The sequence below is a fragment of the Staphylococcus durrellii genome, from assembly GCF_015594545.1.
GTDB classification, from domain to species: domain Bacteria; phylum Bacillota; class Bacilli; order Staphylococcales; family Staphylococcaceae; genus Staphylococcus; species Staphylococcus durrellii.
In genome coordinates this window covers 1,153,430-1,384,115 of record NZ_JADIIO010000001.1, presented here as the reverse complement: position 1 = coordinate 1,384,115, position 230,686 = coordinate 1,153,430, and the positions used below count along the sequence as shown (strand labels likewise).

Sequence of the window (230,686 nt, the reverse complement as noted above, 5' to 3'; positions counted from 1 at the left end):
TATCACGTAGAGATTATCATTTCGTAAATAATCAACTGAACCATGCTCAAGATAAAATAAGACGGATTTTAAAAGTTTTTGTTAACGTAAGGTCAATTAAAGATTTTCGACAAGTCAGCGATATTTATCGAATCTCACGAGCAATTTATTTTGCAGTTAAACAACAACCTTCAAAATTTTTCTTAGTAGAGAGTTTCTTTTATTCTCATATAGATAATGCACTTAATTTAATAGAATCTTATACGAGACTTTCTAAATCTCCGAAAAAGACACAGGAAGAAAAGCAAAAACTCGAACAAACACGTATTACATTAGATGAAGTGAATCGTACGTTGATAGCAGATTTGAAAAGAATCAATGAAGATGACTATCAAAAGTTAAATATAGAGATGGAATTAAATAAAATGGAACAAAAAAGACGCAAATAATACTAAATTTTAATATTTAGAAACGGAGCGAAGTAATATGTCTAGAGAACAAGATTATTTAAATGCTCATCCGTTTGACTCATACATCGATGAGCAAAACGCTAATGAACATGAGATCCTCGATAGTAAACAACAACAATTCTCTCAAGCGGAACAGCAAAAGATTCAAAAGTTAAGTCAATCGATTACCCCCTTAGATAACGAAGCATTGTTAAATTTTGGGACAGATGCCCAATCTAATATGTCTCAATTCTCACATCGTATATTAAACGATGTGAGAACATCAGATGTCGGACCAGTTGGTGATACTTTAGATAGTTTAATGTCTAAATTAAAATCTGTTAATCCAGACGAATTAAATCCAGAAAACCAATCTAAATTAAAGCGTATTTTTAAAAGAACAAAAGCATCGATTAATGAAGTGTTTTCTAAAATGCAGTCAGTCGGTTCACAAATTGACCGCATTTCACTAGAGCTAGACAAGCACAAAGGAAATTTAAAAAAAGATATTGATCTATTAGATGAATTATATAATCAAAACAAAGACTACTTTGACGATTTAACGTTATATATTGAAGCTGCAAAGCAAAAAAAGCATGCTATTGAGCAACACGACTTACCTCAATTACAAGAACAAGCTAAACAATCATCGAACCAAATGGATGTTCAAGAAGCGTCGGATATGAGCCAATTCGTTGAGCGACTTGATAAAAGAATCTATGATTTACAATTATCTCGACAAATTGCAATCCAAACCGCCCCTCAAATTAGAATGATACAAAATGTAAATCAGGCCTTAGCAGAAAAAATACAAAGTTCAATATTGACAAGTATTCCTTTATGGAAAAACCAAATGTCTATCGCTTTAACGCTCATGCGTCAGAGAAACGCTGTATCAGCTCAAAAAGCAGTTACCGATACAACGAATGAATTATTGATTAAGAACTCATCATTGCTTAAACAGAATGCTGTGGAGACAGCCACTGAAAATGAACGCGGCGTCGTAGATATAGAAACGTTAAAAACAACGCAAAGTGACATTATTGAAACCATTGAACAAACATTACAAATACAAAAGCAAGGACGTCAAAAACGTCAACAAGCTGAAGGTGAATTATCAGAGCTTGAAGGAGAATTAAAACGACAATTATTAGATTTAAAAGATGACAAACAATAGTTAAATGTTAATTAAATATACAAAAGCCATTCGATGATTTTACATTGTATGGCTTTTGTATAGTGATACTGTGTGCTATAACTCGCTTGGCTAGAAACGGCCTTACTCTTTAGTCTTTGGTAACTACTGTTTCTTCAGTCATCTCGCCATAAATATTAGAATACTTTGATTGCTTTACCTACCACAGGTACTGCTAGAAGCCCCCCCCTACCTACCTTAAATTTATAACTCAACTTACACTTCCTTTTAAAGTGATTTTTGGTTTTATTCGAAGGTCAGCTAGAAGAATAAATAAGGACTAACTTGGAATTGTTATTCCCTTAATGATACTAACTATAAGAAAAATATTAGCTTAATGTGCAATGAAATTTTATAAAAAAGAAAACGTCAATTTCTATATTATTTTAATAGAAATTGACGTTTTACTTTAGTCAGAGTTATATATGTCTCAGGCTTTTCTTGTAGTTCTTATAGATGTTTATATCTCATTGTTGTAAATTATTATTCTTTTTCATAGACGATAGGTTTTTCATTTTTAACAAATATTGAAACAATATAACCAATGATTGTAAACACTACTGCAACTGGAAACCATTCTAATGAATATTGTTTTAAAGGTAGTGCTTGAATAAAACTCATCTTAATCCAACCTTGACTATCTATAATACTTAAAATAGCTACAATTGAAACTACTGCAACGGGAATACGTTGAGCAATGGGTTTAGTTGGGAATAATCTAGCAAGTAAGATTAATAATACAGAAGTAATTGCAATTGGGTATACTACACTCAATACAGGTACCGACATCTTAATTACTGAGTTCAATCCTTGATTTGCTAAAATAAAACTAATAATTGTAAAAATAATAACGTATACTTTGTACGGAATTTTAGGTAAAATACGATTGAAATATTCTGAAACTGAGACGATTAAACCACATGCTGTTGTTAAACATGCAAGTGCTACAATAATCCCTAATAAGTATTTACCAAATATGCCGTAACCCGTACTTGCAATTGTTGTTAATAAGTATGTACCGATGTTTTGATCTTTGGCAGCTAAACTATTTAATTTAGCTTGTGATACATCCATATGGTTACCTATAAAACCTAGTGAAATGTAAATAAATAATAATGCAACTGCAGCAATAACCCCTGCCATAATTGTTTGTTTTAAAATCTTATTAGCATGTACAACGCCGGTAGCTTTAACTGCGTTTACAACAATCATTGAAAATGCGATAGCTGCTATTGCATCCATCGTTAGATAACCGTTAGTAAAACCTTGTGAGAAACCAGCTAAGTTTGAAGTATAAGCTTCAGAAGCCTTACTTGCACTGTTACCACCAAAATCTACAAAGCCTTTAATGATCATAGCTAAAATTGTTAATAATAATAATGGTGTTAATAAAGATCCTACACGATCAACCATTTTAGATGGGTTGATACATAAATATAATACGATTAAAAAGTATATAGCAGTGAAAATAAATAATGATATATTTCCACTCGTGTGTGCAATTGGTGTTACTGTCATTTCAAAGGATGTAGATGCAGTACGAGGTATTGCAAATAAAGGCCCAATTGTTAAGTAAATGACAATTAAAAATATTATTGAAAATTTAGGCGAAATTTTATTTAAAGAACCGATATAACCTTGTTTGTCTACTGCTCCTATAATTACTCCCAATAATGGTAATCCAATACCAGTTAACGAAAATGCTAAGATTGATGGCCAAAAGAAATGGCCGCTATCCAAACCTAAGCTTGGTGGGAAAATAAGGTTACCCGCACCAAAGAACATTGCAAATAACGTGAAACCTATAATCCATGTATTTTTGTTCATAATTAATACTCCTTCAATTTATCCAAAAATATAATATTCATTATTCTATCATGGTTTGAGAGGTTTAGTCTATATAACTGTCAGAATATTTTTAATTATCACTAAAGATAATTAAAATGATTTTAATAATAGCTTTTTTAGCAATGGCGAAAGATGGCTTGGTAGATGTTCAACACCTTCTACAAAAATTGAATATTGACCATATATATTATGAATGGTTTGCTCTATATCTTCAGTTATTGGTTCTTGACTTAAAAAAACATTAAATACTTCGATACCCATTTTTCTTGCAGTCTCTACTGCTTCATAAGTATCTAAAATGCCATCTTGGCTATAATTATAAGCTGAAGGCTCACCATCAGAAAAGACAATTAAGAATTTTTGTTTGTGTGACCGCTGTAATAAACGTTCACTTCCTATTCTGATTGCTACTCCATCTCTATTGTCATCTTGAGGTTCTAAAGCCATTATTCTTGGTCCATCATTCACATAGATTGATTTATCGTAGTGAATGATTTCATCGATTATGTTTGGTTGGTTTTTATCATCAGCTTCAAATGCATCTTCGTTAAACGCTAAGATTTCGTGTTTAACATTTAATGATTTCAAAGTTTCATGGAATAGTACGACGCCCTTTTTTGTTTCTTCCATTTTGTCTTGCATACTGGCAGATGCATCAATGAGTAACGTAAAAGTAGCATCAAATGTCTGACTTAAATCTTGTTTTTTGTAAAATAATTTATATTGATCATCGATAAACCAATTTAATAAATTCTTTTGTAAGCGTCCTTTAGTTAAATTGTTACGTTCATCAATATATTCACGATCAATCGCTTTTTTAATGATTTGAATTAAATCTTTCGTTTCAACACTTACTGATTGTTCTACATCATGATAAGCCTTAATATATTCAGGTTGAATATCAGGAATACGCCAATCAATGCCTACATTCTCATTAATACCAGTTAACGTAAAGGGACTATTAGCGCCTATCGCATCACCTTCTGTATTATCTATCGTATTATTGGAACCTTTACCCTTTTTAGTTTGCATTTCTGTCATATCATCGCTGGCATCACCTTCGCGGTCAGTATCGTTGTCGCTAACTGTATCGCTATTTTCACCTTCATGCAGTTCCATTTCTAAATAAGCACCGCCTGAAGATTGGCTGTCTGCAGCTTTAGTTTCTATTTCTTCACTTTCTGGTTCTTCATCACTTTCTTTACTTTGCCCGTCTACATTGCTTGCATCAGTTCTTTTCAACTTTTCGAAGGACATTGTTTCCATCGTTGCGTATACTTGTTTAGGTAAATGATAATATTCATTAAGCATATCTTCTTTTAAAATATCATCGATTTGGAACATAATTCGTTGTGCTAAAAATTGATTGTCTTCAGAACTGGCACAGTTAAATACATTTGGCAAATATTGATACATATTCAGTAAAATATCATCAATTGATGAATGAATTTGAGGTATATCGTAAAAATTCTCTGTAAGTATAGAATAAGCAAGATGTAAAAATAATAAGTCAGTATACGTTGTTTTTGTTTTATACACGTTGATTTGGGATTTTATATAATTAGTACGAATTTCAGTTCTCAGTGACAGTGCTTTTTCAGTAGTTGGTCGTTGCTTAATTATTTCATTTAATACGCGTTTATCTTCTAACAATTTAAATAATTGTTGGTAAAATTTAGAATGCGTAAAAGTATTATCACGTATGACGTCATTGACTACACCAATATCCATAAGCTGATAACCGTATGCAGCTAAAATGACATCAGTTTTTAAACCAGTAGTTTCAATATGTTTCGGTCTATGTGACCAAAATGAACTCGTAATTAATGTGTCATTTTGTGGATCATAATAAGGGAACTTTTGTATTTTAACTTGCGTCTGTTCGCTTTTAAGTAGCAAACGTGCCAAGTCTTGAAGCATCATGACTTGTTTTGCGTCTAATTGTTCATCGTTAAATTTAATAAAACGCTCGCTCATTTTTATCCCTCACTAAAAATTTAATTCTACAGCATTGATAATAGCTTGTTGTTCTCGCTCATCTTCTAATTTATCAATTATTGTACGCTTAATTGCCCTTTTAATAGGCATAACTGTAGCTAAGTCACTTAAATCGATTAATGCTCTGATGCTGGCAGCTTCTTCTGAAATTTGACCCTGTTTTGTCATCGTACGTAAATCTTCGTTAAATTTAATTATTTGAGCAATTAATTTTTCATCTGTTAGTTGACTCTGTTGTCTAATGACGTCGCCTAAGATTTTACCATCGATATAATCAACTTGAATGACAACAAAACGGTTTTTTAATGCTTCGTTCATTGGCAATGTACCAATATACCCTTCATTGATTGCAGCTATAACATTGAATCCAGGAGCGGCATTAATTACTTCGCCAGTAAATGGGTTTGTTAATTTGCGTCTATAATCTAGTACACCATTTAACACGGGTAAGGTTTCAGGCTTGGCCATATTTATCTCATCAATATATAAGATATGACCTTCTTTCATTGCTTTGATCACTGGTCCATCAATAAAAACTATTTCTTGTTGACCACTATCATTGGTTTGTATCGTTTTGAAACCTAATAAACTTTCAGCATCTAAATCGACGGAACAATTAACTTGATACATTGGTTTTTGTAACGCATCACTCAAAGTTTCGGCTAATTTTGTTTTACCTGACCCAGTTGGTCCTTTTAATAATAAATTTTTATTTAATTTTAATAAAGATAATGCGTCATTATATACACTTTCATCAGCATTAATATATTGCATATTTGTCATGTTGTGTTCTTCCTTTCATAAATAGCTTTGTAAATTAAAAATAGACTGGGGCAAATGTTGTTAAAGTTCTGCCCTAGTCTGTATAAATTTATAAACTTCTAGTAATGAGATTATACTTCTTTAAAATATTCTTTGTAATAACCGCCGACAAGTCCTGAGTTATCGATGATTTGATAATATTCTTCAGTTTCATTAATGACATCATATTGTTTTCCAATCGTTAACATATCAGAAACTTTAAATTTTTGTGCATCTGTATGAACAACCTCAACAGTTTTTATAGGTGTATTGTCTTTCCAAGTTTCGTGTAACATAATAAAATCCTTTCGTTATTTAATATTTTCTAGCGTTAAAATAAACGTAATACCACTATTTTCAGATATCCTTAACGATTTCGATTCGCCTTGATCTAAAGTTTGATATGGGATGCCAATAATTTCTAATTGTTGTATCGCATTTTGATATATTTCTGGAGACTCGGTTGCAAACTCGACTTGTTCTACGATACCGTGTTCGGGCATTTTAACTTCATCTTCGGCAGAATACAAATGCAATTCTCCACCTAATCCACCATCACCAATTTTAAAAACTTGAATTTTTTGTGGTGCTTCATCGTATGGTAAATACTCGGCAAAATGTTCTAAATTAAAAACCTTAGTGAGAATAGATTGAGTTAAGACTAGTTCATTTACTTTTAAAATAACAGGACCCAAGCCTTGAATTTGATGTAATGGATTTACAACGCTATCAAATGTTGGCATACCTAATGGCGTGCCAGTGTTATGTTCATTTGAATAAATATCAAATGTTTGACCATTATGGTCTTTAAATTGAAAATATTGGTGTCCGTTTAAATCTGTCGTAGCACTATAATCAATGTTGGCATTTTCTAAAACTGATTGATATTCTGCAATGCCTTCATCTGTAGGTATACGTAAACCAATACTATCAATATGATTGTTTGTGCAATGATAGTTAGGAATTTCTACAAAGTGTATGCGTGTACCTGAATTTAGTTCAGCATCACCAAATCTTAATGCGCCATTTTTCTCTTCTACGCTAAGGCCAAGTATATCGCTAAATAATGTTTTGGTTTTTTGTAAATCATTTGTACCTGTAGTAACACTTCTTAGACCATTCATTAATAAGACACCTCTATACAATTGTTTTCATTTTATTATAACGCATTTTAATACTGATTTATACGGCCAAGTGTTTATTGATTGTAGTTCTTTTAAAATATAAATAAACAAATTGGCTATATAGTATAATTGTATTAAAATAAAGTTATAGATTAATTAGAAAAATCTTATAATTGTATATTTTATAAGTTTAGGGAGGTTTTAGTATGGGCTTTTGGGTTATTTTCGGTATAACGGTTTTAATTGCTGTTTACTCACTAATAACAGTATTAACGAATATCACAAGCAAGTCTCAAAAACGTACAAATAATGCTAATGAAGCTTCTAACAATAAAATTTATGGCATTGTTTTTGTCGTATTTTTAGTTATTGCGGTTATTGAAATTATTGTATATGCGAATTCATAATAAATTTTGTTATGTCGAGTGATGCTAATAAAAGGAGAACTGAATTAATTCAGTTCTCCTTTTTGTAATCACTTAACAACAATATTATCCGTTCTTTTTATAAATGATTACAATGACTAAAGTTGCTATTAAAGTATATACACAACAATATATATTCAATAATATAAAATGTGGCTCGAATAAATTTAAAGTGTCATTATTTAGTTGTTTCATAAAGCTATTGAGAGGTGGGAAAATCCATAAGACCCATTTAAGTGCTAAAATTTTTTCTGTTAAAGTAGTTTTAAGCATGGTAATTAATAATATAAAAATAGTTATGAGCCATGCATATTTTTTACCAATTAAAAACCAATTTTGTACTATCAGACCTATCAAAATACCAAAGACAGCTGCCCAAATATGTACTAAAAAACTAATTACGATTGTAGTAACAGTTATTTTATGTATAAATGAACCTAAAATAATTGGTAAAATTATAGAAATGATGACAAATATTAAACTAAATAGTAGTAAATAAACACTTTTAAACAGTATATATCTTATTTTTGAAGTTAAATGAATTTGAAATAAATAACGTTCATTTATTGAATCTTTATTAAAACAGACTATAGTAATCCAGGTCATAATTGGCATTAAGATAATCATACTAATTGCATAACTTGGTAAAATTGACAAATTGCGATACATATAATTAACCGTTAACCAAAGCACATAACAAATTGTGGGAGCTATATATTGAAAAGAACGTAAAAATTTCTTGTTTTGATATGATAAAAAAGCTTTTAACATAAGATTTCTTCCTTAACTTCTAGTATTGTGTGGTTATTTTGTATTAATAGTTGTAATAATGTATTACTATATTCACTTTTAACAGTAAGTATCGTTTTATTTTGATTTGTTTGATTAACATCAATGTATTGTAATGTTTCTTTAGGCAAATACGATGTATAGGGTATCACTATGTATTTAACTGTTAATTCCGAGAGTATGCTATTCGTTATGTATGTTGCATTATTTAAGTCTAATATATGTGTTGCTAATGCTTGTGAAATTTTATGTTCATGGGAAGTTAATATTAGAGTTTTATTTGTCTTTAATTTTTTAAGTATATGAATAAAGTTATTTAGAGTTTGCTGGTCTAATCCATTAAATGGTTCATCCAAAATATAAATATCAGCATCTTTTAATAAAGTTTGAATTATATTTACTTTTTGTAATGTCCCTTTTGATAGCTGCTTTAATTCTTTATTTTTAAATTGATTTAAGTTTAATTCATCATAATAATAATTTAATATTTTTTTTATATTTTTAACGTTTCTAGAATTTTCGATTTTGAAGACAGTAGTCAAATATTCATCAACTGTAACTTTATTATTACCAGGAAAGACATCTGGCATATAACTTACAGAACCGTTTAGTATAAGTTTTCCTTTACTGGGTTTAATTAATTGAGACATTATTTTTAATGTAATACTTTTACCAATACCATTGGTTCCTTGTATGTACGTTACTGATTTTGGTGGTATTTTCACCGAAAAATTATTAAGTATATTTTTGTGATTGAGTGTTTTACAGACGTTCTGAAGTTCAATTATATAATGAGTCATGTTAAACCTTCTCTATAATCGTTTTATCGTATTTATATATTGAGTATATCGAACAATTGATCACGTTCCAATCGTTAATCTAATAATTAGAAGTATTGATGACGATTAAGTTATAATATAGTTTATAAATAACAGTATTTATTTTTATTATTATTAAGGAGTTTTACTATGAAGTTCGCAAAGGTTTTATCAATAGTATGTACTGTATTACTAGTCGGTGTATTAGTCTACGGTGTTATTATGATGATCGGTGATTTTATGGGGGTAACAACATTTAATAATCAATTGTTAGTTGTTGGTATCGCCTTAGTATTATTAAGTGATTTAGTGCAAAGAAGTAAAAAGCTAATTTCTATTATATTGTTAATTGCAGGCATCATCTTAATTTTTATTGGATAATATAAAAAAGGCAGGTAAATCATTGAACTCGTTGCCTCAGACTGTCGACAGGGTATCTAACTTTGTGGGCAGTTTTTTATGCGCATGCTTTTCCAGGATACAGTTTCAGCCAGAAATTCTGCACAGATAAATCTGCGAGAAATTTTAAGGTCTTCAACTCGTATTGTTTCCTCGGGAATCAGCGCATTAATATTGCATAAATTAAATGCCATTAAATTTAATGGCCATGAGTTAATGTAAAATTTCTAGTATGGATAAATTCTTTGCACATTAGCTTAGATATATCATGAAGATCTTAAAAATTTGTAATTTATAAACTCGGTCATTTTAATTACAAAATTCTTGAAGACTAAGAATTATATTACGAATTCACCTTCATAAAAGTATTCAGCTTTATAATTAAATAACTCTATAATATTAGATTGATAATATTTCATCTTTTAATTTTTAACTAAGCCATAAACAACTTTTATTTCGTTCATCGTAAAATCCCTTTTTTATTAATGAAAATCCACTTCAATATTCTTATATTTTATTTATATCAATTTAAATCCTAACTACTATATTAAGATCTTTAATTAAGGTAATCATACTGTGAGTAAATATTAGAGCTATGTACCATAAAGTTATACTTAAATAAAAATACAACGACGTTAAACGTCGTTGTATTTTCGATTAATAAACTATTTTGTATTGTGGATTAAGATTCTAATAATAAATCTTCTGGATTTTCAATTAAGTCTTTAATTGTTTTTAAGAATCCTACTGCTTCTTTACCATCGATAATTCTATGGTCATAACTTAACGCGATGTACATCATAGGACGATTTTCGATTGTGTCAGCATCAATTGCAATTGGACGTGTGATGATAGAGTGCATGCCTAGGATTGCTGCTTGACTACCATTGATAATTGGTGTGGACATCATTGAACCAAAGATACCACCATTAGTAATCGTGAACGATCCGTTAACCATATCATCTAATCCTAATTTTTTGTCACGAGCTTTAACTGCTAAGTTAGCAATTTCTGCTTCGATTTCTGCAAAGTTTTTCTTATCACAATCTCTAACGAAAGGAACTAATAAACCGTCATCAGTTGAAACTGCAACACCTATATCATAGAACTCTTTCGTAATCATGTCATCGCCATCAATTTCGGCGTTAACTTCTGGATATTTTTTTAATGCTGCGACAGCTGCTTTTGTGAAGAATGACATAAAGCCAAGTTTTGTACCATCATGATCCTTAATAAATTGATCTTTTTTACGTTTACGTAAGTTCATAACGTTTGTCATGTCAATTTCATTGAATGTCGTTAACATTGCAGTGTTATTTGAAACTTCCAACAGTTTTTTAGAAGCTGTTTTTTTACGACGAGACATTTTTTCTCGTTTAACTGGTTTTGATGGATTTTGATTAGTTGGTGCTTTTGCTTCTTCTTTTTTATTAGAATCTGAAGCATTGTTTGAAGAAGGTTGCTTATTTTGACTTTGTTCGATGTGTTCTTTTCTCAAAACATCGCCTGAATTAGAAGCAACATCGTTTAAATCAATACCTTTTTCACGTGCATATTTTCTAGCAGATGGTGTCGCATTTACGCGTTGACCATTGTCACTACTACTGCTTTCTGATGCTTCAGAACTTGCAGGTTGTTGATCGTTAGAAGCTTCAGCTTTGTCATCTGAAGATGCACTTGCTTCTTTATCTGAGGAGCCTTGAGCGTCGCTACTACCACTGTTTGAAGGTTCGCCTTCTCCTACAACAGCAACTGCTTGACCTACCTCAACAGTATCACCCTCGTTAGCAAGTGTTTCTTGAAGTACGCCCGCCTCTTCTGAAACTACTTCTACGTTTACTTTATCAGTTTCTAATTCTAAGATAGCTTCACCTTTATCTACGCTATCTCCTACTTGTTTTAGCCATTCTGCAATGGTACCTTCTGTGATTGATTCTGCTAATTCTGGAACTTTTACCTCTGGCATGCCTAACTTCCCCCTAGTTATTATTTGTGCTTTGTTCTAATATCATATTTTGTACGAGTTTATGAATTTCTCCGTCACCTTCAGCTGGAGCTGAACGTTGAATTCGGCCATGATAGCTTAAATCATATTTATCGATAGTTAACTCTTTTAAGTAAGGATAAACAAATGACCATGAGCCTTGGTTTTTCGGCTCTTCTTGTACCCAAGCGACATTTTCTAAGTTTGGTAAATCGTTTAATAACGCTTCAATTTCTGAAGCAGGGAAAGGATATAGTCTTTCTACTGCAACGATTAAAATGGATTCGTTTGGATTATTAGCCAAATACTCTTTCAAATCAACAAACATTTTACCAGATGCTAAAATAACTTTTTTAACAGCTGATTTATCATGTTCTTCTGGTAAGATTGGTTCGAATTTTCCAGAAGTGAATTTTGAAATTGGGTCAGCTACAGTTTTGTTACGTAATAAACTTTTAGGTGACATAACTACAAGTGGTCTCATAGATTGTGTACCTAAATTAGCTGCTTGTAACCTTAATAAATGGAAATAGTTACTAGCACTAGATAAATTAACAACAGTCATATTGTTTTCACCAGCAAGTTGTAAAAATCTTTCTAATCTCGCTGAAGAGTGTTCAGGCCCCTGACCTTCAAAAGAATGAGGTAAGAATAGTGTTAAACCTGATCTTTCTCCCCATTTAGCTCGGGAACTAAATAAAAAGTTGTCAAAAATCATTTGTGCCATATTTGAAAAGTCACCGTATTGTGCTTCCCAAATAGTCATACAATCTTTGTTTTGTACATTGTAACCATATTCAAATCCAACGACAGCAGCTTCTGAGAGTGGTGAATTATATACTTCAAAAGTTGCTTTTTGATCTGGCACATGGTGTAAAGGTGTAAATGTTGCACCACTTTCAGGGTCATGTAATACAGCATGACGATGACTAAATGTGCCGCGTTCACTGTCTTGTCCAGTTAATCGTACCGGTTTACCATCTTGTGTAATTGTAGCAAAAGCTAATTGTTCAGCTTGTGCCCAGTCTACTAAACCTTCTTCAGATTCAAATGGCTCTCTACGTTTTTCTAGCACTTTATTTAATTTTTTCATTACATTGAAATCAGATGGATAATTTAACATTGCATCATTAATTTCTTTTAAATGATCGTAGCTGAATTCTTTGTCATCACCACGCAATGGATCCTGCAAGCTTTCAGGACGTTGCATATCAGGATTGTCCATTTTATCACTTTTATTAATTTTATCATGAGCTGAACGTAAAGTTTTTTGAACTTCATCAATTATTGAATTCATTTGTTCCTCAGATAAAATATTATCTTCAACTAATTTTTTACCATACAATAACTCTACTGAATCATGCTTGCGAATTTCTTGATATTGTATTGGATTTGTAATTGAAGGTTCATCCATTTCATTATGACCATAGCGACGGTAACCGACTAAGTCTATAACTACATCTTTATGGAACTCTTTTCTAAATGCCATGGCAATTTCAATTGCTTCAATAGTTGCTTCTACATTGTCAGCATTAACATGCATGATTGGCACATCATAACCTTTAGCAATGTCTGAAGAGTAAGTTGTTGAACGTCCATCTTCCGGTTCAGTAGTAAAACCAATGCGATTATTCGTAATAATATGCAATGTGCCGCCTGTAGAGTACCCTTCTAAACCACCAAGGTTCATTGCTTCAAAGTTAATACCTTGACCAGGGTACGCAGCATCACCATGGATAAGAATCGGCATCGCATTGTGGAAATCTGTTGTAACAGAGCCCGCATGTTCTGTGTCATCTTGACTCGCTCTTGTCTTACCTAATACAACAGGCGCAACAATCTCTAAATGACTTGGGTTATTTGCTAATGAAATACGCTGTTCTAAACCGTATGTGTCTGTAGTTTTAACACCACCTAAATGGTATTTAACATCTCCAGACCAGCCATTAGTTAGTTGCAAGCTACCATCTTCAGGTAAAAACTTCATGGGATCAGTGTGCATAAATTCGGATATCATCATTTCATATGGCTTTTCTAACACATGGGTTAGCACGTTTAATCTACCACGGTGTGCCATACCAATTTGAATATTTTGAATGCCTTCATCGCCAGCTAATCTTAAAGTTTGTTGTAACATAGGTACAAGTGTATCAACGCCCTCAATAGAAAAACGTTTAGCACCTACAAAGTTTTTGTGTAAATATTTTTCAAAACCTTCAACGTGCGCAAGATTTTTGAATAATTCAATTTTTTGATTTTCATTTAGTGTGGCTTTATAAGGTGTCTCTATACGACGCTTTAACCAAACACGTTCTTTGTTGTTATTAATATGTGTGTATTCAAAAGCTATTGGGCCTTTATAGCGTCTTTCCATACGATCAATTGCTTCGTATGCATTATCATAAATATCTTTGAAATGATCTGAAACAATACCAGCCGAGATAGATTCTAATGTCTCTTGATCTAAATTAAAATCTTCTATATTTAGCTTTGGTACATGTTTTCGTTCAGGACGATTAACGGGATAAATATCAGCCAATAAATGCCCGTATTGACGAATGTTATCAATTAATCTCATAACACGTTTTATCGTGCTATCACCTTTTGCAACGCCACTGTCGGCGCTTGCTTTCGTTACGATGTCTGCTTCACCGTTTTTAATTGTACTGAAAAGGACTTGCAAATCTTCAGGAACTGCAGATGGATCTTCTAAATAGATGTCGTACAAATCTAGGATATAACCAAGATTTGTCCCGAAATTTACAGGTGCCTCGGAAACCTGTCTTTCGTTGCTCATTTTACACCCTCCACAAAATAGTTGAAACGCTTACAAACCAATAATAGCATTAAATCTATTGAAATAAAAGCATCAAAAGCTTGTAAAATATAAAAAATAGTTTTTGATATTATTTTATAACGCCTATCAAATTATCAAAAAAAATAAACCATTACATATTAAGAAATAATGGTTTATTTAACTTGTTATGTACTATACAGTAAAAATAATGATTCGGCTCGTGTTGCTATACTTTGATTGTATTAATCAGTATTTTAACTAAAAGTGATTTTGAAAGTAGTGTATTTCCCTACTTCACTGTCTACTTGTATTGTACCGTTATAATATTCAATTATTTTTTTAGCAATTGATAAACCTAAGCCATTGCCGCCTAGATTGCGAGAGCGAGATTTATCTACTCTATAAAACCGGTCGAAAATAAATTCAATATCTTCTTTTGGTATGCCCATACCATGATCGGTAACTTCGATAGATATTTGTTTGTTTTTTAAATTAGTTTGAATTTGAATAAATTTATTTTTTTGATCATATTTAATCGCGTTATCAATAAAAATTATTAATATTTGTTCAAATTGGTAACGATTAATTTTAATATTTAATGGCTTATCATAAGGTTCAAATTTGAAAGTATAATCTGGATGTAAGTGTTCCATCGATTTTATTCTTGCACTAACTTCTTTATTGATATTTACACTTTCTATTTCTCGATCATTTATAGTATTGCCTTCTTTAGTTAATAATAATAATTCTTCTACTAATTTAGTTATTCGGGACATTTCTTCTAGTGAGATATCTAGAGACTCTTCTAATATTGCTGGATCTTTTTTACCCCATCTTTGAATCAAATTTAGATGTCCTTGAATGATTTGCAATGGTGTCCTTAATTCATGTGATGCGTCTTCTACGAATTGGCGTTGTTGATTAAATGATTCTTCTAATTGTGCCATCATTCCATTAAAAGTATCTATCAGATGATCTGTTTCTTCATAGTTAGTAGGTAATTCTAATTTTTCTTGAAATCCATCTCGACGTATTTGTCTCATTTTATTAGACATAGTAATTAATGGTTTAGTTATTTGAGAGGATACTATATAACTAATCATTGCTGTTAAAACCGTAGCGATAATTCCAAATGTTAGCGCAAAGAAATACAACGAATTTACCAAGGTATTGTAATTTTTTAATGAATGTACAATAACGCTATATCCGTTAAAACTACGCGATTCAATTTTATTAGTAACAACCAAGTAGTTGACGCCATGATCGGACTTTATTTCATTATGATGGAAGTTATGAATATCCAATTTCGGTGAAAATGTTATTGAATTATCATTAGAAGTTTCGAGTTTTAATTTTTCTTTATTATTGTATAACATAACCTTTTGATAGTTGCCTAATGAAGCATTTAAATCTAATGAAGATATATGATCTATAGGTTTAGTTTCAAACAAATTATTGATGTCATTAGAACTGCGTTCAGCTTCTGCAATTTCATTCTGTCTTAATGCATTGCTTACATAAAAAATAATAATAATGCTGAAAATTAGTATAGTAGAAAACGTTATCGTAGTCGTAATAATCATCCATTGAGTCTTAAGTCTTCTTTTTGTCATCTTCTAATCACGTAACCTACGCCCCTTACAGTTTCAATATAATTATCCATACCATACGGTTTTAGTTTATTACGAAGATAACGAATGTACACATCTACTACATTCGTTTCAACTTCACTATCATATCCCCATACATCGTCTAATATTTGTTCACGCTGCATCACATGATTAATATTATTTCCTAATAAGAGTAATAAATCATATTCAGTTTTAGTTAAACCTAAAGACTCACCATTAACTGTTACCTTAAAGGCATCTTTATTAATAACTAAACCATTAATATTAATCTCATTTTTTTTAGGCTGTCGTCTTAACATTGCACGGATGCGAGCAAGTAATTCTTCAATATCGAATGGTTTTACGATATAATCGTCAGCCCCATAATCTAACCCAGCTACTTTATCATAGGTATCGCTTTTAGCGGTAATAATAATAATTGGCGTATTTTGCTGTTGTCTTATTTGCCTACAAATTTCTAATCCATTTATACTAGGTAACATTAAATCTAATAAAATTAAATCATATGTATTACTTAAAGCTTTATCTAAACCTTGTTGGCCATCATATTCTATATCAACATCGTAGTTTTCATGTTGTAGTTCTAATTCTATGAAGCGCGCCAAATTTTGCTCATCTTCAACGATTAAAATTTTAGTCATGCTTTTAGCTCCTTATCTTTAAATATTAGGCAAAGCGTTTATTATTAATAGTTTATATCTCTCATATATTACCAATTTATGCCTCTAATTTGAAGTAACTTATTATGGTGATTTTATCTTAAGTACTAACGATTTCTAACTTAGTTAAAAAGTTTTAAAGAATTACAAAATTTAATTGACAATGATTCTCAATGTTGTATAATGTAATTGAAAATGATTATCAATTCCAAAAAGACATTCCCCCCACACATTTCGTTCTTTGAAGGAATAATCATTTTCAGAAATATCCCCTTTTATATGCCCGTAAAAGACTAACGTTGCGAGTCAACGTAACATATTAAATCGGTTTTACTTCGGTAAAACCGGTTTTTTTGTTGTCAAAAATTCACAACATCATCTGAGTACTATAAATAAAAAACGCAAACAGATTCTCAATAACCCGCTTGCGTGTTGATAGTAAAAAATAATATTAAATTTGAAGTTTATGTCTTAAAAACAAAGTGCTTAATACAATACAAAATGCGCCACCAAAAATTCCTGCAATTACGTCAGTTGGGTAATGTACACCGAGATAAACACGCGATATTGAAATCATAATAATAAACAAAGCACATATACTTATCATAGATGCTTTTGCTTTATTTTTCATAACGCGGTTAGTGATATATATAATACTACCGAAGAAAGCTGTGGACCCCATAGCATGTCCACTTGGGAAGCTGAAGCCGGAAATGTCAATTAAACGTAATAGTGTTGGTCGTTCTCTATCGAAAATATTTTTTAACAAAGGGTTTAACGTACTAGATAAACTCATTACGATAACGAAAAATAGAGCTTCAACGTTATAGCGTTTTAACATTAAATATGCTACTAATAACAATGATAAACAAGCCATTGCCCATACTTCACCTATTTTTGTAAAACCTAACAATACCGTTGTGGTAATAAAACTCTCAGAAGAGTAAATAAATTCGTATACTTCGTTATCAATCCATTTACCCAATCGTGATTCGTGGAAAAAAGCAATCACGCTAAATATTAATGTAAATATGATAAGTAATGAAATTCGTTTCCAGCGTGACATTGCTTTACACCTTCCCTCTGAGTTATTTCAATGCATCTTTGATAATTTTATCAAATAAGTTATATCTTGTGTAACTTTCTTTATATGAGTTCATTTGCTCTATAATCTTGTCCCTATTATTCTCGATGTCTATCAACTGTTTAGTCAATTTATCTTCTGTTAATTCATCTTCCAAAATGTAACTACCAAATTCTTTTTTAGCGAAGTTTTTCGCATTGTCAATTTGGTCACCGCGAGATTGATCTAAGCCAAGTGGTATTAATAACATAGGAATTTTTAAAGTTAAAAATTCATAAATAGCGTTGGCACCTGCGCGGCTAATAACTGTATCGGTAATAGCTAATAAATCAGTTAAATCATCTTTAACGAATTCAAATTGACTATAGCCTTGACGTTCTTGCAATGTATTGTCTAATAATCCTTTACCAGTTAAATGAATAATTTGATATGTTTTTAATAATCCGTCTAAATTACCTCTGACGATTTCATTTAACTTTTTACTACCTAAACTACCACCCATGACAAGTAATACCTTTTTGTCTTTTGAAAAGTTAGTTAATTGATAGCCTCTTGATTTATTGCCACTTTTTAAATCTTCTCTAACAGTAGCACCAACGAAGTCTGCTTTGTCTTGAGGTAAATATTTTACCGTATCTTCAAACGTTGTATAAATTTTCATGGCGAATTTTAAAGCAATCTTGTTCGCTAATCCTGGTGTTAAATCTGACTCGTGAATTATTGTCGGTATCTTAAGTGATTTTGCAGCGATTACAACAGGTACCGAAACAAATCCACCTTTTGAAAATAATAAATCAGGTTTTTCCTTTTTTAAAATTTTGCGAGCATCAAGTATCCCTTTGAGCACTTTGAAAATATCTTTAATATTTTCAAGTGAGATATAACGTCTTAGCTTACCGCTAGAAATACTATGATAAGTAATATTAGGTAATTGTGATGCTATCATTTCTTTTTCGATACCGTTTTTAGAACCGATATAAAAGGCTTCGTGTCCTTTTTCGATTGCAGTTGGAATTAAACTTAAATTCACTGATACGTGACCAACAGTACCGCCACCGGTAAATGCAATTTTTGACATAATACAACCTCTATTCTTCTAATTTTTTATAGTATGCATAAAATGGCTTGCCTTTATTGAAAGGATGATAATCCATTTCGGCTTCTCCCACCTTACTAAAACCAAACTTTTTAAATAAACTTTGAGCACGATAATTTAATGCGAAAGTATCGGTAATTAGTATGTGAACGCCATGGTTTTCAGCTAAATTGACTGCGAAATTAAATAATTCAGTTGCGGCGCCTTTATAATTAGGAGAGCTTGCCAATCTGTGTATAACATATGCATTTTCTCTGTCTAGTGGCCATTCAACTTTATCATACCACTCTGATTGATTTTGGTCGACTACAATAAAGCCATATATTTCATCATTTGATTCAAGGACAAATAAGGATTCATTTTGAATATCATCAACAAAATGTTCGGATAATGGATAATGCTCATCCCACTGATTATTATTGTCTTGTTGCATTACTGATTTAGCATTTTCTACTAATAACATAACATTATCTAAGTCACGTTTAGTTGCAGTTCTAATCATATTGATACACCTACCATTATATTTTAGTTAAGTTGTTTAAGCACTTTATCTAACACAGTGTCTTCTTTATTAGCTTTTTGTACTAATTGTAATGTGAATTTGTCGTTTGTTTCTTTATCAAACTTACCAGTAGTTGATAAGTTATTTTTTTGTTGGAATGATTTAATAGATTGTTGTAACTCAGAATCAAAGTTCGTTGATTTATTACTTACATTATAACCTAAAGCCTTAAGTCCAATTTTTATTGATTTTATATTTTTATTATTATCATGTAACTGGTATGCAGTTTTATCTGGAATCACGGTTAATGACTGGTACTCTGGTTCTTTAATTTCAACGTTAGGTTTTATACCTTTACCATGAATATAATGCTTATGTGGTGTTAACCATTTTAATTCAGTATATTTAAGTAAGGAACCATCTTTAAATTCTTTTGTAGTCTGTACAATACCTTTACCAAATGTTGTAGTACCATAAATTTTTGCCTTATGATAATCCTTCATTGCTCCTGTAAAGACTTCAGATGAGCTAGCTGAACCCTTATTAACTAAAATAGCGACATTCATATCTTTTGCTTCTTTAAGCGCATCATTAGGTGCTTTAATCGATTCCTTATGCTTACCTTTTTCTAAAGAAACTACGGCTTTATTTTTATCGATAAAAATATTAGCCATTTTTACAGCTTCATTTAAAAGGCCACCAGGGTTATTTCTTAAATCTAACACGATATTTTTCACACCTTGTTTATGTGCTTTGATTATTTTTGATTTCAATTCGGCAGAAGTTCCACTTTGGAATTTATTAATCGTAAATACGCCAATGTGTCCATGTTTATTATATTCAACGCTTTTAACATGAATCGTGTCACGTTTAATGCTGATATCATGATGTTGACTACTACGTTCTACAGTTAACGTTACTCTTGTTCCTTTCTTACCTCGTACTTGTTTTACCACGTCTTCTAATGGTTTACCTTCCACTGACTTACCGTTTACCTTAGTAACGATATCTTTAGGTTTAATGCCTGCTTTTTCAGCGGGTGAACCTTTCATTGGACTTGTTATTTGAATCGTATTATGTTTCTTTTGCATCTCTGCGCCGATACCGACGAAGTCACCAGAAACATCTTCATTAAAAGATTTTGTTTGTTCTTTTGTCATGTAATCAGAATATGGATCATGTAGCTTGCTCACCATGCCTTTAATAGCTGCATCTGAAAGTTTTTTTGAATCAGTAGGTTCATAGTATTCTTTATCAAGTGTTTTATAAGCTTGTTCAATTTTTTTGACTGAAGCACGTTGTTCACTATTTAGCCCACTTGCCCAATGACTTATGGCGATTGTAGCAAAGACTGTGACACCGGCTGTTATAACAATAATACCTATCAACATTACTATAAACGTTCTCAATTTAAAATGAACGTGTCGCTTTTGTTGATTTGATATTTGCTGTTCTTCATTATTTTCTGGCATTTCATCACTTCCTAATAGCTTATGTATTATACATAAATTTAGTGAAAATAAAAGCGGCTGGGATAGAACCTAAATAGATTTACCCCAGCCCCCAATTATTCTACTGTAATATAATAATATAAATATAATGTAAATCTCAAATAATATCGCTATCTAGAACTTTAACCATTCTAAATATTCATCGTATAGATCATCAAAGACAGACATGGATACAGTAAAGTCACCATGTGTTTCAATATATTCAGAAAGTAAATTGAAGTCTTTTTCGTGTTTAGGAAAGGACAAATCATCAAAAATTTCTTCTGCTAATTCGCCTTTATCATTTTTACGTCCTCTGACCGTTAAAGCAAATTGATAGAATGAATAGTTTTTCATTATTTCATAGTCACATCTACAATTTTTGTTTCGCCTTTTACAACGTCTTTAGCTTCTACAAAATTAACTGTGGCTGTTTGATCTGAATTCGTAATAATTATTGGCGATGTTGTAGATTTAGCATTGTTTTGAATAAAGTCTTTATCAAATTTTAAGATAGGGTCACCTACATTTACAGTGTCTCCACTTTCAACTAAGATTTCAAAACCTTCACCATCTAATTGTACTGTATCTAAACCGATATGAACTAACAATTCCAAACCGTTTGTGGCTTTTAAGCCAATCGCATGTTTGGTTGGGAATACATTGTCGATCTTACCTTCAATTGGAGAAACTACTTCTCCTTCATTTGGTTTAATACCGAATCCTTCGCCCATCATTTTTTGAGCAAAAACTGGGTCTGGAATATCGTCTATTTTTACATATTCACCTGTGATTGGTGCATAAATTTCTATTTCTTTATTCGCTTCTTGCCCTTTACCAAATAATTTTTTAAACATACTAAATCCGCTCCTTAATTATTGAAATGTGGTATCAAATCACCATAGCCTAGTTCTTCTAATTTATCGTAAGGGATAAATTGTACTGCCGCAGAATTAATGCAGTAACGTAAACCACCAGACTCTTTAGGTCCATCATTAAATACATGACCTAAATGACTATTTGAGTCTTCAGATCTAACTTCAGTTCTAATCATGCCCATTGATTTATCGACCAATTCGATCACTTCTTCATCATTTAAAGCTTTTGAAAAACTTGGCCAGCCACAATCTGATTCGAATTTCTCTTCAGAAGTAAATAATGGTTTGCCTGATAGCTTATCTACATATATACCTTTGTCAAAATGATTCCAATAGTCATTTTGAAATGGCGGTTCTGTACCGTCTTCTTGTGTTACTAAATATTCCATTTCGGTTAATTCATCTTTATTTTTCTTAATCATGTTGTTCCCCCCAATGCTTTTCAATAAACGCTTTTCTACCTGAACCACGTTGATATTGTTCATAGTGTAACGGGTTCTTTTTGAAGTAATCTTGATGGTATTCCTCTGCTGGATAAAAGTTTTTGTAAGGCTTTATTGGTGTGATAACAGGTTTATTAAAAATTTGTTGTTCATTTAATTGTTGAATTTTATGCTCAGCAGCTTTTTTTTGATTTTCATCATGATAAAAAATTGCCGGTTCATAATGCTCACCACGGTCAAAAAATTGACCTGAATTATCTGTAGGATCAAAAGTTTTGAAATAAATATCTAAAATATTTTCGAAGGAAGTTATTTCAGGGTCGTAAGTGACTTGAACAGCTTCCACATGTCCAGTTTGGTTGGTACTAACTTGTTCATAGGTAGGATTATCAATGTCTCCACCGCTGTAACCTGAGACTACGTCTTGTATACCTGGATAAGATGTAAATGGTTTAACTAAACACCAAAAACACCCTCCTGCTAAAGTTGCATATGCCATAATAAGCCTCCTAAAATTATATCTTGTCATAAAATTAACAATAAATTAAATGTTTTGCTATTAAACTGTTTGAAAATGTAACGATGTAATGAATTTATTTTTAAGATTTTAATACGACTAATCCTATGGCGCCTTGTCCTGTATGAGTAGAAATAATAGGCGTTGTTGTGTTTACATCAAAATCAGTGAAATCAAATTCTTCTGAAAAATGCTTTTTGATTTTATCAACAAAGCCCATAATATTAGCATGAGCAATACCTATAGCTCTAATATTATGATTTTCAATAAAAGCAGCGACCTCTTTTTTTAAGAATTGAATGCTTGAATTCTGTGTACGTGAATTGTGCACAAGTTCAATTTTGCCATCTATTAAAGTGCCAACTGGTTTGATTTTAATCATATTACCAATCAAACCTTTTGTTTTGCTGATACGACCTCCTTTAATAAGTTGGTGTAATTGACCGATTACAACGTAAAGTTGGATATTTTTTTGCAACTCAATAATTTGTTTTTCAATGTCTTCAACTGCTAAGTGTTGCTGTTTCAATTCGACTATTTGTTTGATTTGATATCCAAGACCAAAGGAAATAGATTTAGAATCTATAACAGTAACTTTACTCTCTGTCATATGACTCGCTTGGACGGCAGTTTGGTATGTACCACTCAAACCAGAAGTCATATGAATACTTATGATTTCTGAGCCATCTGCACCAAGTTTGTCATATAATTCGATAAATTTACCAATTGGAGGCTGGCTTGTTTTAACATCAGCATCAGCCTCTATTTTTTCTATAAATTGTTCAGAAGTGATATCAACTTGATCAATATAAGGTTCGCCATCTATCGTTAGATTTAGTGGTACGACATGTATATCATTGTCTTGAAGATATTGTTTTGATAAATCAGAGGTAGAATCTGTAACTATTTTTAATTCTGCCATAGGTTAACCTCCTTGTTGTGCTTTACGGACTAGATGTAAAAATGTATGTGGAAGTGTGTTTTTTTCATCTATTGTCCCTGGAACTGATGATTCAACTTCCCAATCTTCAAATGTATAAGTAGGGAAAAACGTATCCCCATTAAACTTATCTTCTATTACTGTAATATACATATCATCCACGACATCTATTAGTTCTTCAAATAATGTCTGTCCACCAAAAATAAATATATGTCCTGGTAAATTATAAATTTCATCAATTGAATGAATGACATCTACACCTTCAACAGCAAAAGATTTATTTCTTGTTAATACGACATTTTTTCTATTAGGTAAAGGTTTACCTATAGATTCGAATGTTGCTCTACCCATGACGAGTGTATGACCGGTCGACAATTGTTTAACGTGCTTTAAATCATTTGGTAGATGCCAAGGCAATTGATTGTTGATACCTATAACACGTTGCTGGTCATGAGCCACTAATATTGAAAGTGTCATAAAATTCTCCTTTTTAAGTTTGGTAAATGTTATTAAACCGCAATTGGTGCCTTAATTGCAGGGTGTGATTCATAATTTTCTAGCGTTAAATCTTCATAATTAATATCAAAGATAGATTTATTGCTATTTATTTTAATTGTGGGTGCTTCATAACTGTCACGTTCTAACTGAGTCTCAATTGCTTCCATATGATTTGAATAAATATGGGCATCTCCAAAAGTGTGAATAAATTCGCCTACTTCAAGGCCACATTCTTTTGCGATTAGGTGAGTAAGCAAACTATAACTAGCTATATTAAATGGGACGCCTAAGAAGATATCTGCACTACGTTGATATAATTGGCAACTAAGTTTGCCATCTTGTACATAAAATTGAAATATCGTATGACATGGCGGTAAAGCCATGTTATCTATTTCTGCAGGATTCCAAGCTGAAACAATGTGTCTACGAGAATTTGGATTAGTTTTTATTTGTTCAATAACGTTAGCTAATTGATCGATATGGTTTCCGTCTTTATCTTGCCAATCACGCCATTGCTTACCATAAACATTACCTAAATCTCCATATTTTTCAGCAAAATTATCATTTTCTAATATTTGTTGTTTGAATTTAGCCATTTCTTCTTTGTAAATAGCATTAAAATTTTCATCTTTTTGAGCTCTATGTCCAAAATCTGTCATATCTACTCCATGATAATCATCGGATTTAATATATTTTTCAAAGGCCCATTCATTCCAAATATTGTTCTTATATTGTAGTAAATATTTAATATTAGTATCACCTTTTATAAACCATAATAATTCGGTAGCAACTAATTTAAATGATACTTTTTTGGTTGTTAGTAATGGAAAGCCATTAGATAAGTCAAAGCGTAACTGATGTCCAAATTTTGATATGGTACCAGTGTGAGTTCTGTCATCTTTAGATTTCCCTATTTCTAATACTTCTTCACATAAATCATGATAAGATTTATCGAAAGCATTTAACATTAAAATACACGCTCCTCTCAATAATAAGCTACTTAATATTAATAATATTGCATATTGGCATTGATTTAAAGTAATTATATATAGAAAATGCGATTGACTATACTTGCCAATCGCGAAAAATTAAAAAATTTGTTAATTTTTATTGATATTACGAACAATGTTCGTCAAATGCATCTTTAATATCCATACAAATATCTTGGATGTCGCGTCCTTCGATATGTTCTCTAGGAATAAAATGCTTAAGTTCAGATCCTTTAAACAACGCGTATGATGGACTTGAAGGTACTTGTTGAATATAATCTCTCATTTCTTGTGTAGCTTCTTTATCTTGCCCGGCAAATACAGTAACTTTATGTTGTGGTTTACTGTCATTTTGTTCAGCAACTGTAACAGCAGCAGGTCGTGCTAAACCAGCAGCACAACCACATGTAGAATTTATAACTACAAAAGTCGTCTCTTCATTTGATACATTGTTCATATGTGCTTTAACTGCATCTGGTGTTTCCAAACTCACAAAGTCATGTGAAGTTAATTCTTCACGCATTTGTGTCGCTAATTCATTCATATATGCTTCATAAGCGTTCATATTAATACACTCCTAAGTTTAAATAATGATTTGTGTTATTTATTATTTCTGTTGGCAATTTGTTTCCAAACTGAGCCTAAAGCTTCGTCACCATTTTCAATACGTGAGACTGCCATTTCAATTTGTAATTTAACTTCATATGCATCGTCATCCATATGTGCTTTTAAACTATCTAATTGCTCTGGGCCACCTTCGTCAAATAAAAACATAGCCGCTCGCCATCTTACGATTTTTTGTGGATCGTCTAACGCTTTTTCCATTTCTGGTAATGCTTGTTTAAATCCTAAGTCACTCAGACAGTCTCCAGCTGTTCTTCTAACAGCAGGACTTTTGTCATTTAAACCTTTATATAGATAAGGTAACACTTGTTCGTCTTCTAGCATACCTAAAAGTACTACGGCTTCACGACGTAGTGGTGCTTTTTCCTCATCACTTAATACGCTACCAAGCAATGGTAAATCTTCTAATGTTGGTGTTGGAAATTGTTTCAACATACGTAATCTATCTTTCCACTTTTCAGCACTGTTATATTCCTCTAATGTCACGTGTATATATGTTTTTTCAGGTACAACGATATTAGTAGCTTGGGCGTCACTTACTAATTTATCTAATTGTTCTTTTGGATATAACGCTGTTATCTCGTCACTAATCTCAGCCATAATATCATCAAATTCTCCATATCTTATGCCAAAGTCTTCCCATTTTCTTAAGAATACAACGTTATCGTTTTCCTTTTGAGCTGCAAGCATGCTATCAACATATATTTCTGGTAGTTGTTTACGTTTTTCTTCATCGTTATTAGAAAGTTTAATCTGATAAGGAATTCCTTTAAACATTAATACTTCTGCTTGTATTTCACCAAAGTGTTCGTCTGGTATTGCTTCTTGGGATTCATTTAACTCATCGTTTAATGTAGTGGTGATTTGTGGTAAAATTTCTTCCCAATCTGCCCTAGGTTGTTTATCTACTGCTAGAAAGTCCATAACGTGAAAAATAGATTTAACGTCATCTAATGCTAACAAATCATTAATAAATTGAGGTTGCCCTTCTTTTACAGCTGTATAAGTATTTGATTTATTATCTTCTCTTTTTTCGCTTAACACTATTTTCATTGTATTTGGACTTGGTGTGGGTTCTACTCGTACAATTTCCATAAATGTTACCTCCTTATTGTAAATTATTCCCGATTTGTTTAATTTGTTTGCCTATAGAGCAATCATTAATACAAAAATGATGGGCATAAGTCTTTCCGTGTATTTTTCTATTATGAGTTTTGAGCATACATTGATGGCAATAAGTATTCATTAAATTATCAATTGCCACAATAGCTTCTTTTTCAGAATAAGTTAGAATTGCTATTCACACTCCTATATTTAAATAATACTTTATAGTATTTGTACATAAGTTTTATGTGTAGCTATTTATATAACTAATAATTCTTTATTAGTTCAAAACAAGCAATTAATCACATTATAGCATTTGTAAGTTAGAATGTTGAATGCAAAAGGTTGTACATTGTAAAAGGTTAATATAAGTTGTTTAAATTTTTACGATATTGCAATTTATAAGGCAATCTATTAAAATTAATGAGTTGCGTTTTGCGGTTTCTAAACACCCGCTTAATCAAAATTTAGGAGGAGTTATAATGTTTTTTAACGAGTTATTTGGTGTCTTTACCTTTTTAGTGACTTTTGTATTATTAGTTATAATGTATAGAATGTTTGGAAAGCATGGTTTAATTGCATGGGTAGCAATGGGAACCATAATAGCTAATATACAAGTAATTAAAACTATAGATTTATTTTCAATTTCTGCAACTTTAGGTAATGTGATGTTCGCGTCGATTTATTTGGCGACAGATATTCTTAATGATATTTATGGACGCAAAGTAGCAAAGAGAGCTGTATGGTTAGGTTTTAGTTCGACGTTAGTTATGATAATCGTTATGCAATTATCGCTACACTTTACCCCTTCTCCAGTAGATACATCTCAACACGCCTTGGAAACAATTTTTAATGTAGTGCCAAGAATTGCATTAGGATCTATCATTGCTTATATTATTGGTCAACATCTTGACGTTATGATATTTTCTCTGATAAAAAAAGTATTTAGTTCTGATAAAACTTTTATCATAAGAGCATACGGTAGTACATTATTTAGTAATATTATAGATACTGCGCTTTTTGTATTAATCGCCTTCGCAGGAACAATGCCAAACGCAGCGGTATTTGAAATTTTTATTACGACATATGTGTTGAAACTTTTATCTACTATATTTAACGTTCCTTTTGGTTATATTGCAAAATCAATGTACCGTAAAGGTAAAATTACAAGTAAAGATGAGGGTTATTAACTCTGAGAAGAGATTGAATTTATTCAATCTCTTTTTTATATAATAGTTTTGTGATTTGCCGTAGTAATAATTCGAATGTTGTATAACCTTCACTATCTAAAAAGTGTCCTTTATGCGGAACTAATATAGTATAGATGGCTAATGATATTGATAATCTTTGAATTGCCTTTATACTAACGATTAGATTTGCCGTTGCGCCTATTACACTAATTTTCTGTGCGAGTATATTATCTACTGCAATGTTAGTCTATGAAATCAAGTTGTCTAATTCTAGCAAATTTGATAAGTGTTCATTAAACCCGGAGATGAGAAATAACACTTTGATAGTTATGCGAGACGTTTTACGCGATAAATAGTCTAATAATGTAATGCCGCTAGACTATGAGCAACTATAACTGTTTCATTAGTTAATTTACCATCTAAATAATCATCTAGGTTTTGAGTCCATTGTTGACATTCCGGTTGATTTGAATTTGGTAGTTCTAAAATTTCCGCTGAATAATCGTATTGTAACATTGTTGATTTTAAGCATTGTAATCAATAGCTTACAGTATTGGCCTATAAGCGTGAACAATAAATAAATTTTTCATAACAATTTCCTTCTCGGTTAAATTTAGTTAATACAATTTTCACTTTACGGTATCATAATTTAACGTGAGACATAGTGAATTGTAATATACCGGATGCATAATAGTGCGAGTTAATTATTATGGTTATCAGTAATTTGCTACAATTAAGTTAATCTAAGTTAAGAGGTGTAAATAGTGGCTAAAATTTTTTTCGATGCAGCAACAAGTGGCAATCCTGGTTTAAGTAGCTGTGCGGTTGTTATCATAACAGAAGAAGAACGCTATATTTTTAAAAATGACTTAGGCGTATTAGATAATCATAGTGCCGAATGGGCTGCATTTGAATTTGCATTACAATGTGCAATTAATTTAAATGTTGCAAATGCGTTAGTGTATACAGATTCAAAGTTAATTGAAGATTGTATTAATGATGAAAAAGTAAAAAATGTTAAATTTAAGGCTTATTTAGATAACATATTAAGACTCTCTGATAATTTTGCATTAATGTTTGTTAAATGGGTACCACGTAATCAAAATAAAGAAGCAAATCATTATGCACAGCAAGCCCTATATAAATATACACAACAAAAAAAGAAGCAGTAAAGACGATATAAGTCCTTCTGCTTCTTTTTGTTTATTTGAAATGTGTTGCCAAATATTTACCTGAAACATACAATTCATGTTCTTTACACACATCTAAAGCATTTGTTAGTGAAGTACCAAATTGCATCTCTGGCAGTAATTGAGCAATGTTTAATGGAACTTCAGTATGAATTTGTGCTAATGTTTTTGATGTTTTTAAATTATCTAAATCAGCAGTTATTTTCTTTTGCTGTCCAGCTGTTAACTCGTTCGTAGCCGCAATTACATTTTCTACTGAGCCATATTGTTGAATTAACTTAATAGCTGTTTTTTCTCCGATACCTTTAACCCCGGGATAACCATCTGCACTATCTCCCATAAAGGCTTTAATGTCTATTAATTGTTTTGGTTCTACACCATACTCGTCTAAGAAGCGGTCTAAAGTATAACGGTTATATATATTAAATCCTTTTTTTGTTAGCCATATTTCAACATTTGAATTTATGCATTGTAAAATATCCCTGTCACCAGTGATTATATAAATTTTATTATCATCTGATAAGTGATGTGCTAACGTTCCTATTACGTCATCCGCTTCGTAATTTGTTACTCCGATGTTAACAAAACCAAATTGATCTGAGATTTCTTTCACAAAATCAAATTGTGGAATTAGTTCTTCTGGTGGCGCAGGTCTATTTTGTTTATAACCTTCAAACATCTCATTACGAAAAGTTTGTTGCCCCATATCCCAACAAACGGCAACGTGAGTTGGTTTAATTTCTTTTAAAGCTGTAAATACATGACGCACAAAACCTTGTACACCATTTGTAGGCATACCTTGTGAATTTTTCATAAATTGATTGTTTAAGCTTGTCGCATAAAAGTGACGAAATAGCAAAGCCATGCCATCGACGAGTAAAACTTTATTAGACATTATAATAGCCTTCTTTCCTTTTATTACAAAATTTTAGTTAAGTTCTTATTTGTTGCTTTTAAAGATTTAATTAAATCATCGTCTAGTTTAAATGAAAGTAATTCTTGAACTTGATATTGAATTTCTTGTTCTAATTGTGCGTTTATTTCATTTACTTTATCAGACATATCTATAACTACATGGTTAAGGCCTTCTCTCAAATCTGCAATTTCTGGTTGTAATTGTTTTATTGTTTCTTCAGTGATTTCTTCTTGAATTTGTTGTTGCACGTTAGGTTGTATTAATTTTTTCTTAGTTAAAGATTTAGGTAACGTGTTTAACATTTCATAATAATCAACTCTTAAATAAGGTTCATCTAAACGTAAAAATGTTGCATCAATTTCTGGTGTTATAAAGACGTGTAGGTTTTCGAGTTTTTGTTTTATTGGAGCCATTTCGTTGATATATTGCTCTTCAAAATGCTTTTTTATTCTTTCTACTAGCAATGATTGTTCTAAATATAGACGTTGATGTATCTGATCTAAATAAATTTTCGTAGCTTTTTTCTTTTCTTCGTTAAAATCACTGCTTTTAGTCATTTGACTATTGAAAACCGAACGTACTTCATCACGCAGTTGAATTTTTAACCTTTCTACCAAATGATAAAGTTGATCTTCTACTTCGTTATCTGTACTATTATTCACATTTTGCATTAATGATGAGTGAATCACATTTTTATTATCATATTTACGTAACTTAGCAGTTCTTTCTTCAATTTGTGCTTTATTAGTTTCATATTCATTAATCATTTGCTCATAAGCATTCGATATATGTTGTAATTGATTATGCATTTGATCTTGTAATATATATTTTGATTCTATAACAGTAAAATGTTCTATATCATCACGTAATGATTTCATTTCTCCGTCATTACCTTTTAATGATGCTCTACTTGAAACTGAATAAATTGCTGGATCTAAATTGACTTGTAACAAGGCGCTTCTTACATAATCATATACCGCTAACAAATCTTCTTCCGTCTCTGCTAAGTCAACAGCATTAATAACCATTTTGAAAGCTTGATTTGAATTTAATTGGTTCATATCTTTCATATGTTCAATGAACTTCTTATCATTATCAGTAAATGCATGGTTGAAGTAACTTACATAAAGTATTAAATCAGATGAAGTCAATACTTTTTCGGTTTCATTAGTATGTCGCTGGTTATTTGAATGTAAACCTAATGAATCCACGATAATTTTGTCCTCTAACCAAGGTAAAGGCAATTTTAGATGAACTGTATTAACAAATGTGGCATATTCATCTTTTGCACTCCATTTTTTTATTTCGTCTTTTGCTATTTTATGGGTTAAGCCTGATGCTATTTTATCACGATAGTCAGTATAGTGTTTTTCAATGGCATTAACAAAGGCAAGCTGATTTTTTTCTAATTGTTCCTTTAATTTGTTACTTACAGAGTCGACATAGGCTTGGATTGTATTAAAAGATTGACCTGTTACTTCATATACATTGTTTAGTTCCTCTAATAATTGAGCTTCTGATTTTAACGTAATTTCACTATTCTCACCATATGAAATTTCAGTCATCGCGGCGGTAGTAGGATTAGGTGAACTCACTAAATAATTACCACCTAATAATGCGTTTATTAAACTACTCTTTCCTGCGCTAAAAGTACCAAATACACCTATTTTTACAATTTTGTTATCCATACGTTTAATCGTATTAGATATATCTTGCTTCGTTTGTTCAAACAATGGTATTTGTTCGATAAGTGATAAACCTTGTTTAATTTTACTTGTTTGGTCTTCTTTGGCTACTGTTGGTTGATCTTGAGACTTCCTCACCTGTTTTTGTTGTTCAACTGACTGATTTAATTCGAACATGATTTCTTTACGGTCAATGAGTCTATCTAATGAATCATCAATGTGTATATAATAATGTCTATAATTACGTGTAGTTAAAGATTCTCTCAAATTACGTAGAGCAATGAAATTTTCATAATCATTAAAATCATCTTGATATTCATCATTAATATCTGCAGCATGTGACAGTTGAATAGCTTTTTTAAATAATGGATCGGAGTCTTTTTTGATAAATTGTTGTATTGCTTTTAATACTTCATCACAAAATGTTAGTACGTATTGATTACTAATACTTATTTGTTCTTTATAAAGATGTGTAATTAAACTTGGTTCTATCACATAATGTTGATTTAAAATGGCATCATTTACTTCTGAAGAGTTTATAAATCTTGTTAAGAATGACATGTCTTCTCTTAATGGCTGCCTAATTTGTTGATTAACTTTATCTTGTAAGTGTTCTATAACTAAATTTAGGCGCTCTTCTTGAATTTCTAATGCTTTTTTCTTTTTATTAAATAAACCACCAACTTTAAATTGTTTACTTAAACTTTCTAAATAATTTCTAATTAATTCACGTGTATCATGAGTCATGATATAAGCATTTTCTAAAATATCTTTTCTTTTATGGTGTAAAAAGTTATATAACTTATCTGAATCATTTAATAGCTGTGCTTCTTCACTTACTTCTTGATGTTGTTGAAAATTAATATATGCCTGATCAAAATCCTCTTCTTCAATATCTAATTTAGTTAACGTGTCTTGAATTTCATTTTGAATGTAAGACAATTGTTCCTCTGTAATAAATTTTACAATACGTTCAACATAGTCTTCGAGCGCTTCTCTATGCTTATCTTTCTCAATAAGATAAGCAGATAACGCATTAATTTCGTTATTTGGATGTTCAAATTTAGATACGTAAAATATTGCATCTAAATTAATGTCCCACTCATTTACGGATTTTTCTACACGTTGTTTGAAATCATCAAATTGTAATTCTTCGTCATTATGTTTATCGATCTGATTAATAACAAATACAATAGGTACGTTAGCTTGATTTAATTGCTTCATAAATTGGAAATTTAAAGCAGATTGTACATGGTTATAATCCACTGTATAAAAGATTACATTACTTGTGTACATAAACTGCTCAGTACTTGATTGGTGCGTAGAAACATTTGAGTCTACACCTGGAGTGTCTTGTAATGTAAACCCTTTATTGAATTTTGTCGAAGGAAATTTAATCTCAATCGATTCAACCTCAACATTTTGTCTATTCATTTGTTTGACTTCATCATAAGAATTTAACAATGTGTATTGTTTATTACTTAAATTAGCAATAAGACCTGGCTCATCATCGACTGAAACGACAGCCGTATTACTCGTTGTAGGTACTGGAGAACTTGGTAAAATATTTTGTTCCAATAACAAGTTGATTAATGTGGATTTACCTGCAGAAAAATGACCTACAAATGTAGCGGTATATTGATTTAAGTAAACCTTTTTAATAACTTGATTAATAATATGAATCAGTCTATCATTACTTGATTTCTCTACTTCTTTTTTTAGTTTGTATAAAATGTCGAGTTGCTCTGTGTTACCCATTTGCCAAAGTCTCCTTTAATGCTTACTTATAATTATTTATATTGTATAACAAATTAACTATTGTCTAAAGTGTCACTTAAGTTTAACAAAATAATATAAAATTATTAGGTCCTTATGTCTATTTAAACATAAAAATCCCGTATATATAATCAATTTTCGATGATTATATATACGGGTTAGTGTGATTATTTGATTATTTAAAGCCAAGATGGTTTATTGCCTTCACTATTAGGTTTATTAATACCTATATTTTCTTTTAAATATAATTCTGGATCTTTAGCAATATTGACGATAACAGCAGCAACACTTTTTCTTGAAACTTCTGTGCCTTTAAATGGTTCATTTTTAGCGGTAATTTCGTAATCTATTTCATTTTTATGACTTAGCCATGCTGGTCTTAAAATCGTATAATCTAAATCAGAAGACTCTATAATATCGGCAGCTGTACGATAAACTTTTAATTTATCGCTAATTTGATCATTAACCCAGTTGCCAAATTTACCGGGTACTTCGGCATATATACCTAATGCAGTAACAAATACGAGACGTTTTACGTTTTTATTTTCCATTGCTTTTGCTATTACAGTTGCTTCTTTATCTAGTTCTCCTGATAAACTTGCTACAACAAAATCTACGTCGTCCATTGCGCTTTCAACGTCATCATAATTTGTCGCATCGCCTTCACGCACTCTAATACGATCTGATGCGTAGTCTGGCAATCTATTAGCATCTCTTAAAAATAATCGTAAAGTATAGTTAGTATTTTCTAAAAATGAATTAATAGCAGCTTTAGCTACTGCCCCATTGGCCCCTAATATTAAAACTCTTCTCATTATCTCACTCCTACTTAAAAAAATTTAGTTAACTATGCTGTTTATAGATAACTAGTAAGTTTAATTTTTATTTATTATATTTTAAAATTTGTATGGTTTTAAGCACTACATTACTCATTACATTTACCATAATACAGTTAGACGTATTAATCTAGTATTAAACGCTATTTAGATATTGAAATTATGATGTTAACAATAAATCATTATTATTATATTATTGTACAATTTTTAACATTAGTAAAATAAAAGGTCAGTGTTATTGATACTTTCGCTGAATTTTTATTTTATAAATAGCACTATATGGCTCGATTCCCTAAAGCTTTTTATGCCTATAGCCTTCAACGCGTCCCGTTTTTAATAAACCTCGCCATAAAGATTATGTCAAAATATAAATGTTATTTCTGGAGAATTTTACAATTAATACAGTTGTATGATTGATTGATCTTCAACAGTAGTTAAGTTAAGGTGTTAAAAACTTATTAATTGTTAGAATCTGTTTCAATAAAATAATCAGTCAAAAGTAAAAAAACGATTGCTATTGGCATAACATAGCAATCGTTTTTAGTTCAAGTCTTATAATGTATAAATTATTACTGGATAACAGGGTTTTTACTTTTCTTGATTTTTAAATATTGTGAAATGCTATAAACGATAATACCTAACCAAATAAATATAAATGTAATAAATTGATGTATATCAAACGGCTCTTTAAAGACGAATACACCTAATACAAACATAATTGTTGGTCCAATATATTGGATGAAACCAGTTAGTGATAATGGTATTCGTTTTGCACCTGCTGAAAATAGTATAAGTGGAATTGCAGTTACAGCACCAGAAAATACAATCCACAATGATGATATGTTCATTCCAAAATTGCTGTGGCCTTGTTGTATTACATACCATAGATAAATTAAACCGGCTGGCGCAGTAACGATACATTCAATTGTAATGCTGCTTATTGCATCAATCGGTATTAATTTTTTTAGTAGACCATATATGCCAAATGAAAATGCTAATAATAATGAAACGTACGGGAACTCGCCGATTTTTATCGTCATATATAATACTCCAATCAAAGCTAACACAATGGCAGTCCATTCAAATTTATTAAAGCGCTCTTTTAGAAAGATAAAAGCTAATAATATACTTATAAGCGGATTTATATAATATCCTAAACTTGATTGTAATACATGACCATTAGTAACTGCCCAAATAAATGTCCCCCAGTTAATAGTAATTACGTAACCAGCAGCAATAATAGCAATCAGTTGCAATGGTTGCTTTATTAATTGGTTCACATTATTAATAAAAGGTTTTGTTTTATTTGAAATAATTACAATTAAAATCATAAAAATCATGGAAAATACTATTCTGTATGCCAATATTTCAAAGGCAGCGAAACCATGTATTAAGTCCCAATATATTGGTAAAACGCCCCATAAGAAGTATGCTGCGAAGGCAAATAATATACCTCTTTTAAATTCATTTTTCATATAGACACCTCCGCTAATATTTATTTAATTTTTCGGTTGTTTTGCTCCCCAATATTGGAAATACGTACATTCAATATAACCATTAAATAATTTTCTTCTTTTTGTAGCTTTTTTATTTGTTAAAAACTCAAACTCTTTATTACTTGTTAAAATGTATGATGATAAATATGGATGCTCATGCATTAATTTACCTAAATATTTATACATTTCTTCTACTTCAGCTCTATCACCGATACGTTCGCCATATGGTGGGTTACCAATTAATGCTATCGAATCTTCCGTATCAATCGTTAAAGTATTAACGTCTTTAACGCTAAATTGAATAATATCACTCAAGCCTACCTCTTCAGCATTTCTTTTAGCTATTTCAATCATTTCTGGATCAATATCAGAAGCATAAATCTCAACATGACGATCATAATCTGCAACACTTTCTGCTTCATTACGCATTTCATCATATAAATTTGAAGGTATAATATCCCATGATTCTGAGACAAAATCTCTATTAAACCCAGGTGCAATATTTTGAGCAATTAAACATGCTTCAATAGCAATAGTACCAGAACCACAGAAAGGATCGATTAAAGGTGTATCACCTTGCCAATTAGCAAGCCTAATTAAACTTGCAGCTAAAGTTTCTTTTATTGGCGCTTCACCTTGAGTAATTCTGTATCCTCTTTTATTTAATCCTGAACCTGAAGTGTCGATTGTTAATAAAGCCTTATCTTTTAAGATTGATACTTCTACAGGATATTTGGCGCCTGTTTCGTTTAACCAACCTCTTTCATTGTAAGCAACTTTTAAACGTTCAACGATGGCCTTTTTAACAATGGCTTGGCAATCTGGCACACTAAATAATGTTGATTTAACACTTTTACCTTGTACAGGAAAACTGCCATCTTGGTCTATAAAAGCTTCCCAGGGTAAGGATTTTGTTTGCTCAAATAAATGATCAAATGTAGTGGTTGTGAATTGTCCTACTACTATTTTGACTCTATCTGCAGTTCTCAACCACAAGTTACATTTTACTATTGCAGTTTCATCTCCTTCAAAAAATATTTTGCCGTTCTCTACTGTTGTTTCATAGCCTAATTCTTGTATTTCTTTAGCCACAATTGATTCAAGTCCCATTGGGCATACAGCTAATAATTTATACATATTGTTTCTCCTTAAAAAATTATATATTCTATCGTATCAAAAGTTGTTTTAAATAGATATTAGTTGAACCTTTAAAAATTTTAATTATAAGATGTCAAATTTAAAAAAGCTCTCCGAAATGGGAGAGCTTTGCAACTAGTGATGATATTTTTGTAAGCCATGTTCTGTACCATTGTACTCATAACGTGTACTAGTCACACTGGTACGCAGGTGGTAACCATCTGTCTACACTTCTTTTATATAGTAAAAGAATGTCTCGTTTATACGTTGAATTCCGCTAAACAAGTGCTCCTACCAAATTTGGATTGCTCACTCGAGGGGTTTACCGCGTTCCACCTTTTATATTTCTATAAAAGCTACGTCACTGTGGCACTTTCAAACTATTTTAACCATATTGAAACAACTTAGGTTATTTCGTTGCCGTCAACTTAATGCCTTGACTTATTGTTTCGTCAAGCACGAACACTACAATCATCTCAGACTGTGTGAGCATGGACTTTCCTCTATATCGCTATAGCGATTACCCAAAATACCATCTTTAAGATTGTATCACTTTATTTAAAGTTAAACAATCAAATTAGAGTAGGTTTTGAAAAAATCAAAACCTACTCAATTATGTACTGGCACTAATTAAATTCAGTTTAAAGTAAACCTACTTACCGAATACTGCCTTTTCTAAATTAGAAATACGTTTAAGAATATCCACGTTATTATTACTGTTGTTATTATTGTTATTACTGTTTGATGAGAAGTTTTTATTTTCTTGTGGTCTTGTTGTCGCAACGCGTAATCTTAAGTCTTCAAGTTCTTTTTTAAGTTTACTATTTTCTTCGGAAAGTTTCACAACTTCATTATTTAAGTCGGACATTTTTTGATAATCTGCTATTATGTCATCTAAAAATGCGTCAACTTCTTCCCTTCTGTAACCACGAGTCATCGTCTTTTCGAAATCTTTTTCGTAAATATCTTTTGCTGATAGTTTTAATGAAACATCTGACATTTTTCTCTCCACCTCATTCAAAACTTTGTTCTTGAGACCATTGTAAATCGTTAATGAACGCCGTTAATTCATCAAACGTCACTATGTCACAAGTATAGTTTGTTTTATTCTTAAATTCAACTAACTTTGTTTTAAAAAACTTTGGGCTTGCTTCTTGTTCTTCATCATAAATTAAAATTGTTTGATCTGTATGGTCTAACATAAATTGATCTGCTTGTTGAAATTGATGAGGTCCTTCATATGTAGTATGAAAAACGCTATCCACAAAATCGGCTTGTTGTTCCATTTGAATATATTTACTTTTGTTTACATCATTCCATCTTTCTGTATGACCATAAAAAGGCGTAATTACACCTAATTTCAAATCAGGAAAACTAGCTTTTAAGGATAATACAACTTCAGCTGCCCATAGTTCTATACCAAGCTGACCCTGTACTAATACCCATTCTAATCCTTCGTCAATCAACTGTTTTAACTTATGTTCGATAAATTGCTTTAAATAATATACTTCGGGGGCGTCATCTTTGAAAATATTTAACTCAAAAGGTTTATAACCAGTTATATAAATTGTTTTGATCATAACGTCAACTCACTTCTGTGAATATATCCTAAATCATATTGCACAGCCTTTAGTTTTTCCATGAACAACTTTCTACTAGTTCGTTTAAAATGACATTCAACTGATAAAGTTTCAATATTAGAAATTAAAATTTCAAATTTCTGTTTATTCATATAAGTTAAACTTAGTATATCAGCCTCGTGTAATTTAATTTGAGTAATTAAATTATCAATATGAGTAGTAAAAGGCTTGACTACCTCATAAAAATTATAGTCCCCTTGTTCTTTGGCAATCTCATAACGCGTTTGCATAAGTTGTACATCATCTATTAAGTCATCAATAAATTGTGACATGAGATAACCTCCTACACAATAAATTTACCATAAAAGGCATTTTGAGTCATTTATAATGTTAATTTATATTTAAATTAAATTTATGACATTACCATTAACAATGATTGTTTAATTTTAGAAAGAGCGTTAAAATATATAAGGATGTATGTAGTGTTAAATACATACATATTTATCCTTTCTCATGAGATAGTATAATCACTTAAATTCATATATAATTGAAAGAAGTAATTTGAATTTGAGACGAGTGTGGTGAAAAAGCATGAATTATCCCAATGGCAAACCATTTAATGTAAATAAGGCTCAAGTCGGACGTAATCAATCAACTGATTCTAGTAATATTGATTACGGTGGTAGAGGTATGTCACTAGAAGGTGATATTGAGAAAAGCAATACTTATTATTTACATCACGGTGTTGCTGTAATACATAAGAAGCCAACACCAGTTCAAATTGTTAACGTCGACTATCCAAGGCGTAGTAAAGCCGTGATTAATGAGGCTTATTTTAGAACACCTTCAACAACCGACTATAATGGCTTGTATGGTGGCCATTATATAGACTTTGAAGCAAAAGAAACTAAAAATAAAACTTCCTTTCCACTAAGTAACATTCATGAACATCAAGTAAAACACATGGAGGCTTGTAATAAACAAGGTGGAATCGTATTTTTATTAATACGTTTCAAATCGCTGGATAAAGTCTTTCTTTTGCCGTATTCTAAGTTTGAATTCTTTTGGAATAGATACAAAAATAACATTAAAAAGTCTATAACGGTTGAAGAATTTACAAAAAATGGTTACTATATTCCTTATCAGTATCAACCACGATTGAATTATCTCAAAGCAGTTGATAAGTTGATATTAGATGAAAGTGAGGACCGCGTATGACGGAAAATAAAAGGACTTCCGATTCAAATAATAATGGAAAGTCCGAGAACAAAAAGAATAGAAATATCAAGCGTACAGTCATTAAAATCATTGGCTTTTTGATAATTGCTTTTATTATATTAGCGCTTGTAGGTATTTTGTTATTCGCTTACTATGCATGGAAAGCACCAGCATTTACCGAGTCGAAATTACAAGACCCTATCCCAGCTAAGATATATGATAAAGATGGCGATTTGATTAAAACAGTGGATAATGGCCAACGTCGTGCTCATGTGGATCTTGATGAAGTACCAAAAAACATGAAAAGTGCAGTATTGGCAACTGAAGACAATAGATTCTATGACCATGGTGCTTTAGACTATAAACGTCTATTTGGTGCTGTTGCGAAAAACCTTACAGGTGGTTTTGGTTCACAAGGTGCATCAACGTTAACACAACAAGTTGTTAAACGTTCATTCCTTACAGATCAAAAATCTATTGCACGTAAAGCACAAGAAGCATACTTATCTTATCGTTTAGAACAAGAGTATAGTAAGGATGAAATTTTCCAAATATACTTAAATAAAATTTATTATTCTGACGGTGTTTACGGTGTCAAAGCCGCAGCTAAGTATTATTTCAACAAAGATTTAAAAGATTTAAATTTAGCTGAATCAGCATATTTGGCAGGTTTACCTCAAGTACCAAACACTTATAACGTTTATGATCATCCTAAACAGGCTGAATCAAGAAAAGACACGGTACTTTATCTAATGCAATATCACCATAGAATAACTAAGAAGCAAAAAGAAGAGGCTGAAAAAACGTCACTTCAAGATAACCTTGTTAAACGTACTGACAAGCAACGTCAAGTTTCTGACAAGAATGAGCATCCAGAATATGACGCTTATATTAACTTCGTTAAATCAGAATTAATGAATAATCCAGAATTCAAAAATAAAAACTTAGGTTCTTTATTAAACAGTGGTATTAAGATTTATACGAATATGGATAAAAATGCTCAATCTACATTGCAAGAACGTATTAACAATGGTAGCTACTACAAAAACGGTGATCAACAAGTTGGTTCATCAATTGTAGATAGTAAAACTGGCGCATTAGCAGCAATTTCTGGTGGCCGTAACTATAAAGATGTCGTAGATAGAAACCTAGCAACGGATGCACACCCTACTGGTTCTTCTTTAAAACCGTTCTTAGCTTATGGTCCTGCTATCGAAAATATGAACTGGGCAACTAATCACTCTATTAAAGACGAAAGTTCTTATCAAGTAGACGGTGTAACATTTAGAAACTATGACACTAAAGGTCATGGTACAGTTAAAATTTATGACGCATTGAGACAAAGTTTCAACATTCCTGCGTTAAAAACGTGGCAACAAACAGTACAAGATGCTGGTAAAGATGCACCGAAGAATTTTGCTAAGAAAGTTGGCTTAGATTATAGTAGTGATATAGGTCCTTCTGAAGTACTAGGTGGTTCAGCATCTGAATTCTCACCTACACAACTAGCTTCAGCATTTGCCTCAATTGCAAATGGAGGCACTTATAACAATGCGCACTCTATTAAGAAAGTTGTTAAACAAGATGGAGACACGGTTGAATATGATCATACTAGCCATCAAGCTATGAAAGATTCTACATCTTACATGCTTGCCGAAATCTTGAAAGGTACATTTGAAGCTTATGGTTCAGCATATGGTAATGGTGTCAAAGGAATTAACTTAGCTGCCAAAACTGGTACAGGTACTTATGGTCAAGAAACGTATCAACAGTACAACCTACCTGACGATGCAGCAAAAGATGTTTGGATAAATGGATTTACACCTAAATACACTATGTCAGTGTGGATGGGCTTCAATAAAGTCAAACAAGGTGGTACCAATTCATTTGTCGGTCATACTGAGCAAGAATATCCACAACATCTATTAAAAGATGTTATGTCTCAAATCAACCCTAAAGATGGTGGAGATTACAAAAAACCAGATTCAGTTGGTGGAGACGATAAAGATAGCTTGTACATTAAAGGCCATAAAGATGATAACACTACTAATAACAAACCAACTGGTCAAGGTGGAAGTAGTAGTTCAAATTCATCAAGTTCAAGCAGCAACTCAAATAATTCTAATAGTCAAAGCAGCGGCAACTCTAACAGTCAACAAGGAAACAGTAATTCTAACAGAAGTGCCAATGCATTAACTAAATTATTTACTTTTAATTAAATAATAAAAAGCTCCGGCCTCAATTATTGAGACCGGAGTTTTTTTGCCTTATTTGATAGGATGCATTCATTTTTATTAACTCAGATTTTAATGTTTTCATTTGACGATAGCCCATAAAATGATATTTTCTCTGTTGCATATATTGATATCTTTCTCGAAAATTCATAGGCACGACTGGTAATTGTTCTAGTTCATTTAAATTTATTGTTTGAATACTATTTATTTGTTTAAAATAATTTATTATCAAATCAAAATAATTATCTAAATATGTTTTAGCCGTAGCTGACTTCAGTTGTTTCTTCTGTGCATAAAAGTCTAATTTTGTTTCTAAATTATTAAAGTCATCTTTTGTTATCACATGTTTCACGCTTCTTTCAGTGTCGCTTTATAACGTTTTTGACCTTCTCTACAATCTTCAAATAGTGGACAAATATCACATTTTGGACTACGTGATAGACAATGATATCTACCGAAAAATATCAATTGGTGATGCGTTTTATTCCAACGATCTCTTGGAACTACTTTGCATAATTTATCTTCTACTTGTCTCACATTATCCTTCCAACGACAAATACCAAGACGTTTAGATACTCTTTCAACATGCGTATCAACTGCTAATGAAGGTTCGTCAAAGGCAACACTCATCACAACGTTGGCAGTTTTTCTACCAACACCAGCCAAGCTCTCTAAGTCGTCATGTGTTTGGGGTATCTGGCCGTTAAATTTATCCAATAACGATTGGCATAGTTTTTTTATATTTTTAGCTTTATTTCTATATAGTCCAATCGTTCTAATATCATTTTCTAATTCGGCAATATCTACGGCTATATAATCTTCTGGACGTTTATATTTTTCAAAAAGAGGCTTTGTAATTTTATTGACCGCATTATCAGTAGTTTGTGCAGATAGTAATACTGCGATCGTGAGTTCAAAAGGATTATCATGAACAAGTTCACATTCTGCATTCGGAAACATATTAGCTATGACGTCTATCATATTTAAAGCCTTTGTATTACTTACCATCTGGTGAACCTCCATTTAGCCAATCAACTTTAGGAATATTTTCTACAGTATGTTTCATTTTTGGTTGATTGTATTGTTGACTTATCTTTTTAGAATCTTCTATTGTCTTCACATTATTCTTCTTCCAGTTTAATAAAATGCGATCTAAATATTTAAATGATAATTTGTTTTGACTAGACGCTTCGTCTAAAGCGGCTTGAATAACATCTAAATCATGCTCATCGACATCGATCCATTGATTTAATGTTTCCATTTCAAATGGTGACAATGGTCTGCCAAAAGTTTGTTCAATATTTTGAAACAACTTATTAAAATCCATTTGATTTTGTTCGGCTTTTTGTGAGATTTCAGTTTGTTCAATAATAGTGCTTAATTTATTATAAAAAGGATCTAAATCCATATATTCAGTAAATTTACCTTCTTCATCTTTACGGACATTGAGATTTAGTAAATCACGCTGAATTAAATTTTGAATGATTGCAGTGATTTGTCTCGCTTCTAATGTCGTACCTTGTTGTAATGTTTCAATTGATGGTTGTTTGTTTGACGTTTCACCAGCGTGAAGCAGTTTAATTAAAATAACTAATTCTGTTTCATCAATATCAAGTTCATTGTAATGGTAAAGGAGTTCTTTACGAATAACGACTGGTCGTATCTTTAATTGATGTGCATTCACTCAACATCCCTCCTTTTTTAATAATTTATATATGATAAAAAAGTCCAGCCTTAATGAGATGACTGGACAATTTATGTTATATTTTATGGATATAAGCGATTTAACAGTCTTGGGAATGGTGATGTTTCTCTAACATGTTCCACTCCAGATATCCATGCAACTGCACGTTCTAGACCTAAACCAAACCCACTGTGAGGTACGCTACCATACTTACGTAAATCTAAATAATAGCTATAGCTCTCCGCGTCTAACGCATGTTCATTCATACGTTGTTCCATTAATGCTAAATCATTAATACGTTCTGAACCACCAATGATTTCACCGTAGCCTTCAGGTGCGATTAAGTCGGCGCACAAAACAGTGTCTTCATTTTCAGGGTTAGGTTGCATATAGAATGGTTTAATATTAGTTGGATAGTTTGTAATAAATACTGGTAAATCATAATGATTAGCGATTGCGGTTTCATGAGGCGCTCCAAAATCTTCGCCCCATTCAATATCATCGAAACCTTCTTCTTTTAAGAACTTAACTGCATCGTCATAAGTTATTCTTGGAAATGGTGTAACAACGTTAGCTAATTTTTCTGTGTCACGCTCTAAAGTTTTAAGTTCGATAGTACAATTTTTTAATACCGATTGAACGATGTGCGTAACATATTGTTCTTGTACTTCTAAGCTATCGTCATGGTTGTAAAATGCCATTTCTGGTTCAATCATCCAGAATTCAATTAGATGGCGACGTGTTTTAGATTTTTCAGCTCTAAAAGTTGGACCAAAAGAAAAAACTTTACCGTGTGCCATTGCTGCAGCTTCCATATATAATTGCCCACTTTGAGATAAAAAGGCATCTTCGTCAAAATATTTAGTATGGAATAACTCACTAGTGCCCTCTGGAGCGCTTGCTGTTAAAATAGGAGGATCGATTTTAGTGAATCCATTATTATTGAAAAATTCATACGTAGCGCGAATAATTTCGTTTCTAATTTTCATTACAGCATGTTGCTTTTTAGAACGTAACCACAAGTGTCTGTGATCCATTAAAAATTCAGTTCCGTGATTTTTAGGTGTAATGGGATAATCATGTGCTTCATCTATTACTTCTATTGTTTTAACTTGCATTTCGTAACCAAGGTCTGAACGTGTATCTTCAGTAATAACGCCAGTAACAAAAAGTGAAGATTCTTGCGTAATATTTTTTGCTAATTGAAAAGTATCTTCTGAAACTTCAGCTTTAACTACAACGCCTTGCATAAACCCTGTACCATCTCTAAGTTGTAAGAAAGCTATCTTACCACTCGAACGTTTGTTGTGTAGCCAACCACCAATTGTCACTTCTTGGTTAAGATATTTTTTTGCTTCTTTAATTGTTGTCTTCATAACCAGTCTCCTATAATTAATTTATCCTTATATATTTTAACAAAATCATTACATAACATCTAGTTAATTAAATTTAGAGCGACGTTAATTTTTTATTTTATTTAGTAAACGATGAAATTGTTTAATGTCACCTTTGTTTTGCCTGAAGTTTTCTAAAGATTGTTCGAAAAAGTGCTTATAATTACTATTAATTAGTCGGTCATCAAATGATACTAATATACCTTTGTCCTCTTCATTTCTTATTAAACGTCCAATACCTTGTCTAAAGCGAGTCACAGCATCTGGTAAAACATATTCTTTGAATGTTGATGTAAATTCAGATTCCATCAACCAAAATTTAGTATTATTTTGATTCATAAAAGGCAATTTTGCTATCATAACGCACTTAATACCATTAGATTGAAAGTCAAAGCCTTCAAAGAATGTTCCCGTACCTAAAAGTATGGTTTTATCGAAGCTATTAAATTGCTGTACTATTTTATAATTTTGATTAGGTTGTTGCGTCAAAATAACATAATCTTCAAATTCAGGTAGCTCATTTAATAATTCTTGTACGAGGTGCATCATTTTATAGCTTGTAAAAAGTATTAAACATTTGGACTCTATGACATTCACATATTCAGTAACATAATTAATTATTGATGATACATAATCATCAATATTTTTATAGTTATACGAAGCGACATCATTCGGTATAAATACTGTAGTTTGATTTTCATTATACACTTTATTATCGATTTCATAAGTATTAAATGATACGTCTTCGTTAAACCAATTCTTAAAATTATTAAAAGAATGATTAAAAGTTAACGTTCCCGATATAAATGTTAAAGCATTAAATTTATTTAACACTTGTGACGTTAGGACATCTTTAACATTATAGTCTTTCACGTGCAATTTAATCGTTGATTTTTGTGACATATTTTTAATTGATAAGTAACTTGTATGTTTATTTTTCAAACTATATTCAATCGCTTTAAAACGGTCGTTAATATAAAGTAATTGTTTTCTTACAGATTTAATCATTTTATGACTCATACCATTAAAAAATTCGAGCGACATATTTAGTTTATGAATAATTGTAGATAAATCTTTAATTATTGGTTCGCTATCAAAATGATATACAAAATGAAGTTTATTCATATCATCAGCGTGAACTTCTGAATTTCTTATCGTTAAGAAGATAGTATCAAACAGTTGTTCATTTAAATCATGTATCTCATTTATAGTAACTTTTAGCCCAAACACATCTATAGGTGGGATATCAAGTTTTTCTAAAATACGTTTTTGTTCTAAAGTATCTATGGATTTTAAGAGTTTTTCATTTTCAGTTTTACCAATTAAGCCGAGTTGATACTTGACATCCGCATAACTTAATTCATTAGTTACTTGATTTAAAGCATAATCTGGCAATCTATGTGCTTCGTCGATAATACAATCATCAAATAATTGGTATATTGAATCGTCTTGTGAAGAATGAATTAAATGAGCATGGTTCGTTATCCCAACTTGGATATTATGTGCGTTGCGTTTAATAAAATTATAATAATTAATGTCATTTCGTACTGGAACATAAGTTTCTAATTTTTGGTCAAAATACATTTTTTGACCGCCTTTTAAATTTAACTCTTGGATATCACCAGTATCTGTTTCAGTAATCCATATTAATAATTGCATTTTCAATATCCAAACTTCGTAATTACTAGATTCATCTTTTAAAATTTGGCTAATTAAACCTAATGAAATATACTCATTTTTACTTTTGATAAGTGTGGTATTAACGTTAAAATTTAAAGCCTGCTTAATCATAGGTATATCTTTTTCTAATAATTGATTTTGTAATAATTTAGTATTCGTTGAAATCATGACATGTTTGCCTGTTTCAATGTTATACATTAAGGCTGCCAGTAAATAAGCAAAAGATTTACCGCTACCTAGAGGTGCTTCAATCATTGCTTTACTACTATGCATAAGTTGTTCTAATATAATTTCTGATAAATAAAGTTGTTGTGGCCTATACATCATATTTAAATGTTCGATTATCTTTGTATACAATTCTTTCAATGTGCCATTGTAATCTAAATGAGGCATTTTAAAATCTTTTTGTTTTTTATAAATTAGTTGTTCAAATTTGGCGAATTGTTGTGGTGTATCCGTAATTTTATGAGCCCTCACTAATTCAAACAAAATATCATGTAAATCGTATTTAAGGTTTTTACTTAAATAATATAGTTGCTTTAGTGTATCTAGTGGTAATTTAGCAAACTTTTCAAAAGCCAAAATCATTAATTTGGCCGTAGTAGTGGCATCCTCATCCGCCCTGTGAGCATTATTCAAAGGAATGTTATGTGCTTCAGCAAGTTCACTAAGTTGGTAACTTTTGTCTGTTGGAAATGCCACCTTAAATAATTCTAAAGTATCTAATACTTTACGAGGTTTATATTTGATATCACAATTTTTAAATGATTTGCGGATAAAATTCAAATCAAAAACCACATTATGTGCTACAAAGATACAATCTTTTAATTGATTATATATATCCTCTGCTATTTCTTGAAAATATGGTGCCTGTGTTAACATATCTTCTTCAATTGAAGTCAATGCTTGAATGAATGGAGGAATTTCTAAATCTGTTTTTATCATAGAATGATAAGTACCGATAATTTTGTTTTCACGCACGAAAGTAATACCGATTTGTATTATTTCATCAAAATCCAATTGGTTTCCTGTAGTTTCTAAATCAACTACAGCGTAACACGGTTCGGCCATTATATTATCCTCCTTTTTAGTCTATAATTCTATATCAGCACTCATTAGCTTTTTTGTTTCACCTGAATTATCTTTAACAATTAAAAAGCCCTCTTTATCGATATCGATTGCTTTACCATTAAATTGTACATTGTTTTCGGTGAATTTTAATTCTTTACCCCAGATGTTTGAAGCCTTTATGTACTCGTCGCGTATTGCTTCGAAGGAGTGAGTATTAAATTGAGCATAACGGTATTCAATATTAGTGACAAGGGATTTTAAAAATTGATAACGATTCACCTTTTCTTCACTGTGTAGCGCTATACTCGTTGCTTTATCTTTTAATTCTTCGATGAAATCATTAGCATGATGATTCATATTAATACCAATACCACAAATCACTGCTTCTATACCATCACTATTAGCAACCATTTCAGTTAAAAAGCCACAGACTTTTCTGCCCTCTATATATATATCGTTTGGCCATTTAACAGTAACTGTATCATTAGAAAACTGTTGTATTGCATCTCGAATACCTAAAGCCATAAATAAGTTGAATTTAGTAATCATCGAAAATGCGACTTCGGGTCTTAAGACGATCGACATCCATAATCCTTTACTTTTGGCAGACGTCCATGGTCTGTTGAATCGTCCTTTACCTTGAGTTTGTTCATCACTTAAAATTAAAAATGATTCTTTATTACCCACTAATTGTTGTTTAGCTTGTAATTGAGTAGAGTTAATCGTTTCATAAACTTCTATATTGTCGAAAAGACGTTGCTCTTGAATCAATGGAATAACGATGCCTTTATACCATTTATCTGGTAACGTAATAAGCCTATGACCACGATGGTTTATAGATTCAATATTACAACCTTCATTTTTTAGCTGGTCAATAATTTTTTTAACTGAAGTACGTGATATATTAAGCTGCTCTGCGATATATTGTCCTGATACATATTCAAGTTGGTGTTGATATAAAATATGAATGACACTTTGACTATATTTTGACATGTTCTTTCACCCATTCTAAAATTTTAGGTTTATAATTAGTTAAATTACCATCAATAACAGCAATTTCAATGTTTCTTAGTGCATCTTTGATCCAAGGTCCACTACGTTGTTCGAGATAATCTATTAAGTCTTTTCCTGTTATATCTAGTTCTTGTCGATTTTTAATAGGCATTTCCTGTGCGATTTGTCTTAAAAGTTGCTCATTATAAATTAGTGGTGACGGTAACGCAATATCATTTTGTTTGAAAGTTTGACTATAAGACAAAATGGTTAAGTTGTGTTGTAATCCATAATCATAAATAGTTAATTTAAGTTCCTGTTTTGTATTTATAGTTTGAAGTACTGTTAATAATTGTGTAAAGGTTTGTATTTCTTTTTTGTCATTATTGCTTATTTTAAGTTGTGCTAATTGTGCGTTAACATTTGATAATTTACTTTGAATTAATGCTATAAATAAATTAAATGGTAGCGGTTCTTTTATTATAATGTGACGCATATCATAATGACTAAAGAACGGTATATAAGCAAATGCATTTAAAGTTAATAAATTCTTAAAACTTACAGCTACGTTTTTTCCCGTAATTAATTTTTTGAATTCTACAATTATGCGTTCTATAGATAAATATTCGATATTTTGAATTTGTTGTAGCATACCGTCAAAAGTTTCATTATCTAATGTAAAAGCTAATTGAGATTGAAACCTTAAACCTCTAATAATTCTAAGTGCATCTTCTTCGAAACGTTCTACGGCATTACCTACTGTCTTAATATTATGCGCATCAATGTCATCTTTACCATTAAAATAATCTATAATATTGTATGATTCATCCATTGCAATTGCATTAATTGTGAAATCACGGCGTTTAACGTCTTCATATAAATCGCGTACAAAAATTACATCATTAGGTTTACGATGATTAATATATTCGCCTTCAGTTCTAAATGTAGTTATTTCATAACTTTTATTATGAAATAATACATTAATCGTACCATGTTCTTTGCCAATCGGTATGGTTTTAGAAAACATTTCTTCTATTTCATCTGGTCTAGCACTTGTAGTTATATCTATATCATGGATGTCTTTATCCATTAAATAATCTCTTACGGAACCGCCTACAAAGTATGCTTCGAAACCTTGTTCTTTAATTTTTTTAATAACAGGTTTAGCATCTTCAAATAATATATTAGTCATGATTACCCTCTAACATTTGTCTATAATAGTATTCGTATTGGTCTGTAATTAAATCAGATGAGAAACGTTGTTCAATATCATAAAGCATAGCTTGTTGTAACTGGTTGTATAATGAGGAATCATTCAGTAATTTAAGTGCATATTGACTCGCTTGTAAGCTATCACCTACATCTACAATGTAACCAGTCTCACCGTGTTTGATTACCTCTTTGATACCTCCAGCTTTGGAACCAATTGGCACAACACCAGATTTCATTGCTTCTAAAAGCGTTAAACCGAAACTTTCTTTTTCACTTAATAATAACACTAAATCGGCTAATTGATAAAACTCACTTACCCAATCTTGTTTACCTAAAAAGATTACATGCTTTTCTACGTTTAAATCTTTTGCGAGTTGTTTCATGTCCATTAATTCGGGGCCATCTCCTATTAATAATAGTTTAGACGCCATTTCTTCATGAATCTTGGCAAACGTTTCTATAACAGTGTCTATACGCTTGACCGCTCTAAAGTTTGAAACATGGATGATGACCTTTTCATCTTCCTCGATATCATAATATTGTTTTAAATTAGTATTTCTAACTGTAGGGAATTCATTTTCTCTCACAAAATTATATATAGGAACAATGTCTTTTGTTGTTTCAATAATTTCTTGAGTTTGTTCAGCCAAAGATTTACTTACACTTGTTACAATATCACTTTGTTCAACACCAAATTTAATCGCATTTTTCAAAGAATGATCATAACCTAACACGGTAATATCCGTTCCATGTAAAGTCGTCATGATTTTAATATCTTTCCCCGACATTTGCTTAGCCAAAATGCCACATACAGCATGAGGTACAGCATAATGCATATGTAGAACATCTAAATCATACTCAGTAATTACTTCAGCTATTTTAGTACTTAAAGTTATGTCGTATGGAGGGTATTGAAATACAGCATATTGATTAACTTCTACTTGGTGGAAAGTAATGTTTGGTAGAGGTTTACGAATTCTGAATGGAATATTAGAAGTTATAAAATGTACATCGTGGCCTCTCTCGGCTAATTTAATACCCAATTCAGTAGCAATGATACCTGAGCCACCCATAGATGGATAGCAAGTTATTCCTATTTTCATAAGGATTTTACACCCTTTCTATCAGTCGTAGCGATTTTTATCGCGTTTGTTATATTTATCCATCGTTTCGTTAAAACTTTCGGTCATATCTATATCTAACGAATTTGCAATACATAGCAATACAAAGAGATTATCTCCTAATTCAGCTTTAATTGTATTAGCATCTTCAATATCTTTTTTCTTTTTTTCACCATATAGATGATTAATCTCTCTAGATAACTCTCCAACTTCTTCAGTTAAACGAGCTAAATTTGCTAAGGGAGAGAAATAGCCAGTGTTAAATTGACCAATAAACGTATCGACTTCTTTTTGCATTTCTGTCATTGATTTCAATTTAGTCGCTCCTTTTAAATTCATGTCTCATTTAGTATAGACTAAATCAAATCACTATGCATTAATGATGCAACGTCAATATTGTATTATTTTAAATCTGTTATAGACAAAAAAAACACACCTTTTCAAAAGAAAAGGTGTGTTACTATAAAAAATGATTAATCGCTAGATCTTGCAATAAGAATAAATCTAACAAGTTCTGCTAAAGCTACTGCTGTTGATGCAACATAAGTCATTGCAGCTGCAGACAATACTTTTCGAGCGTGTTTATATTCATTCTCGTTCACAATATTCAATTTAGTGATCTGTTTCATAGCTCTGCTACTCGCGTTAAACTCTACTGGCAATGTGACAATAGAGAACAGTACTGCAAATGCCATGAAGGCAATACCAATCCATAGTGCAGTAGTACCTATCGCACTTTGCATGCTAGTCAAAATAATGCCAGCAATAATTGCGATATAACCCACTGAATTCCCTATAGAGGCTAATGGCACTAAAGCCGTTCTAAATCTTAAATAGAAATAGCCTTGTGCGTGTTGAATGGCATGACCAACTTCGTGAGCAGCTATTGCTGTTCCAGCAACAGATGGACGACTGAAATTGGCTGGCGATAAAACAACGACTTTCTTACGCGGGTCGTAATGGTCAGTTAAAAAGCCCTGGCCTTCAACGACATCAACATCATAAATGCCATTTGCATGAAGAATCTCCAATGCAACTTCTTGACCTGTCTTACCACTAGTGGATCTTACTTGTGAATATTTTTCATAGTTTGATTTGACTTTGTGCTGCGCCCACAATGGTAGGAGCATTAAAATAACAATATATATAATATAAGATACTAAAGACAAAAATCCTCACTCCTTTGTACTATTATTTTACTGTCAACGTTAAAAATGGTCAAATGTTTTACTCTTAAAAGTGCGCCATAAATATAATAATATTGCTATAATACTTAACCACATTGATAAATATGCTATTGCACTAAGGTGTTGTTCAATAAATGGATAATACGGGTATTGTTTAAATATATAATCTATAACATCATTGTGGAATACCCATATCATTGCGACAACTAAACCAATAACAGTTACTTTCATTCGAGGATAGAAAATGATTGCTTCTATCGCCATAATCCCATGAGAAAAAATTAACATTAAACCATTAAGAAAAATTTGGCGCTCATCAATAAACATTATAATATTCATTAAGACTGCCCATACACCGTACTTAAACAAAGATACGAAAGCTAAGGCTTCTATAATAGCAATATTTTTATTGGCTATAAAAGCTAAAATAACTAAGCATAAAAATAATGAAGCGGTTGGACTGTCTGGTACGAACATCAAAAACTGCCAATCGGTAACACTTAATTGTGTATCATACCAAATATAACCATATATAGTCCCTGCGAGATTACAAATTAATAATATCCATAATGCTATTTTATTATAAATGAGCGCGTTAATAATTGTTTTAAGAGGCATAATACGTTCCTTTATGGATTTGAATTTCTTGATTTAAACAACTTTAAAATTTGTGATAATTGATAAAACTGTTCCGGTTGCCTAAATTGTAAACTTAGATCAATATTATCTTGCAAATGTTGTATAATTGAAGATTCGTAATGGGTAGACAATGGGATAGTATATATATCATTCATATAAATGGTATAATATGGCGATTTTAATAGTTGATATACTAATAGTTCATCAAGTCGACGTTCCCTGTCACTGTTTTGAGCAAAGTTAATTTTAATATCTAACGACAAATTAGAATTAGCAATGAAAGTAAAAATTTCATTGCTATTAATAAGTGTACTATCTGTAGTTTTTAAAGTAATTGCATCTTCTTTAGCATCAATTATTGAAAGCTCTAACGTATTGTGATTGGTTATTCTGTCATAAACAAAATGAAGATTTTCAATTTGTTGAGTTGAGCTTTTAATGTAGTTTAAAACCCAAACGCTAATCCTAGACTTAAATTCATATTGAAACAATAAATATTCTATAAAGTTAGTCTTCATTTGATTTAAACTCGTAGTCATTAACGCTCACCTCACTTTGTAATAATCTTATTGTAAACGTTGAGATTCTTCATGCCAAGTTTCATTACTCGGTTCAATTTCTAATAATTGATTTAAAATTGATTTTGCAGAGTCTATTTGACCAATCTCTACTAAATAATAATAATAGTCGCTTAGAAATTCGGCTTGTGTTTGTAAGGTTGGATAAGCAAGATTAAAGAAATGTTGTGCTTCTTTATCTCGTTCTTCTTGACCAAACGCATACGCTAAATGCCACATAAATACTGGGTCTAAGTCTTCTTCATCAACATATTGTAAAAGAGATATGAGTGATTCATAATTCTCTTCACTTCTAAATAAATCACTCAAAATGAGTAAAGGTTCTTGATATGAATTATCCACATCAAGTGCTTGTGTCAATAATGATACACCTTCATTTGCATCTCCATGATCAATTTCTAATTTACCGGTAGTTACCATTAGTTCTTTATAAAATTGACTTAAACGTAAACCTTCTTTACCAATTTCTATAGCATCTGCATAATTATGTTCTTGTTCATGCAACTGCTGTAAGAAAAAATAGCCTTGTAAAAAGTCTGGATCTTTAGATAATAACGTTTGGACGAGTTTAATCGCTTCTTGTGTCAATTCATTTTTATCGTAGGCGATCGCTTTTTTAAAGTAATCCTCTGAATTCATTTCCTCGTCACTAATTTCGTCGAACATTTTAATCGCGTCACCATAGTTACCACTTTGTAAACTACAATCTGCAATGCGTGAAAATAAATTAACGCCATTAATTTCGTATTCACCAGTTTCAAGTACTGTTTCATATTCAGATGTAGCTCTTAAATATTGGCCGTCATAATATAATATTTCTGCCAAAGCAAAGTGAATAATCGGATCATTAGGTTGTAAGTCACGTGCTTCAGTTAATTTATCGATCGCTACTTCTAGCATATTGAGTTGTTGATACAAATCAGCTTCAAGCATTAATTTTTCTGGTGAAATTTCTACTTCAGTTAAATATTCTAACGCTTCGTCTGTTTGATCTTCTGCGATAAGACCATCAATCAGATAAATTAATAGTTCACTTTCATCCGGATATTTATTATAGAGTGTTCGAAAAACTTCAATAGCTTGAGGTGTTAAACCAAAGCCGAACAAAGTCTCACCTAAAATAAATAATGCGTCATCATTGGTAGAACTTAATGCATCATTAACACGAGTTTCTAAGTTATCCAATTTTTGTACGTTGATATCGTCTATAAGTTTATAGATATCTTGCATATAGATTATCCCTCGTTTTCTAATTGTTTTAAAGTTGATAAGAATCCTGGGAATGAAACATTAACTGCATTAAATTGTTCAATAGTTAGTGGCTCAGTAGTTAATAATGAAGCAATTGCCAACATCATACCTATACGATGATCAGTAAAACTGTCTACCGTAGCAGTTTGTTCTAAATTAGAAGGATGTATAATTAATCCATCACTTGTTGTTTGTAACGTAAAGCCTAATAAATTCAACATATTTGCTGTAGTGTCGATACGGTTAGTTTCTTTGAACTTCAATTCTTCGGCATCTTTGATGACACTGCTATTTACCGCTTGAGTACATAATAACGCAATAATAGGCATTTCATCTATTGCTTTAGGAACTAAGTCTCCTTCTATATGAACTCCTTTAAGATTTGGAGTGTATTGAACACGAACTGATGCAGTAGGTTCTGGTCCTTCTATGACATTAAATAATTCAATGTTCCCTTCCATTTTTTCAACGATATCTATAATACCTGAACGTGTAGGGTTAATGCCAACATTATGAATTGTAACATCACTGCCCGGTGTGATTAAACCTGCCACAATAAAATATGACGCCGACGAAATATCACCTGGAACGGTAAAATAAGCAGGTGTAATATGTGAAATAGCATTTGGTTGAGTATGGAGTGTTTTACCGTTTACTTCTATTGGAATATTGAAATGTTTAAACATTGTTTCAGTATGATTTCGTGTAATATCGCTTTCTTCAATAGTTGTAATTTCATCTGAAAATAAACTAGCAAAAAGTATGGCGCTTTTAACTTGTGCACTTGCAACTTCCATTTGATAATTAATGCCGTATATTTTAGCTGGTTTGATAATTAATGGTGTATAGTTATCGTCAATACCAGTAATATGAGCTCCCATTGAAGTTAGAGGTTTCATAATTCTATCCATTGGTCTTTTGCCAATAGATTCATCACCAGACAAAACTGATTCGATACCTAATCCACATAGTAATCCCGCAACAAGACGCGTTGTTGTACCAGAATTACCAGTATAAAGAACTTGGTGCGGTGTTTTAAAATGCTTATACCCTGGAGAGTCGATATCAATTTTATCCTCTGAAACTGTAATTTCAACGCCTAATCGTTTGAAAATTTCTACTGTACGTATACAATCTTCGCCTAATAAAGGTTTATATATCGTGGATTTACCTTTAGCTAATGACCCCAATATAATACCTCTATGTGTCATAGATTTGTCTCCAGGTACCTCAATTTCGCCCACTAAAGGACTATTTATGTTTATCGTTTCACTATTGCCCAATATAGTCACCTACTTAAAATAAGATTGTAAAACTTCAAAAGCTTGCTCGTGTACTTTTTTGTTAACGTGTTGTACGACAGGCTTGCCAAAATCTTCTAATAATACCATTTGCACACCTTCAGAATCATTTTTTTTATCACTCAACATTAAGTTATATAAAATATTAAAATTAAAATCTTTAATAAGATTTAACGGATAATCAAGTGCATTCAGATAATTAATAAAATGTTGAATATCAAAATTATTATTTAGTTGTTTATTAGAGACGATAAATTGATAAATTAGACCTATCATAATCGCATGACCGTGAGGTATTTTGTGATAATACTCAACAGCATGACCGAAAGTATGGCCAAGGTTTAAATATTTACGGACGTTACTTTCTTTTTCATCTTGAATAATAATATTTAATTTAGTCTCGATACCTTTGTAAATATAGTATTCAATATCAGTTAATTGATATAAGCTTTCGCTGTTTTTATATTGATTTTCTAATGTAGTTACAGGAGCCTGATCATTTAATAATGCATGTTTATAAACTTCTGCATAGCCACTTATTACTTCGCTATACGGTAAACTATCTAAAAAGTTCAAATCATAAATAACTGCTTTAGGACGATAAAAAGCGCCAATTAAGTTTTTACCATATTGAGAATTAATGCCTACTTTGCCACCAACACTCGAATCATGAGCTAGGATAGTCGTTGGTACTTGAATAAAGTCAACACCACGCAATAGTGTAGCGGCTAAAAAACCAGTAAAATCACCAGTCGCCCCCCCACCAACAGCAATTAAGCACGTGTCTCTTGTTAAATGTTTGCTAAGTAATGATTCGATTGTTTCTCCATAAAACGATAGTGTTTTCGTATTTTCGCCTGATGGAACGACAATTTTATGAGCGTCATAATCAGTTGTGATGAAGCTTAAAACATTTTCCCACAATTTATTAACTTCAGCATCTACTATCAACACCACATCTTTATATGGTTCAAGATATTGATGAAGTTGTTTTAAAGCATTACGCTCTACGAAAATAGGATAATTATTTGATTGGTACGTAGTTTCTAGTTTCATATACTCACCTATTCATTTTTAAAATTAAATGATTAACATTAATATTCAATATTAAGCAAACGACGTTCTTTAATTTGCTCTTGTAGTTGATCGATATGGTTTGATTGAAACTCTTCTAATAGTGCTTTAGCAATTTCAAATGCTACAACATTTTCGACTACTACGCTTGCCGCTGGTACAGCAGAACTATCAGAACGCTCAATAGACGCTTTGAATGATTCTTTGGTATTAATATCAACAGAATTCAATGGTTTATATAGTGTCGGTATAGGTTTCATTACGCCGTTAACAATAATCGGCATACCATTAGACATTCCGCCTTCAAAGCCACCTAAGTGATTAGAGCCTCTGTAGTAACCATTTGTTTCGTCATATAAGATTTCATCTTGGATTTGGCTACCTGGTTTCTCAGCAGCGTTAAATCCTTCACCGAAACTAACGCCTTTAAACGCATTAATACTTACGACGCCTTGTGCAATTCTACCATCTAATTTGCGATCATAGTGTACGTAACTACCGATACCTACTGGTAAACCATCAACAACTACTTGTACAACGCCGCCTAAAGTGTCGCCAGCTTTTTTAGCTTCATCAATTTTATCTCGCATATCTTGAGCAATACTGTCATCAATGACACGTACATCATTTTTATCTACGCCATTTTTAATTGTTTCTAAATCATATAAACCTTGATCTTTTACGCCACCAATTTCAACAACACGGCTATAAAGGTCAATATCTAATTGCTTTAATAATAATTTAGCAACCGCACCAACTGCAACACGTGCTGCAGTTTCACGAGCAGAAGAACGTTCTAAAACGTTTCTTAAGTCGCGGTGGTTATACTTCATTCCACCGATTAAATCAGCATGACCAGGTCTTGGTTTAGTAATAACACGTTTCATATTTTCACGGTGTTCATCACTAATTGGGTCCGCTCCCATTATATTTCTCCAATGTGAAAAATCATCATTTTTAACGACTAAAGTAATTGGACTACCTAATGTATAGCCATTACGTACACCTGAAACTATTTCTACAGTATCTTTTTCAATTTGCATACGGCGACCACGTCCATAACCACCTTGACGTTTAAACATTTGTTCATTTATATCTTCTACGTTGATTTCTAAATTTGATGGAACGCCCTCAATAATGACTGTTAATTGTGGTCCATGTGACTCACCTGATGTTAAATATCTCATTAATACCCTCTCCGTTCTTTAGTGCTTTAAATTATAATATGTTCTATATCTTATCATATAAATATAGTCATATTAATAGTAATTTTTCGATTTGATAAGTTTTATTTAAATCATTGTTATGGTTGCTTCATCATTTATGTGGCTTTATGTATATTTCTAGCTTTTGCATAAGTTAGTTAATGTAAAAATATTCAAACTATTATAATTTAAGTAAAACATGATTAGAGCGTATGAGTAAAATTAAAACTATTTATTCGTAGATTTTTAAACACTACTCTTCTATTTTAATACTATATATTATAATAATTAAAAAGGATGACTTCTACTAAAATATCTTTGTGAAGTCATCCAATATATTAAACTAACATTATTAGTATAATTATTATTCTATATTATTCATATAACCAAGGATTACGTGGTTGCTCGTAATCACTTAATTCATTTAAATTAAACCATAAGTTAATTTCTTTGTTAGCAGCTTCCACAGAATCAGAACCGTGGATTATGTTTCTACCGACTGTTAAACCTAAATCACCTCTAATAGTTCCAGGTGTAGCTTCTGACGGATTTGTAGAGCCGATGATGTGTCGTGCCACATGAACAGCGTTTTCCCCTTCAACAACCATTGCGAATACTGGAGCAGAAGTTATAAATGAAACTAAGTTGTTGTAGAATGGCTTGTCTACGTGCTCAGCATAATGTGTTTCTGCTAAAGATTTGTCAACAGTCATTATTTTACCACCAACAAGTTTAAGTCCTTTACGTTCTATACGAGAAATAATTTCACCAATCAAGTTACGTTGTACTGCGTCAGGTTTAATCATTAAAAATGTTCTTTCCATTGTGAGTAAATCCCCCTGTGTTTACGTATCAAATATTGTGTTAAAAATATCCAATTAGTATGTCATATTTCACAACACAATAATATAATAACAGTATGTAAAAGCGCTTTCAATGCTTTTCACAAATGTTACACATTTCTTTTACTCATTTTTTGAATTAATTTGTTAAATAAAGTTTGAGCATCTTTATTATTTAGTGAATTAATAAGTGTTACTGCTTTATTTAGATACTTATCACTAATTGCTTGAGCTTCTTTAATACTCTCTGAATTTTTAATTACATTGATACAGTATTCAAAATCTTCTTTTGAACTATCTGGGCATAAAGCAGCAATACGTGCTTTGAATTCTGGATTTTTTCTAATCTCTAATAAAACAGGCAATGTAATGTGACCGTTCATCAAGTCACTACCGACTGGTTTGCCAAGCTTTTTCTCAGTACTAGTGAAGTCAAGTATGTCATCAACAATCTGAAAGCTCATGCCAATATAATGGCCGATAAATTTTAAACGATGTATTGTTTGTTCGTCGGCACCAGAAGCGATTGCTCCAACTTCAGTCGATAATTGTATAAGCAGTGCCGTTTTTCTATTAATACGACGCAAGTAATTTGTTATTGTTTGTTGACTATTAAATTGATCTTGGAATTGAAAAAGTTCGCCTTTGCAAACATCAATAATAGCATTTGAAATGACTGTATGAACGCGATGGTCTGGAATAAAAGAGATGTGTTCTAATGCTAAAGCAAGTAAAAAATTACCGGTTAATATTGCCGTTTGTTGATCCCACTTTTTTGATATAGTTAAGCGTCCCCTACGTGTATCACTTTTATCAATGACGTCATCATGTACAAGTGTCGCCATGTGAATGAGTTCTAAGGCTACGGCTACACGATTAGTATAATTCTCATTTCCCTTACCAAATTGGCTGCTAAGTATAACAAAAGCTGGTCTAACACGTTTGCCCCCGGATAATAATAAATGAAAAGCAGCTTCTTCCAAAACTTTATCATTACTCTTTATCACTTGTTGTAAGCACTTTTCAATTTTTTTAATTTCGTTGTTCATGTTTAACTTTGCCACGTTAATCACCTTTGGTTGTATCGATTTATTTATAGCCAAGGTGCATTGCAGCAACGCCACCTGTATAGCTACGAACTTTTAAATTACTAAAACCTGCTTGATTGAACAAGCGTCTTAATTTTTCTTTATCGGGGAAATTAAATGTTGATTGTTGTAACCATTCATATTCGTCTTTAGATTTTGCAAATATTTTACCGAAAATAGGCATCACGAATTTGAAGTACATTTTATAAAATTGCTTAAACACAGGCATTGTAGGTTGACTTGTTTCTAGACATACTACCATACCACCAGGTTTAAGTACTCTATTTAACTCTTTCAATGTAGCTAAATAATCCGGTACATTACGTAAGCCAAAACCAATCGTGACATAATCAAAAGTATTATCTTCAAAAGGAAGATTCATGGCGTCAGCATGAACTAACTTAATATTATTATACTCTTTTATTTTCTCAGCACCAACAGCTAACATATTTTCACTAAAGTCTACGCCGGTAACTTCTCCTGTATGACCTACTGCCTTACTAAGTGCGATAGTCCAATCTGCCGTTCCACAACATACATCTAATGCCTTACTACCTGGTTTAACATTCATTTCTTTCATTGTATGTTTTCTCCAAATAATATGTTGTTCGAAACTAATGATATTATTTAAACGATCATATTTATTTGAAATGTTTTGAAATACAGTGTGTACTTGTTCTTTTTTAGCTTTGTTTTCAGTCATATTTATTACCTCTTTTATATATAATGAGCATTAATTTTAGATTGTAATTCAGTTAACATATCGTGAGAAAAGTTCTGTAAATAAATTGGTGTTTTTTCTACGATAGATGGAATAAATTGCTTTATAATACCTGGGATTGATACTTCAATTGTAAAGTAGTCGACGGTAATATAAGGGAGTATTGTTTCGATTTTAACTATCGCATCTACTAATTCATCTGTAGTTAATTCTTGATGTTTAATAGATGATTTTAATTCATTGATTGATACAATCGCTTTACTTATTTTATCTTGAAATGATGGTTCGTTTAACTCGGCTAATAACGTATAAAAATGAGCACTCAATAAATCACCGATTAAAATAGAGTGTCTCGATAAATTATTTGCTGAAGTTGTGTCCAGATGACGCATAGCCGTGTCTATTGTGAGGCAAGCTAATTTAGCTTTCGTTGGCAAAGGATATGAATCTAAATACTGACTTAACACTTGGTTAATTTGTATAGGTTCATATTTATTTATGCCAATAAGCCTTTGTGTAATTTGATTTTCTAATATTCTATATGTCGTTTCCATCTTCACACCTCACGTAGTAATCAATATTCATATTAACATTATATAATAAAAATTAAAATGCAGGATGATTGAGTTAACAAGAATTATCGAAAGTTTACTGTAATATTATGCTTTACATAGATTTAAATTATAACATTAAAACGACTATTCATTATATATATATGTATTAAAGTATATGACCAATTAGTGAATGAAAGTGCTATATCATTTGTTTAGCAATACTTAGGCTTTCAATTTAAAGCATATATAAAGACAAAAAAGAAAAGCCCTTATAAAAGGGCTTTTGTTAAGTAAAGAATTATTTAACTGCATCTTTAAGTGCTTTACCAGCTTTGAATGCTGGAACTTTGCTTGCAGGGATTTCAATTTCTTTACCAGTTTGAGGGTTACGGCCTTTACGTGCAGCACGTTCACGTACCTCAAAGTTTCCGAATCCGATTAATTGAACTTTTTCACTTTTAGCAAGTGATGATTGAATAGATTCGAATACTGCGTCAACAGCTAAACCTGCTTGTTTTTTTGTTAAATCAGCTTGATCAGCAACTGAGTTGATTAAATCTGTTTTATTCATTAAAAATTCACCTCCCCTAGGGTTAATAATGATAACTTAATATCATTATGCTATGACTTTAACACAACGATTGTTGGCACTGCAATGATTTATATGCAAAAAACGTTGTAATTATAGGATTTTTATAATAATTTGAGGAAATTTGATAATATAATGTAATTTTACATCGTTATTCTGCTTTCTTTTCGCGTCCCATCAAGTATTTAACGCTGTCATCAACGGGGTTATTTTCGAATAAAACACCATATAGAGTTGATGTAATTGGCATATCAACTTGATGACTTTTAGCTAAGTGATAAACTGATTTAGTTGTATAAATACCCTCAACTACCATATTCATTTCATTTAAAGCTTGATCTACTGATTTACCTTCACCTAGTTTGTATCCTAAGGTGAAATTTCTTGAATGGGTAGAGGTACAAGTAACAATTAAATCACCGATGCCACCTAATCCTAAGAAAGTCATTGGATCTGCGCCTAATGTTTCACCTAACCTACTGATTTCGGCTAAGCCTCGAGTCATGAGTGCGGCTTTAGCATTATCACCAAAGCCCATCCCTTCGATTACGCCACTAGCAACTGCAATAATATTTTTTAAGGCGCCACCAAGTTCCACACCGATTAAGTCATCATTAGTGTATACTCGTAAGTAATCATTCATAAATAAATCTTGAATTAATTTACTTATTTCGCTGTTTTTAGAAGAAGCTGCCACCGTTGTAGGCTGTTTTATAACAACTTCCTCCGCATGGCTTGGCCCTGATAAGACACCTATACCGCCATTATGTGCTTGTGTTAACGAATCTTCAATCATTTCAGATACACGTTTAAATGTGTCATTTTCAATACCTTTTGCGACATGAATAAATACTTTAGAAGATGTTAGTAGTTGGTCGATTTGAGTTACTACTTCTCTAATTGCTTTTGTCGGTAATGCGATTAAATAATAATCTGCATGATTTACCGCTTGTTGTAAGTTGTTAGTTGCGACGATTTGAGCGCTTAATTGAGCGCTTTTTAAATATTTAGTATTACTATGATTTGTGTTAATTTCATTAATGGTAGTTTCATTTTTGCCCCACATGATTACTTCATGACCATTTTCGGCAAGTACATTCGCTAAAGCTGTACCAAAGCTTCCAGTACCAAATACAGTAATATTAGTCATCAATTTCCCCTCCGTGTTTAATTTCTCTTTCTTGGCACGATATGCACTGGTGTCCCTTCAAATCCAAATGCATCACGAATTTGATTTTCTAAATAGCGTTTATAAGAAAAATGCATCAGTTCTACGTCGTTCACAAAGACAATAAATGTAGGTGGTTCGATTGCTACTTGAGTAGCATAAAATACATTTAATCTGCGTCCTTTATCAGTTGGAGTTGGATTCATTGAAATGGCATCAGTTACAACTTCATTTAAAGTAGAACTTTGTACACGTTTTTTATGATTCTCACTAGCTCCTTTAATATATGGGAATAGCGTTTTTAAACGTTGTCGTTCAGTAGCAGACACAAACGCAATCTCAGCATAATCTAAAAATTGGAATTCACGACGCACTTTATCTTTAAATTTTTTCATTGTATTTGTTTCTTTATCGACCGTATCCCATTTGTTAACTACAATAACTATTGCTTTTCCTTCTTCGTGTGCATATCCAGCTACCCGTTTATCTTGCTCGATAATACCTTGTTCGGCATCAATTACTACTAATACAACATTTGAACGTTCTATTGCTTTAAGCGCTCTTAGGACTGAATATTTTTCCGTGGATTCATAGACCTTACCTTTTTTACGCATTCCTGCTGTATCAATCAAAACATAATCCTGATCATCATAAGTATACTGCGTATCCACTGCATCACGAGTTGTACCTGCAACGTTCGACACGATAACTCTCTCTTCGCCTAATATTGCATTAACTAAGCTTGATTTACCTACGTTAGGTCTACCAATAATTGAAAGTCTAATCGTTTCATCATCGTATGGATCTTCTTCCTCATCTTTGAAATGCTCTACTACGGCATCTAGTAAATCTCCTAGACCAAGACCATGTGAACCTGAAATTGGATAAGGCTCTCCAAAGCCTAAAGCGTAAAAATCATAAATCTCGTTACGCATCTCTGGATTGTCTACCTTATTAACAGCTAAAACGACAGGTTTTTTTGATTTATATAACAATTGAGCGACCATTTCATCACTTTGAGTTAATCCTTCTCTAATGTTTACCATAAAAACAATTACATCAGCTTCATCGATTGCAATTTCAGCTTGCGCTCTAATTTGTGTTTGGAATGGCGCGTCACTGATTTCAATACCGCCCGTATCAATAATATTAAATTCATGTGTCAACCATTCCCCGGTAGAATAAATACGGTCTCTCGTTACACCAGGAGTATCTTCTACGATGGAAACACGTTCACCTACTACTCTATTAAAAATTGTAGATTTACCGACATTTGGCCTGCCTACAATTGCAACTATAGGTTTAGTCATAAACTAACTTCCTCTCTATTTTGAATCTCTATAATTTTATCATATGGTAAACATAAAGAAAAAGATATTTTGATAGCCACTATAAATAACGTAAAAATTTTGACATAAATAAAAATCTTGTCTTAAATAATAAGACAAGATTAATTAAAGTTAATATTAAAATTTAAAATCTTTTAATTTATCTCCGAAAACATCACCTAAAGTTGGATTATCTTCTTCGTCATCATTTGAACTTAGATAAGCCTTAGTTGTAGCATCATCGCTTTCTGCTACATCTTCATTAGGCAGCGTCGCTTTAATAGAAAGAGAAATGCGCTCATTTTCTATATCAATACCTAGTATTTTTACGCTTACTACGTCACCAGCTTCTAGTACTTCGCTTGGAGTACCGATATGTTTGTGACTAATTTCAGAAATATGAACTAAACCTTGAACACCTGGCTTAATTTCAACGAAAGCACCAAAGTTTGCTAATCGAGCAACTTTACCTTCGATAACGTCACCTTCGTTAAATTGACCTTGAATTGACTCAAATGGACTAGGTAAAGTATCTTTGATTGATAATGAAATTCTTTCGCTATCTTTATCAACAGATTTTATTTTAACTTTTACGTCATCACCAATAGATACAACGTCTTCAGGTGATTTAACATGTTCGTGAGCTAACTCTGATACGTGAACAAGTCCATCTACGCCACCGATATCAATAAAAGCACCAAAATTAGTTAGACGCGCAACCTTACCATTAATAACATCGCCCTCATTTAGTGATTGCAATAACTCATCTTTTTTCTGAGCATTTGCTACTTCTTCTACAGCTTTTCGACTAAGAATGACACGATTATTTTCAGGATCAAGTTCTTCAACTTTAAGTTTCAATACTTGTCCTTCAAAATCAGAGAAATCTTCAATGAAATCAGTGGAAATTAATGAAGCTGGTACAAAGCCGCGTTGACCAACATCAACGACGAGTCCACCTTTAACTACCTCAGTTACTTTAGCCTCAATAGTTTCATTATTGTCTAACTGTTGTTGTAAAAATTCGTAAGATTTCTCTGTTTCAAGTTGGCGTTTAGATAAAATGTAAGTGCCAGTTTCGTTTTCTTCGTCAATTTCAATTTTAGTTACATAAGCACCAATTTCATCGCCTACTTTAACTGCATCATTAGGGCTATCAATATGGTGTGTTGATAATTGACTGATAGGAATAATACCACTGAACTTACCACCATTAACGTCTATAATGACTTGCTTGTCTTCAATAGAACGTACTTCTCCGGTAACTTTGTCACCTTCTTTAATGTCATTAATCATTGATTCATTGAATTCTTCCGTCATCTTGTCTGCCTCCTTATTACACTACATAATTATAACATCTTACAAAGTCACTAAATTGTCAAGAAATACCACTTTAATTAAGGTGACATTTCAAATAGTTAAAATTTTAAATAACTCAATATATATCAAGTCAAAATTTAGTTGATTATTTTAACTATTGCAATTAACTTTATTTGATAGATATTATTTAATTACCCTAATACAAATAAATAATAAACGTAGCATGCTATTTTTTAAAATAGTTATAATATTGGATTGACAATTTGTTTTATTTAATTTGCTCGACCATATTTAAAATTTCGTCAGTCACTGCTTCAATTGACTTACCTGTTGTATCTAATACAACCGCATCATCAGCTTTTTTTAAAGGGGAAATCTCACGATTCATGTCATAATTATCTCGAGTTTCAATTTCGTCTTTAAGTTGTTCTAGGTTAGACTCTATTCCTCTTAATTCATTATCTTTTTGTCTGCGTTCAGCACGTTCTTCAACTGATGCAATCATATATACTTTTAAATCTGCATTTGGTAAAACTACCGTGCCAATATCTCGTCCGTCCATTACTATACCTTTCTTGCTAGCTAATTCTTGTTGTTTTGCTACTGCAAATGCACGTACTTGTTCTTTTGATGCCACGTAAGAAACGTTATTTGTCACATCGTTTTCTCTTAAAAAGTCGGTAACGTCAGTGTCGTTTAAAATTATACGTTGACCTTTTTCCGCATCATAAGTTAAAGATAATTGAGTGCTATTAATCAAATTTGTGAAATCTTCATCTTTATTACATTGTAAATATTTGTAAGTTATAGCTCGATACATAGCGCCTGTATCGACGTATATCATTGATAATTTTGCCGCAACTAATTTTGCGATTGTGCTTTTACCTGCTGCAGCCGGACCATCTAAAGCAATATTTATTAATTTCATTGTAAGAAACCCTTCCTTGTTGTTTTATGAATAATATTTTATCATAAATATGTATTTTAAAACTAGGAGGAAACTATACATGAAAAAACTTCTTGTTATTCATACCGGTGGGACGATTAGCATGTCTCAAGATGAATCCAATAAAGTAATAACTAACGACGATAATCCAATTACTAAACATGCACAATTCATAGGTCAATATGCAGAAGTTACAGAGATTACTCCCATTAATATTCCCTCTCCTCATATGCAAATTATTGATGTGCAACAATTGAAGCATGTTATTGATCAAGCTGAAGAAGAGCAAACTTATGATGGTTATGTCATAACGCATGGTACGGATACACTTGAGGAGACAGCGTATTTACTAGATTTAACTTTAAAAGTATCTAAACCAATTGTTATTACAGGTGCGATGCGTTCTTCTAATGAAATAGGATCAGATGGTTTATATAATTTTATTGCTGCAATTAGAGTAGCAACTACAGATGAAGCTCAGAATATGGGGGTTATGGTTGTATTTAATGATGAAATACATACTGCGCGAAACGTAACAAAAACACATACCTCTAATACAAATACTTTTCAAAGCCCTAACCATGGTCCGTTAGGGGTCGTAACTAAAAATAGCGTTCAGTTTCACCATAGACCTTTTGATAAAAAAGTGTTGTCTAACATTGATCACGAGCTGAGCATTCCCCTAGTAAAAGCTTATATGGGTATGAATAATGATGTATTAAATTTTCATAGCGAAAATGAAGTGGATGGTCTTATTATAGAAGCACTTGGACAAGGGAATTTACCACCAACTTGTTTAGATGGATTGCAAGCTTGCTTAAATAAAAATATACCTATTGTTTTAGTATCTAGATCATTTAATGGCATTGTAGGTCCTATTTATGCATACGAAGGCGGAGGTGTAACATTAGCAGAAAAGGGTGTTATATTCTCAAATGGCTTGAATGGACCCAAAGCACGCTTAAAATTATTAGTAGGACTAAGTAATCAACTAACTGCGCGACAGTTAAAAACATATTTTGAGTCCCAACTATAAAAAAGATTGTGTCTATAAAAGACACAATCTTTTTTTATGTTTCGAGCGGTGTTTGCTTTTTAGATAGTATACTTTGTGTAATTATACCACCATGATACTTACCATTTTCTATAAAAATCGTATTAGCATCATTACCAGCGGCAATAACGCCAGCAATGAAACAATTTTCGATATTCGTTTCGTATGTCTCTTTATTATAAACAGGCGCAGTACCATAGTCATTCGTATTGATTTCAATGCCGATTGATTCTAAGAAATCATAATCTGGATGATAACCAATCATGGCAAATACATAATCATTCGAAATTTCATACGTTTGTCCATTTTGTTCATATACTACTGTTTCTTCTGTTACTTTTACGACATCAGTATCAAATAGCATCTCTATTTTTTCATTACGTACTAATGATTCGAAATTTGGTAATATCCATGGTTTTATTGCTTTTGGATATTCATTGCCACGATAAATAACAGTAACGTTTGCCCCCGCCTTTTCTAATTCTAACGCAGCATCAACAGCTGAGTTTTTGCCACCTATAATGACTACGTCTTGATTAAAATATGGGTGTGCTTCTTTGAAATAATGCTTGACTTTAGGCAATTCAGCACCTTCAACTTCTAATTGATTATGTTGACCGTAATAACCTGTCGCTACTGTTAAAAATCTACATTCGTAAACATCTTTGGTAGTCGTAATAGTAAAACGATTATTTATTTTCTTTACAGTTAGCACTTCTTCAAAGGCATGAATATTTAGTTGATGATGTTTTACCACTTCTCTATAGTAAACTAATGCTTGATTTCTACGTGGTTTGCTTTCTTCAACTATAAACGGAATATCTCCGATACTTAATTTATCACTTGAAGAAAAAAATGTTTGATGTGTTGGATAATTATAAATTGCTTCAACAACATTGCCTTTTTCAATTACTAAGGTTTCAATTCCTTTTTTCTTTTGTTCTATGGCAGCACTTAGACCACATGGTCCGCCACCGATGATGATACTTTCTACCGTTTGCATATGCTTATGCCTCCTTTAATCACCAGTATATTATACCAATTATGAGATGAATTCCAAACATTAGATATTGAAAATATAATAAATTATCACTAATTCGAACTGATAGTACTAATTTTTTATAAATTTTTATAAAATAATTACTTCTATAAAGCTCTTTTAAGCTCATTTAATAAAAAAAGAGGAAAATCATATGAAATGATTTTCCTCTAATGATCATATTAAATTTCTGTCTTATTGTGGAATTACAAGACGTTGGCCGTTATGAATGTCATTACCTTGAATGTTGTTAGCTTTTCTAATTTTTTCAACATTTTCTGGTGAACCTTCACCGTAATATTGAATTGCAATTCTGTATAAGTTTTGACCTTCTACCGTATGCGTACGTTGTCCTTGACTGTTATTTTGAGAATTGCTGCTGTTTGAAGCGTTTTGATTTGAGTTAGCATTTTGATCAGATTGATTGTTTTGTTGAGATTGACTATTCTGTTGGTCTTGACTATTATTATCTGATGCATTTGAATTATTGTCATCACTAGATTGATTATCAGCAGATGAATTATTGTCATTACCAGATTGATTATCAGCAGATGAATTATTGTTATCACCAGATTGATTATCAGTAGATGAATTATTGTCACTGTCTGAACCACTGTTGTTATTGCCATTATCGCTGTCTTTGTTAGCTTTGTCATCACTATCGTTTTTGTCTTTGTCGCTATCAGATTTCTTATCTTTGTTAGAGTCTTTATCTGATTTTTGTGCAGTTTTATTATCATCAGATTTATCACTACCGTTGTTACCACCTGTTAAGGCCATACCTGCAAAAATAGCGATAGCTGCTAATATTAATAAGGCTGCTAATATTGGTAATAACTTAGCTAAGAAGCTCTTCTTTTTGTTACCGTTATTATCATCATTATTATTGTCATTGTTATTGTTATTGTTATTACCATTATTACCAGAACCACCATTATTGGCACCTGAACCACTAGCTTTAGCAGCAGTTGCGCTACCTGCAGCAGCTGCTCCAGTTCCAGCAACTGCACCGCCTAAGCCAGCTTTTTTAGATTTATTTGTATTTTCTGTTTCATCTTTTGTATCTTTGTTCTCATTGGTGTCATCATCTTTTTCATTAGAATCATGTTTAACATCAGAACTTTCATTTTTGTTATCCTGATGTTTCTTAGCTGCATAAGCGCCAGCACCTGCAGCTGCAGCACCACCACCTGCGACTGCAGCACCTTTTTTGCCTTTTTTAGAATCATTATTTTTTTGTTCATCATCAAGATGATTTTTGTCGTCGAAATCTTCATTATCATCTTTAGCTGAATGTTCTTCATTTGGATTTGGCTGCTTGTTGTTGTCGTCGTGATGTAAATCCTTAGAATCTTTAGAAGATTCTACTGCAGAACCACCTACTACACCACCAGCAACCCCTTTGCCGGCACCGTTACTAGCTTCTTGGTTGTTTTCATCAGTAGTATTATTTTCATCAGTATTTTGAGCGTCTGACTCTTGTGAATCATGCTCTTCATCATGTAATGAGTCTTGTTCGTCTTCTTGTTGATTTGTAGCGGTATTTCTACTACGTTGTCTACGTTGCGCATTTCTTGGAGGGAATTGTTCATCTGCTTTTTCGCTAGCATTATCAGTATGTTGTTCTGAATCTTGTTCAATTGAGTCGTCTGATTTGTCATTATGCTCAGTTGGATCAATTGATTGACGATTTTTTTCAAAATCGTCTCTAAAATTATTATTAGACAAAATCATCATCCTTCCTTTTTAGTTTTTTATACAAAGTTATACCCTACTTAATGGTAAATATGTATGTGAAATAAATGAAAATACAATAAAACCCTTTTATAGATTGTATTATAGCTTGTTTTAAAAAGTGAAGTAAAGTAATTATATATTAATTGAATAAATTCTGTAACTTCTCATTATAATCCATTTTTCGTTTTACTTTTTTTTTATTATATATTGTTAATTTTTTCAAATGTGTATCATTATCACAACAATAAGATGGTTTCTTAATATTGTATTCACCAAAATAAGCTAGTAAAAAACTACGTCGACATGTATCTAGCATTTTATAATTAATCATTTTTTTATATGCTAATTGTTTTCTTTGCAACGATTTGTTAAATATAGTGGTCAACTCATGAATGGAATAATAACTACTTAATGTTTCTAACATTTCTAATTTAATTGGATCGATTAAATCTCCGGTCTCAAATAATGCTATATCATCTGAAGTTACACTATCTGTAAAAAGTAGAGTTTCTAATAAATAGCTGTCATCAGGTTGATACAGACTGATTGCTTGGCTTATCTCACCATCACGACCAGCCCTACCTATCTCTTGCATATAGCTGGAAGGGCTTGTAGGTATATGAAAATGTATAATCGTTCTAATATCTTTTTTATTAATACCCATTCCAAAAGCACTTGTAGCTACGATTATAGGAATTTCATTGCTTATAAACTGATGTTGTACTGTATGTCTTTCTTGATAAGATAAATCTCCATGGTATATACCTGTTAAGTAGCCTTCATCATAAATAGCTTGTGCTAAACTTAAACATATTTTCTTGGAGGAAACATAAATAATAGTTGGTCCAGAATTTTTAATAAAATCCAATAACCATGTTAACTTTGTTTCATCACTGTCAAAATTTAAATGTGACAGTGATATATTATCTCTATTCATGGTCGTTTTAATTTCTGTTAAATTAGCATTTAACATGTGATTAATGTCATTAAGTAAATAAGGTTGGGCGGTTGCTGTCAAAGCTAATATAGTTGCCTGAGGAAATTGGCGTGTGATTTTTCCTATTAGCGCATAATGTGGTCTGAAATCGTAGCCCCACTCGGATAAACAATGAGCTTCGTCTAAAACGATGAGCCCCAAGTCTAACTTAGTTAATAATTTTGCGTTGAAAGGTTGTAATAAAAATTCAGGGCTTAAAAAGATAAAACGACTGGATTTTATTTTTGCTAGATTATATTGTCTTTCTTGTTCATCCATTCCTGAGTGAACGCAGCTGACCGATGTTTCACCATTTATTTTCATTTGCATAACCTGATCGTCCATAAGGGAAATTAATGGTGAAACAACTAAAGTAGGTTTTTTATTAATATAGGTTGGTAACTGATAGCATAAACTTTTACCACTACCAGTAGGTAAAATACCTAAAGTATGTTTATGGTTTAATACATTTGAAATTATTTCTTCTTGTCCCTTTTTAAAACTTTCAAATCCAAACCATTTTTTGAGTGCTTCATGTAACATTGAAATCACCTCTCTCTATACCTATAATCATTAATTTAAGTTGAAAATAACTATATGCTGGAAAATATTCTTTAAATAAACGTAAGCGTTCGTCACGATGGGCTAAATAATATGGCCAAAACTCCGTAATAGCTTCTTCAGAAATATATATATGATAATCTTTTAAATAACCTTTTATAAATAATTCTAATAAATGATCCTCTATTGTGTTTATCTTTACGTTTTGATGCTGTTGTATTTGTGTAATGGAATAACCACGAGTCAAACAATTTAATGTTACTTCCGTTTTGTTTAGTAGTGATGGGAGTACAATTAAGTTATTTAATATCGGATAATTGTTTATATCTTCTAATTGATTTATCAATGTAATTAATTCTTTATATTCTACTTCTTTTAAATGGTGGTGAGGAATATTTTCAATTAAACTTACTTGTTGTCTTGTATACATGCTTTCTTCATAACCTTGTAGATAGTAGTGTAAGTACGTTTGTCCATTTTGTTGATAAAGTTTCGAAAATAACTGCTTTAGTTCCTCTTTATATTGGTCAAATAAATTTTGATCTTTAATATATGTATAAATATTTTTTACACGTTGCTGGATAAATTGATGTTGCGAAGTTGGTATAAAGTGATTATAATCATGCTCTATGTTCGAGACGGTTTGCGTCAATAACTGAATGGCACTAAAAGTATTGATTAAACTGTCGTATGTAAATCTAGGGTTAGTTATTAACTCAAAATTTTTATCTAATTTACTAATGTCGTTAGAAAATCGCTCAAATGACGGATATTTTAAGTTAGGTAAGCTGTGATATAATGAAAGTAGATTTTGACTTGCAGCATCAAAAAACGTTTGATGTGACTTTTTGCCTGTGATAATATTATATATGCTTTTTTGTGATTTATAGTCGTGTGCTTGTGACTGCACAAAATGAATTATATTATACATGGGATACTCCTCGTTATTTATAAACAAAAAAATTTGAAAAATCGTAACTCGATAACTACAATATTAATTGTGATATTAGTGTAGCATTTTTGTCAAAGGAGGCGAAGAAATTGGCTAAATATACAATAGTTGATATGGATACATGTATAGCATGTGGAGCTTGTGGTGCCGCTGCCCCTGATATATATGACTACGATGATGAAGGTATAGCTTACGTTATACTTGATGACAACAAAGGAACAGCTGAAGTGCCTGAAGAACTATATGAGGATATGGAAGATGCGCTTGAAGGATGTCCTACAGATTCAATTAAAATTGAAGAAGAATCATTTGATGGAGATCCATTAAAATTTGAATAAATGATACATTTAATTATTTAAGTTATATATCTTGTAATGAGAGGACGTTAATACTGACGTTCTCTCTTTTTTTACAAAAAAAGCAGTAGAATCTACTCTACCACTTAGCAATTATCCTTTATTAACTTAATACTTTTTTAAGTCTCTTATATAATAAAATAAATATTAATGAAACAACGATACCTTTAATAATATTGAATGGTATTATGCCAGATACCACTACTACTTTAACGTTGTGTACTACGTCGTTTAGGTTCATTATCATACCATATAATGGTAATAATACGAAATAGTTTAGAATACTTAAAACGATGGTCATGACAATCGTACCACTTGCCAAACCTACGATTAAAGATCGAATAGATTGTTTATCTTTAGTTACAAAATAAGCTACTAATAAAAGTGAAGCGGCAGCAAAGAAATTAGCTATTGGACCAATAGGGTCTCCAATATTAAATAAAAATGTAAGCAGGTTCTTAATAAATTCAACAATTAATCCTGCTACTGGGCCTAAAGTAAATGTAGCTAATAACCCTGGAACATCACTCACGTCTAATGTTAAATACGGGGGTAAAAATGGTATAGGAAATTTTAAAAAAGTTAAAATAAAAGCAATAGCACTTAACATGCTTATTGTAATCAATTTTTTTTGATTGTTGTGCATATTCAATTTTCTCCTTCCAATTCAATATACATAGAATAAAAGGATAAAATTATGAATATATCCTCCTCTTCTTTTCATTAGTTAAATTATTTATTGAAATTTATATTAGCATGAAACAACTATTTATGTCACTTTATTGGTTTATAATTATATTTTATAAATCACTTCAAATTATAATTATAATGGACTCTGTGTCCAGTAAGAATCAAAATTAAATACCTACTTTAAAAGTCATAATAAATCACTAATTAAAACAAGCCCATATTAACAATCAGAATCGCTAAAAAGGGCTTGTTTTAATTAACTGCATACTTCATTATTTTGGTAACTTAATAATAAAAGTTGTACCTTTACCTAAATTACTTTTAACGTCGATACTACCACCATGTCCTTCTATAATCATTTTACAAATGAATAGACCCAGTCCAGTACCTTGCTTACCTCTTTTTCTTGAGGCGTCTACTTTATAAAAGCGGTCGAATACTTGTTTTAGATGTTCTGGTGCAATACCTGTACCAGTATCTTGAATATATAGGATATCAGTATATTCGTCAGCGCCACAAGTTATAGTAATCTTATCGTCTGATTCAGTATAACGTGTAGCATTATCTATTAAGTTCGTGAGAACTTGTTCCATTCGGTCAGAATCATAATACCATTCATGTCCATCCGTTTGAGGATTCAAGTTCATATTGAGTTGTAGATCTGAAGCCAACTGTTTATATTTTTGTTGCATCTTATTAAGTAGACTATCAATAGGTTGATGTTCTTTATTAACAGTAAGCCCTTCGGCATCCATACGAGCCACGTTTAACAATTCATTGACTAATCGATTAAGTCGCTTCGTTTCATCTAGTACTATAGAAAGTGAATCTTTTATTTCTTCTGGTTCAGTTACTATGCCATCTACAATAGATTCAGTATAACCTTGAAGTAATGAAATGGGTGTACGTAATTCATGTGAAACATTAGCTATAAAATCCTTTTTCAATTGATCTAAGTTATGTTCGTTTGTCATATCCCGTATAATTGCCACTATGCCACTACGACCATCAGGTTGAATTTGTTTGATATAACTCATAATAATAACAAAATAACGAGAATTTATTTCATATTCTTCAAATTGAGTGATTTTTTTCTTAACTGTGAGTTCATTTTGAGCATCTAATTTGGTTAACGAATCTTTGTCCATAGATTGAATGATATTTTTAGCCATGTCATTCGAGAGTATCACTTCTTTTTTATCATTGAACCCAATAACACCTTCTACCATGGAATTAATTAAACTGTCTCTAATATTTTTTGAAGAAGAAAGCGCATCTACGTGACGTTGAATTTCATAACTCATCGTATTAAAAGCGCGTGATAATTCACCAATTTCATCTTTAGAAGTAATGGTAGATGTTTGTTTATATTGGCCTTTCGATACTTCAATAGCTTGAGATCTCAATTCTCTTAGTGGTTTTGTAATTCTTGATGATAAGAAGAAAGCAAATACCGTTGTAATTGCTAAGAAAATCACTGCAATAATTAATATAATAACGGTAATTACATTATTGGTTTCCTCGACACCTTTTAAATTCTGGTATATGAATACGCCACTGTATTTACTTTTAACATCATTATTTATAGGTTTAGTTGGATAACCAATTAGCACATAAGTTCGTTTTTCACCATTAACATTTATGGTCACATGTTCTGAATTTTTTTGTCCTTTATCGAAGATTTTGTTGTAATTTGAATCTGTCTTAACAGCATCAAACATTTGCCTTTTAACTTTATTATTTTTAGGTTCTGCCATATGTTTATCAGATATTATAATTAAACCAACAGGTCCTTCGATTAATTTATGACTATACTCAATAGCAGTATCTTTATTTTTTGATTCATTGACTAGTTGACTTACTTGTTTCGCATCTTGTAATAGTGATTTTTCAGTATCTTGAGTGAAATAAGATTGTATAAATGTGATAAGAGCAGCACTTAATAAAATTAAAACTGTCGTTACTATAAAAATTATAGTTAACCACAGTTTTATGACTACATTATTCAGCCGATTCATCATTTGATTTTACCTCGAATTTATAGCCAACGCCCCATACAGTTTGAATCATTTGTGCTGCATCACCAGAAACACGATTAAGTTTTTCTCTTAATCGTTTTACGTGTGTGTCCACCGTTCTTAAATCACCATAAAATTCATAATGCCAAACTTCTTTTAATAATTGTTCGCGATCAAACACTTTATTAGGTGTTTTAGCCAAGAAAATTAATAATTCATATTCTTTTGGTGTTAAATTGACTTGTTTATCGTCAGCTAATACACGATGTGCATCATTATCAATTGTTAAATGATTAAATTCAATTAAATCTTTAGCGTGCGGTTCACTTTGTTCACTTGTAGTTACTTGAGTGCGTCTTAATAAGGCTTTTAATCGCAAGACTACTTCACGAGGTGAGAAAGGTTTAACTATATAGTCGTCAGCACCTGTTTCAAAACCTTCAACTCTATTTGTTTCTTCACCTTTGGCAGTAAGCATTATAATCGGTGTTTCTTTATGTTCTCTTAAGCGTGATGCCACAGTTATACCATCCATCTCTGGCAACATTAAATCCAATAAGATACAAGCATAATCATGGTTCATCGCTTTTTCATACGCCTCTTTACCATCTTTTGCTTCATCAATCTCAAAAGATTCTCTTTCAAGATATAATTTCAGTAATCTTCTAATTCTATCTTCATCGTCTACCACAAGAATTTGATTTGGCAATATAAATACCTCCCACACATGTTTACATTTCCTATTCATATTAATTATAGCATAGCAAAATGAGTATGACTTACTCAAAAATAATCTTTGTGAAAATATTCTCAATATCTATCAAATATAAATAGTTATTTTCCGTTCTCTGCTAAGTGACGTAATGTTTTCACTTCATGTGGTGTTAAAACTCTGCCCTCACCTGCGTTTAAACCTGTTAAATTAAGTGGACCAAATTCAATTCTTTGTAACTTTGTTACTTGATGACCAAAATGTTCGAACATACGGCGTACTTGTCTATTACGCCCTTCACTTATAGTAATTTCAACAAGCGTATTGGATTTTTCTTTATCTTGATTTTTAATTTTAACTGTAGCTGGATGTGTCATGCCATCTTCTAATTTAACACCCTTTTCTAACGCTTTTACTTCTTCTCGCATTAGATAACCTTTTAATTTAACGATATATTTCTTTTTAATTTTATAACGAGGATGTGTCATTAAATTAGTAAAGTCTCCATCGTTTGTTAATAATAATAAACCTGAAGTATCATAGTCTAATCTACCCACAGGGTATATTCTTGTTTCAAGCTCGTTGAAATAATCAGTTACAACTTTACGACCTTTATCATCTGAAACGCTCGTAATAACTTGTGTGGGTTTATAAAATAGAATATAGAGCTTATCTTCTTGTTCAATTTTAATGCCTTCAACTTCTATTATATCTGAAGGTTTTACTTTCGTGCCTAATTCTGTTACTTGTTCGCCGTTTACTTTGACTTTACCTTCTTCTATAAGCACTTCCGCTTTACGTCTTGAAGTATAACCACTATTGGCGATGCGCTTTTGTAATCTTTGTGATTCGTTACTCATTATTTTCTCCTTTTTGATTGACTAAATTACTGAAAAAAGCCTCAATTTCTTCATCGTCTTCATCAGTTGTTGGTAAATCCTCTATAGTTTCTATTCCAAATACATTTAAAAATAAATTGGTTGTATAAAGTTGGTGACTACGGGAAGCATCTTCTTCTTTTGCTTCTACTAAACCTTTTGCAATTAATGTTTTGACTGCACCATCTGAATTGATACCTCTAATCATTTCAATATCACTGCGTGAGATTGGCTGGTTATAAGCAATAATAGATAAAGTTTCCATAGCTGCTTGCGATATTTTCATCTTCGACTTTTGTTCTACTAGCTTTTCAACATACTCTGATGCTTCTTTTTTTGTAGTTAATACGTAAGTAGTACCAAATTTTTGAATTACTAAACCAGGAGATTCATAGTTTGCTATGAGCTCATGGAAAGTTGACTGATCAAAATCTAATATTTCAAGTAATTGCCGTTCTTCAATGCCTTCATCACCTGCAGTGTATAGCAGTGCTTCTAAGATGCCATTATGCATTAATGCCATAATTTACTCCCCTTATTATATTAATATCATCAAAACTGTTATGTTGTTCTATATTAATTGAACCTGATTTAGACATTTCTAAAATAGCTAAAAAGTGTGTAACTACCATTTCGATAGGTTCTGAATAATTAAACAAACTAAAGAAATTAAATGAATGTTCTTTTTGTAATCGTAGTTGTACTTGAGAAGTAGCTTGTTGTATAGTAAATGTTTCTTTGTGAATATTAACTGATTTTGGTGTGTTAAGTTCCATTCTATTTTTAACTTTTTGATAAGCAATAATTAACTCGGTCAAATCAATTGTATTGTTAGGGTCCCACAATTCATTTTTTTCTAAATGGCTCAAATCAGTTGGGTATTTTGCGTAATAATGTGCACGTTCTTCTTTTTTTTCATTAAGTGTTGCTGTATATTCTTTGTAGTTTTGATATTCAATTAAACGCCCTACTAAGTCTTCACGAGGATCTTCTTCAAAATAATCATCCTCATCACTTTGAGGTAGTAACATTTTACTTTTAATCATTAATAATTCTGACGCCATAACTAAATAATCGCTCGCTAAATTGATTTCAAGCTGATTCATTGTATGTACATATTGCATATATTGTTCAGTGAGTGATTTCATTGGTATATCATAAATATCTATTTCAAATTTTTGGATAAGGTGCAACAATAAATCCAAAGGACCATTAAAAGCATCTAGTTTTACTTCATACATTTTATCTACCTCATATAAGTTGCAAGTTAAGTGCGTTATTCACTAAAATATTATACCATGTTTGTAATAAACAATAAATTTTTGGAGCGGAAGCTTATGGATAATGCACTAAAACTATTTTACTATCAATTTCATACTCAACAACATTATTTTTTATGTCATGATATACTAGAAGAAGCATGGAAACAAAATTCTTCTTTCAGTAAAAATGACCCGGTCGTAAGTTTAATACTATTCGCAACTGGATGCTACCATTATCGAAGACATAATTTCATAGGTGCTAAACGTTCATTCGAACGTGCTTACAAGATCATAGTACAAGATGAAGACTCCCAATACTTAGGTTTACACATTAGTCATTACAAAAATTTAATTACACAAATTATTTATAATATTGAGCAACGAAAAACGTTTCAACCCATTCAATTACCTATAACTGACGCTATGGAACAACAAATACTGCACGATTTTCCAAATTATATTTCAACACCTTATGTTATCGAAGATGATTATATTATTCATCACCATATTAAAAGAGATCGTAGTGAAGTGATACAAGCAAGACAAGACGCAATGAAAAATAATAATCGGTTATCTAAATAATTTAAAAACCACATGGCTTTACTAAAAGCATGTGGTTTTTATGTATATAATTCCCCTCTATGCTCTAGGATGAAAGGCATTATACATTTTTCTTATTTGTGATTTGGAAACGTGTGTATATAGTTGTGTAGTTGAAATATCAGAATGTCCTAACATTTCTTGTACAGCTCTCAAGTCGGCACCATTTTCAAGTAAATGTGTTGCAAAGGAATGTCTTAAAGTATGAGGCGTTAAAGTTTTATTAATATTGGCTTTAATACTTGCTTGCTTAATCATTTTCCAAATGCCTTGTCTAGACAAAGGCTTGCCATGTAAGTTTAAAAACAGCGCATCGGTCGTTGTTTTTTTAAGTAGTTGAGGCCGTACTGTTTCTATATATTTAGTTAAAAAATCAATTACGGTGTCTCCTAATGGAACAATGCGTTCTTTGTTGCCTTTACCAAAAACTCTTACAAAGCCCATGATTAAATTAACGTTTTCGACTTCTAATTGAATCAGTTCAGTTACACGCATCCCTGTTGCATAAAGTAATTCCAACATCGTTCTGTCGCGGTAACCGTTATTTTTATTAATATCTGGCGTTTCAAGTAAAGCTATAATTTCATCAACTTCTAAAACATCTGGCAATCTTCTTTCATATTTAGGCGTTTCAATTAATACCGTAGGATCTTTAGCTGCATACTTCTCTCTTAAGGCAAATTGATGGAAACTGCGCACTGTAGAAATGAAGCGAGCTAGAGACTTTGCAGATGCGCCTTGATCATGTAAATAACCTAGACACTGTTGAATTGTTTGTCTATCTACAAAATCAATATGTGCTATTTTGTTATCATTTAAATAAGTAACATACTTATCCAAATCTCGACGATACGCACCTATTGTATTGGAACTGAGCCCTTTTTCTAATTGAATAAATTTTAAATATTCATTTTTTATTGTTTCCATAACGCCACCTCATTAACGTCAATCTATCATTATTTACCTTTAGCTTGACAGGTAGAACAAATGCCATGGAAAGTTAAACGATGGTCTAATATTCTAAAGTTGAAATCTTGCTCAACCTTTTCTTCTACTTTTGGTAATAAGTCTTCTTCTATTTCTTCTACTTTGCCACACTCCATACAAACTAAATGATGATGGAAATGTTTAGCACCTTCTTTACGTAAATCAAACCTAGCAACACCATCACCAAAATTAATTTTATCGACGACTTTTAATTCTGCTAATAACTCTAATGTTCTATAAACAGTGGCTAATCCAATTTCAGGTGCTTTATCTTTTACTTTTAAATATACGTCTTCAGCACTTAAATGATCTTTTTCATTTTCAATTAAAACTCTTAAAGTTGCTTCTCTTTGTGGAGTTAACTTATATGATGATTGCTGTAATTGTTGCTTCACGCGATTTAATCGTTCTTCCACGGAAGCCTCACTCCCCTACTAATAATTATAATCATTTTAATTTAGTTAATGATTTATATCTAAAATACCAATAATTGAAAAAATTCGCAAGTTAATTCCATTATTTAATTAGAATGATTATAATTAAGCAATAGATATTGAAGTGCAATAATTGTTTTTGCATCATTTATTTCGTTGTTTTTAAGCTTTTCTTGAGCTTTGTTAATTGATAATTCGTGTAATTCAATAAATTCATCTTCATCTAATTGTTTTTCACCTTTCAATAATTCAGTGGCTAAATAAATAGAAATTTTCTCATTTGTGAAGCCAGGAGAACCATACATATCTGTAATAAGCGTTAATTCTTTAGCTTTATAACCCGTTTCTTCTTCTAATTCTCTTTTAGCTGCTTCTTCACGCTCTTCCCCTATTTCTAATTTTCCGGCGGGTATTTCTAGCATAGTATTATCAAGTGGTTTCCTAAATTGTTCTACTAAGACGATTTTGTTTTCTGACGTAAGTGCGCAGACCGCAACAGCCCCATTATGTAACACAATTTCACGTGTAGAAGATTCACCATTTGGTAAATCAACTTCATGTACTTCTAAATCTATAATCTTTCCTTTATAGATACTTTTTTTATTTGTAGTTTTTTCATATAAGTTCATGGTAATCACGTTCCTTTTAATATTTGATAGTAATTGTTAAGATTGTTATATCGATAATAGAGGCTTAGTGCAAAGTTTATTTAAGATATAACATTATAAGTATACTCGCTAAAAACTAGTTTTCTTTTTGCGCCTCTTTATCTTATCTCATTAGTGTATCGAAAGGAGAAACAACATGCAAAAGAACATATTAACAAGTGGCATTGAATTATCTGAAGTTGGCTTAGGTTGTATGAGTCTTGGAACAGATTATGACAAGTCAGAAACTATTATTGAAAGTGCGATTGAACAAGGTATCACTTATTTTGATACAGCTGATGTTTATGACAAAGGTGTCAATGAAAATATTGTAGGTAAAGCATTAAAAAAATATCAAAATCGAGATGATATTGTTATTGGTACAAAAGTAGGTAATCATTTGCAAGATGATGGTTCAACTTTCTGGGATCCATCTAAAAAATATATTAAATCAGCTGTGAAAGATTCGTTAAGAAATTTAGGACTAGATGAGCTTGATTTATATCAACTACATGGCGGTACGATAGATGATCCTTTAGATGAAACAATTAGCGCTTTTGATGACTTAAAACAAGAAGGTATTGTTCGAGCGTATGGCATTTCTTCTATTAGACCTAATGTTATAAGATATTATTTAGAACATAGTCAAATTGAGACATTAATGTCTCAATTCAACCTTATTGACAATAGACCAGAAGATTTAGTTGATGAAGTTAATGCTAACAACGTTAAAATTTTGGCACGTGGACCAGTATTTAAAGGACTTCTTACAGCTAATAGTAGTAAAGCATTGGATAATAAATTTAATGAAGGTATCTTTGATTATACCTACCAAGAATTAGGAGAAACAATTGCTTCAATTAAAGAAGTAGAAAATAATTTGACAGCTTTAACATTTAAATATTTAAAATCACAAGAAGCATTGGGCTCTATTATTGTAGGTGCTAGTAGCCCTGCTCAACTTGAAGAGAATATTAAAAATTATGAAGCAGCACAAGCCATTAGTGATGAACAATTAAAAGCAGCAAGAGAACGTGTGAAAAACTTACAATATACACAACATGTAAAATAAGCAATATACAGAAAATCCCAACAACTAAACATTGTTGGGATTTTTATAATTGATATTTACTTTTTATTTTTGAAAGCAAATGGAAATAATCGTTCATAAATGCGAGGTGCTAGATTATAAAATTTTAGCAATATATACATCCATCTAGGTTGGTTAATTTCGACCTTTTTCTGATTAATGCCATCAATGATATCCTGTGCTAAACGTGAAGGGTCTAACATAATACGTTGATACTTTTTAGCGTATTGTAATGTAGGATCTGCATGATTGTGAAACGGCGTATTAACAGGTCCTGTATTCACTGTCATAACGTGGAATGACGGATGTTCTAGACGCAATGCATTTAATAATTGTATAAACGCAGCTTTGCTTGCACCGTAATGTGCCGCATATGCTTGTGTTGAATAAGCAGCTTGACTACCAATACCTACTATAGAGGCGTTATGCGCAAAATACGGTAATAACGCTTTAAAGAGTACATTAAAGTTAACTAGATTCAATTGATAGGTTTCTAGTATTTCCTCAGTCGAATGAGCTTCTATAGATTTAAAATAACCAACTCCCGAACTATAAATCAATCCGTCAATTTTAGAAGCTGATAGTTGAGCCGTGATACTGTTAATATCATCAATATTAAGTAAATTACATTTTATAATAGTTAATTGATTAGAATTAATTTTATTTGTTAATTCTGCTATTTTTTGAGGAGTTCTTGCCAAAACTGTTACCCGTACCTGTTGCTTTAATAAGGTTTTTAAAAGGGCTAATCCTAGACCACTCGTTGCCCCTGTCATTATGTAATGTTGACCTTTCAAAGAACCACCTCACTCTTTATTTTTATTTTACAAAGTATAAGTTTATTTCTTGATTTTGTAAATAATTGCATATAATTATTAGGAAAATAGTGTAACTATGTTAGTATGGAAACATCACATAACAAGGAAGTGTTGATTCTACATGAAACTAGTGTTTTACGGAGCAGGCAATATGGCACATGCCATTTTTACAGGGATAGTTAATTCAAATGTGATTGACTCTAATGATATCTATTTAACTAATAGATCTAATGAGCAAGCTTTAAAGGATTATGCGCAACAATTAGGTGTTAATTATAGCTATGATGATAAAGCATTGCTTGCAAAAGCAGATTACGTATTCATAGGTACAAAACCACATGATTTTGAAGCGTTAGCAGAAAGAATTAGACCCTATATTACTGATAAAAATAAATTTATCTCAATTATGGCTGGTTTACCAATGGACTACATTAGGGAACAATTAAATACTAAAAATCCAGTTGCACGTATTATGCCTAACACAAATGCACATGTCGGTCATTCTGTGACAGGTATTAGTTTCTCGGGTAATTTCGGCGCAACTTCTAAAGATGAAGTTGATGGTTTAATTAATGCATTTGGTTCTGCCATTGAAGTGTCAGAAGATAATTTGCATCAGGTAACAGCAATAACAGGAAGCGGTCCAGCATTTTTATATCATGTTTTTGAGCAATACGTTACTGCTGGTACACGTTTAGGATTAGAAAAAGACCAAGTAGAAGAATCAATTAGAAACTTAATTATTGGTACGAGTAAAATGATTGAAAGATCAGAATTAAGCATGGGACAATTACGTAAAAATATTACTTCTAAGGGCGGAACTACACAAGCTGGATTAAATGCATTATCAGAATATGATATTAAAGGTATTTTTGAAGATTGCTTACGGTCCGCTGTGAATAGAAGCATTGAATTATCGAACCAGGATGATGATGATTAAAGTTCACTAATATTCTAAAGAATGGGATAGGCGCATATAAGAGCGTCTATCCCATTCTTTTTAATTTGTAATTTTAGTGATAAGTACTACATTTAAAATTTATATGAATCAAAATCGCTTACGAATTTGTAATTAGACTGTTGTCGCTCGTGAACTAAGTCATTATAAATTTGTTCTACCTCTTCGAATGTATATCGGTTGCTAATGTGTGTAATGAGTGTATGTTTAACGTTAGCGCGTTCCATTAATTCGAATACATCATCTATATGACTATGATTATAATTATTAGCTAATGTTTTGTCTCCCTCTAAATAAGTACCCTCATGTACCATAACATCTGCATCATTAGCAATTAAATACTCATTCATACACGGCTTAGTATCTCCAAATATTGCAATGATCGGACCACGAATTGGATCCCCTTTGAAATCATTCGAATCATAAATTAATCCTTTGTATTCAAATGTATCATTGGCTTTTATTTCTTGATATTTTGGCCCAGGTTCAAGGCCAATATTTTTTAATGCTGCTACATCTATTTTGCCGGGTGTATAAGGTGCTTCGATGCGGTATCCATATGAAGGTATACCGTGATTTAATAAATTAGCTGTTACTGTAAAACCGTTATGTTGGTAAGCAAAATGAGTGTCAATTTCGATAAACGTTAATGGATAATTTAAGCGTGATTCAGATACACGTAATGTCGTTTCAACATATTCCTTAATCCCTTTGGGTCCAATAATAGTTAAAGGCTTACCTTCCCCACCTTGAAAAGAACGTGTAGTTAATATACCAGGAAGCCCAAAAATATGATCACCATGCATATGAGTAATAAAGATGTGATTGACCTTACCTAATTTTATAGAATGGTGCAGAATCTGGTGTTGTGTTGCTTCGCCTACATCAAATAACCATATATTATTAATGTAAGGTTCTAAATTAAGTGCAATTGCTTGAGTGTTACGCTCTTTCGTAGGTAAACCTGCACTAGTACCAAAAAAAGTTATTTCCATGCATGAGCCTCCTCTTCTTGAACATATTTTAGCATATATAAAGAATAATGTTATAATAAAGAGAAAATTGTTTTCAAGCAAAATTATATGAACTATGGTAATAATTGTTCTATAATTAAAGCAGATTTTAAAAAGAATTGAGGTTTTTAACTTGAGTACTAGAAATAAGAACATTCCTTGTTTAATTACTATATTCGGAGCGACTGGTGATTTGAGCCATAGAAAATTATTTCCATCGTTATTCCATTTATATCAACAAGAAAATTTAAATGAACAAATTGCAATTATTGGAATCGGCAGAAGAGATATTTCGAACGATGATTTCCGTAGTCAAGTGAAGTCATCAATTCAAGAACATGTAAAAAACACTAAACATTTAGATAAATTTATGGAACACGTATTTTATCACAGACACGATGTTAGTGATGAAGCGAGTTACGAATCTTTATTAGAATACAGTAACAATTTAGATAAAGAATTTAAACTTGAAGGTAATAGATTATTCTATTTAGCTATGGCACCTAAATTCTTTGGTGAAATTTCTGATTACTTGAAATCATCAGGATTAACTGATACTGATGGCTTTAAACGTTTAGTTATTGAAAAACCATTCGGCTCAGACCTTAAATCAGCAGAACAATTAAACGAACAATTACGTCGTTCATTTAAAGAGGAAGAAATATATCGTATCGACCATTACTTAGGTAAAGACATGGTTCAAAACATTGAAGTGCTACGTTTTGCTAATGCGATGTTCGAACCATTATGGAATAATAAATATATTTCAAACATTCAAATTACTTCTTCTGAAATACTTGGTGTTGAAGACAGAGGTGGTTATTATGAATCAAGTGGTGCATTAAAAGATATGGTTCAAAACCATATGTTACAAATGGTAGCTTTATTAGCTATGGAAGCACCAATAAGTCTACAAAGTGAAGATATCCGAGCTGAAAAAGTTAAGGCACTAAAATCATTAAGAGAATTAGCTCCAGATGAAGTTAGCCAAAACTTTGTTAGAGGTCAGTATGACCAAGGTATTATTGGTGGACAAGAAGTAAAAAAATACCGTGATGAAGAACGTGTAGCCGGAGATTCAACAACCCCTACTTTTGTTTCAGGTAAATTAACAATTGATAATTTTAGATGGGCTGGTGTACCCTTCTACATTCGAACTGGTAAACGTATGAAGAGCAAAACGATTCAAGTCGTAGTTGAGTTTAAAGAAGTACCTATGAACTTATACTATGAAACTGATAAAAAGTTAGATTCAAACTTATTAGTGATTAATATTCAACCAAATGAAGGTGTTTCTTTACATTTAAATGCTAAAAAGAATGTTCAAGGAATTGAAACAGAGCCAGTTCAATTATCTTATGCTATGAGTGCTCAAGATAAAATGAACACTGTCGATGCGTATGAAAACTTACTATTCGATTGTTTAAATGGTGATGCTACTAACTTTACGCATTGGGAAGAATTAAAATCAACATGGAAATTTGTTGACGCTATTCAAGGATACTGGGATAAAACAGAACCAGACTTCCCTAACTATGAAGCAGGTACTAATGGCCCGCTAGAAAGTGATATGTTATTAAGTAGAGATGGCTTCCATTGGTGGGAAGATATCCATTAATAAATTATAATATGATTTTTTGCGATGGCAATAGTGTAGAAGTACACTGTTGTTGTCGCTTTTTTAATGTCTTTCACATGTGTTATTATATAATTCAAATTATAAATAAGTGTTTTTAGCTTCACAGATACTAGCACTTTAGATGTCAGATGTGAAGAAATGGTGTAAACTATTAAGGAAACATCTATAATAATATTAAATAGAGTGAAACATAAAATATACTAGAATTGATTTCTTATGTTTACATTGTTAGATTTTTAGGAGTGGAAGTTTTGGACGTTATCAAGCAAATACAACAAGCAATTGTTTATATTGAAGATCATTTGCTAGAGCAATTTAATATGCAACAACTTAGTGATTACGTTGGTCTTTCACCGTATCATTTAGATCAAAGTTTTAAAATGATTGTTGGTCAGTCGCCTTCTGAATATGCACTTGCGCGAAAGATGACAATAGCGGCACAAGAACTGATTACAAGTTCTAATAGAATGGTTGATATTGCAAAAAAATACCACTATCCAACCGTAAATGATTTTGCCAATGAATTCAGTAAGTATCATGGTATATCTCCGTTACAAGCTAATGCTAAAAAAGAACAATTAAATATAAAAAATAGACAGTACTTAAAAATTACTACAACGGAAAAACCACCTCATTCATATAGATTAGAAACGATTAACGGAATGAATTTAGTGGGGTACGCTGAATTTATTAATGCAGCACATATTGAAAATCCTTTTAAAATTCCAGATATTCTTGAAGATTTATTGGTTGAAGGCAAGATAAAAGAGTTAGAGCGCTATAATAATGTGAGTCCACATGAAATTTTCGTCATTAGTTGCCCATTAGAATATGGCGTAGAAATATTTATAGGTGTTCCAAGCGATCGTTATCCAGAACACTTAGAAAGTCGTTATTTACCAGAGCGACAATATGCTAAGTTTAATTTACAAGGTGAAATTGATTATATAACAAATGAAGCTTGGTATTACATTGAAACAAGTCTTCAAATGACATTACCTTATAAACGAGATAGTTTATACGTCGAAGTTTATCCTTTTGACATTTCATTTGATGATAGTTTTACGAAAGTGCAATTATGGTTACCTGTAAATCAAGACGATTACAATGACTAATAATAAAAATCTAGTACATTACACTTATTAATCTTTAAAAAATGTAATGTACTAGATTTTTTGTTATCAAAGTTAGTTATTAATAATATGTTTATTGAAAGTTGAGCATTTATACCTGTATTAATTTAAATTAATACAGGTACAATTTGCTAAAAAACTACTTATCTACAAACGTTGATACTATATTCAGATAAGTAGATACTAGTATGTTACCCGTTTGTCTCTAAAACTTTGCCTATAAAAGCTATGGACGAAGTTTTTGGAATAATAAGTGTTAAGTGTTTTTGATGAGCAGCTGCTTTAATATCTGATTCTACACACTAAATATCTTTTAAATTGGATGTAAAGATATTTCAGTATAATAATATCTAAAAACATTGTTATATAATTAGAGATGTTATGAGATAACGACAATTTGAAATCATATTGAACTAGTATAGTTGCAATACAAAAGCTTCATATGGTTTTAAATTATTAAGATCAACATCATTATTATAATTATGTAATTCAACAACTTTATTATCAATCATTGTTTCAAAGTTTAGTGATGCCTTATCACCTGTTAAATTAGCTACAATTAATGCACGTTTTTCATTTAAAGTTCTAGTGTAGGCAAATACTTTAGGATTTTCAGCATCAACTAATTCGAAATTTCCATAAATATATAAATCATCAGATTTTTTTAATTGAATTAACTTTTTATAAAAAGTTAATATCGAATGTTTATTGTTTTGTTGTTGTGCTACATTGATTGTTTTGTAATTAGGGTTTACTGGGAACCAAGGTTCAACGGTAGAAAATCCAGCATAATGTTTGTCATTCCATTGCATTGGTGTACGTGCATTATCCCTATTCTCCATTTTGTGTTTGTTTAGTAAGGCGTTTACATCGCCACCTTGTTCTTTTACGATATTATATTCATTTACTACAGCAACATCGTTAAAAGTCTCTATACTATCAAAAGGATAATTGGTCATGCCAATTTCTTGGCCTTGATAAATAAATGATGTACCTTGTTGTAAAAAGTAAGCAATGGCATGACTTGTGGCGGATTCATACCAATATTGTTCATCGTTACCCCATGTCGACACCCTTCTTGGTTGATCGTGATTTTCTATGAATAAAGCATTCCATCCATTATTTGCTAGCCTTTGTTGCCAACGATTTAATACCTGTTTATACGATAAAACATCGAATTTTACATCACCAGTGTTCCAAAGGCCTAAATGTTCAAATTGGAAAATCATATTAAATTTGCCATTGTGTTCCCCAACCCATAAATCTGCATCTTCAGTACTTACACCGTTTGCTTCTCCAACTGTCATAATGTCATATTTTTTTAAACTTTGCATTTTTAATTCTTGTAACCATTGATGAATGCCCGGTTGATTCATTGCGACGTCAAAAGCTGGCACATATTTTTGGTTCGGTTTTGATTCCAAATCTCCATATTCGAAAGATTTTTTAATGTGAGTAATCGCATCAACTCTAAAACCATCGATCCCTTTATCAAACCACCAATTCATCATTGAGGTAATTGCTGCTCTGACATTCGGATTCTCCCAATTTAAGTCGGGTTGTTTTTTACTAAATAAATGAAAATAATATTGACCTGTTTTACTATCATATTCCCAAGTAGAACCATTAAAGATGCTTTCCCAATTCGTGGGCTCACTACCATCTGATTGTGGATCTTTCCAAATATACCAATCTCTCTTCGCATTATCCTTACTAGAGCGTGATTCAATAAACCAAGGATGCTCGTCAGAAGTATGATTAACGACTAAATCTAAAATTAATTTCATCCCTCTGTTATGAATTGACGTTAATAGTTCATCAAAATCTTCCATAGTACCAAATTCATCCATTATATCTTGATAATCACTTATATCATATCCATTATCATCATTAGGAGATTTATACATAGGGCTTAACCAAATTACATCAATACCTAAATCTTGTAAGTAATCCAATTTTTTTATAACGCCTCGTAAGTCTCCAATACCGTCATGATTTGAATCATTAAAACTACGAGGATAAACTTGATAGGCTACAACTTCTTTCCACCATTGTTTACTTTGCATGATCATGCTCCTTTGTGCTTATAAATGTACTAATACTACTAAGTATATCCTCATTATACTATTGATTTTACTCTTATCAAAATGACTATGTAAACGTTTGCTTTTGATTTTGTAAAAAAACAAGACATCCAATTGTTGAATGTCTTGTAATTATATGATGAATTAAAATATTATTCTTCTACCCATTGTGTATGGAATACACCTTCGCGATCTTTACGTTCATAAGTATGAGCACCAAAGTAGTCGCGTTGAGCTTGAATTAAGTTTGCTGGTAGGTTTTCTGAGCGGTAGCTATCGAAATAGTTAATACTAGCAGAGAATCCAGGTGTTGGTACACCATTTTGTACGCCAGTAGCTACTACATCACGTAGTGCATCTTGATAGTTTGTAACGATATCTTTGAAGTAAGGGTCCAACAATAAGTTTTGTAAGTTAGTATCGTTATCAAAAGCGTCTTTAATCTTTTGTAAGAATTGTGCACGAATAATGCAACCTTCTCTCCAAATCATAGCTAAGTCGCCCAATTTTAAGTTCCAGTCGTTATCTTCGCTAGCTTTTTTCATTTGAGTAAATCCTTGTGCATATGAACAAATCTTACTCATGTATAAAGCTTTACGGATTTTTTCTAAGAATTCTTCTTTGTTACCTTGGAAATTAGCACTTGGACCATTTAATTGTTTAGATGCATTAACACGTTCTTCTTTAATTGAAGAAATAAATCTAGCAAATACGGATTCAGTAATAATTGTTAATGGAATACCTAATTCAAGGGCATTGATTGAAGTCCATTTACCAGTACCCTTTTGGCCAGCTGTATCTAAGATTTTTTCGACTAATGCTTCGTCGTTACCTTCATCTAATTTAGTGAAGATGTCACCTGTAATTTCAATTAAGTAACTTGAAAGTTCGCCAGCATTCCAATCTTTAAATGTTTGAGAAATTGCTTCGTGTGACATGCCAAGTAAATCTTTCATCATTGCGTAACTTTCAGCAATTAATTGCATATCAGCATATTCGATACCATTGTGTACCATTTTAACGTAATGTCCGGCACCATTTGGTCCAATATAAGCAACACATGGTGCACCATCGTCAGCTTTAGCTGAGATAGCTTCTAATATATCGCTTACTTTATCGAAAGCTTCTTTTTGTCCACCTGGCATTAATGATGGTCCTGTTAACGCACCAACTTCGCCACCTGAAACACCCATACCGATAAAGTTAACGCCACTTTCGGCAAGGGCTTTATTTCTTCTAATTGTGTTTTCGTAATTTGTATTACCACCGTCGATTAAAATATCATCATTATCCAATAATGGTAATAAGCTATCTATCGTAGCATCAGTTGCTGGACCAGCTTTAACCATTAATAAGATTTTACGGGGTTTTTCTAAAGATTTTACAAACTCTTCAATTGAGTATGTTGGGTGAATATTTTTACCCTCAGATTCATTTACCATTTCATCTGTTTTTTCAGAAGAACGGTTGAATACAGAAACACTATATCCGCGTGATTCGATATTCCAAGCAAGGTTTTTCCCCATTACTGCTAAACCTACTACACCAATTTGTTGTGTCATATTACTAACCTCTCTTAATTAAAGTTTACAGATTAATTGTATCACAAAGCACTAACTACATCACTAAAACAGCTTTACTATATTAATGCGTTATTGATGCGTTAATTCAACTATTTTTAATAATTGCTGCGCTAATAGTTGTAGAGACTTTATTTCCATTCTTTCATTTTTACCATGAATGTTTTCATAACCGACACCTAAAATAACAGAAGCAATGCCATATGAATTAATAATACTAGCGTCTGAACCGCCGCCGCCGACTTTAATTTGTGGATCTAAATTTAATTGACGTGCACTCTCGGTAGCAATTTGTGCGACTTTGGTCTCGGGTTCAACTTTAAATCCTTTGTAACTTTCTTTTATGGAAACAGAAGCTGAACAACCGTATTCTTGCGCTGTCTTTTCAAACACTTGCTTCATATGTGCAACCTGTTCTTTAATCTTGTCTTCTGAATGTGAGCGTGCCTCTGCCTGTAAAGTTACCTCATCTGCTACAACATTTGTGGCAGAACCACCTTCGAATCGACCGATATTAGCAGTTGTTTCATCATCAATACGCCCTAATGACATTTCACTTATAGCTTTAGCGGCGATATTAATTGCACTAATTCCCATATCAGGCGTACTTGCATGTGCCTTTTTACCATATATGGTAGCAGATAATTTCATTTGTGTAGGAGCGCCTATAACGGTAGTGCCTACAGGAGAACTAGCATCTACTGCATAACCATAATCAGCATCTAATAATGATGAATTTAAAACTTTAGCGCCTTCTAATCCTGATTCTTCACCTACTGTTATAACAAATTGTAGTTGTCCATGGGGTAAATGATGTTCGTTAATAACTTCAATAGTTTCTAAGATTGCCGCTAAACCCGCTTTATCATCAGCACCTAGTACTGTTGTACCGTCTGAATAAATATAACCATCTTCTGCTACAATTGGTTGTACATTGTTACCAGGCGCCACGGTATCCATATGACTTGTAAAATAAATTTTATCGCTTTTTTCATTACCTATCGTGCTATGCAACGTACATATTAAGTTGTTTGCACCTAGATATTCGTATTGCCCTGCTTCGTCTTCTTCAACTTGAACATTTAATTGTTCGAGTTTCTCTTTTAAAATTGGCTGTATTTTTTCTTCATTACCTGTTTCAGAATCAATTTTCACTAATTCTAAAAATGTTGCCAATAGTCTGTCATTATTAACCATCGTGACACTCCCATTAAAAATTTATATTGCTAAAAATAAATTAGAAAATATTATATCAATTGTTACGCCATATAAAGTGTAGCTAACTTTTTGATTAAAAACAAACTTAGTGGATTGCTTTTATTCTTGTAGGAATTATAATAAAATGTGTAATGTCAATATTTGATATTGTGTTTTGATTATTTTAAATCATATGGAGGAATAACAATTGAGTAATAAAGTGTTAAAAACAATTATAATTGTCATGTTAGTTGCAGTAGTTATTGCTTTGATTTTATCAAGTCTTGCACCAATGATGGGATAAACTATAACAAACTTTACGAATTATATTACGATTAATTATATGAATAATGTCTTAGTTAGATTTTAATTTAAATGATGTATATGATATTACAATTTCAACACTAAACTATTTTTTCGTGTTGAGTTAAACTGTCAAAAAGTTTTAATCCTTTTGGTAGCTTCTTTAATGATAAAAAGTATTGTAATTAATAAAAAAAGAACTAAACGTCTCTACCGACGTTTAGTTCTTTTTATTATGATGCTTCACTATAAGTTTTTAATGATCCGAATTCTGATTTTACAAGTAAATAATTCTCTAGCTCATTTAATAGCTGAATTAAACTTGCGCGTGTTTTTAATGAGGCGTAAGAATCTGGTAGTGCTAAATTATCTAGCTGTAACCTAATTTCGTACAATGAATGTAATCTAAGTGCAGTATAATCATTACTATTTACATTTTCTGCTACTTCTTTAAATAATTGTGATAGTTGAGACAGCAAAGTATCATTAAATTCGATATTTTCTAACATGCTTTCAATTCTTTGTATTAAATCTAATTGTTGCTCTCGCATATCGAAATAATGATAATAAGAATTTTCATTACGACCAAAGTGATTCTTAACATCTCTGAAAGCTAAAGACTTAGCTTTTTCAATGGTTAATTGAATCTCAGTAAAATGAATATCTAGTGGCTGCTCTATATTATTACATTTTTTACTAAAACAAATAAAGATTTTCGTAAAACTATCCTCTATATTTTTTTTATAAGAATTTAAGTTTTTGTCAAGGCTCGGCATAATGAGATTCATAAGGAATGCAATACCTAACCCTACGATAAGTAATTCAATTTCGTTTACAAATAAATGAAAATCTATTTTTGGGGCATTAAACACGTGAAGTAATATAACACAACTAGTGACAATGCCTTCTTGAACTTTAAAGACCACAGTTAAAGGTATAAAAAATAAAACGATTATGCCTAAGACAATAGCGTGTTGCCCTAATAAACTGAATATAATAGAACCTAGTATTAAAATTAATGTACAACTCACAAAACGCGAAATGATTGCTTGTAAAGAATGTACTTTTGTGTGCTTAATACATAGCACCACTAATATGGCACTAGATGCAAAATTATCTAGACCTAATAGTTTAGCGATAATTATACCTAGTGCCATGCCAATTGCCGTTTTGATCGTTCTAAATCCTATTCTGTATGGATTTAAACTCAACATGTTAGTATGCCCCTCTATCGATCTTTGCAATATTCTTCAAATAAATTTTGCAATTGAGTAATGACATCCATAACATCATGTCCTTCTATTTGATGACGTTCAATCATTTGTGTTATTTTGCCATCTTTCATTAATGCGAATGATGGGCTTGATGGAGCGTAACCTTCGAAATAATCTCTAGCTCTTTGTGTAGCTTCTTTATCTTGTCCTGCAAATACAGTCACTAATCTATCTGGTAGTTTGTCATAATGTAAGCTGTGTGCAGCTGCCGGTCTAGCCATGCCACCTGCACAGCCACATACAGAATTAACCATCACTAAAGTAGTACCTTCTTGTTGTAATACGTTGTCGACTTCGTCGGCAGTTGTTAATTGTTCATAACCAGCATCTAGCATTTCATTTCTTGCTTGATCCACAACGTCATTCATATATAAATCAAAATTTAAATCCATATTAAGGTCACCTTTCATTTCTAAATTGGTATCTTCATTCTACTAATTAATCACTTATACTTCAACATGTTGATTTGACGAAAAAGAATGGCATCAAAATTCTTTTTATGCGAAAAGATTTCAATGCCAAACGTTAATTAGTTAACTAGGTACATTTATAGTGCATGCAATCCTAGTTAGCTAGCCTCAATTATAATATTTATAAACTTATAAATTGTTAAAAAATACTTGTAGATTCAATCGCATATTGCTCGATACGTGTTTTGACATAATTCATAAATCTACCAGCTTGTAGCCCATCTAAAATACGGTGGTCGATAGAGAGACATAAATTAACCATGTTACGAATTGCTATCATATCATCTATAACGACAGGTTTTTTAATGATAGATTCGATTTGTAAAATAGCGGCTTGAGGATGATTAATAATACCCATAGATGATACGGAACCAAATGTTCCTGTATTGTTAACTGTAAATGTTCCGCCTTGCATATCTTCAGAGCGTAATTTTTTATAACGCGCTTTTTGAGCTAAATCATTAATTTCACGTGCAATACCTTTGATAGATTTTTCGTCAGCATTTTTAATCACAGGCACATATAATTTATCTTCATCGGCAACAGCTATAGAAATATTTACGTCTTTATGAATAACGATTTCGTCATTTTGCCAACTACTATTTAATAAAGGATAAGCTTTGAGTGATTCAGCCACTGCTTTAACGAAGAATGCAAAGAAAGTTAAGTTATATCCTTCTTTATTTTTAAAGCTATCTTTATGATGATTTCGAGTTTTTACTAAATTTGTTGCGTCGGCTTCGATCATCATCCATGCGTGTGGAATTTCATTCACACTGTTAACCATATTTTGTGCAATTTGTTTTCGTACGCCATTTACAGGTATAGATGAACCAGGTTCTTGTGTACCAATAGTAGTCGGCGTATTGACTGGTGGTGTTTTCGCATTAACATAATGAGATGACTCTTTTGCAGTACCTTCTTTTATTGCTTTTTCAATATCTTTTTTCGTGACACGACCTTCGAAGCCTGTGCCTACTACTTGAGATAAGTTAATTTCATTTTCTGATGCTAATTTAAATACAACTGGTGAATACCGACCATTATTTTTAGGGGTGTTTTCATCGCTTTTATTGTTTTCAACATTATTAGAAGACTTGTCAACAGTTTGGTTAGACTCATTTTGTACTGGGTTGTCATTACTTTCATCTACGGTTGCACTATCGCTAGACTCTCCTTCGACATCCATGTGACAAATAACTTCGCCAACTGAAACTGTTTCTCCTTCATTAACGGTAATTGCTTTAATAGTACCAGAATATGAAGATGGTACTTCGGCAGTTACTTTATCTGTAATGACTTCACAAATTGGATCATATTCTTCGACTTGATCACCGACTGCAACTAGCCATTGTTCTATAGTTCCTTCATGGACACTTTCACCTAATTTAGGCATTTTTATTTCCATCGTTTGGTGCCTCCTTAGAATTCTGCAAGCTCGCGCATTTTAGTTTGAATCTTATCAGGATTTATCATAAATTCGTCTTCCATTGTTGGTGCAAAAGGCATAGAAGGCACATCTGGCCCTGCAAGGCGCATGATTGGAGCGTCTAAATCGAATAAGCAATTTTCTGCAATGATAGCAGCCACTTCGGACATGACGCTGCCTTCTAAATTATCTTCAGTTACTAACAATACTTTACCTGTTTGTTTAGCGCGATCAATTATTGTCTCTTGGTCAAGTGGATAAACCGTCCTTAAATCTACAACTTCAACACTAACATCATCTTCAGACAACATATCTGCTGCTTGTATACAATAATTAACGCATAAACCATAAGTAAATACTGTAATATCGTCGCCTTTACGTTTAACGTCTGCTTTACCAATAGGCACAGTGTAATATGATTCAGGCACTTCTTCTTTTAATAAGCGATATGCTTTTTTATGTTCGAAGTATAATACAGGGTCATTAGATTCGATTGAAGCTAATAGTAAACCTTTTGCATCATATGGTGATGATGGAATTACAATCGTTAAACCTGGTGTTGACGCAAAAATACTTTCAACACTTTGTGAATGATACAAAGCACCATGGATACCGCCACCAAAAGGTGCTCTAATCGTTATAGGACAATCCCAATCATTATTAGATCTATATCTCACTTTCGCAGCTTCGCTCATGATTTGATTGGTCGCAGGTAAAATGTATTCTGCAAATTGTATTTCAGCTATAGGTCTCTTTCCTAACATAGCTGCACCAACTGCCGTACCGACAATGTTTGATTCTGCTAAAGGTGTGTCAATAACGCGCTCAATGCCATATTTTTGTTGTAATCCTAAAGTTACACCAAATACGCCACCTTTTATACCAACATCTTCACCAAGAATAAAAACATCTTTGTCTTTATCCATAGATTGATCTAGAGCATTGTGGATTGCATCTAAATAAGTAAACTTAGCCATTTAAAAAGCTCCCTTCTTCGTAAACATAATTATAAGTTTCTTCCGGTGATGGGTAAGGTGCTTTTTCTGCTTCTTTAGTTGCTTGATTTACGATTTCTTTATGTTCTTGTTCTATCTGTGCTAACCATTCATCATCAATAATATTTTCTGATAGTAAAAATGTTTTGAATTTAACATTACAATCTTCGGATTTGAGACCATCTCTTTCTTCCTGCGGGCGATAGCCGCTGTCATCATCGTCTGATGAATGGGCAGTCATACGTGTACACATAGCTTCAATAAGTGTTGAGCCTTCACCGTTTAACGCTCTACCTCGTGCTTCTTTCATCACTTTATACATTGCGATTGGGTCATTACCGTCAACATGCTCTCCGTGAATGCCATAACCAATCGCTCTATCAGATAATTTTTCAGCTCCATATTGCAAACTTTCAGGCACAGAAATTGCGTATTTATTATTTTCAATTACACAGATAAAAGGTAATTTATGTACGCCAGCAAAGTTTAAACCTTCATGAAAATCACCTTGGTTAGAAGTGCCCTCGCCTAATGTGGCCATTGCAATATTTTGCTTTTTATCCATTTTTAACGATAATGCAGCGCCAACACCTTGTAAAACTTGTGTCCCAACAGGAGAACTTTGTGATAAAATACCTAGTTTTTTATTACTAAAGTGAGCAGGCATTTGTTTACCACCAGAATTTATATCGTCCTTTTTACCAAACGCAGATAACATCGTATCTAACGGTGTCATACCCAAATAAGTCACCAATGCCAAATCCCTATAGTATGGTGCTGAAACGTCACCTTCGCGCATAGCAAAAGCCATACCTATTTGTGCTGCTTCTTGTCCCTGACAACTTATAACAAATGGTATTTTCCCCGCTCTATTTAAAAGCCATAAACGTTCATCTAGTTTACGTCCTAAATCCATCCACTTAAACATTACTTTTAAGTCGTCTTCATTAAGACCCACAGATTTATAGTCAAACATGAAATTTCCTCCTTTATACGTGAATAGATCTATTTTCTACTTTAAGTCCTAATTCCATAAGTACTTCTGATAATGATGGATGTGCATGTGTAGTTAAACCAAGTTCAAGCGTAGAACCATTCATAAATTGTAATAGCGATACTTCGTTTATTAACTCAGTGACATGCGGTCCTATCATATTAAGTCCTAAAACATTTTCTTCGTTTTGATCAATCACGATTTCACAAAAACCATTCTGGTTGTTTGTATCTTCAATTACTGCTTTACCGATTGCTTTAAAAGGTACTTTAAATGCTCTCGCCTTATAACCTTGCTGTTTAGCTTCATCAATGTTTAAACCAATAGAAGCAACTTCAGGTTGTGTATAAACGCAACGAGGCATTTTATTATAATCTATTGGCAAAGGGTAATGATCATACATATGGTCTACGGCAATCATCCCCTCTTTAGAACCAACGTGTGCTAATTGCAATTTTCCAATACAGTCGCCAGCGGCATAAATATGTTTGTCATCAGTTTGTTGATGTTCGTTTACGATAATGTGACCTGTATCAGTCGTTTTTATTTTAGTATTATTTAAACCAATATCTTCAGTTCTAGGCTTTCTACCTATAGAAACTAATACTTTCTCGACTGTTAATACGCTATCATTTGCTTGTATCGTTATTGAATTACGATCGATTTTAATATGCTCTTCGGCTAACTGCGTATTTTCATAAAATTTAACGCCTCTGTTAGTTAACTCAGATTTTAAAGTATTTGCTATATTTTTGCTTTCTGTAGGTAAAATACGTTCGCCCGCCTCTATAACGCTAACTTCTACTCCAAAATCATTCATTAATGACGCAAATTCTAGACCAATTACGCCACCACCGATAATTGCTAAAGAGTCAGGAAGTTGATCTAACTCCAAAATGTCACTACTAGATAAAATAGTAGTGTGATCGAATGGTAAAAATGGTAATGAAATAGGATCAGATCCTGTACAAATAAGTACATTAGAATTAGGAATTAAATCCGATTCTCCATCTTCATATTCAACAGAAATTGTTCCACTTTGTGGCGAAAATATAGAAGGGCCAAGGATGCGTCCAGTACCATTAAATACATCGATTTTATTATTTTTTATTAAGTGATTAACACCATTATGCATTTGATTGACAACATCTTTTTTGCGCTGTTGAATATTATCAAAATTAAGTGCGAAATTATCAACATCTACACCAAATTCGCTAGCGTGTTTAATCGTGTCCATCACTTCTGCAGATTTTAATAGTGCTTTCGTAGGGATGCAACCTTTATGTAAACAAGTGCCACCTAGTAATTTATTTTCGACTAAGGCAACTTTTTTACCTAATTGTGATGCGCGAATGGCCGATACATAACCAGCTGTTCCCCCGCCTAATATCACTAAATCATATTTTTCTTCTGACATTTTTGTGCTCCTAACTTGTCGTTGTATAAAAGTATCATCGCAAAATTTCAATTGGTGCTATTAATATAGATACTCAATTTTATTAGAATTAATCAGTGCTACAACGGTTACTTAAAGAATTTAAATAAATTTTATTTTTGAATTTCGTACCTTCTATATTTTAACTTATACGTTCATTATATAAAAATAATAACATTTAAATATATTATCTAGGATAGCAAGAAATAATTATATTTAAGTCAATTTACTCTATTTTTAAGGGATGAATTATGCTTGTGAGACGTAATATTTAGTGAAAAATTAGTACTAGGTACTAATTAAATTCCATAATATTCCTTATAAAACGTAAATACAACTATATATAGTAAATTTACGTTTTATAAGGAATATAACCTTCACTAATTATTGTTATTTTGTTCTAACATTTCTTTAGCGTTTTGACGTGTGATGTCGGTAACACTAGCTCCAGAAATCATACGTGCAATTTCGTCTATGCGTTCATCTTCTAAAAGCTCTTTAACTTTAGTAGTCGTGCGCTCATCATTTAATGCTTTGCTTATTAATAAATGATGGTCACTCATTGACGCGACTTGTGGTAAATGTGAAATACAAATAACTTGAATATGCTGTGCAATGTCTTTCATTTTTTCTGCCATTTTTTGTGCGGCTTGACCTGAAACCCCTGAATCTACTTCGTCAAATAAAATAGCGGTTTGTCCTCTTGATTTAACAAAAATAGTTTTCAATGCCAACATGATTCTCGATAGTTCACCACCAGAAGCTATTTTATTCAAACTTTTTAATGGTTCGCCTTTATTGGGGCTAATTAAAAATTCTATAAATTCTATACCTTCATTACTAGGTTCATCTAATGGTTTGAAAGAGATTTCTAAATTTGCGTCTTTCATTTGTAAATTTTGAATTTCTTCGACAATATGGTCTCGTAGTACTTGAGCTTCTTTACGTCTTTCGGCAGAAAGTTTTTTACCAATTGATATTACATCATTATATAGACCTTCAATATCTTTTCGTAATTGAGAAGTGCTCTCTTCATAATTTTCGATTTTATTAATTTCATCTTCTATTTTTCCTTGATAATTAATAAGTTCTACTATCTCTTTGCCATACTTACGTTTTAAATTGTTCAATAAGTTCATTCTGGATTCTAGTTCATTGAGATATTGCTCATCAAACTCAGTATTAGTTAATTCATCATATAATTGATGTTTAGCATCATCTAGAGTGTAATAAAATTGATCGACATGATCCTTTAGCTCCGAATACTTACCCGGCAAAATTTCATCTATTGCACTTAATTGATTACTTAGGTCATATAATCTATCTGTTATAGCATGTTCATCAGTTAAGGTAATATGTGCGTTATTCAATGCGAGGCTCAAATTTTCAGAATTTTGAATTCGTTTAATATCTTGTTCTAATTGTTCGGACTCCCCTTCAACTAAATTAGCTTCTTTTAATTCATCATTTTGAAATTTAAGTAAGTCTAAACGTTGAAGTAATGCTTGGTCGGCATTTTCTAACTCTGCTAATTCTTTTTTCTTAGTTTTATAGGCTTGAAACGTTTCGGTGTAGTTGGTTAATAATTTTTCATAACGACCTTCTGCATAATTATCTAATAATTGTAAATGATATTTTTGCTTTAAAAGTGTTTGTGTCTCGTGTTGACCATGTATATCTAACAATTCTTGCATAACTTTTCTTAAATCTTGTAATGTTACAATTTGATTATTTATGCGACACATGCTTTTACCAGTACTGAAAATCTCACGTTTTACGATAAGAAAATCTTCCGTAGTGTCTATCGATAAATCTTCAAGAATTGTAATTGCTTCTTTACTATTGTCTATATCAAATATACCTTCGATAATCGCTTTTTTCTCACCATGTCTTACAAAATCTGAAGAGGCCCTTATACCAATAAGTTGACCTATTGCATCAATTATTATTGATTTACCAGCGCCTGTTTCACCGCTAAGTACAGTTAAGCCTTCGCTAAAATTAATTTCAAGTTCGTCAATTATTGCAAACTGTTTAATTGATAAGGTCTGTAACATACTTGTATCACTTCCCTAAAACTATAATAAATTAAATATTCTCGTTTTGATATTTTCACTAGCTTCTGCATCACGACATATAATTAAACAAGTATCATCGCCACATATCGTCCCTAATACCTCTTCCCATGCAATTTGATCAAGAATGGCACCAATTGACTGAGCATTACCAGGCAAAGTTTTAAGTACTAATAAATTTTCCGTACCATCTATGTTTACAAATGAATCCATTAAATAACGGCCTAATTTTTCTAAAGGGTGATATTTTCTATCATTAGGAAGACTATAAACATATTGGCCAGTAGGTGTAGGAACTTTAATTAATTGAAGCTCTTTAATATCTCGAGAAACAGTTGCTTGCGTTACATTGAGCTCATATTCATTGAGACGCTTTACTAATTCATCTTGTGTTTCAATTTTTTCGTTAGAGATTATCTCTCTTATTTTTATATGTCTTACCGATTTTTTTGCCATAAAAAACACCTCTAATTACGAATATTTATACATTGATTTTACCACAAGCATTAGTTATCTACTACTAAAGTCATTAATATATATAACTTCATATAATTTTCCATTGATTGTGTTAATGCATAATCAATGGAATTATCAACTATGTATATTCAGATAGCACTAATGAGTAATATACAATATACATGAATACTATATGTATAAAATTTAGTTTTAAAAAATTCACACAAAAAGGTTAAGATTACATAAGCGCTGTTTAAATTTATTAGATATTTTAGAATTCATAAAACTAATAATAAAACATTGTACACAAGAAATATAGTAAGAGTATTTATAATGTGTAAACGCTTGCAATCTCAACCCGTAATACTAGGATTCTCTATTAATAAATAATTCAATAATATATTTTAGAGATGAAGTATCATAATTATTAGGCAATTGTGCTAAACATTGATATGCTGCATCCGTGTGATATTGTAATTTTTGTTCGGCACCTTCTAATCCTAGTAAAGATACATAGGTGCTTTTATCATTTTCTATATCACTACCCACTGATTTACCTAACTTTTGTTCATCGCCATAAACGTCTAATAAGTCATCTTTAATTTGGAACATTAAGCCTATGTGATCACTAAAATCACTTAATGATTGGGATACATTTTCACTAGATTCTGCGATATCGACGGCCGCCATAACAGAAAATGAAATCAAAGCACCAGTTTTAGCACGATGTATTTGTTCTAACGTTGTAACATCTATTTTAGTATTTTCACTTTGCATGTCTAACGTTTGACCACCTACCATGCCAAGATGACCACTTGCGATAGATAATCGTTTAATTAATTTAATTTTGGCACTATCTGACAATGTTTCATCATTTGAAATGACTTCGAAAGCTTTTGTCAATAAGGCATCGCCAGCTAAAATAGCTTTCCATTCACCGTATACTTTATGATTTGTTAATTTGCCTCTACGGTAATCATCATTATCCATGGCAGGTAAATCATCATGTATTAAAGAATAAGTATGAATCATTTCAATACTTAGCGCTGGGGCAAGCCCTAATTTATAATTATTAGTTAACATATCAAGTGTTAATAAAAGCAAAACTGGCCTTATTCTTTTGCCACCTGCAGTTAATGAGTATGTCATACTTTCTTCAAGATTTGTGCCTAAATTTGATGTAGTTACTGCTTTAGTAAGTGCGTCATCGACTTCAGAAATATATTTATTCATCAACTTTTTCATTTGTTTGATCCTTTTTCGTATCTTCTTTTTCTTCTTCTTTGATTAATTCATTAACTTTTGTTTCTGCATTTTTTAATGTCTCTTCACAGGAAGCAGATAACTTCATTCCGCGTTGATATAAATCTAAAGATTCTTCTAGAGAAACGTTCTCATTATCTAATTTTTGAACGATTGATTCAAGTTCTTCCATCATTTCTTCAAAACTTTGTTTTTTATTCGTCATCTTTGCACCTAACTTTCTGTACTTTTGCATCAACAGTACCATCTTTCATCGTTAAGACGATGTTATCATTCTCAGATAAATCTTTAGTACTTGTAATTACATGTTGTTCTTTATTAACTATTGTATATCCTCTTAACATAGTATTAGTGGGACTTAATGTGTTTAAGCTTTCTAGTTTACTAGCAAGGTTATGTTGCCTCAAACTTATACTATTTTTTAACGTTTTAATTAATTCTAGTTCTTTTTGAGTGTTAACTTTTTGAAATCTATTAATGTCTTGTTTAAATTTTCTTAAATTAAACTTACTGTCGAGTAATTGTAAGCGCTGTCGAGAACGATTAATTAACATCACGATTGAAGTGTTTAGTTGTTTTTCTAAGTCATCTCTTTTTTGAATTTGTTGATCGTATAATAACGAAGGTGTTTTAAATTTATAGTATGAAGATATATGATCTAAATGCTTGCGTTGTTGTTGAATATACTGATTAATATTGCGTGTTAAAAATAGTTTAACCTGTGTAATTTGTTGATACAATTCTTGTTGATCAGGCGTAGCAATAACAGCAGCTTGTGTTGGGGTTGCAGCTCTTACATCTGCAACGAAATCACTTAAAGTAAAATCAGTTTCATGCCCCACAGCAGAAATAATAGGTGTCTTGCAGTCAAAGATTGTTTTAATTACTTCTTCTTCATTGAAATTCCATAAATCTTCAATGGAACCACCACCACGACCGATAATAATGGTGTCTACCCCAAGTGTATCTGCATATTGCAATTTTTCTATAATATCATGCTTCGCTTGTTCACCTTGAACTAAAGTATTAATTTGTACTTGTTCTACAAGTGGATAACGACTATTAATAGTAGAATGGATATCTCTTATAGCAGCGCCAGTACCTGCAGTTAAAACTGCTATTTTTTTAGGAAACTTAGGAATTGTCTTTTTATGCGCTTGGTTAAAATAACCTGCTTGAGTTAATTTTTTCTTAAGTGCTTCTAATTTTTGATAAAGATTTCCTATGCCATCAATTTGCATTTTATTTACATATATTTGATAGTTGCCTCTTCTTTCATAAACAGAGACTCTAGCTTCAATAAGAACTTCGTCACCTTCTTTAGGCTCAAAATCTAAATTATTCGCAGCACCTTTAAACATCATGGCATTAATCACGCTATTTTTATCTTTAACATTAAAGTACATGTGACCACTTGAATGTTTTTTGAAGTTAGACAATTCACCCTTAATTAGAACAGACTGAAGGTGTGGATCTTGATCAAATTTATATTTTATATACTTAGTTAATGCAGAAACACTTAAATAATCGGCCATATTTTATCACTCTTCTATTCAATATTGCTTAACACGCCATTAATAAATTTATAATGGTCGTCATCGCTAAATTGTTTTGTTAATTCGACTGCCTCGTTTATTACAACTTTCTGAGGCGTCGAGCTATTTAGTAGTTCAAAAGTTGCCATTCTTAAAATGATGCGATCAGTTTTTAATAATCTATCTATCGTCCACTCTTTTAAATATGGTTGGATTTTATCATCTAATACTGGTTCATGGTCTTTAACACCTGTAACTAACCAATGTATAAATTCAAAATCTAAATCTTCATTTTCATCTTTAATAAAATTAATCGCTTCTTCTATGGATAACGAATTGTCTTTGATTTCTATTTGAAATAACGTTTGGAAGGCTTGCATTCTTGATTCTTTTCTACTCATGTTAAGCTCCTTAAGTCAAGTTAAAGTATAAGTTAATATCAAGAAAGAAGTCTGGAAAGAATATAAATTAACGCGCATAATTTAATGTTGCAAACCAGACTTAACTTTATTTAACTATAAACTATTATTTAGTATTATTCACATGCTCAGTCGCAATATGTGAAATGTGTATATTTATTTGTTTAGGTTCAATAGAAATTAATGTTTGTAATAAGTTATATACTGATTGCTGAATATTTTTTGCTGTTTCTGCAATATTTGCTCCGTGTTCAAAGGCGCAGTAGATATCGATATAAATAAAGTTATCTTCAATGTTAACACGTAAGCCTTTATTTAATTGCCTTTGAGTAATTTCATCAAAATCAGCATGTTTTAGCTCTTTAAAATGACCATGCAATCCATCGATTTGTGATGTCGCGATGCTCACTATTCTTGTAATGACTTCAGTTGAAATTTCTATTTCACCCAAGTTTGTTTGAGCTTGTTCCGAAATTTTCACCATATACAGACCTCCTAATTAGATTCATCTGTATCCATGATATTATGTTCTTCTAAAAATTTAGTGTTAAATTCGCCACTTCTGAATATATCGTTATTTAATAAACGAATATGGAATGGAATAGTTGTATCGATACCTAACACAACAAATTCTTCTAAAGCTCGAATGGCGCTCATTATTGTTTCTTCTCTTGTAGGTTGATGTACAATAAGTTTTGCTACCATAGAATCATAATATGGTGGGATTGTATAATTTGTATAACAAGCCGATTCAATACGAATCCCAAAGCCACCAGGTGTTAAATACTGAGTTATTTTCCCCGGAGATGGCATGAAATTTTTATAAGGATTTTCAGCATTGATTCTAAATTCCATAGCATGTCCGTTAATAGTCACATCATTTTGTTTGAATGGAATTTCTTCACCCATCGCTACTTTTAATTGTAATTTAACTAAGTCGATGCCAGTTACCATTTCAGTTACAGGATGTTCTACTTGAATACGTGTATTCATTTCCATAAAGTAGAAATTATTTGAATCTAAATCGAAAATAAATTCTATAGTACCTGCATTTTCATAGTTAACTGCTTTAGCTGCTCGAACTGCCGCATTACCCATTTCTTTACGTTTATCATCTGATAATATGGGTGATGGTGCTTCTTCAACTAATTTTTGCATACGCCGTTGAATTGTACAGTCTCTTTCGCCTAAGTGTATAACATTGCCAAATTTATCGCCTATAATTTGAATTTCGATATGTCTAAAGTTTTCTATGAATTTTTCTAGGTAGAGTCCGCCATTACCAAATGCAGTTTCTGCTTCTTGTTGCGTCATTTTGTAGCCATTTTCCAATTCTTTCTCGTCTCGTGCTACACGTATCCCTTTACCACCACCACCAGCAGTAGCTTTAATGATTACTGGATAACCAATGTCTGTAGCGATTTTTTTGGCATCGTCGATAGATTTAATAAGTCCTTCACTACCTGGAACGACAGGTACCTCTGCTTTTTTCATTTCTTCTTTAGCGATGTCTTTGATACCCATTTTTTGAATAGATTCATAACTTGGTCCAATAAATTGTAATTGACAAGCTTCACATAACTCAGCAAAATCTCCATTTTCAGCTAAGAAACCGTAACCGGGATGTACGCCATCACAACCAGTTGAAGTTGCGATAGAAAGAATATTGGGTATGTTTAAATATGAATCTTTAGATTGGGTAGGACCAACACAGTATGCTTCATCAGCAATTTGAGTATGTAATGCATCTTTATCCCCTTCAGAATAAATAGCTACTGTTTGTAATCCTAATTCGTGGCATGCACGGATTATGCGAACAGCAATTTCTCCGCGGTTAGCTATTAATATTTTCTTCATTATTTCACCTTAAATAACGGTTGGCCATACTCTACCATTTGACCGTCTTCTACTAGTATTTCAACAATTTCCCCGGTAACTTCGGCTTGGATCTCATTAAATAATTTCATAGCTTCTAAAATACATACAGTTGTGTCGTTCGATACAGAGTCACCAACTTGCACATATGCGCTTTCTTCTGGCGATGGTGATTTATAAAAAGTACCAACCATAGGTGCGTTTATTGTTTTACCACTAATTTCTGCAGCGCCGGCAGTATTATCAGCATTATTTACAACTGGAGCAGTAGCTAGTTCTTGTTGATGAGCTACTTGTTGCATAGGTTGTTGTGATATTTGTGGAGTAATAATTTCAGTTTCTTTTTCTTTTTTTAAATTGACTACGTTGCCTTTATCTTCAATGTTAATTTCAGTTAGACTCGATTGATCTAAAATTTCTATTAATTCCTTTATCTCTTTAAAATTCATAAAAATAACTCCTTCAGAATGTTTTCATCTACCTCGTTTATTTTACTCGAGTGAAAATATCAATTCAAGTATATATAAGTACAGAATAGTATTTTAAAGTAATTTTACCACTTTTAAATGATGTGTCTCTATTTTTTTACAAAATAAAACCTTTCCAACCTTCAAATTACGATTGGAAAGGTTTAAATATTATATTAAGTAGCGTTTTATGCTCTTGAGATGTAACTACCATCACCTGTATTAATTACAAGCACATCGCCCTCATTAACAAATAAAGGGACATTTAAAGTGTAACCTGTTTCAACAGTCGCTGATTTAGTTGCGCCTGTTGCAGTATCACCTTTGATACCTGGTTCAGTTTCTGTCACTTGTAACTCTACAGTTTTAGGTAATTCTACACCAATAGTTTCGCCTTCATAGCTTTGAATTTGAACTTCCATGTTCGCTTTTAAATATTTTAATTCATCAGCCAAATAATCAGCAGGTAATTCTGTTTGTTCAAAAGTTTCATTATCCATGAATACGTGCATGTCTCCATCAGCATATAAATATTGCATACGACGATTTTCAATCATGGCCTGTTCTACTTTTTCACCAGCACGGAATGTTTTTTCTTGGATAGCTCCAGTTCTTAAGTTACGTAGTTTTGAACGTACGAATGCAGAACCTTTGCCTGGTTTTACGTGTTGGAAATCAATAACCTTCCAGATACCGTTATCTACTGATATTGTTAAACCTGTTTTAAAATCATTAACCGAAATCATTCAGTTTCCTCCTCAACTTTACGCTCTTCTATAAAATAATAAGGTCTTTTGTGCATTTAGTAAAGAGTTCACAACCATTTTCTGTTATTAAAATGTCATCTTCGATTCTAACTCCACCTAAACCATCTATATAAATGCCCGGCTCAATTGTAACACAATTGTTTTGTTGCAATAGGCTTTCAGATTTTTTAGATAATGCCGGACCTTCATGAACGTCTAAACCAATACCATGACCTAAAGAATGACCGAACGCTTCACCATATCCTTGTTCGGTTATGTAATCTCTAGCTACGGCATCCAATGCTTTACCAGTTATACCCGCTTTTGCTGCCTCGATACTTTGTTCGTTAGCAGTTAATACGATTTGATAAATTTCTTTGAGTTTTTTATCTGGTTCACCGATAGCAAATGTACGAGTAATATCTGAAGAATAACCTTTGTAATAAGCACCAAAATCTAGAGTGATTAACTCTCCTTGCTCAATTACTTTTTCACTAGCTACACCATGTGGTAATGCGCCACGGTGGCCAGATGCGACGATTGTATCGAATGAAGTACCTTCAGCACCAAGTTCTAGCATTTTACTTTCTAATTTTGCTTTTAATTCCTGCTCAGTCATGCCACTTTTAGCAATGGATAGCACATATTCATATGTTTTATCCACTATTTCAGCAGCTTTTTGTATTATAGCTATTTCATCTTCGTCTTTAACTTCTCTGATTTTTTCAATGGCTCCACTGATACTAATAAGACTTATGTTAGATTTACTTAATTGTAAATACGTATCATAACTTACTAAATTACCTTCGAATCCTACATTTTCTAAACCTAAATTACTTAGTTGTTGCTTGATTTCTTCAATTAAACTATCTTTTTGTTCGATGATTTCAAATTGAGGTGCTTGCCTTGTTGCTTGTTCGATATATCTAAAATCTGTAAGTAAGTATTGATGATCTTGTGTAATGATAAGTGCACCACTAGTGCCAGTAAATCCAGATAGGTAACGTCTATTAAAGTCTGAGAGCACAATAACACCATCTAAATGTTTTTCCTGAATGTATGTATTTAATTGATTTGTTCTACGCATGAAACAGCCCCCTATTCAATAAATTTGTACATTGTTTCTTTATACATTAAAATGATAGCATAAATACATATAATAATTATAGTTTTTGAACTAGGAGATAAAAATGAAAAAGAAAATCATTTCAATCATAGCAGCTACATCATTATTGGCGGGATGTGGCAGTCAAAATTTAGCGCCATTAGAAAAAAAGTCGAGTAAATTACATGATGAAAATCATAAATTAAAATCACAAATTCAAGATTTAAATCAACAAATATCATCTCAAAATGAAAAAATTAGCTCTCTAAAAAAAGATAAGGCTAATGTGAAACAAGCGAAAAGTAATAAAAATAAAGCAACATATTTAAAAGCATCTTCAAATTATTATGATGATGTGACTGAAGTTATACAAAGTTATAAAAATATTGAAGATGACATTAACAAAAATAAAGGTGATAAAAAGATTCAAGAAAAAATTGAAAAAGTAGCTACTGATGCTGATAAAGCGTATACTACTTATTCAACTAATATTGATAAAAGCGAAATGTCATCTTCAGATAAATCTACTGATAAGAGTATTAAAAATCTAAATAAAAAGCTTACTAGTGCTTTAGATACTATTAAGGATGGTTATGCTACGAAAGATAAGAAAAAAACCCAAAAGGGACAACATTCTCTTTCAAATGTTAATATAAGTAGTAATTAGCCGTTTAATTTTTGGGAGGGGTAAAATGAATCGAGTGCTTTTTTATATAGTTATTGCTATTGCAGCATTTGGACTATTTATGAATTTAGATGATTTTGTTTTTGGTTTTGTTAAAATGCTCGTAAGTTTAGCTATAATAGTAGCTATTATTTACACTATATATTATTTCTTCTTCTTAACTGAAGACCAAAGAAAATATAAAAGAGCAGTACGTAAAGCTAAAAGACAACATAGAAAACATCAATAGTTTCTATGCACAGAAATCTAGGATTTAGTTTATAAATTGGAGACTGTGATAAAAATCTTTAACTAGAAGTCCTTAAATGTTTTAAAACATTTAAGGGCTTCTTTTATTTCAATAATTGCGTCCTTATTGCGAGCATGTTTTGAATATAATACATCGGTGTCACAATGAAATGTAAATGTGATTATCATAGTTTTTTACTATACAAATTAATATATATTCGTATAATTTCATGAATGCCTCTAAGTTAACGAGGGACCTTATTTATAAAATTGTATATTACTTCTCGCAAGTTTATGAAAGTTATTTTGAGTATTCCTAGGATGTCGGTTAAGGAAAGTAATTAAGACAAATGTAACATTGGATTTATCCTATTGAATTCTAGACATGAGTTAAATAGTAGTTCAAAAGTTACAAAATTCCGTAAATAAACATCAATTTCTATATTATTTCGATAGTAATTGACGTTTAGTTATGAGTCAGAGCTATTTATATAACCTAGACACTTTAATAGGATTTATTTACGATAATTCCATTCGTCTGACTTATATTTTTTAATTAATTCATTAACCTCATCTTGTTGCTCTTCAGTTAACTTTAAAGGTTTAAAGTCGATGTCTAACCCTTTTTTAAATCCATTTTCAAATGCTTTTTCCATTTCTGCAATGGTTATATGTCTATCCGAAATATCATTGATAGCCACTGCTTTATCGACAAAAGCTTGCTTCATTTTATCTTTAAGTCTGTCATTTTTAAAGATAAACATGTCGAATAGGTCGTCGATATTAACATCTTGTAATAACGAACCGTGTTGTAGGATAACTCCTTTTTGTCTTACTTGTGCACTTCCTGCAATTTTACGGCCTTCTACAACTAGTTCATACCAACTAGGTGCATCGAAACAAACTGCGCTACGTGGTTGTTTTAGCTTTTCTCGTTCCTCTTTAGAGCGAGGGATTGCAAAATAAGCATCGAATCCTAACTGTTTAAAACCTTCTAGCAATCCTTCAGATATAACTCTATATGCCTCAGTAATAGTCGATGGCATACTTGGATGAGACTCAGGTACAATAACACTATACGTAAGTTCTTTATCGTGTAATACGCCTCTGCCACCAGTTTGACGACGAATCAATCCATAACCTTTCTCTTCAACCTTGTCGATGTCGATTTCTTTTGTTAACCTTTGGAAATAACCAACAGAAAGTGTAGCTGGATTCCAAGTATAAAATCTTATTACTGGATCAATTTCGTCCCTTGATACAAAATTTAACAATGCCTCGTCCATTGCCATATTGTAATATGGGTCGTTACTACCGGTATTAATAAAATGCCATGTTTCAGTCACTAAAAAAACTCCATTCATATGTTAAAAGTATAGAAACTGTTTAATGATATCGGTTACAAAACTTTAATATTTTTTAAAAAATATCTTTTGATAAATCGTTCTAACAGTCTTATAATATATATTATCGAGAAAATAGGGAGGATGCAAGATGAGTAACTTTTGGTTTATAGCTTTAGCATTAATAATTATCATCATCGCTTATATGCTAATCAATCAATTAATCAATAAAAGAGCAGTTACTGAATTAACCCAAAATGATTTTCATGATGGATTAAGAAAAGCTCAAGTCATTGATGTAAGAGAAAAGGTTGATTACGAATATGGGCACATTGTTGGAGCTCGCAATATTCCTATTACAATGTTTAAACAAAGATTTCAAGGTTTAAGAAAAGACCAGCCTATTTACCTTTGTGATGCAAATGGAATAGCAAGTTATCGTGCAGCAAGAATCTTGAAGAAAAATGGCTTCACTGACGTCTATATGCTTAAAGGCGGCTATAAAAAATGGACAGGCAAAATAAAATCAAAAAAATAAACCTATAATGGTTAAATTTAAATGATTAGCGGTATTATTATGATGATACCTTATTCGAGACTGAGATATTGAATGATAACTCAGTCTCTTTTTTTAATTTAACTAAATAAATGATGATTGGTTTACAATCTTTGAGAGTGGCATCAGAGTAAAGTCTTGACCTTATCTTGTTTGCTTAAACAATTACGACAACGCTTTGAATAAATGTCACACAGAAGTTGCTTTACGTCCCGTAATAATTGATTCATTATCTTAAAGAATTATTTTTATGTGTAACCTATAATGTCCACTTTTATTTACACTACTTGTATTTGCTTCTTAGTTGCAGGTATTACTAATATGTAAAATAAATGTCCTTATCTTTATTAAACTAGTTAAAATCACATACTTCTTGCTAAATACGAGAGCTTATGACAAAAGATATCAATTATATAGATATATCAGATGCCCTATTCAAGTAATGTCGCTCAAAATAAATGTATTTTCCATCATTTAATAAATTTTATTGATCAAAATATTACTGGACTCTTTTATGCAATAGCAAATAGCGATCTCTATTTTAAATTAATAGAGATCGCTAAATTAACGTAGATTAATTGTAATCTACTGATTTAACTTTTATCCAGGTAACTAATATAATTTAGTTTGATTCTGTTGAACTTACTTTTCTTCTGCTAAGCGTTTAAATTTAAGCTCAGGTTTACGTGCAGCTTTAGTTTCGTCTAAACGATCTATGATAGTAGTATGTGGTGCTTCTAAGACTATATCTGGGTTGTTTTCAACCTCTTCCGCTATGTGAATCATCGAGTCACAGAAATAATCTAGTGTTTCTTTAGACTCTGTTTCTGTTGGTTCGATCATCATACCTTCATCAACATTTAATGGGAAGTAAATTGTAGGTGGGTGTACTCCAAAATCAAGCAACCGTTTAGCCATATCTAAAGTACGCACACCATGTTCTTTTTGTTTAGAACCACTTAATACGAACTCATGTTTACAATATTGATCGTAAGGAATTTCAAAATGTTTACTTAAACGTGCTTTAATATAGTTTGCATTTAACACTGCAGCTTCTGAAACTTCTTTTAAGCCAATATTCCCCATTGTACGAATATAAGTATAAGCTCTTAAATATATACCGAAGTTACCATAGAATGGTTTAACGCGACCGATAGAATTTTCAATGTCATTATCATATTTGAATGTATTATTTTCTTTTATTACCATTGGTTTTGGTAAGAAGCTAGCTAATTCTTTTTTAACACCTATAGGTCCTGATCCTGGCCCACCGCCACCATGTGGTCCAGTAAATGTTTTGTGTAAGTTTAAATGTACTGCGTCAAAGCCCATATCTCCAGGTCTTACTTTATCCATAATAGCGTTTAAGTTAGCACCATCATAATACAATAAACCACCTGCTTCATGTACGATGTTTCTAATCTCAATAATGTTTTTTTCAAAAATACCTAACGTATTTGGGTTTGTTAGCATAATTGCAGCAGTATTGTCGTTTACGACACGTTTTAAATCTTCTACATCCACTTCACCACGTTCATTAGATTTAACTGTTACAGCTTTGAAACCGGCAAATGCTGCAGAAGCTGGGTTTGTACCATGTGCTGAGTCAGGTACTATGACTTCATCTCTATGCCCTTCATTATTTTTTAAGTGATATGCTTTGAAAATCATTAGCGCAGTCCATTCACCATGTGCACCAGCTGCAGGTTGTAAAGTAACTTCATCCATGCCAGTAATTTCTTTTAACTCTTCTTGTAAATTATAAATAATTTCTAATGAACCTTGTACTTGTGATTCATCTTGTAACGGATGGGATTCTGCTAATCCAGGAATACGTGCTACTTTTTCATTGATTTTTGGATTATATTTCATTGTACAAGAACCAAGAGGATAGAATCCTGAATCTACACCAAAGTTTTTATTAGATAACTCGGTATAATGGCGTACTAAATCTAATTCAGATATTTCAGGGAATTCTGCTTTATCTTTTCGAATAAATTTATCATCGAGTAATTGTTCAACAGCATTGCTTTGTATTTCTTTTTTGGGTAATGTATAAGCGTATCTATCCTTTTTAGAACGTTCAAAAATTAGTGGTGTAGATTTATTTACTACCATTGATTTCACCTGCTTTCTTAACAAAACTATCTATCTCAGCCTTTGTTCTTAATTCAGTAACTGCTACCAACATATGTTGATCTAAATTATCATCAACTTCTTTTAAATCGAAGCCCCCAATAAAACCTTCTTCAACTAATGCAGCGTTTATATCAGAAATAGGTTGGTCAAATTTAACGACAAACTCATTAAATGAGGTACCTTCTAATACTGTGAAACCTTGAGACTTAAATTGCTCTTTAGCATAATTAGCATTTTCAAAGTTTCTTAAAGCAATATCTTGCAAGCCTTGTTTTCCTAGAGCTGACATACAAATAGAAGATGCTAATGCGTTAAGAGCTTGGTTCGAACAAATATTTGATGTAGCTTTATCACGTCTAATATGTTGTTCACGTGCTTGTAATGTTAGTACGAAGCCACGATTACCATCCTCATCCTCAGTTTGCCCTACTAAACGTCCTGGTGTTTTACGCATTAGTTTTTTAGTAGTGGCAAAGAATCCACAATGTGGTCCGCCAAATTGTGCTGGGATACCGAAAGGTTGTGTGTCACCAACCACAATATCAGCACCAAAACTTCCAGGAGGCGTTAATAAACCAAGAGAAATAGGATTTGTATATACAATGAATAATGCTTTTTTATCATTTATAAATGATTGAATTTTTTCTAAGTCTTCAATAGAACCATAAAAGTTTGGATATTGAATGGCAACGGCAGCTGTATTATCATCAATTGCTTCCTCTAGTATAGTCAAATCAGTAACTGTACCGTCTAAATCAACTTCGACTAATTCGAATTCGGCACGAGTTTTAATATAAGTTTTTAATACTTGTAACGCTTGATAATGTAATCCTTTAGAGACTACAACTTTATTCTTTTTAGTTTGGCTAAATGCTAAAATACAAGCCTCTGCAAAACTAGTCATACCATCATACATGGAAGAGTTAGCAATATCCATGCCAGTTAGTTCACAGATTAAAGTTTGGAATTCAAAAATAGCTTGTAATTCCCCTTGTGAAATTTCAGGTTGATAAGGTGTATACGCAGTGTAAAATTCTGATCTTGAGATCATAGCATCTACTACAGCGGGAGCATAATGATCATAAACGCCTGCCCCTAAGAATGAAGTATGTGTTTCTTTGGTAATATTCTTTTTAGCGATATTATTTAACTTTTTATATAGAGAGGTTTCTGATTCCCCGTCGTCAATATTTAATTCTCCATTCAATAATATATCCTTTGGCACATCTCCAAAAAGTTCATCTATTGATTTGGCACCTATTACATCTAACATTTCTTGTTTATCTTGCTGGGTTAATGGAATATAACGATGACTCACTGTTGACACCCCTTTAAGTTATTTAGTAATTTGATTTTTTTTCACAATCTTAGCTTTAACTTGACGTTTTCGAATTTGAATTAAAATTTCTTTGTCTAGTTCAAATTGATCTCTATCAATAATTGCTAAACCTATCGATTTACCACTTTTTGGCGATTGAGTGCCTGAAGTAACTTCGCCAATACGACTACCCTCAATATCTAATACTTCATAACCAGTACGTGGTATACCTTTATCTATAATTTCAATGCCGATAGTCCTTCTTTTAGCGCCATTCTCTTTTTGCTCTTTTAAAACAGATTTGCCAATAAAATCAGGTTCGATAAGTGGTTTCGCAGCAAAAGCAATACCACCTTCATATGGTGTAATAGTCTCACTCAAGTCTTGGCCATGAAGTGGTAAACCTGCCTCTAAACGTAGTGTATCCCTAGATCCAAGACCACAAGGCGTTACCCCGTGTTTAATAAAGTGATTCCATAAAGCGACACAATCTTCAGCTTTACAATAAATTTCAAAGCCATCTTCTCCAGTATAACCTGATTGAGAAAGCATAATCGTTTTCCCTAAATATGAAACACTATGAACTACATCAAATGGTTTCATTGACGAAAGATCAAAATCAACATCTTGTTGAATTAATTTTCTTGCTTTAGGCCCTTGAATAGCTAATTGTCCATATTGGTCTGATACATTTTCAACTTCAACGTTAAAATTACTACTATTCGATTTAATCCAGTTAAAATCTTTATCTGTATTTGCTGCATTAACTACTAATAAAAAAGTGTCTTGATCAAGTTTATAAGTGATTAAATCGTCGATAATGCCACCATTTTCATTACATAAAGCAGTATATTGTGCTTTTTCTGTAGTTATTAAATTAGTATCATTTGAAAGCATATATTGTATGAACTGAGCACTTTCACTACCTGTAATTAATATTTCTCCCATATGACTTACGTCAAAAATTCCCACGCCAGTTCTTACTGCGATATGCTCTTCTTTAATGCTTGAAAATTGTACAGGCATAGCCCATCCGCCAAACTCTACTATCTTTGCGTCGTTATCAACGAAAGTTTGATAAAGGGGTGTTTTTTTTAGGTCATTCGTCATTATGCTACCTCCTAATTTTTTATATTAAAAAACAGGATAGCTAATTAAAGCTACCCTGTTTCTTCATCCAGGAATGCGTCACAGTGTTATCCTTTTGCCTGAGAGTTTCGTTAAACTTGCACCTTCGGCGATGACAAAAACTTATGTCATTCTCTCCAACACTGATCAATCGCATGTTATGCGTTCTATTATTGTGGTTTGTAATTCACTTAAAGTCATATCACTAGCAACTTTAATGAATGCGATTTCATTATATCTTGAAACTCTAGATAAATACAAGTCATTTAGTGATGAAAGTGTTTTATTACTAGCATTAGGTCTATTATGGTCATTTTTAATACGTTCATACAATATATTTATATCACAATCTAACCAAATGACGTTACTAACATTTTTTAATGTTTGATATGATGCGTCTCCTTCAATAATACCACCACCCGTCGATATAATATCATAACGGGATAAACATTCTTGTAAGTATTTAGCTTCTAATTGACGAAAACCTGCTTCACCAATTGAATTAAAAATTTCAGGTATCGTAAGTTTTTCTTGTTGAACGATATAATGATCTAAATCTACAAAGGAAAGATGATTTGATTTAGCCATGTATTGTCCTATGGTAGTTTTACCAGTACCCATAAAGCCAATTAATACTATCGGTGTTATACTACTGTCCATTAAATTAATCTTCCTCTACTACGTGTTTATGAATTTGTTTATCATAATATTCGTTAATATTAGATAGCGTCTTCAACTTTAAGCCATAATGTATCATATAATATGATATTAGAAATAAATATAGCATAAAAAAGCTCATTACAAAAGGATACAAATAAGCTTTGACTTTAAAGATGTAATGTTTTCTCAATTGTCTCACCTTGGTCTTGTACAGTAATATTTATCATTATATTTTTATTTATTAAAGTAGTAACTTTGAATTTTGTTACATTATTTAACATAGTAATATTGCCTTTATTGTTAACTGCTTTAATTATCTTGTTATTTTTAAATTTGTAATGATATGTCGTGTTATCTTTGTGAAATTTAATCGCATTATCTGTTAACACTGTTACATCTTTCGTGTCATTGTAATCAGTAATTAAATCTTTTAGAAAAAACGCTAGCTCTATATCAGCAATACTAGTCATAGTTGAATTATATAAAAGTAATGTTTTTAACAATAGTGGCACTAATTGGATTATCACTAACATTATTAAAAGTGAAAACATCATTTCTATCATAGTGAATGCATTAACTTTTTTGTTGATAACATATTGTTTTATTATTCTCCTTTTTGATACAAATTTTATTGTTATGTCTTGTTATTACGTAATAATTTAAGTGAGTAATGTCAGGTAGAGTATCAGTTCTTATAAGTTGGCTTAATAATACACTTTTAAGTTCTAAATCATTTTGTTGATCTTGTAGTGTCTTGTTAGTGAGAGTTATAAGAGGAATTAAAGTGATGCATAAGATGCTTATCATAATAAAAGAGAATAGACTATCAAGTAGAACGGAAGCATTAAATTTTTTCATATCGCATTCTTCCCTTTTCAATATGAAATATTATTTTATACATTGTATTATCCAATGTAATATAAAGTGATCCAAATTGATGGTTATGGCCATGTTTATCGAAAGCAATATATTTTAAATTTGTATATGGATGCACAATACCATTTTTTATAACTAAAGGCTGATAGTTATTTCTGTGCGAATCAATTATTTTTATAGTATTCGTATGTGGTTTAAAAATTAATATCACCGATTGTTCTTCTTTAATGGCTTTAGATTTCAAATATTGAAACTCTGAAATTAATATTTTAATTTTACTTTCAGTTGAATTAAATGATGTTGAATGAATTTTATTATTAAATTGTAAATGCAGCATCGTAGTTAGAATAATCATTACAATAATTACTTCCAAATAAGAAAATGCCGGTTTAACTAGCAACAGCCTCACCATTAGTAATAGATATTGTTTGCCCGTTTTTGCATGATTTTTGTTCATCTTTAATAAAACCTTCTGACACTAAATTATCTATATTGTCTGGTGACTGACCGAATTTCAAAGTATAAGCTTGGATTTGACTATCCACTAACTTTAATTGTGCTTTACACCCAGTTGATTGAATATGTTTAGATTGTTTTGAAATGTTTGGGATGATTAATACTAATAGTAAGCTAATAATGAGTAATACTAAAAGCATTTCAATTAAAGTAAATGCTTTTAAATGTTTAATTTTTTTCATAACGTTCCTCCTATTACTTGATAGTTTGAATTAATTCGAACATTGGAAGCATTATTACTAAATAGAGTGCTATTATTAAGAAAGCTAAAATACTAAAAGTTAAAGGCTGGATTATTTGAATTTGACGTTTCATACGTTGTTCAATTTTAGTTCTGATTATAGCGCTATAAAATTGTAATTCTAAACCTAATTTACCGCTTTGTTCTCCTTGTGTAATAAATGTAATTAGGTCTGATTGATAACAAGATAACTTTGATAATATTGTACCTAGTTTATCACCTTGTTGTGTTCCTCGAGCAATGTGTGCAGCTAGAAATTTCAAATAGCGATCATCATTTTGCATTTCATAGAGCTTAACTATATTTTGTAAAGTAACGCCATGGCGATAAAATAATGACAATTCTGAAGCAAGTCTATATGTTTTGAAGAGTCTGAAGTAATGGTTAATTATAGGTATAAATGTCATGAATTTAATTTGTTGTGGAATTGTTAATCGTTGATATATCGACCAAAAAATAATAATTAGGATAGATATGAAGGTCACACTATATAATATTATTTTAGGTAGTACTGTTATGAAGAGACTCATAAATTGTTGCAATGGTGAGAGTTTAACGTCCATTGTTTTAAAGAGCTCATTGAATTGAGGAATAATAGTATAATTCATTGTAACTAGCATGATCATAAAGATAGATATTAAAACTATTGGGTATTGTATAGTTTTAAGTAACATCCTTTTTGCATGATAATTTCTTTCTAAATATGTTTGTACATGAACTAAACAAATTGACAAATCTCCAAAAAGTTCCGCAAAGTAAATAAACATAACTACTGATTGTGGAAAACGTAATGATTTTAATATTTGATTACAATTTGCACCAGAAGATATCGTTGCTAAAATGTGTTCTTTTATAGTGTCTCTTCTGAAAGTTGTTTGCTGTATTAAAAGCTTAAATGCCTCTGATACTGTAAAACCATGAGTTAATAAATCATTTAATCTACTAATAAATTCAATTTGTTCTTGCTTAGAAATGATTTTACTTGGATATTTTTTAAATATATTTTTGGTAAGTTTCTTCACAAATTACCCCCTCTTCGGTTAGAGATTTTAATTCTTTTGGTAAGCTTTGAAAATCTTCAGGTAACTTATAATTGTGTTCAAAGAAATAATGAATATCTGCATTGGACATATTCTCAGCGATTAAAAATCTTTGATTATCATTAGATGTGACTAAACGTTGATTAGTAATATTGAGCACAGATTGAGTTAGTTCTTGTTTTGTAACATCCATTTCTAGTAAACGCAATAAGGTTCCTTTGCAATTATTAGCATGCATAGTTGTTAATACTAAATGACCACTTAAACTGGCATGTATAACTTGCTTAGCAATTAGTTCATTTCTAATTTCACCAATTAGTATTACATCAGGATCACAGCGTAAAATAGCTTTAAAAGAATTGTGATAGTTTATTCCTGCTTTTTCGTTAACTGAAATTTGTGTAATCCCATTAATAATACGTTCAACTGGATCTTCAATTGTAATAACATTTAAATTCAATTGTTCTTTAGCATACATCGACATATGATACATACTCGTACTTTTGCCAGAACCTGTCGGCCCAGTGAATAATAGTAAGCCTTGCTTTTTATTCATTAAATTATATAAATAAGAGAAGTTTAAAGGTTGTTGTTGTGGATCAAAATAGTGAGGAACGATTCTAATAACACAACTTTCCAAACCAAGTGATAACGGGAGTGTAGAAATACGAAGATAATATAATTCTTTACGTTTATAAACATATCTGCCACTTTGAGCTTTGTGACTCGTTGAGACATCCAAATTGGCTTGATATTTCATAAAGGTTAATAGCTTTATATATAAATTTTTAGTTATTGCTTGTTCATGAATTAATTCGTCCTGTATGCGTAATTTAATACAAACCTTATTATCAGTAGGTATAAAATGGATATCAGAACTATTTTTATTAATAGCTTTATTAAGTATTTCATTGAACAATAATTTCAAAAAAGTCACCTCCTACTAATATATACGTAAGAGGTGACTAAATTACTTCTAGCCATGTAAAAATGGATTAAATTGTTCATCGTCAACAGTTGTATATGGCCCATGTCCTGGGAATAAAGGTAAATCGCCTTCTAAATTGAATAACTTATCTTGTATAGAGTCGACTAGCGTTTCATAATCTCCCATATATAAATCTGTACGACCGATGCCTTGATTAAATAATGTGTCTCCAACAATTGCGAATTGTTCAAAAACAAAAGTTAAACTACCAGGAGAATGACCAGGCGTGTGTAAAATTTCAAAATCAAACCCTTCGATACTAACTTTACCTTCTTCTAAAGATATTGGCTTAGCTTCACTTATTACTTCAGGTAAACCTAATTGTTTAAATTTTGCTGAGCCATTTTTTTCTGTATTTTGTAAAAAGTCAAACTCAATGTTACTCATATACACAGATACTTGATATTTATCTATAATATCATCTAATGCAGCTATATGGTCAAAATGAGCATGAGTTAATAATACCGCTTTAACTGGTTTATTTAGTTGGTTAACTTTTTTAATAATCTCGCCACTTTCACCTGCAGGATCAATTATGATTATCCCGTGATTATTCTCAATGAAATAACAATTAGTCTCTACTGGACCTAGTGTTAAGCTAGATATTTTCATTACTATCACCACTATGATTTAGATGCTTTTCGACAGAAGTAAGTTTGTCTCTCATTTTTCTAGATTTATCACGTCTATCATCTATTCTAATGTTAGTACAAACTCTATCTAGACCTTCATTAAATGGTAATTCATGAATAACTTGAACAACTTCTAATAAGTCTGCTAAATCACCTTCAATTAAAGTATTCATTGGTGTAAGTTGGTAGTCTATTTTTCCGGCTTGTTTGTATTCTTTTAATTTTGTTTGTATTTCTGCTATATATTTACTAACGCTTGGACCTTCTGTACCTACTGGGATTATTACAACGTCAACAATTGCCATTATTTAATACCTTCCTTCTCTAATACATAAGTATAGATTAAACCTGCAGCACCTGTAATTCCTGCATCATTACCTAATTCTGCTTGAACAATTTCAGTATCTTGCTGTGCAGGTGAAAATGTTAGATTATAATATTCGGTTTTAATATTTTCAATTAGTATTAAGCCAGCTGTAGACATTCCTCCGCCTAATACGATGTATTTAGGATTGCTTGTAACACTAATTATACTACATAGGTAAGCGATATAATTAGCTACTCTCTCTGTAATAAAGATACAGAATTGATCGCCAGCTTTTGCAGCATTAAACACAGCTTTAGCTGTGACATTATTTGTTTTAATTAACTCTAAAATTGATGATTTGAATGTTAGTTTAGGATAGTAAAAATTAACTAAATTAACGACTCCAGTTGCAGAAGCTACTGTTTCAACACAACCAGACTTGCCACAATTACATTTAAATCTTTGATCGTGATCTACTCTAAAATGACCAATTTCTGCTCCTGATCCATTGTGACCGTGCACTATTTCACCGTTTGAAATAATACCGCCACCAAGTCCAGTACCTAAAGTAATAGCCACTACATCATCTGAACCTTTACCGGCACCTTTATGTTTTTCGCCAAGTGCTGCAACATTTGCATCATTATCAACATAAACTGGACAAGACACAAACTGTTTGAAAATTTCTCTAACGTTTACATTGTTTTTCCAATACAAGTTAACTGCACCATTAACTATACCAGTTTTAAATTCTACTGGTCCTGGTACACCGATACCAACACCTATGACATCATTAAAAGTATAGCCAAAAGCATTAACTTTCTCTTCAAATGAATCGTAGACACCTTTAAGTAATGTATAACCAGTTGAATCTGTTGTATCAGTTTCGATTGACCATTTTTCCAATCTTTCTAAATTTTCATCGAACAAACCTAACTTACAAGTGGTTCCACCAACATCTGCAGCTAATATGATTTTCTTCATTTATCTATTCATCCTTCTCTGCTTTATAATTAATTTACATTTAATATAATCGTCTTTTGATATTAATTCATAATGGAATAATTGAGAAATTTCTTGCTCAATCATTTCATACATATCATCTTTATCTTTAAAATAAACAATAAAACCGTATTTTTTTAACAATTGTAAAACATCATAAAAGTTATTAAGATTTTGTCTCATTTAATCTTTCAACTCTTTTGTTAAATTTAAGTAATCGTGATTATGTGGATCGGCCTTAAGTGCTTTTCGTGCGTATTTTCGTGCTTTATCTTTATCATCTAAAGCGCGATTAGCGATGGCAAGTTCATAATTTAATATACCTGAGTGAGGATAATATCTCAATCCACGTTCCCAATCCGCTATACCTTCAGCTCTAGAATTAAGTGTCGCTGTTATCAAACCATTCAAATAATATGTTTCATCATCAGCATAATTTTTTTTAATTGTTTGCTTTACCATGGTTTGTGCTTCTTTGTAATTACCTTGTTTCATTTCATTAGTAATAATTGTATTGTAAATATTATCCTCTTTGATAGTAAATATGCGAATTTGTGCAGCTACGAAAAGCATTAAAACAATAACCAGCACTACCCAAAATTTATTCTTATCAAAGGTAAAATAATGACCTAACAAACAAATAAGGAAACCACCTATTAAACCACCTACATGCGCATAAACATTAATATTACTCATAAATAAAGAAAGCCCAATTAAAATAGCTAACACAATGAGTAATTGACCAATTAATTTTTTATTAAACCTTTTACTAATATACATAAATGCAAATAGTGCACCAATTAAACCAAATATGGCTCCACTTGCACCTGCAGACACAGTTGTAATATTAAAGGATAAAGAAGCAAAATTAGCAAAAATTCCTGCAAACAAATATATTACAAGCATGCGCCAGTGTCCTATAATAGATTCTACTATTTTACCAAAAATAAATAGACTCAGCATATTCATTAAAATATGTTCGAAATTATAATGTAAAAATATCGAGGTAATTAAACGATACCATTCACCATGAATAACATTGAAGTGAACTAAACCACCAGCATCTAATAAACTTAACTGAGTAAAGTGATTGAAAAACAAAATCATCGATAACCATATGATGACATTAATTATAATCAAAGTATATGTAACGGGTGCAAATCTTAACATATGCTTTTCAATCGGATTGTTGTTTAAAACACGTTTTTTGTAATAGGATAATGTATGTTTATTATTATCTTGCTTAAATAAAGTTTTGACAAATAAATTAGGTAATATACGTTCAAGTGCCTGCTCGTTTCTGATAACCTTGATGACATAATTTGTTTTACCAGTTTCATTTAATTGTTCATCGGTAAATTTATGATCCGTAATAAAATAGAAAGTAACTTTTTTAGGCTCAAAAGATAGAAGTTCAGTAACATCTTGTTTATGTTCTTTAATTTTATCTTTAGTAAACCTTATCTCTTGAGAAGACTTTATGTCATAATTAAAAATTACTAGCTCATTTTTTTTACGATGAGCTAACCATAATTCATAGTTGTCTTCATCGTTATGAACTAACTCAAAATTAAAATATTTAATCCAAAAATAACTGCATTTCCAAAAATGCTTTTCTGTAACCATTTTTGCCTCCATTATTAAGTTGTAGCGATTATTATTGCGTCTACTGGTTGATCATGGCCTTCTATCTCGAAAGCATCAATTTGAAAATCATAAATCAAGCTAATCGTATCTTGTTTATGGTTAGCTAGGTATTTATCGAAATACCCTCCACCATAACCAATTCGATATCCGTGCTGATTAAATATAATGCCAGGTACAATTAATAAATCTAAATTCTCTGTAGTTTGATTATCGGCAATCACATGATTAATACCTTTACTATCTAATTCAATAGTGGCTAAATCAGTAATTTCTTTAAATATCATAGAATGAAGTTCGTAGTTTGTTTCAGGAACAAAAACTTGTTTTTTATCTTCAAACATATGTTTAATTATTTTGTATGTATTTACTTCATGAGGCATTGATAAAACAATACCTACCTTTTGTGCTTCTTGATAAAAAGTTGTTTCATATAATTGTCTAGCTAAAGAATCATCAGCTAATTGTTTGTTAGTGCCTGAAAATGATTTCATTTTATTAAGCATCTGTTTTCTCATTTTAACTTTAGTCAAATGCTCACCCTCTTCGTTACTATACTGACAATATTATAACGTTTCTTAATTATAATGTCATTTAACTGATACTTTTTCATTGAAAATAAAAAACTAGGTTCATAAGAACCTAGTTTTTAGACGAATTATTTTGTTTCACGGTGCATTGTGTGTTTGTTATCACGAGCACAGTGTTTTTTCATTTCGATTCGTTCAGGATTAGTACGTTTATTTTTAGTTGTAATGTAGTTTCTTTCTCCACATTCTGTGCAAGCTAATGTTACGTTTACGCGCATGCTAATTCCTCCTTACCTTTTCAAAATACGACCTATTTATCATACCACTTACTTGAAAAATTGAAAAGTATTTATTTTTAAATAAATTGCTTGATATCGCTCTTCAAATAATAAATGATTAGTATTTACCGTTTCCACCATTATTTATCTTTATTTTTAAAATAGTCGTTTATTATATTTTTGCCAACATCTCCGCCGTTTAACCATGGTTCTGGCACCGGTTGATTAGTATAGACTATCGAGAACGCTAATTTTGGATTCTCAATTGGTGCATAGCCGATGTAAGTTGAATTTACTCTTGGTTTTCCATCTTGGAATACTTCGGCTGTACCAGTTTTACCTGCAGAAGGCACATCCGTATTATGGAAACTTTCATAACCAGTACCTGGTGTTTCGTTAAATACCATCTTGAAACCTTTTTGAACTTCATTCATTTGTTCATTGGTGTTATTAACTTTATTTAATACATTGCCTTTAATTTTTTGCTTAACAGGTCCTAATGTATCTTGATTTGTTGCATTTCTAATTTCTAAACCAATATGTGGTTGAATTCTATAACCGTTATTAGCAATTGTAGATACATATTGTGACAATTGCATTGGCGTATAAGTATCATATTGTCCAATCGCTAAGTCAAGGTAATTACCAGGATTGTTATTTAAAGGTTCAATCTGACCACTAGTTTCATTTGGTAAATCGATACCTGTCTTAACGCCAAGACCAACTTGATTTAACCCTTTACGCAATTTTTGACCGGCCTCAGTAATGTCTGATGGTAAGTTCATATTTGGTAAATATGGATGGCCTGCTATTTTTAATGCAGTTTTAAACATATAAACGTTTGATGAATGCATTAAAGCTTGTTTATCGTCAATCGTAACTTTACCATTTTGGTTAAAGTATGAATGTTTTTGTAATCCGCCAGCAAATTTCAATGGTTCATCGACCATTTTTTCGCCAACTTTGATAGCATTATTTTGGTAACCAGCTAATAACGTTCCACCCTTAACTGATGACCCAACAGCATATTGGGAAGTAAATGTCCCTATATCATAATCGGTCATACTACCATCTTTATGAATTTGTTTACCTACCATCGCTAAAATATCACCATTATTAGGATTTTGCACGACCATTAAGGCATTATCCATATTATTAGCGCCTTGACTACGTAATTTACTAATTTGTTCTTTAAGATATTTCTCAGTTTTACGTTGTAAATCGATATCAATACTTAATACTAAGTCATCCCCACGAGAACCAGGATTAACAACTTTAGAATTTATAATATCTCCTGACTTATCAGTAGTATATTTCATTTCCTTTTTTTTACCTTTGAGAATGTCTTCATATTGATATTCTAGATAAGATTTTCCTACACGATCATTACGAGAATAACCTTTTGATAAATATTTATCTGTTAACTCTTTTGGAATACCTTCTTTAGAAGTCGATACATCACCTAATACGCCTCTCAAAGTATCTCCATAAGGATATTTTCTATCCCAATCAGTACTAGTGTTTACGCCAGGTAATTGCTTTAACTTTTGTGACACGGCAGCATATTCTTTTTTCGTGACGTTATCATTTTTAATGATTTGTGGGTTTAATGTTGAACCAGACATCATCTCACGATATATAGCAAGGACTTGTAAATCTTTGTCTGATAAACTATTCAATTGTTTTGATGTTATTTTTTTATGTAAAGTATTGTCATATTGTTCTTGTGAAATACTGCCATCATTTAATAGACTTTGCTCATGCTTCATCATAGATTTAGATTTATTGGGGTGCTTTTGAATCCAATAATCCTGTTTATCTCTATCAGTAACTTGATCAGTATCCATGTGAATAAGTTGAGATAACTTGCGCGCAGTAGTTAAAACTTCAGCTTGTGATGTTTTTTTACCGCGTGTATATGTAATTGCCATCTTTGATGCATTATCTACAATGACTTTACCATTTCTATCAAGTATTCTACCCCTAGGCACTGACTCATTAACAGTTATATTTTCACTATTTTTAATTTGCTGTTTATAATGAGAACCTTGGGCAATTTGCAAATAACCTAATCGCAGTACAATAATAGCAAAAATAAAAACAATTAGCCCAAAAACAAAGCTAACCCTTTTATTCATAGTATTTCTTATCTTTTCATCATTTGACTTTTCTTTTAAACGTTTTAACAAATCAACCTACCTCTATTCAATAGTTCTCTCTTCAAATGATATATTAAATTACTTTATTTTTCTATAATTTTAATAAAAAAAATGACAGCCTCTATAAAGGCTGCCATAAACTAAATAAAATTATTTAGCTGCATTGTATAATTCGTCAACTTTTTCCCAGTTAACTACGTTCCAGAATGCACTAATGTAATCTGGACGTTTGTTTTGATATTTAAGGTAATATGCGTGTTCCCAAACATCTAAACCTAAGATAGGTGTTTTGCCTTCAGTTAATGGATTGTCTTGATTAGGTGTAGTGACGATTTCTAAGTTACCGTTATTAACTACTAACCATGCCCAACCTGAACCGAAACGTCCTGCAGCTTTGTCAGCAAATTCTTCTTTAAAGGCATCTAAAGAACCCCATTGTTCTTTAATCTTATCAACTACAGTACCTTTTTCTTCAGAGTTAGGAGTTAATAATTCCCAGAATAATGAGTGGTTTATATGTCCCCCACCATTATTACGAACAGCTGTTTGAATGTTTTCAGGAACGCTGTCTAAATTTGCAATAATTTCTTCGATTGACTTAGATTCTAAGTCAGTTTCTTCAATTGCTGCGTTTAATTTTGTTACATAAGTGTTATGGTGTTTATCATGGTGAATTTCCATCGTTTCTTTATCGATGTGTGGTTCTAACGCATCAAACTCATAAGGTAAATTTGGTAATTCAAAAGCCATAAATAATCATCCTCCTAATTAATGTTAAATAAAGCATAACAATTATTATATATGACAACAATTAAAATGCTTATCATTTTAATCAGACATGTAATTAATAAATTGTCATCTTTGTTACTCTTATATTATATCTCAAATTGGGGATTTTTAAACATATTAACTTTATAAAATGTATGTTTGACAGTAATTCAGACCAATGGACTATATATACAATTTTAATAAAGGGCATTTTATTACGATTAGTTAATAATTACATCCTAAAAAAAGAACTGGTCTTCTATATTTATAGAAAACCAGTTCCATATTATAGTTATAAACATTTTTCACAAATGCCATATACTTCTAATTTATGTGTGTTTATTTCTACATTAGGCAGTTTTTTTTGGATGGCATCCATAGGACAAAATTCAATTACTTTTGTATCACCACAACATTCACATATAAAATGATGATGGTGATGATCAGTACAAGCAATTCTGAATTTCATTTCACCATCTAGTTCAGTACCTTCTATAATATTTAATTCTTTGAATAAATGCAGATTCCTATAAATAGTATCAAATGAAATGCCTGGATAGTTTGTATCCATTTGATGTTGTACATGCTTTGCATTAATATATTTATCTTCTTCTACAAAAATATTCAGCATGTCACGACGTTTATCTGTATACTTATGACCATCTTGTTTAAGAATTTGAATAGCTTCTTCAGTTTTCATCTGCTTCAACTCCTTTTTTATGTCGAAGGTTTAGTTTTTGATACAGCATTGTGCAAGCTAACATCAACACTAATAAAACAACGATAACCCCACCAGGAGATATGTTAATATAAAATGCTAAAATTAACCCGATTACAACGGCTAATTCACCAATAATTATACTAAATAATATAAGTTGTTTAAAACCTTTTGTAACTCTCATAGAAATGGCTACAGGCAAAGTTATTAACGCACTAACTAAAAGTATACCAACTACGCGCATAGATGCAGATATTACCATAGCTACAATTGCTATAAATAAAAACTGTATCCATTTTGGGATGCCAATGACTTTACTATATTCTTCATCAAAAGATAAGATAAATAATTCTTTGTAAAAGGCTAAAACAAAAAGTAAGACAATAGCTACGATTGCTACAATTGTTAATAAATCACTTAGTGAAACTGCACTAATAGAACCAAATAATAATCCTACTATTTCTTGATTAAAACCATCTGCTAACGAGATAAATATAGCACTTAATGCTATACCTGCGCTCATAATAATAGGTATCGCAATTTCTTGGTAATTACTATACGATGTTCTAAGTTTTTCAATTAATAGAGCACCAATGATGGCAAATAAAATACCACACCACATAGGATTTATAAATGTTAATACTGGTAATACTGTTATTAAAAACATACCAAATGAGATGCCTCCAAGTGTCACATGGCTTAATGCATCTGCTATTAGAGATAACCTTCTAACTACTATAAAAGCACCTATAAGTGGAGCAATAAAACCAACTAATAAACCACTTAACAATGAATATCTCATAAAATCAAAATTCAATAACGCATCAATCATTTGTACAACACTCCCTATCATGTTGATGGTCTACGAATTTAATAGGGTGTCCATAGATTTTTGAAATTTGTACTTCGTCTAAGGATTTAAATTCTTCGGTAGAACCGTGGAAATGCAAGTGTTTATTTAGACATGCTACTTCAGTCGCAGTATCAGCAACTACACCAATATCATGTGTTACTAAAATGATTGTTACGCCTTCTTCTTTTAATTGGTTTAAAGTATTGTAAAAATCATTAACATGTTTTGCATCAATACCATTAGTGGGCTCATCGAGTATTAAAACTGTAGGATTACTTATTAAGGCTCTGGCAATAAGTATTCTTTGTTGTTGACCACCTGATAATTCAGCAATATTTGCACTGCTTAAATGTTCGATATTTAATCGTTTTAAAACTGTATTAACTTTTTGTTCATCATTACGATTGAACCAGCGCATTAATTTTTTGCGCTTCGTTAGACCGCTAAGGACGACCTCTTTTACACTAGCAGGAAAACCTGATTTAAATGCGAGTGCCTTTTGCGATACATAACTAATTTTTAACATTGATTGTTTCCCTTTATAATCTTTACCATCCACAAAAATTTTGCCACTTTGCAGAGGCAAAAGACCTAAAATTAATTTTAGCAATGTTGATTTCCCTGCACCATTTGGTCCAACAACAGCTAAAAACTCACCTCGACTAATTTTAATATTAATATTATCGAGGACTTTCTTATTATCGAAAGCATAATTTAAATTTTTTAATTCGAATACTGGCGTAGTCATGATTTCACCTCGACTAATACTATACAATGTGAGAACCATTATGTAAATAGTAATGTTTACGACTTAACTACAAAAGGTAACCGCACACTTAGTAATTAAACATTTATCTTATTACTAGTTAGTACGATTACCTTAATTTTATTAATATTACTGTTGTAAAATCTTTTCTTTTAAATTGGGATCAAATTGTTGATTCTTTATCATGTCAATTTCATATTTATATGGCGGTTTCTTGTTTTTTTTATCTTCGCCTACATAAGGTGTTTCTAAAATTTTAGGGATTTCTTTAAATGTTTCATGATGAATTACATAATTTAATGCGTCAAAACCAATATGACCAAAGCCGATATTTTCATGGCGGTCTTTGTGTGCACCGATTGGATTTTTACTATCATTAACATGTAAAACTTTAATTCTATCGATACCAATTATCTTATCGAATTCATTAATTACACCGTCAAAATCTTCTTTTACGTTGTAACCAGCGTCATTAGTATGACAAGTGTCAAAACAAACTGACAGGCGTTCATTATTGTGCACGCCATCGATGATTTGAGCTAATTCTTCAAAGCTACGTCCAATTTCCGAACCTTTACCCGCCATTGTTTCTAAAGCGATTCTGACATCATTATCTTGTGTTAACACTTCATTTAAACCTTCTATTATTTTTTTAATGCCAACTTCTGCACCGGCACCTACATGCGAACCAGGATGTAAGACGATGTCTTTTGCCCCAATAGCTTCAGTGCGCTCGATTTCATTTTGTAAAAATTCAACGCCTAAGTTAAAAACATGTGGTTTCTCAGTGTTAGCTATATTAATAATGTAAGGTGCATGTACAACTATATTTGATAGACCATAGTTCTCCATAGCTTCATGTCCTTTAGTAATATTCAAATCTTCTATAGGTTTTCTACGCGTATTTTGAGGGGCACCGGTATAAATCATGAAAGTTGATTCACCAAATTTATGTGCTTCTTCTGCTGAACCTTCTAACATCTTTTTACCACTCATTGAAACATGAGAGCCTAGTAACATAACAATCACCTATCCTTTTTTATTTTTACGGGCTAGTCTATTTTGACGCTTACTATATTGTTTGCGCTCTTGACGTTTTAAGTTTTCGACCTCTTGTTTAAATTTCTTTTTGTAGCCAGGTTTAACTTTATTTTTATTGTTTCGTTTAACTTTATTTTTAATTTGATTTGTTAATTGGTTATCTTGTTTCTTTCTTACTTTACGTTTATTGTGTGCCTTAATAGCTTTAAGTTCATCGTCTTTAATATCAACGTCGTTAAATGTATAACCACGTTCTTCAATTAACGCAATATTTTCTTCTTCATCTGGACTGTATAATGTAATGGCCACACCGTGATATTGACCACGCCCTGTACGACCAACACGATGTGTGAAGAAGTCAATTTCATTCGGCACATCAAAGTTAATTACATGGCTCACACCAGGTATGTCGATACCTCTTGAAGCTAAATCACTAGCGATAACATATTGAAATTCTAGATTTCTAATACGTTTCATTTGTTGCTTTCTTTCACGTGGTGTTAAGCCACCATGAATCATACCAACTTTAACGCCAGCTTCATTAATTTGTTTAGCCAAATCATTTGCGCTATCACGACTATTACAAAAAACAATACCTAAATATGGATGTATAACATTCATTAATTTTAAAGTTTTTTCAACTTTATCTTCACTTTTTGTAGGTATTAGGTAAAATTCAATGTTTTCTTTATTTTGTGATGGCTTTTCTATTTCGATAAATTCCGGTTGCTCTAAATATTTGTTTAAAAATGGATGTAAAGATTTTGGAATTGTCGCACTAAATACTGCAATTCTTGCTTCCTCATCTAAACGTGCCGCAATTAAATCTACTTCTTCAATTAAACCTAAATCAATCATTAAGTCGGCTTCATCAATAACTAAATATGATGCTAGATGAGCATGCAACTCTCCGTTTTTAGCTAAATCATTAATTCTAGTTGGCGTACCTATAACTAAATGAGGTTGCTTTTTGGCACGTTGTCGATCTTTTTCAATATCTGTACCACCAATAAATAATTTAACAGATATATTTTCTTTAAATTTAGTGAGATGGCTTGCTGCATCGAATAATTGTTGTGCTAATTCACGTGTAGGAGCTACGATAATTGCTTGAGGTTCATTAATAGAACTATCGATGCGCTGCATCAATGGTAATAAGAAAGCATGAGATTTACCCGTACCTGTTTGAGATTGTCCGATAATACTTGTTCCTTTAATAATTTTAGGAATCACTCGACTTTGGATTTCAGTCGGTTTGTTAAAGTTTAAATCTTTTATTGCTGTGATTAATTCTGTGTCTAAATTAAAATTTTCAAATGGATGGTTAGCCACGTTTTGGCCCTCCTTATAGTTCATCTTATTCATTATAAAACAACTGTCATTAAATTTGAATAAGTTTGTTAGTTGTTAACATATTATATATATTGGAAAGGATTAGTATTAATAGTTGAGGCTTTGATGTTAAAAGTTATGTCTTTGCATTTTAACCAAGCATGTAATAGATCCAACAAACCCTCTTTCATTACGTATTCACTGTAATGATTAATATCTAATATGTTTATTGCATTTGTTTTCGCATCTAAGGCGTCATGATGTTTAACGTCCCCGGTAATAAAAATATCGGCACCGCTTGCATTTGCTTTATATTCAAATCCAATTCCCGAACCACCTATTATCGCTACATGTTTAACTGTACTTTCTATGTCACCAGTAAAACGGACGCTTGGTATAGACAAACTTGTTTTAACCGATTCCGCAAAGTCTTTAGCTGTTAATGGTTTATCTAACTCACCAATCATGCCTAAACCATAATCAGCAACTTTAGTCATAGATATAAAGTCATAGACTGGCGTTTCGTATGGGTGATATTGTTCGATTAATTGTTGCGCTAATGATTTTTGATTAGCTTTAATCATAAATTCGACTTTACATTCCTTAATTGCTTCAATTTCATCCATATTGCCGATAAACGGTTTAGCACCCGTCACAGGTTTAAAGTTGCCTGTGCCTTTACTTTCGAAAAAGCAGTGTTCGTAATCTCCTTCAGTGGCTAATCCGTGTTCACTAAGTTTGCCTTTTAACAATTCTTTGTGCTCTTCAGGAACAAAGAATTGTACTTTATAATATGCGTGTGTTTCTTCGTTCAAGAAAGATAAATTTGACAATCCAATTTTATCGGCAAGCATTTTATTCACACCATATTTATAGACATCTAAATTAGTATGTAAAGCAATTAAATTAATATTGCTTTTAATTAACTTACGAATAATAGCACCATAACCATCGTTCTCGACTATATTATTCACGCCTTTGAATATCAATGGATGGTGACTAATAATTGTATTGTAGTTAAGAGCGATGGCTTCTTCTACTACGTCATTCGTACAATCTAAAGTAGTTAGTATGCCGGTAACTTCACTTTCTTTATCACCTATTAATAATCCAACATTATCCCATTCCTCTGCAGTATCTAATGGAACATGTTTATTAATAATGTTTAAAAGTGTATTAATTTTCATGTCCAAGCACCTCTTTTATTAGTATGATTTCCTGTTCGACCTCTTTTAATCTAGACTGGTGTGTAGAAGCATCAAGTTGCTGTGCAATCGTTTTTAATGCTTGCAATTCACGAGTCCATTTTTTTATAAAATATTTATTCTTATTTTGAATTAATTGCGGTCCGAATTTGCGTTCTTGTTCAGTTAGTACCATATCATAATTAAGTTTATCAGCGACAATAATTTCGTAAATATGCTTTTTTTCTTCTAATATCTCTTCGTTAGTTATCGTGTATCCAAATTGTTCTAGCCATAGCCTAATCGGATATGATTGTATATTACTTTGCAAAATCAATCTAGGATAATTTGTTAATTTGTTGCGCCCTTCTGCTAATATTTTAGCAATGAGTGGGCCACCCATACCGCAAATAGTAATAGTGTCTATGTCATTGTTCTCTGGCAAAACTGATAAACCATCTCCAAGTTTAACTGATATTACATCATTTAATTGGTGTACATTTACGTTTTGCTCAGAAGCCTCAAATGGTCCCTTTATGACTTCACCTGCTATAGCTTTACTTATAAGTTTATTTGAAACTGCATATATAGGTAGATAAGCGTGATCTGATCCAATATCAGCCATGTACTCGCCTTTAATAAATTCACTAACCTTTTGTAATCGTTTATTTATTGTGATCATTACTGTACTCCTCTAATTAATGTGAAAAAAGCTCTTTTGCACGTAGTTGTACAAAAGAGCCCAATAATTAATCCATAAAGTCTTTAAGACGTTTACTTCTACTTGGATGTCTCAATTTTCTCAATGCTTTAGCCTCGATTTGTCTTATACGTTCTCTTGTAACGCCGAAGACTTTACCTACTTCTTCAAGGGTACGCGTTCTACCATCATCAAGCCCAAACCGTAATCTCAAGACGTTTTCTTCTCGGTCAGTAAGCGTATCAAGTACGTCTTCTAATTGCTCTTTTAATAATTCATAAGCAGCGTGGTCTGAAGGACTTTGTGCTTCTTGGTCTTCAATAAAATCGCCTAAGTGACTATCGTCCTCTTCACCAATAGGCGTTTCTAATGATACTGGTTCTTGTGCTATTTTTAAGATTTCACGTACTTTTTCAGGTGGCAAATCCATTTCTTCACCAATTTCTTCTGGTGCTGGATCTCTACCTAAGTCTTGTAGTAATTGTCTTTGTACGCGTATAAGCTTATTAATAGTCTCAACCATATGAACTGGTATACGTATTGTTCTTGCTTGGTCAGCAATCGCACGAGTGATTGCTTGTCTGATCCACCATGTAGCATAAGTTGAAAATTTGAATCCTTTACTAAAGTCAAATTTTTCTACTGCTTTAATAAGACCCATGTTACCTTCTTGGATTAAGTCTAAGAATAACATGCCGCGACCTACATATCTTTTAGCAATACTAACTACAAGTCGTAAGTTTGCTTCTGCTAACCTAGATTTAGCTATTTCATCGCCTTGTTCAATTTTTTTAGCCAATTCAATTTCTTCTTGTGCACTTAATAAATTAACGCGTCCAATTTCTTTTAAATACATACGCACTGGGTCGTTAATTTTAACACCTGGAGGCGCACTTAAATCGTTTGGATTAATTTTATCATCAGTATCTGAACTATCTTTTTCATTCACTAAACTAATATCGTTATCGTTTAGTTGATCAAAAAAGTCATCCATATTGTCTGGATCCATTTCAAAATTTTGCAGTTTTTCTGCTATTTCTTCATGGCTAAGATGACCTTCTTTTTTACCTTTTTCGATCAATTGTTTTTTAACATCTTCTAAAGTTAGAGATGGGTCGATGGTTTGTTTTTTTACTTTAACTTTATTGTCAGACATGAAAAGGCCTCCCGAATATAATATCAACTAGTAGTAATAATTTCTAAGTACGCTTATTACTACTACTCATTTCCAAATAAGACATATATTAAACATTGTTAATCCCGTAATAGTCAAATATGCAATGATGTTTAACTATTAATTCATTCTATTTTTATTGAAGTTTACTATTTGTTCTAAATATTGTTTTTGTAAAGTTTGATCCCCTAATCGAGTAGCCTCTATTAATTTATTATTAAGAGATTCTAGTGTTTCAGAAGTTCTATATTTTGTTATGGTATTAATGTAGTCATCGATTTCGTTTTCATACGGTTCTTCATTTATCATAAAGTTATCTAATGATATAAATGCTTCTTTAATTTCCGAAATATCAATGTACTGTAATACATCACTAATACTAAATGAATCATTCTCTGCATAAAACTCGCGTAAAGTATTAAATATACGCTTAAAAAACTCATTTGTAAAGTCTTCTAGTTCAATTAACTTATGATAATTTAAAAATGTATCCTTATCATTCATGAAGTGTTTGAGCAAAGCGCGTTCAGCTTTTTGTTCTTTAGACAAATTAGTAAATTGAGGTACAGAAGGCGCTTGATAGGATTGAATTTGATGATATGAATGTTGACTATCTATTTCATCGTTTAGACTATCTAAATTGACTTTGAACACTTCTGAAACATCTTGAATTACTTTTTTACGCAAAATTGTAGAAGACATATATGAAATATCATTCGTAATTTCTTTGAGATATTTTTCGTATGCTAAATCGTTATTTTCAATTTCGTCCTGGTGCATATTTACTTTATATAGAATAAAAGCTTTCTTTTCATGTTCTACATAATGATTAAATGCTTGTTCCCCGTGTTTACCAATATACTCATCAGGATCCATATCTTTTGGTAATTGAACCACAAAAACATTAAATCCTTGTTTCAATAAATTATTTCCTGTTTTTAAAGTGGCTTCACTACCAGCGAAGTCGCCATCAAACATTAAAGTAATATTATTAGTTAATTTTTTTAAAAATGTAATATGGTCCTGTGACAATTGGGTACCCATGCTAGCAATAACTTGCTTAAGTCCAGCTTTGTCGGCTTTAATTACATCCATGAATCCTTCTAATAATATAGCTTCATCATTTTTTCTGATTGCTTTTCGCGCTAAATCTACATTATACAATAATCTTCTTTTTTGAAATATTGGGGTTTCTGGTGAGTTTAAATATTTCGGTTCTTGATTTGTATAAGTACGGCCAGAATATCCAACAGTCCTACCTTGTGAATTAGTTAGTGGAAACATAATTCTATCTCTGAATCGGTCGTAATAACTGAAGTTTTCTTCGTTTCTAGATAGCAAACCGGCTTCATATGCAAGTTGGGTGTCATAACCTTTTTTCTCAAGAAAGTCATGACAAAAGTGAGAGTTATTAGGAGCATATCCAATTTTACGTGCATCGATTAATTCATCGGTAAAACCTCTATCTTTTAAGTAGGATAATGCGGTTTCACCTTCGACGGATTTTTTCAGGGCATAATGATAGTATTGTTGCATTAATTCATGCATTTCTATCATTTTCAAATCACTTGACGCCATTTGATGGCTACTATTTTGATTCTGATTTTCTTGCTGCGCGTTAACGGTAATATTGACGCGAGCCCCTAATTCTTGAACAGCCTCAGTAAATGAAATGTCTTTAATTTCTTGTATAAATTGAAAAACATTACCACCCTTTTTACACCCAAAACAATGACAAATTTGTTTATCTTCAGATACAGTGAATGAAGGTGTTTTTTCATCGTGAAAAGGACACAAACCGATATAATTGCGTCCTCTTTTTTCTAATTTGACATATTCGCTAACTAAATCTAAAATGTCAGTCTTATTTTTAATATCATCAATAACAGATTGTTCGATTCGCAAAGTTTATCACCTAATTAAACATTAATTATATAATTATAAATGTTTTTAATCCTTTTTGAAATTATTTTGCTCAATGATGCTGATAATATCATTTGCAGTTTCTTCAATAGCTTTATCCGAAACGTCAATTACCGGGCAACCAATTTTATCAATTAAATCATGAAAGTATTCTAATTCTTCTTTGATACGTTGTTCGGTTGCATATCTAGCACTATCTCCTAACCCGAGTTGACGTAAACGTTCTTTTCGGATTCTATTCAACTTTTCTTCACTAATCTTCAATGCAATACATTTAGATGGGTCAGTTTCAAATAAATTGTCTGGCGGTGTAACTTCAGGGACAATCGGTATATTCATTACTTTATAACTTTTATGTGCTAAATATTGAGATAATGGCGTTTTAGATGTTCGCGAGATACCTAAAAGAACAATATCCGCATTAGCCAAACCTTTAGGATCTTTACCGTCATCGTATTTAACCGCAAATTCTATCGCGTCTATTTTCTTGAAGTATGCTTCGTCTAATCTATGAACTAACCCAGGTTCGAAGTACGGTTGTTCATCTATTCTGTCCAATAAAATATTCATTAGGGGCCCCATTATATCGACTGATTGAATATTTAAATCATTGACTTTAGTTTCCATATATTTTCTGATTTCAGGCTTAACAAGTGTATATATTACAATCGCTTGTGTATCTAATGCGACTTGAATTACTTCATCTACGTTTTCTAATGCTTCTATATATGGATACCGTATAATTTCGTGTTCACATTGATTGGGATTAAATTGTGAGATACACGCTCTCGCTACCAATTCGGCTGTTTCGCCTACAGAGTCAGAAGCAACTATTAAATTGATTTTTTCCATATTAATACCACCTATTCGTTAAATAATGACACAAAAATTTTAGTGATTGTTGTTTTAGAAATTCTACCTTTAACTTCAAAGTTACCATTGTCTTTTTTGCTAACAATAGGTAAGGAATCTATTTCTTTTTCTATCATTAAATTTGCTGCGTATATTACGCGTTCATTTTCTAGAATATAATTTAGATTTGGCATACGCGTCATAATAATGTTGACTGGCATTGTATGTATATCTTCACCTATCATTGATGCTCTTAATAAATCTTTTCTAGAACATACACCAATAAAATCTCCTTGTTCATTAATAACAAATAATGTACTTACATCTTCAAGGAATATTGTACAAATTGCGTCATATACAGTCATTTCACTTTTAACGACAACTGGATGTGATGAGTAATCTTTGACGACATATTTTTTTAATTGGTCAGATATTAATTTGTTTTTAGGCTTTCCGGGATAATAATAACCAACGCGAGGTCTAGCTTCTAAAATGCCTGACATCGTCAAAATAGCTAAATCAGGTCTTAGCGTCGCTCGAGTTAATTTTAAACGCTCTGCAATATGTTCGCCCGTAATCGGGCCATTATTTTTTACAATCTCAACGATTTGCTGTTGTCTTTTACTCAGTTCTATAGTGATTCACCCCTTTATTCATACAGTTTAATTATACATTGATTTAACTCATGCTACAAATACATATAATTACTTGCTTATAGATTACCTATAGATTAAAATATAGATTGTCAGCGAGTTAAGGATAGTGAGAGCTTAGCGTCTATATTTTGGCATAAATATATAAATTAATGAATCAAATTAAAAGCGAGTGACTACACTAAATTGGGTGGAACCGCGGGTTAAAATCATAATATTAAGCACATTTAATGTGATTAAAGAATAACTCGTCCCAAGATAACGATGAAGTATGTTTATTTTTCGTTGTCTTGGGACGTTTTTATGTAAAAAAGGAGTGCAATTGTAAATGACAAAAGATATGGATACTGTAGTTCAATTAGCAAAGCATAGAGGCTTTGTATTCCCTGGTAGTGAAATTTATGGGGGACTATCTAACACATGGGATTACGGTCCACTTGGTGTTGAATTAAAAAATAACGTAAAAAAAGCATGGTGGCAAAAGTTCATTACGCAATCACCTTATAATGTCGGTATCGATGCTGCAATCTTAATGAACCCTAAAACTTGGGAAGCTTCAGGACATTTAGGTAACTTTAATGACCCAATGATTGATAATAAGGATAGTAAAATTAGATATCGTGCGGATAAAATCATTGAAGATTACATGTTAAATGAAAAAGGCGATGAGAATTTTGTTGCTGATGGTTTAAGCTTTGATGAAATGAAACAAATTATTGATGAAGAAGGTATCGTATGTCCTGTAAGTGGTACTGCTAACTGGACTGATATTCGCCAATTCAACTTAATGTTTAAAACTTTCCAAGGCGTTACCGAAGATTCAACAAATGAATTATTCTTAAGACCTGAAACTGCACAAGGTATTTTCGTTAACTACAAAAATGTACAACGTACAATGCGTAAGAAGTTACCATTTGGTATCGGTCAAGTTGGTAAATCTTTCCGTAACGAAATCACGCCTGGTAACTTTATTTTCCGTACACGTGAATTTGAACAAATGGAATTAGAATTTTTCTGTAAGCCTGGTGAAGAAATTGAATGGCAAAACTATTGGAAAACTTTTGCTAGTCAATGGTTAAAAGATCTTGGTTTAAGTGAAAATAATACACGTTTAAGAGATCATGATGCCGATGAATTGTCTCACTATTCTAATGCTACAACAGACATTGAATATCGTTTCCCATTTGGTTGGGGTGAACTATGGGGTATTGCTAGTCGTACTGACTTTGATTTGAAAAAACATAGTGAACACTCAGGTGAAGACTTCACTTATCATGAACAAGAAACTAATGAAAAATATATTCCATATTGTATAGAACCATCACTAGGTGCTGACCGTGTTACTTTAGCGTTCTTATGTGATGCTTATGATGAAGAAGGCGTTGAAGGTAGTAAAGATGCTAGAACCGTATTACATTTCCATCCTGCCCTAGCACCATACAAAGCGGCAGTATTACCATTAAGTAAAAAATTATCAAGTGAAGCAATTAAGATCTTTGAACAGTTAAGTGCTAATTTCTCAATTGACTTTGATGAATCACAATCAATTGGTAAACGTTACCGTCGTCAAGACGAAATTGGTACGCCATATTGTATTACTTTCGACTTCGATTCATTAGAAGACCAAAAGGTGACTGTCAGAGATAGAGATACTATGGAACAAATTCGTATGCCAATCGATGAATTAGAATCATTCTTAGCTGAAAAAGTTAAATTTTAATAAGTACGTCTAATCAATTATGGTCAAGATGCTCATAGAAAAGAGCCAATCGCGCGTTTAATAAACGTGCTGATTGGCTCTTTTAATAGTTAATATTGTGTATTACTTGATTCCTAAGACTGCGCTTTCAACTGATTTTGTTCTATCTTCTGAAGATGCTCGTCATCAATACTTAATAAAAAGTATGTTTTTATTCACTATAACTAATGATTACTTTGGCAATAACTGTTCGCTAGCATATTTCTTTTTTTATTTTAGTAAGTAAAAGATACTAAAATTTAAAATAGTTTTCTGCTACTTATTACTGATTATCTAGTCTATGCAGTTGATTAATCAACTTTTGGCTTTTGAAAAACATACCGGCATATTCACGATATAACATGATGAGAAGTTCCGACATTTCATCGACGATTGCAGCGTTGATATTCAATGAATTCATTTTAGAAATAGGCATTTGTTGTAATAAAGTGAGTAAATATAATGTTTTGTTAGAAATCCTAACTGCATAAGGGTCTCTATTCATTACGTTAGTAGAAATAGCGCCATCAAATTTGAAACTGTAAGCAGCAAGTTGAGATTGATCTTTACTATCTGTAATTACGCATCTATCAAAAATTGCGTTAAAACCAAACTTAGTCATATTTTTTATTAAAACAATGACAGACATAAGTTGAGCCGATACACCTTCGTTTATTTTAGTTAAAACAAAATGTAATAAATCATAGTTTTCTTTCGATACATCTTCAGGTTCTATTGCACGGTCTATGACTTCTGTACACAAACTTGCAAAACTACTTTCATAAATATCTAATCTGAGATTGTAATTTTGTTCTATAACGTCTATAGAACTTATAGTGCCCATACCCTTCCATTTTGAATAAACAAACAACCCATACACAAATAGTTGTGTATGAGCTTGTAATCCACTTTTACTCTTTTTAACCCTTCGAGCCATCAATGGTACCTTAGCACCATGTTCATTTAAGATTGTAATTATTTTGTCGGATTCGCCATAATCTATAGAATTAATCACTATTCCTTTTTGTTTGATTAACAACTTAGTTCACGATCCTTTTATTAATCTTGATCTTCTACATAACCCATTTGACGTATGAAGTTGACTTTATTTCGCCAATCTTTTTGTACTTTAACCCATAATTCTAAATATACCTTAGAACCAAGTAGTCGTTCGATATCTTGACGTGCACGTTTTCCAACTTCTTTAAGTTTTTTACCGCCCTTACCAATGACAATACCTTTTTGTGAGTCACGTTCAACAAATATTGTGGCCTCAATTCTCACTTTATCTTCATCTTCTTTAACCATACGGTCTACATTTACACCTATAGCATGCGGTATTTCTTCGCTTGTTAAATGTAATATTTTCTCTCTGATTAATTCACCAACTACAAATTGTTCAGGGTGATCTGATATTTGATCATCTGGATAATATTTTGGCCCTTCAGGCAAGTATGATTTAAGTACACTTAAAAAGTGTTCTACATTATGTCCTTCTAATGCTGACATAGGTATGATTTCAGTGAAGTCCATATATGTTTGATATTCTTCAATTATTGGCATCAGCTTATCTGGATGCACTAAATCGATTTTATTTAATACTAAAAAGACTGGTGTCTTAACTGATTTTAACATTTCCATAATAAATTCATCGCCACGTCCAATACCTTCGTTTACATTTACCATAAACATAATAGCATCTATTTCTGACAATGTATTTCTAGCTACGCGCATCATATAATCACCAAGTTTGTGTTTTGGTTTATGGATACCAGGCGTGTCTAAAAAAATAATCTGTGCATCTTCTTCTGTCATAACTCCTTGAATCTTATTACGCGTTGTCTGTGCTTTGTCAGACATGATCGCAATTTTATGTCCAATAACTCTATTTACAAATGTAGATTTCCCTACATTAGGTCTACCAATAATTGATACAAATCCTGATTTATGTTCCATTAGTTATTTAAATCCTTTCCTGAAAAACCCAGTGGTAATAATTTATCTACTGTAGATTCAATCATATCACCATTATGATTCGTCATATAAACTGGCATATCATCGTCACAAAGCTCTTTTAATACTTGTCTACATGCACCACACGGTGATGATGGTTCTGAAGCATCTACAGTAATAGTAATTGATTCGAAGTCTCCTGGTTTATAACCATTTGAGATAGCGGCTACCAAACTTGAACGTTCCGCGCAAATTGCCATTGGGTATGCTGCATTTTCTACATTAGCTCCATAAAACACATTGCCATCTTTAGTTCTTAAGTAAGAACCTACTTTAAAATTACTGTATGGTACATAAGCATTCTGTTGTGCCTTTCTTACCTCATTGAAATAATCATTATTATATGTCATAAAATAGCATCCCCCTCAAAATATTGCACTACTTATTTTAAGTATAATACATATTGAGCAATTACTGTAATAAATGTATAAAGTGAGGGATAAAAATTATTAAACCTAATAACAATGCTACTACTGAAGCTATTAATACTGAAAATGCACCAATATCTTTAGCATACTTTGCATATGTAGCATAAGATTCTGTGACTAAGTCTACGATAAATTCTATAGCTGTATTTATGGCTTCACATATGAGTACTAAACCTATTGCAATTATGATAATTACCCATTCAATGGGTGTAAGTTGCAATGCTAAACCTAAAATGATGACTAAGACTGCACAAATAATATGAACAAAAAAATTATGATCCTTTTTTAACAGTGTAAACAAACCTGCAAATGCATGTTTAAATCTGCCCATACTATCACTTATCTCTTGTTAATCCATAGGTATTTAGAATTTCATCTTGTCTACTAAACATAACTTTTTCATCGTGTTGTTCAATATGATCATAACCTAATAAATGTAAAAATCCATGAAGTGCTAAAAATCCAAGCTCTCTCTCAAATGAATGTCCATATTGTTTTGCTTGTTCTTTAGCTACATCAGTACAAATAATAATATCACCAAGTACTCTTGGAATATCCGCACCTATAATTTCTGCATCTTCTTCTTCAAATGCAAAAGATATAACATCCGTTATTTTATCTTTATCACGGTACATTTTATTAATTTCTTGAATTTCATCTTTATCTACAAAAGTAATTGATAATTCTGCTTCATCAGTAATATTTTCTTGTTCTTTGGCAAAAGTTAATAAATCATCAATTTGCGTGAACCATGCATCATTAACTTCTGAAGTATGATCGCTAAAATCTATAGTGAACAATGGCTATTCATCTCCTTCATATTTATCAATAATTTTGTTAACTAATGGGTGACGTACAACATCACTCGCATCAAGTTTTAAAATACTTATGCCTTTAACATCATTTAATTTCTTCGTAGCTTCTTTCAAGCCACTTTTTGCACCAGGCGGTAAATCCACTTGGGTTGGGTCTCCAGTAACGACCATTTTAGAGCCAAAACCCAACCTAGTTAAAAACATTTTCATTTGAGCGTGTGTTGTGTTTTGTGCTTCATCTAAAATCACAAATGCGTCATCTAAAGTTCTACCACGCATATATGCTAAAGGGGCGATTTCAATAATGCCACGTTCAATAAAACGGGCCGATTGTTCTCTACCTAGCACAGTGTTCAAACCGTCGTATAATGGTCTTAAGTATGGATCTACCTTTTCTTTTAAATCACCTGGTAAGAAACCCAGTGATTCTCCAGCCTCTACTGCTGGTCTTGTTAAAACGATTCTTTTAACGTTCCCTTTACGTAATTGCTTTGCTGCATATACGACGGCTAAGAAAGTTTTACCTGTTCCCGCGGGACCAATACCAAATACTAAGTCATTTCTATTCATAGCGTTAATGTATAATCTTTGACCCATCGTTTTTGCACGAATAGATTTACCGAAGGCATCTTTAGTAATTTCATCTTCGTATAAATCTATTAATTGATTGATTGTATTGTTATGAGCCATCTTTATAGCTGACTCGACATCCTTTAAAGTAATATTAATGCCTTGTTGAATCACTTTTAATAAATTGATTAATACTGATTCAGCTTGTTCAACATGCTCCAAGACGTTTCCTTTAACAGCTATTTCTTGGCCACGAGCATGTACGACGACATCAAAACCTTCTTCTATAGCTTCTAAATGCTCATCGTTGTTACCGATAAGTGCTTGTGCTTCATTGATATCGTCAATATAAATAATTCCAGGCATATAGGCGCTCCTTTGCAAATAAATTTATCTTATTAGTAATTAGGTTCTTTAAATTTTAAAATAATAAACATAAATTGTCTATCAATAATAAGAATGGCACTACACAAGTTAGAAAATAACTGTGTTTTATGAGTATCTTCATATTATAACATGTAACTTTCATAAGTTATTTTAATGTGCATTATAAATATTATAACCAATTAACCTTAATTACTGTAACATAAATAAACACTCTATCAAGTTGATTTAACGTTGATAGAGTGTTTATTTTATATTTGTTTAGGTCTACTTAGAATCTCTGACCAAATAATACCATTAACGACTTCATCTTTGTCGAAACGCAAATTATCACTAGTATCATTTACATGCATTGAATTAGCATTGATAAGTTGTTTTAAACGAAAACGTTTAGTTCTTTCAGATAAGTATTTATCATTAATGATTGCGCGTGCACGTTTTTCCATTAATTGCAGTTGTTTCTCTTTTTCACGATCAATTTCATTACGTACATCTTCGAGATCATTAAATACACTATCTTCTAGTTCTTTTTGTAATTCTTCATCTTGCTTTCTTTCACGCACTTTTTCTTTTTGAGCAGCCCCATCTTCATCAGGAGTCATAGATTCGGTAGTAGTTTCCATTTTTTCAGCACGTGTTTCAGTAACTGGTTCAGGTTCTACATTTGTAGTATTGCGCTCTTTAGTTGTTTGACCTGGAGGTTTGTTTTCCATTTGACCTTCTAATTCATTGAATGTTTCTTCAAGTTTTTCAAGAAAACCTTTTCCTCGTGGTTGTTGCATTTCTTGTCGTTTTTTAGGTGTTTGTTGTTGTCTTTCTTTATGACTATTATCTTTTACCGCACCTATAATAGTAACTATCACAGATATTGCAAAAATAATAATACCTATACTCATTTAATCACCCCTTATTCGTCTGGTGATTCATCTTCATTGTTGTTAGTACGTTTATTAATGGCATTACGCATGCCAGTATCTGCTTCAATATTTTTTAGGTTGTAATAATCTCCTACACCTATGTTGCCTGAACGTAATGCTTCAGCCATCGCAAGAGGAACTTCAGCTTCAGCTTCTACAACTTTAGAACGCATTTCTTGTACTTTAGCTTTCATTTCTTGTTCTTGAGCTACTGCCATTGCTCTACGTTCTTCTGCTTTAGCTTGAGCTATATTCTTATCCGCAAGTGCTTGTTCAGTTTGTAAATCTGCACCAATGTTTTTACTAATATCAACATCGGCAATATCAATTGATAGTATTTCAAAAGCTGTACCTGAGTCTAAACCTTTACTTAATACAGTTTTAGATATATTATCAGGATTTTCTAATACTTGAGTATGGTGTTGACTGGAACCAATTGTCGATACGATACCTTCACCAACACGTGCGATGATTGTTTCTTCACCAGCACCACCAACTAATCTAGCGATATTGGCGCGGACCGTGATTCTGGCTTTTGCTTTTACTTCGATACCGTTCATAGCTACACCAGCTATAAATGGTGTCTCGATAACTTTTGGATTAACAGACATTTGAACGGCTTCTAGTACATCACGGCCAGCTAAGTCGATAGCAGCACCACGTTCAAATGGTAAATTAATATCAGCTCTTTGCGCAGCGATATTAGCATCTACTACTCTATCAACGTTACCACCTGCTAGGTAATGAGACTCTAATTGATTTGTAGTTAGATTTAATCCTGCTTTATGCGCTTTAATTAATGGCGCAATAACTTTTCTCGGCGATACCCTTCTTAATCTCATTCCGACTAGAGTACCGATACCTACTTTAACTCCTGCAGCTATAGCAGAAATCCATAACCCAACAGGAACAAATGAAAACAATATTAATAATGCAATAATGACAATTACTACGATAATACCTATACTAATTAGCATAATGTTTTCTCCTTTAAATATTTAAATTTCTCTTACAACAACACGAGTACCTTCAACTTCAAGAATTTTTACATTTTTATTGCGTAAAATAAATGAGCCATCTGAAACTGCGTCGATACGTTCATTATTGATCGAGATAATGCCAGCTGGTCTTAAATCAGTCATTGTTACGGCTGTGTCACCAACTAAATAAGAGCGGTCATCATGAGATGTGTAACCAGATTCAGCATTAGTAGAATCTTTTAGTACAACTTTATCTAAAAATGGTATGTTACGTTTGAAAATTTTCACTAATATCACCCACTCGACGATTGCTAAAATCAATGCTATTACTACATTACCTATCATAAAAACTAAATTATCGCCCAATGTAATAATACTAAATATTATTAACGTTAAACCGATGATGCCAATTACTGCCCCTACTATAAATAGTTCAATAATTAAGAATAAGATACCAATACTAAATAAAATTACAGTAATTAAATTGACATCACCTTTAATTAAAAAGCCTAAAAAGAAAATTAGCATTGCTAATGTTGCAATAATACCAATAATATTAATCTTTTTAGAATATAATTGATATAAAAGACCTAAAAATATAACACAAGTTAATATTAAAGCTATCACTGGACTTACGATAAAATTAGCCAAGTTGTCTAACCAACTATGACTTTGGATTGAGGTCATAGAACCCAACGTATGTATATTAGATAATAAGTTCACAATTTCACCCCGCTCTCTACTTAATTATACAATAAACAGTAAGTCATTAATACAGATAAGGGATATTCATATCTTACAATTTTAATAATTTTCAATTTTAAAAAATTACTTAATTATTTAAATGTAATAAAAAACCATAGTTGATTATATCAACTATGGTTGCTATTTATAATTAATATTGTTGAGGGAGTCAACGAAACTATTAATTATTTGAATTTACGTTTACGTGCAGCTTCTGATTTCTTTTTACGTTTAACACTTGGTTTCTCGTAAAATTCGCGTTTACGCACTTCTTGAATTGTACCGCTTTTAGAAACAGTACGCTTGAATCGACGTAACGCATCTTCAAGTGATTCGTTTTTACGGACTACTGTTTTAGACATCTGTATTTCCCTCCCTCCAAATATCAACGAAACTTTTAACTTTATTATACATAGTTTAACTATGTATAAATTAGTATAATATATCTAACTTTAACGGTCAATTAGTAAAATTTACAAATTTATATTAAAACTTTATGTTCTGACTTATTAGTTGCATGGTCAATGACACGAAGTAACTCACCTTCATTGATTGGATAATCAGCTTTAGTGATTTTTACTTTCACTAGTTGACCTATTATTGACTCATCGCCTTTAAATTGTATCTTCATGTAATTATCTGCATATCCTACTAATGAACCTTTATCAGTACCGGCTTCTTCAGGAATCACTTCTAATACATCATTCTCAAAGTTAGAAGCATATGTTTTAGCAAGTTGATCACTTAAATTAATTAGACGATGTACTCGTTCATTTTTAATATTCTCGTCAATTTGGTCGTCCATTCTTGCTGCTGGCGTACCAATTCTTGGTGAATATGGAAATACGTGTAATTCTGAGAAATGATGATCGACAATAAAGTCAAATGTTTCTTGAAATTCTTCTGCTGTTTCGCCAGGAAAACCAACGATAACATCACTAGTAACAGCTAAACCAGGTAAAGCTTCATGTAATCTTGTCAATCTCTCAGAGAAATGTGCCATAGAATATTTACGTCTCATTCTCTTTAATACTGAATCAGATCCAGATTGAAGTGGTATATGTAAGTGCCTAACCACTTTGTTTGATGATGCAATAACGTTAATCACTTCATCAGTTAATTGACTTGCTTCTATAGAAGAAATACGAATTCGCTCTAAATTATTAATTGTTTCTAAATCACGTAAAAGTTGTGCAAGATTGTAATTTTTTAAATCTTGACCATATCCACCTGTATGAATACCAGTTAATACAATTTCTTTGTATCCTGATTCAACTAATTGAGTTGCCTGTTCTACTACTTTTTCCGGGTCGCGTGAACGCATTAAACCTCTTGCCCAAGGAATAATACAGAAAGTACAAAAGTTATTACACCCTTCCTGTATTTTCAATGAAGCGCGTGTACGATCTGTAAAGTAAGGAACTTCTAACTCTTCGTAAGTACGATTTTTCATAATATTACCAACACCATTAATTGGTTGACGTTCTTGCTTATATTGTTCTATGTAACCAATCAATTTAGTACGATCTTGCGTACCGACAACTATATCGACACCAGGTATTTCCATTATTTCTGCCGGAGAAGTCTGAGCGTAACAACCAGTCACACACACGACTGCTTCTGGATTTTGTCTGATAGCTCGGCGTATAACTTGTCTACTTTTTTTATCGCCAGTGTTTGTTACTGTACATGTATTAATAACAAACACATCCGCATTTGTTTCAAAATCTACTCTATCATAATCGGCTTCTTTAAATAATTGCCAAATTGCTTCTGTCTCATAGTGATTTACTTTGCAACCTAAAGTATGAAATGCAACTGTGGACATAAATATCACCCCAATAATTCTTTTTGATAACTTATCGCACTTAACACATATAATGGTGCAGTTTCTGCCCGTAAAATTCTTGGTCCTAAACCAATTTGTTCCCCAACCTTATCTAACAGTGCAATCTCATTTTCAGAAAAACCACCCTCTGGTCCAAAAATGACAAGCACACGTGCATTAGGCTCAAAGCGCTGTAATAAAGTTTTGAAATTATTAGTTTCACCGTTTTTTGCTGCATCTTCATATGCTACAAGTACATAATCATATTGGTCTATATTATCACATAAAGTTTTTAAATTCGACACATATTCCAAGTTAGGTATTAATAATCTATAACTTTGTTCTGCTGCTTCTTTGATAATTTTTTGCCATCTATCTAGTTTCTTTTCGATCTTAGAAGCGTTAAGTTTAACGACAGAACGATCCATTGTCGTAGCAATAAATTGATGTGCACCTAGTTCTGTAGCTTTCTGTAATAACCATTCATATTTATCAGCTTTTATAAGTCCACTACAAATCGTTATAGTTTGAGGTAGTTCTGTATTAACCTCTAACTTTTGTTTTGTGTTGATTTCAATAGCATTATCATCAATAGTAATAATTTCGCATTGATAGACTATTTGATTGTTAAAAGTAACTATTATATCATCACCATTTTGATGACGCATAACTTTTGTAATATGATGTATATCATCACTCTGAGTAATAAAAAAACGCTGATTAATATCAGCGTTTTGATTTAAAAAATATCTTTGCAAAATTATTCGCTCACTTTCTGTCCCACGATACAGACCCAACTATTATCGTGGTTTACTGAAATAATTTTAAATCCTACACGCTTCATATGATCGATTATTTCTTCGTATTTCTCTTCAATTATACCAGAAGTAATGAAATAACCGTCTACATTTAAAGTATTATAAGCATCTTCAATCATTTCATCAATAATATGCGCTAAAATATTTGCGATAACGACATCAAATTTTTCTGTTTCATCAGTGAGCAAGTTACCTGGTACTGCTTCAATCGAATCTTCACAGTTATTCTTTTTAAAATTATCAATAGCTACTTTTACTGCCATCTCATCAAGGTCTAACGCTTTAATACGATTTACGCCTAGTAAATAGGCAGCTATACTTAAAATACCTGAACCAGTTCCAACATCAATCACGCTGTCGTTTGCAGTTACGTATGTTTCAATAGCCTTCAAACACATATTGGTTGTTGGATGATCACCTGTACCAAAAGCCATTCCAGGATCTAATTCAATACATAATTCATCAGAATCAATTATTTGATAATCTTCCCAACTTGGTACTATAGTAAAGCGTTTAGATGCTCTAAATGGATGAAAATAATTTTTCCATTCATTTTCCCAGTCTTGTTCTTGAATCACATTTTCTTGATAATCAAAAACTTCATTGTCTAAAGCTTCTAACGATTTTATAGTATTTATAATATTGGTTTTTAAAGTATTGTTATATTTCATTTCATTAAAGTAAGCTTTAAGTCTAACACCCGTGGATGGATAAGCTTCATCACTTAAACTATAAATTTCACCAAACTTATCTTCAAAATCATGGATTAAATCATTGGAATCTTCGATAACGACACCATTAGACCCATGATCTTCTAAAATGTTACTAACTAAAGAAGCTACGTCATGATTAACTGTTATGGAAACTTCGGTCCATTGCATAGTATTCTATTCTCCTTTAAAGAAGCGTTTAGCTTTATCTCTAAAATTTGAAGGTTGTTCAGATAATTCTTCTCCATTGATTTCGGCAAATTCTCTCAACAATTCTGTTTGACGCTCGTTGATTTTTGTAGGTGTAACCACGTTAACATTTACAAATAAATCTCCATAACCGTAACCGTGAACATTTTTAATACCTTTATCTTTTAAGCGAAACTGTTTACCTGTTTGAGTTCCTGAAGGTACTGTTAACATTACACTACTATTTAGTGTAGGTACTTTAATTTCGTCACCAAGAGCTGCTTGTGGGAACGTGATATCTAAGCTGTAATAAATGTCATCGCCCATTCTCTCGAATTTTTCTGAAGGTTTAACTCTAAATACAACATACAAGTCACCGTGAGGTCCTCCATTTTCACCAGGAGTACCTTCACCAGCTAATCTAATTTGCTGTTCATTGTCTACGCCTTCTGGTACTGTGACTGAAATTTTAACAGTTTTATTTTCTGTACCTTTACCATGGCAAGTTTCACAAGGTTCCTCAAATTCTTGGCCTGATCCTTCACAAACTGGACAAACTTTTTCAGTTCTAACTCTACCTAAAATAGTGTTTTGTTCAACTGAGACATGACCAGCACCGTTACAATAGTGACACGTTTTTTTCTTAGATCCAGGTTTTGCACCTTCTCCATCACAAGTATGACAAGTAACATCTTTTCTAATAGAAATTTCTTTTTCTGTACCAAAAACAGCTTCATCAAATGTTACGGTCATAGTATATTGTAAATCATCACCTTTTCTAGGCGCATTTGGATCTCTTTGACGGCCGCCACCGAAGAATGAACTAAAGATGTCTTCAAATCCGCCACCGCCGAAACCACTAAAGTCTTGACCACCAAATCCTTGGCCACCAAAACCACCTTGTGGTCCACTATGACCGAATTGATCATAATTAGCTCTTTTATTTTCATCACCTAACACTTCATAGGCTTCAGAAATTTCTTTGAACTTTTCGTCTGCACCTTCTTCGTTATTAATATCTGGATGATATTTTTTAGAAAGTTTGCGGTAAGCTTTTTTAATATCGTCTTTTGATGCGTCTTTGCTTACACCTAAGACCTCATAGTAATCTCGTTTGGCCACAGTTCATCTCTCCCTCTAATTATTATTTAAAAATTGTAACTAATTAAAAAGAAAAGTCAAAGCCAATGTGCAATTGACTTTGACTTATTTTGGCTAAGCAATTGGATTTCTTATTTAATTAACTACGACTTTTGTTGCATAGTATAATTATTTTTGTTGTTCGTCGTCATTGTTAACTTCTTTAAAATCAGCATCTTCTACATTATCATCTTTTGCTTGTTCTTGTTCACCTTGTTGTGCTTGCGCTTGTTCTTGTGCTTGTTGATATACTTTAGCTGATAAGTCTTGAACTACTTTTTCTAATTCTTCTTTTTTAGCTTTAATATCTTCAAGATCTGAACCTTCAAGCGCTGATTTTAATGCATCTTTTTTCTCTTCAGCATTTGTTTTATCTTCTTCAGAAACGTTTTCGCCTAAATCAGTAATTGTTTTTTCAACTTGGAATACTAAGCTATCAGCTTCATTTCTAAGGTCACTTTCTTCACGGCGTTTTTCGTCTGCTTCAGCATTTTGCTCAGCATCTTTAACCATACGATCGATTTCATCGTCTGATAAAGTATTGCTTGATTGAATAGTGATGTTTTGTTCTTTATTTGTACCTAAATCTTTTGCAGTAACATTAACAATACCGTTTTTGTCGATATCAAATGTCACTTCGATTTGAGGTACACCACGTGGAGCTGGTGGAATATCAGTTAATTGGAATCTACCCAATGTTTTGTTGTCAGATGCCATTGGACGTTCACCTTGTAATACATGGATATCTACAGCTGGTTGGTTGTCTGCTGCTGTAGAATATACTTGAGATTTTGATGTTGGGATAGTTGTATTTCTTTCGATTAATGTGTTCATACGTCCACCCATAATTTCAATACCTAATGAAAGTGGTGTTACGTCTAGTAATACTACATCCTTAACATCACCAGTGATTACGCCACCTTGGATTGCAGCACCCATAGCTACAACTTCGTCAGGGTTAACACCTTTATGTGGTTCTTTGTTAATTTCTTTTTTAACAGCTTCTTGAACTGCAGGTATTCTTGTTGAACCACCTACTAAGATAACTTCGTCAATGTCAGAACTTGATAAACCAGCGTCTTTCATTGCTTGACGAGTTGGTTCCATAGTTCTTCTAATTAAGCTATCAGCTAGCTCTTCGAATTTAGAACGAGTTAAGTTGATTTCTAAGTGTAAAGGACCACTTTCTCCAGCTGAAATGAATGGTAGAGAAATTTGTGTTTGAGATACACCTGATAAATCTTTTTTAGCTTTTTCAGCAGCATCTTTAAGACGTTGTAACGCCATTTTATCTTGACTTAAGTCTACGCCATTTTCTTTTTTGAACTCTGAAACTAGATAATCAATGATTACTTGGTCAAAGTCATCCCCGCCAAGTTTGTTGTCACCTGAAGTAGATAGTACTTCAAATACGCCGTCACCTAATTCTAGGATAGAAACGTCAAAAGTACCACCGCCAAGGTCGAATACCAATACTTTTTGGTCACTTTCAGTTTTATCTAAACCATAAGCTAATGCTGCTGCAGTAGGTTCGTTAATGATACGTTCTACTTGTAAACCAGCAATTTTACCAGCGTCTTTTGTAGCTTGTCGTTCAGCATCATTAAAATATGCTGGTACAGTTACAACTGCTTTATCTACAGTGTCACCTAAATAATCTTCTGCTGTTTTTTTAAGGTTTTGTAAAATCATAGCTGAAATTTCTTGAGGCGTATAAGATTTACCTTCTACATCAACTTTGTAGTCAGTGCCCATATGACGTTTGATTGATTGAACAGTGTTTGCGTTAGTGATTGCTTGTCTTTTTGCTACTTCACCAACTTGAGTTTCGTCATTTTTGAAAGCAACTACTGATGGTGTTGTTCTAGCACCTTCTGGATTTTGAATTACTTTAGGTTCGTCACCTTCTAATACAGCAACACATGAATTTGTTGTACCTAAGTCAATACCTATTACTTTACTCATAAAAAAATTCCTCCTGTTAGTTATATAATGTCTTTATCTTGTAATTTAATTTTATTCATTTACTTTAACCATTGAAGGTCTAAGTACACGTTCTTTTAGTTTATATCCTGTTTGTAATTCTTGAGTGATTTGACCCGATTCAAATTCTTCGTTGTTATCTTGCATTACTGCTTGGTGAAAGTTAGGATCAAATTGATGACCTTCTGATTCAATCTTTTCAAGGCCGTTATCTTGAAGTGCTTTTAAAAGGCTATCATAAACCATTTGCACACCTTTTTTAAGTGAAACAAATTGTTCATCTTCACCTTCGATTTGTAAAGCACGTTCAATGTTATCAATTGTTGGTAAAATATCATTTAGCACACTTTGTGCTTGATATTCTTTCATTGTTTGATTTTCTTTTTGAATTCTACGTTTGTAATTTTCAAATTCAGCATATAAACGCAAATATTTTTCTTCGTTTTGCTGAACTTCATTTTGAAGATTTTCAATTTCTGCGTCTTTAGGATCGACCTGTGCTTCTTCGTTATCAGATGTAACATCTGTGTCGTTATTTTGCAGGTCGTCATTCGCATTTTGTGTTTGTTCTTCAGCAACATTGTCGGCATTATCATTTTCATGATTTTGGTTTGCCTTTTGAGAAATTTGTTCTTCAGTTTCTTGGTTGTTGCTTACTGTTTCATTATTCTCAGTCATTTCCTGCCCTCCAATACAAAATTAATTACCAAATCTTATTTAGTAAATGTATTACATTTTGATAATTCATAGCGGTAGGTCCAATTACCGCAATCTTACCTTTCAATCTATCGTCAATGTGATAATCACTTGAAACGATAGAAATATCACTTAAACCTTCATCAATTTCATGTCCAATTTTCACATTAATTGATGTATTTGACATTTCATTGAGTAAGTCATTTATTTTATTCGACTCAATATATTGTAAAATTGGTTGTATTGATGAGACGTTTGTTTCATTCAACGCATCAATTAGTTTAACCTTTCCGCCCATAAAAATGCCATTACTTTGATTATCAAAATGTAATTGTAATGTCTCAAGCATATCCCTAACGAATTTCCGTTCATTTACTGATTGTGTAAATGAATTCAAATCATTTTCGAAGTGATATGTCGACAACTCGTTGTATTTAGCAGTTACAAAATTTGAAATTTTGTTTAGCTCACCATTGTCTAAACGACTTTGAGTTGCTAAATGTAAATGTTCAACATGACCTGAAGTAAACACCACAATCATTACTACTAAATAATCATTAGCACGTACTAAGTGAATATTATTTATAATATCCTGCTTATGATTTGGACTCATAACCAACGTTGTATATTGAGAAGCAATAGACAATTCATTTGCAAAAGCGTCTAATGCAGTAGAAATATTATATTGATGTGCTATTAATATTTCTTTAATACGTTGGATCTTTTTTTGATGTTGATGAGATGTTTGATTTAATAATTGATCTACATAATATCTAAACCCTAGTTCGGAAGGAGATCTTCCCGAAGACGTATGTGTCTTTTCTATTAAGTTTAGAGACTCCAATAGTTTCATCTCATTTCTAATAGTAGCAGGGCTAACATTTAAATTATGTCGCTCTATCAAAGACTTTGAACCAACTGGCTGGTCAGTATCGACATAATCTTCAACAATGGCATTTAAGATGCTCAATTGTCTATGAGTAATCATGTTTTCACCTCATTAGCACTCATTTGTTTCAAGTGCTAAGTATAATTTATCAAATTGGTCAAAGTAAGTCAATGTTAAAGCATTGAAAATTAATAAAATTTTAGACGCTCAATAAAAACGCTTCAAAAACCTCGTTACCAATGACTTTACCACGCTCTGTTAATGAATAATAATCTTCACTTTTTTTGATTAATTCCTTCTCCATTAAGTCTGAAAGTGTTTGACCAAAGACCTCATTTATAGAAATATTGAACTTTTGATAAAAACGAGAAATACTAACGCCTTCATTCATTCTTAAACCTAAAAACATTTCTTCTTCCATTTGTTCATTTTTAGTTGGTTTCGTAGAATGCAAAATTGGTCGTTCATTACTTTTGATTTTTTTAATATAATGATTCACTGGGTTTACATTTGTATAACGCTCTCCATCGACATACCCGCTAGCACCAGCACCAAATCCATAATAGCCTTCATTTTTCCAATAAACTTTATTGTGTTCTGATTCATGACCAATTTTACCAAAATTAGATAATTCGTATTGATGCATTGTGCTATTATTCATTCTTGTTATTAGGTATTGGTACATTTCCTCTCCTACATCTTCATTCGGCATTGATAACTTACCTTTTCTATACATGTTATAAAATTGAGTTTGTGGTTCTAAAATAAGTCCGTAACTAGAAATATGGTCTATATCTAATTCTAATGCCAAATTTAAGCTTTTTTGAAAGTCTTCGAATGATTGTTGAGGTAAATGATACATTAAATCTAAACTAATCGATTCAAAGCCGACAGTTCTTGCGTTTTTGACAGCGGCATATATATCTTCAGTTTTATGACTTCTACCAAGAATCTCTAATAATTTTGGATCAAACGTCTGAACACCCATAGATAATCGATTTACACCATAACGTTTTAATAATTTTAACTTTTCTATTGTTAGTTCATCAGGATTTGCCTCAAAGCTATATTCCCCAGAAATAATAAAAATCTTATTTATAGCAATCAATAATTTTTCTAACTGAGGCACGCTTAAAGCAGTAGGTGTCCCCCCACCAACAAACATCGTTTGTAATTCCCTCGTCTCACTCATAGACATTTCTTCTATTAAGCAATCTAAGTATTGATCGACAGGTTGGTTCTGTATAAAATACTTATTAAAATCACAGTAAGTACAAATTTTTACACAAAAAGGGATATGTATATAAGCACTTTTTACTTTCATTTGGACACCTCCTCTAGTTATAAATAATTTTTAACATAAATCAGGGAGTGGGTCAGCAATTATAATAATTTACTAATCCCACCCCCGCAAGGGTTATCTAAAAAACTGAACATTTTTTATTAACATATAAAATAAATATTAATTCGCTATTTATGCATCACATTTTAAAATTACTTATTATTCTTCGTCCATTTTTAGAACTGCTAAGAAAGCATCTTGTGGTATCTCTACATTCCCTACAGATTTCATTTTAGCTTTACCAGCTTTTTGTTTCTCTAATAATTTACGCTTACGACTGATGTCGCCACCATAACATTTTGATAATACATTTTTACCCATAGATTTAATGTTGGTACGGGCAACAATTTTTTGTCCTATAGCTGCTTGTACTGGTACTTCAAATTGTTGACGTGGTATTAATGTTTTTAGTTTCTCCACTAATGCCTTGCCTCGTTCATATGCGAAATCTTTATGCACAATAAAGCTTAAAGCATCTACTTTTTCGCCATTCAGTAAGATGTCCATTTTTACCAAGTCACTTTCCTGATTTTCAATGAATTCATAATCAAATGAGGCGTAACCTTTTGTGTTAGATTTTAATTGATCGAAGAAATCGAACACAACTTCTGCTAATGGTATTTCATAAACGATACTTACACGTATATCATCTAAATAATCCATATTTACGAAATTACCACGTTTACGTTGGCATAATTCCATTACTGCACCAACATAATCATTCGGGACCATCATAGTCGCTCTTACATATGGTTCGAATATTTTCTCAATACGATCACGTTCAGGCATTTGTGCAGGATTATCTACTGAAACTGTTTCACCCGTTTTTAAATCACACTGATATATAACCGAAGGAGCAGTAGCAATTAAATCAATACCGAACTCTCTTTCTATACGTTCTTGTATGATTTCCATGTGTAACATGCCTAAAAAACCAGTTCTATAACCAAATCCTAGCGCTTGTGAAGATTCAGGTTCAAACTCTAAAGAAGCGTCGTTTAATTGTAATTTTTCTAAAGCTTCTCTTAAATCATTGTAATCTTTATTATCAATTGGGAATAAACCACAAAATACCATTGGATTCATTTTTTTATAACCTTGTAATGGTTCTTCGGCTGGACGACTTTCGTGTGTGATTGTATCCCCTACACGTGAGTCATCTACATTTTTAATACTAGCAATAATGTACCCAACATCTCCGACTGTTAATTCGTCTACTGGTAATTGCTTTGGTGTATTGATACCTACTTCAGTAACTTCAAACGTTTTGCCTGTAGCCATCATTTTAATACGATCTCCGGCTTTGACGACGCCTTCTACGACTCTAATCGATGATATTACACCACGATATGGATCGTATTCAGAATCAAAAATAAGTGCTTTTAAAGGAGCTTCAGGATCACCTTCAGGTGGAGGTACTGTTTCCACAATTTGTTCTAATATTTCTTCGATACCGATATTTGATTTAGCACTAGCCAGTACAACTTCATCTTGATCGATGCCTATTACATCTTCCAATTCTTGTTTAACTCTTTCAGGTTCTGCCGCTGGTAGATCGATTTTATTAACTACAGGTAATAACTCCAAGTCATTATCAAGAGCTAAGTATACATTTGCAAGTGTTTGGGCCTCTATACCTTGCGCAGCATCTACTACGAGTATTGCACCTTCACAAGCAGCTAAAGATCTAGACACTTCGTATGTAAAATCGACGTGTCCCGGAGTGTCAATTAAATGGAAAGTATATGTTTCACCATCTTTAGCATCATATTTTAATCGTACTGCGTTTAATTTTATAGTTATACCGCGTTCTCTTTCCAAGTCCATTGAATCTAATAACTGATTTTGCATATCTCTTGTTTCTACAGATTTTGTATTTTCAAGAATTCTATCGGCTAAAGTAGACTTTCCGTGGTCGATATGTGCGATAATAGAAAAGTTTCTAATATTTTTACGTCTATTGAATCTTTCTTGTTTATCCATTTATTATCATTCTCGCTTTCATAATTCTAACCCTTATATATGTAAAACATCTTTGTCAGAATAACGTTTTTACATTATAAATGCAAACCTCATTGAAAAACTTGTATTTATAATGATAATATGTGTAACATATTCATTATAAAGATATTTGTCAGAGTTTCCAATTATTATTTTTATTTCAAAAATAAAGTTACTATCATTAAATAAATGATTGCAGAAAGGTTACTGATTTGATAAAATATTTTTTGTTGTAATCAAATAAAATTTGATAGCTAAGCTCACTTTTAGGAGGTGACACTCATGCCAAACATTAAATCTGCAGTAAAACGTGTTAAAACAACACAATCTGCTGAAACACAAAACGTTACTCAAAAATCAGAAATGCGTACAGCAGTTAAAAGAGCAAAATCAGCAATTGAAACTAACGCTGATAACAAATCTGAATTAGTAAACTTTGCAATCAAAAAAGTAGATAAAGCTGCTCAACGCAACTTAATCCACTCAAACAAAGCTGATCGTATTAAATCATCTTTAATGACAGCTGCTAAATAATTAAAAGTTCAAGCATAAGCTTGAACTTTTTTTATATCTATTTTTTATAAAGACAAAATAAATAATTCTAAAATGAGATCTTTGTCCATGTATGAAGACTTTAACTTATAGTCAGTTTCTGCACAACTATTAATAATATTCAATAAATCATCTATATGATATTGGCGAGCGTGATTAAGAGCTAATTTAACACGATATGGATGTACATTAATAGTCTTAGCAATCTGTTGACCACTGTATCCCTTTTGACTCAAAATTTTACTTTGGTAATACAATCTATAATTGCTAGTAATTAAAGCCAATAATTTAATCGGTTCTTCTTTCATAACGATTAAATCTTTAACTAATTGTACAGCTTTTTGCTTTTTATTTTTTTGAATATATTCAGTCAAAAGAAATACATTTTGTTCTAGACTTCTGTTAACGATTTGTGCAACATCTTGCCTATTTATCGTAACTCTATCACCTAAAAATAAAATGAGTTTTCCTAATTCTTGTTTAACTGCATTAAAGTTTACCCCTGTTAATTCAATAAATAAATTTAATGCGTCTTGCTTAATATCTTTATATTCTTCGTGAAGGTTTTGTTTAATCCAATTTTTAATATCCTCTTCAGACATTTGCTCTATTTTTTTGAGCTGTGTATTAGTTTTAAGTTGTTTGACTAATTTTTTTCTTTCATCAAGTTTAGGTTGATAAACTTCAAAAATAATTAAACTTTCCCCATCATACTTGCTAATAAATTCAAGTAATTGATCCATATTATGATTTATATCTTTTGGTGGTTTTTCACCAGTAAATATATATGTATTTTGTACTAACACTACCTTCTTATCAGAAAACAATGGCATTGTTAACGATTCTTCAATGATAGGAGCAATCTCAGTTTCATACAAATTAAATTTGATGAAATTGAAATCATCCTTTGGTTCATTAAGGTATTTAGCTATAATTTCGTTACTTTTTTTCTCAATAAGTTCAGGTGCTTCCCCATATATAGTAATAATATTCTCGCTCATTAAAATAGCATCCTTTCACGACTAAAAACAATATTCATTATATCATTTGTGAGTGCTTCACTCTAGAAAGTTTAATTATTTTTCGGTCGAAATAACTAATTCCTTGTCTAAATTAATAGTAACTTGCCCGTGATATGCAGTTTCATAAATAGATGATTGAATAGCTTTTAAATTATTAATCACTTTAACGTTTGGCAATCGAAATTTATTATTATGGCCATTAGAGATTAAACTAATTCTGGGATTAGTTATTTTTAGAAACGATTCGCTGCTGCTTGTTTTACTCCCATGATGTCCTATTTTTAAAATATCAATATTTGAAACGTCGTATTTTTTTAATAACACTTGCTCATTATTCAATGTGGCGTCACCCATAAGTAATAATTTATACTTCCTGTATTTTATTAAAGCAATAATGGAGTGTTCGTTTAGATCTTTAGAATTTGGGAGTGTTGCATCTAATAAATCGATATACACTTGATCTAAACTAATGTGTTTGAACGTATGAAAATCTAAAATATTAATCTTATATGTTTGAGCAATATCAAGAATATAATTTAATTGATGTGCTGAGAATGATTGCTTATTGATGATTATATTTTTAAAAGAAACAGTTTGACAAATAAACTCTAACTCGCCCATATGATCGCTATGCGGATGTGTAATAATTAAATAGTCGACCTTATTAATTCCCTTTTTTCTGAATGTAGGTAAAATATGATATTTCGATATCGAGCCATTGTAATGCATATTATTGTCTACCACTTTACCACCAGTATCTATCATAATGGTATGATTTTTTGCCGTTTTAAGTAATAATGCATCGCCATGTCCTACATCAAACATAGTAAATTGAACATTGTTATCCTTTGTTAAATAAGTGATGGTGATAGCAAATAGCAAAAAAAGTATAATTGCATGTTTGAATTTTTTTAGCACTACGTATCTTAAAATAAAAAATATCATAACAAAAAAGCATGTCATTTGAATTTCACTTAATTCTGGAATATACCAATGAAATCTATTCATCATTGAGAAGAAATATACTAATTTATCATGTACTATGTATAGTGTATCTACACAGGTAGTAATAAATTTAAAAGTTATAGGCGAATGTACGTATAATAAATAAAATATTGCTAAGGGAAAATATATAAAAGTATATAGTGGTATAAAAATGAGGTTAGAAAATAATCCAATCCATTGGATTTGATTAAAATGAAGACTATTAATCATGAAGCCACCTAAAAAAGTAACGATATTTAGGTAAATTAAAGCAACTATTTGATAATGGTGAGTTAGTATGGGCGCTGATAATAATATAAAAAGTGTAATCATAAATGAAAATTGAAAGCCAATATCATATACGAACTGAGGATTAATTAAAGATGTAATCACGAAAGTACTCCCCAAAACATCAGTAGCCCTGCATAACATACGCTGTGGCAAAATTATAACCGTTATCACTGTGATTATCGCTCGCAAAGCACTCGGTGCAAAATCTGTATAACAGCCATATATGGGTAAAATAATACAAATAAATGTCTTGATAAACGGTAAGGGTAAACCTATTCGTATACAAGAAAAGTATACCATCGCCACGATTGCGATTATATGCGAGCCACTTACTGCCATTAGATGATAAATACCTGTGTCTTTAACATTTTCAAGTAATTGTTTCGGTATTAAACTCACATCTCCAAATAATACAGCAATAACTTTATCATATTGATGAAGACCAGATTGTTGAATTTTGTAATACAAGTGTTGTTTATGATGTAAAAAAAAAGAATTTAAAGAGATTTTTTGAGGGTCACAATTGTTGATATCAATGTGTTTCAATGTCACTATCAACGGGCGGTGTACTGAAGATGAAACAGCTTTGTATGAGCCACTAACATAACAAGAATGATTATTTATACCCTTAATATTAATGGACGCATTAGTGTAATAATAAAAACGATAACTTTTATTATTTATCTTTATAAACCCGGTAACGGTATTATTGTTAATTTGGTATATTTTTTGAAAAATACCATGTTGGTTTATATTTGATTGCTGTAATAGAGCAGAGCGTTTTTGAATTGTATGTATAAGTTGTTGCTCAAAAAAAAGGAAGCTTAGTATCGGCAATATCATGACTATAATGTACATAAACCAATGACACTTTTTTCTGTAGATACTTAAAATGACAAATAAAAATAATAAAGAAGCTAAAATTTTATAGTGCAACCACAATATTCCTACTAGAAAAGCTAATGCAATATAAAACATTTATTATTTGTTCAATAAATATTGAGCCACATGTTCAGGATTAAATGGTATTTTTTTATATTCAATATTTTGTTGGTCTAATAGTTTCAATGCATAAATATGATTATGATAATCTTCTGCATAATAAATTGTTGTAATTCCTGCTTGGATAATAGATTTAGTACAGTTTAAACAAGGAAAATGTGTAACATAAATAGTAGCACCCTCTGTAGAAACACCTTGTTTGGCACATTGTAATAAAGCGTTCATTTCGGCATGAATAGTTCTAATACAGTGGCCATCTTCCACCAAGCAACCTTCATCTATACAATGTACTTCCCCGGTTACCGAACCATTGTAACCGCCTGCGATTATTCTGTTGTCTTTAACAATCGTTGCTCCTACCGATAAGCGCTCGCATGTTGAACGTAATGCTAATAATTGACTTTGCGCCATAAAATATTCATCCCATTTGATTCTATCCATTTTTGAAGCCTCCATGTAAAAATTGATAAATTTATAAACCTTATAGCAATTATCATGCTACTAAATTATGAATTCAGATTGTAATTTTTCAAAAGTTTTTTCGCCAATGCCCTTAACTTCTTTTAACTTTTCAATACTATCAAATGAACCGTGTTTTTCCCTATAATCTATAATAGCTTGTGCCTTAGATTCACCAATACCATTAATTTCTTTTAGCTCATCAATGGTAGCAGAATTGATATTTACAGGCGTTTTTGTGCCTTTATTTGTTATTTGGGGCGAAGTTGATAAATTATTATTTAATGCATTTACTTTATCATTTTTATTCGGGATTATCACTAATTTTTGATCCAATAGTTTCTCTGCTAGATTTATTGTTGATAATTCTGCTTGATCAGTAGGATGCGCCTTATCTAACAATTGCTTTATCCTGTCAGAAGATTTCATTTCATAAACATCTGGATATTTGACTGCCCCTTTAATATCTACAAATATTTTTTCAGGTTGTTTAACTTTATCTTTAAAATCCGAAGTTGTAGATGCGTTCTTGCTAAAACGATTTGTATTATGACTTATAGATGGCTTATGGTAATTTTGTAAATTAGTTTTGGTTATATTGTTTAAAAAAAATATTATCATTGCCAAAAATATTACAACAAATATGATTGAATATGGATTCTTCAATATAAATGTCTTAAGTTGTTCATACCAATTAGACATAAAAATCACTCCTTTACAGATAAACACGTGTAAAGAAGTGTATTTACTTTATTTATTCACAATAAAAAATAATCTATAACCGTTGGTATCATGATTTGTACTATCAAAATCAATAAAAGTTGTAATATTGTTAAAACCGATTTCATTTAAAAGTTGCACATAGGTTTCTTTAGGAAAAGTGCGTTGATAATGGCTTTCATCAAATCTTTCAAATAAATCATTATGTTTTTTCACGAAGAAAGACATTTCGTGCCATACACTATAAGGCTCTTCGCCTTTAATAGCATCCCAACCTAAAAACACTTCGTCAGTTTCGTCGATATAACTTTTATTATTAAATAAAGTATCAAATTTATATGTCGTGTGTACATCAAACATAAACACGCCATCATCCTCTAAGTGCTGATATACATTGTTAAAAGTTGATTTAACATCCTCTAGTTTCACTAAATAATTTAATGAGTCACAAAAGATAGATATTACATCAAATTTGGAATTTAACGTGAAGTCAGTCATATCACCTTCAACCCAATTAACGTTTTGTGATTTATTTGCCGCTAATGCTAGCATATCAATGCTTAAATCCATCCCAGTAACACTATCAAATTGAGTTATTAAAGTTGTTAAATTTCCTGTACCACATCCAATGTCTAATAATGAATGATGTTGTGGTGCATATTGTTCAACTATTTTCAACCAAGATTCATAAGGTTGGTCAAAAGTTAATTGGTCATAAAATAAACTTAAGCCTTCATATTGTGACATAATTAATAAACTGCCTGTCTATAAGTTTCGATTGGTGCGTCTTGATATAATTTTTCGATATTATAATAATCACGTTCATCTTTATGGAAAATATGGATAACAACGTCAGCTAAATCTATTAATACCCAACGCGCCTCGTTATATCCTTCCATACGTTTAACTTCAATTTCAGCTTCGTGTGCAGCATCTTTTACCGCTTTGGCTATAGCCTGAACTTGACGGTCGTTATTTCCGTGACAAACGACGAAATAATCAGTCATATCACTGATTCCTCTCATATCTATAGAAATAATATCTTCCGCTTTTTTATCTTCAGTAGCTTGGATAGCTAATTTTAATAATTGATCTGAATTCATTTAATCACCCTTTATTCTTTCATCACTGTAATTATAATAATTTAAACAAGCAATTGTAGCGTCATATACGTTAATATCTTTACTAATTAGATGTAATACAGTTCGTTTAGATATTTCATAAATTGTTTTGTCTAAGCTACCTTGATTGTATGCTAAATCTCTGATTTCTTCAACGCCCGGAGTTTTACGCCCAGGTTCAATATAATCAGCAATAAATACGAGTTTTTCAGTTTTAGTCATTTGTGCGCGGCCAGTAGTATGATTTTTAATCGCCAATAAAACTTCTTCATCGTTTACGTCATATTCTTTATTCATAATTACTGCGGCCACTGGACCATGTAATATCTCCGAATCGTAGCTCAATAGATTACTGTCCAAACCATTTTGAGTCACAATTTGATACATCGTTCCCAAATCGTCATACTTACAATAATCATGTAATACGCCAGCTAATTCAGCTTTTTGCGTATCACCATCATATATTTCGGCAAGTTTGCATGCAGTTTTAGCCACATTCATTGAGTGGATAAATCGTTTTTCTGGCAATTTTGATTTAACTAATTCTACGGCAGTATCAATTTTCATACAATCGTTCCTCTCTAATATATTGTTCAACACTTTGAGGGACAAGTATTTGAATAGATTGTTTATTTTTAACACGTTCTCTAACCATCGTTGAGCTAATATCCATACGCGGAATATTAATGGCTATCATATTATCTTCAACCTCTTGTGTTGTTTTATATCTATTCACTATTACAAACGTAATATATTGCATTAGTTCGTTGATTCTATACCATTTATCTAATTGCTCATATTGATCGGTACCAATTACAACGTAAACGGTACTGTTTGGATTGTTATTGATAATACGTATTATCGTATCATAAGTATAACTTTGACCTTCACGTTCAATTTCATCTAGATAAAGTTCTCCAAATCCAAGCTCCTCAATAGTCTTCTCGATCATAGATACTCTATAACGTGCATCAAGGTAATCTTCATGAGTCTTTAATGGAGACATATGGCTCGGCATAAAATAAAATGTATCTGGTGATAATAGATTGTACACTTCACTAGCAACTAACATATGTGCAGTGTGTATCGGGTTGAATTGTCCACCATAAATAACAATAGAATTAGTCATTAAGGTAATTCTATTGTTTTGTTTTCTTTTGATTCTTTGTATAACACAATCATTGACCCGATAACTTGTACAATTTCGCTGTTTGTTTTTTCACTTACTTGGTTTGCTAAATCATTTTTATCTTCGAAGTTATTTTGTAATACATGAATTTTAATTAATTCCCTATTCTCTAAAATATCAACGAGTTGATCGACCATATTATCATTAACACCCGCTTTACCAATTTGAAATGTGGGTTCTACATTATGTGCCTTACTTCTTAAAAATCTCTTTTGCTTGCCAGTTAACATATAATATCTCCTTTATAAGTGGTTTAAAACAGCTTTTTTCATTGTGTCATAATCAGGTGATTGATTTGTCCAAATTTTAAAACTTTCAGCACCTTGATTAACGAACATATCTAAGCCATTTTGTATAGGATTTCCTTTTTCTTCAGCAACTTTTAAAATAGGTGTTTTAAATGGTATATAAACGATATCGCTAACTAACGTATGCGGTGATAAATTATCTAAATTAATTACTAAATCATTACTATTATTCATGCCAAGAGGTGTCGTATTAATAACGATATCAAATTCAGATAATGCTTTTTGTGCATCTTTTAAGTCAATTTTGTTTATATCCATCTTCCAACTATCAAATCTGCTTTGCGTGCGATTTGCGACAGTAATTTTATTGTTAACATGTTTCATTAGTTCATTAGTAATACCTTTACTAGCACCACCAGCACCTAAAATTAAAATATAGGCAGCTGATAAATCAGGATAAACTGTTTTCAATCCTTCAACATAGCCGATGCCATCAGTATTGTAGCCAATCCACTTACCGTCTACTATTGAAACGGTATTAACTGCTCCGACTGTTTTTGATTGTTCATCTATTTCATCGAGGTAAGGTATAATGTTTTCTTTATGTGGGATTGTAACATTAAATCCTGAAAGATTTCTTTCTGTAATGATATCTTTTATCAAATGGAAGTGATTAGAATCGATATTTAACGCCTCGTAATCATGCTCTAAAGCAAGTGCTTTAAAATTAGCATTATGCATTACAGGTGATAATGAGTGATCGATAGGATTACCTATGACTGCATATTTCATATTTAACACACCTTACATTATTGAATTTCTTAACACAACATCCACATTCTTAGGTACTCTAACGATAACTTTGGCTCCTGCTTCTATTGTAATAAATCCTAAGCCAGAAATCATAACATCTTTTTTTTCTTTGCCTGTTTCTAATCTGACAGCTTTGATATTTGCTAAATCAAAATTTTGACTATCTTTAGGTGGTGATAATACTGCACCAAGTTGATTACGCCATAAGTCGTTAGCATTTTCAGTTTTTGTCCGATGAATATTTAATTCATTTGAAAAGTAACATACGAGTGGTCTTTTGCCACCACTAACGTAGTCTATACGTGCTAAGCCACCAAAGAATAATGTTTGACCTTCGTTAAGTTGATAAACACGTTGTTTTATTTCACTTTTGGGCATAATCGTTTTTAGTTCTTTATCAGAAACATAATGTGTCATTTGATGCTCTTGAATAATACCTGGTGTATCGTACATAAGTGATGTTTCATCTAAAGGAATATCAATCATATCTAAAGTAGTTCCCGGAAAACGTGATGTTGTAACGATGTCTTTCTCACCAACACTCTGTTCAATTAACTTATTAATAAGCGTTGATTTACCTACATTTGTTGTGCCAACAATATATACATCTTGTTGATTACGTTTATGTTCAATAGTAGCCATTAAGTCTTCTATGCCCCAACCTTTTTCGGCAGAAATTAATGTCACTTCATCCGCTTCAAGACCATATTTTCTAGCAGTCTTTTTCAACCATTCTTTCACTCTTCTTTTATTAATTTGCCTTGGCAATAAGTCTAGCTTATTGGCAGCAAGAATCACTTTTTTATTACCTACTATACGTTTTAATGCATTAATAAATGAACCTTCAAAGTCAAAAATATCAACGACATTCACGATAATACCTTTTTTATCAGCTAAACCATTTAATAAGTTTAAAAAGTCTTCGCTATTCATACCCACGTCTTGCACTTCATTATAATTTTTTAATCTAAAACATCTCTTACAGACGACGTCTTCCCTAAATAGATTATGTTCTGGCACATAACCTGCTGCGTTTGGATCTTCGGATTGCAATGTGGCACCGCAACCAATACATTTTAAAGCTTCAGTTTCTGACAATCAATATTCCTCCCATGTGATATAGCCTTTTTTTCTAAAATGTTGGAGTAATTTGCGTTCTATAATTCTATTGAATTTAGTAATAAATCCATCCGTTTGTTTAACTGGTACTACCATAATGGTAAATAAACCTCTTCTTTTACCACCAAATACATCAGTAAGCATTTGGTCCCCAATCACCACTATTTCTTCTGGCTTTAACTGCATATGCTTTGTTGCCTTAATAAATGCCTTGCCCATTGGTTTGCGAGCTTTGAATATGAAATCAACGTCTAAAGATTGAGAAAAGCTACCCACGCGTTGTTCATTATTATTAGAGACAATAGTAATCGTAATGCCTACGTCATTGGCTTTTTTAAACCATGCTCTAACTTCTTCAGTAGGAGCATCAACATCCCAACCTACTAAAGTATTATCTAAATCAGTAATGATACCTTTCACACCAGAAGACGCAAGTTTGTCTATATCTATTTGAAATATAGATTGCACGTATTCATTTGGCATAAAATATTTCTTGAAAATTCCCATTTTTGATAATCACCTTTTTAAATTGATTTAATTATTTTTTCTACTATCTCACTTGATGACTGGGCAGCAGTTTTTAAGAACTCATCAAAACTCATTTCTGCTTCACCATTCGCTAAATCAGAAATAGCTCTAGTCACAACAAATGGTACATTAAATTGGTAACATGTTTGTGCAATAGCTGTCGCTTCCATTTCTACAGCTAACGCGTTACTGAAATTTTGTTTGATTTGCTGACGTTGCTTATTCGAACCAATAAAGCTATCACCACTCACAATAAGACCAGTTTTAGCAGGTAAACTCGTTTCCTGTATCGCTTCAATTGCTTTTGATAACAATGTTGTATCCGCTTCAAAGACTGTAGGCATTTGTGGTATTTGTCCGTATTGATAACCAAAAGCAGTTGCATCTGCATCATGATAAGCTAGTGCTTCACTTACAACAACATCGCCTACTTTAAGCTCTTCATCTAATGCACCAGCAGATCCAGTATTAATAATTTTTGATGGTCGGAAATTTTCTATTAATAAAGTTGTAGACATTGCTACATTAACCTTACCGATACCACTTTGAGTTATAACAACAGAAGAATCATTAAGGTCGCCTTTGTAAAACTTCACATGTGCTATCGCCACTTCTTCTAAATTTGTTAATTTATTTTTTAGTATTGCAACTTCTTCTTCCATTGCTCCTATTATACCTATCATTATAGTTCACCTCGATGTAATTTCATAGCCTTTGTTATTTTATCATATTTGAGCATTAAGCTCGATTGTAGAACTAAATTATTATAAATTTATAATTCTTTAATTAACAATAATAATTATTATCGAGTTGCTTATGTTCATAACCTACATATTTATATAAATTTACTATAAATAAAAACAAGAGTAAAACCATATAATTACATGATTTCACTCCCGTATAATTCAAATTTATTAATTTCTAAAGATTAATATCCAAATAAACTGCCTAAACTTTGTAGTGAAAAAATACCAGTTACAATCGTTACAATCACGGCTAAAATTCCGAACCATAGCATCCAATTAGGGTGGTGATAATCACCGACGATTGATTTACGTTTACTTGCAATTAATATAGTTCCTAATGTAATAGGTAAAATTAATCCATTTAACGCACCTGCGATAATTAATAAAGAAACAGGTTTACCAACAAATAAGAAAATAATCGTAGATACGACTATAAATGCAATGACCATTAAGTTAGCTTTGTTAAATAATGATTTATGTAATGTTTTTAAGAATGTAGCACTCGTATAAGCCGAACCTATTACTGATGACATTGCTGCTGCGAACAGTACAACACCGAAAATATTTTTACCTATTGGCCCTAACACATGTTCAAACACCGATGCTGGAGGGTTATCTGAACTTAATGTAGCACCTGTAACCACTACACCTAAAACACCTAAAAATAATAATGTGCGTAAAATACCAGTTGTTAAAATTCCAGCAATGGCAGCTTTATTAACAAATGGTAAAAATGACTGACCTTTTATTCCTGAATCTAATATTCTATGTGCACCGGCAAAAGTTATGTAACCTCCTACTGTTCCTCCAACTAATGTAATAATTGGTAATACTAATGCGATTGGTTGTTCAGGCATTACAACATGTTTCAATGCGTCTCCATATGGAGGATGTGCTTTAAACATAACAAAAGCTACAACTACAATCATTAAAGCACCTAAGACCATGGAAACGACATCCATAATTTTTTGCCCGCTTTTACTAATAAATATAGCAATTGATAATACAGCCGTAATAGCTGCACCCCACTTGACGTCCAAACCGAATATTGCATTCAGACCTAATCCTGCCCCTGCGATATTACCAATATTGAAAGCAAGACCACCTATTGCGATTAATATCGAAATAAATGTACCTAACCCTTTAACAATATCATTTGCTACTTCTTGACCCCTTTTACCAGTAACGACTAACACACGCCAAATATTAATTTGAGCTCCGATATCAATAATTATCGATAAAAGTATTGCAAAAGCAAAACTTGCTGCAAATTGCGCTGTAAATACAGCTGTTTGTGTTAGAAATGCTGGGCCTATTGCTGAAGTAGCCATTAAAAATACTGACCCTAATAATAAGCGTTTGTGACTTTTAGTAAACTGAAAGTCACTTTTCTTTTTTTCTGCATTTTTCCCCATTTATTTATCCTCCTAAAGTCGAAATAGAAATACCTTCTTTCGATAATCTTTCTCTTATTTGTGATACAAATTCAAAAGCATGTGCCCCATCACCATGCACACAAATAGTATCAGCTTGTATTGAAACTTTCTCGCCATTTTTTGCGGTTACTTGTTGATTTTTAACCATTGAAACAACTTGATTAATAGCTTCTTCAGTATCCGTTATTAAGGCATCTGATTCTTTTCTGCTCACTAATTGACCGTTCGCTTCATAACGTCTATCAGCAAAAACTTCCGACGCAGTTTGTAATCCTAATGCTTTAGCTTTAGAAATTAATAACGTGTTTGATAAGCCAACAAATATTAAAGAAGGATCAAAATCATGGACTGCTTGCGCAATCGCATGTGCAATTTCTTCATCTCTAGCGCCCATTTGATAAAGTGCACCATGAGGTTTAACATGATTTAATTTCGCATTATGAATCGCACAAAAACCATTGATTGCACCGAGTTGATATACAACAATATCATAAATTTCTTTCGGTGATAGATCTATGTTTCTTCTACCAAATCCTTGTAAATCAGGTAACCCAGGATGCGCACCAATACCAATATTATTTTCTTGTGCTAATTTAATGGTATTATTCATAACATGAGAATCGCCGGCATGGAATCCACAAGCAATATTCGCTGAAGTTATAACGGGGATAATATTTTCGTCATTACCAATGTTATAGTTACCAAATGATTCACCTAAATCGCAATTTAAATCTACTTTCATGATTAAGCCTCCTTAATAATATTATGTCTATCTAAGAATTTAATATCCACTTCTCTTGCATCTCCATGTGCATATGGCGGGTAATTTAATACTGCAAATAAGAAATCTGCTGTAGTAGTAAAACCATCAATTACCATTTCGTCTAAAGTAACTTTAAGTTTATCTATGGCTAATTGTCTATTTGGCGCTTTAACAATAACTTTAGCTACTAAAGAATCGTAGTATGGAGAAACCATATAACCTGAATAAAGCAGTGAATCTACTCTTACATTAAAGCCATGTGGTAAATGTAATCCGTTTACTTTACCAGGTGAAGGTTGAAAGCCTTTTTCTGGATCTTCCGCATTAATACGTGCTTCGATTACATGTCCATCAAAGACTATTTCGTTCTGCGTAAAAGGCAATTGATTATGCATCATTAAATATAATTGCGCTTGTAATAAATCTCTATTTGCTCTCATTTCTGTAACAGTGTGTTCTACCTGAATTCTGGCATTCATCTCGATGAAATAGTAAGCGTCTTCGGTAACTAAAAATTCTATCGTACCAGCACTTCTATAATTAGAAGCGCGTGCTACTTTAACAGCATCGTTACATATTTGAGTTCTTTTTTCTTCTGATAGAGCAGAACATGGTGATTCTTCTATTAACTTTTGATTTTTACGTTGCACAGAACAATCTCTTTCACCCAAATGTACAAAGTTGTCCTGCCCATCACCTACAACCTGTACTTCAACATGCTTTGCTACTGGTATAAACGCTTCAACATAAACTCTATCGTCATCAAAGTATTTTGCCCCTTCACTTTTCGCTTCTTTAAATGCTTTGCTAAGCTCTTCTTTACTTTTAACGATACGGATACCTTTACCGCCTCCGCCACTAGCTGCTTTTAACACTAATGGGTAGCCAGTATCCTTTGCAATTTCCTCTACTTCATCAATAGATCCTACTGCACCTGTTGAACCAGGTATGATGGGTACGTCAGCACTATGAACAGTTTGTCTCGCTGTTATTTTATCACCCATCATTTCCATAGTGCGGTATGTAGGTCCAATAAAATAAATGTCATTTTCTTCAACTTTACGAGCGAAAGAAGCACTTTCTGATAAAAAACCATAGCCAGGATGGATAGCTGTTGCGCCAGTATTGATTGCAGCACTTATAATTCTATCTTGGTTCAAATAACTATCTAAAGCATTTGCTTCGCCGATACAAACCGCTTGATCCGCTAAACTCACGTGTAAACTTTTTTCGTCTCCTAAAGCATAGACAGCAACTGTTTCAATATTCAGTTCGCGACACGCCCTTATGATACGTATTGCAATTTCTCCTCTGTTTGCGATTAAACATCGATACATTAACTTAACCCCCTAAATTACGCTTAGTCCACTTTAATTAACGTTTGATTATATTCCACTTGCGTACCATGATCCGCAACGATTTCACTTACCGTTCCTTCAACATCACTTACGACTTCATTTAATACTTTCATTGCTTCGATATAACCAATTACATCACCTTTGTTAACAGTTGAACCAACTTCAATTATTGGATTAGTCAATTCTTTTTCATCTTGTAGGAAAAATGTACCTACCATAGACGCATTTATTGATTTAGTATTGTCTAATTCAGTACTGCCCTCGTTTTGAGCTGAGTTATTCGCGCTCTCTGACGAAGAAATATTGGCAGTATGTTGAACTGCATTAGCACCACTCTGTGGTTCAGTAAAATCAATATCAACCTCACTACTATAATCTTTATATCTAAATTTTCTAACGTCATTTTCCTTAACGAGTGTAATTAATTTTTCTATTTGCTCTAAATTCATTGTTATTCCCCTTTTAATAATTTTGCTATTTTTGATGAAGTACTTCTCATTTCACTAATTTCAAACTGTGGTGTTTCAGTAATAGCTGTTAACGTTTTTGTAAATTCTTGCTGTTGTTTGATTAATTTATCTGTAGCTTCTTCAATCGTAATCCATTTGAATTTTATTTTATTTCCAGGTTTCAATTGTGCTAAAACATTCAAATCACCATGACAAACATTTGCAATTTTTGTATAACCACCCACTGTTTGTTTATCATTTAATAAAATTATTGGATTACCATCATTAGGCACTTGAACACTTCCTAATGCAACTGGCTCTGATATTATATCTGCAGATTTTTCTGGGCTAACAGTTGGCCCTTTTAAACGATACCCCATACGATCGGAACTATCAGAAATTGTAAAAGTATTTGAAGTCAGTTCACTTTGCGTAGCTGCTGAAAAAGCGTCAATTTGTGGGCCTTCTACAATATGAATGGTTAATTCTTCATCTAAATCAAGTTGACCATTATACCTATGTCCTAATGTATTGTTAAAATACTCATTTTCAATACAATTTATGTAATCACCTGATTTTAATGTACGCCCTTTGAAACCTCCAATATGGCTACGGGTATGAGTTGAATAACTATTCGCTACTTTTGGTATATCTAACGGTTTACCAAATAGTATGTAACATCTAGCACCATCTATAACATTATTTAATTTTAAAATGTCTCCTTTATTAGCTTCCAAAACGGTCTGATGTGGCACTGATGTTTCATTAAGTTGTGCATTAAAAGGTGCTCCTGTAATAACGAATGTGTTATTATTTTTAAACTCGATAGTCGGACCCATAATAGTGCATTCTAAAGCAGGGCCTTTATTGCCAATGAGTTGTTGTCCAATTTTAAATGCATATTGATCTAATGCACCTGCAATGGAAAAGCCTAAATTTTGAAAACCAATACGCCCTTCATCTTGTACAGTAGTGAATAATCCAGGTTGTTTTATTTTAATTGCCATTTTCAATCGTCACCAACCTTTCATAATCAAATATATTATTTTGTTGTTGTACTTTAAAATCTTCAAATTCTTCAAGTGTAATACTATAAAATTTTATGTAATCACCCGGTTGATACAGACACATTGGTTCTCTGTTGATATTAAAAACATCAATCGGCGTTTGACCAATAATTTGCCAACCTCCTGGTGACTGCTTTGGATAAAGTCCAGTTTGATTGTTAGCAATCCCTACAGACCCTGCTGGTATTTTTGTTCTAGGCTCACTTCTCCTAGGTGTATGTATTTTTTTGCTTAGGCCTCCTAAAAATGGAAAACCTGGCATAAATCCAAGTAGATAAATCAAATATGAATTAGAACTATGTATATTTACTACGTCGTCTTTACTTAAATTATTATGTTGCGCAACTTCTTCTAGGTCCGGGCCATGCTCATTACCATAGAGAACTGGGATATTAATAATACGTGTTTGTTTAATTTCATTTGATATTGAATTTAAATCTAGCCCTTCAATATTCAACTGCGTGATCACATTTTTAGGTACATCTATCGTAGTGTCAATATTAATCATTACAGAACGATATGAAGGTACTACTTCTAAAATTGAAGATAACTCCTGTGCTTCGATAAACGAAACAATGTGTTGTACTTTATCAAACGTTGTTTGATAAATTTCATTCTCAAAATAATAAATGATTGTTTGTTCATTCAATATTTTGGTTTCCAAAATATTACTCCCCTTTGAATAGTTTCAATTATCAGATAATTTGTTTTTCAATTAAAAGTAAATGCGTAGTCAATCTTTCATATTTACCCTTATTAAAATAAATTTATCAAATTTTCATGAATTAGTATATCTTTTTTTTCAACCTTAAAAATTAAAACCCCGTATATCTGTTATGATATCGGGGTTTTTAGTAGTATAGCTTATTTAATATCAACGATTTTTACGTTGATTTCTCCACCATTTGGAAGAGGTACACGAACTTCATCGTTTAAACCTTTACCAATAAGGTTTTTAGCCATAGGTGATTCGTTTGAAATCTTCCCATTAAATGCGTCAGCCTCAGCTGAACCAACAATTTGATAACTTTCTTCTTCTTCTCCTGGTAATTCAACGAATGTAACAGTTTTACCAATTTGTACAACATTGTTATCGCCTGTATCTTCGATAATCAAGGCATTTCTAATCATATTTTCAATACGCTGAATATCTTGTTCGATAAAACCTTGCTCATCTTTAGCAGCATCGTACTCTGAGTTCTCAGATAAGTCACCAAATGAACGAGCAACTTTAATTTTTTCAACAACTTCTGGTCGTTTTACAGTTTTTAACTCTTCTAGTTCATGTTCTAATTTCTCATAACCTTCTTGAGTCATTGGATATTGCTTTTGATTTTCCATAATGTCATCTTCCTTTACTATAAAATTACTATTGTTTGCTTACTAATGTCTGGATTTTAGTTGTCATTATGTCGATTGCGACTTTATTACTGCCACCCTCTGGGATAATGATATCGGCATACTTCTTAGTTGGTTCAATAAATTGATTGTGCATTGGTCGCACTACATTTAGATATTGATTAACTACCGATTCCATCGTACGCCCACGTTCTTCTGTGTCACGTAGTAAACGTCGTAATATTCTTAAGTCAGCATCTGTGTCAACATATATTTTAACGTCCATTAAGTCTCTTAATGTTTTATTTTCCAGTGCAAATATACCTTCTACGATAATAACATCTTTTGGTTCAAATGCAATCGTTTCATCGCTTCTTGTATGGTTCTTATAATCATATGTAGGTACTTCGACAACTTTGTCATTTCTTAAATCATTCAAATTTGCTATTAATAAATCATTATCAAATGCAAATGGATGATCATAGTTTGTTTCTAATCGCTCTTCAAAAGATAAATGCGATTGGTCTTTATAGTAATAGTCTTGAGCTAAAAGTGCAACACTATGACCTTCTAAGTTTTTCATAATCTCATCAGTAACCGTTGTTTTCCCAGAGCCTGAGCCACCAGCAATTCCTATTATGGTCGTACTTTTCATTATCCAATTTCCTTTCTTATCATGTTGTTAGCATAAAGAGGTTTTGCGACTTTTATTTGAATAATTTGAAGTGGATGACGAGCTGCATCTAATTCATTACCTTCTTCATCATAAATATGCTCAACCACTTGTTTAAATGTACCGATTTCTGGACCGAAAAATTCAATTTCTTCTCCAGGTTTAAATTTATTACGTTGTTGAATAGTAGCAAGTTTTGTAGTTTCATCATAGTCTAATACCAATCCACAAAAATCATAAGCTGATTGATTTTTTTCACCTACTGAACCAAACATCTGTTCTTTATAACCTGGTGTTCCTTCAAAAAAGGCCGGCGCTGTTGCTCTATTTGCACATTTGTTTAATTCAATCAACCAATTTGGATTAATTGTAAAGTTATCCGGGTCGGCAGCATATGCATCGATTACTTTTCGATATACCGAAACGACTGTAGCAATGTAATGTATTGATTTCATTCTACCTTCAATTTTAAGAGAATCGATGCCAATATCCATCATATTGGGTATGGATTCTATCAATTTCAAATCTTTCGGACTCATTGCAAATGGCGTTACATCATCTTCACTATATACTAAATCTAACTCTCCATCGTCATCTACAGCTAATAAATCGTAATCCCAACGGCAACTTTGACAACAACCACCACGGTTTGAATCACGAGCCGTCATGTGATTACTTAACGTACATCTACCAGAGTATGCTATACACATTGCACCATGGATAAAAGCTTCTATCTCAATATCGACTTTTTCTTTCATTTCTTGCATTTCCATAGCGCCAGTTTCTCGAGCTAGAACTACACGATCTAAACCTTCTTCTTTCCAAAATTCAACGGCTTTATAATTTGATAGTGATTGTTGTGTTGATAAATGAATTTCTAGCGAAGGTGCCACTTTTTTACAAGTTTCTATAATTAAAGGATCTGCTACGATAATTCCTGTTACACCTGTTGCTTCAAGGTCTTGTAAATATTGGTCTAAACCTTCTATGTTTTCGTCATGAGCAATAATATTAGTTGTGATATATATTTTCGCACCGTATTTACGAGCAAAATTAACGCCCTCTTCAATTTCAGCCATAGTAAAATTACCAGCATTAGATCTCAAACCATATGCTTGTCCACCTAAAAAGACAGCATCTGCACCATAATGTACGGCTATTTTTAACTTTTCTAAATTTCCTGCCGGTGCAAGCAATTCAGGTTTTTTAATTTTAGGAGTCACTGAAGTATTTGCCTTTTCTAATATTTTCAATGATCTATGCCTCCTTTAATATACAGTTTGTTTGAATAAAAATCCTTCATCGAATGGACGATGCTCGGGTTGGATTGCTTCTATTGGATCTACGAGCATAAATTTCTCATCCTCGTAGGATTCTGGATCTTCATTAAATAAATCAATGGCTTCTCTATACTGTTCTGTACAAACATTAATATATTCTTCTGATTGTAAAATGCCGTCTATTTTAAAAGTATCTATACCTGCTTCTAATAATGCCTCTAATTCCTCTATTAAACAGATATCATTTGGCGACATAATATGGGTTCCATTGTAATCTTCAAATACTGGATATTGATTATTACGTTCTTCATCATATAGTAGCAATTGGTTAGACATAACGTTACGTTCTATTTTCATTTGACGTTGTTGGAATGTATAGTAATTACCTAACAACATACGTTTGGACTGAAACATACAAGTCATACCATGTACCTGTACTTCAAGTTCCACATTAACGGCTTGCTTAATGTTTAATATTTCATCTAAACTTAATTCTCGAGCCAACACTGCCCTTTTAGCACCTTTGTCGCCCCAGTAATTACATTGGAAATAATTAGTAACTAAAGCTTCTGCATCCCAATTTAAAGGGATAGGTTTTTTATGTTGTTTGACGTACATCACTACAGCAGGGTCACCAAAAATAATTCTATCTACTTTCAATTCATGTAAAAATGAAATATAGTCCTCAAGCGCATTTAAATGATAATTATGAAAAATACCATTAACTGCTACGTAAACTTTTTTATCATGGCTATGTATTAATTCGACTGCTTCTTTCAAAGAAGATCGATCAAATTCGCCAGCAAGTCTCAAGCCAAATTTTTGTTCACCGATGACAAAAGCGTCTGCACCTTTTTCTATTAAAGTTGCTATATGTGAGACGGACTTGGGTGTAACTAATAATTCAGTCATACTTACTCTCCTTTAATTGAAATAGCTAAGCCATCATCAATATTTAAAAAATTTGTAGTAAATGCTTCATTGTTAATTAACCATTCATTATATTTTTGTATTTTTTTAACCATTTGTCTAACGTTTCGATTTCTAACTACGTCAATATCAGCTACAAAATCATGATATAAGATATTGTCTGTAATTACGACACCATGGTTTTTTAACAATGGTGTGTATAACTCAAAAAATTTCTGAGTTTGCGCTTTAGCAGCATCGATAAAAATCATATCAAATGATTGATTTTCAACAGCTGCGAATTGCTCTAGTGCATCACCTTTAATTAAATGAATTTGCTTTTGAAAGTTATAATGTTCAAAGTTTTGGATAGCTTGTTGTTGCATGCGTTCGTTTCTTTCAATTGTGGTTACTTGAATTTGAGGATCAATAGAAGCAAATTGCATCGAACTATAACCAATAGCAGTACCTATTTCTAAGATTTTAGTAGGCTTATGTATTCTAATTATTTGTTTAATCATCTCAAGTGTCATTCGATCAACGATTGGCACACTATTTTTTTCTGCAAACGTCCTTAAATTCTCAATATTAATTGAATTATGGTTGAGCAAATTTAATAAATAAGTTTGATTTTTTTCCAAATTGTAACTTCCTTTATATTAACTTAAAACATTTGAATAACGATTTTAATATTATAACTAATTAAGATGTTAGGCATGTTTTATAGTTTTGATGAATCAGTGATAAATATAAATTAACTTTAAATATTCTATCATATTTTAATAAGAAAGATAAGATTGAATAGACTTTAATAGTATTTCTATTTTAATGTTTAAACAAAAAAATTGATAGATGCGGTTAATTATAAAAAAAGAATAAATTCTATTATGTAAAAATAGAATTTATTCTTTAAAGCGTTAATTATTCATGATCATGGTCGTGATCGTGTTCATCGTCCATTTCAGTATTAACTACTTCCTCAATCATATCCCATTCTTCATCAGTTTCAACTGGTAAGAACTTACCACCTTCACCGTTTTCGTCTGGGTCATTAATCATTGGGACTAATTCAACTAAATCATCGTCATCAGCTTCTGCACCTTCTTCGGCTAAGATGACATATTCTTTTTTAAATTCAGGATGATAGAATTCTAAAACTTTGCGATAAAGAACTTCATTTCCTTCTTCGTCATAAAGAGTTAATAACTCTTCCTCATTATTAATTTGTAACTCTGCATTGTTATGTTCTGTCATCGTAAATTTCTCCTTTTTATTGAATTGAATCCAAGTAACCTTGCAAGATGAAAACTGCGGCCATCTTGTCTATAACTTTTTTTCTTTTTTGTCTAGATACATCAGCTTCGAGTAAGGAACGTTCTGCAGCCATTGTGCTAAGACGTTCATCCCACATAATTATTTCAAGTGAAGGTAATGCTTCAAGAAGCTGTTCTTTGTATTGTAACGAAGCTTCCCCTCGAAAGCCAATAGAATTATTCATATTTTTTGGTAATCCGATTACAACTGTACCAACATTTTCTTTTTTTACTATTTGGACAAGCTTATCAATACCAAGCTCATTTTCGTTTTCATTTATTCGGAGTGTGTCTAGGCCTTGCGCAGTCCAACCCATTAAATCACTTATAGCGATACCGACAGTTTTACTTCCTACATCAAGACCTAATATTTTATTAGTTAACATATTTATTCTTTCTTACTATCATGAAGATAATTTGACACTAATTCTTCCATAATGTCATCTCTATCTATATGTCTAATTTGATTTCTTGCGTCATTATGTCTTGGTATATATGCAGGGTCACCAGATAGTAGGTAGCCTACAATTTGATTAACTGGGTTATAGCCACGTTCTTCTAAAGTATTATAAACATTCAATAATATTGTTCTAACATCTTTTTTAGGAATTTCATCGTAACTAAATTTCATCGTTTTATCTAAGTTTTCCACGTCCAACACTCCTTCAAATATAGTAAAAATTATACAACACTATTTTAACTCACTCTATCTTCCAGTTACAGTGATTTAATGTAATTTTTAATAAAACGTAATGATTCTGTGATATTCTCAGGTTGTGTGCCGCCACCTTGAGCCATATCAGGACGGCCGCCACCTTTACCACCAACTACTGGGGCCATTTCTTTAATAATATTTCCAGCTTTTACTTTATCAGTTAATGATTTTGGTACCGTAGCGATAAGTGATACTTTATCGCCCACCTTGCTCACTAAAATAATAACAGTATCTTGTAATTTTGATTTGAAATCATCCATCGTTTCGCGGATTGCATTAGCGTTATCTACTTCTACCTCAGTGGCTAATACGTTTAAACCATTAATTACTTCAACTTGATCCTTAATGTCTCCCATTTTCAATGCCGTAATTTCTTTACTACGTTGTTCTAGCTGTCTGTGTAGTGATTTCTCATCATTTTGCATTTGTACGACTTTATCTAAAACTTGATCATCATCTTTTACTTTAATTTGTTTTTTCAATTGTTTGAAATGATTTTGAATTGATTCTAAGTATAGTAATGCTGATTTACCAGTTAATGCTTCAATTCTACGTACACCAGCACCTGTACCTGATTCACTTACAATTTTAAATAATCCAATTTCTGATGTATTGTTTACGTGTATACCACCACATAATTCTATTGAGAACGGTGCCATATCAACAACTCTTACCATATCACTGTATTTTTCACCAAATAATGCCATAGCGCCCATTTTTTTAGCTTCGTCAATTGGCATTTCTTTAATAGAAACTGAAATATTGTTCCAAATTTCTTCATTTACTCGACGTTCAACAATTTCGATTTCTTCTTCAGATAGTGGACCGAAATGTGAAAAGTCAAAACGTAATCTATCTGGTTCTACTAATGAACCTGCTTGATTAACATGATCGCCTAAAATTTCTTTTAATGCTGCATGTAATAGGTGCGTTGCACTGTGATTTTTCTTAATGGATTGACGTTCGTTGTGATTTACTTCAGCAGTAACTTCAGCTCCAGTAGTCACTCTACCAAATTGTACTTTTCCTGTGTGTAAGTTTTGACCGTTTGGTGCTTTAGTTACTTCTTCTACATAAATTTCAAAACTATCATTACTTATCGTACCTTTATCGGCAACTTGTCCACCACTAACAGCATAGAAAGGTGTTTCTTTTAATATAAGACTAATTTCATCACCAGCTTCAACTGTATTAACGAGTTCGCCATTTTTAATAATGTCAGTTATTGTAGAATTAGCTGTCATTCGTTCATAGCCAACAAACGTGCTGTCAGTATTAATTTGTTTTAAAACATCACTTTGGATTTGCATAGATTGTCCACTTTGACGTGCTTGACGCGCACGATCTCTTTGTTTTTGCATTTCCACACCAAAAGTTTCCATATCTATTGACAGTCCTTCTTGTTGAGCAAATTCTTCAGTTAACTCAATTGGAAAGCCATAAGTATCGTATAGTTTGAATGCATCTTCACCATTAATCGTTTTGTCGCCATCTTTAGCTTTTTTCACAAGCGTACTTAAGATTGATAAACCTTCTTGTAAAGTTTCGTGGAATCTATCTTCTTCGGATTTAATTACACGTTGAATAAATTGCGCTTTCTCTTTTACGTTTGGATAGTACGGTTCCATAATTTCAGCAACAATATTTACTAATTTGTATAAGAAGGGCTCATTAATATCTAATGATTGACTGAAACGTACGGCTCTTCGTAGTAATCTACGTAAAACATAACCACGGCCTTCATTAGCAGGTAATGCGCCATCAGCAATAGCAAATGAAATTGTTCTAATATGATCTGATATAACTTTAAACGCGACATCGTATTCATTATTAGTTAAATATTTCTTACCAGAAATTTTTTCAACTTCTTCAATAATTGGCATAAATAAATCTGTTTCATAGTTCGTACGTACATCTTGCGCCACTGATGCCATTCTTTCAAGACCCATGCCCGTATCAATATTTTTATTAGGAAGTGGCGTATAAGTATGATCCTTATTATGGTTAAATTCACTAAATACTAAGTTCCATACTTCTAAATAACGTTCGTTTTCACCGCCAGGATACATTTCTTCTGCTGGGTCATCGTGACCATATTCATCACCACGATCATAGAATATTTCAGTATTAGGACCTGAAGGGCCTTCACCAATATCCCAAAAATTACCTTCTATACGAATAATACGACTTTCTTCGAGACCAATATCCTCATGCCATAATTTATAAGCTTCAGCATCTTCAGGGTGGATTGTGACGTATAATTTACTTGGATCCATGCCCATCCATTTATCGCTAGTTAAAAATTCCCAAGCATATTCTATTGCTTCTTTTTTAAAATAGTCACCGATTGAAAAGTTACCTAACATTTCAAAAAATGTATGATGACGAGCTGTAAAACCAACATTTTCGATATCATTTGTACGAATGGCTTTTTGTGAGTTCACAATTCTAGGTTTTTTTGGTGTTTCTCGTCCATCGAAATATTTTTTTAAAGTGGCTACACCTGAGTTAATCCATAATAATGAATCGTCATCAATAGGTACTAATGGGGCAGAAGGTTCAACCATGTGTCCCTTTTCTACAAAGAAATCAATAAACCCTTGTCTAATTTCACTCGCTTTTAATTTTTTCATAAACAATCCTCCAATTTAATACATACATTATTAAAAATTAATTTTGCGCACAAAAAAAGTTCATCCTCTATATAAGGGACGAACAATTCGCGGTACCACCCTAGTTATAAACAGTAACGTTAGCATTTAGAGCACTTAACTTGTTTATCACTCAATAAAGTCGTTATTAATAATGATTCGAAGTAGCGTTCAATAACTTGCGCTGCACTTTTCACCAACCAGTACATCTCTAATCGTCCCAAGTTATTTACTCATCTTCATTGTAAACTTTAAATTCATTGTATTTATTTTCTAGCTCTGTGTCAATCATTTACGAAATCGTATGGCGACATTTCCCCCATATTTATCATAGGATCTATTTTATAAATAGTTGATTCAGTCAATTCGATGGAAATATCCAAACTATTATCAACTTGTTCATTGTCGATATGAACATTGGTATCATCTGTATTAAAGTATGCTTTTAATAAAGTACAAAGTTGCGTCATTCTTGCTTGGCCATTCGTTTTTAATCCTAAATCAAAGGCTTGTGGATCACCTAAAAAGACTAAAGATTGTTTGGCTCTCGTTAAACCAGTATATAAGATAGGCTTCTGCAACATTCTATAATATTGTTTGACCATAGGCATTATGACAATCGGAAATTCAGAACCTTGAGATTTATGAATAGACGTGCAATATGCATGTGTAAGTTCCATTAAATCCTGTCTAGTAAAGGTAATTTCATTGCCTTCAAAATCTACAACTACGACATCTTTATCTAAAGCATTTTCTTTCGCCCAAAATATGCCAACTATAACGCCAATATCCCCATTAAAAATATTATCATTTGGACGATTGACCAGTTGTAAAACTTTATCGCCTTTACGAAACAGAACTTCTCCAAATTCGATTTCCCTTGTATCTTTATCCTTAGGATTCAAAATACCTTGCAATACTGAATTTAATTTTTTAATTCCTGCTGAGCCTTTATACATTGGTGCTAAAACTTGGATATCACTCATATCATACCCTTTTGAAACAGCACTATTAACTACTTTATCAACAACTTCTGGTATTTGGTCCGTAGAACAATTAATAAAGTTCCTATCATGAAAGCGTTGAGTAATATCGACAGCTTGATTTAATTTTATACGATGCGCTAATTCTATAATGCTAGAACCTTCTTGTTGACGATAAACTTCTGTTAAATTCACTCTCGGTATCACCTTAGAATCAATTAAATCTTTAAAAACTTGCCCGGGGCCCACAGATGGTAACTGATCCTCATCTCCAACCAAAATAACTTGAGCATCCATTGGAACAGCGCTCATAAATTGATGAAACAACCATGTATCTACCATTGACATTTCATCTATAATAATTAATTTCGCATTAATTTCATTATCTAAAATATCTTCAGGTTGCGTATCTTGATTCCATCCTATTAAGCGATGTATCGTCATCGCTTCAAGTTCTGTCGACTCAGATAACCTTTTAGAAGCTCGACCCGTTGGTGCTCCTAATACAATTGGATAATCATCTTCTTTATAATCATCATAATCTAACGATAAACCATGAATTTCAGCATATAATTCCACAATACCTTTAATAACGGTAGTTTTACCTGTACCAGGTCCTCCTGTTAATAGCATTACTTTAGAATTAATAACCGTTTGTAAAGCTTCTCTTTGTGACTCGGCATAACTGACATTGTTTTTATCTTCAATATCTCCTATTTCTAACAATAGTTCCGAAGTTTCTATATCTTTTAATTTTTTAGTATAGGTAAAATTACGATACAAATTTTGTACACTTTTTATTTCGGAATAATACAAACTTGGAATAGCAAACTGGTCTTCTTGTTGTATTAATTTAGTATCACTCACGAGTTGATCGATTTGGGCTTCGATTTGTTTTCTTTCTATCTCTTCAGCTGGTGGATTTGATAACATATCTTGAACACTATCTATTAAAAATTGACTTGGCAAATAAGTATGACCTTGTTTAATACACTCTTCTTCTAATAGATATAAAATACCTGCTTTTATACGCTCGTGATCGTTATATTGAATACCGATGTTTTTAGCTAATAGGTCAGCCTTGTTAAATCCTATACCTTTGACATCATACACGAGTTGATATGGTGTTTTTTCGACTATATTTAAAGTTTCGGCTAAATAAGTTTGATAAATATTCATGGCTAACTTAGGACCAAATCCTAAATCATGTAACCTAATGATTATTCGTTCAGTTTCTTGATTGCTCGCGATTTGTTCGGCAATCTGTTGTTGCTTTTTCTTAGGTAAACCAGGCACTTTTTCCAGTACTGTAGCATCATTTAAAATATCTGAAATCGTATTTTCACCTAAGGCGTTTACAATATTTTGAGCGGTCTTTTTACCAATTCCTTTAAATAGATCACTAGAAAGATAACTGACGATGGCCTCTTTTGTTTGTGGCAATTCTTTTTCGAATGTTTCGGCCTTTAGTTGTTTTCCATATTTAGGATGGGTAGCAACTTGTCCTTTGAAAGTATATACATCACCTTCAACCACTTCAGGGAAAAATCCTACAACTGTCGGCATACTATCAAAGGTTTCATTTGATTCAATTGTATCAACTTTTAACACGGTGTAAAAGTTATCTTTGTTTTGAAATAGTATTGCGTCAACCGTGCCTTTAACCATTGAATAGTTAAACAGTGTAGAATCGGTCATGTTGTTACTCCTCCTCTTGAATTGACTTAAATGTTGCTATTGCATGTTGACTCATATGATGTTCCGGATTAATCGATATCGCCTTATTAAAGTAATACAAAGCATCATCAACATTTTCAGTACTCATATAAGTAGCTAAACCTAAGTTATAAAGCCCATCAACGTGTTCTTTATCTAATGTGAGTAAGTAATTTAGCTGTTCAATTGCTTGCTCATACATTTCTAGATGACACAACACTAGACCATACTGAAATTGAACTTCAATATCATTACGGTCATCCGCTTCAGCTGCAGTCATAAAAAATGGCATTGCTTGTTTGAAGGATTCTAATTGATTAAATGACATACCTATCATGTAATTCGCGTCTATTTTATCTACTAAGCCATCCTTAGCATGTTGTAATGCCGTTTGGTATAACTTTATCGCTTCATTTAAACGTCCTTCATTATAATAAACGTTTGCTAAATTATAATATACGGCCCCATTTTCAGCGTCTATTGTTAAGGCCTTTTGGAAAAACGTTTCGGCGTGTTCAATTTCACCAGCTTCTGCAATTAATATACCTGCATTTATGTAATTTTCTATTTCTTGAGGGTTATTTTCAATGTTATCAAATAAAGCCTGTAACGCCTTATCATTTTGTCCTTGTTTAATATATTCATAAATTTGTTCTTGTTTCATGGTAAATACCTCATTTCTAATAGCTTAGTATAACACTTTAATGTGGTACTGATATAGTTTTTAACAAAAAAGAGAATGAAAAATAATATGTTGTTAGCCGGTTAATAAATGTATTTTTCATACATAGATTGACTAATTTTAGTGAACAATATATATAACGTTAGAATATATTTTAACGAACACTTATGGCTACCAATCATTTACTTCTCAATCTCTATATTAAAATCTTATTTATACTACATAACTTAATTGACCAGACGTTTTGTACACGTCATCAATAGTTGCACCACCTAAACAAACTTCCCCATCATAAAATACGACTGCTTGACCTGGCGTAATTGCGCGTACAGGAACATCAAAACTAACACGAATAGCATTATCTGCTTCTTTCTGTACAAATACTTTTGTATCTTTTTGACGATATCTAAATTTAGCGGTACATTCAAAACCATTTGTTAAATCTACGTCATTAACAAATGAAATATCTGAGGCAATAAGATAATCGCTATACAAGGCATCGTGGTCAAAACCTTGTTCTACGTATAGTACATTGTCGTCTAGATTTTTACCAACAACGAACCATGGATCTCCGTCTCCACCAATTCCTAAGCCGTGGCGTTGTCCAATCGTATAATACATGAGGCCACCATGTTCACCTTTAACTTCACCATTTAACGTAAGCATTTTACCAGATTGTGCTGGTAAATATTGTGATAAAAATGTTTTGAAATTTCTTTCTCCAATAAAACAAATACCGGTAGAATCTTTTTTCTTGGCAGTAGCTAAATTTTGTTCTTCTGCTATTTTTCTAACTTCTTTTTTATCTATATCTCCTATAGGGAACATCACTTTTGATAATTGCTCTTGAGATAATTGATTTAAGAAATAAGTTTGATCTTTGTTGTTATCTACGCCACGTAACATTTCTACTTGCCCATCATCGTGTCGTTTAATACGAGCGTAATGACCTGTTGCAACATAGTCAGCACCTAGCTTAAGTGCATGTTCTAAGAAAGCTTTAAATTTAATTTCTTTATTACACATTACATCTGGATTAGGTGTTCTACCTTTTTTATATTCATCGAGGAAATATGTGAATACTTTATCCCAGTATTGTTGTTCAAAATTAACTGCATAATATGGTATACCGATTTGGTTACACACAGCTATAACATCATTATAATCTTCAGTTGCAGTACATACACCATTTTCATCAGTGTCGTCCCAATTCTTCATAAATATACCTATAACATTGTAACCTTGCTCTTTTAATATGTGAGCCGTAACAGAACTATCGACGCCACCTGACATGCCAACAACTACACGTGTATTTTCGTTGCCCAACTATTATTCCTCCTTAAATTTATGATAGATTTTGTGAATTTCCATTGCTATATATTTAATTTCTGCCTCTGTATTTAACTCATTAAAACTAAACCTTACAGAATGTTTAGCTCTATCCCCGTCATCATACATAGCCGCTAACACGTGGGATGGTGTGGTTGAACCTGCAGTACATGCTGAGCCTGAAGAAACATAAATATTAGATAAATCTAATAGTGTGAGCATCGTCTCGACATCGATAAATGGGATATATATATTTACGACGTGACCTGTAGTATCTATCATTGAACCATTAACTTCAAATGGTATAGACCTCTCTTGAAGTTTCACTAAAAATAAATTTTTTAAAGACATTAAATGAATATTATTGTCGTCTAAATTCTCAGTAGCCAGTCTTAGTGCTTCCGTAAGTCCAACAATTTGAGGTATATTTTCGGTGCCAGCACGACGTTTAGTTTCCTGTTCTCCGCCAAGCTGCATATAGTTCATTAATGTGCCTTCTTTAACAAGTAGTAAGCCAACACCTTTAGGCCCACCAAATTTATGAGCTGTAATACTCATTGCATCGATACTAAATTCATTAAAATCTATGTCTAGATGTCCGATTGCTTGCACAGCGTCTACATGAAATAGCGCGTTGGATTGCTTTACTATATCATCTATATCATACATAGGTTGTACTGTTCCAACTTCATTATTAACAAACATGATTGATACTAAAATGGTCTCATCATTAATCGCATTTTTCAATTGGTCAATGTCGATAATACCTTGTTCGTCTACATCAAGGTAAGTCACTGTAAATCCTTCGTCCTCAAGTTGTTCAAAGACATGTAACACAGAATGATGTTCGATTTTGGATGTAATAAGGTGCTTACCTTTATGTTGATGTTTATAAGCAATTCCTTTTATGGCCATATTGTTAGATTCAGTTGCGCCACTTGTAAAAATCACTTCATTCGTTTTTGCACCTAACATTTGGGCGATAGCTCGACGTGATTCATCCAAATATTTACGCGCATCTCTCCCAATACTATGCATTGAAGATGGATTTCCATAATGTGAAGTATAGATTTCCATCATCTTATCAATCACTGGCTGTTTAATTGGTGTAGTTGCAGCATTATCTGCATAAACTTCCATGACTTTTCGACACTCCTCACAATTTTATCAATGGTCCAATGATAGCACCATGTTTATAATTTTTCTAGTCGTCTGTTTTATAATGTCCAAATTCATCTATATCATTGAAATCTTCTATTAAAGATAATGTGCTATCTAAATCAACATCATTATTTGGTTGTGTTGCTGTATTTATTATTTTGCAATCTTTAATATACCAATGCGTCGCATCAAACTTACTTTTTAAATATTCATCATGTGTAATCAACAGTACTTGTCCACTAAAATCTTTTAGCATTTCCATAATAAGTTCTTGCGTGTGAATATCAAAATAATTAGTCGGTTCATCTAATATGAGTAAATGTGGTTGTGCAAAAAATAATAATACAAACTGTAGTCGACTTTTTTCTCCCATTGAAAGATGGCTAACTTTATCAAATATACTTTCATGTTTAAAGTTAAATGCATTAAGTATAGTTTGGGCGTTACTGCGTGTCATGTCTTTTATCGTCATTACCATTTCCATTGGTGTAGCATCATAATTCAAATTATTATTTTGTTGATCAAAATATGCAATATATAGGGACGGTGAAATAGTAATCGTACCGCTAGTAGGTTTAATACGTCCTTTTATTAATTCGACCAACAATGATTTACCACTGCCATTGGGCCCTGTTATTAAGACATTTTCGCCTTTTTTCATAATTATATCAACCTTATCAAAAATGAGTTGGTGCTGACTTTGATAACTTACTTGATGTAATTGAAAAAGATTTCTATTACTGAAATGTTGACCATTATTAAATTTCATTTGATCTAGATGGTCATTCATAGGTTTATTTATTGTTTCGTTTTCTATTTTATGCTGAGTTTGCGTTTCTTTAATTTTAGCTCGCTTAATTAGTTTACTTAATTTTTTCTGGCCAATTGGGTCTCTAACACTTGTCTTAGCATTGGAAGCATCGTGCCATTGTTTAATCCGTTGAATATTATTTTCTAATTGTTTAATTTGTTTTTGTTGCTTTACATAAACATTGTACTGTGACTTTAGTGTTAAATCTGTAATTTCTTTATAATGATCGTAATTACCCTCATATTTAGTAGTTGTTTCACTATTAACTTCGACGATATGTGTTGCTACGTGATTAATAAAAGTACGATGGTGCGAAATAACTATAATAGTTTGTGTTGATTTATTTATAAAATGACTCAAGTCATTTGTCATTTCACTGTCTAAATGATTGGTCGGTTCATCTAATAACAACAGTGGTTGTTGTGACAATATTGCCCTGATAATTGCTATTCTCGTTTGTTCTCCACCACTTAACTGTTCAATTTGCTTATATAATGCTTCTTCAGATATTTTAAATTGTTTAGCTTGAGTCACTATTTTTTGCTCAAATTCATATCCTTCAAGTTCTATATATTTAGACACAGCCTCTAAATCATATGCCATTTGCTCCTTAACTTGATAAATTTCAGGATATAATGAAATAACATAATCCATGGCAGTATATTTTTTATAGTTAGTCAAATCTTGCTCCATATAATAAGCATCATCGCTATAAAAATCGTATATCGCTTTTAATATAGATGTTTTACCGACGCCATTGTTACCTATTAAAGCAATATGCTCTCCCTTTTCTACTCTAATGTCTACGTCATTAACTAACACTTTACCGTATGCTTCAAATGGTTTTTGGGCATAATAAAAAGACATAACGTATTCCTCACCTTCATAGTGATATGCATGTCTTTATTATCATAATTAATATAAACTAAGTGATTTTAATTAAGCTTAGACAACGGCATATCTCATTTATTATTTATCATTGCTGCTTTAGTTACGAATTGTTTATGAGATTTATCCATTGTCTTAATAAGGCCACCTAACGTTAAAATTTACTATATTATAACAGTGAGCACTTTTTTACGCAAGTTATCATAAGGCTGTTATACTTTCAATTATTAGTTATTACTAAGGAGGATAAAAAATGACAGAAATAAAGTTATCCGCGTTAAATCTTGTTCCTATTAGAGAAGAACAGACAGATAAAGATGCTATCGCCGATATGGTTAAATTGGCACAAAATCTTGAGACATTAAATTTTGAAAGATATTGGATAGCTGAACATCATAACGCACCTAATTTAGTTAGTTCTGCCACGGCGTTGTTAATTCAACATACATTAGAACACACACAATCAATAAAAGTTGGCTCAGGTGGTATTATGTTACCTAACCACGCTCCATTAATTGTCGCTGAGCAATTTGGCACAATGGCCACAGTCTTTCCAAACCGTGTCGACCTAGGTTTAGGAAGAGCACCCGGTACTGACATGATGACTGCAAGCGCGTTACGTCGTGATCAGCATAATGGTGTATATGAATTTCCTGAAGAAGTAGAACAACTTGCGACATATTTTGGCCCTGCTAACCAGCAAGGTTATGTTCGTGCTTATCCAGCTGTAGACAAAAATGTACCACTTTATATATTAGGTTCTTCAACGGATTCGGCTCATTTAGCTGCACGTAAAGGGTTACCTTATGTATTCGCCGGCCATTTTGCACCGCAGCAAATGCATGATGCTATGGAAATATATAAATCTTTATTTGAAGCTTCGGATGTATTAGAGAAACCCTATATGATTGTTTGTCTAAATGCTATCGTTGCCGAAACTGATGCACAAGCAGAATACTTAGCCTCAACTCAAGCGCAAGTTATGGTTAGTATTACTCGTGGTAGAATGCAACCCGTACAACCACCAACTGATGATTTACAAGGACTATTAACACCAAGAGAATTTGAATTAGCTAAACAACGTATGTCACAATCCCTAATTGGTTCTGAAGAAACAGTAAAACAGAAGCTAAAATCATTTATTGCTGACAATGGGGGTATAGATGAATTAATGGCTATTAGTTATATTTATGACCAAGAAGCACAATTAGATTCATATAAAAAATTACACAAGTTAGTTGGAGAAATAAATAACGAAAATTAAAAAAAGCCTACAGCAAACTAAGTGCTGTAGGCTTTTTTATTATTTTTTATCTTTTTTATCTTTATTTTCGTCTTTATGGTCACTTTCGTTCTTGTCACCAGCTCCAGTGAATTTATCAATTTGTTCACTAGCATTTTTTGCTTTTTCGTTATCAGTATCTTTTAATTTATCTGATACGTTTTTAGCAGCTTCTTTAGCTTTGTCTAAGAAATTCTCTGCCATAATATTCGGCTCCTTTATTGTTTAGTGTCAATTGATTATTTTTTAAATTTATCAATTACGTCGTTAGCTTTATCTTTTGCATTTTCTACGACTTCTTTAGCTTTGCCTGAACCTTTATCTTTCTTGCCTTCTTTTTCAAGTTTTTCATCATCAGTAACATTACCTACTGTTTCTTTAACGTTACCTTTTGCCTGTTCAAATTTATTTTCATCAGCCATTATAAAAACCTCCTTAATGAGTTCGTATTACGTAAATACCACAATGATTAATTTATAAACATATTATTTGGATTTTTTAAATATAAAACATGTATCCTTCTAAATTATCTGTTTCTTTATATTCAGCTAAATATTTTAATGTAGTATTATCAAGCACATCTCTTACCGCATCACGCATTCTAATCCATAATTGCTTTTGAGCTGGCGGTTCAGATTCAATGCTCTCTACAAATGTAATCGGACCTTCTAAAAGACGAATAATGTCGCCGGCACTAATTTCTTCGGCAGGTACTCTTAATTGGTAACCACCCTTTGCACCACGTACACTACGTATTAATCCTGCATTTCTTAAAGGACCTACAAGTTGTTCTAAATATAAATCACTTAAATTATTTTCTTCGGCTATAGACTTTAATGATACACAGCCTTGCCCTTCTTTTTTAGCTAAGGAAATCATTAAAGTTAACCCATATCTTCCTTTAGTTGAAATTTTCATTATATAACCTCACTTAATCGAATACTTATATATTCCCATAGTATCATTTTTTGCGTTAATATAGAATTAGAAAGGTGTGAAGCAACGTGACTAATGAACCGTTAGCTGCAAGAATGCGTCCAGAAAATATAAATGAAATTATCTCTCAACAACATTTAGTTGGTCCTAGAGGCATTATCAGAAGAATGGTAGACACAAAACGCTTATCATCTATGATTTTTTATGGACCTCCAGGTATCGGAAAAACAAGTATTGCCAAAGCTATCGCTGGTAGTACCCAATATAATTTTAGACAGTTAAATGCGGTTTCTAATACAAAAAAAGATATGCAACTTATAGTCGAAGAAGCAAAAATGTCTGGCCAAGTCATTTTATTATTAGATGAAATTCATAGATTAGATAAGACGAAACAAGATTTTCTATTACCTCATCTAGAAAACGGAAAAATAGTATTAATTGGTGCTACTACATCTAATCCTTATCACGCAATCAATCCAGCGATACGTTCGAGAGCTCAAATTTTCGAATTGTATCCACTTACAGATGAAGATGTAAACTTAGCGCTTAAAAGAGCTTTAGAAGATGACGAAAGAGGACTGAAAAGTTATAATGTGCGAGTCGATGATGATGCAATGGAATATTTTTCCACTCAAAGTCAAGGAGACGTAAGAAGTGCTTTAAACGCTTTAGAATTAGCAGTACTTAGCTCTGACGTTAGTGATGAAGTACGCAATATTACGTTGCAAGACGCAAAAGATTGTTTACAAAGAGGTGCATTTTTAAGTGATAAAGATGGTGATATGCATTATGACGTTATGAGTGCATTTCAAAAGTCTATTCGTGGTAGTGACGTTAACGCAGCATTACACTATCTTGCACGTCTTATAGAAGCTGGAGATTTGCCTACGATAGCACGACGTTTACTTGTTATTAGTTTTGAAGACGTCGGATTAGCTTCACCTAATGCAGGTCAACGAACATTATCCGCCATTGATGCAGCAGAGAGACTTGGTTTTCCAGAGGCACGTATTCCGCTTAGTCAAGCTGTAATTGAATTATGCCTGTCACCCAAATCTAATTCTGCTATAACATCGATCGATAATGCGTTGTCTGATATTAGAAAAGGCCATGTTGGTCAAATTCCGGATCACTTAAAAGATGGACATTATGCTGGTGCTAAAGACCTAGGTAGAGCTATTGGTTATCAATATCCACATAGTCATGAAAGTGGTTTTATAGCACAACAATATTTACCTGATAAACTAAAAAATAAAATTTATTATAAACCTAAAACGACTTCAAAGTCTGAACAACAATTTAAATCTATTTATGACAATATTATTAAAGCACAACAACAAAACTTGAAATAATAAATAAGAACCGTTACTTGACTAAAAAGCTAGTAACGGTTCTTATTTATTATAATGCTATGCTTAACCTTTATCTTTAATTCTAGTAACTGGGATATCTTTTAATATATCATTTATTACATAACTGGCACATATTAAACCTACGACGCTAGGAACAAATGCATTAGACGAAGGAGGTATTTGTCCTTTTCTTGTTGGGGCATTTGCATCACCTACTGTTTCTTTAACATCTTCTCTAATAATAATTGGACTTTCATCAGAGAAAACTACCGGTATACCTTTCTTAATGCCCTTTTTCTTTAACTTTTGTCGAATTATTCTCGCCATGCGATCAGTATGCGTTTTAGAAATGTCTTCTATAGTAAAACGTGTTGGATCAGTTTTATTAGCCGCTCCCATGCTCGAAATAACTTTAATATCTCTATTTAAACATTGTTCCATCAAGTGTACTTTATACATAATAGTATCGCTAGCATCAATAAAATAATCAATATCGTATTGCTCAAATAATGCTTCGTAAGTATCTTCTGTGTAGAACATATGTAATGATGTCACCTTACAGTCAGGATTAATTAATTTAATGCGTTCTTCCATTAATGTGACTTTGCTTTGCCCTATAGTTGAAGTCAAAGCATGTAATTGACGATTTACATTTGTAATATCAACATCATCTTTATCAATAAGTATAATATGACCTATGTTAGTACGTGATAATGCTTCAGCAGCAAAGGATCCAACGCCACCAATTCCTAGTACTACAACGGTTTGTTCTTTTAATAAATCCAAACCCTCTTGACCATAAGCCAATTCATTTCTTGAAAATTGATGCTTCATAACAATACTCCTCTTTTTTATCTATTTTTAATAATTTAGATTATACATGAAATTCCTTAAAAATTTTACTCACATTTTAAAAGTAAACAAAAAAATACGCAAGACCTAAGTCTTGCGTACCGATAGAGACCGTAAATGCCGTAGTTATAAGTAGCTTGATCATTCGGCCTGCTATATACAGGTGGGTGCCCTGTTTCTAGTTTTGCAAGTCCTCCTTAAGAGGCGTTTGCGCTACAAGAAAACCTATTGGGCTCCCTTGATCAAAGAGTGTTAGGCCCAAATTAAAAAGCAAACATACGAACATTACAGATGACTATCTTATGGATATATCATACCACATTTTTTCGTATTAGCAAGAAATTAAACTCACAGATATTAATGTCTAATACGTAGTGATAATTCTTCAAGTTGATTTTCAGATACTTCACTTGGCGCATCAGTTAATAGACAAGTTGCAGATGCCGTTTTAGGAAATGCAATCGTATCTCTAAGATTTGTTCTATTAGTTAGTAACATGACTAATCTATCTAAACCAAGAGCAATACCTCCGTGTGGTGGAGCTCCATATTTAAATGCATCTAATAAGAATCCAAATTGTTCACGTGTTTGTTCTTCTGTAAAACCAAGAGCTTCAAACATTTTAGCTTGTAAGCCACCTTCATGAATTCTTATAGAACCTCCGCCAAGTTCATAGCCATTTAACACGATGTCATAAGCTTTAGCTTGTACTTTTTCAGGTTCTGAAGATAATCTTTCGATATGCTCATCTTTTGGTGCAGTGAATGGATGATGTGCAGCAACGTAACGTTTAGCATCTTCATCATATTCTAATAATGGCCAATCAGTTACCCATAGGAAGTTCAATTTACTTTCATCAATTAAACCTAACTCTTTAGCTAATTTAACACGTAATGCCCCTAAACTTTGCGCCACTACGCTTTGTGAATCTGCTACGAATAACACTAAATCACCTGCTTCAGCACCAGTTAAGTTTTGTAATGTCGTCACATGATTATCTTCAAAGAAACGTCCGATTGGTCCGCTAACGCCATCTTCTACGACTTTGACCCATGCTAAACCTTTAGCTCCATAAATATTTACAAATTCTGTTAAACCATCAATATCTTTACGTGTATACTGATCAGCAGCGCCTTTAGCAACAATAGCTTTAACTTGACCACCACTCTCAACTGCACTATTAAACACCTTGAAATCCATAACTTTTCCAAGTTCAGAGACATCGATTAATTCCATGTCGAAACGAGTATCTGGTTTATCCGAACCGAATCTTGTCATTGCTTCATCATATGTCATACGTGGGAATTGTCCATCTAAATCTATGTCTTTAACGTCTTTTACGACATTCTTCAACATTTCTTCGCCCATTTCAATCACGTCTTCTTGATCAACAAAACTCATTTCAATATCGATTTGTGTAAATTCAGGTTGTCTATCAGCTCGTAAGTCTTCGTCTCTGAAGCATTTAACGATTTGATAATATTTATCAAAGCCACTAATCATTAATAATTGTTTAAAAATTTGAGGCGATTGTGGTAATGCATAAAATTCCCCATCATGAACACGTGAAGGTACTAAGTAGTCACGCGCGCCTTCCGGTGTTGATTTAGTTAAAACTGGTGTTTCAATATCATAAAAACCTGCGCTATCTAGGTAGTTACGTACAGATTTTGTTGTTTGATGACGCATTTTAAATGTTTGAGCTAACTCTTGTCTTCTCAAGTCTAAATATCTATATTTTAAACGTATATTTTCATCAACATTTTGATTTTCTTCGTTTAATGAAAATGGTGGCGTTTCTGCTTTATTAATCACTGTAATTTCAGAAACCTGTACTTCAACTTGTCCAGTAGCAATTTTTGGGTTTACTGTTTCTGAATCTCTTTTCTTAACAATCCCTGTAACTTCTACAACGTATTCTGAACGAACTGATTCAGCTATTTGTAACGCTTCCTTAGAGAAAGAGGGATTAAAGACAATTTGTACATAACCTTCGCGGTCTCTTAAGTCAATAAAAATTAATCCACCTAAGTCTCTACGATTATGCACCCAACCTTTTAATGTAACTTCTTGATCTAATAATGATTCTGTAACTAGTCCACAGTAAGTTGTTCGTTTACTCATTTTATATTCTCCTTATTTTTTAAAATATGCGCCGACACTATCTAATTGGATAGATTCACTTTCGCCCGTGTTCATGTCTTTAATGGCTACTTCGTTATTTTCTAATTCTTGGTCGCCTATTACGATAGTATAATCTGCGTTCAATCTATCTGCTTGTTTCATTTGGCCTTTAATTTTACGCTCCATATAATCTTTGTCAGCTTTTATACCTTGTTTACGTAAATCATTTAACATTTTCACAGCATAGTCATCGGCCTCTTTACCCATCGTAACAATAAATAAATCAAAGTCATTAGCAACGTCTAATTCGATATTTTCCTCTTCAAGAGCTAGTAATAACCTTTCAATACTTAAGGCAAATCCAATACCAGTTTGATTTGGACCATCTAACAGTTCTAATAAACCATTGTAGCGTCCACCGCCGCAAAGTGTCGTGATTGCACCATCATAGTTAGGGTTATCAATCATTAACTCGAAAGCCGTATGTGTATAATAATCTAATCCTCTAACTAAGTTCGGATCTTCTTCATAGCGTATGCCAAGACGATCAAGGTGTAGTTTTACCTCGTTAAAATATTTAATAGAGGTGTCATTTAAGTATTCAGTAATGCGTGGCGCATTTTTAACTGCTTCTTTATCTTTATCCACTTTACAATCTAGTATTCTCATTGGATTTGTGTGTAATCTAGCCTGACAGTCACTACAAAAATCACCAATAATCGGTTCAAAGTGTTTGACTAACGCCTCGTTATATTCTTGGCGTGATTCAATATCACCGACACTGTTAATAACGAGTTTTAAATGTTGTAAACCAAATGACTCATAAATGTGCACTGCCATTGCTAAAATTTCGGCATCAATGCTCGGATTTTCAGCACCAATAGCTTCAACGCCAAACTGTGTAAATTGGCGATAACGACCTTTTTGTTTACGTTCATAACGGAACATAGGTCCTAAATAATAAAGTTTAATTGGTTGGTTAGCATATCCTTGCATTTTATTTTCAATATATGATCTTACTACTGCAGCTGTACCTTCTGGGCGGAGGGTAATGCTACGATCACCTTTGTCTTTAAATGTATACATTTCTTTTTGTACAACGTCAGTAGAATCACCTACGCCTCGAGCGAATAATTCAGTACTTTCAAATATTGGTGTGCGTAGCTCTCCATAATTATATAAAGTCATTAACTCTTCTAAACGTCTTTCTATATAGCGCCATTTTATAGATTCTGTTGGTAATATATCTTGAGTTCCTCTTGGAATATTTATCATACTCATCTCTCCTTGTCTAAAATAAAAAAAAGACCCTTGCATGATGATTAATCATACAAGGGACGAATTGCCGTGTTGCCACCCTAATTGGTCAAATTGTTATCTAAAATGACCCACTTTTACACGAATAACGCTCGTAAAACGGCTCCCTTTTTGATAAGAGCACCTGTTCCTGTGTTCATTCATTTTAAACGACTAAGTATAATTTTTCAGCCTAGAATTATATCTCTTCACACGATGACGTGTTACCTTGTCCTTTAAAACAATCAAGAATCATAACGGTTAATTTATAAAATTCATTAATAATCATAACCAGTTTACAATTATTTTGCAACCTTTTTATTTTGAAAAATATGCACGTAAACCATCTATAATTGCATGTTCTACAATATGACGATGTAATTTATCGGTTAACATTACTTCATCAGTAGGATTACTAATATAACCTAATTCTAATAAAATTGCTGGTACATTTGTTTGTCTCAATACTTGATAATTTTCTTGTCTCGCACCTCTGTTAGATAATAATGCTTTCTTTTGAATGCTATTATTTATAGTTTCAGCTAAAGATTTTTGGCTATCTTTAAACCAATATACTGTGCCACCATTTGCTTTAGAAGATTTCAATGAATCATTATGTATACTAATAAAAGCATCACCTTTAATATTACGATCATCTAACGAAACATATTCATCGCTAGTTCTCGTCATTTTGACCTTAGCCCCTTCTTTTTCTAAGAGTACTTTAAGTTCTTCAGCGGTCTTTAAAGTGTATACTTTCTCTAAACTTTTTTTGTTTGTTCTACTTGAAGCTCCCTGGTCACTTCCTCCGTGACCAGGGTCAAGTACAATTGTTTTATCTTTTAGTGGCTTAGCATCAGCCGTCTTATCTGGCTTTATATTTAAATTTGTATGCCAGCCAGCGATCCAACCTTTTTCTTTACCGTTTTTAGATTCTACTTCAATCCATTTACCGGTTTTTCTAACTTTATGGAAATTTTGTCCTTTATATACAGCTTTTATTTGTGGGTAAGTAGCATTGGGTCCTGTAAGTAATTTTGCATCTTCAGTAATATATATCGTGCTACTATCTTCATCATTATGATTTAAGAAAGCAATTAAAATCACGACAAAGATAATAAAAACAACTGCGACAATAAGTGTGGGAATATTTTTTAAATGATGTTTAGTTAACCAAGTATTGAGCCTCTTCATATAACTTTGCCATCCTGACTTTCGTAAATTATCGTGACAGGTCCATCATTAGCAATATCAACCAACATATCTGTACCAAATTCACCAGTAAATACTTCTACGCCATATGAGCGTAAAGTTTCATTGAATTTGTCGAAATATTGTTCGGCTTGTTCCGGTGGCATTGACTTTGTAAAGCCCGGCCTATTACCCTTACGCACATCAGCAAATAAAGTAAATTGTGATATAGATAATATTTGACCTTTTATATCTAATAAACTTAAATTCATTTTACCGTTGTCATCTCCAAAAAGACGGGCATTGACAATTTTTTTAGCAAGCACGTCTATATCCGCTTCAGTTGAATTTTGACCTAATCCAACTAACAAACAATAACCTTGTCCAATCGAGTATTTTATCGAATCGTTGGTCACCGTTGCTTCTTTCACTCTTTGTAAAACTATTTTCATATTTACTGGCACCTCTAATTCCAAACTCTAGTTACAGTATAAACATCACCCAGTTGTTTGATCCTATCTACAACTTTATAAACTTCATTAACATTTTTTACCATAACACTAATATTAATCACAGCATTCTTATCAATGTCGGAACGCCCTGCAACTTTAACTAAATTACTACTTGTAGAATTAACGGCTTGTAATACTTCATTTAATAATCCATTTCTATCATAAGCGTTAACTTCTAAATCTACTTGATATTTTTGAGTAGCATCTTTTGATTTTACCCAATCTACATCGATGAGTCTATCAGTTTCGTTTTTAATGTTCGGGCAATCTGTTCTATGTACTTTTATACCATGACCTTTAGTAATATATCCAACAATATCATCACCAGGGATTGGATTACAACATTTTGATAACTTAATTAAAACATTTTCAATACCTTCTACATATATACCACTATCAGTGATAATATCTTCTTTTATCGGTACAGACTTAGTAATTTCTTGTGCTTGATTAAGCTCTTTTTGTTTATTTAAAATACGTTGTTTTTCCGTAAGTTTATTAACAATTTGTAGCGCAGTTATACCACCAAATCCCACAGCGGCAAACAAATCATCATCATTGGAAAAGTTGTATTTATCATTTACTACTTCTATATTTTCACTCGTAAGAACGTCATCTACTCTATATCCTTGGTCTTTGATTTCTGCTTCAATCATAAATTTACCCTTTTCAATATTAGAAGACCGATCTTGTTTTTTAAAGAAGCTTCGTATTTTACTTTTTGCACTAGATGATTTAACAATTTTCAACCAGTCTCTACTTGGACCATATGAATGTTTACTAGTACGTACTTCTACAATATCACCTGTTTGTAATACGTAATCAATTGGTTCTATCTTGCCATTAACTTTTGCACCAATCATTTTGTTACCGACTTCACTATGAATAGCGTAAGCAAAATCAATAGGATTAGCTCCATAAGGCAACTCTATAACATCACTTTCTGGTGTAAAAGCGTATACTTTATCACTTTGTAAATCAAATTTAAGAGATTCCATAAACTCTTCTGCATCGGATGTTGTGTTGTCAGTTTCAGCTAACTCTTTTAACCAATTCAGTTTATTATAATAATCATCGGTTTTATTTTTTACTTGTTTACCTTCTTTGTAAGCCCAGTGTGCAGCCACACCATGTTCTGCAATTTCATGCATTTCGTAAGTTCTAATTTGAATTTCTAAAGGATCTCCATTGGGACCTATTACGGTAGTGTGTAACGATTGATACATGTTTTGTTTAGGCATTGCGATATAGTCTTTAAATCTACCGGGCATTGGTTTCCACAATGTATGAACTAAGCCCAATACCGCATAACAATCATTAATTGAATTAACAATGACACGCACCGCAAGTAAATCAAATATTTGATCAAATTGTTTTTTTTGTTTGACCATTTTTCTATAAATACTATAAATGTGTTTAGGTCGACCGTTTATTTCACCTACGATATTCATATTTTCCATTTCAGATTGAATTTTACTAATTGCTGTATAAATATAGTCTTCTCTTTCACTACGTTTTTTCTTCATTAAATTTACAATTCTGAAATATTGAACACTATCTATATATCTAAGTGCAGTATCTTCTAATTCCCATTTAATTGTATTAATTCCCAATCTATGTGCCAATGGTGCATAGATTTCCAACGTTTCTTTAGAAGTTCTGATTTGTTTGTCTCTACGCATAGCTTTTAAAGTACGCATATTATGTAGTCTGTCCGCTAATTTAACTAAAATAACTCTTACATCTTTAGCAATAGCTATAAAAAGCTTTCTATGATTTTCAGCTTGTTGTTCTTCTTTAGAACGGTATTTTACTTTTTTAAGTTTTGTTACGCCGTCGACAATTATTGCCACTTCTTCATTGAACATGGATTTCACGTCATCAAATGTATATGGTGTATCTTCAATAACATCATGAAGAAAACCAGCAACAATAGTTGGGCCGTCTAGATGCATTTCTGTAAGTATGCCAGCCACTTGTATAGGATGCATTATATATGGCAAGCCATTTTGGCGAAATTGACCCTCATGTGCTTCATAAGCAATATGATAACTTTTTAATACATATTCATATTGATCTTTTGCTAAATATGACTTAGCTTTATATAGTACTTCGTCAGCACTGTATGGATATTCATTATTCACTCAAGACACCCCTACACTTATTATTAATTACTTTAAAAATGTTTTCGATTTTTAATATATGTATACGAATTATTAATTCAATTTACTGTATGTATAAAATTTCAAATAATAGTTATATAATACTACATGTTAACAAATAAATAAACGCGTTATAACGTACTAATGCAATCTAATTATAATAAATTTAATCTAGCATAATTGAAAAGGCGCTAAAAAACAATTATTTTGAATAGTTAGCTCTCCCATTATATTAAAAAGAAAGATAATTTTATCTGCTAAAAAAAGAAATAATAACACTACTGACATAACGTCTAGTAATATTACTATTTCCATACCAAAAAGATTATTAAACATATAAGTTATTCATCGTAAGAAATTAAGCTCATAACATCATAGTCTTTAATTTTTTCAATCCCTTTTAAATATTTTAATTCAATGATAAATGCAATACCTACTACAATACCACCAAGTTTTTCGACTAATTTGATAGCCGCCTCAATTGTGCCACCTGTCGCTAATAAATCATCTGTAATTAATACACGTTGACCTGGTAGAATAGCATCTTTGTGCATTGTTAATATATTCTTACCATATTCTAATTCATACTCATATCTAATAACTTCGCGTGGTAATTTACCTTCTTTTCGTACCGGAGCAAATCCTATACCCATAGAGTAAGCTACTGGACAACCAATAATAAATCCTCTAGCTTCAGGTCCAACAACGACATCTACATCTTTTTCTTTAGCATATTCGACGATTTGGTCAGTTGCATAGCCATATGCTTCACCATTATCCATAATTGTTGTAATATCTTTAAAGTTAACTCCTTTTTTTGGCCAATCTTGAACTTCTGATACGTATTGCTTTAAATCCATTGCTAATTCCTCCTTAACATGCCAATTCGGCTATAAGCCATTCTTTTAATTGGTTTATATCTTGGTATAATAAAATTTCTTCAACTTCTATTCTATCTAATCTCGCTCGGTATAATTTACTTGTATCAATAGCCTGTTTTTGAGATTGATTATTTACTGTAATTATACCATTATCGTCATTTATAAACTCTAAATCTAAAAATACTTTTAATATAAATTTCAACATATTAGGTTTTATATTTAAAAATTCACTTAGGTGCATACCATCTTGAGCTAGGTTTGTTTCGCCTTTTGTTGCTAAAGCTTTAAAACATTGTTTAAAGCTTTCCATTTTAGGCATTCCTTCAAAGTATATAGATTGTTGATGATTTAACATTAAATATATTTGCGAGGCTTTGACACTTTTTAAACTGTTTTTAATATCATCTATTGTTGATGGTAGATCTCTAAAGACATATTTTTCATAGTTATGTTGAATATTTTCACCGTAAAAATAGTAGTTATCTCCTAATTTGTCATTATGGTGATGTATCAGAAATGCAGTTGATGCATCATTTTCATCAATAACTGACAGTTTATTTTTACTGCGGTAATCTAGTATTTGTAACTTATTGCTCGCCAAATCTTGTATCATAAATTGCGGTGACTTATGACCATTCCATTCATTTATTTGAAGTGTACCAATGATACTTACTGGTTGTTCAGTATTCAACTGATTGCTTAAATGTCCATATTGCCAATATAATGCTTGTAAATTACTCTTACCCAGAGATAACTTCAAATGTTTATTTTCTTGTCCTATACCTTTAGAATGATGCACTGTAATGTCAGACAACTCAAAACATGGACTTTCAAAATCAGTACCAAAAGGTCTTAATTTATGAATGTCTTGAATATTACCAACGTTAATATCTGCCTCATTTACTTTTACATCAATTTTTTTAGAAGGTTCCAACGAAGTTGAAGTGGCTAGCTCTTCCATCCATAGATTTAAGCCATGAGATAAGTCTTGAATATTGTCTATGGGCATCGTCACTCCGGCCGCCATATGATGACCGCCAAATTTTGATATTAAATCGGAATGTGCAGTTAAAATTTCAAACATTGATACTTGTTCAATACTACGCGCAGAGCCTTTAGCATGATTTTGTACCTCGTCAATATTTAAAATTAGCGTCGGTAAACTATAAGTTTCGACAATTTTTGATGCAACAATGCCTAATACTCCTTCATGCCAATCTTCTTTAGCAAGGAGTAAGAATTTCGCTTGTTGCTGAACTTGCTCTTTAGCCATTGCTAATGCTTCTTCAGTAATAGAAGCTACAATATCTTTACGTTCTTGGTTAAAGAACTCAACCTGTTCCGCTAAAAATGTTGCCTCTTCCATTTCATCAGTCATAAGCAATTCGGCAGCTAAACCAGCATCTTCTAATCTACCTACCGCATTAAGTCTTGGACCAATAATAAAACCAATGGTCTCTTCGTTTATATCATCCGTGTAACTCGCTTGATTTAATATTGCTTTTATAGATACTGGACATTGGTCGTTAAGTACACTAAGACCTTGTTTTACAAGCGAACGATTTTCATCTGTTAACGATACTAAGTCTGCAATAGTTCCTATTGCAACTAAACCTAAAAATTGTCGTGGAGGTTGTGATAATAATGCTTGCGTTAATTTATATGCTACTCCTGCACCACATAGATATTGAAACGGATAATCAAATTCTGGATGCATAGGATGTACAATTGCAAAAGCATCAGGCATAGTTCTGCCTATTTCATGATGATCTGTAACAATTACATCTACGCCCAATGATTGCACACTCTCAATCTCTTTATGTCCTTGTATCCCATTATCTACTGTAATTATAAGCGATATACCTTCGTCATATGCATTTTTAAATGCCATTTCATTCGGTCCATATCCTTCAGAAAAACGATTCGGTATGTACCAACCCACATGAGCACCTAATTCTCTCAAAGTAGATACTAAAATTGTTGTCGAGGTTACACCATCAGCATCGTAATCTCCATAGACAAGAATTTTTTCGTTTTTATCGATAGCTAAATTAATACGGTCTACAGTTTTTTTCATATCACTAAGTAGCCATGGATCATGGTTTATAACGTTGTTACTAAATAGAGCTTCAATTTCATCACATTCAACTATATTTTTACTCTCTAATATTTGTTTAACAAGAGGAGTTAGTTTCAATTTCTTTACATATTCTTCCAAAATTTCATTATCAGGTGTATTATAATCCCAATTATACTTTGGTTTAATCATACGAGTCTCCCTCATTTCCACAAGCCATTATACAAAACATTCTGTAAAATAAAAAGCGGTGACCATCGATATAGACATAATATTTTATGAAACAAGTAAAAAATAAAACTGCCATTACGTTTTTTTCGCAATGGCAGTTTAAATATAATTTATACTAAGATTTTTTCATCATTGGAGCGTTTTTCTTTGTAGACTACTAATTTATGGTCATCAGATTTTTTAAGTTGTCGTTTTTTCATTATTCCCCATAACGGTACTGCAATAAATACAGAAGAGAATACACCTGTAATTAAACCAATTAATAGAGCTAATGAGAATGTGAAAATACTTGATGCACCAAAAATTAACAATGCAATAACTACAACAACAACAGTTAACACTGTATTAATTGAACGCGTCATAGTCTGTCTAATAGATCTATTAACAATATCATCAATTTGTTCTGCTTTAGTAATGACTTTCACCTTATGCAAGTTTTCACGTACTCTATCAAACGTAACAATCGTGTCATTTATAGAATAACCAATGATTGTTAATACTGCTGCAATGAATGTGATATCGACTTCTAGTCTAAATAAACTGAATACTGCTACAATCATAAAGGCATCATGCAGTAGTGCTAATACTGATGAAAGTCCCATACGCCACTCGAAACGGAATGAAGTGTAAATAATGATACCAATAGCAGCATAAATAAGTGCCATAATAGCATTTTTAGCTAATTCTTGACCTATAACGGGTGATACTGTATTAACAGTTGGATCATGTCCAAAATTGTTGTGAACAGTATCTTTAATTTTTGCTACTTGCTCTTTATTTAAGTCTTTTTTGAATTGAACACTCACATTTTTATCATTTTGACCAATCGATACTTGATCAGGTTTAAAGTTTTTATCCTCGAGTGTTTGCGTTACTTTATTTTGAGTTACTTTATTTTCTGAATCAAAATCGACTCGTGTACCACTTGTGAAATCTATGCCTAGATTTAATTTAAAGACAAATAGGATGATTGCACCAACAATAATTATCAATACGCTTAGTGATAATAATGGTTTGGCTAATTTCATGAAGTCCCATTTTTCATAAGGTGTTTTTAAATCATGGACGTCTTTTCCGTCGTTAATATCATGGATATGCTTTTTGTTTACACCGAACATACCATAAGACTTTTTGAAGAAATTTGATGAAATTAATAACGTCAACAGTAATCTAGATAGAAATACTGCAGTAACGAAAATCATTAAAATACCTAATAATAGCATAGTTGCGAAACCTTTTACCGAACTTTCACCAAAGAAGAACAGAACTGCCGCTGCAATAACAGTCGTTAAGTTGGCATCGACAATAGTTAGGAATGAACTTTTATTAGCTTTTTTATATGCTTGTTTTAAGGTTCGACCTATCTTCAACTCATCTTTTATCCGTTCGTACATTATGATGTTGGCATCAACAGCCATACCCACGCCAAGCACTAATGCTGCTAGACCAGGTAAAGTAAGTACACCTGAAATAAGGTTAAATGCAAATAGTGTTAAATAGATATATGTTGTCAAAGCAATTACCGCTACAAGACCAGGTAAGCGATAAAATCCTAACATAAACAAGTAAATAACTGCTACACCTAACATAGAAGCAAATACAGTTTTATCTAGTGCATCTTGACCAAACTGAGCTCCAACTGAATTTGAATAGATTTCTTTAAGATGAACAGGTAAAGAACCAGCGTTTAACAAGTCCGCAATTTGTTTAGCTTTTTGTACGCCTTTTTCACCATTAAAGCCACCTGAAATTTCAACGCTATCTGAATTAATTGGTTTGTCTACATTTGCCGCTGAAACATATTTAGGGTCTTTCTTTGTTTTTTCCTTGTTGTATGAATCCCCTTTTTCGTAATCTAGCCATACAACCATAACGTTGTCTTTTTTCTTAGAAATTTCTTCGGTTACTTTTTTAAACTTGTCACTATCTTTTAGTTTAAAAGTAACTGCAGGTTGGTTTGTATTTTGTTTAAATTCTTGTTTTGCCGTACCTTGTTTAAGATCTTTACCGGTTAATTTAACATTATCGTTAGCATCACGAATCGTTAAATTTGCTTGTGAAGATAACATTTTCCTTGCTTGAGATTGATTTTTAACCCCAGCAAGTTGTACACGTATGCGGTTATTGTCTTCAACTTGTATTTTAGGTTCGGAAACGCCGAGTTTGTTGACACGGTTCTCTAAAGTCTTAGAGGTAGATTTTACAGCATCCTTATCAACCTTATCGCCTTGTTGTAAAGGATTGACTTGGTAAAGTACTTCAAATCCACCTTGTAAATCCAAACCTAAGTTAACGTTTTTAACTACGTTTTTATATGTAAGTCCCATTCCCGCGAACAATAGAACCACAAGTAATATAAACGCAACTATTCTACTACTTTTTTTCACATGAACACCTCATTGTAAACTTATGATTTAAGGATACTTTAATTAATAATATTTGTGCAAGTTATTACATAATATACGATAACTTGTTTAAGCGACCTATATATCTTAACATATTACAACATATTCACAAACTAACATTTATTATGCAAACTAAATTTATCCTAATTCATTATATATAAAAAATTGGCAGGAAATTAAATCCCTACCAATTCACGTTTTATTAAGATGGATCAACCTGTTTAATTGCAGGTTTTTCGAGTGTGATTTCTGTACCATTGCCATTTAAAGTAAGTACGACAGTTGTTTCGTCAACACTTCTAACGGTACCTTTAATTCCTCCAATAGTCGTAACACGTTGACCTGAACGAATTTGTTGTACCATTTCACGATGCTCTTTAGCTTTCTTTTGTTGTGGTCTAATTAAAAAGAACCACATTAATGCTAATAATAAAATTGGTAAAATTAATGACGTTAATTGCATTTATTTATTTCTCCTTTAAAAGTTTTTAGGGTTATCTACATTAAGTCCGTATTGTTCAAAAAATTCTTCTTTAAAATCTAACAGACGGTCTTCACGAATTGCTTGTCTAATATTTTCCATTAATTTAAGCAGAAAATGCAAATTATGGTATGTAGTAAGACGTATTCCAAAAGTTTCCTCTGCCTTAATGAGATGTCTTAGGTAAGCTCTACTGTAATTTTTACATGTATAACAGTCACAATTTGGGTCTAATGGACCAAAATCATCAGCGTATTTTGCATTTTTGATAATAACGCGTCCTTCAGAAGTCATGCATGTACCATTTCTAGCTATACGAGTAGGTAATACACAATCGAACATATCCATACCGCGAATGCTACATTCTATTAAAGCATCAGGAGAGCCAACACCCATTAAGTATCTTGGTTTATCCTTTGGCATAAATTGTTCAGTATGTTTAACCATATCGTACATCACTGGTTTAGGTTCACCAACTGATAAACCACCAATAGCGTAACCTGGAAAGTCTAAAGCGACAAGTTCTTCAGCACTTTGCTGCCTTAAATCTTTATACTCTCCACCTTGTATAATGCCAAATAGCGCTTGATCTTCTTGACGATTATGCGCCTTTAAACATCTCTCAGCCCAACGTGTTGTACGTTCAATTGACTCTTTAACGTATTTATATTCGGCTGGCATTGGCGGGCATTCATCGAAAGCCATCATAATGTCAGAACCTAAATCATTTTGTATTTGCATTGCTTTTTCAGGACTTAAAAATAATTTCGAGCCATTGGTATGATGTCTAAACTCTACGCCTTTTTCTGATATATTCCTCAAATTGCTTAAACTAAATACTTGAAAGCCACCTGAGTCAGTAAGTATCGGACCATCCCAATTCATGAATTGATGTAATCCCCCACTCTTACGAATAATATCATTTCCTGGTTGTAACCACAAATGATACGTGTTTCCTAAAATGATTTTTGCTTCCATTTGATGTAGCTCTTCTGGGCTCATTGTTTTCACGGTTGCCTTAGTGCCGACTGGCATAAACATTGGTGTTTCAAATGAACCATGTGGTGTATGTACAATTCCTAAACGTGCACCGGATTGCTTACATGTTTTTATATGTTCGTATGTGACTGCAGGCATGTTCTTACTCCTCTCAATTCCCTAAATAATTAACATTGCATCTCCAAAACTGAAAAATCTATATCGTTCTAATACTGCTTGATTATATGCATTTAAAATATTATCTCTCGTGCTAAAAGCAGACACTAGCATTACTAAAGTTGATTTTGGCAAATGGAAATTTGTTATTAGACCATCGACGCCTTTAAATTTAAAACCTGGATATATAAAAATATCAGTCCAACCGCTTTCTGCTACAAACTTTGTGTTATGTTGACGAATTGTTTCCAAAGTTCTCGTTGTAGTCGTTCCTACCGAAATAATACGTCCACAGTTTGCTTTAGTAACGTTTAATAAATCAGCCGTTTCTTGTGTCATTTGATAATATTCACTATGCATTTCATGTTCATCTATATTTTCGACGCTAACGGGTCTAAATGTTCCTAAACCTACGTGCAAAGTAATAAAGGCAACATTGACACCTTTTTGTTTAATTTTAGTTAGCAATTCATCTGTAAAGTGCAAGCCGGCTGTTGGTGCAGCAGCTGAACCTATTTCATTTGCATAAACAGTTTGATACCGTTCTGGGTCATCCAACCGTTCTTTTATATATGGAGGTAGTGGCATTTCCCCTAATTCATCCAAGCGCTCTTGTAAAATACCATCAAAATGTAAGCGCATAATACGTCCACCTTGATTTAATGTTTCAACACACTCAGCGATTATTTTACCTTCTCCAAAATTTAGTTTATCTCCTAATTGTATTCTTTTAGCTGGTTTTAAGAGTACTTCCCAATCATTACCTTCTAATTGTGTAAGCATTAGCATTTCTACTTTGGCGCCTGTCTCTTCTTTAATACCGAAAAGACGTGCTGGCATAACACGAGTATCATTCAATACTAATGTATCACCTTGCTCAAAATAATCGATGACATCTTTAAAATGACGATGTTCTATATTACCATTATTTTTGCCTAGAACTAATAAACGACTTTGGTCTCGATCTTTTAAGGGCGTTTGTGCAATTAGTTCTTCTGGTAAGTAATAATCAAAATCTTCTATATCCAATGTTACTACCTCTTTCCTTTATTTCTAAAGTGTTCATGAGCATAAGGTGTAGCTTTACGCCCTCTAGGTGTACGTTCTATAAAACCTTTTTGAATAAGGAAAGGTTCGTAAACATCTTCTATCGTAATGCGCTCTTCACCTATAGAGACTGCAATAGTGTCTAATCCCACTGGGCCACCATTGTATTGATTTAAAATACATTGCATCATTTTATGATCAATATAGTCTAAGCCTTCTTCATCTACTTGTAAAAGTTTTAATGCTTGCTTTGTAGTTTCAACATAAATATGCTCATCTTCATTTACTTGTTGAAAATCACGTACACGTTTTAGTAATCTATTTGCTACACGTGGCGTCCCGCGACTTCTTTTAGCCAATTCTACCGCGCTATCTTCATCAATAGATGTGCCTAACACTTCTGCCGTTCTAACAATAATTTCTTTCAGTTCTGAATTTTTATAGTATTCTAGTCGTAATTGAACACCGAAACGATCTCTTAAAGGTGCTGTTAAGCTTCCTGCCCTTGTGGTAGCACCTACTAATGTAAATGGTGGCAAGTCTATCCTAATACTTCTAGCTTCATCGCCTTTACCTATTACAATGTCTAAAAAGAAATCTTCCATTGCCGAATATAAAACTTCTTCTACAACACTACTTAGTCTATGAATTTCGTCTATAAATAATACATCACCCGGTTGTAACCCAGATAATATCGCTGCTAAGTCTCCCGGTCTATCTAGAGATGGACCAGAAATTGTTCTAATATTAACTTCCATTTCGTTGGCTATAATATTAGAAAGAGTTGTTTTCCCTAAACCTGGGGGTCCAAAAAGTAATACATGGTCTAAAGGTTCTTCTCTCAATTTTGCTGCTTTAATAAACACTTCTAAGTTGTTTTTAATTGAAGATTGACCGATATATTGACGTATTCTTTTAGGTCTTAACGATAATTCAAATGATGTTTCATCTTCATGTAATGATTGATCAACCATTCTGTCATCCAATATTGTTCACCCCAATTTATTAAGAAACTAACAATTGCAAACCTCTTTTAACTGCTTCATCCACCGATTCGCACGTTTCTTTGTTTAGTGTCTTTTCTACCTTACTAAGTTCTCGTTTCGAGTATCCTAACGCTTCAAGTGCTAAAATAGCTTCTTTAACTGTGTCATTAGATGTATCATTAGTCATTCCGTGATTTAATAAATTATCAGTCGTTTCTTCTGTTACTTGTACTTTACCTTTTAAATCTAACACAATTTGACGTGCAGTTTTTTTACCGATACCAGGAAATTTAGTTAAATAAGCATCGTTTTCATTTTCAATAGCTTGTATAACTTCAGAAGGTGTGCTCGTAGCTAAAATTGCGAGCGCAGATTTAGGTCCAATACCTGTTACTTTAATTAAATTAAGAAACATATCTTTTTCTTCTACATTAATAAAACCATATAACAATTGTGCATCTTCTCTCACTATAAATGAAGTGAATACTTTCACTTCATTATCTAGATATTGTTGAAAACGATAAGAATTAGGTGTTTGAATTTCATAACCAATGCCCGCTGTTTCTACAACTAAATGGGTTGGAAATAATTGAGTTAAAATACCTTTTATATATGCGTACAAATTTACACTTCCTTATATTGTCATACTTATTAATTCTACTTTAGATACATGGTCAATCGTTTGTAATGACGCAATTACATCATCAATTTCTAAATCGGTTCCTTTAGCATCTAACGAGACAGTAATAGTCGCCCTATGATCCATAGGAATACTTTGGTGGATAGTTAATACCGACAAACTTAATCTAGATAAGGTATTTAATACTTCCGCTAACATACCTACTATATCATTAACATATAAGATTAATGTAAATTCTTTCGTACTCTCCATTTTTTCATCTACTGGGAAAATAGTATCTCTATATTTATAAAATGCACTTCTTGATAAATCATACTTTTTAACTGCTTCAAATATGGATAGCTTAGGATCACTTTTTAAAGCATCTTTAATTTTAATTGTTTTCACAACAGATTCTGGCAACACATCTTCTCTAATTAAATAAAACTTTTTATAATCTTTACTATCCATGAATGAGCACCTCTATTCTATAAATTCAAATTCCCCACCAAGAATTCTAACTATATCTCCGTTTTCACAGCCTCTATCTCTCAATGCATCATCAATACCCATTGAACGCATCTGTCTAGCGAATCTACGTACTGCTGGATCACTATTAAAGTCAGTCATTTTGAACATACGTTCAATAGATTTACCACGTACCACGTAAGCACCATCATCGTCTCTAGTAATAGTGAAATTATCTTGATTAGGTGTATGTTTATAAACAACTCTATTAATACCTAAATCTTTTTCTTCTTCATTGAAGTCTACATCTTTAACTTCTTCTAATTTATTAGCTATTAAATAAAGTAATTTATCGATGTTTTCACGTGTAAATGTAGACAATGGAATAATATCAATCACTTCATCCTTTAATGCATCTTTAAATAACGCTAAATTATGTTCTGAATTAGGCATGTCCATTTTATTTGCTACAACAATTTGTGGTCTTTCTTCTAGTTTATGTTCATAGGCGCTTAATTCTTTATTGATGATTTGATAATCGTCTAATGGATCACGACCTTCAGAGCCACTCATATCTATCACATGCACAATTACTTTTGTGCGTTCGACATGTCGTAAGAATTGATGACCTAAGCCAACTCCATCGGAAGCACCTTCAATCAGTCCTGGTAAATCCGCCATCACGAAACTTCTGTTATCAGGCGTAGCTACGACGCCTAGGTTTGGTTTGATTGTAGTAAAATGATAGTCACCAATTTTAGGTTTTGCCTTTGAAACGATAGAAAGTAAAGTTGATTTACCTACACTAGGAAAACCTACTAAACCTACATCTGCCAATAATTTTAATTCTAATGTTACATCTATTTCTTCACCTGGTTCTCCGTTTTCACTAAAGTCAGGAGCAGGGTTACGTGGAGAGGCAAAGCGCGAATTACCTCTACCACCACGACCGCCTTTTGCAACAGTTGCACGTTGCCCGTGTTCAACTAAGTCTGCCAAAACTTCGCCTGTTTCGACACTTCTAACGATTGTACCTGGAGGCACTTGTAATATTAGGTTCTCTGCATTTTTCCCATGCATATTACTACTTTGGCCACCTTCACCCCTTTTAGCTTTAAAGTGGCTTTGATATCTAAAATCTAATAAAGTTCTTAATCCTTCATCCACTTCAAAAATGACTGACGCACCATCGCCACCGTCTCCGCCAGCAGGACCACCAAACGGTACATATTTTTCTCTTCTATACGCTGTAATACCATTTCCACCGTCACCAGCTTTGAGTGATATTTTCACTTGATCGACAAACATATTTTCACCTCTTTTTCTATAATTTTACAATATCTACACTATTATATCATTAAGTCCTTTTATATAAAATAAAACAAAAAATAAACACCAGAAGTTAAAACTTCTGGTGTTAGTAAAGACAAATTACTCAGCAGCTGAATATACAGATACTTGTTTTTTGTCGCGACCTTTACGTTCGAATTTAACAACGCCGTCGATTTTAGCGAATAATGTATCGTCGCCACCGCGACCTACATTTTCACCAGGATAAATTTTAGTACCACGTTGACGGAATAAAATAGAACCGCCAGTTACGTATTGACCGTCAGCACGTTTAGCACCTAAACGTTTAGATTCAGAGTCACGTCCGTTTTTTGTAGAACTTACCCCTTTTTTCGATGCGAAGAACTGTAAGTTTAATTTTAACATTGAATTGCACCTCACTTGTAATTTAATCTTATATTCTCATGATATTCCTCTTCTATCGTTTGTAACGAAACTAACATAGCTTGAAGAATTAATTGTGCTTGTTCATTATTAGTATCAACACTTCTAATATGGAAATGACCACCGTCTTCCTCATAATCAATATCAGGTTTTTCAGTCGTTAAACCCATAATAGCATTAACACTACCGAATAGCACGGCAGAAGCGCCTGCGCATACTATGTCATGACCATAGTCACCATGTTCTGCATGGCCATCCATAATTACGTCTGTTACTTGACCCTCACTATTTAAAGTCACATTAACAGTAATCATAATTATGCGTTAATTTTATCGATAGTAAGTTTTGTATAAGGCTGGCGATGTCCTTTTTTACGTTTAGAATCTTTACGACGTTTGTAAGTGAAGACAGTGATTTTTTTTCCACGGCCTTGTTTACTAACTGTAGCACTAACCGTAGCACCTTCAACTGTTGGCGCACCAACTTTAACTGAATCGCCACCTACAAATAATACTTTTTCAAATGTAAATGCATCACCTTCATTAACGTCTAATTTTTCAACGAAAATTTCTTGGCCTTCTTCTACTTTGATTTGTTTTCCACCTGTTTCAATAATAGCAAACATACTTTGCACCTCCTATAATATAAGTCACGCCAAAATCAGGTGACATTCAATGTACTTGAACCTGAATTCGAGCGGTTGTATGTAGCCTGAAACTACTCAACTACTGCATTTTAGCATTAGCGTTGTTTGGTGTCAATCTTCATTTGAGTTTTTCTGAAAAATTTAGTTATTAGTGGATATAATATTATTAGTAAAATAAAATTTAATATTATTGTAGGTATAATACGTAATAATAAAAAATCTAAAAACATAAAATGAATTAACCCTATAGCAGAATAAATTAACGCTACATAGACCTCAATAGCAATGGTACTTAAAAGTATAACTATGAACAACATAGCATCATCGCGATAAAACACTTTAAAAAAGAAGTCCATAATTACAACTAATAAAATATAACCAAATAAATATAACCCATAGAAACTACCGAAATAAAGGTCTGTAATAGCGCCTAATACTATCGCTAAGACTATTGATACTCCAAAACTTCTAAATACACAAATAGTTAACAAAAACATTAACGTCAAATGTGGAACAAAAATGATATCTTTACTACCGATATGCATAGGAATGACAAGCCCAATAACTGTATCAATATAAAATAAAATAACGCCAATTAAAAAGTAGTAAAACACTCTCATTAATTAACACCACTTTCGTTATCATGTTGCGTTTTAGCATCTCTTTTAGCTACATAAACGTGATTTATATCAGAAAGTGATGCAGCCGGTTTAACTTTCACTTCTTTTGATAAACCATATTTATCATTTTCAACTTTAGTAACTTCACCTATATATAAATTACTAGGTAACTGATCAGCTAAACCACTCGTAACAACTTTGTCACCTTTTTTAACTTTATCTTTATTATTAATATCTGAAATTACTAGTTCTGCATTTTTAGCATCATATTGATTTACTAAACCAAATACGTTATTACCATCATGTTGAATATTTACTGATAAACGGTTTGATCTTGTATTTGTAGAAACTAAGTCTACTTGTGAAGAGAATTGGTTAACTTTTGAAATTCTACCAACAAGTCCTTCTGACGTCATAACAGCCATATTGCTTTTCACGCCATTTTTTGAGCCTTTATTAATTACTAATGTATTCATCCATCGATCGGGGTTTCTAGATATAACAGTACTAGATATTGGTTCATATTTTGATATATCTTCAATATCTAATTCTTTTTTATATTTTTTATTTTCAGCTTTTAACCGTTCGTTTTCAGCTTGCAATTGTTTTTCTTTATTTGACGGTTTTTTATCTTTATTACTCATAAACAAATCATCGATATAACCCGTAACGAATTGAACAGGATAACTTACTACCCTTTGACCAAATGAAACAGAATCTCCAACATACTGTTCAGCATGCGATTGAGATTGAGACCTTAATGATATTCCAATTAAGGATATGAAAATAATTATTGCACATAAAATAACAACCAATTTGTTATTTTTAAAAAACTTCGACAAACTAAACACCTCAATTAGCACACTAAAATTTAATAATCACTTATCATTTTATATTACTCATGATACGAAATAAAGTGTTACTTTAATATTCACAAGCACTTTATTTTACATAGAAGATTTTAGTCAACAAAATGTTTACATTACCCTCACTAAATAAAAATGATTAATTTTATTATAACAATATTCCTTTGTAAAAGCGTAATTAAAGTAGCTAATGAATAATAATTTTTTTCAAAAAAAAGAACTTGGTTATCCAAGTTCTTTAAAGCATTAGCTTTCTTTTTTCTGTTCATCGCTCGTTTTATCTTCAGCTTGCGTATCTTTTTCATCTTCTTTATACAAAGTTTCTTCTTTGCGCCAACGTGCGAATAAGTTTTGTGCTTTTGCTTGTTCGTCCGCTTTTTTGTCATTAGATTGTTCACTCATATTTAGACACCAACCTTTTCTCTATTTACACTATAAAGGTAACGTATTTGATTTTTAAATTCAAACGCCTTACTCATAAGATTGTTGAGGTTTTAATTTAATGTGCTGTCCTAACTTAGCTAAATCTAGTTCCATCTCTATTTCTGTAGTATATACTCGCATAGAGTCAGAACCAAATTTATAGATGATAAATTTATCTTGTCTTTGACCGACAATATATTTATCATTATACCCCATACGTTCTAATCCAGAAACTGACATAAATTCTTTTTTATTGGCCCAATTAAAAACTTTTTTACTTTGGCTTGCCGGAACATTATTTAATAAGTCGTTACTTTCAAGTGAATATCGTTTACCATTGTTCATTTGTGGATCTGCAGGGCTATCTTTAAATGTAGGCTTATTTTCATGAAGAGGGTTCCATTCTTGTTCTTTCAAGAAAGGCGCGTATTTCAAAGCAAAAAAGACGATAGCTATAATTGCAACTACTGCTATAATATTTTTTATAACGCTGAAAATAAACCTCATTCAATAACCTCCTTTTCAAATGAATTATAATTTATTATATTTGTATTTGTAATCAGACCGTAGGCTTATTTAAATCCTAACTTAGGACCGATGTTTATGCTGTTATAAAATTGTAAAATATTATTAAAGGGAGTGAACAAGATGAGCATTTTATCGATAATACTAATAGCTTTATTAGTCATTCTATTCTTCAAAGTTGGCTTATCCATATTACGTTTCCTGATATCAGTAGGTATAATCATTTTATGTATATATTTAGGATACCAAGGAATATTATGGATTATGGACCATTTCCATCAATATTTTAATTTAATACAATTTTAGAATATTAACAACGTTTCCAAATGAAAAGAATAACCGGAAACGTTGTTATTTTGCAACTAATTTTAATTATCCTCTATTACATATCTTTATTTTTATTACCAAATGTGTCATTTAATTTTTGATAATAATAATAGCAACCACATAAAATTAAAGCCCAAATTACGCCTACAAGTAAACTAGCAATAAAGTAGTACGGTACATGTGTAGTCTTACCTGCTAAAGCCATAGTAATCGCAGAAATCAACATTCCTATTACCGCAATCACCATAGTGTATAGCACAATTTGTTTATTTATATATGTATTTGAAACGACTTTTACCATTAAGTATATTACTGGCAATAATACACCTAATAAGATGACTAGACTCATGATGTAACCTCCTATATTAATTTACTCATCATTATATAACAATTTTTATATTGGAAGAAATGATTATTAATACAATTCTTTTTATTTTTTCTATAAAAAAACCAAACGTTAATCAAAAACATTTGGTTAAAAGAAGTTTATTTAAATGTGACTACTATTGCTTTTTTCTAGTTGTTCGTACAATAAAATCTATAATAACTAAAAATAAAACGAGGAATGTAAATAATGCCACCATATAGTTATTTGCTAGGATTGAACTCACAACTGTAATAATTGCTATGATAATAAATAACGTTAAAAATACTGATTTCAATTTAAACATTTAATGTACCTCTTTATAATATTGTAATGCCATATTCTTGTTTTGCATTGATAATCTAAAATAAATTCAATTATCTAGCAATTTGGTCTACATTTTCTATACCTGTAATTTTATCATCTTTATTAGTAAATACTTTAACTGAGAAACTATTATTAGGGTTACCATCATAAACTTTACCACTTTGATTATAAGAAATAGTAGCTTGACCATGATAACTTTCAAATTTATGGATCGACATATTATGCGGTACAACAAAGATACGCTCTACCTTATCATCATTATTATAATACGTAGCGATACTTCCATATTTATGTGCTTTAACGCTGGCAATAGGTATAATATGCTTGGTATGACCTAGTTTCTTTTCGACTTCTTTTTTAGTCATCCCTTTAGAAATACCGTAATAACCATTCCGCTTGTCAATGTGCATAAAATCATTGCTAAATTCAGAGGATAACACATTAATTTTAGGGGCATTTTTAGGTTCGCTATCGCTTTGCTCTTTGTTTTTAGTAGAATGAGAATGATCAATATTAAAATTCACGTTGTTTTTTATAAAACTATAAGTTCCAAAGAATAATGTAAAAACCAATGCCAAAAACACAAGAATAATGATGATGATTACAATTATATTCCATTTGTATTTTTTAACATTATTATTTTGTTGAAAATTTACCATTTAGTTCTTGTACTCCCCTCGCATTAATAAATCATTTCACTATTAATATTAACTTATATTCGGTTTCGATGCTATTGAATATTTTATAAAGTATACCTTTTAATATATAAAATTACTGACTAGAAAATATTTTATTTATTTGTGGTTAATAACTTTTTTATACTTATATTTAAAAGTATAAGAAAAACTAAATGAGCTATTATCCAAATACAATATCCCTTAATATCATAATGAAAGAAATTGCGTTTAGATAGGGTGATGAGCAAAGGATATAATAAAATAAATGCTATCATTAATAATGTTAAATATAACAGTTTAAAGTTATTAAAATTCTTATAGACAATGGTTGTAACAATAACGATAGTTAAAGTAATAGTAAAATGAATGATTAGTTCTTCAATCACATTAATATATTGATAATTCGCTAAAAAATCTATATTTAATAGTAAAGGTGCATTGTAAAAATGACCAAATATATCAGTTACTAAAAAAAAGAAATAAAGGGTTAACGTCAATATTGCACTTACTATTAAAATTTTAAACGTTGCTATTAATTGTTTTTGCACTTATATCCTCCTTTCTCAAAAAATTATTATCTTCTTATTATAGTATTGTAAGCTGTTAACTATATATCCTATATATAAATGATAAAGTTTTTTAACACTAATAGAAATAAACGAATGCTTTAAATTTTTAAATTTAATAATGATAACATAGTAAATATCGAAGTCCACTTCGTGAATTGTTAACAATGATGACTTGTATGGCTCGTTTCGCTAGGATACAAGCCTTTGCCTTTTAGTCTTTAGCTTAACCTGTTACCTCCAAAGTACATCAAAGATTTTTGTCCTGCTCTATAGTTGTTGTTTTGTTGTAATGATACTGTGCATAATTTCAATATAAAAGCTATAGACTACTAATTTAACATAATCAAAACTTAAATAACTTGAATTTAATTTCGTTTGTTTTTTATAAATATAATACATTTGTAAAAATGAATTGATATTACTAAATTAATTAAATGTTTTTATTATAATACTAAAAAATAACAACTGCTATTTATTTTAATAACAGTTGCCATTTATTAATTAGTCTTATTTAGAACTTAGTTTCATGTTGTTACTGCTTTTATACGCTTGTTTTAACATTGCTTTGAAATATGATGAGTATATATGTATGTATTTATATATTTTTATGATTAATTTCGCTATCTTTTTTTATTTCTCTAATAACAGCCAACATACTTCCTAAAGCTATACTGACACTTAACATAGATGAGCCACCGTAACTTAATAATGGCAATGTTATGCCTGTCAAAGGTATTAAACCTGAGACGCCGCCAGTATTTATAAAAATTTGCATAAACAGGTAACTCATTACGCCAATACAAATCAGCTTATAAAAATGATTTGTTGTTTTATTAGCGTAGTAAAAGCCTTTATATATGATAATTGCATACAATAACAATACCAATATTATACCAACCAGGCCTAATTCTTCAGCAATAACTGTAAATATAAAATCTGTATGAGGTTCAGGTAAATATCCCAATTTCAAAATACCATTACCTAAACCACGTCCCGAAATACCACCATTACTTATAGATAACAGTGCATTGGTTAGTTGATAACCGTCTCCGTTTTCATATTTAAATGGGTCAAATAATACTTTTATACGTTTCATTCTGTATAAGGTATTAGCGTCAAAAACTAATGTGTAAAATATATAAATAATAGTCGGTATCGCTGTAATTGATAATATTTGAAGCTTTATTTTATTTTTTATATCTGAATAGATCAGAATAGAAGCAATAATGCCTACAGTTAATAATGTTCCGCCTAAATCACCTTGCATTAACACGCACACTAAGCCTACTCCTAACAAACCAAGTGGCGGGATCAAATTTTTCAATTTATAGTTTTTGTTAATTTTCAATAACCTATCAATGATAAAAGCGAGATAAAAAATAGCGGCCAATTTGAGGAATTCTGAGGACTGCAAATTAAATATTCCTACATTAACCCAGTTTTTTGAACCATTAACATCCTTACCAATTAATTGAGTAAGTAATAATAAAAATAATGTCCCAAAAACTATAAACTTTTGAGTATTTCGTTTTTTCAAGGCGTTAATATTAAAATAAATACTCATAAATATAATTAACAAAAAGCCAAACATAGCAAAAACAAATTGTCTTTTCATAAAGAAATTAGCTTGAATAGGTATTCCACCAGTCAAAGCACCTTTTGAGGCCGAAACCATACTTGCACTGTAAACCATTACAATGCCAATAGTACTTAAGATTAAGAAACAACAAATAATACCTAAATCTAAATATTTCAAAGATGTCTTAAATTTTCTAAATCTCTTTAACATATTTATTGCCTTTCTTAATAATTTTATTATTAAATTATTACATATTTTCTATTTTCTCACAAATATTTTTAGGTTAGGCTAAAAATATTTGTGGGAAAGAAAAATAAAACTATTCAATGTAACCACTTTCTACTAAACTTAAATAGTTATTATGACCAATAATAATATGATCTAATAATCCTATTCCCAAAATATCTCCGCATTCGACTAATCTTTGTGTAGTTTTTATGTCTTCATTAGATGGAGTAACGTCGCCTGATGGATGATTATGTGCAACTATAAGCGCGTGACTTGACCATCTAATGGCCTCACAGTATATTTCACGAGGATGAATAATAGAGGAATTTAAAGTGCCTTTAAATATTGTCTTTTGTTTAATAATGATGTTCTTAGAATTTAAAAACAGAGCTACAAAGTGTTCTTGAGATAAATGTTGCATGTACCCCATTAAATAATTAGCGACATCGACAGGTTTTTTAATTTTCACTTGAGCTTCTAAATTACCTGAATGCATTCTTATTCCAAGTTCAAATGCTGCTTTAAGTACGATGGCTTTATAGAGTCCAATGCCTTTAATCTCCTTTAAATCATAAATAGACAATTGCTTTAAATAATTTATGTTTTCTACTTTATTTAATAATTCATTAGCGATATCTATACTGGAATAACCTTTTCTCCCTGTATTTAATAAAATAGCTATAAGTTCGGCATTCGATAGATTCGCCTCCCCCTTTGCTAGTAAACGCTCCCTAGGCTTTTCAGAATTTGCTAAATTTTTAATATTCAAAAATACCACCGCCAAATTTTAAAAGTGGATAACAAAGCGCAACTGTATTAAAGGCACAAAATATAAAAGGAACTAAAGGTATTTTTAAATTAAGTGAATGTTTAACTATAATATAAGCTATTGAAAAACAACCACTAATTATAAATGTAAACCATATTACAGAGAAAAAAATGTGTAGAGGTAATAAAAAAGATAGCATCGAGAAGATTAAAATATCACCATAACCTATTTGATTTTTACAACAATAAAAAAATAAATGTAAAAATATAGTTATGCCAAATCCTTGAAGATAATAAAAAGGTCCTAAAATCATAGTAGTAATAAGTACAATAATGGGTATATGAATTGGGATTGTATATGTTTCAAGGTCGTAAAGTGCCAACACCAATAAACTAAAATAAATTAACATTATAACAGAATTTTTAAGCGGTAATTCTGTCATGCTTAATATGATTATTAAACCACATGCTAACAATTCTCCCCAAAAATAACTCTGTTTTAATTTTCGTTTACAGCACAAAGTTTTTCCTTTTAATACAATAAAATTTATTATTGGTATTAAATAAATTATAGATATAGGTTTTTGACAAAAATCACACTTAGAGCGACAAAATAAATATTTTAAAGATAGTTCTTTAATATGTGTGATTTGAAATAAAAAACTAAAAACAACAGGATATAGTATAAGCTGTGTTAACATCTATCACACTCCTCTACTTTTAATAGCTAGGTAAGTAATCATAAATAAGTTGAACTAGTTAAATTATAGCACCATACTATGTAGACAAGAAGCTAATTCTCATTATTCAAATAATCAAGTATATTTATCCAACCACAATAAAAAACCGTCTAATTAAACATTATTAATTAAACGGTTTGTATTATTAAAAATTAACTTTTGATTTTACTTCACTTATAAAATACAAACTGCCAGTTATAACTAATGCAGAGCCATTATAATTTTCAATAAAGGATGCATAGTCGTCAACAAGTTCTTTAGATTCAAAATCAATTTCGTCGCTAATCTCTTCTTTAGTCATAGCTTTGGGAAAATCAAATTCTGTAATATACAGGTTTTGAATAATTGCTGTCAATTGACCTAACATCTCGTTTATAGGTTTTCCTTTTACTGCCGAAAATAGTATATCTACTTTATCAAGATGATAATAACTTTTAATCGTGTCTATGAGTGCCTCTATACTTTCATTATTATGTGCCCCATCAATAATCATTAAAGGATCTTGTTTTATACGTTCAATACGGCCACTCCAATTTACACTTTCAATACCATCAATCATTTTGTTGAAATCTAAATCAACACTACCTTCTTCGTTTAATTCTAGTAATGCTGTAATTGCTAAAGCAGCATTTTCTTTTTGATGCTCACCTAACATATTTAAAACTAATGTTTCTAATTCATAATTCTTATAGCGATAAGTAAACTCATCACCTTCAGATACTATGATAATATCTCTATCAAGTTCAATCGCTTTAGCTTCATTTAATTTGGCATTCTGACGTATAACTTTTAATGCCTCATCATTTTTAACTGCATAAATAATTGGCGTATTAGATTTAACTATAGCACCTTTGTCTTTGGCAATATCTACATAACTCTCGCCTAAAATATCAGTATGATCTAAACCGATACTCGTTAAAATGGTTAAAATCGGGTTAAAAACATTAGTTGAGTCATTTTTAACGCCTAATCCCGCTTCAATAACTACAAAATCTACAGGATTTATTTCACCAAAATAAACAAACATCATTGTAGTGATGACTTCAAATTCAGTTGCTATACCTAAGTCAGTTTCTGATTCTAATGCTTCACTAACAGGTTTTACAATTTCTACTAAATTCACAAGCTCATCATCTGTGATTGGATGCCCATTTAAACTAATGCGTTCATTAAATGTCTCAATAAAAGGAGAAGTAAAAGTACCAACTTGATAGCCATTATTAACTAAAGCCGAACGAATATAAGCTACAGTGGAACCTTTACCATTTGTTCCACCGATATGAATACCATTAATTCTGAGTTGTGGATTATTCAATTTTGCTAACATCCATTGCATTCTTTTGACGCCTGGCTTAATTCCAAATTTATTACGCTCATGTATCCAATATAAGCTGTCTAGGTAATTCATATTAAAGGCTCCTATGCTTTCAATTGATTTATTCTTAATTTTACACCATCATACTTCTCTTGATAAGTTTGTTTTTTCTCACGTTCTTCATTTATTACCTTTTCAGGTGCTTTATTCACAAAATTCTCATTAGCTAATTTCTTGTTAACTCTATCTAATTCGCTTTGCCATTTATCTAATTCTTTTTCTAAACGTGCAATTTCTTTATCCATATCTATCAATCCTTCGAGTGGTAATACCACTTCTCCTGCAGCAGTCACAGAAGTCATTGCTTTTTCAGGAATTGTAATATCAGTATCTATAACTAATTCACTTGGATGACAGAAACGATCAATATAATTGGCATTTGTTTCTAAAGTTGATTTAATATGATCATTTTTTGCTTTGATAAAAATTGGTATAGCTTTAGATAACGGCGTATCTACTTCTAGACGTGATTGTCTTACTGATTTAATGATTTCCACTAGTTGATCCATAGTTTCTTTACTTTCACTAAATGATAATGCTTCACGTGCTGTTGGCCATGAGGCATGTACGATTGTTTCGCCAACATGTGGTAAGTTTTGCCATATTTGTTCGGTTACGAAAGGCATAAAGGGATGCAACATTCTCATCGTATTATCTAATACATAAGTTAAAACTGAACGCGTAGTTTGTTTTTGAGCTTCATCGTCACCGTTCATAGGTATTTTACTCATCTCGATATACCAATCACAGAAATCATCCCAGATAAAGTTGTAAAGTGCTCTACCTACTTCTCCAAATTCATATTTGTCACTTAAATTAGTAACCGTTTCAATTGTTTCATTTAATCTAGTTAGTATCCATTTATCTGCTAATGATAAGTTGCCAGATAAATCTACTTGATCAACAGTAAAGTCATCACCTAAATTCATAATACTAAAGCGTGCAGCATTCCAAATTTTATTAATAAAGTTCCATACTGATTCCACTTTTTCCGTACTATAACGTAAGTCGTGACCAGGTGAAGAACCCGTAGCAAGAAAGTAACGCAAACTATCTGCGCCGTATTGGTCAATAACATCCATAGGGTCTACACCATTGCCTAACGATTTACTCATTTTACGTCCATCTTCAGCACGTACTAAACCATGTAATAACACGTCATTAAATGGTCTGCGTCCAGTAAATTCAAGGCCTTGGAAAATCATACGAGCAACCCAGAAGAAAATAATATCGTAACCTGTTACAAGTGCATTTGTAGGGAAGTATCGATTAAAGTCTTCTGATTCTATATTTGGCCAACCTAAAGTTGAAAATGGCCATAATGCACTTGAGAACCATGTGTCTAATACATCTGCATCTTGCTCCCAATTCTCAATATCAGTTGGTGGTGTTTCAGATACTAATAACTCACCAGTTTCTTTATGATAATATGCAGGTATTTGATGCCCCCACCATAATTGTCTAGAAATCGTCCAATCTCTAATTTCTTCCATCCAACGATTGAATGTATTTTCAAATCTTGGAGGTACAAATTCGATACGATCATCTGTTTCTTGATTGCTTAAAGCTTGTTCAGCTAATGGTTTCATTTTAACGAACCATTGTGTTGATAAATATGGTTCAACAACTGCTCCTGAACGTTCTGAATGTCCTACTGAATGTTCATGTTCTTCGATTTTGATAACAAGGTCTTGCTCAGTTAAATCTTTCACTAATTGTTCACGACATTCAAAACGATCTAAGCCCTTATATTTACCGGCTAATTCATTCATTTTACCTTCTTCATCCATCACATTAATACGTTCTAAGTTGTGTCTGTTTCCTATTTCAAAGTCATTAGGATCATGGGCAGGTGTTACTTTCATAGCACCACTACCAAATTCCATATCCACATATTCATCTGCTAATATGGGTAAAGTTTTTCCAACTATTGGTAGCGTAACATTTTTACCAATTACATCTTTATAACGCTCGTCATTTGGATTGACAACAATAGCTGTATCACCAAGCATTGTTTCTGGACGTGTCGTAGCAATTTCGATATAGCCTTCTTGATCAGCATATGGATATTTAAAATGATAAAATTTACCCTGTATATCTTCATGTATAACTTCGATGTCAGATAATGCTGTTTTTGCAACAGGGTCCCAGTTAATAATATATTCGCCGCGATAAATTAATCCTTTGTTATACATATCAACAAATACTTTTTTAACGGCTTGATTCAAACCCTCATCTAGAGTAAAACGTTCTCTACTATAATCTAAGCCTAAGCCTAATTTAGACCACTGTTGTCTTATAAAGTTTGCATATTCCTCTTTCCAATCCCAAGCTTTTTCTAAAAATTTTTCGCGGCCTAAATTATGTCTTGTAATGCCTTGTTCGTTTAACTTTGCTTCTACTTTAGCTTGTGTAGCAATACCCGCATGATCCATGCCAGGAAGATATAAAGTGTCGTAACCTTGCATACGTTTCATACGTGTCAATATATCTTGTAACGTCGTATCCCAAGCATGACCTAAATGTAATTTTCCAGTTACATTTGGTGGTGGAATTACTATTGTATATGTTTCTTTAGTGTTATCTTCTTGTGCTTTAAAATATCCATTTTTTACCCATTCATCATAGCGACCCGCTTCAACTTCTTGCGGATTGTACTTAGGTTTCATTTCCATAAAATTACCTCCTTAAAATAAAAACACCCACCCTATAACTATAGGACGGATGTTCCGTGGTACCACCTAAATTCAAGAAATTTATCTTTTCTTGCACTTAATTTCGATTAACGCTCAAACACGCTTTAACCTAATCACGTTTAAAAGTGAGTTCAGCTAAAGTTCAAAGTGGGCTACCTTCAACACTAGAAATTATGCAATCTCACCAACCATGCACTCTCTAAAAATTTCTTTGTATTTACTCTTCCCAATAGACTAATTTGATTTACTTAATTATAGTATAATGTAAAGGACAATAAGTCAATGAAATGGAGTGAATTTATGAATCCTTGCGCGTTCGGCACAAAAGACCCTACGTATATAGATTATCATGATAATCTATGGGGACAACCACTATATGATAGTCTGCAGTTATTTAAATTAATGGCATTAGAATCTCAACATGCTGGTTTATCGTGGCTTACGATATTGAAAAAGAAAGAAGCATATGAAGAAGCTTTTTATAATTTTGACCCAGCAAAAGTTGCTAAAATGACGGAACAAGATATTGATAACTTGATGAACTTTCCTAACATCGTTCACAACAGAAAAAAATTAGAAGCGATAGTAAATCAAGCAAAGGGCTATTTTGCGATAGAAAAGGATTATGGTAGTTTTAGTGAATTTTTATGGTCATACGTCAATCATCAACCATACGATATGCAATACGAAAAGCCTAGTGAACGTATTACAGTAGATGAAACTGCAACGCAACTTTCAAAAAAACTAAAGAACTATGGTTTTAAATTCTTAGGCCCAGTCACTGTTTTCTCATTTTTAGAAGCAGCTGGTTTATATAACGCTCATTTAAAATCATGTCCTAGCAATCCGAATAATCTTAAATAATCACCACAATAAAACATAAGTAAGGTTTGTAATAGCTTACTTATG

Annotated in this window: 237 protein-coding genes, 2 other RNA genes, 1 riboswitch and 3 other annotated features (2 of these 243 cut by a window edge); of the genes, 25 read left to right on the top strand and 214 right to left on the bottom strand. The window is 32.0% G+C overall.

Going from position 1 to position 230,686, the window contains the following annotated elements:
* Both ISP02_RS06765 and ISP02_RS06760 read left to right on the top strand, forming a co-directional pair.
* Positions 1 to 428: the 3' portion of a 5-bromo-4-chloroindolyl phosphate hydrolysis family protein gene (locus ISP02_RS06765; RefSeq protein WP_195720825.1), read on the top strand. The gene continues 193 nt to the left of window position 1, outside the view; 428 of the gene's 621 nt are visible here — the last part of the coding sequence; the start codon falls outside the window, past its left edge; the stop codon is at positions 426 to 428.
* A 37-nt stretch (positions 429 to 465) separates the two neighbouring features.
* A complete protein-coding gene (locus ISP02_RS06760) occupies positions 466 to 1,605 on the top strand; it encodes a toxic anion resistance protein (protein WP_195720824.1) in 1,140 nt (379 codons plus the stop codon).
* 501 nt (positions 1,606 to 2,106) lie between these two features.
* Here ISP02_RS06760 and brnQ3 read toward each other — a convergent pair.
* From brnQ3 to ISP02_RS06735, 5 genes are all read right to left on the bottom strand, one after another.
* On the bottom strand, positions 2,107 to 3,450 hold the full coding sequence (gene brnQ3, locus ISP02_RS06755) for a branched-chain amino acid-like transporter carrier protein BrnQ3 (protein ID WP_195720823.1): 1,344 nt from the start codon (positions 3,448 to 3,450) through the stop codon (positions 2,107 to 2,109).
* Between the two features lie 111 nt (positions 3,451 to 3,561).
* Positions 3,562 to 5,448: a vWA domain-containing protein gene (locus tag ISP02_RS06750; protein WP_195720822.1), complete on the bottom strand. Its 1,887-nt coding sequence runs from the start codon at positions 5,446 to 5,448 to the stop codon at positions 3,562 to 3,564.
* Between the two features lie 12 nt (positions 5,449 to 5,460).
* Positions 5,461 to 6,252 (bottom strand): ATP-binding protein, encoded by a 792-nt coding sequence (locus tag ISP02_RS06745; RefSeq protein ID WP_195720821.1) that lies wholly within the window; start codon positions 6,250 to 6,252, stop codon positions 5,461 to 5,463.
* Positions 6,253 to 6,362: 110 nt separating this feature from the next.
* A complete protein-coding gene (locus tag ISP02_RS06740; protein WP_195720820.1) occupies positions 6,363 to 6,566 on the bottom strand; it encodes a DUF6501 family protein in 204 nt (67 codons plus the stop codon).
* A gap of 15 nt (positions 6,567 to 6,581) precedes the next feature.
* Positions 6,582 to 7,394 (bottom strand): VOC family protein, encoded by an 813-nt coding sequence (locus tag ISP02_RS06735; RefSeq protein ID WP_195720819.1) that lies wholly within the window; start codon positions 7,392 to 7,394, stop codon positions 6,582 to 6,584.
* Positions 7,395 to 7,600: 206 nt separating this feature from the next.
* Between ISP02_RS06735 and ISP02_RS06730 the strand changes: the two genes are divergently transcribed.
* The gene (locus tag ISP02_RS06730; protein ID WP_195720818.1) at positions 7,601 to 7,801 is read left to right on the top strand and encodes a Mid2-like cell wall stress sensor domain protein; all 201 of its coding nucleotides are present in this window, start codon (positions 7,601 to 7,603) and stop codon (positions 7,799 to 7,801) included.
* A gap of 84 nt (positions 7,802 to 7,885) precedes the next feature.
* On the opposite strand, the gene ISP02_RS06725 is transcribed toward ISP02_RS06730, so the two are convergent.
* Positions 7,886 to 8,590 carry a hypothetical protein gene (locus tag ISP02_RS06725; RefSeq protein ID WP_195720817.1) on the bottom strand — a complete coding sequence of 235 codons (705 nt, stop codon included), beginning with the start codon at positions 8,588 to 8,590 and terminating at the stop codon, positions 7,886 to 7,888.
* Positions 8,584 to 9,408: an ATP-binding cassette domain-containing protein gene (locus ISP02_RS06720; protein WP_195720816.1), complete on the bottom strand. Its 825-nt coding sequence runs from the start codon at positions 9,406 to 9,408 to the stop codon at positions 8,584 to 8,586. Before ISP02_RS06720 ends, ISP02_RS06725 begins: the two co-directional genes overlap by 7 nt.
* A gap of 168 nt (positions 9,409 to 9,576) precedes the next feature.
* Here ISP02_RS06720 and ISP02_RS06715 point away from each other — a divergent pair, with 168 nt between their 5' ends.
* Positions 9,577 to 9,807: a hypothetical protein gene (locus tag ISP02_RS06715; RefSeq protein WP_195720815.1), complete on the top strand. Its 231-nt coding sequence runs from the start codon at positions 9,577 to 9,579 to the stop codon at positions 9,805 to 9,807.
* Positions 9,808 to 10,507: 700 nt separating this feature from the next.
* Here the strand turns inward: ISP02_RS06715 and sucB are convergent.
* The 18 genes from sucB to ISP02_RS06625 form a co-directional block, all read right to left on the bottom strand.
* A complete protein-coding gene (sucB, locus tag ISP02_RS06710) occupies positions 10,508 to 11,791 on the bottom strand; it encodes a dihydrolipoyllysine-residue succinyltransferase (protein WP_195720814.1) in 1,284 nt (427 codons plus the stop codon).
* Positions 11,792 to 11,804: 13 nt separating this feature from the next.
* Positions 11,805 to 14,606, bottom strand: coding sequence for a 2-oxoglutarate dehydrogenase E1 component (locus tag ISP02_RS06705; RefSeq protein WP_195720813.1), 2,802 nt, complete (start codon positions 14,604 to 14,606; stop codon positions 11,805 to 11,807).
* Positions 14,607 to 14,860: 254 nt separating this feature from the next.
* Positions 14,861 to 16,219, bottom strand: coding sequence for a HAMP domain-containing sensor histidine kinase (locus tag ISP02_RS06700; protein WP_195720812.1), 1,359 nt, complete (start codon positions 16,217 to 16,219; stop codon positions 14,861 to 14,863).
* Positions 16,216 to 16,878 carry a response regulator transcription factor gene (locus ISP02_RS06695; RefSeq protein ID WP_195720811.1) on the bottom strand — a complete coding sequence of 221 codons (663 nt, stop codon included), beginning with the start codon at positions 16,876 to 16,878 and terminating at the stop codon, positions 16,216 to 16,218. The genes ISP02_RS06700 and ISP02_RS06695 overlap by 4 nt, the downstream gene beginning before the upstream one ends.
* 469 nt (positions 16,879 to 17,347) lie before the next feature.
* Entirely contained in the window at positions 17,348 to 17,962 is a 615-nt protein-coding gene (locus ISP02_RS06690; RefSeq protein ID WP_195720810.1) for a phosphatase PAP2 family protein, read from the bottom strand.
* Positions 17,963 to 17,984: 22 nt separating this feature from the next.
* The gene (locus ISP02_RS06685) at positions 17,985 to 19,058 is read right to left on the bottom strand and encodes an undecaprenyldiphospho-muramoylpentapeptide beta-N-acetylglucosaminyltransferase (protein WP_195720809.1); all 1,074 of its coding nucleotides are present in this window, start codon (positions 19,056 to 19,058) and stop codon (positions 17,985 to 17,987) included.
* Positions 19,059 to 19,068: 10 nt separating this feature from the next.
* Positions 19,069 to 19,578, bottom strand: coding sequence for a GNAT family N-acetyltransferase (locus ISP02_RS06680; RefSeq protein WP_195720808.1), 510 nt, complete (start codon positions 19,576 to 19,578; stop codon positions 19,069 to 19,071).
* Positions 19,579 to 19,601: 23 nt separating this feature from the next.
* Positions 19,602 to 21,050, bottom strand: a complete 1,449-nt coding sequence (locus ISP02_RS06675; RefSeq protein WP_195720807.1) for a S41 family peptidase — start codon at positions 21,048 to 21,050, stop codon at positions 19,602 to 19,604.
* A 153-nt stretch (positions 21,051 to 21,203) separates the two neighbouring features.
* A complete protein-coding gene (locus ISP02_RS06670; RefSeq protein ID WP_195720806.1) occupies positions 21,204 to 21,425 on the bottom strand; it encodes a YozE family protein in 222 nt (73 codons plus the stop codon).
* Positions 21,425 to 21,925, bottom strand: coding sequence for a PTS sugar transporter subunit IIA (locus ISP02_RS06665; RefSeq protein WP_195720805.1), 501 nt, complete (start codon positions 21,923 to 21,925; stop codon positions 21,425 to 21,427). The genes ISP02_RS06670 and ISP02_RS06665 overlap by 1 nt, the downstream gene beginning before the upstream one ends.
* A gap of 14 nt (positions 21,926 to 21,939) precedes the next feature.
* Positions 21,940 to 22,368 (bottom strand): peptide-methionine (R)-S-oxide reductase MsrB, encoded by a 429-nt coding sequence (gene msrB, locus ISP02_RS06660; protein ID WP_195720804.1) that lies wholly within the window; start codon positions 22,366 to 22,368, stop codon positions 21,940 to 21,942.
* Positions 22,361 to 22,888, bottom strand: coding sequence for a peptide-methionine (S)-S-oxide reductase MsrA (gene msrA, locus ISP02_RS06655; RefSeq protein ID WP_195720803.1), 528 nt, complete (start codon positions 22,886 to 22,888; stop codon positions 22,361 to 22,363). Before msrA ends, msrB begins: the two co-directional genes overlap by 8 nt.
* A gap of 100 nt (positions 22,889 to 22,988) precedes the next feature.
* A complete protein-coding gene (locus ISP02_RS06650; protein ID WP_195720802.1) occupies positions 22,989 to 23,828 on the bottom strand; it encodes a DegV family protein in 840 nt (279 codons plus the stop codon).
* Between the two features lie 3 nt (positions 23,829 to 23,831).
* On the bottom strand, positions 23,832 to 24,323 hold the full coding sequence (locus ISP02_RS06645; protein ID WP_195720801.1) for a dihydrofolate reductase: 492 nt from the start codon (positions 24,321 to 24,323) through the stop codon (positions 23,832 to 23,834).
* Positions 24,324 to 24,355: 32 nt separating this feature from the next.
* The gene (locus ISP02_RS06640; RefSeq protein WP_195720800.1) at positions 24,356 to 25,312 is read right to left on the bottom strand and encodes a thymidylate synthase; all 957 of its coding nucleotides are present in this window, start codon (positions 25,310 to 25,312) and stop codon (positions 24,356 to 24,358) included.
* A gap of 148 nt (positions 25,313 to 25,460) precedes the next feature.
* Entirely contained in the window at positions 25,461 to 25,898 is a 438-nt protein-coding gene (gene brxA, locus ISP02_RS06635) for a bacilliredoxin BrxA (RefSeq protein WP_195720799.1), read from the bottom strand.
* 35 nt (positions 25,899 to 25,933) lie between these two features.
* Complete coding sequence (locus tag ISP02_RS06630; protein WP_195720798.1) at positions 25,934 to 27,052, bottom strand: conserved virulence factor C family protein; 1,119 nt, start codon at positions 27,050 to 27,052, stop codon at positions 25,934 to 25,936.
* A 13-nt stretch (positions 27,053 to 27,065) separates the two neighbouring features.
* Complete coding sequence (locus ISP02_RS06625; RefSeq protein ID WP_328806063.1) at positions 27,066 to 27,257, bottom strand: zinc-finger domain-containing protein; 192 nt, start codon at positions 27,255 to 27,257, stop codon at positions 27,066 to 27,068.
* Between the two features lie 286 nt (positions 27,258 to 27,543).
* Between ISP02_RS06625 and ISP02_RS06620 the strand changes: the two genes are divergently transcribed.
* On the top strand, positions 27,544 to 28,251 hold the full coding sequence (locus ISP02_RS06620) for a queuosine precursor transporter (protein ID WP_195720797.1): 708 nt from the start codon (positions 27,544 to 27,546) through the stop codon (positions 28,249 to 28,251).
* Between the two features lie 357 nt (positions 28,252 to 28,608).
* Here ISP02_RS06620 and ISP02_RS12985 read toward each other — a convergent pair whose 3' ends face one another.
* A complete protein-coding gene (locus tag ISP02_RS12985) occupies positions 28,609 to 28,767 on the bottom strand; it encodes an alpha/beta hydrolase (protein ID WP_235980496.1) in 159 nt (52 codons plus the stop codon).
* Positions 28,768 to 29,015: 248 nt separating this feature from the next.
* On the opposite strand from ISP02_RS12985, the gene ISP02_RS06610 reads away from it, so the two are divergent.
* On the top strand, positions 29,016 to 29,423 hold the full coding sequence (locus ISP02_RS06610; RefSeq protein WP_195720796.1) for a ribonuclease HI family protein: 408 nt from the start codon (positions 29,016 to 29,018) through the stop codon (positions 29,421 to 29,423).
* Between the two features lie 31 nt (positions 29,424 to 29,454).
* Here the strand turns inward: ISP02_RS06610 and ISP02_RS06605 are convergent, their stop codons facing one another.
* The 9 genes from ISP02_RS06605 to ISP02_RS06565 all read right to left on the bottom strand — a co-directional run bounded on the left by ISP02_RS06605 (position 29,455) and on the right by ISP02_RS06565 (position 39,199).
* The gene (locus ISP02_RS06605; protein ID WP_195720795.1) at positions 29,455 to 30,336 is read right to left on the bottom strand and encodes a 5'-3' exonuclease; all 882 of its coding nucleotides are present in this window, start codon (positions 30,334 to 30,336) and stop codon (positions 29,455 to 29,457) included.
* Between the two features lie 23 nt (positions 30,337 to 30,359).
* Positions 30,360 to 33,800, bottom strand: coding sequence for a dynamin family protein (locus ISP02_RS06600; protein ID WP_195720794.1), 3,441 nt, complete (start codon positions 33,798 to 33,800; stop codon positions 30,360 to 30,362).
* A 197-nt stretch (positions 33,801 to 33,997) separates the two neighbouring features.
* Positions 33,998 to 34,633 (bottom strand): SDR family oxidoreductase, encoded by a 636-nt coding sequence (locus ISP02_RS06595; protein WP_195720793.1) that lies wholly within the window; start codon positions 34,631 to 34,633, stop codon positions 33,998 to 34,000.
* A gap of 590 nt (positions 34,634 to 35,223) precedes the next feature.
* The gene (rarD, locus tag ISP02_RS06590) at positions 35,224 to 36,129 is read right to left on the bottom strand and encodes an EamA family transporter RarD (protein WP_195720792.1); all 906 of its coding nucleotides are present in this window, start codon (positions 36,127 to 36,129) and stop codon (positions 35,224 to 35,226) included.
* A gap of 24 nt (positions 36,130 to 36,153) precedes the next feature.
* Positions 36,154 to 37,287, bottom strand: a complete 1,134-nt coding sequence (locus ISP02_RS06585; RefSeq protein WP_195720791.1) for a THUMP domain-containing class I SAM-dependent RNA methyltransferase — start codon at positions 37,285 to 37,287, stop codon at positions 36,154 to 36,156.
* A gap of 148 nt (positions 37,288 to 37,435) precedes the next feature.
* Positions 37,436 to 37,819, bottom strand: an RNA gene (gene rnpB, locus ISP02_RS06580) — RNase P RNA component class B.
* A 120-nt stretch (positions 37,820 to 37,939) separates the two neighbouring features.
* A complete protein-coding gene (gene gpsB / locus ISP02_RS06575) occupies positions 37,940 to 38,287 on the bottom strand; it encodes a cell division regulator GpsB (RefSeq protein ID WP_195720790.1) in 348 nt (115 codons plus the stop codon).
* 13 nt (positions 38,288 to 38,300) lie between these two features.
* Complete coding sequence (locus ISP02_RS06570) at positions 38,301 to 38,867, bottom strand: DUF1273 domain-containing protein (protein ID WP_195720789.1); 567 nt, start codon at positions 38,865 to 38,867, stop codon at positions 38,301 to 38,303.
* Positions 38,864 to 39,199 carry a DUF1798 family protein gene (locus tag ISP02_RS06565; RefSeq protein ID WP_195720788.1) on the bottom strand — a complete coding sequence of 112 codons (336 nt, stop codon included), beginning with the start codon at positions 39,197 to 39,199 and terminating at the stop codon, positions 38,864 to 38,866. Before ISP02_RS06565 ends, ISP02_RS06570 begins: the two co-directional genes overlap by 4 nt.
* Positions 39,200 to 39,458: 259 nt before the next feature.
* On the opposite strand from ISP02_RS06565, the gene recU reads away from it, so the two are divergent.
* Together recU and ISP02_RS06555 are read left to right on the top strand one after the other, a co-directional pair.
* A complete protein-coding gene (recU, locus tag ISP02_RS06560) occupies positions 39,459 to 40,085 on the top strand; it encodes a Holliday junction resolvase RecU (RefSeq protein WP_195720787.1) in 627 nt (208 codons plus the stop codon).
* Positions 40,082 to 42,304, top strand: a complete 2,223-nt coding sequence (locus ISP02_RS06555) for a transglycosylase domain-containing protein (RefSeq protein WP_195720786.1) — start codon at positions 40,082 to 40,084, stop codon at positions 42,302 to 42,304. Before recU ends, ISP02_RS06555 begins: the two co-directional genes overlap by 4 nt.
* 19 nt (positions 42,305 to 42,323) lie before the next feature.
* On the opposite strand, the gene ISP02_RS06550 is transcribed toward ISP02_RS06555, so the two are convergent.
* The 25 genes from ISP02_RS06550 to cmk all read right to left on the bottom strand — a co-directional run bounded on the left by ISP02_RS06550 (position 42,324) and on the right by cmk (position 67,247).
* Complete coding sequence (locus ISP02_RS06550) at positions 42,324 to 42,662, bottom strand: YpoC family protein (protein ID WP_195720785.1); 339 nt, start codon at positions 42,660 to 42,662, stop codon at positions 42,324 to 42,326.
* Between the two features lie 5 nt (positions 42,663 to 42,667).
* Complete coding sequence (gene nth / locus ISP02_RS06545; RefSeq protein WP_195720784.1) at positions 42,668 to 43,327, bottom strand: endonuclease III; 660 nt, start codon at positions 43,325 to 43,327, stop codon at positions 42,668 to 42,670.
* Positions 43,317 to 44,003, bottom strand: a complete 687-nt coding sequence (locus ISP02_RS06540) for a DnaD domain-containing protein (protein ID WP_195720783.1) — start codon at positions 44,001 to 44,003, stop codon at positions 43,317 to 43,319. The genes nth and ISP02_RS06540 overlap by 11 nt, the downstream gene beginning before the upstream one ends.
* An 83-nt stretch (positions 44,004 to 44,086) precedes the next feature.
* Positions 44,087 to 45,379, bottom strand: coding sequence for an asparagine--tRNA ligase (gene asnS, locus ISP02_RS06535; RefSeq protein WP_195720782.1), 1,293 nt, complete (start codon positions 45,377 to 45,379; stop codon positions 44,087 to 44,089).
* A gap of 84 nt (positions 45,380 to 45,463) precedes the next feature.
* Positions 45,464 to 48,148: a helicase C-terminal domain-containing protein gene (locus ISP02_RS06530; protein WP_195720781.1), complete on the bottom strand. Its 2,685-nt coding sequence runs from the start codon at positions 48,146 to 48,148 to the stop codon at positions 45,464 to 45,466.
* A gap of 21 nt (positions 48,149 to 48,169) precedes the next feature.
* Positions 48,170 to 49,141 carry a biotin--[acetyl-CoA-carboxylase] ligase gene (locus ISP02_RS06525; protein ID WP_195720780.1) on the bottom strand — a complete coding sequence of 324 codons (972 nt, stop codon included), beginning with the start codon at positions 49,139 to 49,141 and terminating at the stop codon, positions 48,170 to 48,172.
* Positions 49,128 to 50,333 carry a CCA tRNA nucleotidyltransferase gene (locus tag ISP02_RS06520; protein WP_195720779.1) on the bottom strand — a complete coding sequence of 402 codons (1,206 nt, stop codon included), beginning with the start codon at positions 50,331 to 50,333 and terminating at the stop codon, positions 49,128 to 49,130. Before ISP02_RS06520 ends, ISP02_RS06525 begins: the two co-directional genes overlap by 14 nt.
* Positions 50,326 to 51,456 carry an N-acetyl-alpha-D-glucosaminyl L-malate synthase BshA gene (gene bshA, locus ISP02_RS06515; protein ID WP_195720778.1) on the bottom strand — a complete coding sequence of 377 codons (1,131 nt, stop codon included), beginning with the start codon at positions 51,454 to 51,456 and terminating at the stop codon, positions 50,326 to 50,328. The genes ISP02_RS06520 and bshA overlap by 8 nt, the downstream gene beginning before the upstream one ends.
* 21 nt (positions 51,457 to 51,477) lie before the next feature.
* A complete protein-coding gene (locus ISP02_RS06510; RefSeq protein ID WP_195720777.1) occupies positions 51,478 to 51,789 on the bottom strand; it encodes a nucleotide pyrophosphohydrolase in 312 nt (103 codons plus the stop codon).
* Between the two features lie 158 nt (positions 51,790 to 51,947).
* Positions 51,948 to 52,643 (bottom strand): zinc metallopeptidase, encoded by a 696-nt coding sequence (locus ISP02_RS06505; RefSeq protein ID WP_195720776.1) that lies wholly within the window; start codon positions 52,641 to 52,643, stop codon positions 51,948 to 51,950.
* Positions 52,644 to 52,682: 39 nt separating this feature from the next.
* Positions 52,683 to 53,279 carry a DUF1405 domain-containing protein gene (locus ISP02_RS06500; RefSeq protein WP_195720775.1) on the bottom strand — a complete coding sequence of 199 codons (597 nt, stop codon included), beginning with the start codon at positions 53,277 to 53,279 and terminating at the stop codon, positions 52,683 to 52,685.
* Between the two features lie 11 nt (positions 53,280 to 53,290).
* On the bottom strand, positions 53,291 to 53,839 hold the full coding sequence (locus tag ISP02_RS06495) for a YpiB family protein (RefSeq protein WP_195720774.1): 549 nt from the start codon (positions 53,837 to 53,839) through the stop codon (positions 53,291 to 53,293).
* Between the two features lie 27 nt (positions 53,840 to 53,866).
* The gene (locus ISP02_RS06490) at positions 53,867 to 55,108 is read right to left on the bottom strand and encodes a tetratricopeptide repeat protein (protein ID WP_195720773.1); all 1,242 of its coding nucleotides are present in this window, start codon (positions 55,106 to 55,108) and stop codon (positions 53,867 to 53,869) included.
* Between the two features lie 5 nt (positions 55,109 to 55,113).
* Complete coding sequence (gene aroA, locus ISP02_RS06485) at positions 55,114 to 56,412, bottom strand: 3-phosphoshikimate 1-carboxyvinyltransferase (RefSeq protein ID WP_195720772.1); 1,299 nt, start codon at positions 56,410 to 56,412, stop codon at positions 55,114 to 55,116.
* Positions 56,413 to 56,421: 9 nt separating this feature from the next.
* Entirely contained in the window at positions 56,422 to 57,486 is a 1,065-nt protein-coding gene (gene aroB, locus ISP02_RS06480) for a 3-dehydroquinate synthase (RefSeq protein ID WP_195720771.1), read from the bottom strand.
* Between the two features lie 38 nt (positions 57,487 to 57,524).
* On the bottom strand, positions 57,525 to 58,691 hold the full coding sequence (gene aroC / locus ISP02_RS06475) for a chorismate synthase (RefSeq protein WP_195720770.1): 1,167 nt from the start codon (positions 58,689 to 58,691) through the stop codon (positions 57,525 to 57,527).
* A 392-nt stretch (positions 58,692 to 59,083) separates the two neighbouring features.
* Entirely contained in the window at positions 59,084 to 59,533 is a 450-nt protein-coding gene (gene ndk, locus ISP02_RS06470) for a nucleoside-diphosphate kinase (protein WP_195720769.1), read from the bottom strand.
* Positions 59,534 to 59,661: 128 nt separating this feature from the next.
* The gene (locus ISP02_RS06465) at positions 59,662 to 60,615 is read right to left on the bottom strand and encodes a polyprenyl synthetase family protein (RefSeq protein ID WP_195720768.1); all 954 of its coding nucleotides are present in this window, start codon (positions 60,613 to 60,615) and stop codon (positions 59,662 to 59,664) included.
* A 25-nt stretch (positions 60,616 to 60,640) separates the two neighbouring features.
* Positions 60,641 to 61,342, bottom strand: a complete 702-nt coding sequence (locus ISP02_RS06460) for a demethylmenaquinone methyltransferase (protein WP_195720767.1) — start codon at positions 61,340 to 61,342, stop codon at positions 60,641 to 60,643.
* A 14-nt stretch (positions 61,343 to 61,356) separates the two neighbouring features.
* Positions 61,357 to 61,914, bottom strand: coding sequence for a heptaprenyl diphosphate synthase component 1 (locus ISP02_RS06455; RefSeq protein ID WP_195720766.1), 558 nt, complete (start codon positions 61,912 to 61,914; stop codon positions 61,357 to 61,359).
* A 298-nt stretch (positions 61,915 to 62,212) separates the two neighbouring features.
* On the bottom strand, positions 62,213 to 62,485 hold the full coding sequence (locus ISP02_RS06450) for an HU family DNA-binding protein (protein WP_048793653.1): 273 nt from the start codon (positions 62,483 to 62,485) through the stop codon (positions 62,213 to 62,215).
* 169 nt (positions 62,486 to 62,654) lie between these two features.
* On the bottom strand, positions 62,655 to 63,653 hold the full coding sequence (locus tag ISP02_RS06445) for an NAD(P)H-dependent glycerol-3-phosphate dehydrogenase (RefSeq protein WP_195720765.1): 999 nt from the start codon (positions 63,651 to 63,653) through the stop codon (positions 62,655 to 62,657).
* Between the two features lie 17 nt (positions 63,654 to 63,670).
* The gene (der, locus tag ISP02_RS06440; protein ID WP_195720764.1) at positions 63,671 to 64,981 is read right to left on the bottom strand and encodes a ribosome biogenesis GTPase Der; all 1,311 of its coding nucleotides are present in this window, start codon (positions 64,979 to 64,981) and stop codon (positions 63,671 to 63,673) included.
* A gap of 156 nt (positions 64,982 to 65,137) precedes the next feature.
* Positions 65,138 to 66,319 (bottom strand): 30S ribosomal protein S1, encoded by a 1,182-nt coding sequence (gene rpsA / locus ISP02_RS06435; protein WP_195720763.1) that lies wholly within the window; start codon positions 66,317 to 66,319, stop codon positions 65,138 to 65,140.
* Between the two features lie 268 nt (positions 66,320 to 66,587).
* A complete protein-coding gene (gene cmk / locus ISP02_RS06430; RefSeq protein ID WP_195720762.1) occupies positions 66,588 to 67,247 on the bottom strand; it encodes a (d)CMP kinase in 660 nt (219 codons plus the stop codon).
* A gap of 79 nt (positions 67,248 to 67,326) precedes the next feature.
* Between cmk and ISP02_RS06425 the strand changes: the two genes are divergently transcribed.
* Positions 67,327 to 68,301: an asparaginase gene (locus ISP02_RS06425; RefSeq protein ID WP_195720761.1), complete on the top strand. Its 975-nt coding sequence runs from the start codon at positions 67,327 to 67,329 to the stop codon at positions 68,299 to 68,301.
* A 34-nt stretch (positions 68,302 to 68,335) separates the two neighbouring features.
* Here the strand turns inward: ISP02_RS06425 and ypdA are convergent, their stop codons facing one another.
* The 4 genes from ypdA to ISP02_RS06405 form a co-directional block, all read right to left on the bottom strand.
* The gene (gene ypdA / locus ISP02_RS06420) at positions 68,336 to 69,322 is read right to left on the bottom strand and encodes a bacillithiol disulfide reductase YpdA (protein ID WP_195720760.1); all 987 of its coding nucleotides are present in this window, start codon (positions 69,320 to 69,322) and stop codon (positions 68,336 to 68,338) included.
* 231 nt (positions 69,323 to 69,553) lie between these two features.
* Positions 69,554 to 71,092, bottom strand: coding sequence for an elastin-binding protein EbpS (gene ebpS, locus ISP02_RS06415; protein WP_195720759.1), 1,539 nt, complete (start codon positions 71,090 to 71,092; stop codon positions 69,554 to 69,556).
* Between the two features lie 142 nt (positions 71,093 to 71,234).
* Entirely contained in the window at positions 71,235 to 72,614 is a 1,380-nt protein-coding gene (locus ISP02_RS06410; protein WP_195720758.1) for a RecQ family ATP-dependent DNA helicase, read from the bottom strand.
* Positions 72,604 to 73,563, bottom strand: a complete 960-nt coding sequence (locus ISP02_RS06405; RefSeq protein WP_195720757.1) for a helix-turn-helix domain-containing protein — start codon at positions 73,561 to 73,563, stop codon at positions 72,604 to 72,606. Before ISP02_RS06405 ends, ISP02_RS06410 begins: the two co-directional genes overlap by 11 nt.
* 110 nt (positions 73,564 to 73,673) lie before the next feature.
* Here ISP02_RS06405 and ISP02_RS06400 point away from each other — a divergent pair, with 110 nt between their 5' ends.
* Positions 73,674 to 73,922, top strand: coding sequence for a ferredoxin (locus tag ISP02_RS06400; protein WP_195720756.1), 249 nt, complete (start codon positions 73,674 to 73,676; stop codon positions 73,920 to 73,922).
* Between the two features lie 121 nt (positions 73,923 to 74,043).
* Here ISP02_RS06400 and ISP02_RS06395 read toward each other — a convergent pair whose 3' ends face one another.
* From ISP02_RS06395 to ISP02_RS06370, 6 genes are all read right to left on the bottom strand, one after another.
* A complete protein-coding gene (locus ISP02_RS06395) occupies positions 74,044 to 74,586 on the bottom strand; it encodes an ECF transporter S component (RefSeq protein WP_195720755.1) in 543 nt (180 codons plus the stop codon).
* 316 nt (positions 74,587 to 74,902) lie between these two features.
* Positions 74,903 to 76,651, bottom strand: a complete 1,749-nt coding sequence (locus tag ISP02_RS06390) for an ATP-binding protein (protein ID WP_195720754.1) — start codon at positions 76,649 to 76,651, stop codon at positions 74,903 to 74,905.
* Complete coding sequence (locus ISP02_RS06385) at positions 76,632 to 77,357, bottom strand: response regulator transcription factor (protein WP_195720753.1); 726 nt, start codon at positions 77,355 to 77,357, stop codon at positions 76,632 to 76,634. Before ISP02_RS06385 ends, ISP02_RS06390 begins: the two co-directional genes overlap by 20 nt.
* Before the next feature lie 125 nt (positions 77,358 to 77,482).
* A complete protein-coding gene (locus ISP02_RS06380) occupies positions 77,483 to 78,220 on the bottom strand; it encodes a pseudouridine synthase (RefSeq protein WP_195720752.1) in 738 nt (245 codons plus the stop codon).
* The gene (gene scpB / locus ISP02_RS06375; protein ID WP_195720751.1) at positions 78,213 to 78,761 is read right to left on the bottom strand and encodes an SMC-Scp complex subunit ScpB; all 549 of its coding nucleotides are present in this window, start codon (positions 78,759 to 78,761) and stop codon (positions 78,213 to 78,215) included. The genes ISP02_RS06380 and scpB overlap by 8 nt, the downstream gene beginning before the upstream one ends.
* Positions 78,745 to 79,479 carry a segregation and condensation protein A gene (locus ISP02_RS06370; protein WP_195720750.1) on the bottom strand — a complete coding sequence of 245 codons (735 nt, stop codon included), beginning with the start codon at positions 79,477 to 79,479 and terminating at the stop codon, positions 78,745 to 78,747. Before ISP02_RS06370 ends, scpB begins: the two co-directional genes overlap by 17 nt.
* Before the next feature lie 96 nt (positions 79,480 to 79,575).
* On the opposite strand from ISP02_RS06370, the gene ISP02_RS06365 reads away from it, so the two are divergent.
* A complete protein-coding gene (locus ISP02_RS06365) occupies positions 79,576 to 80,082 on the top strand; it encodes a DUF309 domain-containing protein (protein WP_195720749.1) in 507 nt (168 codons plus the stop codon).
* 57 nt (positions 80,083 to 80,139) lie between these two features.
* Here the strand turns inward: ISP02_RS06365 and xerD are convergent, their stop codons facing one another.
* The 3 genes from xerD to ISP02_RS06350 form a co-directional block, all read right to left on the bottom strand.
* A complete protein-coding gene (xerD, locus tag ISP02_RS06360; RefSeq protein ID WP_195720748.1) occupies positions 80,140 to 81,027 on the bottom strand; it encodes a site-specific tyrosine recombinase XerD in 888 nt (295 codons plus the stop codon).
* Between the two features lie 29 nt (positions 81,028 to 81,056).
* Complete coding sequence (fur, locus tag ISP02_RS06355) at positions 81,057 to 81,503, bottom strand: ferric iron uptake transcriptional regulator (protein WP_195720747.1); 447 nt, start codon at positions 81,501 to 81,503, stop codon at positions 81,057 to 81,059.
* Positions 81,504 to 81,607: 104 nt separating this feature from the next.
* Positions 81,608 to 82,150 (bottom strand): NUDIX domain-containing protein, encoded by a 543-nt coding sequence (locus ISP02_RS06350; RefSeq protein ID WP_195720746.1) that lies wholly within the window; start codon positions 82,148 to 82,150, stop codon positions 81,608 to 81,610.
* A gap of 175 nt (positions 82,151 to 82,325) precedes the next feature.
* Here ISP02_RS06350 and ISP02_RS06345 point away from each other — a divergent pair, with 175 nt between their 5' ends.
* Positions 82,326 to 83,240, top strand: coding sequence for an aldo/keto reductase (locus ISP02_RS06345; protein WP_195720745.1), 915 nt, complete (start codon positions 82,326 to 82,328; stop codon positions 83,238 to 83,240).
* A 56-nt stretch (positions 83,241 to 83,296) separates the two neighbouring features.
* Here the strand turns inward: ISP02_RS06345 and ISP02_RS06340 are convergent, their stop codons facing one another.
* A complete protein-coding gene (locus ISP02_RS06340) occupies positions 83,297 to 84,055 on the bottom strand; it encodes an SDR family NAD(P)-dependent oxidoreductase (protein ID WP_195720744.1) in 759 nt (252 codons plus the stop codon).
* A 142-nt stretch (positions 84,056 to 84,197) separates the two neighbouring features.
* Between ISP02_RS06340 and proC the strand changes: the two genes are divergently transcribed.
* Positions 84,198 to 85,016, top strand: coding sequence for a pyrroline-5-carboxylate reductase (gene proC, locus ISP02_RS06335; RefSeq protein WP_195720743.1), 819 nt, complete (start codon positions 84,198 to 84,200; stop codon positions 85,014 to 85,016).
* 92 nt (positions 85,017 to 85,108) lie between these two features.
* Here the strand turns inward: proC and rnz are convergent, their stop codons facing one another.
* The gene (rnz, locus tag ISP02_RS06330) at positions 85,109 to 86,029 is read right to left on the bottom strand and encodes a ribonuclease Z (RefSeq protein ID WP_195720742.1); all 921 of its coding nucleotides are present in this window, start codon (positions 86,027 to 86,029) and stop codon (positions 85,109 to 85,111) included.
* Between the two features lie 151 nt (positions 86,030 to 86,180).
* Here rnz and zwf point away from each other — a divergent pair, with 151 nt between their 5' ends.
* A complete protein-coding gene (gene zwf / locus ISP02_RS06325) occupies positions 86,181 to 87,665 on the top strand; it encodes a glucose-6-phosphate dehydrogenase (RefSeq protein ID WP_195720741.1) in 1,485 nt (494 codons plus the stop codon).
* Positions 87,666 to 87,937: 272 nt separating this feature from the next.
* The gene (locus ISP02_RS06320; protein ID WP_195720740.1) at positions 87,938 to 88,801 is read left to right on the top strand and encodes an AraC family transcriptional regulator; all 864 of its coding nucleotides are present in this window, start codon (positions 87,938 to 87,940) and stop codon (positions 88,799 to 88,801) included.
* 431 nt (positions 88,802 to 89,232) lie between these two features.
* Here ISP02_RS06320 and ISP02_RS06315 read toward each other — a convergent pair whose 3' ends face one another.
* The 3 genes from ISP02_RS06315 to ISP02_RS06305 form a co-directional block, all read right to left on the bottom strand.
* Positions 89,233 to 90,885 (bottom strand): glycoside hydrolase family 13 protein, encoded by a 1,653-nt coding sequence (locus tag ISP02_RS06315; RefSeq protein ID WP_195720739.1) that lies wholly within the window; start codon positions 90,883 to 90,885, stop codon positions 89,233 to 89,235.
* A gap of 170 nt (positions 90,886 to 91,055) precedes the next feature.
* Positions 91,056 to 92,465 (bottom strand): NADP-dependent phosphogluconate dehydrogenase, encoded by a 1,410-nt coding sequence (gene gndA / locus ISP02_RS06310; RefSeq protein ID WP_195720738.1) that lies wholly within the window; start codon positions 92,463 to 92,465, stop codon positions 91,056 to 91,058.
* Positions 92,466 to 92,555: 90 nt separating this feature from the next.
* Positions 92,556 to 93,680, bottom strand: coding sequence for a M20/M25/M40 family metallo-hydrolase (locus ISP02_RS06305; protein ID WP_195720737.1), 1,125 nt, complete (start codon positions 93,678 to 93,680; stop codon positions 92,556 to 92,558).
* A gap of 208 nt (positions 93,681 to 93,888) precedes the next feature.
* Between ISP02_RS06305 and prli42 the strand changes: the two genes are divergently transcribed.
* Positions 93,889 to 93,984, top strand: a complete 96-nt coding sequence (gene prli42 / locus ISP02_RS06300) for a stressosome-associated protein Prli42 (protein ID WP_195720736.1) — start codon at positions 93,889 to 93,891, stop codon at positions 93,982 to 93,984.
* A 232-nt stretch (positions 93,985 to 94,216) separates the two neighbouring features.
* Here prli42 and ISP02_RS06295 read toward each other — a convergent pair whose 3' ends face one another.
* The 17 genes from ISP02_RS06295 to ISP02_RS06215 all read right to left on the bottom strand — a co-directional run bounded on the left by ISP02_RS06295 (position 94,217) and on the right by ISP02_RS06215 (position 110,503).
* On the bottom strand, positions 94,217 to 95,197 hold the full coding sequence (locus tag ISP02_RS06295) for an aromatic acid exporter family protein (protein ID WP_195720735.1): 981 nt from the start codon (positions 95,195 to 95,197) through the stop codon (positions 94,217 to 94,219).
* A gap of 14 nt (positions 95,198 to 95,211) precedes the next feature.
* A complete protein-coding gene (gene brxB / locus ISP02_RS06290) occupies positions 95,212 to 95,649 on the bottom strand; it encodes a bacilliredoxin BrxB (RefSeq protein WP_195720734.1) in 438 nt (145 codons plus the stop codon).
* A gap of 217 nt (positions 95,650 to 95,866) precedes the next feature.
* The gene (locus ISP02_RS06285) at positions 95,867 to 97,135 is read right to left on the bottom strand and encodes a dihydrolipoamide acetyltransferase family protein (RefSeq protein ID WP_195720733.1); all 1,269 of its coding nucleotides are present in this window, start codon (positions 97,133 to 97,135) and stop codon (positions 95,867 to 95,869) included.
* Positions 97,136 to 97,149: 14 nt separating this feature from the next.
* Positions 97,150 to 98,133 (bottom strand): alpha-ketoacid dehydrogenase subunit beta, encoded by a 984-nt coding sequence (locus ISP02_RS06280; protein ID WP_195720732.1) that lies wholly within the window; start codon positions 98,131 to 98,133, stop codon positions 97,150 to 97,152.
* Complete coding sequence (locus ISP02_RS06275) at positions 98,126 to 99,127, bottom strand: thiamine pyrophosphate-dependent dehydrogenase E1 component subunit alpha (RefSeq protein ID WP_195720731.1); 1,002 nt, start codon at positions 99,125 to 99,127, stop codon at positions 98,126 to 98,128. The genes ISP02_RS06280 and ISP02_RS06275 overlap by 8 nt, the downstream gene beginning before the upstream one ends.
* A gap of 13 nt (positions 99,128 to 99,140) precedes the next feature.
* Positions 99,141 to 100,562, bottom strand: coding sequence for a dihydrolipoyl dehydrogenase (lpdA, locus tag ISP02_RS06270; RefSeq protein WP_195720730.1), 1,422 nt, complete (start codon positions 100,560 to 100,562; stop codon positions 99,141 to 99,143).
* A 398-nt stretch (positions 100,563 to 100,960) separates the two neighbouring features.
* Complete coding sequence (gene recN, locus ISP02_RS06265) at positions 100,961 to 102,637, bottom strand: DNA repair protein RecN (RefSeq protein ID WP_195720729.1); 1,677 nt, start codon at positions 102,635 to 102,637, stop codon at positions 100,961 to 100,963.
* A gap of 21 nt (positions 102,638 to 102,658) precedes the next feature.
* Positions 102,659 to 103,111 (bottom strand): transcriptional regulator AhrC/ArgR, encoded by a 453-nt coding sequence (gene ahrC, locus ISP02_RS06260; protein WP_195720728.1) that lies wholly within the window; start codon positions 103,109 to 103,111, stop codon positions 102,659 to 102,661.
* A gap of 366 nt (positions 103,112 to 103,477) precedes the next feature.
* Positions 103,478 to 104,356: a polyprenyl synthetase family protein gene (locus ISP02_RS06255; protein WP_195720727.1), complete on the bottom strand. Its 879-nt coding sequence runs from the start codon at positions 104,354 to 104,356 to the stop codon at positions 103,478 to 103,480.
* Positions 104,337 to 104,579, bottom strand: a complete 243-nt coding sequence (locus ISP02_RS06250) for an exodeoxyribonuclease VII small subunit (RefSeq protein ID WP_195720726.1) — start codon at positions 104,577 to 104,579, stop codon at positions 104,337 to 104,339. Before ISP02_RS06250 ends, ISP02_RS06255 begins: the two co-directional genes overlap by 20 nt.
* On the bottom strand, positions 104,569 to 105,909 hold the full coding sequence (xseA, locus tag ISP02_RS06245) for an exodeoxyribonuclease VII large subunit (protein ID WP_195720725.1): 1,341 nt from the start codon (positions 105,907 to 105,909) through the stop codon (positions 104,569 to 104,571). The genes ISP02_RS06250 and xseA overlap by 11 nt, the downstream gene beginning before the upstream one ends.
* 14 nt (positions 105,910 to 105,923) lie before the next feature.
* Positions 105,924 to 106,310 carry a transcription antitermination factor NusB gene (gene nusB, locus ISP02_RS06240; RefSeq protein ID WP_195720724.1) on the bottom strand — a complete coding sequence of 129 codons (387 nt, stop codon included), beginning with the start codon at positions 106,308 to 106,310 and terminating at the stop codon, positions 105,924 to 105,926.
* 124 nt (positions 106,311 to 106,434) lie between these two features.
* Positions 106,435 to 106,812 (bottom strand): Asp23/Gls24 family envelope stress response protein, encoded by a 378-nt coding sequence (locus ISP02_RS06235; RefSeq protein WP_195720723.1) that lies wholly within the window; start codon positions 106,810 to 106,812, stop codon positions 106,435 to 106,437.
* A gap of 11 nt (positions 106,813 to 106,823) precedes the next feature.
* Positions 106,824 to 108,185: an acetyl-CoA carboxylase biotin carboxylase subunit gene (gene accC / locus ISP02_RS06230; RefSeq protein ID WP_195720722.1), complete on the bottom strand. Its 1,362-nt coding sequence runs from the start codon at positions 108,183 to 108,185 to the stop codon at positions 106,824 to 106,826.
* The gene (gene accB / locus ISP02_RS06225; RefSeq protein ID WP_195720721.1) at positions 108,185 to 108,652 is read right to left on the bottom strand and encodes an acetyl-CoA carboxylase biotin carboxyl carrier protein; all 468 of its coding nucleotides are present in this window, start codon (positions 108,650 to 108,652) and stop codon (positions 108,185 to 108,187) included. Before accB ends, accC begins: the two co-directional genes overlap by 1 nt.
* A 206-nt stretch (positions 108,653 to 108,858) precedes the next feature.
* Positions 108,859 to 109,416 (bottom strand): elongation factor P, encoded by a 558-nt coding sequence (gene efp, locus ISP02_RS06220; RefSeq protein ID WP_195720720.1) that lies wholly within the window; start codon positions 109,414 to 109,416, stop codon positions 108,859 to 108,861.
* Positions 109,417 to 109,444: 28 nt separating this feature from the next.
* Complete coding sequence (locus ISP02_RS06215) at positions 109,445 to 110,503, bottom strand: M24 family metallopeptidase (RefSeq protein ID WP_195720719.1); 1,059 nt, start codon at positions 110,501 to 110,503, stop codon at positions 109,445 to 109,447.
* A gap of 103 nt (positions 110,504 to 110,606) precedes the next feature.
* On the opposite strand from ISP02_RS06215, the gene ISP02_RS06210 reads away from it, so the two are divergent.
* Entirely contained in the window at positions 110,607 to 111,188 is a 582-nt protein-coding gene (locus ISP02_RS06210) for a hypothetical protein (RefSeq protein WP_195720718.1), read from the top strand.
* A 25-nt stretch (positions 111,189 to 111,213) separates the two neighbouring features.
* Positions 111,214 to 111,435 carry an SA1362 family protein gene (locus tag ISP02_RS06205; RefSeq protein ID WP_195720717.1) on the top strand — a complete coding sequence of 74 codons (222 nt, stop codon included), beginning with the start codon at positions 111,214 to 111,216 and terminating at the stop codon, positions 111,433 to 111,435.
* 514 nt (positions 111,436 to 111,949) lie between these two features.
* On the opposite strand, the gene ISP02_RS06200 is transcribed toward ISP02_RS06205, so the two are convergent.
* A complete protein-coding gene (locus ISP02_RS06200) occupies positions 111,950 to 112,780 on the bottom strand; it encodes a lipoate--protein ligase family protein (protein WP_195720716.1) in 831 nt (276 codons plus the stop codon).
* A 148-nt stretch (positions 112,781 to 112,928) separates the two neighbouring features.
* On the opposite strand from ISP02_RS06200, the gene ISP02_RS06195 reads away from it, so the two are divergent.
* The gene (locus ISP02_RS06195; protein ID WP_195720715.1) at positions 112,929 to 113,315 is read left to right on the top strand and encodes a rhodanese-like domain-containing protein; all 387 of its coding nucleotides are present in this window, start codon (positions 112,929 to 112,931) and stop codon (positions 113,313 to 113,315) included.
* A 660-nt stretch (positions 113,316 to 113,975) separates the two neighbouring features.
* Here ISP02_RS06195 and gcvPB read toward each other — a convergent pair.
* The 29 genes from gcvPB to ISP02_RS06050 all read right to left on the bottom strand — a co-directional run bounded on the left by gcvPB (position 113,976) and on the right by ISP02_RS06050 (position 140,737).
* Positions 113,976 to 115,451, bottom strand: a complete 1,476-nt coding sequence (gcvPB, locus tag ISP02_RS06190) for an aminomethyl-transferring glycine dehydrogenase subunit GcvPB (protein WP_195720714.1) — start codon at positions 115,449 to 115,451, stop codon at positions 113,976 to 113,978.
* The gene (gene gcvPA, locus ISP02_RS06185) at positions 115,438 to 116,790 is read right to left on the bottom strand and encodes an aminomethyl-transferring glycine dehydrogenase subunit GcvPA (protein WP_195720713.1); all 1,353 of its coding nucleotides are present in this window, start codon (positions 116,788 to 116,790) and stop codon (positions 115,438 to 115,440) included. Before gcvPA ends, gcvPB begins: the two co-directional genes overlap by 14 nt.
* Positions 116,791 to 116,808: 18 nt before the next feature.
* Positions 116,809 to 117,900, bottom strand: coding sequence for a glycine cleavage system aminomethyltransferase GcvT (gcvT, locus tag ISP02_RS06180; protein WP_195720712.1), 1,092 nt, complete (start codon positions 117,898 to 117,900; stop codon positions 116,809 to 116,811).
* 76 nt (positions 117,901 to 117,976) lie between these two features.
* A riboswitch (glycine riboswitch) is annotated at positions 117,977 to 118,069 on the bottom strand.
* Positions 118,066 to 118,578: a shikimate kinase gene (locus ISP02_RS06175; protein ID WP_195720711.1), complete on the bottom strand. Its 513-nt coding sequence runs from the start codon at positions 118,576 to 118,578 to the stop codon at positions 118,066 to 118,068. (Overlaps the previous riboswitch by 4 nt.)
* Before the next feature lie 167 nt (positions 118,579 to 118,745).
* Positions 118,746 to 119,141 carry a competence type IV pilus minor pilin ComGF gene (locus ISP02_RS06170; RefSeq protein ID WP_408020129.1) on the bottom strand — a complete coding sequence of 132 codons (396 nt, stop codon included), beginning with the start codon at positions 119,139 to 119,141 and terminating at the stop codon, positions 118,746 to 118,748.
* 281 nt (positions 119,142 to 119,422) lie between these two features.
* Entirely contained in the window at positions 119,423 to 119,911 is a 489-nt protein-coding gene (gene comGD, locus ISP02_RS06165; protein WP_195720709.1) for a competence type IV pilus minor pilin ComGD, read from the bottom strand.
* Positions 119,844 to 120,152 (bottom strand): competence type IV pilus major pilin ComGC, encoded by a 309-nt coding sequence (gene comGC / locus ISP02_RS06160; protein WP_195720708.1) that lies wholly within the window; start codon positions 120,150 to 120,152, stop codon positions 119,844 to 119,846. Before comGC ends, comGD begins: the two co-directional genes overlap by 68 nt.
* Positions 120,153 to 120,165: 13 nt before the next feature.
* A complete protein-coding gene (comGB, locus tag ISP02_RS13125; RefSeq protein WP_195720707.1) occupies positions 120,166 to 121,233 on the bottom strand; it encodes a competence type IV pilus assembly protein ComGB in 1,068 nt (355 codons plus the stop codon).
* Positions 121,205 to 122,179 carry a competence type IV pilus ATPase ComGA gene (gene comGA, locus ISP02_RS06150; protein ID WP_195720706.1) on the bottom strand — a complete coding sequence of 325 codons (975 nt, stop codon included), beginning with the start codon at positions 122,177 to 122,179 and terminating at the stop codon, positions 121,205 to 121,207. The genes comGB and comGA overlap by 29 nt, the downstream gene beginning before the upstream one ends.
* A gap of 48 nt (positions 122,180 to 122,227) precedes the next feature.
* Positions 122,228 to 122,851: an MBL fold metallo-hydrolase gene (locus ISP02_RS06145; protein ID WP_195720705.1), complete on the bottom strand. Its 624-nt coding sequence runs from the start codon at positions 122,849 to 122,851 to the stop codon at positions 122,228 to 122,230.
* On the bottom strand, positions 122,838 to 123,176 hold the full coding sequence (locus tag ISP02_RS06140; RefSeq protein ID WP_195720704.1) for an MTH1187 family thiamine-binding protein: 339 nt from the start codon (positions 123,174 to 123,176) through the stop codon (positions 122,838 to 122,840). The genes ISP02_RS06145 and ISP02_RS06140 overlap by 14 nt, the downstream gene beginning before the upstream one ends.
* Complete coding sequence (locus ISP02_RS06135; RefSeq protein WP_195720703.1) at positions 123,176 to 124,162, bottom strand: glucokinase; 987 nt, start codon at positions 124,160 to 124,162, stop codon at positions 123,176 to 123,178. The genes ISP02_RS06140 and ISP02_RS06135 overlap by 1 nt, the downstream gene beginning before the upstream one ends.
* A complete protein-coding gene (locus ISP02_RS06130) occupies positions 124,163 to 124,363 on the bottom strand; it encodes a YqgQ family protein (protein ID WP_195720702.1) in 201 nt (66 codons plus the stop codon). It lies immediately after the preceding gene.
* A complete protein-coding gene (locus tag ISP02_RS06125; RefSeq protein ID WP_195720701.1) occupies positions 124,364 to 125,806 on the bottom strand; it encodes a rhomboid family intramembrane serine protease in 1,443 nt (480 codons plus the stop codon).
* 14 nt (positions 125,807 to 125,820) lie between these two features.
* Complete coding sequence (locus tag ISP02_RS06120; protein WP_195720700.1) at positions 125,821 to 126,357, bottom strand: 5-formyltetrahydrofolate cyclo-ligase; 537 nt, start codon at positions 126,355 to 126,357, stop codon at positions 125,821 to 125,823.
* Between the two features lie 125 nt (positions 126,358 to 126,482).
* Positions 126,483 to 126,632 carry a 50S ribosomal protein L33 gene (gene rpmG, locus ISP02_RS06115; RefSeq protein ID WP_002483181.1) on the bottom strand — a complete coding sequence of 50 codons (150 nt, stop codon included), beginning with the start codon at positions 126,630 to 126,632 and terminating at the stop codon, positions 126,483 to 126,485.
* Positions 126,633 to 126,772: 140 nt separating this feature from the next.
* The gene (locus ISP02_RS06110; protein WP_195720699.1) at positions 126,773 to 128,821 is read right to left on the bottom strand and encodes a peptidoglycan D,D-transpeptidase FtsI family protein; all 2,049 of its coding nucleotides are present in this window, start codon (positions 128,819 to 128,821) and stop codon (positions 126,773 to 126,775) included.
* A gap of 120 nt (positions 128,822 to 128,941) precedes the next feature.
* Positions 128,942 to 129,541 carry a superoxide dismutase gene (locus ISP02_RS06105; RefSeq protein WP_195720698.1) on the bottom strand — a complete coding sequence of 200 codons (600 nt, stop codon included), beginning with the start codon at positions 129,539 to 129,541 and terminating at the stop codon, positions 128,942 to 128,944.
* Positions 129,542 to 129,851: 310 nt separating this feature from the next.
* Complete coding sequence (locus ISP02_RS06100; protein WP_195720697.1) at positions 129,852 to 130,259, bottom strand: Fur family transcriptional regulator; 408 nt, start codon at positions 130,257 to 130,259, stop codon at positions 129,852 to 129,854.
* Complete coding sequence (locus tag ISP02_RS06095) at positions 130,249 to 131,109, bottom strand: metal ABC transporter permease (protein ID WP_195720696.1); 861 nt, start codon at positions 131,107 to 131,109, stop codon at positions 130,249 to 130,251. The genes ISP02_RS06100 and ISP02_RS06095 overlap by 11 nt, the downstream gene beginning before the upstream one ends.
* The gene (locus ISP02_RS06090) at positions 131,102 to 131,878 is read right to left on the bottom strand and encodes a metal ABC transporter ATP-binding protein (RefSeq protein ID WP_195720695.1); all 777 of its coding nucleotides are present in this window, start codon (positions 131,876 to 131,878) and stop codon (positions 131,102 to 131,104) included. The genes ISP02_RS06095 and ISP02_RS06090 overlap by 8 nt, the downstream gene beginning before the upstream one ends.
* A 147-nt stretch (positions 131,879 to 132,025) precedes the next feature.
* Positions 132,026 to 132,916 carry a deoxyribonuclease IV gene (locus ISP02_RS06085; protein ID WP_195720694.1) on the bottom strand — a complete coding sequence of 297 codons (891 nt, stop codon included), beginning with the start codon at positions 132,914 to 132,916 and terminating at the stop codon, positions 132,026 to 132,028.
* A 9-nt stretch (positions 132,917 to 132,925) separates the two neighbouring features.
* Entirely contained in the window at positions 132,926 to 134,269 is a 1,344-nt protein-coding gene (locus ISP02_RS06080) for a DEAD/DEAH box helicase (RefSeq protein ID WP_195720693.1), read from the bottom strand.
* An 83-nt stretch (positions 134,270 to 134,352) separates the two neighbouring features.
* Entirely contained in the window at positions 134,353 to 135,456 is a 1,104-nt protein-coding gene (locus tag ISP02_RS06075) for a Nif3-like dinuclear metal center hexameric protein (protein WP_195720692.1), read from the bottom strand.
* Complete coding sequence (locus ISP02_RS06070; RefSeq protein WP_195720691.1) at positions 135,446 to 136,135, bottom strand: tRNA (adenine(22)-N(1))-methyltransferase; 690 nt, start codon at positions 136,133 to 136,135, stop codon at positions 135,446 to 135,448. The genes ISP02_RS06075 and ISP02_RS06070 overlap by 11 nt, the downstream gene beginning before the upstream one ends.
* Before the next feature lie 67 nt (positions 136,136 to 136,202).
* On the bottom strand, positions 136,203 to 137,309 hold the full coding sequence (gene rpoD, locus ISP02_RS06065) for an RNA polymerase sigma factor RpoD (protein WP_195720690.1): 1,107 nt from the start codon (positions 137,307 to 137,309) through the stop codon (positions 136,203 to 136,205).
* A 138-nt stretch (positions 137,310 to 137,447) separates the two neighbouring features.
* Positions 137,448 to 139,232 (bottom strand): DNA primase, encoded by a 1,785-nt coding sequence (gene dnaG / locus ISP02_RS06060; RefSeq protein ID WP_195720689.1) that lies wholly within the window; start codon positions 139,230 to 139,232, stop codon positions 137,448 to 137,450.
* 45 nt (positions 139,233 to 139,277) lie between these two features.
* Complete coding sequence (locus ISP02_RS06055) at positions 139,278 to 140,102, bottom strand: pyruvate, water dikinase regulatory protein (protein ID WP_195720688.1); 825 nt, start codon at positions 140,100 to 140,102, stop codon at positions 139,278 to 139,280.
* A gap of 11 nt (positions 140,103 to 140,113) precedes the next feature.
* Positions 140,114 to 140,737: a helix-turn-helix transcriptional regulator gene (locus tag ISP02_RS06050; protein WP_195721838.1), complete on the bottom strand. Its 624-nt coding sequence runs from the start codon at positions 140,735 to 140,737 to the stop codon at positions 140,114 to 140,116.
* A 346-nt stretch (positions 140,738 to 141,083) separates the two neighbouring features.
* Between ISP02_RS06050 and ISP02_RS06045 the strand changes: the two genes are divergently transcribed.
* Positions 141,084 to 142,475, top strand: coding sequence for a glycine--tRNA ligase (locus tag ISP02_RS06045; protein ID WP_195720687.1), 1,392 nt, complete (start codon positions 141,084 to 141,086; stop codon positions 142,473 to 142,475).
* Between the two features lie 301 nt (positions 142,476 to 142,776).
* On the opposite strand, the gene recO is transcribed toward ISP02_RS06045, so the two are convergent.
* The 19 genes from recO to lepA all read right to left on the bottom strand — a co-directional run bounded on the left by recO (position 142,777) and on the right by lepA (position 160,922).
* Positions 142,777 to 143,532: a DNA repair protein RecO gene (gene recO, locus ISP02_RS06040; RefSeq protein ID WP_195720686.1), complete on the bottom strand. Its 756-nt coding sequence runs from the start codon at positions 143,530 to 143,532 to the stop codon at positions 142,777 to 142,779.
* A gap of 20 nt (positions 143,533 to 143,552) precedes the next feature.
* A complete protein-coding gene (gene era, locus ISP02_RS06035; RefSeq protein WP_195720685.1) occupies positions 143,553 to 144,449 on the bottom strand; it encodes a GTPase Era in 897 nt (298 codons plus the stop codon).
* Positions 144,449 to 144,856, bottom strand: coding sequence for a cytidine deaminase (cdd, locus tag ISP02_RS06030; protein ID WP_195720684.1), 408 nt, complete (start codon positions 144,854 to 144,856; stop codon positions 144,449 to 144,451). Before cdd ends, era begins: the two co-directional genes overlap by 1 nt.
* Positions 144,857 to 144,917: 61 nt before the next feature.
* Entirely contained in the window at positions 144,918 to 145,265 is a 348-nt protein-coding gene (locus ISP02_RS06025; protein ID WP_195720683.1) for a diacylglycerol kinase family protein, read from the bottom strand.
* A gap of 4 nt (positions 145,266 to 145,269) precedes the next feature.
* Positions 145,270 to 145,734, bottom strand: coding sequence for an rRNA maturation RNase YbeY (gene ybeY / locus ISP02_RS06020; protein ID WP_195720682.1), 465 nt, complete (start codon positions 145,732 to 145,734; stop codon positions 145,270 to 145,272).
* Between the two features lie 3 nt (positions 145,735 to 145,737).
* Positions 145,738 to 146,685, bottom strand: coding sequence for a PhoH family protein (locus ISP02_RS06015; protein ID WP_195720681.1), 948 nt, complete (start codon positions 146,683 to 146,685; stop codon positions 145,738 to 145,740).
* 269 nt (positions 146,686 to 146,954) lie between these two features.
* Positions 146,955 to 147,599, bottom strand: a complete 645-nt coding sequence (locus ISP02_RS06010) for a hypothetical protein (RefSeq protein ID WP_195720680.1) — start codon at positions 147,597 to 147,599, stop codon at positions 146,955 to 146,957.
* An 11-nt stretch (positions 147,600 to 147,610) separates the two neighbouring features.
* A complete protein-coding gene (gene floA, locus ISP02_RS06005) occupies positions 147,611 to 148,597 on the bottom strand; it encodes a flotillin-like protein FloA (RefSeq protein WP_195720679.1) in 987 nt (328 codons plus the stop codon).
* Between the two features lie 21 nt (positions 148,598 to 148,618).
* Positions 148,619 to 149,287: an NfeD family protein gene (locus ISP02_RS06000; protein ID WP_195721837.1), complete on the bottom strand. Its 669-nt coding sequence runs from the start codon at positions 149,285 to 149,287 to the stop codon at positions 148,619 to 148,621.
* A 242-nt stretch (positions 149,288 to 149,529) separates the two neighbouring features.
* On the bottom strand, positions 149,530 to 149,706 hold the full coding sequence (rpsU, locus tag ISP02_RS05995) for a 30S ribosomal protein S21 (protein WP_002510503.1): 177 nt from the start codon (positions 149,704 to 149,706) through the stop codon (positions 149,530 to 149,532).
* A 119-nt stretch (positions 149,707 to 149,825) separates the two neighbouring features.
* Entirely contained in the window at positions 149,826 to 151,172 is a 1,347-nt protein-coding gene (gene mtaB / locus ISP02_RS05990) for a tRNA (N(6)-L-threonylcarbamoyladenosine(37)-C(2))-methylthiotransferase MtaB (protein ID WP_195720678.1), read from the bottom strand.
* A gap of 5 nt (positions 151,173 to 151,177) precedes the next feature.
* Complete coding sequence (locus ISP02_RS05985) at positions 151,178 to 151,930, bottom strand: 16S rRNA (uracil(1498)-N(3))-methyltransferase (protein ID WP_195720677.1); 753 nt, start codon at positions 151,928 to 151,930, stop codon at positions 151,178 to 151,180.
* A 2-nt stretch (positions 151,931 to 151,932) separates the two neighbouring features.
* A complete protein-coding gene (prmA, locus tag ISP02_RS05980) occupies positions 151,933 to 152,871 on the bottom strand; it encodes a 50S ribosomal protein L11 methyltransferase (protein ID WP_195720676.1) in 939 nt (312 codons plus the stop codon).
* 6 nt (positions 152,872 to 152,877) lie between these two features.
* A complete protein-coding gene (dnaJ, locus tag ISP02_RS05975) occupies positions 152,878 to 154,011 on the bottom strand; it encodes a molecular chaperone DnaJ (RefSeq protein WP_195720675.1) in 1,134 nt (377 codons plus the stop codon).
* 147 nt (positions 154,012 to 154,158) lie between these two features.
* On the bottom strand, positions 154,159 to 155,994 hold the full coding sequence (gene dnaK / locus ISP02_RS05970) for a molecular chaperone DnaK (RefSeq protein WP_195720674.1): 1,836 nt from the start codon (positions 155,992 to 155,994) through the stop codon (positions 154,159 to 154,161).
* Positions 155,995 to 156,045: 51 nt separating this feature from the next.
* A complete protein-coding gene (gene grpE / locus ISP02_RS05965; RefSeq protein WP_195720673.1) occupies positions 156,046 to 156,690 on the bottom strand; it encodes a nucleotide exchange factor GrpE in 645 nt (214 codons plus the stop codon).
* Positions 156,691 to 156,715: 25 nt separating this feature from the next.
* Positions 156,716 to 157,696 carry a heat-inducible transcriptional repressor HrcA gene (gene hrcA, locus ISP02_RS05960; RefSeq protein WP_195720672.1) on the bottom strand — a complete coding sequence of 327 codons (981 nt, stop codon included), beginning with the start codon at positions 157,694 to 157,696 and terminating at the stop codon, positions 156,716 to 156,718.
* 100 nt (positions 157,697 to 157,796) lie between these two features.
* A complete protein-coding gene (gene hemW, locus ISP02_RS05955; RefSeq protein WP_195720671.1) occupies positions 157,797 to 158,921 on the bottom strand; it encodes a radical SAM family heme chaperone HemW in 1,125 nt (374 codons plus the stop codon).
* Between the two features lie 177 nt (positions 158,922 to 159,098).
* On the bottom strand, positions 159,099 to 160,922 hold the full coding sequence (gene lepA, locus ISP02_RS05950; protein WP_195720670.1) for a translation elongation factor 4: 1,824 nt from the start codon (positions 160,920 to 160,922) through the stop codon (positions 159,099 to 159,101).
* A gap of 300 nt (positions 160,923 to 161,222) precedes the next feature.
* On the opposite strand from lepA, the gene rpsT reads away from it, so the two are divergent.
* Positions 161,223 to 161,474: a 30S ribosomal protein S20 gene (rpsT, locus tag ISP02_RS05945; RefSeq protein ID WP_195720669.1), complete on the top strand. Its 252-nt coding sequence runs from the start codon at positions 161,223 to 161,225 to the stop codon at positions 161,472 to 161,474.
* Between the two features lie 44 nt (positions 161,475 to 161,518).
* On the opposite strand, the gene holA is transcribed toward rpsT, so the two are convergent.
* The 33 genes from holA to sal form a co-directional block, all read right to left on the bottom strand.
* Positions 161,519 to 162,493 (bottom strand): DNA polymerase III subunit delta, encoded by a 975-nt coding sequence (holA, locus tag ISP02_RS05940; RefSeq protein ID WP_195720668.1) that lies wholly within the window; start codon positions 162,491 to 162,493, stop codon positions 161,519 to 161,521.
* A 75-nt stretch (positions 162,494 to 162,568) separates the two neighbouring features.
* Positions 162,569 to 164,257: a DNA internalization-related competence protein ComEC/Rec2 gene (locus ISP02_RS05935; RefSeq protein WP_195720667.1), complete on the bottom strand. Its 1,689-nt coding sequence runs from the start codon at positions 164,255 to 164,257 to the stop codon at positions 162,569 to 162,571.
* Between the two features lie 513 nt (positions 164,258 to 164,770).
* On the bottom strand, positions 164,771 to 165,232 hold the full coding sequence (locus tag ISP02_RS05930; protein WP_195720666.1) for a ComE operon protein 2: 462 nt from the start codon (positions 165,230 to 165,232) through the stop codon (positions 164,771 to 164,773).
* A gap of 60 nt (positions 165,233 to 165,292) precedes the next feature.
* Positions 165,293 to 165,952 carry a helix-hairpin-helix domain-containing protein gene (locus tag ISP02_RS05925; RefSeq protein ID WP_195720665.1) on the bottom strand — a complete coding sequence of 220 codons (660 nt, stop codon included), beginning with the start codon at positions 165,950 to 165,952 and terminating at the stop codon, positions 165,293 to 165,295.
* Positions 165,953 to 166,000: 48 nt separating this feature from the next.
* The gene (locus tag ISP02_RS05920; RefSeq protein ID WP_195720664.1) at positions 166,001 to 166,717 is read right to left on the bottom strand and encodes a class I SAM-dependent DNA methyltransferase; all 717 of its coding nucleotides are present in this window, start codon (positions 166,715 to 166,717) and stop codon (positions 166,001 to 166,003) included.
* Positions 166,718 to 166,719: 2 nt separating this feature from the next.
* A complete protein-coding gene (gene rsfS, locus ISP02_RS05915) occupies positions 166,720 to 167,073 on the bottom strand; it encodes a ribosome silencing factor (RefSeq protein ID WP_195720663.1) in 354 nt (117 codons plus the stop codon).
* On the bottom strand, positions 167,074 to 167,658 hold the full coding sequence (gene yqeK / locus ISP02_RS05910; RefSeq protein WP_195720662.1) for a bis(5'-nucleosyl)-tetraphosphatase (symmetrical) YqeK: 585 nt from the start codon (positions 167,656 to 167,658) through the stop codon (positions 167,074 to 167,076).
* Positions 167,648 to 168,220, bottom strand: a complete 573-nt coding sequence (gene nadD / locus ISP02_RS05905; protein ID WP_195720661.1) for a nicotinate (nicotinamide) nucleotide adenylyltransferase — start codon at positions 168,218 to 168,220, stop codon at positions 167,648 to 167,650. Before nadD ends, yqeK begins: the two co-directional genes overlap by 11 nt.
* Positions 168,220 to 168,510, bottom strand: a complete 291-nt coding sequence (yhbY, locus tag ISP02_RS05900) for a ribosome assembly RNA-binding protein YhbY (RefSeq protein ID WP_195720660.1) — start codon at positions 168,508 to 168,510, stop codon at positions 168,220 to 168,222. Before yhbY ends, nadD begins: the two co-directional genes overlap by 1 nt.
* Positions 168,511 to 168,522: 12 nt before the next feature.
* A complete protein-coding gene (aroE, locus tag ISP02_RS05895) occupies positions 168,523 to 169,320 on the bottom strand; it encodes a shikimate dehydrogenase (RefSeq protein ID WP_195720659.1) in 798 nt (265 codons plus the stop codon).
* A 12-nt stretch (positions 169,321 to 169,332) separates the two neighbouring features.
* Entirely contained in the window at positions 169,333 to 170,439 is a 1,107-nt protein-coding gene (yqeH, locus tag ISP02_RS05890) for a ribosome biogenesis GTPase YqeH (protein WP_195720658.1), read from the bottom strand.
* Entirely contained in the window at positions 170,440 to 170,967 is a 528-nt protein-coding gene (locus ISP02_RS05885) for a YqeG family HAD IIIA-type phosphatase (RefSeq protein ID WP_195720657.1), read from the bottom strand.
* A gap of 17 nt (positions 170,968 to 170,984) precedes the next feature.
* Entirely contained in the window at positions 170,985 to 171,671 is a 687-nt protein-coding gene (locus ISP02_RS05880; RefSeq protein ID WP_195720656.1) for a 5'-methylthioadenosine/adenosylhomocysteine nucleosidase, read from the bottom strand.
* A gap of 245 nt (positions 171,672 to 171,916) precedes the next feature.
* Entirely contained in the window at positions 171,917 to 173,149 is a 1,233-nt protein-coding gene (locus ISP02_RS05875) for an NRAMP family divalent metal transporter (RefSeq protein WP_195720655.1), read from the bottom strand.
* Between the two features lie 4 nt (positions 173,150 to 173,153).
* Positions 173,154 to 173,912 (bottom strand): 5-oxoprolinase subunit PxpA, encoded by a 759-nt coding sequence (pxpA, locus tag ISP02_RS05870; RefSeq protein WP_195720654.1) that lies wholly within the window; start codon positions 173,910 to 173,912, stop codon positions 173,154 to 173,156.
* 2 nt (positions 173,913 to 173,914) lie between these two features.
* Positions 173,915 to 175,270, bottom strand: coding sequence for an acetyl-CoA carboxylase biotin carboxylase subunit (locus tag ISP02_RS05865; protein ID WP_195720653.1), 1,356 nt, complete (start codon positions 175,268 to 175,270; stop codon positions 173,915 to 173,917).
* Positions 175,271 to 175,293: 23 nt separating this feature from the next.
* Positions 175,294 to 175,740, bottom strand: coding sequence for an acetyl-CoA carboxylase biotin carboxyl carrier protein (locus ISP02_RS05860; protein ID WP_195720652.1), 447 nt, complete (start codon positions 175,738 to 175,740; stop codon positions 175,294 to 175,296).
* Positions 175,741 to 175,742: 2 nt separating this feature from the next.
* On the bottom strand, positions 175,743 to 176,747 hold the full coding sequence (locus ISP02_RS05855) for a 5-oxoprolinase subunit C family protein (protein WP_195720651.1): 1,005 nt from the start codon (positions 176,745 to 176,747) through the stop codon (positions 175,743 to 175,745).
* The gene (gene pxpB / locus ISP02_RS05850; protein ID WP_195720650.1) at positions 176,737 to 177,471 is read right to left on the bottom strand and encodes a 5-oxoprolinase subunit PxpB; all 735 of its coding nucleotides are present in this window, start codon (positions 177,469 to 177,471) and stop codon (positions 176,737 to 176,739) included. Before pxpB ends, ISP02_RS05855 begins: the two co-directional genes overlap by 11 nt.
* 200 nt (positions 177,472 to 177,671) lie before the next feature.
* On the bottom strand, positions 177,672 to 178,148 hold the full coding sequence (gene greA, locus ISP02_RS05845; RefSeq protein WP_195720649.1) for a transcription elongation factor GreA: 477 nt from the start codon (positions 178,146 to 178,148) through the stop codon (positions 177,672 to 177,674).
* Between the two features lie 28 nt (positions 178,149 to 178,176).
* Positions 178,177 to 178,800: a uridine kinase gene (udk, locus tag ISP02_RS05840; RefSeq protein ID WP_195720648.1), complete on the bottom strand. Its 624-nt coding sequence runs from the start codon at positions 178,798 to 178,800 to the stop codon at positions 178,177 to 178,179.
* Positions 178,800 to 180,071: a peptidase U32 family protein gene (locus ISP02_RS05835; RefSeq protein WP_195720647.1), complete on the bottom strand. Its 1,272-nt coding sequence runs from the start codon at positions 180,069 to 180,071 to the stop codon at positions 178,800 to 178,802. Before ISP02_RS05835 ends, udk begins: the two co-directional genes overlap by 1 nt.
* Positions 180,072 to 180,086: 15 nt before the next feature.
* Positions 180,087 to 181,010, bottom strand: coding sequence for a peptidase U32 family protein (locus ISP02_RS05830; RefSeq protein WP_195720646.1), 924 nt, complete (start codon positions 181,008 to 181,010; stop codon positions 180,087 to 180,089).
* Positions 181,011 to 181,012: 2 nt separating this feature from the next.
* Positions 181,013 to 181,648: an O-methyltransferase gene (locus ISP02_RS05825; RefSeq protein ID WP_195720645.1), complete on the bottom strand. Its 636-nt coding sequence runs from the start codon at positions 181,646 to 181,648 to the stop codon at positions 181,013 to 181,015.
* Between the two features lie 280 nt (positions 181,649 to 181,928).
* The gene (locus ISP02_RS05820) at positions 181,929 to 182,261 is read right to left on the bottom strand and encodes a DUF1292 domain-containing protein (RefSeq protein WP_195720644.1); all 333 of its coding nucleotides are present in this window, start codon (positions 182,259 to 182,261) and stop codon (positions 181,929 to 181,931) included.
* A 16-nt stretch (positions 182,262 to 182,277) separates the two neighbouring features.
* Positions 182,278 to 182,706, bottom strand: coding sequence for a Holliday junction resolvase RuvX (gene ruvX, locus ISP02_RS05815; protein WP_195720643.1), 429 nt, complete (start codon positions 182,704 to 182,706; stop codon positions 182,278 to 182,280).
* A gap of 2 nt (positions 182,707 to 182,708) precedes the next feature.
* Positions 182,709 to 182,972: an IreB family regulatory phosphoprotein gene (locus tag ISP02_RS05810; protein ID WP_195720642.1), complete on the bottom strand. Its 264-nt coding sequence runs from the start codon at positions 182,970 to 182,972 to the stop codon at positions 182,709 to 182,711.
* Between the two features lie 65 nt (positions 182,973 to 183,037).
* A complete protein-coding gene (gene alaS / locus ISP02_RS05805) occupies positions 183,038 to 185,668 on the bottom strand; it encodes an alanine--tRNA ligase (protein WP_195720641.1) in 2,631 nt (876 codons plus the stop codon).
* A gap of 71 nt (positions 185,669 to 185,739) precedes the next feature.
* Positions 185,740 to 185,941, bottom strand: a binding site (T-box leader).
* A gap of 29 nt (positions 185,942 to 185,970) precedes the next feature.
* The gene (gene recD2 / locus ISP02_RS05800; RefSeq protein ID WP_195720640.1) at positions 185,971 to 188,367 is read right to left on the bottom strand and encodes an SF1B family DNA helicase RecD2; all 2,397 of its coding nucleotides are present in this window, start codon (positions 188,365 to 188,367) and stop codon (positions 185,971 to 185,973) included.
* 4 nt (positions 188,368 to 188,371) lie between these two features.
* Positions 188,372 to 189,049, bottom strand: a complete 678-nt coding sequence (locus ISP02_RS05795) for a tetratricopeptide repeat protein (protein WP_195720639.1) — start codon at positions 189,047 to 189,049, stop codon at positions 188,372 to 188,374.
* A 231-nt stretch (positions 189,050 to 189,280) separates the two neighbouring features.
* Positions 189,281 to 190,393, bottom strand: coding sequence for a tRNA 2-thiouridine(34) synthase MnmA (mnmA, locus tag ISP02_RS05790; RefSeq protein ID WP_195720638.1), 1,113 nt, complete (start codon positions 190,391 to 190,393; stop codon positions 189,281 to 189,283).
* A gap of 3 nt (positions 190,394 to 190,396) precedes the next feature.
* The gene (locus ISP02_RS05785) at positions 190,397 to 191,536 is read right to left on the bottom strand and encodes a cysteine desulfurase family protein (RefSeq protein ID WP_195720637.1); all 1,140 of its coding nucleotides are present in this window, start codon (positions 191,534 to 191,536) and stop codon (positions 190,397 to 190,399) included.
* Between the two features lie 64 nt (positions 191,537 to 191,600).
* A complete protein-coding gene (gene sal / locus ISP02_RS05780; protein ID WP_195720636.1) occupies positions 191,601 to 193,235 on the bottom strand; it encodes a Sal family ABC-F type ribosomal protection protein in 1,635 nt (544 codons plus the stop codon).
* A gap of 274 nt (positions 193,236 to 193,509) precedes the next feature.
* On the opposite strand from sal, the gene ISP02_RS05775 reads away from it, so the two are divergent.
* On the top strand, positions 193,510 to 194,520 hold the full coding sequence (locus tag ISP02_RS05775) for an LLM class flavin-dependent oxidoreductase (protein ID WP_195720635.1): 1,011 nt from the start codon (positions 193,510 to 193,512) through the stop codon (positions 194,518 to 194,520).
* 39 nt (positions 194,521 to 194,559) lie between these two features.
* Here the strand turns inward: ISP02_RS05775 and ISP02_RS05770 are convergent, their stop codons facing one another.
* The 3 genes from ISP02_RS05770 to cymR all read right to left on the bottom strand — a co-directional run bounded on the left by ISP02_RS05770 (position 194,560) and on the right by cymR (position 195,456).
* Positions 194,560 to 194,742, bottom strand: coding sequence for a hypothetical protein (locus tag ISP02_RS05770; protein ID WP_195720634.1), 183 nt, complete (start codon positions 194,740 to 194,742; stop codon positions 194,560 to 194,562).
* Positions 194,743 to 194,777: 35 nt separating this feature from the next.
* On the bottom strand, positions 194,778 to 194,960 hold the full coding sequence (locus tag ISP02_RS05765; protein ID WP_195720633.1) for a CsbD family protein: 183 nt from the start codon (positions 194,958 to 194,960) through the stop codon (positions 194,778 to 194,780).
* Between the two features lie 76 nt (positions 194,961 to 195,036).
* Positions 195,037 to 195,456 (bottom strand): cysteine metabolism transcriptional regulator CymR, encoded by a 420-nt coding sequence (gene cymR, locus ISP02_RS05760; protein WP_195720632.1) that lies wholly within the window; start codon positions 195,454 to 195,456, stop codon positions 195,037 to 195,039.
* 86 nt (positions 195,457 to 195,542) lie between these two features.
* On the opposite strand from cymR, the gene ISP02_RS05755 reads away from it, so the two are divergent.
* On the top strand, positions 195,543 to 196,826 hold the full coding sequence (locus ISP02_RS05755; protein ID WP_195720631.1) for a replication-associated recombination protein A: 1,284 nt from the start codon (positions 195,543 to 195,545) through the stop codon (positions 196,824 to 196,826).
* Positions 196,827 to 196,889: 63 nt separating this feature from the next.
* Here the strand turns inward: ISP02_RS05755 and ISP02_RS05750 are convergent, their stop codons facing one another.
* From ISP02_RS05750 to ISP02_RS05635, 24 genes are all read right to left on the bottom strand, one after another.
* Entirely contained in the window at positions 196,890 to 197,660 is a 771-nt protein-coding gene (locus ISP02_RS05750; protein ID WP_195720630.1) for a tRNA threonylcarbamoyladenosine dehydratase, read from the bottom strand.
* Between the two features lie 122 nt (positions 197,661 to 197,782).
* A non-coding RNA gene (ssrS, locus tag ISP02_RS05745) (6S RNA) lies at positions 197,783 to 197,975 on the bottom strand.
* Positions 197,976 to 198,035: 60 nt separating this feature from the next.
* The gene (aspS, locus tag ISP02_RS05740; protein ID WP_195720629.1) at positions 198,036 to 199,802 is read right to left on the bottom strand and encodes an aspartate--tRNA ligase; all 1,767 of its coding nucleotides are present in this window, start codon (positions 199,800 to 199,802) and stop codon (positions 198,036 to 198,038) included.
* Between the two features lie 12 nt (positions 199,803 to 199,814).
* The gene (gene hisS, locus ISP02_RS05735; RefSeq protein WP_195720628.1) at positions 199,815 to 201,077 is read right to left on the bottom strand and encodes a histidine--tRNA ligase; all 1,263 of its coding nucleotides are present in this window, start codon (positions 201,075 to 201,077) and stop codon (positions 199,815 to 199,817) included.
* A 339-nt stretch (positions 201,078 to 201,416) separates the two neighbouring features.
* Positions 201,417 to 202,292 (bottom strand): N-acetylmuramoyl-L-alanine amidase, encoded by an 876-nt coding sequence (locus tag ISP02_RS05730; RefSeq protein WP_195720627.1) that lies wholly within the window; start codon positions 202,290 to 202,292, stop codon positions 201,417 to 201,419.
* Positions 202,289 to 202,741 (bottom strand): D-aminoacyl-tRNA deacylase, encoded by a 453-nt coding sequence (gene dtd, locus ISP02_RS05725; RefSeq protein ID WP_195720626.1) that lies wholly within the window; start codon positions 202,739 to 202,741, stop codon positions 202,289 to 202,291. The genes ISP02_RS05730 and dtd overlap by 4 nt, the downstream gene beginning before the upstream one ends.
* 14 nt (positions 202,742 to 202,755) lie before the next feature.
* On the bottom strand, positions 202,756 to 204,945 hold the full coding sequence (locus ISP02_RS05720) for a RelA/SpoT family protein (RefSeq protein ID WP_195720625.1): 2,190 nt from the start codon (positions 204,943 to 204,945) through the stop codon (positions 202,756 to 202,758).
* Between the two features lie 359 nt (positions 204,946 to 205,304).
* Positions 205,305 to 205,823 carry an adenine phosphoribosyltransferase gene (locus ISP02_RS05715; protein WP_195720624.1) on the bottom strand — a complete coding sequence of 173 codons (519 nt, stop codon included), beginning with the start codon at positions 205,821 to 205,823 and terminating at the stop codon, positions 205,305 to 205,307.
* Positions 205,824 to 205,836: 13 nt separating this feature from the next.
* Complete coding sequence (gene recJ / locus ISP02_RS05710) at positions 205,837 to 208,113, bottom strand: single-stranded-DNA-specific exonuclease RecJ (RefSeq protein WP_195720623.1); 2,277 nt, start codon at positions 208,111 to 208,113, stop codon at positions 205,837 to 205,839.
* Positions 208,114 to 208,262: 149 nt separating this feature from the next.
* Positions 208,263 to 210,539, bottom strand: a complete 2,277-nt coding sequence (secDF, locus tag ISP02_RS05705; RefSeq protein WP_195720622.1) for a protein translocase subunit SecDF — start codon at positions 210,537 to 210,539, stop codon at positions 208,263 to 208,265.
* A gap of 220 nt (positions 210,540 to 210,759) precedes the next feature.
* The gene (gene yajC, locus ISP02_RS05700; RefSeq protein WP_048793508.1) at positions 210,760 to 211,020 is read right to left on the bottom strand and encodes a preprotein translocase subunit YajC; all 261 of its coding nucleotides are present in this window, start codon (positions 211,018 to 211,020) and stop codon (positions 210,760 to 210,762) included.
* 15 nt (positions 211,021 to 211,035) lie between these two features.
* A complete protein-coding gene (tgt, locus tag ISP02_RS05695) occupies positions 211,036 to 212,175 on the bottom strand; it encodes a tRNA guanosine(34) transglycosylase Tgt (RefSeq protein ID WP_195720621.1) in 1,140 nt (379 codons plus the stop codon).
* Positions 212,176 to 212,196: 21 nt separating this feature from the next.
* The gene (gene queA, locus ISP02_RS05690; protein ID WP_195720620.1) at positions 212,197 to 213,222 is read right to left on the bottom strand and encodes a tRNA preQ1(34) S-adenosylmethionine ribosyltransferase-isomerase QueA; all 1,026 of its coding nucleotides are present in this window, start codon (positions 213,220 to 213,222) and stop codon (positions 212,197 to 212,199) included.
* A 5-nt stretch (positions 213,223 to 213,227) separates the two neighbouring features.
* Positions 213,228 to 214,226 (bottom strand): Holliday junction branch migration DNA helicase RuvB, encoded by a 999-nt coding sequence (gene ruvB / locus ISP02_RS05685; protein ID WP_195720619.1) that lies wholly within the window; start codon positions 214,224 to 214,226, stop codon positions 213,228 to 213,230.
* 19 nt (positions 214,227 to 214,245) lie between these two features.
* Positions 214,246 to 214,848, bottom strand: coding sequence for a Holliday junction branch migration protein RuvA (gene ruvA, locus ISP02_RS05680; protein WP_195720618.1), 603 nt, complete (start codon positions 214,846 to 214,848; stop codon positions 214,246 to 214,248).
* A gap of 12 nt (positions 214,849 to 214,860) precedes the next feature.
* On the bottom strand, positions 214,861 to 215,316 hold the full coding sequence (locus tag ISP02_RS05675; RefSeq protein WP_195720617.1) for an ACT domain-containing protein: 456 nt from the start codon (positions 215,314 to 215,316) through the stop codon (positions 214,861 to 214,863).
* A gap of 12 nt (positions 215,317 to 215,328) precedes the next feature.
* Positions 215,329 to 216,621, bottom strand: a complete 1,293-nt coding sequence (gene obgE, locus ISP02_RS05670) for a GTPase ObgE (protein WP_195720616.1) — start codon at positions 216,619 to 216,621, stop codon at positions 215,329 to 215,331.
* Between the two features lie 123 nt (positions 216,622 to 216,744).
* Positions 216,745 to 217,029: a 50S ribosomal protein L27 gene (gene rpmA / locus ISP02_RS05665; protein ID WP_002510438.1), complete on the bottom strand. Its 285-nt coding sequence runs from the start codon at positions 217,027 to 217,029 to the stop codon at positions 216,745 to 216,747.
* A gap of 11 nt (positions 217,030 to 217,040) precedes the next feature.
* On the bottom strand, positions 217,041 to 217,361 hold the full coding sequence (locus ISP02_RS05660; RefSeq protein WP_195720615.1) for a ribosomal-processing cysteine protease Prp: 321 nt from the start codon (positions 217,359 to 217,361) through the stop codon (positions 217,041 to 217,043).
* A gap of 2 nt (positions 217,362 to 217,363) precedes the next feature.
* The gene (gene rplU, locus ISP02_RS05655) at positions 217,364 to 217,672 is read right to left on the bottom strand and encodes a 50S ribosomal protein L21 (protein ID WP_195720614.1); all 309 of its coding nucleotides are present in this window, start codon (positions 217,670 to 217,672) and stop codon (positions 217,364 to 217,366) included.
* Between the two features lie 12 nt (positions 217,673 to 217,684).
* Positions 217,685 to 217,759 (bottom strand) — a sequence feature (ribosomal protein L21 leader region).
* 29 nt (positions 217,760 to 217,788) lie between these two features.
* Complete coding sequence (gene mreD, locus ISP02_RS05650; RefSeq protein WP_195720613.1) at positions 217,789 to 218,313, bottom strand: rod shape-determining protein MreD; 525 nt, start codon at positions 218,311 to 218,313, stop codon at positions 217,789 to 217,791.
* Positions 218,313 to 219,155: a rod shape-determining protein MreC gene (mreC, locus tag ISP02_RS05645; protein WP_195720612.1), complete on the bottom strand. Its 843-nt coding sequence runs from the start codon at positions 219,153 to 219,155 to the stop codon at positions 218,313 to 218,315. Before mreC ends, mreD begins: the two co-directional genes overlap by 1 nt.
* A 270-nt stretch (positions 219,156 to 219,425) precedes the next feature.
* Complete coding sequence (locus tag ISP02_RS05640) at positions 219,426 to 219,581, bottom strand: hypothetical protein (RefSeq protein ID WP_195720611.1); 156 nt, start codon at positions 219,579 to 219,581, stop codon at positions 219,426 to 219,428.
* A 69-nt stretch (positions 219,582 to 219,650) separates the two neighbouring features.
* Positions 219,651 to 220,109: a DUF4930 family protein gene (locus tag ISP02_RS05635; protein WP_195720610.1), complete on the bottom strand. Its 459-nt coding sequence runs from the start codon at positions 220,107 to 220,109 to the stop codon at positions 219,651 to 219,653.
* Positions 220,110 to 220,250: 141 nt separating this feature from the next.
* Here ISP02_RS05635 and ISP02_RS05630 point away from each other — a divergent pair, with 141 nt between their 5' ends.
* Positions 220,251 to 220,433 carry a hypothetical protein gene (locus tag ISP02_RS05630; protein WP_195720609.1) on the top strand — a complete coding sequence of 61 codons (183 nt, stop codon included), beginning with the start codon at positions 220,251 to 220,253 and terminating at the stop codon, positions 220,431 to 220,433.
* A 76-nt stretch (positions 220,434 to 220,509) separates the two neighbouring features.
* Here ISP02_RS05630 and ISP02_RS05625 read toward each other — a convergent pair whose 3' ends face one another.
* The 9 genes from ISP02_RS05625 to ISP02_RS05585 form a co-directional block, all read right to left on the bottom strand.
* Positions 220,510 to 220,803, bottom strand: a complete 294-nt coding sequence (locus tag ISP02_RS05625) for a hypothetical protein (protein WP_195720608.1) — start codon at positions 220,801 to 220,803, stop codon at positions 220,510 to 220,512.
* A 154-nt stretch (positions 220,804 to 220,957) separates the two neighbouring features.
* Positions 220,958 to 221,125, bottom strand: coding sequence for a hypothetical protein (locus ISP02_RS05620; protein WP_195720607.1), 168 nt, complete (start codon positions 221,123 to 221,125; stop codon positions 220,958 to 220,960).
* A 70-nt stretch (positions 221,126 to 221,195) separates the two neighbouring features.
* Entirely contained in the window at positions 221,196 to 221,804 is a 609-nt protein-coding gene (locus tag ISP02_RS05615; RefSeq protein WP_195720606.1) for a hypothetical protein, read from the bottom strand.
* A gap of 131 nt (positions 221,805 to 221,935) precedes the next feature.
* Positions 221,936 to 222,370 (bottom strand): hypothetical protein, encoded by a 435-nt coding sequence (locus tag ISP02_RS05610; protein ID WP_195720605.1) that lies wholly within the window; start codon positions 222,368 to 222,370, stop codon positions 221,936 to 221,938.
* 616 nt (positions 222,371 to 222,986) lie between these two features.
* A complete protein-coding gene (locus ISP02_RS05605) occupies positions 222,987 to 224,180 on the bottom strand; it encodes an FtsW/RodA/SpoVE family cell cycle protein (RefSeq protein WP_195720604.1) in 1,194 nt (397 codons plus the stop codon).
* 109 nt (positions 224,181 to 224,289) lie between these two features.
* Positions 224,290 to 224,967 carry a RadC family protein gene (gene radC / locus ISP02_RS05600; RefSeq protein WP_195720603.1) on the bottom strand — a complete coding sequence of 226 codons (678 nt, stop codon included), beginning with the start codon at positions 224,965 to 224,967 and terminating at the stop codon, positions 224,290 to 224,292.
* Positions 224,957 to 225,667, bottom strand: coding sequence for a prepilin peptidase (locus ISP02_RS05595; RefSeq protein WP_195720602.1), 711 nt, complete (start codon positions 225,665 to 225,667; stop codon positions 224,957 to 224,959). The genes radC and ISP02_RS05595 overlap by 11 nt, the downstream gene beginning before the upstream one ends.
* A 184-nt stretch (positions 225,668 to 225,851) precedes the next feature.
* Positions 225,852 to 227,114, bottom strand: a complete 1,263-nt coding sequence (locus tag ISP02_RS05590) for a bifunctional folylpolyglutamate synthase/dihydrofolate synthase (RefSeq protein ID WP_195720601.1) — start codon at positions 227,112 to 227,114, stop codon at positions 225,852 to 225,854.
* Between the two features lie 11 nt (positions 227,115 to 227,125).
* A complete protein-coding gene (locus ISP02_RS05585) occupies positions 227,126 to 229,756 on the bottom strand; it encodes a valine--tRNA ligase (protein ID WP_195720600.1) in 2,631 nt (876 codons plus the stop codon).
* Positions 229,757 to 229,794: 38 nt separating this feature from the next.
* Positions 229,795 to 230,020 (bottom strand) — a binding site (T-box leader).
* A 57-nt stretch (positions 230,021 to 230,077) separates the two neighbouring features.
* On the opposite strand from ISP02_RS05585, the gene ISP02_RS05580 reads away from it, so the two are divergent.
* Positions 230,078 to 230,641 (top strand): DNA-3-methyladenine glycosylase I, encoded by a 564-nt coding sequence (locus ISP02_RS05580; RefSeq protein ID WP_195721836.1) that lies wholly within the window; start codon positions 230,078 to 230,080, stop codon positions 230,639 to 230,641.
* A gap of 36 nt (positions 230,642 to 230,677) precedes the next feature.
* Here ISP02_RS05580 and ISP02_RS05575 read toward each other — a convergent pair whose 3' ends face one another.
* On the bottom strand, positions 230,678 to 230,686 hold the 3' portion of the coding sequence (locus tag ISP02_RS05575) for an AbrB family transcriptional regulator (RefSeq protein WP_195720599.1). 1,065 nt of this gene lie beyond the right edge of the window; the window shows 9 of its 1,074 coding nt (coding positions 1,066–1,074); the start codon falls outside the window, past its right edge — the gene reads right to left on this strand; it ends in the stop codon at positions 230,678 to 230,680.

Bases quoted from the DNA above. Each gene is read 5' to 3' on its own strand.
- ISP02_RS06760 (WP_195720824.1), top strand. From the start codon at position 466: ATGTCTAGAGAACAAGATTATTTAAATGCTCATCCGTTTGACTCATAC.
- brnQ3 (WP_195720823.1), bottom strand. From the start codon at position 3,450: ATGAACAAAAATACATGGATTATAGGTTTCACGTTATTTGCAATGTTC.
- ISP02_RS06750 (WP_195720822.1), bottom strand. From the start codon at position 5,448: ATGAGCGAGCGTTTTATTAAATTTAACGATGAACAATTAGACGCAAAA.
- ISP02_RS06745 (WP_195720821.1), bottom strand. From the start codon at position 6,252: ATGACAAATATGCAATATATTAATGCTGATGAAAGTGTATATAATGAC.
- ISP02_RS06740 (WP_195720820.1), bottom strand. From the start codon at position 6,566: ATGTTACACGAAACTTGGAAAGACAATACACCTATAAAAACTGTTGAG.
- ISP02_RS06735 (WP_195720819.1), bottom strand. From the start codon at position 7,394: ATGAATGGTCTAAGAAGTGTTACTACAGGTACAAATGATTTACAAAAA.
- ISP02_RS06730 (WP_195720818.1), top strand. From the start codon at position 7,601: ATGGGCTTTTGGGTTATTTTCGGTATAACGGTTTTAATTGCTGTTTAC.
- ISP02_RS06725 (WP_195720817.1), bottom strand. From the start codon at position 8,590: ATGTTAAAAGCTTTTTTATCATATCAAAACAAGAAATTTTTACGTTCT.
- ISP02_RS06720 (WP_195720816.1), bottom strand. From the start codon at position 9,408: ATGACTCATTATATAATTGAACTTCAGAACGTCTGTAAAACACTCAAT.
- ISP02_RS06715 (WP_195720815.1), top strand. From the start codon at position 9,577: ATGAAGTTCGCAAAGGTTTTATCAATAGTATGTACTGTATTACTAGTC.
- sucB (WP_195720814.1), bottom strand. From the start codon at position 11,791: ATGCCAGAGGTAAAAGTTCCAGAATTAGCAGAATCAATCACAGAAGGT.
- ISP02_RS06705 (WP_195720813.1), bottom strand. From the start codon at position 14,606: ATGAGCAACGAAAGACAGGTTTCCGAGGCACCTGTAAATTTCGGGACA.
- ISP02_RS06700 (WP_195720812.1), bottom strand. From the start codon at position 16,219: ATGACAAAAAGAAGACTTAAGACTCAATGGATGATTATTACGACTACG.
- ISP02_RS06695 (WP_195720811.1), bottom strand. From the start codon at position 16,878: ATGACTAAAATTTTAATCGTTGAAGATGAGCAAAATTTGGCGCGCTTC.
- ISP02_RS06690 (WP_195720810.1), bottom strand. From the start codon at position 17,962: ATGTCACGCTGGAAACGAATTTCATTACTTATCATATTTACATTAATA.
- ISP02_RS06685 (WP_195720809.1), bottom strand. From the start codon at position 19,058: ATGTCAAAAATTGCATTTACCGGTGGCGGTACTGTTGGTCACGTATCA.
- ISP02_RS06680 (WP_195720808.1), bottom strand. From the start codon at position 19,578: ATGATTAGAACTGCAACTAAACGTGACTTAGATAATGTTATGTTATTA.
- ISP02_RS06675 (WP_195720807.1), bottom strand. From the start codon at position 21,050: ATGCCAGAAAATAATGAAGAACAGCAAATATCAAATCAACAAAAGCGA.
- ISP02_RS06670 (WP_195720806.1), bottom strand. From the start codon at position 21,425: ATGAAAAACTATTCATTCTATCAATTTGCTTTAACGGTCAGAGGACGT.
- ISP02_RS06665 (WP_195720805.1), bottom strand. From the start codon at position 21,925: ATGTTTAAAAAATTATTTGGTAAAGGGCAAGAAGCGAATAAAGAAATA.
- msrB (WP_195720804.1), bottom strand. From the start codon at position 22,368: ATGATTAAGAAAAATAAAGATGAATTAACCGAAATGGAATATTTAGTA.
- msrA (WP_195720803.1), bottom strand. From the start codon at position 22,888: ATGGCATATGCAACTTTAGCAGGAGGGTGTTTTTGGTGTTTAGTTAAA.
- ISP02_RS06650 (WP_195720802.1), bottom strand. From the start codon at position 23,828: ATGGCAGAATTAAAAATAGTTACAGATTCTACCTCTGATTTATCAAAA.
- ISP02_RS06645 (WP_195720801.1), bottom strand. From the start codon at position 24,323: ATGACACTTTCAATATTAGTGGCTCATGACCAGCAACGTGTTATAGGT.
- ISP02_RS06640 (WP_195720800.1), bottom strand. From the start codon at position 25,312: ATGTTAAATGCTTTCGATAAATCTTATCATGATTTATGTGAAGAAGTA.
- brxA (WP_195720799.1), bottom strand. From the start codon at position 25,898: ATGAACGCTTATGAAGCATATATGAATGAATTAGCGACACAAATGCGT.
- ISP02_RS06630 (WP_195720798.1), bottom strand. From the start codon at position 27,052: ATGGAAATTGTACGAGTAGAACCCACACCAAGTCCAAATACAATGAAA.
- ISP02_RS06620 (WP_195720797.1), top strand. From the start codon at position 27,544: ATGTTTTTTAACGAGTTATTTGGTGTCTTTACCTTTTTAGTGACTTTT.
- ISP02_RS12985 (WP_235980496.1), bottom strand. From the start codon at position 28,767: ATGTTACAATACGATTATTCAGCGGAAATTTTAGAACTACCAAATTCA.
- ISP02_RS06605 (WP_195720795.1), bottom strand. From the start codon at position 30,336: ATGTCTAATAAAGTTTTACTCGTCGATGGCATGGCTTTGCTATTTCGT.
- ISP02_RS06600 (WP_195720794.1), bottom strand. From the start codon at position 33,800: ATGGGTAACACAGAGCAACTCGACATTTTATACAAACTAAAAAAAGAA.
- ISP02_RS06595 (WP_195720793.1), bottom strand. From the start codon at position 34,633: ATGAGAAGAGTTTTAATATTAGGGGCCAATGGGGCAGTAGCTAAAGCT.
- rarD (WP_195720792.1), bottom strand. From the start codon at position 36,129: ATGAAAAATGAATTTAAAAGAGGTATATTATTTGCCTTCGCAGCATAC.
- ISP02_RS06585 (WP_195720791.1), bottom strand. From the start codon at position 37,287: ATGTATAAATTATTAGCTGTATGCCCAATGGGACTTGAATCAATTGTG.
- gpsB (WP_195720790.1), bottom strand. From the start codon at position 38,287: ATGTCAGATGTTTCATTAAAACTATCAGCAAAAGATATTTACGAAAAA.
- ISP02_RS06570 (WP_195720789.1), bottom strand. From the start codon at position 38,867: ATGATCAAAACAATTTATATAACTGGTTATAAACCTTTTGAGTTAAAT.
- ISP02_RS06565 (WP_195720788.1), bottom strand. From the start codon at position 39,199: ATGTCACAATTTATTGATGACTTAATAGATGATGTACAACTTATGCAA.
- recU (WP_195720787.1), top strand. From the start codon at position 39,459: ATGAATTATCCCAATGGCAAACCATTTAATGTAAATAAGGCTCAAGTC.
- ISP02_RS06555 (WP_195720786.1), top strand. From the start codon at position 40,082: ATGACGGAAAATAAAAGGACTTCCGATTCAAATAATAATGGAAAGTCC.
- nth (WP_195720784.1), bottom strand. From the start codon at position 43,327: ATGGTAAGTAATACAAAGGCTTTAAATATGATAGACGTCATAGCTAAT.
- asnS (WP_195720782.1), bottom strand. From the start codon at position 45,379: ATGAAGACAACAATTAAAGAAGCAAAAAAATATCTTAACCAAGAAGTG.
- ISP02_RS06530 (WP_195720781.1), bottom strand. From the start codon at position 48,148: ATGGCCGAACCGTGTTACGCTGTAGTTGATTTAGAAACTACAGGAAAC.
- ISP02_RS06525 (WP_195720780.1), bottom strand. From the start codon at position 49,141: ATGTCAAAATATAGTCAAAGTGTCATTCATATTTTATATCAACACCAA.
- ISP02_RS06520 (WP_195720779.1), bottom strand. From the start codon at position 50,333: ATGACTAATATATTATTTGAAGATGCTAAACCTGTTATTAAAAAAATT.
- bshA (WP_195720778.1), bottom strand. From the start codon at position 51,456: ATGAAAATAGGAATAACTTGCTATCCATCTATGGGTGGCTCAGGTATC.
- ISP02_RS06500 (WP_195720775.1), bottom strand. From the start codon at position 53,279: ATGCCTCTTAAAACAATTATTAACGCGCTCATTTATAATAAAATAGCA.
- ISP02_RS06495 (WP_195720774.1), bottom strand. From the start codon at position 53,839: ATGACTACGAGTTTAAATCAAATGAAGACTAACTTTATAGAATATTTA.
- ISP02_RS06490 (WP_195720773.1), bottom strand. From the start codon at position 55,108: ATGCAAGATATCTATAAACTTATAGACGATATCAACGTACAAAAATTG.
- aroB (WP_195720771.1), bottom strand. From the start codon at position 57,486: ATGAAACTAGAAACTACGTACCAATCAAATAATTATCCTATTTTCGTA.
- aroC (WP_195720770.1), bottom strand. From the start codon at position 58,691: ATGAGATATTTAACATCAGGTGAGTCACATGGACCACAATTAACAGTC.
- ndk (WP_195720769.1), bottom strand. From the start codon at position 59,533: ATGGAAAGAACATTTTTAATGATTAAACCTGACGCAGTACAACGTAAC.
- ISP02_RS06460 (WP_195720767.1), bottom strand. From the start codon at position 61,342: ATGACTGAAAACAAAGCTAAAAAAGAACAAGTACACACTGTATTTCAA.
- ISP02_RS06455 (WP_195720766.1), bottom strand. From the start codon at position 61,914: ATGGAAACGACATATAGAATATTAGAAAATCAAATTACACAAAGGCTT.
- ISP02_RS06450 (WP_048793653.1), bottom strand. From the start codon at position 62,485: ATGAATAAAACAGATTTAATCAACTCAGTTGCTGATCAAGCTGATTTA.
- ISP02_RS06445 (WP_195720765.1), bottom strand. From the start codon at position 63,653: ATGACTAATATTACTGTATTTGGTACTGGAAGCTTTGGTACAGCTTTA.
- der (WP_195720764.1), bottom strand. From the start codon at position 64,981: ATGACTAAACCTATAGTTGCAATTGTAGGCAGGCCAAATGTCGGTAAA.
- rpsA (WP_195720763.1), bottom strand. From the start codon at position 66,319: ATGACGGAAGAATTCAATGAATCAATGATTAATGACATTAAAGAAGGT.
- cmk (WP_195720762.1), bottom strand. From the start codon at position 67,247: ATGAAATTAATAAATATTGCTTTAGATGGTCCGGCTGCAGCAGGTAAA.
- ISP02_RS06425 (WP_195720761.1), top strand. From the start codon at position 67,327: ATGAAAAAACTTCTTGTTATTCATACCGGTGGGACGATTAGCATGTCT.
- ypdA (WP_195720760.1), bottom strand. From the start codon at position 69,322: ATGCAAACGGTAGAAAGTATCATCATCGGTGGCGGACCATGTGGTCTA.
- ebpS (WP_195720759.1), bottom strand. From the start codon at position 71,092: ATGATTTTGTCTAATAATAATTTTAGAGACGATTTTGAAAAAAATCGT.
- ISP02_RS06410 (WP_195720758.1), bottom strand. From the start codon at position 72,614: ATGTTACATGAAGCACTCAAAAAATGGTTTGGATTTGAAAGTTTTAAA.
- ISP02_RS06405 (WP_195720757.1), bottom strand. From the start codon at position 73,563: ATGTATAATATAATTCATTTTGTGCAGTCACAAGCACACGACTATAAA.
- ISP02_RS06395 (WP_195720755.1), bottom strand. From the start codon at position 74,586: ATGCACAACAATCAAAAAAAATTGATTACAATAAGCATGTTAAGTGCT.
- ISP02_RS06390 (WP_195720754.1), bottom strand. From the start codon at position 76,651: ATGATGAATCGGCTGAATAATGTAGTCATAAAACTGTGGTTAACTATA.
- ISP02_RS06380 (WP_195720752.1), bottom strand. From the start codon at position 78,220: ATGAGTAACGAATCACAAAGATTACAAAAGCGCATCGCCAATAGTGGT.
- scpB (WP_195720751.1), bottom strand. From the start codon at position 78,761: ATGGCATTAATGCATAATGGCATCTTAGAAGCACTGCTATACACTGCA.
- ISP02_RS06370 (WP_195720750.1), bottom strand. From the start codon at position 79,479: ATGTATGAAGTAAAACTAGATGCTTTTAATGGTCCTTTGGATTTATTG.
- ISP02_RS06365 (WP_195720749.1), top strand. From the start codon at position 79,576: ATGGATAATGCACTAAAACTATTTTACTATCAATTTCATACTCAACAA.
- xerD (WP_195720748.1), bottom strand. From the start codon at position 81,027: ATGGAAACAATAAAAAATGAATATTTAAAATTTATTCAATTAGAAAAA.
- ISP02_RS06350 (WP_195720746.1), bottom strand. From the start codon at position 82,150: ATGAACTTATATGAAAAAACTACAAATAAAAAAAGTATCTATAAAGGA.
- ISP02_RS06345 (WP_195720745.1), top strand. From the start codon at position 82,326: ATGCAAAAGAACATATTAACAAGTGGCATTGAATTATCTGAAGTTGGC.
- proC (WP_195720743.1), top strand. From the start codon at position 84,198: ATGAAACTAGTGTTTTACGGAGCAGGCAATATGGCACATGCCATTTTT.
- rnz (WP_195720742.1), bottom strand. From the start codon at position 86,029: ATGGAAATAACTTTTTTTGGTACTAGTGCAGGTTTACCTACGAAAGAG.
- ISP02_RS06315 (WP_195720739.1), bottom strand. From the start codon at position 90,885: ATGCAAAGTAAACAATGGTGGAAAGAAGTTGTAGCCTATCAAGTTTAT.
- gndA (WP_195720738.1), bottom strand. From the start codon at position 92,465: ATGACACAACAAATTGGTGTAGTAGGTTTAGCAGTAATGGGGAAAAAC.
- ISP02_RS06305 (WP_195720737.1), bottom strand. From the start codon at position 93,680: ATGGTTAATAATGACAGACTATTGGCAACATTTTTAGAATTAGTGAAA.
- ISP02_RS06295 (WP_195720735.1), bottom strand. From the start codon at position 95,197: ATGTTGAGTTTAAATCCATACAGAATAGGATTTAGAACGATCAAAACG.
- brxB (WP_195720734.1), bottom strand. From the start codon at position 95,649: ATGGATTTAAATTTTGATTTATATATGAATGACGTTGTGGATCAAGCA.
- ISP02_RS06285 (WP_195720733.1), bottom strand. From the start codon at position 97,135: ATGGAAATAAAAATGCCTAAATTAGGTGAAAGTGTCCATGAAGGAACT.
- ISP02_RS06280 (WP_195720732.1), bottom strand. From the start codon at position 98,133: ATGGCTAAGTTTACTTATTTAGATGCAATCCACAATGCTCTAGATCAA.
- ISP02_RS06275 (WP_195720731.1), bottom strand. From the start codon at position 99,127: ATGTTTGACTATAAATCTGTGGGTCTTAATGAAGACGACTTAAAAGTA.
- lpdA (WP_195720730.1), bottom strand. From the start codon at position 100,562: ATGTCAGAAGAAAAATATGATTTAGTGATATTAGGCGGGGGAACAGCT.
- recN (WP_195720729.1), bottom strand. From the start codon at position 102,637: ATGTTACAGACCTTATCAATTAAACAGTTTGCAATAATTGACGAACTT.
- ahrC (WP_195720728.1), bottom strand. From the start codon at position 103,111: ATGGCAAAAAAATCGGTAAGACATATAAAAATAAGAGAGATAATCTCT.
- ISP02_RS06255 (WP_195720727.1), bottom strand. From the start codon at position 104,356: ATGAAAAAGTTGATGAATAAATATATTTCTGAAGTCGATGACGCACTT.
- ISP02_RS06250 (WP_195720726.1), bottom strand. From the start codon at position 104,579: ATGACGAATAAAAAACAAAGTTTTGAAGAAATGATGGAAGAACTTGAA.
- xseA (WP_195720725.1), bottom strand. From the start codon at position 105,909: ATGGCCGATTATTTAAGTGTTTCTGCATTAACTAAGTATATAAAATAT.
- nusB (WP_195720724.1), bottom strand. From the start codon at position 106,310: ATGAGTAGAAAAGAATCAAGAATGCAAGCCTTCCAAACGTTATTTCAA.
- ISP02_RS06235 (WP_195720723.1), bottom strand. From the start codon at position 106,812: ATGGTGAAAATTTCGGAACAAGCTCAAACAAACTTGGGTGAAATAGAA.
- accC (WP_195720722.1), bottom strand. From the start codon at position 108,185: ATGAAGAAAATATTAATAGCTAACCGCGGAGAAATTGCTGTTCGCATA.
- accB (WP_195720721.1), bottom strand. From the start codon at position 108,652: ATGAATTTTAAAGAGATAAAGGAATTAATAGAAATTTTAGATCAATCG.
- efp (WP_195720720.1), bottom strand. From the start codon at position 109,416: ATGATTTCGGTTAATGATTTTAAAACAGGTTTAACAATATCAGTAGAT.
- ISP02_RS06215 (WP_195720719.1), bottom strand. From the start codon at position 110,503: ATGCGTAGAACAAATCAATTAAATACATACATTCAGGAAAAACATTTA.
- ISP02_RS06210 (WP_195720718.1), top strand. From the start codon at position 110,607: ATGAAAAAGAAAATCATTTCAATCATAGCAGCTACATCATTATTGGCG.
- ISP02_RS06205 (WP_195720717.1), top strand. From the start codon at position 111,214: ATGAATCGAGTGCTTTTTTATATAGTTATTGCTATTGCAGCATTTGGA.
- ISP02_RS06195 (WP_195720715.1), top strand. From the start codon at position 112,929: ATGAGTAACTTTTGGTTTATAGCTTTAGCATTAATAATTATCATCATC.
- gcvPB (WP_195720714.1), bottom strand. From the start codon at position 115,451: ATGGTAGTAAATAAATCTACACCACTAATTTTTGAACGTTCTAAAAAG.
- gcvT (WP_195720712.1), bottom strand. From the start codon at position 117,900: ATGACGAATGACCTAAAAAAAACACCCCTTTATCAAACTTTCGTTGAT.
- ISP02_RS06175 (WP_195720711.1), bottom strand. From the start codon at position 118,578: ATGGACAGTAGTATAACACCGATAGTATTAATTGGCTTTATGGGTACT.
- ISP02_RS06170 (WP_408020129.1), bottom strand. From the start codon at position 119,141: ATGATAGAAATGATGTTTTCACTTTTAATAATGTTAGTGATAATCCAA.
- comGD (WP_195720709.1), bottom strand. From the start codon at position 119,911: ATGAACAAAAATCATGCAAAAACGGGCAAACAATATCTATTACTAATG.
- comGC (WP_195720708.1), bottom strand. From the start codon at position 120,152: ATGAAAAAAATTAAACATTTAAAAGCATTTACTTTAATTGAAATGCTT.
- ISP02_RS06145 (WP_195720705.1), bottom strand. From the start codon at position 122,851: ATGAAAATATCTAGCTTAACACTAGGTCCAGTAGAGACTAATTGTTAT.
- ISP02_RS06140 (WP_195720704.1), bottom strand. From the start codon at position 123,176: ATGGCAATTGTTGACGTTGTAATAATCCCAGTAGGTACAGAAGGTCCA.
- ISP02_RS06135 (WP_195720703.1), bottom strand. From the start codon at position 124,162: ATGAAGAAAATCATATTAGCTGCAGATGTTGGTGGAACCACTTGTAAG.
- ISP02_RS06130 (WP_195720702.1), bottom strand. From the start codon at position 124,363: ATGAGACAAAATCTTAATAACTTTTATGATGTTTTACAATTGTTAAAA.
- ISP02_RS06125 (WP_195720701.1), bottom strand. From the start codon at position 125,806: ATGGTTACAGAAAAGCATTTTTGGAAATGCAGTTATTTTTGGATTAAA.
- rpmG (WP_002483181.1), bottom strand. From the start codon at position 126,632: ATGCGCGTAAACGTAACATTAGCTTGCACAGAATGTGGAGAAAGAAAC.
- ISP02_RS06105 (WP_195720698.1), bottom strand. From the start codon at position 129,541: ATGGCTTTTGAATTACCAAATTTACCTTATGAGTTTGATGCGTTAGAA.
- ISP02_RS06100 (WP_195720697.1), bottom strand. From the start codon at position 130,259: ATGAAAACTGAAGAAGCTATTCAAATTCTTAAACAAGATGGTCATAAG.
- ISP02_RS06095 (WP_195720696.1), bottom strand. From the start codon at position 131,109: ATGATTGATGCGTTATTGAATTTTGATTTTATGAGATATTCATTGTTA.
- ISP02_RS06090 (WP_195720695.1), bottom strand. From the start codon at position 131,878: ATGACTACGCCAGTATTCGAATTAAAAAATTTAAATTATGCTTTCGAT.
- ISP02_RS06085 (WP_195720694.1), bottom strand. From the start codon at position 132,916: ATGTTACTAGGCTCTCATGTTTCAATGAGTGGTAAAAAGATGTTAGAA.
- ISP02_RS06075 (WP_195720692.1), bottom strand. From the start codon at position 135,456: ATGAAAATTAATACACTTTTAAACATTATTAATAAACATGTTCCATTA.
- ISP02_RS06070 (WP_195720691.1), bottom strand. From the start codon at position 136,135: ATGATCACAATAAATAAACGATTACAAAAGGTTAGTGAATTTATTAAA.
- rpoD (WP_195720690.1), bottom strand. From the start codon at position 137,309: ATGTCTGACAATAAAGTTAAAGTAAAAAAACAAACCATCGACCCATCT.
- ISP02_RS06055 (WP_195720688.1), bottom strand. From the start codon at position 140,102: ATGGAAAAAATCAATTTAATAGTTGCTTCTGACTCTGTAGGCGAAACA.
- ISP02_RS06045 (WP_195720687.1), top strand. From the start codon at position 141,084: ATGACAAAAGATATGGATACTGTAGTTCAATTAGCAAAGCATAGAGGC.
- era (WP_195720685.1), bottom strand. From the start codon at position 144,449: ATGGAACATAAATCAGGATTTGTATCAATTATTGGTAGACCTAATGTA.
- cdd (WP_195720684.1), bottom strand. From the start codon at position 144,856: ATGACATATAATAATGATTATTTCAATGAGGTAAGAAAGGCACAACAG.
- ISP02_RS06025 (WP_195720683.1), bottom strand. From the start codon at position 145,265: ATGGGCAGATTTAAACATGCATTTGCAGGTTTGTTTACACTGTTAAAA.
- ISP02_RS06015 (WP_195720681.1), bottom strand. From the start codon at position 146,685: ATGCCTGGAATTATTTATATTGACGATATCAATGAAGCACAAGCACTT.
- ISP02_RS06010 (WP_195720680.1), bottom strand. From the start codon at position 147,599: ATGAGTATAGGTATTATTATTTTTGCAATATCTGTGATAGTTACTATT.
- floA (WP_195720679.1), bottom strand. From the start codon at position 148,597: ATGCTAATTAGTATAGGTATTATCGTAGTAATTGTCATTATTGCATTA.
- ISP02_RS06000 (WP_195721837.1), bottom strand. From the start codon at position 149,287: ATGACCTCAATCCAAAGTCATAGTTGGTTAGACAACTTGGCTAATTTT.
- rpsU (WP_002510503.1), bottom strand. From the start codon at position 149,706: ATGTCTAAAACAGTAGTCCGTAAAAACGAATCACTTGAAGATGCGTTA.
- mtaB (WP_195720678.1), bottom strand. From the start codon at position 151,172: ATGTCCACAGTTGCATTTCATACTTTAGGTTGCAAAGTAAATCACTAT.
- prmA (WP_195720676.1), bottom strand. From the start codon at position 152,871: ATGCAATGGACCGAAGTTTCCATAACAGTTAATCATGACGTAGCTTCT.
- dnaK (WP_195720674.1), bottom strand. From the start codon at position 155,994: ATGAGTAAAGTAATAGGTATTGACTTAGGTACAACAAATTCATGTGTT.
- grpE (WP_195720673.1), bottom strand. From the start codon at position 156,690: ATGACTGAGAATAATGAAACAGTAAGCAACAACCAAGAAACTGAAGAA.
- hrcA (WP_195720672.1), bottom strand. From the start codon at position 157,696: ATGATTACTCATAGACAATTGAGCATCTTAAATGCCATTGTTGAAGAT.
- hemW (WP_195720671.1), bottom strand. From the start codon at position 158,921: ATGAAAGTAAAAAGTGCTTATATACATATCCCTTTTTGTGTAAAAATT.
- lepA (WP_195720670.1), bottom strand. From the start codon at position 160,922: ATGGATAAACAAGAAAGATTCAATAGACGTAAAAATATTAGAAACTTT.
- rpsT (WP_195720669.1), top strand. From the start codon at position 161,223: ATGCCAAACATTAAATCTGCAGTAAAACGTGTTAAAACAACACAATCT.
- holA (WP_195720668.1), bottom strand. From the start codon at position 162,493: ATGAGCGAGAATATTATTACTATATATGGGGAAGCACCTGAACTTATT.
- ISP02_RS05930 (WP_195720666.1), bottom strand. From the start codon at position 165,232: ATGGATAGAATCAAATGGGATGAATATTTTATGGCGCAAAGTCAATTA.
- ISP02_RS05925 (WP_195720665.1), bottom strand. From the start codon at position 165,952: ATGTCTAATTGGTATGAACAACTTAAGACATTTATATTGAAGAATCCA.
- ISP02_RS05920 (WP_195720664.1), bottom strand. From the start codon at position 166,717: ATGTCACAATATGAAGGCTTAAGTTTATTTTATGACCAATTAACTTTT.
- rsfS (WP_195720663.1), bottom strand. From the start codon at position 167,073: ATGAATTCAGATCAATTATTAAAATTAGCTATCCAAGCTACTGAAGAT.
- yqeK (WP_195720662.1), bottom strand. From the start codon at position 167,658: ATGAAAATTGATACTGCCGTAGAATTAGTTAAATCAAAATTGCCAGAA.
- nadD (WP_195720661.1), bottom strand. From the start codon at position 168,220: ATGACTAATTCTATTGTTATTTATGGTGGACAATTCAACCCGATACAC.
- yhbY (WP_195720660.1), bottom strand. From the start codon at position 168,510: ATGTTAACTGGCAAGCAAAAGAGATTTTTAAGAAGTAAGGCACATAAT.
- aroE (WP_195720659.1), bottom strand. From the start codon at position 169,320: ATGAAATATGCAGTCATAGGTAATCCTATCGATCACTCATTATCACCT.
- ISP02_RS05885 (WP_195720657.1), bottom strand. From the start codon at position 170,967: ATGGGAATTTTCAAGAAATATTTTATGCCAAATGAATACGTGCAATCT.
- ISP02_RS05880 (WP_195720656.1), bottom strand. From the start codon at position 171,671: ATGATAGGTATAATAGGAGCAATGGAAGAAGAAGTTGCAATACTAAAA.
- ISP02_RS05875 (WP_195720655.1), bottom strand. From the start codon at position 173,149: ATGGGGAAAAATGCAGAAAAAAAGAAAAGTGACTTTCAGTTTACTAAA.
- pxpA (WP_195720654.1), bottom strand. From the start codon at position 173,912: ATGAAAGTAGATTTAAATTGCGATTTAGGTGAATCATTTGGTAACTAT.
- ISP02_RS05865 (WP_195720653.1), bottom strand. From the start codon at position 175,270: ATGTATCGATGTTTAATCGCAAACAGAGGAGAAATTGCAATACGTATC.
- ISP02_RS05860 (WP_195720652.1), bottom strand. From the start codon at position 175,740: ATGAATTTAGAGCAAATAGAAAAATTAATTACACTCGTTAAGGAAAAT.
- ISP02_RS05855 (WP_195720651.1), bottom strand. From the start codon at position 176,747: ATGGCAATTAAAATAAAACAACCTGGATTATTCACTACTGTACAAGAT.
- greA (WP_195720649.1), bottom strand. From the start codon at position 178,148: ATGGAAAATCAAAAGCAATATCCAATGACTCAAGAAGGTTATGAGAAA.
- udk (WP_195720648.1), bottom strand. From the start codon at position 178,800: ATGAAAAGTACGACCATAATAGGAATTGCTGGTGGCTCAGGCTCTGGG.
- ISP02_RS05830 (WP_195720646.1), bottom strand. From the start codon at position 181,010: ATGACTGAATTATTAGTTACACCCAAGTCCGTCTCACATATAGCAACT.
- ISP02_RS05820 (WP_195720644.1), bottom strand. From the start codon at position 182,261: ATGACAGAACATAACAATGCAGAGTTACAAATTAATAATGAGGAAGAG.
- ruvX (WP_195720643.1), bottom strand. From the start codon at position 182,706: ATGTTAACTAATAAAATATTAGGTCTTGATGTAGGAAGTAAAACTGTC.
- alaS (WP_195720641.1), bottom strand. From the start codon at position 185,668: ATGAAAAAATTAAAAGCGAGTGAAATTAGACAAGGGTTTATTGATTTC.
- recD2 (WP_195720640.1), bottom strand. From the start codon at position 188,367: ATGACCGATTCTACACTGTTTAACTATTCAATGGTTAAAGGCACGGTT.
- ISP02_RS05795 (WP_195720639.1), bottom strand. From the start codon at position 189,049: ATGAAACAAGAACAAATTTATGAATATATTAAACAAGGACAAAATGAT.
- ISP02_RS05785 (WP_195720637.1), bottom strand. From the start codon at position 191,536: ATGGAAGTTTATGCAGATAATGCTGCAACTACACCAATTAAACAGCCA.
- sal (WP_195720636.1), bottom strand. From the start codon at position 193,235: ATGTCTTTTTATTATGCCCAAAAACCATTTGAAGCATACGGTAAAGTG.
- ISP02_RS05775 (WP_195720635.1), top strand. From the start codon at position 193,510: ATGACAGAAATAAAGTTATCCGCGTTAAATCTTGTTCCTATTAGAGAA.
- ISP02_RS05770 (WP_195720634.1), bottom strand. From the start codon at position 194,742: ATGGCAGAGAATTTCTTAGACAAAGCTAAAGAAGCTGCTAAAAACGTA.
- ISP02_RS05765 (WP_195720633.1), bottom strand. From the start codon at position 194,960: ATGGCTGATGAAAATAAATTTGAACAGGCAAAAGGTAACGTTAAAGAA.
- cymR (WP_195720632.1), bottom strand. From the start codon at position 195,456: ATGAAAATTTCAACTAAAGGAAGATATGGGTTAACTTTAATGATTTCC.
- ISP02_RS05750 (WP_195720630.1), bottom strand. From the start codon at position 197,660: ATGAAGCATCAATTTTCAAGAAATGAATTGGCTTATGGTCAAGAGGGT.
- aspS (WP_195720629.1), bottom strand. From the start codon at position 199,802: ATGAGTAAACGAACAACTTACTGTGGACTAGTTACAGAATCATTATTA.
- hisS (WP_195720628.1), bottom strand. From the start codon at position 201,077: ATGATAAATATTCCAAGAGGAACTCAAGATATATTACCAACAGAATCT.
- ISP02_RS05730 (WP_195720627.1), bottom strand. From the start codon at position 202,292: ATGAAGAGGCTCAATACTTGGTTAACTAAACATCATTTAAAAAATATT.
- dtd (WP_195720626.1), bottom strand. From the start codon at position 202,741: ATGAAAATAGTTTTACAAAGAGTGAAAGAAGCAACGGTGACCAACGAT.
- ISP02_RS05715 (WP_195720624.1), bottom strand. From the start codon at position 205,823: ATGGATTTAAAGCAATACGTATCAGAAGTTCAAGATTGGCCAAAAAAA.
- recJ (WP_195720623.1), bottom strand. From the start codon at position 208,113: ATGATTAAACCAAAGTATAATTGGGATTATAATACACCTGATAATGAA.
- yajC (WP_048793508.1), bottom strand. From the start codon at position 211,020: ATGCAATTAACGTCATTAATTTTACCAATTTTATTATTAGCATTAATG.
- tgt (WP_195720621.1), bottom strand. From the start codon at position 212,175: ATGCCTGCAGTCACATACGAACATATAAAAACATGTAAGCAATCCGGT.
- ISP02_RS05675 (WP_195720617.1), bottom strand. From the start codon at position 215,316: ATGGATAGTAAAGATTATAAAAAGTTTTATTTAATTAGAGAAGATGTG.
- obgE (WP_195720616.1), bottom strand. From the start codon at position 216,621: ATGTTTGTCGATCAAGTGAAAATATCACTCAAAGCTGGTGACGGTGGA.
- rpmA (WP_002510438.1), bottom strand. From the start codon at position 217,029: ATGTTAAAATTAAACTTACAGTTCTTCGCATCGAAAAAAGGGGTAAGT.
- ISP02_RS05660 (WP_195720615.1), bottom strand. From the start codon at position 217,361: ATGATTACTGTTAATGTGACTTTAAATAGTGAGGGTCAAGTAACAGAC.
- rplU (WP_195720614.1), bottom strand. From the start codon at position 217,672: ATGTTTGCTATTATTGAAACAGGTGGAAAACAAATCAAAGTAGAAGAA.
- mreD (WP_195720613.1), bottom strand. From the start codon at position 218,313: ATGAGAGTGTTTTACTACTTTTTAATTGGCGTTATTTTATTTTATATT.
- ISP02_RS05640 (WP_195720611.1), bottom strand. From the start codon at position 219,581: ATGAGTGAACAATCTAATGACAAAAAAGCGGACGAACAAGCAAAAGCA.
- ISP02_RS05635 (WP_195720610.1), bottom strand. From the start codon at position 220,109: ATGAGGTTTATTTTCAGCGTTATAAAAAATATTATAGCAGTAGTTGCA.
- ISP02_RS05630 (WP_195720609.1), top strand. From the start codon at position 220,251: ATGAGCATTTTATCGATAATACTAATAGCTTTATTAGTCATTCTATTC.
- ISP02_RS05625 (WP_195720608.1), bottom strand. From the start codon at position 220,803: ATGAGTCTAGTCATCTTATTAGGTGTATTATTGCCAGTAATATACTTA.
- ISP02_RS05620 (WP_195720607.1), bottom strand. From the start codon at position 221,125: ATGTTTAAATTGAAATCAGTATTTTTAACGTTATTTATTATCATAGCA.
- ISP02_RS05615 (WP_195720606.1), bottom strand. From the start codon at position 221,804: ATGGTAAATTTTCAACAAAATAATAATGTTAAAAAATACAAATGGAAT.
- ISP02_RS05605 (WP_195720604.1), bottom strand. From the start codon at position 224,180: ATGTTAAAGAGATTTAGAAAATTTAAGACATCTTTGAAATATTTAGAT.
- ISP02_RS05595 (WP_195720602.1), bottom strand. From the start codon at position 225,667: ATGTTAACACAGCTTATACTATATCCTGTTGTTTTTAGTTTTTTATTT.
- ISP02_RS05590 (WP_195720601.1), bottom strand. From the start codon at position 227,114: ATGAATTACCTAGACAGCTTATATTGGATACATGAGCGTAATAAATTT.
- ISP02_RS05585 (WP_195720600.1), bottom strand. From the start codon at position 229,756: ATGGAAATGAAACCTAAGTACAATCCGCAAGAAGTTGAAGCGGGTCGC.
- ISP02_RS05580 (WP_195721836.1), top strand. From the start codon at position 230,078: ATGAATCCTTGCGCGTTCGGCACAAAAGACCCTACGTATATAGATTAT.